This window comes from Spirillospora sp. CA-128828 (assembly GCF_050945415.1).
Lineage (GTDB): Bacteria > Actinomycetota > Actinomycetes > Streptosporangiales > Streptosporangiaceae > Spirillospora.
The window spans coordinates 5541287-5767617 of record NZ_CP191986.1 but is presented as its reverse complement, the minus strand read 5'-3'; the positions used below and the strand labels follow the sequence as shown (position 1 = coordinate 5767617).

202 protein-coding genes and 5 pseudogenes (2 of these 207 running past the window's edge) are annotated in these 226331 nt (G+C 70.5%); 102 read left to right on the top strand and 105 right to left on the bottom strand.

Features of this window, described 5'->3' with window-relative positions; translation table 11 throughout:
* The 3 genes in view from ACQPXG_RS28060 to ACQPXG_RS28050 are tightly spaced (each overlapping or abutting the next) and all read right to left on the bottom strand, a layout consistent with a single transcriptional unit that may run on beyond the window.
* Positions 1–876: the 5' portion of a 1-phosphofructokinase family hexose kinase gene (locus ACQPXG_RS28060; RefSeq protein WP_433462110.1), read on the bottom strand. 48 nt of this gene lie to the left of the window's left edge; the window shows 876 of its 924 coding nt (coding positions 1–876); the start codon lies at positions 874–876; its stop codon lies beyond the left edge, outside the window.
* Positions 873–1781: an SIS domain-containing protein gene (locus ACQPXG_RS28055; protein ID WP_433462109.1), complete on the bottom strand. Its 909-nt coding sequence runs from the start codon at positions 1779–1781 to the stop codon at positions 873–875. Before ACQPXG_RS28055 ends, ACQPXG_RS28060 begins: the two co-directional genes overlap by 4 nt.
* Entirely contained in the window at positions 1760–2770 is a 1011-nt protein-coding gene (locus ACQPXG_RS28050; RefSeq protein ID WP_433462108.1) for a carbohydrate kinase family protein, read from the bottom strand. Before ACQPXG_RS28050 ends, ACQPXG_RS28055 begins: the two co-directional genes overlap by 22 nt.
* Before the next feature lie 416 nt (positions 2771–3186).
* Here ACQPXG_RS28050 and ACQPXG_RS28045 point away from each other — a divergent pair, with 416 nt between their 5' ends.
* The 10 genes from ACQPXG_RS28045 (at position 3187) to ACQPXG_RS28000 (ending at position 16201) form a co-directional block, all read left to right on the top strand.
* Entirely contained in the window at positions 3187–3948 is a 762-nt protein-coding gene (locus ACQPXG_RS28045; RefSeq protein ID WP_433462107.1) for a DeoR/GlpR family DNA-binding transcription regulator, read from the top strand.
* Entirely contained in the window at positions 3945–5312 is a 1368-nt protein-coding gene (locus ACQPXG_RS28040; protein ID WP_433462106.1) for a 6-phospho-beta-glucosidase, read from the top strand. Before ACQPXG_RS28045 ends, ACQPXG_RS28040 begins: the two co-directional genes overlap by 4 nt.
* A gap of 46 nt (positions 5313–5358) precedes the next feature.
* Complete coding sequence (locus ACQPXG_RS28035) at positions 5359–6564, top strand: carbohydrate kinase family protein (protein WP_433462105.1); 1206 nt, start codon at positions 5359–5361, stop codon at positions 6562–6564.
* 31 nt (positions 6565–6595) lie between these two features.
* Positions 6596–7954 (top strand): extracellular solute-binding protein, encoded by a 1359-nt coding sequence (locus ACQPXG_RS28030; protein ID WP_433462104.1) that lies wholly within the window; start codon positions 6596–6598, stop codon positions 7952–7954.
* Between the two features lie 87 nt (positions 7955–8041).
* Positions 8042–9007 (top strand): carbohydrate ABC transporter permease, encoded by a 966-nt coding sequence (locus ACQPXG_RS28025; protein ID WP_433462103.1) that lies wholly within the window; start codon positions 8042–8044, stop codon positions 9005–9007.
* Positions 9004–9795 (top strand): carbohydrate ABC transporter permease, encoded by a 792-nt coding sequence (locus tag ACQPXG_RS28020; RefSeq protein ID WP_433462102.1) that lies wholly within the window; start codon positions 9004–9006, stop codon positions 9793–9795. The genes ACQPXG_RS28025 and ACQPXG_RS28020 overlap by 4 nt, the downstream gene beginning before the upstream one ends.
* 19 nt (positions 9796–9814) lie before the next feature.
* Positions 9815–12511: a sugar-binding protein gene (locus ACQPXG_RS28015; RefSeq protein WP_433462101.1), complete on the top strand. Its 2697-nt coding sequence runs from the start codon at positions 9815–9817 to the stop codon at positions 12509–12511.
* 123 nt (positions 12512–12634) lie between these two features.
* Positions 12635–13792 (top strand): S1 family peptidase, encoded by a 1158-nt coding sequence (locus tag ACQPXG_RS28010; RefSeq protein WP_433462100.1) that lies wholly within the window; start codon positions 12635–12637, stop codon positions 13790–13792.
* Positions 13793–14008: 216 nt separating this feature from the next.
* Positions 14009–14578, top strand: a complete 570-nt coding sequence (locus ACQPXG_RS28005) for a TerD family protein (protein ID WP_433462099.1) — start codon at positions 14009–14011, stop codon at positions 14576–14578.
* Between the two features lie 6 nt (positions 14579–14584).
* On the top strand, positions 14585–16201 hold the full coding sequence (locus ACQPXG_RS28000) for a TerD family protein (protein WP_433462098.1): 1617 nt from the start codon (positions 14585–14587) through the stop codon (positions 16199–16201).
* Between the two features lie 29 nt (positions 16202–16230).
* Here ACQPXG_RS28000 and nhaA read toward each other — a convergent pair whose 3' ends face one another.
* Positions 16231–18129, bottom strand: a complete 1899-nt coding sequence (gene nhaA / locus ACQPXG_RS27995; RefSeq protein WP_433462097.1) for a Na+/H+ antiporter NhaA — start codon at positions 18127–18129, stop codon at positions 16231–16233.
* A gap of 331 nt (positions 18130–18460) precedes the next feature.
* On the opposite strand from nhaA, the gene ACQPXG_RS27990 reads away from it, so the two are divergent.
* Positions 18461–18970 (top strand): hypothetical protein, encoded by a 510-nt coding sequence (locus ACQPXG_RS27990; protein WP_433462096.1) that lies wholly within the window; start codon positions 18461–18463, stop codon positions 18968–18970.
* Between the two features lie 3 nt (positions 18971–18973).
* On the opposite strand, the gene ACQPXG_RS27985 is transcribed toward ACQPXG_RS27990, so the two are convergent.
* The gene (locus tag ACQPXG_RS27985) at positions 18974–19396 is read right to left on the bottom strand and encodes a hypothetical protein (protein ID WP_433462095.1); all 423 of its coding nucleotides are present in this window, start codon (positions 19394–19396) and stop codon (positions 18974–18976) included.
* A 748-nt stretch (positions 19397–20144) separates the two neighbouring features.
* On the opposite strand from ACQPXG_RS27985, the gene ACQPXG_RS27980 reads away from it, so the two are divergent.
* The 4 genes from ACQPXG_RS27980 to yjfF all read left to right on the top strand — a co-directional run bounded on the left by ACQPXG_RS27980 (position 20145) and on the right by yjfF (position 24791).
* Positions 20145–21122 (top strand): ABC transporter substrate-binding protein, encoded by a 978-nt coding sequence (locus tag ACQPXG_RS27980; protein WP_433462094.1) that lies wholly within the window; start codon positions 20145–20147, stop codon positions 21120–21122.
* Between the two features lie 80 nt (positions 21123–21202).
* Positions 21203–22714 carry a sugar ABC transporter ATP-binding protein gene (locus tag ACQPXG_RS27975; RefSeq protein ID WP_433462093.1) on the top strand — a complete coding sequence of 504 codons (1512 nt, stop codon included), beginning with the start codon at positions 21203–21205 and terminating at the stop codon, positions 22712–22714.
* Positions 22711–23766: an ABC transporter permease gene (locus ACQPXG_RS27970; RefSeq protein ID WP_433462092.1), complete on the top strand. Its 1056-nt coding sequence runs from the start codon at positions 22711–22713 to the stop codon at positions 23764–23766. Before ACQPXG_RS27975 ends, ACQPXG_RS27970 begins: the two co-directional genes overlap by 4 nt.
* The gene (gene yjfF / locus ACQPXG_RS27965; RefSeq protein ID WP_433462091.1) at positions 23763–24791 is read left to right on the top strand and encodes a galactofuranose ABC transporter, permease protein YjfF; all 1029 of its coding nucleotides are present in this window, start codon (positions 23763–23765) and stop codon (positions 24789–24791) included. Before ACQPXG_RS27970 ends, yjfF begins: the two co-directional genes overlap by 4 nt.
* A gap of 47 nt (positions 24792–24838) precedes the next feature.
* Here yjfF and ACQPXG_RS27960 read toward each other — a convergent pair whose 3' ends face one another.
* Both ACQPXG_RS27960 and ACQPXG_RS27955 read right to left on the bottom strand, forming a co-directional pair.
* The gene (locus ACQPXG_RS27960; protein WP_433462090.1) at positions 24839–25525 is read right to left on the bottom strand and encodes a DUF899 domain-containing protein; all 687 of its coding nucleotides are present in this window, start codon (positions 25523–25525) and stop codon (positions 24839–24841) included.
* Between the two features lie 168 nt (positions 25526–25693).
* Complete coding sequence (locus ACQPXG_RS27955) at positions 25694–27142, bottom strand: MFS transporter (protein WP_433470064.1); 1449 nt, start codon at positions 27140–27142, stop codon at positions 25694–25696.
* A 326-nt stretch (positions 27143–27468) separates the two neighbouring features.
* Here ACQPXG_RS27955 and ACQPXG_RS27950 point away from each other — a divergent pair, with 326 nt between their 5' ends.
* Positions 27469–28347 carry an RNA polymerase sigma-70 factor gene (locus ACQPXG_RS27950; protein ID WP_433462089.1) on the top strand — a complete coding sequence of 293 codons (879 nt, stop codon included), beginning with the start codon at positions 27469–27471 and terminating at the stop codon, positions 28345–28347.
* 13 nt (positions 28348–28360) lie between these two features.
* Here the strand turns inward: ACQPXG_RS27950 and ACQPXG_RS27945 are convergent, their stop codons facing one another.
* Complete coding sequence (locus ACQPXG_RS27945; RefSeq protein WP_433462088.1) at positions 28361–29092, bottom strand: TetR/AcrR family transcriptional regulator; 732 nt, start codon at positions 29090–29092, stop codon at positions 28361–28363.
* Positions 29093–29199: 107 nt separating this feature from the next.
* Between ACQPXG_RS27945 and ACQPXG_RS27940 the strand changes: the two genes are divergently transcribed.
* Together ACQPXG_RS27940 and ACQPXG_RS27935 are read left to right on the top strand one after the other, a co-directional pair.
* Positions 29200–30705, top strand: coding sequence for an MFS transporter (locus ACQPXG_RS27940; RefSeq protein WP_433462087.1), 1506 nt, complete (start codon positions 29200–29202; stop codon positions 30703–30705).
* Positions 30706–30749: 44 nt separating this feature from the next.
* A complete protein-coding gene (locus ACQPXG_RS27935; protein ID WP_433462086.1) occupies positions 30750–32207 on the top strand; it encodes a serine hydrolase domain-containing protein in 1458 nt (485 codons plus the stop codon).
* 69 nt (positions 32208–32276) lie between these two features.
* Here the strand turns inward: ACQPXG_RS27935 and ACQPXG_RS27930 are convergent, their stop codons facing one another.
* Complete coding sequence (locus tag ACQPXG_RS27930) at positions 32277–33062, bottom strand: IclR family transcriptional regulator (RefSeq protein ID WP_433462085.1); 786 nt, start codon at positions 33060–33062, stop codon at positions 32277–32279.
* A gap of 321 nt (positions 33063–33383) precedes the next feature.
* Between ACQPXG_RS27930 and ACQPXG_RS27925 the strand changes: the two genes are divergently transcribed.
* From ACQPXG_RS27925 to ACQPXG_RS27910, 4 genes are all read left to right on the top strand, one after another.
* Positions 33384–34502, top strand: a complete 1119-nt coding sequence (locus ACQPXG_RS27925) for an aldose epimerase family protein (protein WP_433462084.1) — start codon at positions 33384–33386, stop codon at positions 34500–34502.
* Positions 34503–34572: 70 nt separating this feature from the next.
* Positions 34573–35709, top strand: coding sequence for a sugar ABC transporter substrate-binding protein (locus ACQPXG_RS27920; protein ID WP_433462083.1), 1137 nt, complete (start codon positions 34573–34575; stop codon positions 35707–35709).
* Positions 35710–35716: 7 nt separating this feature from the next.
* Positions 35717–36769 (top strand): ABC transporter permease, encoded by a 1053-nt coding sequence (locus tag ACQPXG_RS27915; protein ID WP_433462082.1) that lies wholly within the window; start codon positions 35717–35719, stop codon positions 36767–36769.
* Positions 36766–37578, top strand: coding sequence for an ATP-binding cassette domain-containing protein (locus tag ACQPXG_RS27910; protein WP_433462081.1), 813 nt, complete (start codon positions 36766–36768; stop codon positions 37576–37578). Before ACQPXG_RS27915 ends, ACQPXG_RS27910 begins: the two co-directional genes overlap by 4 nt.
* A gap of 20 nt (positions 37579–37598) precedes the next feature.
* Here the strand turns inward: ACQPXG_RS27910 and ACQPXG_RS27905 are convergent, their stop codons facing one another.
* Positions 37599–38603 carry a zinc-dependent alcohol dehydrogenase gene (locus tag ACQPXG_RS27905; protein ID WP_433462080.1) on the bottom strand — a complete coding sequence of 335 codons (1005 nt, stop codon included), beginning with the start codon at positions 38601–38603 and terminating at the stop codon, positions 37599–37601.
* Entirely contained in the window at positions 38600–39751 is a 1152-nt protein-coding gene (locus tag ACQPXG_RS27900; protein ID WP_433462079.1) for a mandelate racemase/muconate lactonizing enzyme family protein, read from the bottom strand. The genes ACQPXG_RS27905 and ACQPXG_RS27900 overlap by 4 nt, the downstream gene beginning before the upstream one ends.
* Positions 39752–40012: 261 nt before the next feature.
* On the opposite strand from ACQPXG_RS27900, the gene ACQPXG_RS27895 reads away from it, so the two are divergent.
* On the top strand, positions 40013–41530 hold the full coding sequence (locus ACQPXG_RS27895) for a protein kinase domain-containing protein (RefSeq protein ID WP_433462078.1): 1518 nt from the start codon (positions 40013–40015) through the stop codon (positions 41528–41530).
* Here ACQPXG_RS27895 and ACQPXG_RS27890 read toward each other — a convergent pair.
* From ACQPXG_RS27890 to ACQPXG_RS27825, 14 genes are all read right to left on the bottom strand, one after another.
* A complete protein-coding gene (locus ACQPXG_RS27890) occupies positions 41440–43716 on the bottom strand; it encodes a transglutaminase-like domain-containing protein (protein ID WP_433462077.1) in 2277 nt (758 codons plus the stop codon). The two genes, ACQPXG_RS27895 and ACQPXG_RS27890, sit on opposite strands and share 91 nt — an antisense overlap.
* Positions 43704–44834: a DUF58 domain-containing protein gene (locus tag ACQPXG_RS27885; protein ID WP_433462076.1), complete on the bottom strand. Its 1131-nt coding sequence runs from the start codon at positions 44832–44834 to the stop codon at positions 43704–43706. Before ACQPXG_RS27885 ends, ACQPXG_RS27890 begins: the two co-directional genes overlap by 13 nt.
* A 3-nt stretch (positions 44835–44837) precedes the next feature.
* Positions 44838–45836 carry an AAA family ATPase gene (locus ACQPXG_RS27880; protein WP_433462075.1) on the bottom strand — a complete coding sequence of 333 codons (999 nt, stop codon included), beginning with the start codon at positions 45834–45836 and terminating at the stop codon, positions 44838–44840.
* A gap of 33 nt (positions 45837–45869) precedes the next feature.
* Positions 45870–47897, bottom strand: a complete 2028-nt coding sequence (locus ACQPXG_RS27875) for a hypothetical protein (RefSeq protein WP_433462074.1) — start codon at positions 47895–47897, stop codon at positions 45870–45872.
* A 187-nt stretch (positions 47898–48084) separates the two neighbouring features.
* Positions 48085–49050 (bottom strand): EamA family transporter, encoded by a 966-nt coding sequence (locus ACQPXG_RS27870; RefSeq protein ID WP_433462073.1) that lies wholly within the window; start codon positions 49048–49050, stop codon positions 48085–48087.
* Between the two features lie 112 nt (positions 49051–49162).
* Entirely contained in the window at positions 49163–49891 is a 729-nt protein-coding gene (locus ACQPXG_RS27865) for a hypothetical protein (RefSeq protein WP_433462072.1), read from the bottom strand.
* A gap of 69 nt (positions 49892–49960) precedes the next feature.
* The gene (locus ACQPXG_RS27860) at positions 49961–50323 is read right to left on the bottom strand and encodes a VOC family protein (RefSeq protein WP_433462071.1); all 363 of its coding nucleotides are present in this window, start codon (positions 50321–50323) and stop codon (positions 49961–49963) included.
* Positions 50324–50409: 86 nt separating this feature from the next.
* The gene (locus ACQPXG_RS27855) at positions 50410–51570 is read right to left on the bottom strand and encodes an ABC transporter ATP-binding protein (RefSeq protein WP_433462070.1); all 1161 of its coding nucleotides are present in this window, start codon (positions 51568–51570) and stop codon (positions 50410–50412) included.
* A gap of 15 nt (positions 51571–51585) precedes the next feature.
* Positions 51586–52425, bottom strand: a complete 840-nt coding sequence (locus ACQPXG_RS27850; RefSeq protein WP_433462069.1) for a carbohydrate ABC transporter permease — start codon at positions 52423–52425, stop codon at positions 51586–51588.
* Complete coding sequence (locus tag ACQPXG_RS27845; protein ID WP_433462068.1) at positions 52422–53282, bottom strand: carbohydrate ABC transporter permease; 861 nt, start codon at positions 53280–53282, stop codon at positions 52422–52424. Before ACQPXG_RS27845 ends, ACQPXG_RS27850 begins: the two co-directional genes overlap by 4 nt.
* A gap of 8 nt (positions 53283–53290) precedes the next feature.
* Positions 53291–54541, bottom strand: a complete 1251-nt coding sequence (locus tag ACQPXG_RS27840; RefSeq protein WP_433462067.1) for an ABC transporter substrate-binding protein — start codon at positions 54539–54541, stop codon at positions 53291–53293.
* Positions 54542–54574: 33 nt separating this feature from the next.
* Entirely contained in the window at positions 54575–57421 is a 2847-nt protein-coding gene (locus ACQPXG_RS27835; protein ID WP_433462066.1) for a family 78 glycoside hydrolase catalytic domain, read from the bottom strand.
* A gap of 61 nt (positions 57422–57482) precedes the next feature.
* Complete coding sequence (locus ACQPXG_RS27830) at positions 57483–58454, bottom strand: C-terminal binding protein (protein ID WP_433462065.1); 972 nt, start codon at positions 58452–58454, stop codon at positions 57483–57485.
* Positions 58447–59121: a GntR family transcriptional regulator gene (locus ACQPXG_RS27825; protein WP_433462064.1), complete on the bottom strand. Its 675-nt coding sequence runs from the start codon at positions 59119–59121 to the stop codon at positions 58447–58449. The genes ACQPXG_RS27830 and ACQPXG_RS27825 overlap by 8 nt, the downstream gene beginning before the upstream one ends.
* Before the next feature lie 109 nt (positions 59122–59230).
* On the opposite strand from ACQPXG_RS27825, the gene ACQPXG_RS27820 reads away from it, so the two are divergent.
* The 5 genes from ACQPXG_RS27820 to ACQPXG_RS27800 are packed head-to-tail and all read left to right on the top strand — an operon-like array spanning position 59231 to position 63263.
* Complete coding sequence (locus ACQPXG_RS27820) at positions 59231–60022, top strand: SDR family NAD(P)-dependent oxidoreductase (RefSeq protein WP_433462063.1); 792 nt, start codon at positions 59231–59233, stop codon at positions 60020–60022.
* Positions 60022–60906: an amidohydrolase family protein gene (locus ACQPXG_RS27815; RefSeq protein WP_433462062.1), complete on the top strand. Its 885-nt coding sequence runs from the start codon at positions 60022–60024 to the stop codon at positions 60904–60906. The genes ACQPXG_RS27820 and ACQPXG_RS27815 overlap by 1 nt, the downstream gene beginning before the upstream one ends.
* Positions 60903–61979 (top strand): Gfo/Idh/MocA family protein, encoded by a 1077-nt coding sequence (locus tag ACQPXG_RS27810; RefSeq protein ID WP_433462061.1) that lies wholly within the window; start codon positions 60903–60905, stop codon positions 61977–61979. The genes ACQPXG_RS27815 and ACQPXG_RS27810 overlap by 4 nt, the downstream gene beginning before the upstream one ends.
* 10 nt (positions 61980–61989) lie before the next feature.
* Positions 61990–62433: a VOC family protein gene (locus tag ACQPXG_RS27805; protein ID WP_433462060.1), complete on the top strand. Its 444-nt coding sequence runs from the start codon at positions 61990–61992 to the stop codon at positions 62431–62433.
* Positions 62433–63263 carry a fumarylacetoacetate hydrolase family protein gene (locus ACQPXG_RS27800; RefSeq protein ID WP_433462059.1) on the top strand — a complete coding sequence of 277 codons (831 nt, stop codon included), beginning with the start codon at positions 62433–62435 and terminating at the stop codon, positions 63261–63263. Before ACQPXG_RS27805 ends, ACQPXG_RS27800 begins: the two co-directional genes overlap by 1 nt.
* Positions 63264–63270: 7 nt before the next feature.
* Here ACQPXG_RS27800 and ACQPXG_RS27795 read toward each other — a convergent pair whose 3' ends face one another.
* Entirely contained in the window at positions 63271–63603 is a 333-nt protein-coding gene (locus tag ACQPXG_RS27795; RefSeq protein WP_433462058.1) for a hypothetical protein, read from the bottom strand.
* 111 nt (positions 63604–63714) lie between these two features.
* Between ACQPXG_RS27795 and ACQPXG_RS27790 the strand changes: the two genes are divergently transcribed.
* The 7 genes and pseudogenes from ACQPXG_RS27790 to ACQPXG_RS27760 all read left to right on the top strand — a co-directional run bounded on the left by ACQPXG_RS27790 (position 63715) and on the right by ACQPXG_RS27760 (position 72038).
* A complete protein-coding gene (locus tag ACQPXG_RS27790; RefSeq protein WP_433462057.1) occupies positions 63715–64578 on the top strand; it encodes an LLM class flavin-dependent oxidoreductase in 864 nt (287 codons plus the stop codon).
* Between the two features lie 43 nt (positions 64579–64621).
* Positions 64622–67975, top strand: coding sequence for a DUF4132 domain-containing protein (locus tag ACQPXG_RS27785; RefSeq protein WP_433462056.1), 3354 nt, complete (start codon positions 64622–64624; stop codon positions 67973–67975).
* A gap of 115 nt (positions 67976–68090) precedes the next feature.
* Complete coding sequence (locus tag ACQPXG_RS27780; RefSeq protein ID WP_433462055.1) at positions 68091–68501, top strand: peptidase inhibitor family I36 protein; 411 nt, start codon at positions 68091–68093, stop codon at positions 68499–68501.
* A gap of 155 nt (positions 68502–68656) precedes the next feature.
* Positions 68657–69330 (top strand): annotated as a pseudogene (locus tag ACQPXG_RS27775) (response regulator transcription factor).
* Positions 69331–69435: 105 nt separating this feature from the next.
* Positions 69436–69834, top strand: a complete 399-nt coding sequence (locus ACQPXG_RS27770) for a hypothetical protein (protein ID WP_433462054.1) — start codon at positions 69436–69438, stop codon at positions 69832–69834.
* Between the two features lie 132 nt (positions 69835–69966).
* The gene (locus ACQPXG_RS27765) at positions 69967–70554 is read left to right on the top strand and encodes a carbonic anhydrase (protein ID WP_433462053.1); all 588 of its coding nucleotides are present in this window, start codon (positions 69967–69969) and stop codon (positions 70552–70554) included.
* A gap of 11 nt (positions 70555–70565) precedes the next feature.
* Positions 70566–72038, top strand: coding sequence for a SulP family inorganic anion transporter (locus ACQPXG_RS27760; protein ID WP_433462052.1), 1473 nt, complete (start codon positions 70566–70568; stop codon positions 72036–72038).
* Between the two features lie 86 nt (positions 72039–72124).
* Here the strand turns inward: ACQPXG_RS27760 and ACQPXG_RS27755 are convergent, their stop codons facing one another.
* Positions 72125–72586 carry a nitroreductase/quinone reductase family protein gene (locus ACQPXG_RS27755; protein WP_433462051.1) on the bottom strand — a complete coding sequence of 154 codons (462 nt, stop codon included), beginning with the start codon at positions 72584–72586 and terminating at the stop codon, positions 72125–72127.
* Positions 72587–72804: 218 nt separating this feature from the next.
* On the opposite strand from ACQPXG_RS27755, the gene ACQPXG_RS27750 reads away from it, so the two are divergent.
* Positions 72805–73299 (top strand): MarR family winged helix-turn-helix transcriptional regulator, encoded by a 495-nt coding sequence (locus ACQPXG_RS27750; protein ID WP_433462050.1) that lies wholly within the window; start codon positions 72805–72807, stop codon positions 73297–73299.
* Between the two features lie 27 nt (positions 73300–73326).
* On the opposite strand, the gene ACQPXG_RS27745 is transcribed toward ACQPXG_RS27750, so the two are convergent.
* Positions 73327–74163, bottom strand: coding sequence for an alpha/beta fold hydrolase (locus ACQPXG_RS27745; RefSeq protein WP_433462049.1), 837 nt, complete (start codon positions 74161–74163; stop codon positions 73327–73329).
* 71 nt (positions 74164–74234) lie between these two features.
* On the opposite strand from ACQPXG_RS27745, the gene ACQPXG_RS27740 reads away from it, so the two are divergent.
* On the top strand, positions 74235–75206 hold the full coding sequence (locus tag ACQPXG_RS27740; protein WP_433462048.1) for a helix-turn-helix domain-containing protein: 972 nt from the start codon (positions 74235–74237) through the stop codon (positions 75204–75206).
* Here ACQPXG_RS27740 and ACQPXG_RS27735 read toward each other — a convergent pair.
* Positions 75180–76115 carry a hypothetical protein gene (locus ACQPXG_RS27735; RefSeq protein WP_433462047.1) on the bottom strand — a complete coding sequence of 312 codons (936 nt, stop codon included), beginning with the start codon at positions 76113–76115 and terminating at the stop codon, positions 75180–75182. The genes ACQPXG_RS27740 and ACQPXG_RS27735 overlap by 27 nt on opposite strands.
* A 99-nt stretch (positions 76116–76214) precedes the next feature.
* Positions 76215–77537, bottom strand: coding sequence for an alpha/beta fold hydrolase (locus tag ACQPXG_RS27730; RefSeq protein WP_433462046.1), 1323 nt, complete (start codon positions 77535–77537; stop codon positions 76215–76217).
* Between the two features lie 133 nt (positions 77538–77670).
* On the opposite strand from ACQPXG_RS27730, the gene ACQPXG_RS27725 reads away from it, so the two are divergent.
* Together ACQPXG_RS27725 and ACQPXG_RS27720 are read left to right on the top strand one after the other, a co-directional pair.
* Positions 77671–78795: a sensor histidine kinase gene (locus ACQPXG_RS27725; RefSeq protein WP_433462045.1), complete on the top strand. Its 1125-nt coding sequence runs from the start codon at positions 77671–77673 to the stop codon at positions 78793–78795.
* Positions 78792–79460, top strand: coding sequence for a response regulator (locus tag ACQPXG_RS27720; RefSeq protein WP_433462044.1), 669 nt, complete (start codon positions 78792–78794; stop codon positions 79458–79460). The genes ACQPXG_RS27725 and ACQPXG_RS27720 overlap by 4 nt, the downstream gene beginning before the upstream one ends.
* A 63-nt stretch (positions 79461–79523) precedes the next feature.
* Here the strand turns inward: ACQPXG_RS27720 and ACQPXG_RS27715 are convergent, their stop codons facing one another.
* Positions 79524–80075: a dihydrofolate reductase family protein gene (locus ACQPXG_RS27715; protein ID WP_433462043.1), complete on the bottom strand. Its 552-nt coding sequence runs from the start codon at positions 80073–80075 to the stop codon at positions 79524–79526.
* 281 nt (positions 80076–80356) lie between these two features.
* On the opposite strand from ACQPXG_RS27715, the gene ACQPXG_RS27710 reads away from it, so the two are divergent.
* Entirely contained in the window at positions 80357–81121 is a 765-nt protein-coding gene (locus ACQPXG_RS27710; RefSeq protein ID WP_433462042.1) for an enoyl-CoA hydratase/isomerase family protein, read from the top strand.
* A gap of 116 nt (positions 81122–81237) precedes the next feature.
* Here the strand turns inward: ACQPXG_RS27710 and ACQPXG_RS27705 are convergent, their stop codons facing one another.
* The 4 genes from ACQPXG_RS27705 to ACQPXG_RS27690 all read right to left on the bottom strand — a co-directional run bounded on the left by ACQPXG_RS27705 (position 81238) and on the right by ACQPXG_RS27690 (position 84992).
* Positions 81238–82158: an aminoglycoside phosphotransferase family protein gene (locus ACQPXG_RS27705; RefSeq protein ID WP_433462041.1), complete on the bottom strand. Its 921-nt coding sequence runs from the start codon at positions 82156–82158 to the stop codon at positions 81238–81240.
* 162 nt (positions 82159–82320) lie between these two features.
* The gene (locus ACQPXG_RS27700; RefSeq protein ID WP_433462040.1) at positions 82321–83562 is read right to left on the bottom strand and encodes a PP2C family protein-serine/threonine phosphatase; all 1242 of its coding nucleotides are present in this window, start codon (positions 83560–83562) and stop codon (positions 82321–82323) included.
* A gap of 105 nt (positions 83563–83667) precedes the next feature.
* Positions 83668–84408 (bottom strand): hypothetical protein, encoded by a 741-nt coding sequence (locus ACQPXG_RS27695; RefSeq protein ID WP_433462039.1) that lies wholly within the window; start codon positions 84406–84408, stop codon positions 83668–83670.
* Positions 84405–84992 (bottom strand): RNA polymerase sigma factor, encoded by a 588-nt coding sequence (locus ACQPXG_RS27690; RefSeq protein WP_433470063.1) that lies wholly within the window; start codon positions 84990–84992, stop codon positions 84405–84407. The genes ACQPXG_RS27695 and ACQPXG_RS27690 overlap by 4 nt, the downstream gene beginning before the upstream one ends.
* A gap of 171 nt (positions 84993–85163) precedes the next feature.
* Between ACQPXG_RS27690 and ACQPXG_RS27685 the strand changes: the two genes are divergently transcribed.
* Positions 85164–85355, top strand: coding sequence for a hypothetical protein (locus tag ACQPXG_RS27685; RefSeq protein WP_433462038.1), 192 nt, complete (start codon positions 85164–85166; stop codon positions 85353–85355).
* Between the two features lie 215 nt (positions 85356–85570).
* Entirely contained in the window at positions 85571–87148 is a 1578-nt protein-coding gene (locus ACQPXG_RS27680; protein WP_433462037.1) for a serine/threonine-protein kinase, read from the top strand.
* Positions 87149–87301: 153 nt separating this feature from the next.
* On the opposite strand, the gene ACQPXG_RS27675 is transcribed toward ACQPXG_RS27680, so the two are convergent.
* The 4 genes from ACQPXG_RS27675 to ACQPXG_RS27660 all read right to left on the bottom strand — a co-directional run bounded on the left by ACQPXG_RS27675 (position 87302) and on the right by ACQPXG_RS27660 (position 96469).
* Positions 87302–88450 carry a serine hydrolase domain-containing protein gene (locus ACQPXG_RS27675; protein ID WP_433462036.1) on the bottom strand — a complete coding sequence of 383 codons (1149 nt, stop codon included), beginning with the start codon at positions 88448–88450 and terminating at the stop codon, positions 87302–87304.
* Positions 88451–88603: 153 nt separating this feature from the next.
* Positions 88604–89743, bottom strand: a complete 1140-nt coding sequence (locus ACQPXG_RS27670; RefSeq protein ID WP_433462035.1) for a serine hydrolase domain-containing protein — start codon at positions 89741–89743, stop codon at positions 88604–88606.
* A 137-nt stretch (positions 89744–89880) separates the two neighbouring features.
* Positions 89881–90813 (bottom strand): NAD(P)-dependent oxidoreductase, encoded by a 933-nt coding sequence (locus ACQPXG_RS27665; RefSeq protein WP_433462034.1) that lies wholly within the window; start codon positions 90811–90813, stop codon positions 89881–89883.
* A 265-nt stretch (positions 90814–91078) separates the two neighbouring features.
* On the bottom strand, positions 91079–96469 hold the full coding sequence (locus ACQPXG_RS27660) for an AAA family ATPase (RefSeq protein WP_433462033.1): 5391 nt from the start codon (positions 96467–96469) through the stop codon (positions 91079–91081).
* Positions 96470–96771: 302 nt separating this feature from the next.
* Between ACQPXG_RS27660 and ACQPXG_RS27655 the strand changes: the two genes are divergently transcribed.
* Positions 96772–97416, top strand: a complete 645-nt coding sequence (locus ACQPXG_RS27655; RefSeq protein WP_433462032.1) for a response regulator — start codon at positions 96772–96774, stop codon at positions 97414–97416.
* Positions 97417–97435: 19 nt separating this feature from the next.
* Here the strand turns inward: ACQPXG_RS27655 and ACQPXG_RS27650 are convergent, their stop codons facing one another.
* Entirely contained in the window at positions 97436–97861 is a 426-nt protein-coding gene (locus ACQPXG_RS27650; protein WP_433462031.1) for a response regulator, read from the bottom strand.
* Positions 97862–97991: 130 nt separating this feature from the next.
* On the opposite strand from ACQPXG_RS27650, the gene ACQPXG_RS27645 reads away from it, so the two are divergent.
* Both ACQPXG_RS27645 and ACQPXG_RS27640 read left to right on the top strand, forming a co-directional pair.
* Positions 97992–98186: a DUF5999 family protein gene (locus tag ACQPXG_RS27645; RefSeq protein WP_433470062.1), complete on the top strand. Its 195-nt coding sequence runs from the start codon at positions 97992–97994 to the stop codon at positions 98184–98186.
* Positions 98187–98264: 78 nt separating this feature from the next.
* Positions 98265–99311 (top strand): MMPL family transporter, encoded by a 1047-nt coding sequence (locus ACQPXG_RS27640; RefSeq protein WP_433462030.1) that lies wholly within the window; start codon positions 98265–98267, stop codon positions 99309–99311.
* Positions 99312–99377: 66 nt separating this feature from the next.
* Here the strand turns inward: ACQPXG_RS27640 and ACQPXG_RS27635 are convergent, their stop codons facing one another.
* Positions 99378–99764: a VOC family protein gene (locus tag ACQPXG_RS27635; RefSeq protein WP_433462029.1), complete on the bottom strand. Its 387-nt coding sequence runs from the start codon at positions 99762–99764 to the stop codon at positions 99378–99380.
* Positions 99765–99946: 182 nt separating this feature from the next.
* On the opposite strand from ACQPXG_RS27635, the gene ACQPXG_RS27630 reads away from it, so the two are divergent.
* A complete protein-coding gene (locus ACQPXG_RS27630) occupies positions 99947–100594 on the top strand; it encodes a TetR/AcrR family transcriptional regulator (RefSeq protein ID WP_433462028.1) in 648 nt (215 codons plus the stop codon).
* Positions 100595–100647: 53 nt separating this feature from the next.
* On the opposite strand, the gene ACQPXG_RS27625 is transcribed toward ACQPXG_RS27630, so the two are convergent.
* The gene (locus ACQPXG_RS27625; RefSeq protein ID WP_433462027.1) at positions 100648–101028 is read right to left on the bottom strand and encodes a nuclear transport factor 2 family protein; all 381 of its coding nucleotides are present in this window, start codon (positions 101026–101028) and stop codon (positions 100648–100650) included.
* Positions 101025–101807 carry an SDR family oxidoreductase gene (locus ACQPXG_RS27620; protein ID WP_433462026.1) on the bottom strand — a complete coding sequence of 261 codons (783 nt, stop codon included), beginning with the start codon at positions 101805–101807 and terminating at the stop codon, positions 101025–101027. Before ACQPXG_RS27620 ends, ACQPXG_RS27625 begins: the two co-directional genes overlap by 4 nt.
* 41 nt (positions 101808–101848) lie before the next feature.
* Here ACQPXG_RS27620 and ACQPXG_RS27615 point away from each other — a divergent pair, with 41 nt between their 5' ends.
* Positions 101849–102823: an AraC family transcriptional regulator gene (locus ACQPXG_RS27615; protein WP_433462025.1), complete on the top strand. Its 975-nt coding sequence runs from the start codon at positions 101849–101851 to the stop codon at positions 102821–102823.
* Positions 102824–102854: 31 nt separating this feature from the next.
* Here the strand turns inward: ACQPXG_RS27615 and ACQPXG_RS27610 are convergent, their stop codons facing one another.
* From ACQPXG_RS27610 to mmsA, 5 genes are all read right to left on the bottom strand, one after another.
* Positions 102855–103874: a Ppx/GppA phosphatase family protein gene (locus tag ACQPXG_RS27610; RefSeq protein ID WP_433462024.1), complete on the bottom strand. Its 1020-nt coding sequence runs from the start codon at positions 103872–103874 to the stop codon at positions 102855–102857.
* A gap of 275 nt (positions 103875–104149) precedes the next feature.
* Positions 104150–105325: a mannose-6-phosphate isomerase, class I gene (manA, locus tag ACQPXG_RS27605; RefSeq protein ID WP_433462023.1), complete on the bottom strand. Its 1176-nt coding sequence runs from the start codon at positions 105323–105325 to the stop codon at positions 104150–104152.
* 70 nt (positions 105326–105395) lie between these two features.
* Complete coding sequence (locus tag ACQPXG_RS27600; protein WP_433462022.1) at positions 105396–106496, bottom strand: substrate-binding domain-containing protein; 1101 nt, start codon at positions 106494–106496, stop codon at positions 105396–105398.
* 48 nt (positions 106497–106544) lie between these two features.
* The gene (gene mmsB, locus ACQPXG_RS27595; RefSeq protein ID WP_433462021.1) at positions 106545–107864 is read right to left on the bottom strand and encodes a multiple monosaccharide ABC transporter permease; all 1320 of its coding nucleotides are present in this window, start codon (positions 107862–107864) and stop codon (positions 106545–106547) included.
* Positions 107861–109432 (bottom strand): multiple monosaccharide ABC transporter ATP-binding protein, encoded by a 1572-nt coding sequence (gene mmsA / locus ACQPXG_RS27590; RefSeq protein WP_433470061.1) that lies wholly within the window; start codon positions 109430–109432, stop codon positions 107861–107863. The genes mmsB and mmsA overlap by 4 nt, the downstream gene beginning before the upstream one ends.
* 340 nt (positions 109433–109772) lie before the next feature.
* Between mmsA and ACQPXG_RS27585 the strand changes: the two genes are divergently transcribed.
* Positions 109773–110984, top strand: coding sequence for an ROK family transcriptional regulator (locus tag ACQPXG_RS27585; RefSeq protein WP_433462020.1), 1212 nt, complete (start codon positions 109773–109775; stop codon positions 110982–110984).
* Between the two features lie 37 nt (positions 110985–111021).
* Complete coding sequence (locus tag ACQPXG_RS27580) at positions 111022–111948, top strand: ROK family protein (RefSeq protein ID WP_433462019.1); 927 nt, start codon at positions 111022–111024, stop codon at positions 111946–111948.
* Positions 111949–112428: 480 nt separating this feature from the next.
* Here the strand turns inward: ACQPXG_RS27580 and ACQPXG_RS27575 are convergent, their stop codons facing one another.
* Entirely contained in the window at positions 112429–113634 is a 1206-nt protein-coding gene (locus ACQPXG_RS27575) for a serine hydrolase domain-containing protein (protein ID WP_433470060.1), read from the bottom strand.
* Positions 113635–114422: 788 nt separating this feature from the next.
* Here ACQPXG_RS27575 and ACQPXG_RS27570 point away from each other — a divergent pair.
* From ACQPXG_RS27570 to ACQPXG_RS27560, 3 genes and pseudogenes are all read left to right on the top strand, one after another.
* Positions 114423–115244: pseudogene (locus tag ACQPXG_RS27570) on the top strand (MFS transporter); the annotation flags it as partial.
* A 37-nt stretch (positions 115245–115281) separates the two neighbouring features.
* A complete protein-coding gene (locus ACQPXG_RS27565; protein ID WP_433462018.1) occupies positions 115282–115818 on the top strand; it encodes an MFS transporter in 537 nt (178 codons plus the stop codon).
* Between the two features lie 206 nt (positions 115819–116024).
* Positions 116025–116516: a hypothetical protein gene (locus ACQPXG_RS27560; RefSeq protein WP_433462017.1), complete on the top strand. Its 492-nt coding sequence runs from the start codon at positions 116025–116027 to the stop codon at positions 116514–116516.
* Positions 116517–116760: 244 nt separating this feature from the next.
* Here the strand turns inward: ACQPXG_RS27560 and ACQPXG_RS27555 are convergent, their stop codons facing one another.
* Both ACQPXG_RS27555 and ACQPXG_RS27550 read right to left on the bottom strand, forming a co-directional pair.
* Positions 116761–117159, bottom strand: coding sequence for a peptidase inhibitor family I36 protein (locus ACQPXG_RS27555; RefSeq protein WP_433462016.1), 399 nt, complete (start codon positions 117157–117159; stop codon positions 116761–116763).
* Between the two features lie 19 nt (positions 117160–117178).
* Positions 117179–117373 (bottom strand): hypothetical protein, encoded by a 195-nt coding sequence (locus ACQPXG_RS27550; protein ID WP_433462015.1) that lies wholly within the window; start codon positions 117371–117373, stop codon positions 117179–117181.
* Between the two features lie 216 nt (positions 117374–117589).
* Between ACQPXG_RS27550 and ACQPXG_RS27545 the strand changes: the two genes are divergently transcribed.
* Both ACQPXG_RS27545 and ACQPXG_RS27540 read left to right on the top strand, forming a co-directional pair.
* Complete coding sequence (locus ACQPXG_RS27545; RefSeq protein ID WP_433462014.1) at positions 117590–118675, top strand: NAD(P)H-dependent amine dehydrogenase family protein; 1086 nt, start codon at positions 117590–117592, stop codon at positions 118673–118675.
* A gap of 12 nt (positions 118676–118687) precedes the next feature.
* Positions 118688–119440: a glucose 1-dehydrogenase gene (locus ACQPXG_RS27540; RefSeq protein ID WP_433462013.1), complete on the top strand. Its 753-nt coding sequence runs from the start codon at positions 118688–118690 to the stop codon at positions 119438–119440.
* A 17-nt stretch (positions 119441–119457) separates the two neighbouring features.
* Here ACQPXG_RS27540 and ACQPXG_RS27535 read toward each other — a convergent pair whose 3' ends face one another.
* The 4 genes from ACQPXG_RS27535 to ACQPXG_RS27520 all read right to left on the bottom strand — a co-directional run bounded on the left by ACQPXG_RS27535 (position 119458) and on the right by ACQPXG_RS27520 (position 126652).
* On the bottom strand, positions 119458–119880 hold the full coding sequence (locus ACQPXG_RS27535) for a hypothetical protein (protein WP_433462012.1): 423 nt from the start codon (positions 119878–119880) through the stop codon (positions 119458–119460).
* Between the two features lie 105 nt (positions 119881–119985).
* Positions 119986–124890 carry a cation-translocating P-type ATPase gene (locus ACQPXG_RS27530; RefSeq protein WP_433462011.1) on the bottom strand — a complete coding sequence of 1635 codons (4905 nt, stop codon included), beginning with the start codon at positions 124888–124890 and terminating at the stop codon, positions 119986–119988.
* A 195-nt stretch (positions 124891–125085) separates the two neighbouring features.
* Positions 125086–125757, bottom strand: coding sequence for a YoaK family protein (locus tag ACQPXG_RS27525; protein WP_433462010.1), 672 nt, complete (start codon positions 125755–125757; stop codon positions 125086–125088).
* A 106-nt stretch (positions 125758–125863) separates the two neighbouring features.
* Positions 125864–126652, bottom strand: a complete 789-nt coding sequence (locus tag ACQPXG_RS27520; protein WP_433462009.1) for a CPBP family intramembrane glutamic endopeptidase — start codon at positions 126650–126652, stop codon at positions 125864–125866.
* A 182-nt stretch (positions 126653–126834) separates the two neighbouring features.
* Here ACQPXG_RS27520 and ACQPXG_RS27515 point away from each other — a divergent pair, with 182 nt between their 5' ends.
* Entirely contained in the window at positions 126835–127614 is a 780-nt protein-coding gene (locus ACQPXG_RS27515; RefSeq protein WP_433462008.1) for a polysaccharide deacetylase family protein, read from the top strand.
* Between the two features lie 27 nt (positions 127615–127641).
* On the opposite strand, the gene ACQPXG_RS27510 is transcribed toward ACQPXG_RS27515, so the two are convergent.
* The 3 genes from ACQPXG_RS27510 to ACQPXG_RS27500 form a co-directional block, all read right to left on the bottom strand.
* Positions 127642–129150 (bottom strand): SDR family oxidoreductase, encoded by a 1509-nt coding sequence (locus ACQPXG_RS27510; protein WP_433462007.1) that lies wholly within the window; start codon positions 129148–129150, stop codon positions 127642–127644.
* 221 nt (positions 129151–129371) lie between these two features.
* Positions 129372–130667 (bottom strand): cryptochrome/photolyase family protein, encoded by a 1296-nt coding sequence (locus ACQPXG_RS27505; RefSeq protein WP_433462006.1) that lies wholly within the window; start codon positions 130665–130667, stop codon positions 129372–129374.
* Positions 130668–130836: 169 nt separating this feature from the next.
* On the bottom strand, positions 130837–131064 hold the full coding sequence (locus tag ACQPXG_RS27500; RefSeq protein WP_433462005.1) for a hypothetical protein: 228 nt from the start codon (positions 131062–131064) through the stop codon (positions 130837–130839).
* A 293-nt stretch (positions 131065–131357) separates the two neighbouring features.
* Between ACQPXG_RS27500 and modA the strand changes: the two genes are divergently transcribed.
* Positions 131358–132140, top strand: coding sequence for a molybdate ABC transporter substrate-binding protein (gene modA / locus ACQPXG_RS27495; protein ID WP_433462004.1), 783 nt, complete (start codon positions 131358–131360; stop codon positions 132138–132140).
* Positions 132141–132145: 5 nt separating this feature from the next.
* Here the strand turns inward: modA and ACQPXG_RS27490 are convergent, their stop codons facing one another.
* Complete coding sequence (locus tag ACQPXG_RS27490) at positions 132146–132601, bottom strand: hypothetical protein (protein ID WP_433462003.1); 456 nt, start codon at positions 132599–132601, stop codon at positions 132146–132148.
* Positions 132602–132658: 57 nt separating this feature from the next.
* Here ACQPXG_RS27490 and ACQPXG_RS27485 point away from each other — a divergent pair, with 57 nt between their 5' ends.
* From ACQPXG_RS27485 to ACQPXG_RS27475, 3 genes are all read left to right on the top strand, one after another.
* Positions 132659–132814: a hypothetical protein gene (locus ACQPXG_RS27485; protein ID WP_433462002.1), complete on the top strand. Its 156-nt coding sequence runs from the start codon at positions 132659–132661 to the stop codon at positions 132812–132814.
* 58 nt (positions 132815–132872) lie between these two features.
* Positions 132873–134285, top strand: a complete 1413-nt coding sequence (locus tag ACQPXG_RS27480; protein WP_433462001.1) for an FAD/NAD(P)-binding protein — start codon at positions 132873–132875, stop codon at positions 134283–134285.
* A gap of 349 nt (positions 134286–134634) precedes the next feature.
* A complete protein-coding gene (locus ACQPXG_RS27475) occupies positions 134635–135846 on the top strand; it encodes a PepSY-associated TM helix domain-containing protein (RefSeq protein WP_433462000.1) in 1212 nt (403 codons plus the stop codon).
* On the opposite strand, the gene ACQPXG_RS27470 is transcribed toward ACQPXG_RS27475, so the two are convergent.
* Positions 135831–136784 carry an alpha/beta hydrolase gene (locus tag ACQPXG_RS27470; RefSeq protein ID WP_433461999.1) on the bottom strand — a complete coding sequence of 318 codons (954 nt, stop codon included), beginning with the start codon at positions 136782–136784 and terminating at the stop codon, positions 135831–135833. The genes ACQPXG_RS27475 and ACQPXG_RS27470 overlap by 16 nt on opposite strands.
* Positions 136785–136786: 2 nt before the next feature.
* Positions 136787–138655, bottom strand: a complete 1869-nt coding sequence (locus ACQPXG_RS27465) for a hypothetical protein (protein ID WP_433461998.1) — start codon at positions 138653–138655, stop codon at positions 136787–136789.
* Positions 138656–138875: 220 nt separating this feature from the next.
* Here ACQPXG_RS27465 and ACQPXG_RS27460 point away from each other — a divergent pair, with 220 nt between their 5' ends.
* From ACQPXG_RS27460 to ACQPXG_RS27440, 5 genes are read left to right on the top strand one after another with little or no spacing between them, the layout of a single operon-like run.
* The gene (locus ACQPXG_RS27460) at positions 138876–139892 is read left to right on the top strand and encodes a LacI family DNA-binding transcriptional regulator (RefSeq protein WP_433461997.1); all 1017 of its coding nucleotides are present in this window, start codon (positions 138876–138878) and stop codon (positions 139890–139892) included.
* 1 nt (position 139893) lies between these two features.
* Complete coding sequence (locus ACQPXG_RS27455; RefSeq protein ID WP_433461996.1) at positions 139894–141492, top strand: FAD-dependent oxidoreductase; 1599 nt, start codon at positions 139894–139896, stop codon at positions 141490–141492.
* A gap of 15 nt (positions 141493–141507) precedes the next feature.
* A complete protein-coding gene (locus tag ACQPXG_RS27450) occupies positions 141508–142755 on the top strand; it encodes an extracellular solute-binding protein (protein WP_433461995.1) in 1248 nt (415 codons plus the stop codon).
* Positions 142755–143696 carry a carbohydrate ABC transporter permease gene (locus ACQPXG_RS27445; protein ID WP_433470059.1) on the top strand — a complete coding sequence of 314 codons (942 nt, stop codon included), beginning with the start codon at positions 142755–142757 and terminating at the stop codon, positions 143694–143696. The genes ACQPXG_RS27450 and ACQPXG_RS27445 overlap by 1 nt, the downstream gene beginning before the upstream one ends.
* The gene (locus ACQPXG_RS27440; protein ID WP_433461994.1) at positions 143686–144516 is read left to right on the top strand and encodes a carbohydrate ABC transporter permease; all 831 of its coding nucleotides are present in this window, start codon (positions 143686–143688) and stop codon (positions 144514–144516) included. Before ACQPXG_RS27445 ends, ACQPXG_RS27440 begins: the two co-directional genes overlap by 11 nt.
* 3 nt (positions 144517–144519) lie before the next feature.
* Here the strand turns inward: ACQPXG_RS27440 and ACQPXG_RS27435 are convergent, their stop codons facing one another.
* From ACQPXG_RS27435 to ACQPXG_RS27420, 4 genes are all read right to left on the bottom strand, one after another.
* Complete coding sequence (locus ACQPXG_RS27435; RefSeq protein ID WP_433461993.1) at positions 144520–145797, bottom strand: PQQ-binding-like beta-propeller repeat protein; 1278 nt, start codon at positions 145795–145797, stop codon at positions 144520–144522.
* 298 nt (positions 145798–146095) lie between these two features.
* Entirely contained in the window at positions 146096–146230 is a 135-nt protein-coding gene (locus ACQPXG_RS27430) for a hypothetical protein (protein WP_433461992.1), read from the bottom strand.
* Positions 146231–146250: 20 nt separating this feature from the next.
* Entirely contained in the window at positions 146251–146751 is a 501-nt protein-coding gene (locus ACQPXG_RS27425) for a hypothetical protein (protein WP_433461991.1), read from the bottom strand.
* Positions 146752–147077: 326 nt separating this feature from the next.
* The gene (locus tag ACQPXG_RS27420) at positions 147078–148259 is read right to left on the bottom strand and encodes a CdaR family transcriptional regulator (RefSeq protein WP_433461990.1); all 1182 of its coding nucleotides are present in this window, start codon (positions 148257–148259) and stop codon (positions 147078–147080) included.
* 181 nt (positions 148260–148440) lie between these two features.
* Between ACQPXG_RS27420 and ACQPXG_RS27415 the strand changes: the two genes are divergently transcribed.
* The 5 genes from ACQPXG_RS27415 to trpA all read left to right on the top strand — a co-directional run bounded on the left by ACQPXG_RS27415 (position 148441) and on the right by trpA (position 153404).
* The gene (locus ACQPXG_RS27415; RefSeq protein WP_433461989.1) at positions 148441–149358 is read left to right on the top strand and encodes a substrate-binding periplasmic protein; all 918 of its coding nucleotides are present in this window, start codon (positions 148441–148443) and stop codon (positions 149356–149358) included.
* 31 nt (positions 149359–149389) lie between these two features.
* Positions 149390–150106, top strand: a complete 717-nt coding sequence (locus tag ACQPXG_RS27410; RefSeq protein ID WP_433461988.1) for an amino acid ABC transporter permease — start codon at positions 149390–149392, stop codon at positions 150104–150106.
* Complete coding sequence (locus tag ACQPXG_RS27405) at positions 150103–150900, top strand: amino acid ABC transporter ATP-binding protein (protein ID WP_433461987.1); 798 nt, start codon at positions 150103–150105, stop codon at positions 150898–150900. Before ACQPXG_RS27410 ends, ACQPXG_RS27405 begins: the two co-directional genes overlap by 4 nt.
* Positions 150897–152207 (top strand): NAD(P)/FAD-dependent oxidoreductase, encoded by a 1311-nt coding sequence (locus tag ACQPXG_RS27400; RefSeq protein WP_433461986.1) that lies wholly within the window; start codon positions 150897–150899, stop codon positions 152205–152207. Before ACQPXG_RS27405 ends, ACQPXG_RS27400 begins: the two co-directional genes overlap by 4 nt.
* Before the next feature lie 357 nt (positions 152208–152564).
* Positions 152565–153404 (top strand): tryptophan synthase subunit alpha, encoded by an 840-nt coding sequence (trpA, locus tag ACQPXG_RS27395; protein WP_433461985.1) that lies wholly within the window; start codon positions 152565–152567, stop codon positions 153402–153404.
* Between the two features lie 122 nt (positions 153405–153526).
* On the opposite strand, the gene ACQPXG_RS27390 is transcribed toward trpA, so the two are convergent.
* Complete coding sequence (locus tag ACQPXG_RS27390; protein WP_433461984.1) at positions 153527–153664, bottom strand: hypothetical protein; 138 nt, start codon at positions 153662–153664, stop codon at positions 153527–153529.
* The gene (locus tag ACQPXG_RS27385; protein WP_433461983.1) at positions 153661–154656 is read right to left on the bottom strand and encodes a hypothetical protein; all 996 of its coding nucleotides are present in this window, start codon (positions 154654–154656) and stop codon (positions 153661–153663) included. The genes ACQPXG_RS27390 and ACQPXG_RS27385 overlap by 4 nt, the downstream gene beginning before the upstream one ends.
* A gap of 18 nt (positions 154657–154674) precedes the next feature.
* Between ACQPXG_RS27385 and ACQPXG_RS27380 the strand changes: the two genes are divergently transcribed.
* Positions 154675–155022 (top strand): hypothetical protein, encoded by a 348-nt coding sequence (locus ACQPXG_RS27380; RefSeq protein WP_433461982.1) that lies wholly within the window; start codon positions 154675–154677, stop codon positions 155020–155022.
* A gap of 126 nt (positions 155023–155148) precedes the next feature.
* Here ACQPXG_RS27380 and ACQPXG_RS27375 read toward each other — a convergent pair whose 3' ends face one another.
* The 3 genes from ACQPXG_RS27375 to ACQPXG_RS27365 form a co-directional block, all read right to left on the bottom strand.
* Entirely contained in the window at positions 155149–155526 is a 378-nt protein-coding gene (locus ACQPXG_RS27375; protein ID WP_433461981.1) for a DUF2255 family protein, read from the bottom strand.
* Positions 155527–155611: 85 nt separating this feature from the next.
* Positions 155612–156586, bottom strand: a complete 975-nt coding sequence (locus ACQPXG_RS27370; protein ID WP_433461980.1) for an aldo/keto reductase — start codon at positions 156584–156586, stop codon at positions 155612–155614.
* 98 nt (positions 156587–156684) lie between these two features.
* Positions 156685–157719, bottom strand: coding sequence for a zinc-binding dehydrogenase (locus ACQPXG_RS27365; RefSeq protein ID WP_433461979.1), 1035 nt, complete (start codon positions 157717–157719; stop codon positions 156685–156687).
* 192 nt (positions 157720–157911) lie between these two features.
* Here ACQPXG_RS27365 and ACQPXG_RS27360 point away from each other — a divergent pair, with 192 nt between their 5' ends.
* Together ACQPXG_RS27360 and ACQPXG_RS27355 are read left to right on the top strand one after the other, a co-directional pair.
* Complete coding sequence (locus ACQPXG_RS27360) at positions 157912–158817, top strand: helix-turn-helix domain-containing protein (RefSeq protein ID WP_433461978.1); 906 nt, start codon at positions 157912–157914, stop codon at positions 158815–158817.
* A gap of 549 nt (positions 158818–159366) precedes the next feature.
* Positions 159367–160766, top strand: a pseudogene (locus ACQPXG_RS27355) (IS1380 family transposase).
* A gap of 271 nt (positions 160767–161037) precedes the next feature.
* Here the strand turns inward: ACQPXG_RS27355 and ACQPXG_RS27350 are convergent.
* The gene (locus ACQPXG_RS27350) at positions 161038–161535 is read right to left on the bottom strand and encodes a hypothetical protein (RefSeq protein ID WP_433461977.1); all 498 of its coding nucleotides are present in this window, start codon (positions 161533–161535) and stop codon (positions 161038–161040) included.
* Between the two features lie 1155 nt (positions 161536–162690).
* On the opposite strand from ACQPXG_RS27350, the gene ACQPXG_RS27345 reads away from it, so the two are divergent.
* From ACQPXG_RS27345 to ACQPXG_RS27335, 3 genes are all read left to right on the top strand, one after another.
* The gene (locus tag ACQPXG_RS27345) at positions 162691–163077 is read left to right on the top strand and encodes a hypothetical protein (protein WP_433461976.1); all 387 of its coding nucleotides are present in this window, start codon (positions 162691–162693) and stop codon (positions 163075–163077) included.
* 467 nt (positions 163078–163544) lie between these two features.
* Positions 163545–164033: a hypothetical protein gene (locus ACQPXG_RS27340; protein WP_433461975.1), complete on the top strand. Its 489-nt coding sequence runs from the start codon at positions 163545–163547 to the stop codon at positions 164031–164033.
* 390 nt (positions 164034–164423) lie between these two features.
* Positions 164424–165509, top strand: a complete 1086-nt coding sequence (locus ACQPXG_RS27335; RefSeq protein ID WP_433461974.1) for a hypothetical protein — start codon at positions 164424–164426, stop codon at positions 165507–165509.
* 581 nt (positions 165510–166090) lie between these two features.
* Here the strand turns inward: ACQPXG_RS27335 and ACQPXG_RS27330 are convergent.
* Complete coding sequence (locus ACQPXG_RS27330) at positions 166091–166561, bottom strand: hypothetical protein (RefSeq protein WP_433461973.1); 471 nt, start codon at positions 166559–166561, stop codon at positions 166091–166093.
* A gap of 57 nt (positions 166562–166618) precedes the next feature.
* Here ACQPXG_RS27330 and ACQPXG_RS27325 point away from each other — a divergent pair, with 57 nt between their 5' ends.
* Entirely contained in the window at positions 166619–167221 is a 603-nt protein-coding gene (locus ACQPXG_RS27325; protein ID WP_433461972.1) for a TetR/AcrR family transcriptional regulator, read from the top strand.
* 324 nt (positions 167222–167545) lie between these two features.
* On the opposite strand, the gene ACQPXG_RS27320 is transcribed toward ACQPXG_RS27325, so the two are convergent.
* The gene (locus tag ACQPXG_RS27320; RefSeq protein WP_433461971.1) at positions 167546–168490 is read right to left on the bottom strand and encodes an NADP-dependent oxidoreductase; all 945 of its coding nucleotides are present in this window, start codon (positions 168488–168490) and stop codon (positions 167546–167548) included.
* A 186-nt stretch (positions 168491–168676) separates the two neighbouring features.
* Positions 168677–168907 (bottom strand): annotated as a pseudogene (locus tag ACQPXG_RS27315) (GNAT family N-acetyltransferase); the annotation flags it as partial.
* Between the two features lie 412 nt (positions 168908–169319).
* On the opposite strand from ACQPXG_RS27315, the gene ACQPXG_RS27310 reads away from it, so the two are divergent.
* Positions 169320–169745 carry a DUF1622 domain-containing protein gene (locus ACQPXG_RS27310; protein ID WP_433461970.1) on the top strand — a complete coding sequence of 142 codons (426 nt, stop codon included), beginning with the start codon at positions 169320–169322 and terminating at the stop codon, positions 169743–169745.
* A 333-nt stretch (positions 169746–170078) separates the two neighbouring features.
* Here ACQPXG_RS27310 and ACQPXG_RS27305 read toward each other — a convergent pair whose 3' ends face one another.
* Both ACQPXG_RS27305 and ACQPXG_RS27300 read right to left on the bottom strand, forming a co-directional pair.
* Positions 170079–170363: a hypothetical protein gene (locus tag ACQPXG_RS27305; RefSeq protein ID WP_433461969.1), complete on the bottom strand. Its 285-nt coding sequence runs from the start codon at positions 170361–170363 to the stop codon at positions 170079–170081.
* A gap of 44 nt (positions 170364–170407) precedes the next feature.
* Positions 170408–170722 (bottom strand): hypothetical protein, encoded by a 315-nt coding sequence (locus ACQPXG_RS27300; RefSeq protein ID WP_433461968.1) that lies wholly within the window; start codon positions 170720–170722, stop codon positions 170408–170410.
* Between the two features lie 517 nt (positions 170723–171239).
* Between ACQPXG_RS27300 and msrA the strand changes: the two genes are divergently transcribed.
* Entirely contained in the window at positions 171240–171749 is a 510-nt protein-coding gene (gene msrA, locus ACQPXG_RS27295) for a peptide-methionine (S)-S-oxide reductase MsrA (RefSeq protein WP_433461967.1), read from the top strand.
* Between the two features lie 195 nt (positions 171750–171944).
* Here the strand turns inward: msrA and ACQPXG_RS27290 are convergent, their stop codons facing one another.
* Positions 171945–173690 carry an ABC transporter ATP-binding protein gene (locus ACQPXG_RS27290; RefSeq protein ID WP_433461966.1) on the bottom strand — a complete coding sequence of 582 codons (1746 nt, stop codon included), beginning with the start codon at positions 173688–173690 and terminating at the stop codon, positions 171945–171947.
* 1019 nt (positions 173691–174709) lie between these two features.
* On the opposite strand from ACQPXG_RS27290, the gene ACQPXG_RS27285 reads away from it, so the two are divergent.
* On the top strand, positions 174710–175108 hold the full coding sequence (locus ACQPXG_RS27285; RefSeq protein WP_433461965.1) for a DUF6223 family protein: 399 nt from the start codon (positions 174710–174712) through the stop codon (positions 175106–175108).
* A gap of 31 nt (positions 175109–175139) precedes the next feature.
* On the opposite strand, the gene ACQPXG_RS27280 is transcribed toward ACQPXG_RS27285, so the two are convergent.
* The 3 genes from ACQPXG_RS27280 to ACQPXG_RS27270 are packed head-to-tail and all read right to left on the bottom strand — an operon-like array spanning position 175140 to position 176364.
* The gene (locus tag ACQPXG_RS27280; protein ID WP_433461964.1) at positions 175140–175676 is read right to left on the bottom strand and encodes an IS3 family transposase; all 537 of its coding nucleotides are present in this window, start codon (positions 175674–175676) and stop codon (positions 175140–175142) included.
* On the bottom strand, positions 175643–176053 hold the full coding sequence (locus ACQPXG_RS27275; RefSeq protein WP_433461963.1) for an IS3 family transposase: 411 nt from the start codon (positions 176051–176053) through the stop codon (positions 175643–175645). The genes ACQPXG_RS27280 and ACQPXG_RS27275 overlap by 34 nt, the downstream gene beginning before the upstream one ends.
* Positions 176050–176364, bottom strand: a complete 315-nt coding sequence (locus ACQPXG_RS27270) for a transposase (protein ID WP_433461962.1) — start codon at positions 176362–176364, stop codon at positions 176050–176052. The genes ACQPXG_RS27275 and ACQPXG_RS27270 overlap by 4 nt, the downstream gene beginning before the upstream one ends.
* A gap of 228 nt (positions 176365–176592) precedes the next feature.
* Here ACQPXG_RS27270 and ACQPXG_RS27265 point away from each other — a divergent pair, with 228 nt between their 5' ends.
* Positions 176593–176727, top strand: coding sequence for a hypothetical protein (locus tag ACQPXG_RS27265; protein ID WP_433461961.1), 135 nt, complete (start codon positions 176593–176595; stop codon positions 176725–176727).
* Positions 176724–176954, top strand: coding sequence for a hypothetical protein (locus ACQPXG_RS27260; protein WP_433461960.1), 231 nt, complete (start codon positions 176724–176726; stop codon positions 176952–176954). The genes ACQPXG_RS27265 and ACQPXG_RS27260 overlap by 4 nt, the downstream gene beginning before the upstream one ends.
* 614 nt (positions 176955–177568) lie before the next feature.
* On the opposite strand, the gene ACQPXG_RS27255 is transcribed toward ACQPXG_RS27260, so the two are convergent.
* Entirely contained in the window at positions 177569–178429 is an 861-nt protein-coding gene (locus tag ACQPXG_RS27255) for an aldo/keto reductase (protein WP_433461959.1), read from the bottom strand.
* Between the two features lie 99 nt (positions 178430–178528).
* On the opposite strand from ACQPXG_RS27255, the gene ACQPXG_RS27250 reads away from it, so the two are divergent.
* Positions 178529–178672: a hypothetical protein gene (locus ACQPXG_RS27250; protein ID WP_433461958.1), complete on the top strand. Its 144-nt coding sequence runs from the start codon at positions 178529–178531 to the stop codon at positions 178670–178672.
* 69 nt (positions 178673–178741) lie between these two features.
* Here the strand turns inward: ACQPXG_RS27250 and ACQPXG_RS27245 are convergent, their stop codons facing one another.
* Positions 178742–179101, bottom strand: coding sequence for an ABC transporter permease subunit (locus tag ACQPXG_RS27245; protein WP_433461957.1), 360 nt, complete (start codon positions 179099–179101; stop codon positions 178742–178744).
* Positions 179102–179157: 56 nt separating this feature from the next.
* Here ACQPXG_RS27245 and ACQPXG_RS27240 point away from each other — a divergent pair, with 56 nt between their 5' ends.
* A complete protein-coding gene (locus ACQPXG_RS27240; RefSeq protein ID WP_433461956.1) occupies positions 179158–179730 on the top strand; it encodes a TetR/AcrR family transcriptional regulator C-terminal domain-containing protein in 573 nt (190 codons plus the stop codon).
* A gap of 87 nt (positions 179731–179817) precedes the next feature.
* Here the strand turns inward: ACQPXG_RS27240 and ACQPXG_RS27235 are convergent, their stop codons facing one another.
* Both ACQPXG_RS27235 and ACQPXG_RS27230 read right to left on the bottom strand, forming a co-directional pair.
* Positions 179818–180882, bottom strand: coding sequence for a tartrate dehydrogenase (locus ACQPXG_RS27235; RefSeq protein ID WP_433461955.1), 1065 nt, complete (start codon positions 180880–180882; stop codon positions 179818–179820).
* Between the two features lie 69 nt (positions 180883–180951).
* The gene (locus tag ACQPXG_RS27230; RefSeq protein WP_433461954.1) at positions 180952–181854 is read right to left on the bottom strand and encodes a LysR family transcriptional regulator; all 903 of its coding nucleotides are present in this window, start codon (positions 181852–181854) and stop codon (positions 180952–180954) included.
* Positions 181855–182042: 188 nt separating this feature from the next.
* Between ACQPXG_RS27230 and ACQPXG_RS27225 the strand changes: the two genes are divergently transcribed.
* Positions 182043–183491 carry a GntP family permease gene (locus ACQPXG_RS27225; RefSeq protein ID WP_433461953.1) on the top strand — a complete coding sequence of 483 codons (1449 nt, stop codon included), beginning with the start codon at positions 182043–182045 and terminating at the stop codon, positions 183489–183491.
* Between the two features lie 176 nt (positions 183492–183667).
* Here ACQPXG_RS27225 and ACQPXG_RS27220 read toward each other — a convergent pair whose 3' ends face one another.
* Together ACQPXG_RS27220 and ACQPXG_RS27215 are read right to left on the bottom strand one after the other, a co-directional pair.
* The gene (locus ACQPXG_RS27220; RefSeq protein ID WP_433461952.1) at positions 183668–183826 is read right to left on the bottom strand and encodes a hypothetical protein; all 159 of its coding nucleotides are present in this window, start codon (positions 183824–183826) and stop codon (positions 183668–183670) included.
* A gap of 173 nt (positions 183827–183999) precedes the next feature.
* Complete coding sequence (locus tag ACQPXG_RS27215) at positions 184000–185595, bottom strand: hypothetical protein (RefSeq protein ID WP_433461951.1); 1596 nt, start codon at positions 185593–185595, stop codon at positions 184000–184002.
* Between the two features lie 224 nt (positions 185596–185819).
* Between ACQPXG_RS27215 and ACQPXG_RS27210 the strand changes: the two genes are divergently transcribed.
* A complete protein-coding gene (locus tag ACQPXG_RS27210; protein ID WP_433461950.1) occupies positions 185820–186497 on the top strand; it encodes a hypothetical protein in 678 nt (225 codons plus the stop codon).
* A gap of 245 nt (positions 186498–186742) precedes the next feature.
* Here ACQPXG_RS27210 and ACQPXG_RS27205 read toward each other — a convergent pair whose 3' ends face one another.
* From ACQPXG_RS27205 to ACQPXG_RS27195, 3 genes are read right to left on the bottom strand one after another with little or no spacing between them, the layout of a single operon-like run.
* Positions 186743–187582, bottom strand: a complete 840-nt coding sequence (locus tag ACQPXG_RS27205) for an ABC transporter ATP-binding protein (protein WP_433461949.1) — start codon at positions 187580–187582, stop codon at positions 186743–186745.
* Positions 187579–188655, bottom strand: coding sequence for a FecCD family ABC transporter permease (locus ACQPXG_RS27200; RefSeq protein ID WP_433461948.1), 1077 nt, complete (start codon positions 188653–188655; stop codon positions 187579–187581). Before ACQPXG_RS27200 ends, ACQPXG_RS27205 begins: the two co-directional genes overlap by 4 nt.
* Positions 188652–189731 (bottom strand): FecCD family ABC transporter permease, encoded by a 1080-nt coding sequence (locus ACQPXG_RS27195; RefSeq protein WP_433461947.1) that lies wholly within the window; start codon positions 189729–189731, stop codon positions 188652–188654. Before ACQPXG_RS27195 ends, ACQPXG_RS27200 begins: the two co-directional genes overlap by 4 nt.
* Positions 189732–189848: 117 nt before the next feature.
* Here ACQPXG_RS27195 and ACQPXG_RS27190 point away from each other — a divergent pair, with 117 nt between their 5' ends.
* The 3 genes from ACQPXG_RS27190 (at position 189849) to ACQPXG_RS27180 (ending at position 193765) form a co-directional block, all read left to right on the top strand.
* Positions 189849–190826 (top strand): ABC transporter substrate-binding protein, encoded by a 978-nt coding sequence (locus ACQPXG_RS27190; RefSeq protein WP_433461946.1) that lies wholly within the window; start codon positions 189849–189851, stop codon positions 190824–190826.
* A 127-nt stretch (positions 190827–190953) separates the two neighbouring features.
* Positions 190954–192285, top strand: a complete 1332-nt coding sequence (locus tag ACQPXG_RS27185; RefSeq protein WP_433461945.1) for a protein kinase domain-containing protein — start codon at positions 190954–190956, stop codon at positions 192283–192285.
* Between the two features lie 118 nt (positions 192286–192403).
* Positions 192404–193765 carry an IS256 family transposase gene (locus tag ACQPXG_RS27180; RefSeq protein WP_433469908.1) on the top strand — a complete coding sequence of 454 codons (1362 nt, stop codon included), beginning with the start codon at positions 192404–192406 and terminating at the stop codon, positions 193763–193765.
* A gap of 903 nt (positions 193766–194668) precedes the next feature.
* Here the strand turns inward: ACQPXG_RS27180 and ACQPXG_RS27175 are convergent.
* Positions 194669–194836: a hypothetical protein gene (locus ACQPXG_RS27175; RefSeq protein ID WP_433461944.1), complete on the bottom strand. Its 168-nt coding sequence runs from the start codon at positions 194834–194836 to the stop codon at positions 194669–194671.
* Positions 194837–194851: 15 nt separating this feature from the next.
* A complete protein-coding gene (locus tag ACQPXG_RS27170; RefSeq protein WP_433461943.1) occupies positions 194852–195547 on the bottom strand; it encodes an SDR family oxidoreductase in 696 nt (231 codons plus the stop codon).
* A gap of 113 nt (positions 195548–195660) precedes the next feature.
* Here ACQPXG_RS27170 and ACQPXG_RS27165 point away from each other — a divergent pair, with 113 nt between their 5' ends.
* Entirely contained in the window at positions 195661–196236 is a 576-nt protein-coding gene (locus ACQPXG_RS27165; RefSeq protein ID WP_433461942.1) for a TetR/AcrR family transcriptional regulator, read from the top strand.
* 499 nt (positions 196237–196735) lie between these two features.
* On the opposite strand, the gene ACQPXG_RS27160 is transcribed toward ACQPXG_RS27165, so the two are convergent.
* From ACQPXG_RS27160 to ppk2, 3 genes are read right to left on the bottom strand one after another with little or no spacing between them, the layout of a single operon-like run.
* Positions 196736–197080 (bottom strand): CBS domain-containing protein, encoded by a 345-nt coding sequence (locus tag ACQPXG_RS27160; RefSeq protein ID WP_433461941.1) that lies wholly within the window; start codon positions 197078–197080, stop codon positions 196736–196738.
* Entirely contained in the window at positions 197077–197280 is a 204-nt protein-coding gene (locus ACQPXG_RS27155) for a CBS domain-containing protein (RefSeq protein ID WP_433461940.1), read from the bottom strand. Before ACQPXG_RS27155 ends, ACQPXG_RS27160 begins: the two co-directional genes overlap by 4 nt.
* A 30-nt stretch (positions 197281–197310) precedes the next feature.
* Positions 197311–198114, bottom strand: a complete 804-nt coding sequence (gene ppk2, locus ACQPXG_RS27150; protein WP_433461939.1) for a polyphosphate kinase 2 — start codon at positions 198112–198114, stop codon at positions 197311–197313.
* 337 nt (positions 198115–198451) lie between these two features.
* Between ppk2 and ACQPXG_RS27145 the strand changes: the two genes are divergently transcribed.
* Positions 198452–198853, top strand: a complete 402-nt coding sequence (locus ACQPXG_RS27145) for a hypothetical protein (protein WP_433461938.1) — start codon at positions 198452–198454, stop codon at positions 198851–198853.
* Positions 198854–199297: 444 nt separating this feature from the next.
* Here the strand turns inward: ACQPXG_RS27145 and ACQPXG_RS27140 are convergent, their stop codons facing one another.
* From ACQPXG_RS27140 to ACQPXG_RS27125, 4 genes and pseudogenes are all read right to left on the bottom strand, one after another.
* Positions 199298–200578 carry an ankyrin repeat domain-containing protein gene (locus ACQPXG_RS27140; RefSeq protein ID WP_433461937.1) on the bottom strand — a complete coding sequence of 427 codons (1281 nt, stop codon included), beginning with the start codon at positions 200576–200578 and terminating at the stop codon, positions 199298–199300.
* Between the two features lie 513 nt (positions 200579–201091).
* Positions 201092–201826, bottom strand: a complete 735-nt coding sequence (locus ACQPXG_RS27135; RefSeq protein ID WP_433461936.1) for a hypothetical protein — start codon at positions 201824–201826, stop codon at positions 201092–201094.
* Positions 201823–202682: pseudogene (gene folP, locus ACQPXG_RS27130) on the bottom strand (dihydropteroate synthase). The gene ACQPXG_RS27135 and the pseudogene folP overlap by 4 nt, the downstream one beginning before the upstream one ends.
* The gene (locus ACQPXG_RS27125; protein ID WP_433461935.1) at positions 202676–203617 is read right to left on the bottom strand and encodes a glucosyl-3-phosphoglycerate synthase; all 942 of its coding nucleotides are present in this window, start codon (positions 203615–203617) and stop codon (positions 202676–202678) included. The pseudogene folP and the gene ACQPXG_RS27125 overlap by 7 nt, the downstream one beginning before the upstream one ends.
* A gap of 197 nt (positions 203618–203814) precedes the next feature.
* Between ACQPXG_RS27125 and ACQPXG_RS27120 the strand changes: the two genes are divergently transcribed.
* A complete protein-coding gene (locus ACQPXG_RS27120; RefSeq protein WP_433461934.1) occupies positions 203815–205962 on the top strand; it encodes a (Fe-S)-binding protein in 2148 nt (715 codons plus the stop codon).
* Between the two features lie 236 nt (positions 205963–206198).
* On the opposite strand, the gene ACQPXG_RS27115 is transcribed toward ACQPXG_RS27120, so the two are convergent.
* Complete coding sequence (locus ACQPXG_RS27115) at positions 206199–207353, bottom strand: acyl-CoA dehydrogenase family protein (RefSeq protein WP_433461933.1); 1155 nt, start codon at positions 207351–207353, stop codon at positions 206199–206201.
* Positions 207354–207547: 194 nt separating this feature from the next.
* Between ACQPXG_RS27115 and ACQPXG_RS27110 the strand changes: the two genes are divergently transcribed.
* Positions 207548–208333 carry a FadR/GntR family transcriptional regulator gene (locus tag ACQPXG_RS27110; RefSeq protein ID WP_433461932.1) on the top strand — a complete coding sequence of 262 codons (786 nt, stop codon included), beginning with the start codon at positions 207548–207550 and terminating at the stop codon, positions 208331–208333.
* A 77-nt stretch (positions 208334–208410) separates the two neighbouring features.
* On the opposite strand, the gene ACQPXG_RS27105 is transcribed toward ACQPXG_RS27110, so the two are convergent.
* Entirely contained in the window at positions 208411–209598 is a 1188-nt protein-coding gene (locus ACQPXG_RS27105) for an LLM class flavin-dependent oxidoreductase (RefSeq protein WP_433461931.1), read from the bottom strand.
* A gap of 12 nt (positions 209599–209610) precedes the next feature.
* A complete protein-coding gene (locus ACQPXG_RS27100) occupies positions 209611–210444 on the bottom strand; it encodes a crotonase/enoyl-CoA hydratase family protein (RefSeq protein ID WP_433461930.1) in 834 nt (277 codons plus the stop codon).
* 303 nt (positions 210445–210747) lie between these two features.
* On the opposite strand from ACQPXG_RS27100, the gene ACQPXG_RS27095 reads away from it, so the two are divergent.
* From ACQPXG_RS27095 to ACQPXG_RS27085, 3 genes are read left to right on the top strand one after another with little or no spacing between them, the layout of a single operon-like run.
* Entirely contained in the window at positions 210748–212091 is a 1344-nt protein-coding gene (locus ACQPXG_RS27095; RefSeq protein ID WP_433461929.1) for a hypothetical protein, read from the top strand.
* Positions 212088–213512 carry an acyl-CoA reductase gene (locus tag ACQPXG_RS27090; protein WP_433461928.1) on the top strand — a complete coding sequence of 475 codons (1425 nt, stop codon included), beginning with the start codon at positions 212088–212090 and terminating at the stop codon, positions 213510–213512. The genes ACQPXG_RS27095 and ACQPXG_RS27090 overlap by 4 nt, the downstream gene beginning before the upstream one ends.
* A complete protein-coding gene (locus tag ACQPXG_RS27085) occupies positions 213509–214384 on the top strand; it encodes an oxidoreductase (protein WP_433461927.1) in 876 nt (291 codons plus the stop codon). The genes ACQPXG_RS27090 and ACQPXG_RS27085 overlap by 4 nt, the downstream gene beginning before the upstream one ends.
* 36 nt (positions 214385–214420) lie before the next feature.
* Here the strand turns inward: ACQPXG_RS27085 and ACQPXG_RS27080 are convergent, their stop codons facing one another.
* Both ACQPXG_RS27080 and ACQPXG_RS27075 read right to left on the bottom strand, forming a co-directional pair.
* Positions 214421–215227 (bottom strand): enoyl-CoA hydratase/isomerase family protein, encoded by an 807-nt coding sequence (locus ACQPXG_RS27080; protein ID WP_433461926.1) that lies wholly within the window; start codon positions 215225–215227, stop codon positions 214421–214423.
* On the bottom strand, positions 215224–216312 hold the full coding sequence (locus ACQPXG_RS27075) for an LLM class F420-dependent oxidoreductase (RefSeq protein WP_433470058.1): 1089 nt from the start codon (positions 216310–216312) through the stop codon (positions 215224–215226). Before ACQPXG_RS27075 ends, ACQPXG_RS27080 begins: the two co-directional genes overlap by 4 nt.
* Between ACQPXG_RS27075 and ACQPXG_RS27070 the strand changes: the two genes are divergently transcribed.
* A complete protein-coding gene (locus ACQPXG_RS27070) occupies positions 216311–217486 on the top strand; it encodes an acetyl-CoA C-acyltransferase (RefSeq protein ID WP_433461925.1) in 1176 nt (391 codons plus the stop codon). The two genes, ACQPXG_RS27075 and ACQPXG_RS27070, sit on opposite strands and share 2 nt — an antisense overlap.
* A 30-nt stretch (positions 217487–217516) precedes the next feature.
* On the opposite strand, the gene ACQPXG_RS27065 is transcribed toward ACQPXG_RS27070, so the two are convergent.
* Complete coding sequence (locus tag ACQPXG_RS27065; RefSeq protein ID WP_433461924.1) at positions 217517–218737, bottom strand: CaiB/BaiF CoA transferase family protein; 1221 nt, start codon at positions 218735–218737, stop codon at positions 217517–217519.
* Positions 218738–218817: 80 nt separating this feature from the next.
* Here ACQPXG_RS27065 and ACQPXG_RS27060 point away from each other — a divergent pair, with 80 nt between their 5' ends.
* Positions 218818–219312, top strand: coding sequence for a MaoC family dehydratase (locus ACQPXG_RS27060; RefSeq protein ID WP_433461923.1), 495 nt, complete (start codon positions 218818–218820; stop codon positions 219310–219312).
* A 62-nt stretch (positions 219313–219374) separates the two neighbouring features.
* On the opposite strand, the gene ACQPXG_RS27055 is transcribed toward ACQPXG_RS27060, so the two are convergent.
* The gene (locus ACQPXG_RS27055) at positions 219375–220526 is read right to left on the bottom strand and encodes a CaiB/BaiF CoA transferase family protein (protein ID WP_433461922.1); all 1152 of its coding nucleotides are present in this window, start codon (positions 220524–220526) and stop codon (positions 219375–219377) included.
* Positions 220527–220868: 342 nt separating this feature from the next.
* Here ACQPXG_RS27055 and ACQPXG_RS27050 point away from each other — a divergent pair, with 342 nt between their 5' ends.
* The 5 genes in view from ACQPXG_RS27050 to ACQPXG_RS27030 are tightly spaced (at most 23 nt apart) and all read left to right on the top strand, a layout consistent with a single transcriptional unit that may run on beyond the window.
* Entirely contained in the window at positions 220869–222347 is a 1479-nt protein-coding gene (locus tag ACQPXG_RS27050) for an aldehyde dehydrogenase family protein (RefSeq protein ID WP_433461921.1), read from the top strand.
* Between the two features lie 23 nt (positions 222348–222370).
* Positions 222371–223249, top strand: a complete 879-nt coding sequence (locus ACQPXG_RS27045; RefSeq protein WP_433461920.1) for an NAD(P)-dependent oxidoreductase — start codon at positions 222371–222373, stop codon at positions 223247–223249.
* Positions 223242–224078 (top strand): N-acyl homoserine lactonase family protein, encoded by an 837-nt coding sequence (locus tag ACQPXG_RS27040; protein ID WP_433461919.1) that lies wholly within the window; start codon positions 223242–223244, stop codon positions 224076–224078. Before ACQPXG_RS27045 ends, ACQPXG_RS27040 begins: the two co-directional genes overlap by 8 nt.
* A 17-nt stretch (positions 224079–224095) precedes the next feature.
* The gene (locus ACQPXG_RS27035) at positions 224096–225253 is read left to right on the top strand and encodes an acyl-CoA dehydrogenase family protein (RefSeq protein ID WP_433461918.1); all 1158 of its coding nucleotides are present in this window, start codon (positions 224096–224098) and stop codon (positions 225251–225253) included.
* Positions 225250–226331: the 5' portion of an acetate--CoA ligase family protein gene (locus ACQPXG_RS27030; protein WP_433461917.1), read on the top strand. Its footprint extends 1000 nt past the window's final position; 1082 of the gene's 2082 nt are visible here — the first part of the coding sequence; it begins with the start codon at positions 225250–225252; the stop codon falls past the right edge of the window. The genes ACQPXG_RS27035 and ACQPXG_RS27030 overlap by 4 nt, the downstream gene beginning before the upstream one ends.

Here is a 226331-nt window from a genome sequence, read left to right as displayed (position 1 = left end):
ATGGGGGAGGAGCGCGGGGACCGCGGCGGCGTCGATCTCACCGGCGACGGGAGAGCGGACCGCGCAGGCGGCCAGCGCGACCGCGTTCCGGAGCAGGTCCGGCCAGGGCCGGTCCACCGCGAGCCCCGCCGCCAGCCCGGCGGCGAGCGCGTCTCCCGCGCCCGTCGGGTTGCCCGGGACGGGACGGTCGAGGGCGGCGCGCAGGGCACCGCCGGGGGTGTCCGCGACGACCCCGCCCGCGCCGAGGGAGGCGACCACGGTCCGCGCGCCCGCCGCGCGGAGCGCGCGGATGCCGGCCGCCGTGTCGCCGGTGCCGCTCACGCGGGCCAGTTCCTCGGCGTTCGGTTTCACCACGGCGGGGCGTCCGGCGAGCCCGAGCCGCAGCGCCTCCCCGTCGGCGTCCAGGATCACCGGGCCGGGGGCGAGGCGGGTGAGCCGCGCGTAGGCGTCCGGCGGGACGCCCGGGGGCAGACTCCCCGACAGGACGACCACGGCGGCGTCCCGGGCCAGCGTCTCGTAGCGGGCGAGGAACGCCGCCCATTCGGCGGCGGTCACGGTGGGCCCGGGCTCGCAGAACATCGTCACCTCGGCGCCGACGACCGTGACCGTGCGGCGCGACTCCCCGGCTACCGGCGTGAACGCGGCGGGCACGCCCAGGGCGGCGAGCCCTTCCTCGATCTGCCGCCCGGCGGCGCCGCCGGCGAGCCCGGTGGCCACGACCTCGTGGCCGAGGCCGTGCAGCACCCGGGCCACGTTGACGCCCTTGCCGCCGGGCCGCCGGTGCACCGCGGCCACCCGGTTGACCTCGCCGAACCGCGCGTCCGGCACCTCGTAGGTGTCGTCGAGGGCCGCGTTCGGCGTGACCGTGAGGATCATGCGCCCCCGTCCCCGGAGGCGGGGTCCAGGATCACCGAGCGGGTGAGGTGCCGGGGCCGTTCGGGATCGAGGCCCGCCGCCGTCGCGCGCGCGACCGCGAGCCGCTGCACCCGGATCAGGTCGGCGAGCGGGTCGGCGCCGGCGGCGCGCAGCAGCCCGCCGGTCGCGGCCACCTCGCCGGCCAGGCCGTCCGGGAGCCCACCGAACATCCACACCGCGCGGCCGGGGCCGGTGACGCTGATCGGCCCGTGCCGGTACTCCATCGCCGGGTACGCCTCCGTCCAGAAGCACGCGGCCTCGCGCATCTTCAGGGCGGCCTCCTGCGCGATCCCGACCGTCCAGCCGCGGCCGAGAAACGTGACCTGCCCGACGTCCAGCAGCTCCGGCGGGAGCGGATCGGTCACGGCGGCCTCGGCGTCCGCGATCGCGGCCGTCAGGTCCTCGCCGAGGTGGGCGCGCAGCAGCGCCAGCTGGGTGGTGGCGAACCGGGTCTGGACGACCGACTCCTCGTCCGCGAAGTCCAGGGAGATCACCTCGCCCGCGCTCCCGGCGACCGGGGTGTCCGGGTCGGCGGTGATCGCGGTCGTCCGGACGGCGCCGCCGAGCCCGTCCAGGACGGCGAGGACCTCGGTCGTCGTCCCGGACCGGGTGAGCGCCAGCACCCGGTCGTAACGGCGGGCGAGCGGCATCTCCGAGGCGGCGAAGGCGTCGGTCTCACCGTGCCCCGCGCCCTCCCGCAGCGCCGCGTACGCCTGCGCCATGAACAGCGAGGTGCCGCATCCGACGACCGCCACCCGCTCCCCGCGGGCCGGCAGCGCGTCCCGCAGCCCGGCGGCCAGCCCGGCGGCGCGCCGCCAGCACTCCGGCTGCGCGGCGATCTCGCTCATGATGCGGTTGTCGGCCATGAATTCTCCTGACGTCTCTCGACCGGTTCGGACGCGGAGCCTCCGGGCGGCCCGGCCGGGCTCCCGGCGTGGCGGGCCGCTTCGGCGGCCTCGGTCCAGGTGGGCTGGGCTCGGGTTCCGCCGTGCGCGCGGGTGGACAACGCTCCGGCGGCGGTCGCCAGCGCGAGACATCCGGCCAGGTCGAGACCGCGCAGCCGGGCGGCCAGGAAACCGGCGTCGAACGAGTCCCCCGCCCCCACCGTGTCCAGCGGCTCCGCCGGGACGGGGGCGGCCCGCACGAGCCCCCCGTCCCACGCCAGGGCGCCCTCGGCACCGCACTTGATCACCGGCAGGACCCCGCGCGCCGCCAGCCGCCGGGCGGCCTCGGCGACGTCCTCGCATCCGGCGATGGCCCGGGCCTCGGACTCGTTCGGCAGCAGCACATCGGTCACGGCGAGCACGGCATCGAGCCCCGCCCACCGCCCGGACGGATCGTCATTGGTGTCGAGCGAGGTGGTCGCCCCGCCCGCGCGCGCCGTGGCGAACAACGCGGGCAGGCCGGCCGCCAGCCCCGGCTGAAGGAAGTACGAAGCGGCATGCACGTGCCGGGCGCCCAGCAGCGCCTTCGCGGGGACGTCCTCCGCCGTCATCTCCGGCAGCGTTCCCGGCGCGGTCAGGATCGCGCGGTCGGCGCCCTCGTTGAGGATCACCGTGAGCCCGGTCGGAATCTCGGGATCGACCGTGCACGCCGACACGTCCACACCCTGGTCGGCGAGGGCGCCGAGCACGAACCGCCCGGCCGCGTCGTCCCCGACCCGCCCCGCGAACGCGACGCGCAGACCGAGCCGCGCCGCCCCGCACGCCATGATCGCCGCGGACCCGCCCAGCGCCAGCTCGCCGTGCCGGACCAGCTCCTCCCGCTGCCCGAACACCGGCCGCCGCGGCGCGTCCACCAGCACGACGTCCGGGTTGGCGTCACCGACCACGAGCAGATCGACCGCGTCGCCCACCACACCTCCGCATGCGCGTTCACGCTCAAAACTCCCGCCAATCATCCGCAAACAATCACCACCGCACAAGAGCAGACCCCGCCGGTGTTCGCAGGAGCCGACGGGTCGGACCGGGGAGTGGGAGCGTCAGGGGCGCACAGGGAGGCCGTCGCCGCAGAGGTGGAGGCAGTCGCCGGATCTGGTGGTCGGCAGGGGTGATATGTGCGAATTGACCTTGCGTCCTGACATCGGGGGCCGTCCTCCGGCAGCGCGGTGGGCCCAGGCCCAATGGAACGTTCCCGCCTCCCGACAGGACCCCCTGACTCCATTGTCGGCCTGACTGACTTTGTGCACGTCAGCGAAGTGAATGACGGACTTCGAGCAGGTTCCGCCCAGGGTGGTGACGGATGTCGAGCAAGAGTGTTACGTTCCACGGCGTGACATCGAGCAAGCGTCGTGCGCAGATCGTGTCGTCCCTGCGCACCAAGGGCGCCGCCTCCGTGCGGGAGCTGGCCGAGACCCTCCAGGTGAGCGAGTCGACGATCCGGCGTGACCTGGACGTGCTCGACCGCAACGGCGAGCTCCTGCGGACCTACGGGGGAGCGGCCCTGTCGCCCCGCACGGCGGTGCCCGAGATCTCCTTCGCGGCGTCGGCGGAGCACGACAGCGCGGAGAAGGCCGCGGTGGCCGAGCGGGCGGCGGCGCTGGTGGAGGACGACATGGTCGTCGTGCTCGACATCGGGACCAGCACCAGGCTGATCGCCCGGCATCTGCGCGGCCGGCCCGTCACCGTCATCACCGCCAATCTGGCCGTGCTGGACGAACTGCGCGACGACGAGGCCGTCCGGCTGTGCCTGCTCGGCGGTGTCGTGCGGCGCAACTACCTCTCCCTCGTCGGGTCGCTCACCGAGACGACGCTCCGCCAGGTGCGCGCCGACCTCGTGTTCCTCAGCTGCACCGGAGTGCGGCCGGACGGGCACGTCATGGACGACATGGAGGTCGAGACGCCGATCAAGCAGGCGATGCTCGAATCCGCGGACCGGGTGGTGCTGGTCGCCTCGGAGGCGAAGTTCCCCGGCACCGGCTCGCTGCGGGTGTGCGCGTTCGACCGGATCGACGCGCTGGTCACGACCGCCGGGGCCGACCCCCGGACGCTCGAGGTCTGCCGGGAGGCGGGCGGGAAGGTGTTCTTCGCATGAAGCTGGCCATACTCGGCGGTGGCGGGTTCCGGGTGCCGTACGTGTACCAGGCCCTGTTGCAGGACCCGGGCTCTCCGCGCATCGAGGAGGTCTGGCTCCAGGACTCCGACGCCGGCCGCCTGGAGGCGATGGCGGCGGTGCTCGGCGCGCTCGCCGAAGGGGTCGAGGACGCGCCGCGGGTGTTCACCGGCACCGGGCTTGACAAGGCCCTGGAAGGGGCTGACTTCGTCTTCTCCGCCGTCCGGGTGGGCGGCCTCAAAGGGCGTGTGTGCGACGAGCGGGTCGCCCTGGACCTGAACGTCCTCGGGCAGGAGACCACCGGTCCCGGCGGGATCGCGTACGGGCTGCGCACCATTCCCGTCATGCTCGACATCGCGCACCGCGTGAAGGCCCTCGCGCCGGACGCCTACGTCATCAACTTCACCAACCCCGCCGGAATGATCACCGAGGCGATGCAGGGCGTGCTCGGCGACCGGGTGCTCGGCATCTGCGACACCCCGTCCGGGCTCGGCATGCGGGTGGCCGCGGCCCTCGGGCTGGATCCGGGCCGGATCCGGCTCGACTACGTCGGCCTGAACCATCTCGGCTGGATGCGCCGCATCCTGCACGACGGCGTCGACGTCCTGCCCCGGATGCTCGCCGACGAGGAGTTGCTGGGGACGCTGGAGGAGGGCGTGGTCTTCGGCCGTGACTGGCTGCGCGACCTCGGCGTGATCCCCAACGAGTACCTGTACTACTACTACTTCAACCGGGAGGCGGTCCGCGCCACCCTGGACGCGCCGCAGACCCGCGGCGAGTTCCTGCTCAAGCAGCAGGAGGCGTTCTATGAGCGGATCGCGGCGGCGTCCGGCGGCACGGCCATGGAACTGTGGCGCGAGACGGTGGCGTCCCGCAGCGCGAGCTACATGGCCGAGATGAAGGGCGCTCGGACCGGCGAGGCCCTCGACGACCACGCCGGCATCGACCCCGCGGACGAGGGATACGCCCGGGTCGCGCTGAACGTGATGGCCGCGATCAGCCGCGACGAGCGCGCCACCATGATCCTCAACGTGCGGAACGGCTCGACCGTCACCGCCCTCCCGCCGGACGCGGTCGTCGAGGTGCCGGTCACCGTCGACGCCGCCGGCGTCCACCCGCTCGTCCTCGACCAGCCCGACCTCCACCAGACCGGGCTCATGCAGCAGGTCAAGGCCGTGGAGCGGCTGACCGTGCAGGCCGCCACCACCGGTTCGCGGGCGGACGCCGTCAAGGCGTTCGCCCTGCACCCCCTGGTCGACTCCGTGGAGATCGGGCGGCGGCTGCTCGACGGCTACATCGACCGGATTCCCGAGGTCGCCGGCGTCTTCACGGCCGGTGGCCGATGACCCCCGCGACCGACCTCAGCCCCGACGGCCCTCGTGAGGAGGAGTCATGACAGCGGAGACCCTGGACGGGAGCGCGGACCCGGGACCGGGCGGGGCGGCGGCCCCCGGCCGGCCGCCCGAGCCGTCCCTGGCCGACCCGTGCGCCGAGCGGGGCCTCGCCGCGGACATGCTGCACCGCGCGGACGACGCCGGTGCGGCGCCCGAGCTGGACGTCTTCCTGAGCGGCCAGGTCTTCATGGACATGATCTTCACCGGGCTGCCCGGGCTGCCGCCGCCCGGGACGGAGCTGTTCACCGAGGGGCTCGGCTCGGCGCCCGGCGGCGTCGCGAACATCGCGGTGGCGATGAGCCGGCTCGGCCTGCGGGTCGGGCTCGCGGCCCCGTTCGGGGACGACATGTTCGGCGCCTACCTGTGGCGGACGCTCGCCGAGCAGGAGGGCATCGACCTCGGGCACTCCCGCAAGATCACCGGCTGGCCCACGCCCGTCACGGTGTCGCTGGCCTACGACTCCGACCGCAGCATGGTCACCTACGCCAAGCCCATGCCGGACCTCGCTCCGGCGGAGGAGCCGACGGCCGGCGCGGAGGCGGTGCTCGGCTCCCCGCCGCCCGCCGCGCGGGCCTGCTTCGTCGACATCGAGCGTCCCGTGCCGGGCTGGGCCGGGGAGATGCGGCGGTCGGGCACCACCGTCTTCGCCGACCTCGGCTGGGACGCGACCGAGACCTGGTCGACCGAGGTGCTCGACCGGCTGGAGCACGTGGACGTGTTCCTGCCGAACGCCGTGGAGGCCATGGCCTACACGCGCGCCGGGACGCCCGAGGAGGCCGCCCGCAGGCTCTCCGAGCGGGTCCCGGTCGTGGTGGTGAAGCGCGGCGGCGCGGGGGCCGTCGCGATCGACTCGGCGACCGGCGAGGTCGCCGAGACCGAGGCGCTGCCGGTGCGCCCGCTCGACGCCACCGGGGCCGGCGACGTGTTCGGCGCGGGATTCCTGTTCGGGACGCTCGCGGGGCTCCCGCTCGCCGAACGGCTGCGGTTCGCCAACCTGTGCGCGGGCCTGTCCGTCCGGCACCGCAGCGGCTCGCTCGGGGCGCCGTGCTGGGGGGAGATCGCCGCGTTCGGCGAGTCCGGCGAGGTCCCCGAATCCGTCCTCGAACAGTACGCCTTCGTCGTGGACTTCATCCCCGACTCGGCGACCGACACCGTCGTCCGGGCCGAGCCCACCCTCCGGGCCGAGCCTCAGCAGCCGTCCTGACCCGGGACAGAGAGACAAGGGAGCCGCTGGAATGCCGACACTGACGAGGCGAGGGGCGGCCGCGGCGGTCGCGGCCCTCGCGACCGTGCTCGCCGCCGCGTGCGCCCCCGGTTCGTCCGGCGACGAGCCGGAGAGCAAGGCGCCCGCCGCGGTGAACACCGACGTGGCCAAGGCCGGGAACGTGACCCTCACCGTCTGGGACCAGGAGGTCCAGGGCGGGCAGAAGAAGCAGATCGAGAAGCTCAACGCGCAGTTCCAGGCCAAGTACCCCAACGTGAAGATCAAGCGGGTGTCGCGGTCGTTCACCGACCTGCAGTCGACGCTGCGGCTCGCCCTGTCGGGCGGCAACCCGCCGGACGTCGTGGAGGCCAACCAGGGCTACGCGTCCATGGCGCAGTACGTCAAGGCCGGGATGCTCCTCCCGCTGGACTCCTACGACAAGGTCTACGGGTGGAGTAAGCGGTACCCCAAGGGCCTGCTCGACCTCAACAGCGTCACCGACGGCGGGAAACTGATCGGCTCGGGCAAGCTGTACGGCGTCTCCCTGAACGGTGAGATCGTCGGGCTCTACTACAACAAGGAGAAGCTCGCCAAGCTGGGCATCCAGCCGCCGAAGACATGGGCGGAGTTCGACCAGGCGCTCGGCACCGCGAAGAGCAAGGGCGAGGTCCCGATCGCGTTCGGCAACCTGGAGAAGCTGCCCGCGATGCAGCTGTACGGCATCCTCCAGGACGGCGTGACCGACAAGGAGTCCGTCCGCAAGCTCGTGTTCGGCAGCGGCGGCGCCTGGACGGACGCCCCGAACGTCCAGGCGGCGCAGAAGCTCGCCGACTGGTCGAAGAAGGGCTTCTTCACCAAGGACGCCAACTCCGTCAAATGGGACGACACCCCGGTGAACTTCGCCAAGGGCGAAGGCGTGTTCATGTTCGGCGGCACCTGGTGGGCGTCCGAGCTGAGCGACAAGATGAAGGACAAGGCCGGCTTCATGCTGCCGCCCGCCGCGCAGGCCGGGGCGCCGACGGCGACGATGGGCGGCGAGAGCCTGCCCTGGTCGATCACCGCCAAGAGCAAGCACGCGGACGTCGCCGCGGCCTACATCAACTTCATCACCTCGCCCGAGGCGATGGACGTCTCCGTCGAGACCGGCAACCTGCCGGTGCTCGCCGCGCCGTCCAAGCAGCCCTCGGCGACGCTGCTGAAGGAGGTGTCGGCGGCCTGGGCGGAGCTGAGCAAGAGCGACGGCGTCACCCCGTACATCGACTACGCCACGCCGACCTTCGCCGACGCGTTCGGCGGCCCGCTGCAGGAGCTCATCGCCGGCCGGAAGCCGGCCGACGAGGTCATGAAGGCCGCGCAGGACGACTACACCGCCTTCCAGAAGAAGAAGTAGGGATCGGGTCCGTCCGTCCCGGCCGCGCCTCGTCCACGGCGCGGCCGGGCGCCGGACCGGGCCGGACGCAGGACAAGGAGCCCGCACATGACGACCGTCGCGCGGCGAAAGACCCCGAAGTCCAGGCGTGAGGCGTCGGCCCCGCGTGCGGCGCTCCGGGACGGCGCCTCCGCGCCTCCCGGGGAGGCCCGGGGAGTCGGCTGGCTGTACGTCCTGCCCGCGCTGCTGGTGTACGGGGCGTTCCTGCTGTGGCCGCTGGTGCGGGGCGCGCAGTTCTCCCTGTACCACTGGGACGGCCTGGGCCCGGCGACATGGGCGGGGTTCTCCAACTACACCGCCATCTGGTCGGACCCGGCGTTGCGGGGCGCGTTCGGGCACCTGCTCGTCCTCGTCGTGTTCTACTCCGTCCTGCCATGCTGCATCGCGTTCGTGCTGGTCGGCGCGATGTCGCGGACGAGGATCCGCGGCCTCACGTTCTTCCGGACGGTGCTGTTCCTGCCCCAGGTCGTCGCGATGGTGGCGGTGGCCGTGGCGTGGCGGTGGGTGTACTCCACCGACGGGCCGGTCAACACCGTCCTCGGCTGGCTGCACGCGCTCGGCCTGCCCGACTGGCGGCACGGCTGGTTCGGCGACTTCACCTTCGCGCTGCCCGCGGTGGGGGTCGTCGGGACCTGGGTCGGGATCGGGCTCGCGATGGTGCTGTTCCTCGCCGGGGTGCAGAAGATACCGCGCGAGCTGTACGAGGCCGCCCGGATCGACGGTGCGGGCGCCGTGCGCGAGTTCCTCGCGGTCACCCTGCCCGGGCTGCGCCGCGAGCTGGCGGTGGCGCTCACGCTGACGACCATCATCGCGGTCCGCAACTTCGACCTCATCTACATGGCCACCTCGGGTGGGCCGGGCGACGCGACGAAGGTGCCCGCCTACGAGGTCTACAACCGCACGTTCAACACCGGCGAGGTCGGGCTCGGGTGCGCGATCGGCGTCACGCTGGCGGTGCTGGCGTTCGCCGTCACGGCCGGGATCCGGCGGCTCGTGGAAGGGAAGGGCGCATGACCGGGCGGACGGAACGGTTCGTCAACCACGCGATCCTGGCCGTCTTCGCGGTCATCGCCGTATTCCCCATGATCGGGATCGTGGCGCAGGCGCTGCGGCTGCCCGACCTCGACGTCTCCGCGTTCGGGACGGCATGGCGGGAAGGCCATTTCGCCACCTACATGCGCAACAGCGTCATCGTCACGGTCATCACCGTGGTCGTGGCCGCGGTGCTGTCGATCACGGCCGGGTACGCGCTCGGCACCATGCGGTTCCGCGGTTCCGGCGCGGTGTTCCTGCTGTTCCTCGCCGGGCTGACCATCCCGACGGAGGCCATCGTCGTCCCGCTCTACTTCGACCTGAGGTCGGCGGGGCTCGACAACACCTACGCGGGGCTCATCCTCCCGCAGGTGGCGATGTCGGTGGCCTTCGGGACGTTCTGGATGCGCGCCTACTTCCGCAGCGTCCCGCGGTCCCTGCTGGAGGCGGCCCGTATCGACGGCGCGTCCAGCTGGACCACGCTGTGGCGGGTGCTGGTGCCGGTCGGCCGCCCGGCCATCCTCACCATGCTGCTGCTGACCACCATGTGGACCTGGAACGAATTCCTGCTCCCCCTGGTGATCATCAACTCGGACGAGGGGCTGCGCACCGCACCGCTCGGGCTGTCCTTCTTCCAGGGCACCCACAAGACCGACTATTCGCTGCTCATGGCGGGCGCGCTGATCATCGCCGCGCCCATCGTGATCGTCTATGTCTTCCTGCAGCGCCAGTTCATCGCAGGAATGCTCTCGGGGGCCGTCAAGGAGTAGGGAAAGAACAGGAGAGTTCATGCGAAGACTCGCCCTACCCGCAGTCCTGTCCACGGTGCTCGCCGCCTCGGCGATCGCCTTCGCGAGCCCGCCCGTGGAGGCGGCCGGGCCCGGCGGCGCCGCGTCCACCGATTCCGCCGACGGCCGGCTTGACGTGCTGTTCGTCGGCGCCCACCCCGACGACGAGGCCGGCGCCCTGTCCACGCTCGGCCAGTGGAACGAGTTCGACAAGGCGAAGGTCGGCGTCCTCACCGTCACCCGCGGCGAGGGCGGCGGCAACGCCGCCGGAACCGAGGAGGGGCCGGCGCTCGGGCTGCTCCGGGAGAACGAGGAGCGGCGCGCCGTCGGCAAGGCGGGCGTCACCGACATCCACTACCTGGACAAGGTCGACTTCTACTACACGGTGAGCACCCCGCTCACCGCCGCCACCTGGGATCACGAGAAGACGCTGGAGAAGGTCGTCCGGCTCGTCCGCGAGACCCGGCCGAAGGTCATCGTCACCATGGTGCCCGCGCCGCTGCCCGGCCAGCACGGCAACCACCAGGAGGCGGCGCGGCTGGCGACCGAGGCCTACTTCGCCGCGTCCGACCCCGCCGCATTCCCCGCCCAGCTCGGCAAGGAGAGGCTGAGCACGTGGGCTCCGGGACGGCTGTTCCAGACCGGCGGGGCGTCCGGGCCCACGGGGGCCGCCTGCGCCGCCCAGGGCACCCCGGCCGACCCGGCCTCGATCACCTACGGCGTATGGGGCGGCCGTGCGTCCGCCCGCAACGGCGGCAGGACGTGGGCGCAGGTCGAGCGCGAGGCGCAGCGGACGTACGTCAGCCAGGGCTGGGGCGGGTTCCCGGACGTCCCGTCCGACCCGGCCCAGATCGGCTGCGACTACTACATGCAGATCCACAGCCGGGTCCCGTTCACGCTGGGGAACACCGGCCCGGCGGCGATGCTGGAGGGCGCGGTGCTGCCGGGCAAGGGCGGCCTCCCGCTCGGCACCCGGTTCTCATTGACCACGGACTCGTTCGGTGTGACCGCCGGACGCCCCTTCAAGGTGACCGCGCACGCGAGTTCCCCGAATCGGCTGAAGGCGGCCAAGGCGTCGCTGGCGGTGCCGTCCGGCTGGAACGTGACAGGCACCGGTGACCTGGGGACGGTCGGCTCGACCGAACGTACGGCGACGTTCACGGTCACGCCGCCGGCCGGGGCGAAGGCCGGCCGCGTCCAGCTGGCGGCGACCCTCTCCAGCGGCACGGCCAAGGGACAGGCGGCCACATCCGTGGAAGTCCGGCCGGCCGTCACCGGGGTGCTGGAACCGCTGCCGCGCGTGGCGGACTTCGACTCCTGGGCCGGCAAGACCGGCGTCCCGGCGCTGACCGGGCAGGTGAAGCGGGTGCTCACGCTGGCGTCCGGCAAGTCCCGCAAGGTGCGCGTGGACCTGGCCAACACGACCGCGGCCCCGCAGTCGGGCACCGTCAAGCTCGATCTTCCGGAGGGCTTCGCCGCCGATGCCGCGTCCAAGCCGTACACGCTCGACGCCGGGGCGACCGGCGCGGCCACGTTCACCGTCACCAACACCGACGCCTCGCTGCCCACCTCCAACGACGGCGGCGCGGGCGGAGACTACGACCTGACCATCACCACGACCACGTCCTCGGGCTCCGACGTGCAGAAGGGCGCCCTGGAACTCGTCCCTGCGGCCGTCCTGCCGAAGGCGGAGACCGTGCCGACGGTGGACGGCAAGGAGTCGCCCGGCGAGTACCCGGGGCCGGAACTGAACCTGTCCCGGCGCTGGGAGGGCTCGGCCTGCGAGTCCGCCGCCGACTGCTCGGCGACGGGCAAGGTCACCTGGACCGACGACGCGCTCCACGTGCTGGTCAAGGTCCGCGACGACAAGCAGGGCACCGTGCTCGGCGCGGACGACTGCAAGCGGCACTGGCGCACCGACTCGGTGGAACTCGCGATCGACCCCCGCGGCGACTCCGAGAACACCTCCACCACGTTCAAGACCGGCATCTTCCCCAAGATGTCGGACGGGAAGCCGTGCTTCGAGCGTGACGCGGACGCCCGCCAGGGCCCGGGGGAGGAGACCGCGCCCGGCATGCGGGTCGCCTCGTCGGTCGCCGAGCCGTACGACGGCTATGTGATCGAGGCGGAGATCCCGTTCAAGGCGCTGCCCACCGCGGTGGACCCGGAGCGGATGGGCCTGAACCTGTTCGTGTACGACTCCGACACCCAGGACAAGACCGGCCAGACCCGTATCGGCTGGTCGACCTGGGGCGGCGTGCAGGGCGACCCGTACCGGTGGGGCCTCGTGTCCCTACCCGGGCACACCCCGCCGTCCGGCATGCCGACCACGCCCCCGGCGCCGGCCATGCCGACGGACGCGACGCGGTCGGTGAACTCGCCGGAGTCGATCCTCCAGGCGGTGCGGACCGGAGTCCCGCTGGCCGCCGGCCCGGCGGCGCCGCGCTCGGACACGGCGCGGATCACCGGGAAGCCGAAGGTCTCCGGCGGCTCGACCACCGTCAGGCTGCTGGCGACCGGGCCCGGCACCGCCCACGTTCACGTGTGGGACGGCAAGCTCCTCGGCACGAAGCAGGTCGAGATCCGCCACGCCGGAGTCACCACGGTGACCGTGCCGGGCGGGACCGGAACCGTCACCATGGCCTTCGAGGCGGCGAAGGGCGGGACGGCGAGCGGCGCCGTCCCGTTGTCCGGATGAGGCGACGCCGCCGGGCCGGGGCCGTCCACCCTGGTCCGGCGGCTGCCGCCGGAGACTTTGAACTCACTCCCGCCGGGACGCGTACCCCCACGCGTAGATCGACACCCGGAACCGGGAGGGTTCATGACGCGCCGGAAGAGCGTGAGGAACAGTCGGCTGCGGACCGCGGTCACGACGACCGCGGTCGCCGCCGGATCCGCCGGGCTCCTGGCCGGCTCGCTGTACGTCGTGCACGCCGAGGGACGGCCGGGCGGCAAGGAGGCGAAACTCGCCGGCGACGCCCAGGCCGGACGCCAGGGGACGGGACAGGGCGCCGGGCAGACCGCCGGCCGGCGAACCGGCCAGGCCGCCGCCACGGCCACCAGGATCGCCGACCGGCTCGGCACCCGCACGACCGGCGGCTACGTGGACTCCGCGGGACGTCCCGTCGTCACCGTCACCAACGCCACGGACGCCGCCGCGGTGCGCGCCGCGGGCGCCGTCCCCAAGATGACCCAGCGGAGCCCCGCCACCCTGACGCGGGTCACCAGCACGCTCCGCCAGTCCGTGTCGGACATCCCCGGCACCGGATGGGCCGTCGACCCCGCCACGTCCAAGGTCACGGTGTGGACGGACGACACGGTCACCGGCACGCGCATGGCGGCCGTCCAGCGCACCGCCCGGCAGATGGGCGCGGCGATCCGGATGGTCCGCATCCCCGGCACGCTCCGCACGTTCGCGCTCGGCGGCGACGCCATCTTCGGCGGGGGCGCGCGCTGCTCGCTCGGCTTCAACGTCAAGCGCGGCCAGCAGGACTTCTTCCTCACCGCCGGGCACTGCGGCAACGAGGTCCAGAACTGGACCTCCGACCAGGAGGGCGCCGAGGCCGTCGGCACCACCGTGGAGAGCGACTTCCCCGGCAACGACTTCGCGCTCGTCCAGAGCGAGGGCCAAGCAGGCCAGAGCGCGGTCAACCTCTACAACGGCCAGGCACAGGAGATCACCGAGGCCGGCGAGGCCGTCGTCGGCCAGGAGGTCCTGCGCAGCGGCAGCACAACGGGCGTCCACGACGGCACCGTCACCGCCACCAACGCCACGGTGAACTTCGCCGAGGGCAGCGTCAGCGGCATGATCCAGACCACCGTGTGCGCGGAGCCGGGCGACAGCGGAGGCCCGCTCTTCGCCGACGGCGCCGCCCTGGGGCTCACCTCCGGCGGCTCGGGCGACTGCCAGACCGGCGGCGTCACATTCTTCCAGCCGGTGACGGAGGCCCTCCAAGTCTTCGGCGCCGAAATCGGCTGACCACCCCCAACCGAGGCCCAGGCCACATCCGGCCTGGGCCTCCCTCATGTGCGGCGTCCGCCGTGACGCGGCACCCGAGTCCGCGCCGGGAATCGGGTGACAACAAGGCGGATCGGCTGAAAGGCTTTGCGGGCACCGTGTTCGCCTCCGGGTGACGGGGGTGCCTTCAGGCCGGCGCGTCCGCGCGGCACAGGGGACAGCGAGGAGGCGACGGCAGTGACCGTCTCGATGGTGAAGGGTCAGCGGATCTCGCTGGAGAAGCCCGGCGGCGGGCTGAGCATGGTCCGCATGGGACTCGGCTGGGACGCGGTCAAGAAGAAGGGCTTCTTCGGCTCCCGGGAGCGGGAGATCGACCTCGACGCGTCCTGCGTGCTCTTCGCCGACGGCAGCATCGCCGACGTGGTGTACTTCGGCAAGCTGGTCAGCGACGACGGCTCCGTCCGGCACACCGGCGACAACCTGACCGGGGCGGGCGACGGCGACGACGAGTCGGTGATCGTCGACCTCGGCCGGCTGCCGGTGCACGTCACCTCGCTGGTGTTCACCGTCAGCTCCTTCAACGGGCAGACCTTCAACGAGGTCGAGAACGCGTTCTGCCGGCTGGTCAACGAGACGGACGGCGGTGAGCTGGCCCGATACACGCTGACCGGCGGCGGCGCCCACACCGCCATGGTGATGGCCCGGCTCTACCGCCACGGCGGCTCCTGGAAGATGAACGCGATCGGGGAGCCGTGCCACGGCCGCACCTTCCAGGACATGCTGCCGACGATCACCGGTCTCGCCTGACCGCCCATGACCGCACTCACGCGCGGCGCCAACGCGCCGCTGCCCGCCCGGCGGGTGACCGCCACCGCGTCCTGCGCCGTCCCCGTGGACGTCAGCGCCCTGCTCGTGGGCACCGACCTGCGGGTGCGCTCCGACGCCGACCTGGTGTTCTTCAACGCGCCCGAGGCGCCGGGGGTGCGCTGGGCCGACGCCGGGGGAGGCCAGCGAGTCGAACTCGACCTCGACGCGGTCCCGGCCGATGCGGCAGCGGTGCTCATCGCGGTCAGCCTGACCGGCGCGACGACCTTCGGGACGGTGCCACCACCCGAACTCCGCCTCACCGCGGGCGGCGAACCCGTGGCCGAGTTCACCGTCGCGGGCCTGGGCCCGGAGAAGGCGATCATCGGGCTGGAGATCTACCGCCGGGACGGCCGATGGAAGGTCCGCGCGGTCGGCCAGGGCTACCCCGGCGGGCTGGCCGAGCTGGTCGAGGCGCACGGCATCGAGGTGGACGACGAGGGGGACCGGGCCGATCCGGCCGATCCGGCGCCCGGAATGCCCGCCCCGCCGGTCGCCCCCGCGGTCGGGGCGGCACCCCGGGAGCACGTCCCGCCGTCACCGCCGCCTGCCTCGGAGGTCGGCTACGTCGAACGCTGCTGGCTCGTCTGGGAGGACGCCAGCCGCTCGCTGGCCGCGTTCCTGTCCTCGACCGAGCACGCGCTGACCCTCCGCAACGAGGAGATCGCCGGACGGCAGCCGCGCGGACGCTTCGAACAGCTCATGGCCGCCGCCGACCAGCGGCTGCGGTCCGACGCCGCCCAGCTGCGTGAGGAGCTGGCCCGGGTGGAACCGCACATCACCCCCGAGGCCGCGCCCTTCGACGCGCCCGCCTGGCTGACCTGGCAACCCCGAACCGACCTGGCCGAGGGGATGCTGCTGGGCCGGCTGTCCACCGCCGAGCTGCCCGATCTGCGCGTGCCGCTCATCCTGCGGCTGCCCTGGCGGCGCGGCGTGTGGGTCTCGCGCGGCACGATGCCGGGCGACTCGGCCGCCTACGCCTGGTCGCTGGCCACCCGGTTCCTGGCCGCCGTCCCGCCCGGGGTCGCCGGGCTGGAGGTGATCGACGCGGCGGGCCTGTCGGGCGCCGGCTGGCTGCACGGGTTCGATCCGTCCACCAGCGCCCGCCTGCTGGGAGGCGGGGTGGCCACCGGACCTGCCGCCGCCGAGCGCCTCCGCCGCCTCCTCGACCTGGTGGACCTGCGCCGGATCGGCGGCGACGACGACCGGTCGTCCGCCGGCCCCCCGATTCGGCTGGTGGTCGTCCTCGACGCCGGCGCCGCCCTCGCCGGGGAGGAGGCGCACCAGATCCTGCGTCTGGTCGAGGACGGGCCGCTGGTCGGTGTCCCGGTGCTGCTGGTGGAGACCGACACACCCACCGGCGATTCCGTGCGCGCCATGCGGGTCCAGCAGTCCTGCAACGACCTCCCCTCAAGCGCGGGCAGCATCGGCGACTCCTGGGTGGGCGCGGAATGGACCCTGACCCCCGAGGTCCTCCCCGACGCCGCCGGCGGCACCCGTGCCCCCGCCCTCTTCAGCCACGTCCTCGGCACCCACGCCCGCGCCATCGCCCCCCACGGCCAGTAGGACACCGGGGACGGGAGCCGGCACGGCCGTCAGCCGCGGACCGCGGCGCGCTTCCGGGCGCCGCGGACGGCGGCGGAGAGGGTGGCGATGTCGTAGGCGCCGAGGTGGCGGCGTCCGTTGACGAAGAAGGTCGGGGTGCCGGAGACGCCGCTCAGGTCGGCCGAGTCGACGTCCTCGGCGATCCGCCCCGCGCCGATGTGCCGGCGCATGTCGGCCCGGAAACGGTCGAGGTCGAGACCGAGGTTCTCGGCGTAGCCGACGAGGTCGCGCGGGCGCAACGCCTCCTGATGTTCGAGCAGCACATCGTGCATGTCCCAGAACGCGCCCTGTGCGGCGGCGGCCTCGGCCGCCTCCGCCGCGAGCTGTGCCCGGGGGTGGATGTCGTTGAGCGGCAGATGCCGCCACACGTACCGGACGTCCCCGTGCCCGGCGAGCAGCTCGCGGATCACGGGCTCGGCCTGCCCGCAGTACGGGCATTCGAAGTCGCCGTACTCCACGACGGTGACCGGCGCGTCGGCGGGCCCCCGGACGTGGTCGCGGTCCGGATCGACCGGCGCGGCCAGGTCGACGATGCTCTCCGCGGTCCCCAGCAGCGCCCGCAGCCGGCGCCGCGGCGGCAGCAGCGCGGTGGCGCGGACGACCACCCAGGTGACGGCCGTGGCGCACAGCGCCGCCGACAGCACGCCGATCTTCGCGTCCTCCAGCCGCGCGCCGCTGAACGACAGCGTCGCGATCAGCAGCGCCACGGTGAAGCCGATGCCGGCGATGGCGCCGCCGCCCCCGACGGCGGCCCACCCGACCGGCGGACGCAGCCGGCCCCGGCTGAGCCGCCGGACGAGCCACGAGAAGCCGAGGATGCCCACCGGCTTCCCGGCGACGTAGCCGATCAGGATGCCGAGCGTGACCGGCGAGGTGAACGCGCGGCCGAGCGAGCCGGCACTGATCGTGATGCCGGCGTTGGCCAGCGCGAACAGCGGCACGATCACATAGCTCGTCCACGGGTGGATCAGCAGCTGGAGCCGTTCGTTCGGTGAGATCGCCGCGGCGACCTCGGTCTGCGCCGACCGGGCGAACTCCGGCGTCGGCTGCTCCCGGAACAGCCGGAAGACCTCCGTGGCGCGTTCCAGATCGGTCCGCGCGGCCGGGTGCGCGTAGGTCAGCAGCCCCATGGCCAGGCCGACGACCACCGGTTCGACGCCCGAGGACTGCATCGCCGCCCACGCGGCCACCCCCAGCACCACGTACACCGCCGTCTGCCGCACGTCGAGGGCGCGGACGATCACCGTCAACGCGAAGATCGCGATCGTCAGCAGCAGCGGCGGCACCGAGACGTCCTCGCTGTAGAAGATCCCGATGACCGCGAGCGCGACGACGTCGTCGACGACGGTGGCCGTGAGCAGGTAGGCGCGCAGCCGCGCCGGGAAGCTCCGCCCGACCAGCGCCAGCACGCCCAGCGCGAAAGCGGTGTCGGTCGACATCGCGATGCCCCAGCCGTGCACGGACGGCCGGCCCGCGTTCGCGGCCAGGTAGACGGCCACCGGCACCACCATCCCGCCCAGCCCGGCGGCGAGCGGCAGCGCGAGCCGGCGCCGGTCGCGCAGTTCCCCCATGTCGAACTCGCGGCGCGCCTCCAGCCCGACCACGAAGAAGAAGACCGTCATCAGGCCGCCGTTGACCCAGTGGCGCAGATCCTGCGTGATGCCGGCGCCGCCGAGGCGGACCGACAGCTGCGTCCCCCATGCCCTTTCGTAGCCGGACGCGTCCACGTTCGCCCAGGCCAGCGCGGCGAGCGTCGCGGTGAGCAGGACCACGGCGCCGCCCGTCTCGGTGCGCAGGAACTCCCGCAGCGGCGTCTGCAGGCTGCGCGCCCACGCCGTCCGGCCTGCGAACGGCCCGGCCGGGGCGTCCTCCCCCCGATTTTCGGTCATCCCTGCATTGTCACCCGGCCCTGATCGCCGCCGTGCAGCGCCTGCCGCACACCGAGTTCCAGCCGGGCCACGACCCGCTGAAGTGACCGCGTCACTATGGGGCGCCGTATCGATACAGTTCGGCGGTAGGTGGCCGTCTCCCCCCAGGACGAAGATGATTCCTCAGCCGATTCCCGGTCGTCGCCGAAAAACCGGTCTGGCGGCAGCGCTTGTGGCGATGCTGTGGGCGTCGGTGGCATGCTCCGGCGAAGCAGCGGATCCACGGCCGACCCGGGCCGCCTCACCGCCGGGCCCGGCGACCTCGGCTCCGCAGCGGACGTGGACCCCGAACGTGGACGATGACGAAGCCGCCTGTCGGAAGAAGGACCCGGAGCCATGGCGGCCGTCCAGCGACCCGTACACCGGGCCGGGGCCGCACTACATCCACCCGATCGAGGTCCAGTTGGATCCCGGTGAGCCGGAGAACGCGATGGACAGCAAGGACCTGTCCACGATCCCCAACGATATGCAGATACCCAGTGGGCGAATCCCGGATGGCTGGCAGCTCGTCGCCTGTGTGTACGACGGTCAGCCCGTACGCCGGTCCGGCACGGTGAGCTGCTATTTCAGCAATCTGAACAAGAGCAAGAAATACCCGTTCTATGAATCCCGTTACGAGGTGATCGTGCGGGAGGCCAGAACCGGGAAGAAGGTGGCCACGTTCAGTGTGCCGGGCACGACCAATGAGGACGGCGACTGCCCCAGTGTCGTCGTGGATTCCGGTGACACCATCATCCTGAAACCACTGGTCGGCCGCACTCTCGGAGAGAAGCTCCGCCCCTTTTTCAGCGCCGCTGAATAGGCCCTATGCCACACCGTGGGCGTAGGCGCACCTCTCCCAGATGTCGCCGTGGTACTCGCAGACTTCGACGAACACGCGGTACCCGTCAGCGAAGTAGTTGGTGGCCCATGAACGGCACTGGCCGTCGTTGGACGGATCTTTGAAAACGTAACCGGCGGGATCGGTGGGCTCGTCGCCGTTCGGGTCCGTTCCCTCCAGGTAGGCCACGATTCCACGCTGGTCGGTGGTGTTGTCGCACACGGTTATCTTCTCGTACGAGGGATACCCCGCCAGATCGGCGTCGAAGAAGACGGCGCCACTGCCGCTCAGCGTGTAAAGCCAGTGGACGTTGTGGGGCGGCTGGGCGGCCCCCGCCTGCGTGCCGCCCCCGAAGACGACGACCGCCATCACGGCCGCGAACAGGCCGAATCGTCGTGCATTTCGCATCCGGAGTCTCCCTTCTGCCGCACCATGATCGACATGATCGGGACGCATCCTAATGCCGGCGGGAGTGCCGAATACGAAACCATGAAGGCCGGAATCGGCCGCAGAAGCCGGACGGCTCCGAATCCCACTTCTATCCGGTGCAGTCGATCAGAGCCCTCGAAATCATTCGTGCCCGGTCGGCGGCGGGTCCGGTGGCGGTGGCGGGGCCGTGCGCCGCCGCCCGCCCGCTCCTCGCCGGGGGGCCGCCCCGCCCGGGGGCCCGGCCGCGAGCGAGGGCGATCGGGTGTCCGGAGGAGCTGTTACCGATACCAGAACCGCCCGTCAAGTCCCACTGGAGGACTGTCCTGGTCGCGTAGGGATTGACATTCACCATGAGTTAGCGCAAACATTCGTGACACACGCCACACGGACGAAAGCGGGCGACGTGGACGAGATTCAGGATGGCTGCGCGGCCGAGTGCAGGCAGGTGCTCATGGGCGGGCTCGCCACGCTGACCGGACGTTCGGCCGTGACCGCCGGCGTCCGCGGCTGAGTTTCAGGATCCTGCCGCAAGGGTCCTCCTGCCGACCGAAATGTTACCGGTAACTCTCCCTCCCGCACACGATCGCCGACCGGCGACGCGACCACCGTCCAGCACCGGTCCCTCATCCGCTGGAACCAGGCGTTCCATCGCCCCGCCCAGAGGTTCTGACCCGACCCCGACAAAGACGCCCTTCGCCGACCCCCGAAGTAGAAGGAAGAAACAGCCATGTTCAAGCGGCTCATCGTCGCCGTCGCGGGCGCCTCGCTGGCGCTGACGGCACTCAGCGCCTGCGGCGACTCCGGCGGCTCCGGCTCCGGCTCCGCCTCCGGGAAGCTCGTCCTCGGCTTCTCCCAGGTCGGCGCCGAGTCGGGCTGGCGGACCGCCAACACCAAGTCGATCCAGGACGCCGCGAAGACCGCGGGCGTCGACCTGAAGTTCTCCGACGCCCAGCAGAAGCAGGAGAACCAGATCGCCGCGATCCGGTCCTTCATCAAGCAGAAGGTCGACGTCATCGCCTTCTCCCCGGTGGTCGTCACCGGCTGGGACGCCGTCCTCAAGGAGGCCAAGGCCGCGGACATCCCGGTGGTCCTCACCGACCGGGCCGTCGACTCCGACCCGTCCCTTTACGTCACCTTCCTCGGCTCGGACTTCGTCGAGGAGGGCAAGAAGGCCGGCGACTGGCTCGTCAACGAGTACAAGGACGCCAAGGAGCCCGTCAACATCGTCCAGTTGGAGGGGACCGTCGGCGCCGCCCCCGCGATCGACCGCAAGAAGGGTTTCGAGCAGGCCATCGCCGCCAATCCCAACCTCAAGGTGATCGCCTCACAGTCCGGCGACTTCACCCGTGCGAAGGGCAAGGAGGTCATGCAGGCCCTGCTCAAGGCCCACAAGGACATCGACGTTCTGTTCGCCCACAACGACGACATGGGCCTGGGCGCGATGCAGGCGATCCAGGAGGCCGGGCTCACCCCCGGTAAGGACATCAAGATCGTCACCATCGACGCGGTCAAGGACGGCATGCAGGCGCTGGCCGACGGCAAGTTCAACTTCATCGTCGAGTGCTCCCCGCTGCTCGGCGACCAGCTGATGCAGACCGCCAAGAAGGTCAAGGACGGCGAGAAGGTCCAGAAGCGCATCGTCACCGTCGAGACCGTCTTCGACCAGGCCAAGGCCAAGGAAGCCCTGCCCACCCGCAAGTACTGATCCACCCGGAGTTCCGCCGGGGTCGCGGCGACCCGCGGCCCCGGCGGGCACCAGAGCACAGAAGCGGAGGAGGACGGCGAATGACCGTTCCCGTCCTGGAGATGGACGGCATCTCCAAGGGGTTCCCTGGCGTCCAGGCCCTCGACGACGTGGCCTTCCGGCTGTTCCCCGGCGAGGTCCACGCGCTGATGGGCGAGAACGGCGCGGGCAAGTCCACTCTGATCAAGGTGCTGACCGGCGTCTACGGGGCTGATGCCGGAAGCGTCGCGATCGCCGGCCGCGGCACCCTCATCCACGGCCCGCTGCACGCGCAGCGGCTCGGGATCAGCACGGTGTACCAGGAGGTCAACCTCTGCCCGAACCTGTCGGTCGCCGAGAACATCTTCATCGGCCGGGAGCCCCGCCGGTTCGGCCGGATCGACTGGGCCGCGGTCAACCGCCGGTCGGCCGAGCTGCTGGCCCGGCTCGACCTGAAGCTGGACGTCACCGCGCAGCTCGGTTCCTACTCGCTGGCCGTGCAGCAGCTCGTCGCGATCGTCCGGGCGGTGGACCTCGACGCCAAGGTGCTGATCCTGGACGAGCCGACCTCCAGCCTCGACCGCGGCGAGGTCGGCCGGCTGTTCGCCGTCATGCGCCGGCTGAAGGCCGACGGCGTGGCGATCCTCTTCGTGTCCCACTTCCTGGAGCAGATCTACGAGGTCTGCGACCGGGTGACGGTGCTGCGCAACGGCCGTCTCGTGGGCGAGTATCCGATCGGTGAGCTGAGCCGATTGGAGCTCGTCGCGAAGATGACCGGGCAGGAACTCGCCGCCCTTGAGGAGCTGGACAAGACGTCCCCGGACACCGGCGGAAGGGAGCGGCTGTTCGCACTCGAAGGCGTCGGGCGCACCGGGGCGATCGAGCCGGTCGACCTGGACCTGCACGCGGGAGAGGTGGTCGGTTTCGCCGGTCTCCTCGGCTCGGGCCGCTCGGAGCTCGCCCGGCTGATCTTCGGCGCGGACCACCCCGACTCCGGCCGCATCCGGTCGGGCGACGGCCCGGTCACGATCCGGACGCCGCGCGCCGCGATCGAACTGGGCATCGCGTTCTGCCCCGAGGACCGCAAGGGCGACGGCCTGGTCATGGACCTGACGGTCGAGGAGAACATGGTCCTCGCCCTGCAGGCGGCTCGGGGCTGGCTCCGGCCGCTGAGCCAGCGCAGGCGCGAGGAACTCGTCGGCGAGTACATCAAGGCGCTGCGCATCCACCCGCCGCACCCGGGCGCGCCGGTGCGGAATCTCTCGGGCGGCAACCAGCAGAAGGTGCTGCTCGCCCGCTGGCTCATCACCCGGCCGAAGCTCCTCATCCTGGACGAGCCGACCCGCGGGATCGACATCGGCGCCAAGACCGAGATCCAGAAGCTCGTCGTCTCCCTCGCCGGGGACGGTATCGGCGTCGTGTTCATCTCCGCCGAGCTGGAGGAGGTGCTGCGCATCTCGCACAAGGTCGAGGTGTTGCGCGACCGCCGGCTCGTCTCCGAACTCCAGAACGACGGGTCCCTGACACCCGAACGCATCCTGCAGACCATCGCGAACGGAGCCGCGGAGAAATGACCCGCGCCGAATCCCCGTCCCGCCTCGCCGCCCTCACCCGGAGCTCGCTGTTCTGGCCGGTGACCGTGCTGGTCGTCATGCTCCTCGGAAACGTGCTCTTCACGCACGGCTTCCTGGCGATCCGCGTCCGCCAAGGCCACCTGTACGGGAGCCTCATCGACATCCTGCTGTTCGGTGCGCCGCTCATACTCGTCGCCCTCGGCATGACGATCGTCATCGCCACCCGGGGCGTCGACCTGTCCGTCGGGGCCACCGTCGCCATCTCCGGCGCGCTGGCCTGTTACCTGATCAGCAAGGGTCACGGGCTGGTCATCGCGATCGGCGCCGCCGTCGTCGCCTCGCTCCTGCTGGGCCTCTGGAACGGGCTCCTGGTCACCCGCCTCGGCATACAGCCGATCATCGCCACGCTCATCCTCATGGTGGCCGGACGCGGCATCGCCCAGCTCATCACCGGCGGCCAGATCATCACCATCAACGACCAGGACTACAAGCTCATCGGCGGCGGCTACTGGCTCGGCCTGCCCTTCTCGATCATCCTGGTGGCGGTCGCCCTCGCCGGCACCGTCGTGCTGACCCGCCGCACCGCGCTCGGCCTGCTGCTGGAGTCCGTCGGTGGCAACGCCGAGGCGTCCCGCCTGGTCGGCATCCGCGCCACCGGGCTGATCGTCCTGGCGTACGTGTTCTGCGGGCTGTGCGCCGGGATCGCCGGCCTGATGATCAGCTCCAACACGCTGTCGGCCGACGCCAACCACGCAGGCCTCTGGATCGAACTGGACGCGATCCTCGCCGTCGTCCTCGGCGGCACCGCCCTCACCGGTGGCCGGTTCTCACTGGCCGGGACGGTCGTGGGCGCCCTCATCATCCAGACCCTGGACACCACGATCTACACGGCGGGCATCCCGCCGCGCACCACGCTCGTCTTCGAGGCGGTCGTCGTCACGATCGTCTGCCTACTCCAGTCGCCCGCCTTCCGCGCCAAGGTCACCCGCCGCCGCGGCAGGCCGACCGCAGCACCGGCGTCCGCCGAAACCCAGCAGGAGGTCACGGCATGAGCGCCGCCTTCCCAAGCGTGATCGCACGTGGTCGCCCCTTCGCACCACGCCGCCGGCACGTCCCCGTTCTGGTAACGCTAGGGCTGTTCCTGCTTTCGTTCGCGGTCGGCGCGATCCGCTACCCCAACTTCGGCACCACCCAGGTCTTCCTCGACCTGTTCATCGACAACGGCTTCCTCATCGTCGTCGCGGTCGGCATGACCTTCGTCATCCTGACCGGCGGGATCGACCTGTCCGTCGGCTCCGTCGTGGCGCTGTCGGGCATGCTGTGCGCGATCGGCACAATGAAGCTGCACATGCCGGCGCCCGTCGTCATCCCGCTGGTGCTGGCCTTCGGGACACTGTTCGGCGCGGCCATGGGCTACATGATCCACGTGTTCCAGGTGCAGCCGTTCATCGCGACCCTGGCCGGGATGTTCCTGGCCCGCGGCCTGTGCCTGACGCTCAGCGAGAACCAGATCTCCATCGACGATTCCTTCTTCGACACCCTCGCCCTGAACTCGCTGCACTTTCCGGGTGGCGACCACCTGTCGTACGGGGCGGTCACGGCCCTTGTGGTGGTCGTCATCGCCGGCTACGTGCTGCAGTGGACGCGCACGGGACGCAACGTGTACGCCGTCGGCGGCAGCGAGCAGTCGGCGATGCTCATGGGCCTGCCCGTCGGCCGGACCAAGATCCAGGTCTACGCGATCAGCGGCTTCTGCTCCGCGCTGGGCGGCGTCCTGTTCGCCCTCTACACGCTGTCGGGCGATCCCACCCACGCCATCGGCATGGAACTGGACGCGATAGCGGCCGTCGTCATCGGCGGGACCGTCCTCACGGGCGGATCCGGCTACCTCGTCGGCAGCGTCCTCGGCGTCCTCGTGCTCGGGGTCATCAAGACCATCCTCAGCTTCGAGGGGACGCTCAGTTCCTGGTGGACGCGGATCGCCATCGGTGTCCTCCTGTTCGGCTTCATCGCCCTCCAGCGCCTCATCGGCGCTCGCCGCCGCACCCGCGGCGGCGAAACAGCGACCATGGTTTGAGACCGATGTTGCGAGAGAACGGCCGCGCCGGCCGTCTCCGAGTTGCCTTATCGTGCTCCCTCGCTGTAGCGCGCGTAGCGCTCGGAGGGCCACCAATGGCTGTAGGCGGGTGCTTGCGGCCAGCCCTCGGGGACGTCCTGCCACTCTTCCTGCCGGCCGTAGGGGAGCAGGTCGATCAGCGGGAACGTGTGGCTCAGCTGCTCGGTGCCGCGCCCGTTGGTGTGCCAGGTGCGGTAGACGCTGTCACCGTCGCGGAGGAAGACGTTGACCGCGAAGCCGCCCCCTGGCGGCGCGTCCATGTCGCTGCCGAAGGAACTGTCGGCGGTCGAGTACCAGTCCATCGCGTTGCCGACCCGCCGCTTGTAGGCCAGGGCCTCATCGATCGCCCCTTGGGTGACGATGACGAAGCGGGCGTCGTATTCGTCGAGGAATTCCAGTTTCCAGAACTGGGAGGTGAACCCGGTACAGCCCGGGCACTGCCACTCCTCTCCAGGGGTCCACATGTGGTGGTAGACGATCAGCTGGGTCTTCCCGTCGAAGACGTCGGCGAGCCGGACGGGGCCGTCCGGTCCCTGGAGGGTGTAGTCGGGCAGCCGCACCATGGGCAGCCGCCGGCGCTGGGCGGCGATGGCGTCGAGCTCCCTCGTGGCGGCCTTCTCACGCGCGCGCAGCTCGTCGAGCTGCTTGCGCCAGCTCTGCTCGTCGACGACCTGAGGTAGTGGCTTGGAGGTCATGTCGGCATCTCTCCGAACCTGGGTATCGGCTGCGTGCCGGTGCGGCACCCTGCACCCCATGGAGACCAGGCGAGCGCGCGAAACTCATCGGCGGCGGCCGAAGCGGCGTGATCAAGGAATCTCCCGTGCAGAGATTCCTTGATCACGCCGGATGGGCCATGCCGGGGGTCAGGGGTGTGCGGGTAGCGGTTCGGCGCTCTCGGCCGCCCCTGCGGGTTCGGCGTCCTCGGCGACGGCCTGGTGCTCGGGGCGCGGGGTGTTCATCACGACGGCGACGATCAGCGCGCCGACCAGGATGATCCCCGCGGCCCAGGCGCTGGCCGTCGCGAAGCCGTCCACGAGCGCCTGCTTGGCGATGGCCGGGTCCATGCCGTGCGAGGCGTGCGAGGCGAGGTAGTCCGCGGTCGCGCTGGTGGCGATGGTGTTGAGCAGCGCGGTGCCGATCGAGCCGCCGATCTGCTGCGCCGTGTTGACGCTCGCCGACGCCACGCCGGAGTCGCCCTGGTCGACGCCGTGGGTGGCGTAGTTGATGGCCACCGGCATGATCATGCCGGCCCCGAGGCCGAACAGGAGCTGCACGACCAGCACGCCGCGGGCATAGGAGGTGCCGGGTTCCAGGGTGAGCATCCACAGCATCGCGGCGGAGCCGATGAGCATGCCGGGAACGATCAGCATCCGCGGCTGGACCCTGGGCAGCAGCCGAGTGGTGAGCCCGCCGGCCGACACCAGGACCGCCGTGGCCATCGGAAGGAAGGCGACGCCCGTCCTGATCGGCGAGTATCCCTTGACGATCTGCATGTAGTAGGTCATGAAGAGGAACGCGCCGAACATTCCGATGACGGCCAGCCCCACGGCCAGGTAGGCGCCGCCGCGGGTGCGGCTGGCGATCACGCGCAGCGGCAGCAGCGGCTGCGCCACCCGGCTCTCGACGAGGGCGAACGCGCCGAGCAGCGCCGCGCCGGCGGCGAACAGGCCGATGACCGTCGCCGAACCCCAGCCGTCGGACTCGGCCCGGCTGGTGGCGTACACGACCGAGACCAGCCCGCCGGTGACCAGCAGCACACCGGGGATGTCGAACCGTGCCCTGCCCTCGCGCCGCGACTCGGTCAGCACCGCGGACCCGCCGATCGCCGCGATCGCCGCGATCGGGATGTTGACGTACAGGCACCAGCGCCAGTCCAGGTAGTCGGTGAGCGCCCCGCCGGCCAGCAGCCCGATCGCGCCGCCCGCGCCGGCGATGGCGCCCCAGACCCCGAACGCCTTGGCGCGGTCCTTCGGCTCGGTGAACGTCACGGTCAGCAGCGACAGCGTGGACGGCCCGAGCAAGGCGCCGAACGCGCCCTGCAGGGCACGGGCGATCAGCAACATCTCGAAGTCGCCCGCCGCACCGCCCAGCGCCGACGCTCCGGCGAAGCCGATCAGCGCGATCAGGAAGGTCCGCTTGCGGCCGGTGTAGTCGGCGATCCGGCCGCCGAGCAGCAGCAGGCTGCCGAACGCCAGCGTGTACGCGGTGATGATCCACTGCCGGTCGCCGTCGGAGATCCCCAGGTCCCGCTGCAGCGACGGCAGCGCGATGTTCACGACGGTGGCGTCCAGAACGATCATGATCTGGGCCAGCCCGATGAAGAGCAGGGCGGCCCAGCGGCGCGAACCGGCCGCCGCGGCCTGCCCCTTCGTAGTTGCCCTGCCTCGTCCTCACTCACGGTGTTTGCGTGCCGCGGATCGTTCGCGCGGCGCCCTGACGAACACGAGACGGCGGCGGCCCGATCCCTGTGACGGCGCGGTCATGTGGCATGCGCCACCGAAAGCGGGTGTCACAAAGTGGTGGGGGCCGGCGTCTTGTGCGTGTGGCAGAGTCGAATTCGAACCGGCAGGAGTCGTCTATGAGCGAGCACAGCGAGCCGGCAACGAGCAGCGCCGAGCCGCTCGCTCGGGGGGGACGCATGGATTCCGCCACTGAGGCGTTCGTCGCGCACCGCAACCTTCTGTTCACCGTCGCCTACGAGATGCTCGGCTCGGCCGCGGACGCCGAAGACGTCCTGCAGGAGACCTGGCTGCGATGGGCGGGCGTTGATCTCGCCACTGTGCGGGATCAGCGCGCCTACCTGGTGCGGATCGCCACACGGCAGGCACTGGACCGGCTGCGCACGCTCGCCCGGCGCAAGGAGTCCTATGTCGGCCCTTGGCTGCCCGAACCGCTGCTGACCGCGCCTGATGTGGCCGAGGACGTGGAGTTGGCCGACAGCGTCTCGATGGCGATGCTGCTGGTGCTGGAGACGCTCACGCCCACCGAGCGGGCGGTGTTCGTGCTGCGCGAGGTGTTCGACCTGGCCTACGACGAGATCGCCGAGGCCGTCGGCAAGAGCGCGGCCGCCGTCCGCCAGATCGCGCACCGGGCCCGCTCGCACGTCGCCGCGCGCCGGCCGCGCGACGTCATCTCACCGGCCGACACCCGGGCCGCGCTCCAGGCGTTCCAGCGGGCGATCGAAACCGGCGACCTGCAGGACCTGTTCGACATCCTCGCGCCCGACGTCGTCCTCCTGAGCGACGGCGGCGGACGCAAGCAGGCCATCCTGCGGCCCATCGTGGGGGCCGGCAAGGTGGCCCGCCTGATGACCCTCGGTTTCAAGAGGCTCGTAGCCGAGGTGACGGTCGAGCCTGTACAGGTCAACGGCTGCCCGGGGCTCATCCTGCGGCTCGACGGGGAGATCGACGGCATCGTGGCGATGCGGGTCGAGGACGGCCTCGTCAGCGGGCTCTACTTCGTCCGCAATCCCGAGAAACTGTCGCGTGTGGAGCGGGAGACCGCGCTGAGCCGCTGAGGCCCGGACGGCCTCAGGACGGGGCGAGCCTGGCCTGGAGGCCGTCGAGGAAGCGGTCGAGCCCGTAGGCGAAGTTGACGTCGCGCAGCCGGGCGGGATCGTCGTCCCGCCGCGTGGCGAACTCCTCCCGCAGCCGTGGGTGATCGTCGAGGGCCTGCTTGGCGGCGGGACGCAGGCTTTCGGCCCACTCCTGCTCGGTCCGGCCGCTGCGGGCGAGCATGGACAGGTACGCCGCCTCGCTGATGCTCATCCCGATCACGTACGCGAGCAGGCCGTTCATGGCCTGCTCGGCCTCGCCGGGAGGGAGCCCGGCGGCGTGGAAGAGGGCGAGCATGCGCTCGGACTGGTCGATCAGGTTGGGGCCCAGCTCGGCGAGGCCGACCTGACCCAGCACCGCCGCGACCCAGGGGTGGCGGATGATCATGGCGCGCAGGCTCTGGGCGCAGCCGGCGAGGGGCTCCCGCCAGTCCGCCGCGCCGGCCGGGGCGGGCACGCGGAGCTCGCCGTACAGCTCGTCCACGATCAGTTCGATCAGCTCGTCCTTGTTGGCCACGTGCCGGTAGAGCGAGGTGGCCGCGGTGCCCAGCCGGACGGCCAGGCTGCGCATGCTGAGCGCTTCCAGGCCCTCTTCGTCCAGGAACCGGATGGCCTCGGCGACGATGCGTTCGCGGCTCAGGGCCGGCTGTTCCTTCTTCGCGCGGGGGCGTGCCCACACCGAGGGGATGGGCGGCTTGGCGGCTGACATGCCTCCATCCTAGCGTTCGACGTTCGCACTTGCGTACAGTGTTACGGTATGCGTACAGTGTTCGCATCGCGAGTACAGCGTTCGCCCCCCGATGTGAGAGGTCCCTGATGCAAACGCGCAGCCCCCGCCGCTGGCTGATCCTGATCGTGCTGTGCCTGAGCGCGATGGTGCTGGTCATCGACAACATGGCGCTGGCCGTGGCCATCCCGCCGCTGGCCGCCGACCTGGGCGCGAGTCCCCAGGACACGCAGTGGATCCTCGACTCCTACATCCTGGTCTTCGCCGGTCTGCTGCTGACCGCGGGCGGCCTGTCGGACCGGTTCGGCCGCCGCCGCGTCCTCGTCATCGGCCTCGGCCTGTTCGGAGCGGCGTCGCTCGCCGCCGCCTGCGCCGCCGACCCGGCCCAGTTGATCGCCGCCCGGGCGGTGATGGGCGTCGGCGGCGCGCTGGTGATGCCGAGCACGCTGTCGATCCTGATCACCGTCTTCGACGCCGCCGAACGGCGCCGCGCCATGGCCTGCTGGAGCGCGGTCGCCATGCTCGGCCTGGTCGGCGGGCCGGTGCTGGGCGGCGCGCTGATCGCCCACTTCCACTGGGGCGCGGTCTTCCTGATCAACGTGCCGGTCGCCGTCCTCGCCATCGCCGCCGCGCTGCTCCTGATGCCCGAGTCCAAGGGGCCCGCGAGCAGGCCCGACCCGCTGGGCGCGGTGCTGTCCATGGCCGGCATGACCGCCCTGATCTGGACGATCATCGAGTTGCCGCACGGCCTCTCCTGGCCCGCGCTGACGATCACGGTTCTCGCGCTCGGCGGGTTCGTCGCCTGGGAGCTGCACACCCCGCACCCGATGGTGCCGCTCGGCCTGTTCCGCCACCGTGCCTTCAGCGGCGGCAGCCTCTCCCTGACCCTGGTGCAGATCGGCAACGGCGGGCTGCTGCTCGTCCTCACCCAGTACATGCAGTACGTCCTCGGATTCACGCCCACCCAGGCCGGGCTGGCGTTCATCCCGCTGGCGGTCGCCTCGGTCGCCTTCAACACCCTCGGCGCCACCGTCCTCTCCGGCATCGGCCACCGGGGGTTGATCGCCGCCGGCCTGACCGGCATGGCCGCCGGGTTCGGCGTCCTGGCCGCCCTGTCGGCCGAGGGCGGATTCGTCCAGCCGGCCATCGGCCTGTTCCTGCTCGGCGCCGGCGGCGGCCTGGCCATGCCCGCGGCCGTCTCCGCCCTCATGGGCACCATCCCCGGCGAGCACGCCGGCGTCGGCTCCGCCCTGAACGACACCGTCCAGCAGGCCGGCGCGGCCCTTGGCGTGGCCGTCCTGGGAAGCATCGTCTCCAGCGGCTTCACCGGGACGATGTCCGGCTCGGCCCCCGGCCAGGCCGCCCGTTCCGTCGGCGACGCGCTCGCGGTGGCCGGACGCACCGGCGACACCGCCCTCGCCGGCGCCGCCCGCGACGCCTTCACCACCGCCATGTCCTCCGCCTTCGCGGTCAGCGCGGCCGGAGTGCTCGCGGCGGCCGTCCTGGCCCTGATCGTCCTGCGGGAGAAGCCCGCCGCGGCACCCCGGCCCGAGGCAGCGCCCGAGCCCGAGCCCGCCCTCTCCGCCCGCTCCTGACCCCTCACCCTCCTGATCTCACCCTTCTGCCGAAAGGAAGCACGATGAACGAGACGATGAACTGGAACGCCGACGGTGACTGGAAGGTCCAGGGCGAGTGGGGCGTCCGCGACTCCGCCGGCAGGCGCTTCGACCTCGCCCGCTGGCAGCGGCGCTTCGACGAGCTGCGCGCCGCCCACCACGTCCCCGGCGCGAGCCTGGCCGTGGTGATCGACGGGCAGGTGCACGAGCTGGCGAGCGGGGTGCTGCACCGCGGCACCGGCGTCGAGGTGACGCCCGACTCGGTGTTCCTGTCCGGCTCGATCGCGAAGGTGTACACCGCCACCCTGATCATGCGCCTGGTGGACGAGGGGCGGCTGGACCTGGACGCGCCGGTCGTGGACACCCTGCCGGAGTTCGCCACCCCCGACCCTGAGGCCACGAAGACGATCACCGTCCGGCAGCTGCTCTCCCACACCGGCGGCGTGACCAACGACTTCAACTTCGACGGCGGCCGGGGCGACGACTGCCTGGCCAGGTACGTCGAGGCCGCCCGCCGGGTGGCCCTCGACTGCCCGCCCGGCACCGCGATCTCCTACGGCGGGCTCGGCTACATTGTCCTCGGCCGCCTCATCGAGAAGGTGACCGGACTGACCTGGGACCAGGCCCTCCAGGAACTCCTCTTCGCCCCGCTCGGCCTGGAGCGCTCGGTGACGCTGCCCGAAGAGGCGCTGCGCTTCCGCGTCGCCATGAGCCACCTCGGCGAGCCCGGCGCCGACCCCGACCCGGCCCCGTCCTGGGACCTGATGCCGCGCTCCGTCGGCCCGGCCGCCCGGGTCATCGTGTCCGCCGGCGACATGGCCCGCTTCGCCCGCCTGCACCTTGCCGGCGGCCTCGCCCCCGACGGCACCCGCGTCCTGTCCGCAGACGCCGTCGCCGCCATGCAGCACCGCGAGGTGGACGTCCCCGACAAGTGGACGGTCAGCGCCGACGGCTGGGGCCTGGGCTGGACGCTCTACGACTGGGACGGCATCGCCGGCTACGGCCACGACGGCGCGGCCATCGGCCAGTACGCCTATCTGCGCGTCGTCCCGCAGGCGAACGTCGCCGTGGCCCTCATGACCAACGGCGGCGCGGCCCGCCTGCTGTACTCCGACCTGTTCCGCGACCTGCTCGCCGAACTCGCCGGCGTCACCATGCCCGCCCCGTTCGCCCCGGCGGACCCGGCCCCCGCCGTGGACCTCGCGCCGCTGCTCGGCATGTACAAGCGCGAAGGCGTCGTCATCACCGTCTCCCGGAAGGACGACGGCTCGCCCCACATGCGGTACGAGTTCGTCGGCGACATGAAGGACATGTCGCCGCCCTTGGAGATGGACCTGGAGCCGGTCACCGACAAGGTCTTCGCCGCCTCAGGCGCCGGCCCCTCCTTCAGCGAGGACTACATGCCGGTCGTCTTCTCGACCCTCGCCGACGGCAGCGAGGTCTGCTACGTGGGCATGCGAGCGACCCCCAAGACCGCCTGAACCGAAGCGCGACCGAAACCAGCCGCCGGGCATTCCCCGGCGGCTGGTTCGTCGCCGGGCGACCGCTGTTCAGCTCGCCGAACTCACAGGGCCGGGGCGATGGCCGAGCCGCTGGGACAGGGCGGCGGCGCCCTTGCGTACCAGCTCGCTCCATTCCCGCTTCCGCTCGTCGTCCCATCGCATCGTGGGGACCGAAATGCTCATCGCCGCGATCATGCCGCCGCCGTGGTCGTAGATGGGCGCTGTGACGCAATGCACGGATTCGTTCGACTCGCAGTGGTCGTAGGCGAGCTCGTGCTCCCGTACCTCGGCGAGGTGGGCGCGCAGCCGCGACGGCGAGGTGATGCTGTTCGGCGTCATGCCCGGCAGCTCGCGGTCGCGCGGGAAGAGCGCGTCCAGCGCCTCCGGGGAGAGTCCGGACAGCAGCATCTTGCCGACCCCGGTGCAATGGGCCGGCAGCCGGCGGCCGACTGCGGACACCATGCGCACCGGGTGGGTGCTGTCCACCTTGGCGATGTAGACCACGTGGGTGCCGTCGAGCACCGCGACATGGACGGTCTCGTCGCAGTCCGCCGCCACCTTCTGCGCGACGTCCTGAGCCTCCTGCGCGAGGTCGAGCCGCTCGGCGAACGCGCTGCCCAGCTGGAACGTGCGCATGCCCAGGCGGTACCGCGTGGGCGTCCCGCCGGCCGGGACCAGGTACGCGCGGTCGACGAGCGTCGTGAGCAGTTCGTGCACGGTGGTGCGCGGCAGCCCGAGCCGCTCGGTGATGTCCGGCGCGGACAGGGCCGGCCGGTCGAGAAACAGCTCCAGGATGTCCAGCGCCCGGCCGACCGCGGGGACCGCGCGTGCCATCGATTCACCTTCCCCCGGTAACGCCTTCGCCCTGGACCGGCGATCCGCGGATCACCGGACGATGTCCCCGAACGAAATCGTCGGTCGAATCAGATGCGAAATGTCGAACGGAGCTTAGCAAGATGGGGCGTTGACGCTCGGCGCGCCTCCGTCTAGCGTCCTCAAACACGGGGGATTTCGGACTCTGTTCGAAATTTCGAACATGGACATCCACCCCCACCCGAGAAGGGAATGCCCATGCTCAGGCCAGGTAGATCAGGTAGATCCCCAGGCGCAGGCCTGGCCGGGAGAGTCTGTGCGGCGATCGTGCTGGCGGGCGCGATGACGGGAGCGGGCACGGCGGCCTCCGCGGCGCCCGCGCGCGCGACGCATTCCACCTTGAAACCGGGCATCAAGAAGGACCTGTTCGGTTCCCTTGAGGACGGCACCAAGGTCTGGCGCTACACGATCACGAACCGGTCCATCCGCGTCCGGATCATCACCTACGGCGGCATCGTGCAGACGATCGAGGTGCCGGACGCGCGCGGCCGGATGGGCAACGTCGCCCTGGGCTTCGCCGGCCTCGGCGACTATGTCGCCAAGAACAACCCCGGCCCGTACTTCGGCGCCCTCATCGGCAGGTACGCCAACCGGATAGCCAAGGGCCGGTTCACCCTCGACGGCGTGACCTACCAGCTGCCGATCAACAACGACCCCAACAGCCTGCACGGCGGCACCAACGGCTTCGACACGAAGGTCTGGACGGCGACCCCGGGCAGTGACCACGGTGATCCCTCGCTGCGGCTCGACTACACCAGCCCGGACAAGGAGATGGGCTACCCGGGCAACCTGCACGCCACCGCGACGTACACGATCACCAAGGACTCGATCCGCATCGACTACCGCGCCACCACCGACAAGAAGACGATCGTCAACCTGACGAACCACTCGTACTTCAATCTGGCGGGCGAGGGCACCGGCACCATCTACGACCACGTCCTGCAGCTCAACGCGCATCGTTACACGCCGGTCGACTCCACCCTCATCCCGACCGGGCAGCTCGCGCCGGTCGCGGGCACGCCGCTCGACTTCACGAAGCCGACACCGATCGGCGACCGGATCCGCGACGGCCACCAGCAGCTGGTCTTCGGCCGCGGCTACGACCACAACTGGATCGTCGACGGGTCGGGCCTCCGGCAGGCCGCCCGGGTCAGCGAGCCGACGAGCGGGCGGGTGCTGACGATGTCGTCCGACCAGCCGGGCATCCAGTTCTACTCGGGGAACTTCCTGGACGGGACGCTGTACGGCACCGGCGGCCACCAGTACCGGCAGGGTGACGGGTTCGCGCTGGAGACCCAGCACTTCCCCGACTCCCCGAACCACGGCAACTTCCCGTCGACCGTGCTGTCGCCGGGCCAGACCTACCGCACCACCACCGTCTACACCTTCAGCGCCCGCTGACGCCCAACCCCGGCGGGACCGGATCCGCGCCGCATGGCCCGCCCGGTCCCGCCGGCCCAGGAGGTCCACCATGAGGAAGACAGACCCCACGGTCGAAGAGGCCCTCGACACGCTCGACATCAGGGGGACGGTCCGGCGCCGGCTGCTCAGCGGGGCCGGTTTAGTCAGCGCCACGGCCGCCGCCTCGGCGTTGCTGGCCGCGTGCTCCAGCGACAACAAGAAGGACTCGGCGGCGGCCGGCGGCGGTCCGGGGGACTACCCGTCCACTCCCAAGTGGCGGTTCGTGTTCGTCAACCACGTCACCACCAACCCGTTCTTCACCCCCACCCAGTACGGCGCGCAGGACGCGTGCGCGCTCCTCGGCTGCTCGTTCCAGTGGACGGGGTCGAAGGACTCGATCGTCTCCGAGATGGTGAACGCCACGAACCAGGCGATCTCCGCGAAGGCGGATGGCATCGCGATCTCCGTGGTCGACAAGACGGCGTTCAAGACGCCGGTCGACAACGCGCTCGACCAGGGCGTCCCGGTGGTCTCGTACAACGCCGACGGCGCCCGGAACAACCCGGGGTCCAGCCGGCTCGCCTACATCGGACAGGACCTGTACAACTCCGGTTACCAGCTGGGCACGCGCATCGCCGCGCTGATGACCGGCGGCGACGCGGTCGGTTTCATCGCCACCCCGGGCTCGCTCAACATCCAGCCGCGGATCGACGGCGCCAAGGACGCGATCAAGGCGTCCGGGAAGTCGATCAACTTCGCGGACGTGGCGAGCGGCGCCGAGCTGCCGAAGGAACTGTCCACCATCGACGCCTACGCCCAGGGGCACCCCAGCCTCAAGGGCATGTTCGCCGTCGACGCCGGCTCTACCGAGAACATCGGCAAGGTGGTGGCGAAGTACAACCTGAAACAGAAGGGCGTGGTCGCCGGCGGGTTCGACCTCAACCCGTCGACGCTCCAGTCGATCAAGGCGGGCCACCTCGACTTCACCATCGACCAGCAGCCGTACCTGCAGGGCTTCCTGCCGGTGTTGCAGCTGTACATGTACAAGCTTTCCGGCGGGCTCGTGGCGCCGTCCGACACCAACACCGGTCTGCTGTTCGTCACCAAGGACAACGTGGACCCGTACCTGACGTCGAAGACCAGGTACGAGGGGTCGACGACGCAGCAGAAGTACCTGCCGAAGACCGGCGCGATCTCGCACCAGTGAGCGCCGGATGAGTGACGTCGTCAACCAGAGGACGCCCACGGCGGGCGGTGCGCCGGCCCCCGAGAAGCGGGGGTCCGGCATGCTCCGCCTCGCCGTCGACGCGTTCCTCCGCCGCCGCGAGGCCACGATTCTCCTCGTGGCCATCGGCCTGGTGATCTACTTCCAGGCCTCGACGGACGGGATCTTCCTCTCGCACAGCAACCAGGTGAACCTCTCGCAGAGCACCGCGCCCTTCGCGATCATCGCCGTGGGGGAGGTGTTCCTGCTGGTCAGCGGGGAGATCGACCTGTCCGCGGGAGCGGTCTACGCGTTCGCGCCGTTCATGATGCACTACCTGATCGACTACTACGGCGTCTATCCGATCCCCGCCATCGTGCTGTCGGTGCTGGTCGGCGCGGTCATCGGCTTCGGCAACGGGTTCATAACCGTGGTGCTCAAGGTGCCCTCGTTCGTCACCACCCTCGGCATGCTGTTCCTCGTCGGCGGCATCACGCTCACCACGTCGCACGCCTTCCCGGCGGAGATCCCGCAGGCCGCCCGGGGCGGCGTCCAGAGCTGGTTCGGCCACGCGGAATGGTCCGAGCTCATCTGGTGCCTGCTGATCGTGGCCTTCTTCCAGATGGTGCTGACCAGTACCCGCTGGGGCCTCTACACGATCGCCGTCGGAGGCAATCGGCTGGGCGCGGACGAGGCGGGCATCAGGACCGGCCGCGTCAAGGTGGGCAACTTCATGCTCATCGGCGCGCTCTCGGCGTTCGCGGGGATCCTCGAGGTGTTCCGCACCGACACGATCGACCCGACGCTGAGCGGCGCGGACTTCGCGAGCGCGATGTTCACCGCGGTGGCGGCCGCGGTGATCGGCGGCACCGCGCTGGCCGGCGGCTCCGGCACCGTGGTCGGTGCGCTGTTCGGCGCGTTCGTGCTCGCCGAGTTGCGCAACGGCTTCAACCTGATCGGGATCAGTGCCAATCCGTTCAACATCATTCTCGGCCTGGCGATCCTGCTGTCCATGATCCTCAACGTCTATCTGGCCAATCTGCGAAGGGCGGGCCGAACATGACGGAGTCCCCGGGACCGGCAGCCGGCCCGCCGCCCGCCGGCACTCCCGAACCCCCGCCCGGCGAGGTGCTCCGGGTCGAGCACATCGGCAAGCGGTTCGGCGCGGTCGAGGCGCTGAGGGACGTGACCGTGCACCTCGACCGCGGCGAGGTGCTCGGTCTCATCGGCGACAACGGCGCGGGCAAGTCGACCCTGATCAAGATCATCTGTGGCTACCACCAGCCGGACCGGGGACGGATCATCGTGCACGGGGAGGAGGTCGCCCTCAAGTCGGTGGCGCACGCCCGTTCCCTCGGGATCGACACCGTGTACCAGGATCTCGCGCTGATCAACGAGCTGACCGTCTACCACAACATGTTCCTCAACCGCGAGATCGTCCGATGGCCGCTGCTCAACAACAGGGTCATGCGCAAGCGCGCCCGGCGGTACCTCGACGACATGGGAGTGCAGATCCAGGACGTCGGTTCCGAGGTGGCCAAGCTGTCCGGCGGCCAGCGGCAGGCCATCGCGGTGGCGCGCTCGGTCTACTCGGACGCCAGGATCCTGCTGCTGGACGAGCCGCTCGCCGCCATGGGCGCCAAGGAGGGCGCGCTCATCCTCGACCTGATCCGCGACCTCAAGGAGCGCGGCGAGGTCTCGATCGTCATCATCGCGCACAACTACGCCCAGGTGCTGGAGGTCTGCGACCGGGTGAACCTGCTCCAGCACGGCTCGATCACCTACGACAAGCGCCGGGACGAGACCTCGGTCGCCGAGCTGACCGACCTGGTCGTGGCCGAGTACCGGGCGGCGCGCGGCACCCGGGAGTGAGCGGGGCCCGCCAGGGCGCACTAGGGCCGGAGGAGGATCTTGCCCGCGGTGGGCGAGCCGCTGAGCTTGAGCGCCTGCTCGTAGTCTTCGAGCGGCAGTTCATCGGTGACGAACGGGGCGGGCGCGAGGATGCCCGCGGCGAACGCGCGTACGACGTGGGCCCAGTCGGCGGACGTGGAGCCGAAGACGGTGTGCAGCGCGAGGTGGCGGGTCACGATCAGGGTGGTCGGGATCGAGTCGGCCGGGTCGCCGGGGATGCCGAGGACCGCGACCCGGCCGCCGCGGCGCGCCAGCCGGACGGCCGCGTGGGCCGTCCCGGACGCGCCCGCGGTTTCCACGACCGCGTCGAAGCGCCCGTTCAGCGGACCGATCTCATCCGGTGACCGGAACGCCGTCGCCCCCGCCTCAAGGGCCGGCTCCACGCGCTCCCGCCGTGGGTCGACGACGACGAGCTCGACCGGCGAGTGCGCGGCGAGCAACTGCAGGGTGAGCACTCCGAGAGTGCCCGCGCCGATCACGGCCAGCGACTCGCCCGGTCGTGGGCCGACCTTCCGTACACCGGCGGCCGCGACGGCCGCCGGTTCCAGTAGGGCGGCGGCGCGCAGGTCGGCGTCGTCGCCGAGGACGTGCAGCAGCCGGGCGGGCAGCAGCAGGTACTCGGCGAACGCCCCCGGGCTGGTGAAGCCCGTCTCGTCGTACCCCTTCGCGCACAGGTTCGTGTCGCCGTTGCGGCAGCTGTCGCAGGTCAGGCAGGAGCGGTGGCCTTCGCCGACGACCTTGGCCGCCACCAGTGCCGGGTCGGCGCCCGGACCGACCGCGGCCACCGTTCCGGACCATTCGTGCCCCGGGGTCACCGGATAGGCGGCGAACCCCGCCGGGCGGGTGTCGGCGTACAGGTCGCGGTCGCTGCCGCAGACGCCCGCCGCGACCACCCGGATGAGCGCCTCGCCTGGGCCGGGTTCCGGCGGATCCGCCGTCACCAGGCGCCAGACTCCGGGTTCGTCCAGGACGATCGATCGTGTCATCGGCCGGCTCCCCGCAGATGCCAGTCCTCGGCGAACAGGTCGAGGCCGGCCCGCTCCGCGGAGAACTCGGCGAGCGCGTCCAGGTCGAGTTCGACGCCGAGGCCGGGCGCCGTGGGCAGCGCGAAGTACCCGTCGACCACGTCGGGCACGCCGGGCGCGATCTTCTTGATCTCCACGTCGGCGAAGTCGTTGAAATGCTCCTGGATCTTGAAGTTGGGGGTGCACGCGCCGAGGTGCAGGTTGGCGGCGGTCTGCACCGGGCCGCCGACGTTGTGCGGGGCGACCAGCACATAGTGGGTCTCCGCCGTCGCCGCGAGCTTGCGGGTCTCCGCGATGCCGCCGCAGGCGGCGGTGTCCGGCTGGATGATGTCGGCCGCCTGCAGCTCGAACAGCTCGCGGAACTCGATGCGGTCGTGGATGCGCTCGCCGGTCGCGATCGGCAGGCGCGTGTGCGCGGCGACCTTCGCCAGCGCCTTGTGGTTCTCCGGCGGGCACGGTTCCTCGATCCAGCCCGGGTCGTACGGCTCCAGCAGCCCGGCCAGCCGGATCGCGGTCGCGGGGGAGAACCTGCCGTGCATCTCGATGAACACCTCGGCCGCCGGGCCCACGGCGTCGCGCACCGCCTCGACCAGGGAGACCGAACGCATGGTCTCGGCGTGGTCGAGCTCGAACCGGCCGGCGCCGAACGGGTCGACCTTGAGCGCGCGGTACCCGCGTTCGACCACGACGCGGGCCGCGTCGTGGAAGGCGTCCGGGGTGCGGTCGACCCGGTACCAGCCGTTGGCGTACGCCATGATCCGGTCCCGCACCTTGCCGCCCATCAGCCGCCAGACCGGCTGCCCCAGCGCCTTGCCGACGATGTCCCAGCAGGCCGTTTCGACGCAGGCGATGCCCGACATCACCACCTCGCCCGCCCGTCCGTAGTCGCGGTACTTCATCCGGTGGACGAGGTCCTCGATGTCGAACGGGTCGGAGCCGGCGATGTGGTTGTGCTCGGCCTCGGCCAGATAGCCCAGCAGAGCGTCGGTGTGGTTGAGCATGCGCGCCTCGCCGACACCGGTGAGACCTTCGTCGGTGTGGACCTGGACGTAGGTCAGGGTGCGCCACGCTGTGCCGACGACGTGGGTGGTGAGCTTCGAAATACGCACGGGCGTCTCCATCGACGGCGGAGTGGGCGGCCCGTGTACAGACTGCACGGCCCCCCGCAGTGGATCAATGGACCACTCGCCGAGTGACCGGCCCGCGGCCGACGCTGGCCATTCGCCGTGACGATCTGGGCGCGGGAGGAGCGGGGCCGGCGGGCCGCGCCAGAGCGGCGCGATCGAGCACCCTGACGGCGCGGCGGTTGCTAAGATCAATGTCCGGCCGAACCTGCCCGACCTCCGCACGACGGGGAGCACGCCGCCGCCATGCCCAGCACCGGTGACCCGCCAACACTGGTACGCGGATACCGCGACCTCACGATCGCCCATCAGGGTGCCGGCGGGGTCACCTACCGGGCCGTCCACGAGGAGTCCGGCTGGGTGGTCGCGCTCCGCGTCCAGCGCTTCGGTTCCTATCCGCCGCTGGACGAGCTGGCCGCGCTGGAACGGGCCACCCGCCACGACCATCTCGTCACCGTGCTGGAGACCGGGCGTACCGCGACCGGTCGCCGGTACGCGGCGTCGCTGTACTGCCCCGGCGGCGACCACGACTCCGGCGCGCTGCTGCCCGTCCATGAGGCGGTCGAGATCGCGGTCTCGGTCGGCATGGGGTTGCAGGCGCTCCACGCCGAGGGCCTGATCCACGGCGGAGTGAACCCCGGGCGCGTGCTGCGCGGTGACCGGGGGCCGCTGCTCGCCGGGCCCGCAACGCTGCGCGGACTCGGCGCGCATTCGGCGCCCTGCGTGCTGGAGCCGGTCGGTCTGGAACGCGTCGATCCCGGGTTCGCGGCGCCCGAGGCGCTGCGCCGCCAGGAGCAGACCGTCGCCTCCGACGTGTACGGCTTGGGCGCGACGTTGTGGGCCCTGCTCGCCGGGCGCGCCCCGTTCACCGCCGACGGCCGGTGGGAGGTTCGGGAGCGGGCGCTGAACGAGCCCGTTCCGCAGGTGCCGCGAGACGACATCCCGGAGTGGCTCGCCGACGCCCTCGCCAGGGCGATGGCGAGCGACCCCGCCGAGCGGCATCCGACGGTGAAGGCGTTCACCGACGCGCTGGGGGAAGGACTCGGGCGCCTTCCCGCGCCCGCAGCCGTGCCCATGCCTCCGCCCGCGACCATGCCTCCGCCCGCGACCATGCCTGCGCCCGCGCCTCCTCCCGCGCCTGCGCCCGTCACCGCGACCGCAGAGTTCTTCGACAGCTGGGAACGGCCTTCGGCGTGGCCCTTGGAGAGGTCGGCGGCCCCTGCCGGCGGCAGCCTTGACCAGGTCGGCGGCACCCTTGAACAGGCCGGAAAGCAGGTCCCGGAACAGGCCCGGGAACAGGAGCGGACCGTGGCTCCGCGCCGTTTGCGCCCGGTCATCGCGATCGTGGTGGTGCTCGCGGCCGCCGGGGTCGGGGTCGTGGGGACCGGGCTGCTGTCCGATTCCCGAACGCCCGATCACCGGCCGCTGGCCGAGCGGTCGACGGTGCCCACATCTTCGCCGACCGCCATCCGGCCCGCCCAGCAGTACGCGCCGGCCCAGGTGCGGATCGTCGACGGCCAGGTCTCGATCGAGGTCTCCTGGCAGGACCGCAGCGGAGGGCAGGCCGCGCACTACGTGGTCGGCGGCCCGGTCGGGCACCCCCCGTCCACGCTGGCCGCCGTGGACCCGGGGAGCGAGAAGATCGTGATCACGGCGCTGAACCCGAGCGTGGACTACTGCCTGACGGTGGTCGCGGTGGTGGACGTCGACCGGGTCGCCCAGGCCGCGCCGGTCTGCACGCGGCGCGTCAAGCGGACCGGCTGAACCGACCACAGCAGCGCGCGCGGGTCCCACCACCACGTCAGGCGGCGCAGCGGCGACCGTGAGCGCCGCAGCCCGGCGGCCAGTGAACCGGTCTCCGTGACCGCGAACGCCGCGTCCTCCTCGGTGACCGCGCCGCCGAAGCCGGCCGCGTTCACCAGCCGGCACAACCGCCGCAACCGTTCGGGATCAGTCTCGGGCAGCTCGCGCGCAAGCCTTTCCGTCACGTCGGCGGCCGTGGCGGACGCGGGGGCGGGAAGGCCGGCGAGCCGCAGCGCCACCAGCAGTTCCGTCCATGCGGCCAGCATCCGGTCCGGCGCGGGTCCGCGGCGCGGCCTGCGCAGCCGCGAGAGGCGCAGCAGCGGCACACCGATCAGGAAGGCCGCCAGCAACGCGACCGGGGGGACCGCGAGCAGGCCGCCGCCCGGCCCGCCCGTGCGCGGCGGTCCGGCGCCACCGGCGCCGCCGTCCGCCAGGTCCTCCGCACCGTCGTCGCGGTGCGCACCGTCGCGGTTCGACCGCTCTCCAGTGCTCGGCCGGGTCCGCGCCTTCGACCGGTCGCGGGGGTTCGGGTCGTACGGCACCCAGCCCAAGCCCTCGAAGTACACCTCGCCCCAGGCGACCGCGTCGCCGGTGCGCACCACGCGCCCGCCGTCGCCGCCGGTGCCGGGGCCGAATCCGACCACCACCCGGCTCGGCAGCCCGGCCGCACGGGCGAGGACCGCGAACGCGCTCGCGAACTGCTCGGAGGTGGCGCCGCCGCCCTTGCGCCCCGGCGGGACGAGAAGCTCGGACAGCTCCGCGTAGCCGTGCCCGCCGGGGGCGCCCGGCTCGAAGGTGTAGCTGTCGCGCAGGTACTCGGCGATGCGGGCGGCCCGCCGGTGCGGCGTCCCGTCCCCGGCGGCCGAGCGCGCGATGTCGGCCAGCCGCGCGGGCGCGCCGGGCGGCAACCGGAGGTAGCGCTCGTACCCGGTTCCGGACGCGATCTTGGCCTGTGCCGCCTCGTCGCCGTTCCAGTCGGCGACCAGGCCCTCGGCCGTGTACGTGCGCCCCGCCACCGGGCCGTCCGAGGACAGCAGCGTGCCGGAGAGCGCGTCGTGCCCGACCGAGATCCCGTCCACGCGGGTGGGCGTCCCCGGCACCGGCACCCAGTCCCCGGGCAGGCTCCGGACCGACACCCGGACCGACGTCCGGGTCGCGTGCGGCGGCGTCACCTCGGGCGGCGGCAGGACATGCCCGGCCGGACGGTACGAACTGTCCGGCAACCAGGTCGGACCTGTGAACTCGGCGAGCGCGACCCACCGGAGTTCGGTTCGCGGACCCGTCACGTTCATCAGCGGCACATCGGGGTCGGCCGCCCACGCCGACAGGTACGCCAATGGGTTGCGCACGTCGAGCGGCGTCTCGGCCGCGGGGGCCTCGGCGCGCGGGTCGGCGGCCTGAACGGGCCAGCCCGTCAGGATCCCGGGCGCGGCCACGGCCGCGCCGACGCCGGGCAGCAGGACCGCGCAGGCCATCGCCGCGCCGGCCGCCCGCGACCGGGGACGCGCGGCGGAGCGGACGGGCTCCGGGTCTCGCATTCGCAGAGTGACCCCGGTCCGGGCGGCGTCCGGCCGGTCCTTCGGCGCGGAGGCCAGCAGGACGGTGGCGGCCAGGGCCAGCAGCGCCGCCGACCGGTAGCCGGGGCCGGCCGCCTCGGGGTCGAGCGCGGCGGCCCCGACGAGGAGCAGCGCGGCCGGCAGCAGCGCGGGCAGGACCCGGCCGTCGCGGCGCAGCACCGCGCCGATGGCTCCCGCGAGCCAGACCGCCAGAGCCGGGAACGCCAGCAGGTCCACGGTCGCCGGTGCCGGGGGCGCCATGGTCAGGATGCGGGCGCCGGAGTGCAGCACGGCGTCCACCGCCGCGGGGACCGGTCCCTTGACCTGACCGGGCGACCAGGCGGCCAGCGCGACCAGCCCGGCGGTGGCCACGGGCAGCCCGGCCGGAATCGCGGCGGCGGGCCCCCAGTCGCGGAGCAGCCGGTGCGCCGCCGTCGTCACCGCCACCGCGGCCACCGCGGTGACGACCAGCACGGCGAGCACGGCCGGCGGCCGGTCGTACCCCGCCGCCAGCAGGGGTGCCGGGGCCGCGGCGGCCGTCGCGACCGCGACGGCGGACAGCGCGGTACGGACCCGGCTCACCGCGTCCACCAGCGGGTCTCGTTCCATCGCGCGGCGAAGGACCCGGCGTCCGGCGCTCGCAGGATCCTCACTCCGGCGGGCGGCGCGGCCGGTTCGGCGCCGTCGCCGGGACCGTCCGAGCCGACCAGACCCAGCAGGGAGACGGTGCGGCGCGCGGCGAGCGCCTCAAGCGCCGCGGCCGTGTCCTGCGGCGTCGCCGCGGTGGACATCAGCACGACCGCGCGGCCGGACGGGGCCGAGCGAAGGCGCCGGCAGGCCGCCGCGAAGTCGGCGTCGGGACGCGGCACCGCCTCCGCCAGAAGGTCCAGCTGGGCGGTGCCCGCCGCGCCGGCCGGCGCGTACCCGCCGCCGGCCAGCCGCAGATCCACCGGGACGTCCGGCCCGGACCGCACGATCGAGGCCGCGACCTCGGCGAGCGCGTCCAGTTCGCCGGGGCCGTACCGGTCGTCCACCAGGACGGTCAGGCCCGGGCGGGCGGTGTCGGCGTGCTCGCGCACCATCAGGCGCCCGCGGCGCGCCGAGGTGCGCCAGTGGATCTGGCGGACGTCGTCTCCCGGCGCGTGCTCGCGCAGCCCCGCGAAGGCGCCCTCGGTGGCGCGGGTGGCCGCGGACGAGGTGTCCCGCCCGCCGGCCCCGGCCGCGGGCACGGTGGCCAGGTCGTGGTGGCGGGGATGCACCAGCACGCGGACCGGCTCGTCGACGGCCGGCCGGGCGGCCCGTACGAGGCCCAGCGGGTCGGTGCGGACCAGGCTGAGCGGGCCCGCCTCGATCACCCCGCGCCGCTCGGCGGACAGCTCGTACCTGATCCGGGGACGGGCGGGGCCGAGCCGCAGCACGGCCGTGCCCTGCGGGCCGGTGACGCGCTCGGCGGCGACGGCGGAGTCGGCTTCCATTTCCAAGACGATCGTGACGGGATCACCGGCGCGGACGCGGGACACGGTGGCGCGCCGCCGCACCCGGACGGCGGGCGGCCGCCCGGCGAGCGCCATCGCCAGCGCGACGGTGGGGAACGCGAGCGCGCCCAGCGCACCGGGCGCCAAGTAGCCGAATCCGAGGCCGCCACCGCACAGCGCGGCTCCCGAAGCGAGCAGCCCCCAGCCGCGGCCGGTGGGGCGGGGCCACGCCACCGATCAGCGCCGGTTCTCGTGCGGGCCCGGAACCGGGACCTCGGCCAGCAGGCCGTCGAGCAGTTCGGCGGTCTCGTCCGCGGTCGCGGCGCCCGAGAGCGGCATCAGCCGGTGCCCCCAGACCGGCGCGGCCAGGGCCTTGACGTCGTCCGGCGTGACGTACCCCCGGCCGTCGGCCAGCGCGTACATGCGCGCCGCCCGGCACAGCGCGATGGACGCGCGCATGGACACCCCGGCGCGCAGCCGGGGGTGCCGCCGGGTCCGCTGGGCCAGCCGCAGCACGTACTCGTAGACGGGGTCGGCGAACGCGACCCGTTCGGCGGCCGCGACCAGCCGCTCCGCCTCCGCGTCGTCCAGCACCGGGGCCAAGTCCTCGGGCTCGGCCATGGCCGAGGCCGAGCCGCGCATCAGCGAAAGCTCCGCCTCTTCCCCGGGGTAGCCCAGCGACAGCCGCATCAGGAAGCGGTCGAGCTGCGCTTCGGGCAGCGGGAACGTGCCCTCCAGGTCCACCGGGTTCTGTGTGGCGACGACCAGGAACGGGCGGGGCACCGGGTGGGCGGTCCCGTCCACCGTGACCTGCTCCTCCTGCATGACCTCCAGCAGCGCCGACTGGGTCTTGGGCGAGGTCCGGTTGACCTCGTCCACGATCACGACGTTGGCGAACACCGGGCCGGGATGGAACTCGAACTCCCGGCTCTGCTCGTTGAAGATCGTCACACCGGTGATGTCGGAGGGCAGCAGGTCGGGTGTGCACTGGACGCGGCGGGCCGTGCCGCCGGTCACCGCGGCCAGCGCCCGGGCCAGGGTCGTCTTGCCCATGCCGGGCAGGTCCTCCAGCAGGACGTGGCCGCCGGTGGCGAACGCGGTGAGGACCAGCCGCACGGTCGCCGGATCGCAGCGGGCCACCCGTTCGATGCCCGCCGCCATCCGGTCGAAGGCGTCGGCGGCCAGCACCGCCTCCTCGCCGGTGAGCGCCGGCGGCTCGGCCGTCGTTGTGCTCAAACTCTCCCTCTCTCCACTGTGTCCGCTCCGGTCTCAGCCGCAGTTGGCCCAGCCGGCCGAGGCGCTCGCGCCGGAGGCGCCGCCCGAGTAGCGCACGCAGTCGCCGGGCGCGTGGACGTACACCGGTCCGGCGTAGTACTTGAACGTGCCGTTGTCACTCGCGACCTTGCCGCCCTTCTGGCTCTGGAGGCGGACCCAGACGTTGGTGCCCTTGCCGATGTCGGCGGTCTTCATCGTGACGGCGCAGTTGTTCTTGGTGGTCGCACTGTAGAGCTGGTAGATCCTGCCGCCCGAGAACGAGCTGGAGCGCTGCACCTTGTAGCCGCTGCCCGAACCGCCCGCGTTGCAGACCTGCACCGCCGTGTACGGGTTGCTCGCGGGAGGCTTCGTCGTGGGCGGCTTGGTCGAGGGGGGCTTGGTCGACGGGGGCTTCGTCGTGGGAGGCCTCGTTGTCGGAGGCCTTGTGGTGGGGGGCCTTGTGGTGGGGGGCCTCGTCCAGGGGGGCTTCGTCGTGGGCGGCTTGGTCGTCGGAGCGTGGCTGGTGGGAGCTCCGGTCGTGGGCCTCGACGTCGGGCGGGGGAAGGTCAGGCTCGGTGACGGGGCCGGAGGCCTACCGGGGGAGGGCTTGGGGCTCTCGGGCCTTCCCGGTGCCTCGGTCCGCGGCGGCTCGGGAGTGCCGGTCTCCGTGGGGCGCTTTCCGGGCGGATCGAGCAGGTCGGGCGGGTCGGGGAAGATCGGATCGGCGGGCGGTGCCGAGACGGGCGGCGGTCCGTTCCCGGCGCCCGGCGCGACCGGCTTGTCGCCGCCGCGCCCCTTGCCGTCCGGGTACTTGCCGACCGTGCGGACCCGGCCGTCGGCGCCGATGACCTGCGCGTCGGCGCTCCCCGGCGCGTTGACGAACAGGTTGCCCTCGCGCACCTGCAACTCCAGGTCGCCGCGTCCGGACGGCATGTTCAGCACGCCGGTCTGCTCGCCGGTCGGCGCGTACACGCGGACCTGGCCGGTCTCCCGCACGGGCACGTACACCTTGCCCGCGAACGGGACGGCCGGCTCCTGTACGGGGTCGCGCAGCGGGAACGAGTGGATCGGGCCGCCCTTGCGCACGTCGTCAAGCGTGACCACGGCGCCCGCGGCGGGCACGGTGATCGCGGCCAGGCCACCGTGCGTGCGCTCGGGCACCAGGGCGCCGGCCAGCGGAACGGGCGCGGTGATCCGGCGGGTGCCGCCGCCGATCGCCGCGACCAGGTCGCGGCCGCCCCGGTCCACCACGAGCGCGCCCTCGTCGAGCACGGTCAGCGCGAGGTCCCGATCGGGTTCGGCGACCTCGACGGTCTGGGCGACGGCGGCGCCTTCGGCGGTCACCTTCACCGCGGTGACGGTGCCCTGCCGGGGGACGGCCGTCCACAGCAGCCCGGCTCCGTCGAACTCGCCGCCGGTCAGCGGTCCCGGCAGTTGCAGGACCGGGCCGGTCGGGCGCAGGGTGGCCGGGTCGAGCGCGCGTACCTGGCCCGACGTCCGCTCGACGACGGCGGCGACACCGTTCCCCATGGCCAGGTGGGGGTCGTCGCGGGTGCCGACGTCCGCCTGCCCGGAGAAGCCCAGGCCGCTGAGGTTCAGCGAGGACACCCGCCCGGTCTCCAGGTCGTGGATGAGCAGGTTCTGATCGTTCTGGGTGACCTGGACCCGGTGACCGCGCGATCCGGGCACGTTCCGGGTCCGCTCGACCCGGCCGTTGTCCGGGTTGACCCGGCCCACCTCGCCGGTCGTCCGGCTCCACAGCCAGGCGCTGCCGTCCGCGGCGACGGTGGCGTGGCCCGCCCGCCCGCCGCCGAGCAGCGTCGCCAGCAGCGCCAGGGTGATCAGCGCGGCGGTGGCCCAGCCACCGACGCGCGCACGCGCTGACACCGCGGTCTTCGCCCGCCTCACCAGCGGTTCCTTTCGTCCTTCGTACACGGCCGCGCCGGTGCCGCCGTCGCGCGGTTCCCGGTCCCGGTCGGGCTCCCGCCCCCGCGGGAACGCCCCGGCCGTGTTGATCACGCTCACGATAGCGATCAGCACCACGCGGGCCAATACAGTTGGCAAGATCCGTCGGCGCCGGAGCCGACGTCGAACGGAACGGCGGGGAGGCGATGCCTCCCCGCCGCGATCGCGCGGCCGGTCGGGCCGCGCGGCTATGCCCGGCGGCGCCGTTCACCCCGCCGCCCGGCCTGACCGCCGCCGTGCCCCTTGGTGGGGGCACTGCGGTCACTTATCGCAGCTCGCCGCGCAGAAGCCGGACCAGCGGCCGGTCCAGTTCAGCGGTGTTGCCCACGATGGCCACCACGATGATCAGCACACCGGCGGCCACGAACCAGCCGGGGACCTCCCCCAGCAGGAGCAGCCCGACCGGCAGGCTCATGATCGGCTCACCGCTGGACAGCACCCCGAACTTCTCCTTGCCCAGGTAGCCGATGGACCGCGCCTCCAGCACCGGAGCCACGCACGCCGTGAACAGACCGGTCAGCACGGCCAGCATGATGATGCGGGGCTGGAACCACTCCAGGCCCCCCGCGATCAGCCAGACGGCCGCGCCCGGGATGGTGAGCAGGCCCGCCAGGGCCAGGCCGACCGTCTCGGCTCCCCGGTCCTCCAGCTTTTCGACCGCACTGACGTTGACGGCGAAGCAGACCGCGGCAGCGGCGGCGAAGGCGTAACCGAGCGGGTCGGCGTGCGCCTCCTCCTGCAGCGACATGACCCACAGACCCACGGCGGCCAGGACGGGCCAGGCCACCGCGGTGTAGCGGGCCTTGCGGAACGCGCCCCACATCGCCACTCCCAGCGGGCCGCAGAACGCCACCGCGATCACGGTGGCGAAGCTGCCCACGCGCTGGGTCGCGGCGACCAGCAGCGGCAGGTAGAAGATTCCGGACACCGCCAGGCACCTGATCGGCCACCGGACCGACTCGGCCGAGGCGCGCATCCGCCGGAACTCTTCGGCGGCGGCGCCGTTGCGGCGGGACGACCGCACCGCCAGGCCGAACCTGAGCGTGGCGTATCCCGTGAGGAAGAGGCCGCCGAAGATCGCCCCGAGCGCACCGGGCGCGAAGGGGAACTGCTTCTCGTCTTCGGCACCCAGCGCGGAGAAGGCGTCTCCGGCAACGCAGAACAGCAGCCCGAGCAGGCCGATGGCGACCCCTCGGAGCGTGCTGTGTCCAGGCAAACGCACCTTGGACATGGCAAATGACCTTTCGTTTGTCGTGTTCTCCCGGCAAGAGCCGGCGACGGGCGGCGTCCGCCCGCAGTAGGTACCGTGATCAATCAGACGAGAATGACAACCGTTATCAATCTCACATCGGTCGACGAGCAGGGCCGATGGGGATGGCGGGAGCCGTGCGCGCGGATCCGATGCCGCGGTCGGGCTTGCCGAGCCGGAAACGCACCTTGCCCTTGAGGACGGTGCCGGACTCGGCCTGACCGCCGGTGAGACCCTCGCCGGGGAACAGCGTGAACGTCCACCTCGGGTTCGACTCGCAGTCGGGCAGGTGGCGGCCGCTCTGCAGGACGCGGGCACCCCACAGCTGGCGGATCATCAGCGCCCTGGTGTCGGTGCCGGCCACCGTGAACGACGCCGGCGGCCCGGCCATGACCTGGTCGTGGCTGCCCAGGGACGGCCCATAAGTCCCGGTCACCGTGGCGGCCATCGTCCACGGCCTGCCGGGCAGGATGCCCAGGGCCCCCGCACCGAGCCGCTCGTCGAACACGTCCTCAGCGGGTGCGCCGAGCTGGCCCGCGCGCACGGCCGGAGCCATCGGACGCCGGGTGTCCAGCTTGCCGGGGTCGGGCACCAGAAGGACGCCGTACGTCACCTCGTCCGCGAAGCGAGCCGACGCGAAGTGGTCCCGGAGGGCGGACACCGCGCGCTCTGCGGCGTCCCACAGATCGTCAGAGAAGGCGGTCGCCGCATAGTCGGGCGTGACCGCGGGGAGCCCGGCTCGCGCCACGGCCTCGGCCACCGATTCGCAGCGGGCCCATCCCGACTCGGCCAGTCTGGAGATCTCCTCCGCCTTGAACGACATCACTCGCCCGCAACCGCGCAGATAGGTGTCATGACCCTCAATATCGGGGAAGGCGGGCGCGGCTCCAAATCATGACCGGCAGATGCAGAACTCGTTGTCCTCCGGGTCTTTCCAGACCTGCCAGAGATCCTCTCGCAGTTCACCGGCCGGTACGGCGCCCAGGTCGGCCGCGTGGGCGCACGCCGATGCGAAGTCGTCGGCGACCAGGTCCAGATGGAGCCGGTTCTTCACGCCCTTGGGCTCGGGCACGCGTTGCAGCGCCAGTCCGGGGCCGAGACTGATCCACTCATCCTCGCGGCGAGTGATCTCCAGATCCAGCAGCCGGCTCCAGAACACGGCCATGCGTTCCAGGTCGACCGCGTCGATGACGATTCCGCTGATCCGTATGCCCGCCGATGTCCTCTCACCGGCCGCCGACGGTTCCGTTCCCATCTCGCCCTCCCCACCGGATGCCTGCCGTGGCCAGTCGGGCGGTCCTCTTCCGCCACCCGCGCCAGAGTGTCCCATTGTCAGCGGCGTCAGCCGGTCTCGAGGCGGGTGCCGCTTGCCAGGTCGAAGTAGTGCAGGGCCTCGGGGCGCACCGCCAGTTCGAGCCTGTCGCCGGGCCGCACCGGAAGTGCGGGGGGAACGCGGGCGCACAGCAGCCGCTCCGCTCCCGCTACCGCCGGCCTTGTCCCTCGTTCTTCGGCGAAGGTGGCATGCGAGATCTCCGCGGTCTCGTCAGGGCCGGACGAGACCCCGAAGAACACCAGCACATCGGCCCCCAGGTCCTGGCGCACGGCGCATTGCACACTCAGCGCGCAGTCGCCGGGCGCGGCCTCCGTCCGCAGGTCCTCAGGCCGGACGCCCACAAGGATCCGCTCACCGTCGTGGACCGGGGGACGCGTCTGGTCGTTCACCCCCAACTTGAAACCGCCGAATTCCAGCACGTCTCCCCGCAGAGTGCCGACCGCGAAGTTCATCGGCGGAGAGCCGATGAACGCCGCGACGAACGCGTTGGCCGGACGGGCGTACAACTCATGGGGCGTGGCGACCTGCTGGAGTTCGCCGCTGTGCAGGACGGCGACGCGGCTGCCCAGTGTCATCGCCTCGACCTGGTCGTGGGTCACGTACACGGTGGTCACGCCGAGCCTGTGATGCAGCTGCTCCAGTTCGGTGCGCATGGAGACGCGCAGCTTGGCGTCGAGGTTCGACAGCGGCTCGTCCATGAGGTAGGCGCGGGGACGGCGTGCGATCGCCCGTCCCATCGCGACCCGCTGGAGTTGCCCGCCGGACAGCGTGGCCGGACGCCGACCGAGGAGTTCGCGAAGCCCGAGCAGGTCCGCGACCTCGTCCACCCGGGCGGCGATCTCCCGTTTGCCCGTGCCGCGCACCCGCAGCCCGTAGCCGAGGTTGGCGCGGACGGTCATGTGCGGATAGATCGCGTAGTTCTGGAAGACCATGGCGACGTCGCGGCGCCGGGGCTCCAGTGCGGTGACGTCCTCGCCGCCCATCCGGACGGCTCCCGACGAGGGCCTCTCCAGCCCGGCGAGCAGTCGCAGCAGCGTGGACTTGCCGCAGCCGGACGGGCCGACCAGGACGAAGAACTCGCCCTCCTCGACCGTGAGCGAGACGTCGTCCACCGCCGCCCGCGTGCCGTCGTACCGCATGACCACATGGTCGAGTTCGATGGACGTCATCGCGCCCTCCTCCTTTCACCCGTGCAGGGTGCTGGTGAAGCCCTTCATGACCGACCGCTGGGCGAGTGCGAACAGCGCCACGACCGGGCCAGCGGCGATGAGCGCGGCGGCGAAGATCAGCGGCCAGTCGGCGGTGAAGCGGCCGACGAACGAGTAGACGGCGACGGGGAGGGTCACCTTGTCGGTGCCGTCGGTGAAGACCAGGGCGACGAAGAAGTCGTTCCACACGAAGAGCCCGGTCAGCGTGGCGACGACTCCGGTGGCCGGCCGCACCAGCGGGAACATGATCTGGGCGAGGACGCGCAGCGGCCGGGCGCCGTCCACCCGCGCGGCCTCCTCGTAGGCGGTCGGCATGCCCCGGAAGAAGCCGGTGTACAGGAAGACCGCGAGCGGCATCTGCAGGCCCGTGTACACGAGGATCAGCCCGGCGCGGGTGCCGGTGAGCCCGGCCTCCACCATGAAGGCGTACACGGGGATCATCCCGAGCTGGATCGGCATGATCAGCGCGAGGGTGAAGAGCCCGAACAGCAGGCCGGACAGCCGGGAGCCGCGCCGGGCCAGCGCGTACCCGGCCGGTGCCGCGATCGCGATGAGCAGGAGCACGACCGCGCAGGTCGTCAGCACGCTGTTGAACAGGGCCTGGGAGAACGACACCGTGTCGCCGCCCGCCTCGCTCCAGGCCCGCCCGACGTTGCCGAGGGTCGGTGCGGACGGCGGCGCCAGGGCCGACCCGGCGGGGTCGTCCGGACGGCGCAGGGTCGTCACGAGCACGAGGTACACGGGTGCGAGCATGGGGATCGCGCCGATCCAGAGCCCGGCTTCCCGGAAGGCGGTCCAGCGGCCGTATCCGTTCATGCGCCCCTCCCGCGCAGCCCCCGGACCTGGATGAGCGCCGCGACGCACACGCCGGCGACGAGCAGCAGCGCGACCGCCGCGCTGTAGCCGTACCGGCCGTTGACGAAGGCCTGCTTGTAGACGTAGGTGCCCAGCGTGTCGGTGCCCCCGGCGGGGCCGCCGCCGGTGAGGGCCATGACCTGGTCGAAGAGCATGAACGCCGAGATCGTGGACAGGGCGGTCCCGATGGCGAGTGCCGGCCGCAGAAGCGGCAGCGTGATGTCGCGGAACCGGCGCCAGGTACCGGCGCCGTCCACCTGGGCGGCCTCCAGCAGTTCGTCCTGGACGCTCTGCACCCCCGCGAGGTAGATGAGCATGTGGTAGCCGGAGAACTGCCAGATCATCACGATGACGACGGCTACGAGCGCGGTGTCGCGCTGCCCGAGCCACGGTTGGGCGATCGTGCCGAGCCCGGTCTTCTCCAGCACCTCGTTCAGGGGGCCGTCGACGTCCAGGATGAACTTCCAGATGTAGGCGACGACCAGCGGGCTCACCACGGCCGGGATCAGGAACAACGCACGCAGGACGTGGCGGGTGCGCAGCGTGCGCGCCAGCCCGAGGGCGAGTCCCAGGCCGACGGCGTTGACGCCGACCACGTACAGCGCGGCCAGGATGAGCGTCTGGACGACGACGTTCGAGCCTTCACCGAAGAACTCTCCGAAGTTGTCGAGGCCCACCCAGGAGGGCTCGGTCAGCCCGTCCCAGTCCGTGAACGCGGAGAGCGCACCGAGCAGGGACGGCCCAAGGACGAGAAGCAGGGTCAGCAGGGCCGCGGGGACGACGAACGCCCACGGCACCGATCTCGGACTCTTTACCATGTGAACTCCTACGGCGCCTTGCTCGTCCAGGCGGCGTCCATGGACTTCAGGACGTCGGACGGTCCCGGCCGACCGTTGAGGATCCTGACCAGGCCGGCGTCGAACAGCGTGATCAGCTCGGGGTTGGGCCAGTGCTGGTCCATGACCGGGCTGGTCCTGCCGTCCCGCACGTACCGCTCCAGCGCCGCGGCGTAGGAGGGCGCGCGTCCGGCGTCCGCCCCGGCCGGGATGGCGGGCACGGCACCATCGAGCGCGGCGTAGCGGGCGCGGTGGGCCGCGTAGTGGGCGATGAAGCGCTTGGCGAGCGCCGGGGCGGCCGCCTTGGCCGGGACGACGAGGCCGCTGCTCGGGCCGGCGGGGACGCGCACCCGTGCCGGGTCGTCGTCACCGGGGAACGGGAACATCGTGAATGCCGCCTTGGGGGCGGCGGCCTGCCAGAGCGGCAGCGTCGCCGACGGAGCGACGACCATCTCGGCCTTGCCCTCGCCGAGCGCCCGCGCCGCCGCCTCCCGGGTCGTTCCGGCGACGCCCCTGGCGAAGCAGCCGGCGTCCTTCATCTGGGTGAAGCGCTCCATGGCCTTCACCCAGCCCGGCGTCCCGGCGAACGTGACCTGCTTCTTCAGCCGCTTCTCGCTCTGGGCGGGATCGTCGGCGTAGACCGTGGACGCGGCCAGCGCGAAACCCACGATGTGCGGCATCTTCGAGTCCTCGTGGCCGGCCATGGCGAACGCGACCTTCCCGTCCGCGGCGGCACTGCGGCACCGGGCGAGGACGTCGGAGAACGTCTTCGGCTCGGGGGAGCCCTTCTTGGCGAACACGCCGATCGCCATCAGGTCGATCGGGAAGGCGTACACCTTCGCGCCGTCTCCGGCGACGCTCCGGTACTGCTTCGGGATCCGGCCCGCCCAGGACTCGGCGGTCAGATCACCGAGCAGCCCCTTGTCCTCCAGGGCGCGGGAGGTCCCGGACTCGCCGTAGCCGAGGAGGGTCATCGCGACGTCGGGGGCGCGGCCGGTGCCGAGCTGCCGCCGGAGCGCCTGGAGGTGCTGGTCGAAGGGCGTCTTCTTCACCGTGACCTTGACGCCGGGGTTCGCCTTCTCGAAGTCCCGGGCCGCGACGTCGACGGCGCTCTGCGGGCGCCCGTCGTCCCATGCCGAGACGACGAGCTCGCCGTCGCCCCGCGCGTTGCCGCCGCATCCGGTCGCCAGCAGCGGCGCCGCCAGCGCGGCGCAGCCGAGGAGCTTGACGCGTTCGTGCATGCGAAACCTTCCTTCCGGCCGATGGGCCTGGACTCAGTCGCGCGCCGCCGCCAGCCGGAGTCGGTGGGGTCCGCCTCCCACCTCGATGACGAGGTGCTCGCCGTTGCGCCTGATCCCCCGAACGCCTTCCGCGGGCAGGTCCCGCGCGGCGTGGTCGTCGCCGGAGCGCCAGAGGGTCCGGCCGTTCTTTGTGAGCTCTCCCGCGGTAGGGGCGGGAAGCCAGATCTCCGCCTCACCGGTCGCGGGCACCTGCACGACGACGTGCAGCTCGCCGCCGCTCCGGTGCCAGTCGACGGAGGCGTCGCCGCGCGCGGTGCGCAGCCTGGCGCTCGCGTGCGCCAGCCGGTGGGTGAGCGCGGGCCGCACCCGGATGCGCCGCCAGCCCGGCGCCGCCGGCGCGAGCCCGGCCACGTCGTTGAAGAGGAACTTCTCGATCATGGCCATGAGCTTCATGTTCCGGCTGAAGGACAGGTCGCCGCCCCAGGTCTCCCAGACCGTCGTCGCGCCGCGCTCGACCTGGTGGCCCCAGCTCGGGTAGGTGGTCCGCGTCGCTATGTCGTACATGACGTCGGCGGCGCCGATCCCGGCCAGCACGTTCTGCAGGGCCGCCGTGCCCATCGTCCCGGTGCTCAGGTGGCCGCCGTCCGTCTTGATCCGCTCGACGAGGACCTTCCCGGCGCGGACGCGGTGCTCGTCGGGGACGAGCCCGAACCAGAGCGGCATGGCCTGCGCGGTCTGGGAGCCGGTGCCGTAGCGGGCGGTCGCGGTGTCGAGGAACCGGTCGTTGAAAGCGGCGCGGATCGCCTCGGCCAGGTCGCCGTAGCGGCGGGCGTCCTCGTCCTCGCCGATGACGTCGGCGGCGCGGGCGACCATGGTGGTGACCGCATAGAACCACGCGGTCGAGGTCAGCTCGACGGGTGTCCGGTTCGGGCTGAGCGAACACGTGCCGTCCGGCTGGGGCTCCATGTGGTCGCCGAGACCCTCGCTGAGGATGAGGTCCTTGGCGCGGCCCCGCAGGAAGTCGGCTCCGCGGCGCATCCCCGGGTAGTGCCGGAGCAGGATGGACCGGTCGCCGTAGAACCGGTAGAGGTTCCAGGCGATGCTCGGGTAGGACGTCATCGCGAAGTCGGGGAGCGTGGCGTAGGGCCAGTAGATGACCGAGGACCAGTCGTCGGGCAGTTCGTCGCGCTCTTTCGACAGGTCACCGAACTCCCCGCTGTCGAGCGACTCCTGCATGTCGATCCGGCCTCGCCACTGGAGCGGGCAGATGGTCGGGAAGCGGCCGTCGGGAAGCTGGGTGTCGGCCAGGTCGTCCAGCCACTTGAGCCAGAAGCCGCGCGCCTCGAAGCCGTAGAGGTAGTCCTCGACCGACCAGCCGGGGTCGCCGACCCAGCCGACCCGCTCGGCGCGGTCGGCGGCGTCCTGCGGGAAGCCCTGGAAGCTCGCGCGGAACGTCCACAGCACATTGCGGTGGATGCGGTTCAGCAGGTCGTCCGAGCAGCTGAACTCGCCGGCCCGCTCCAGGTCGGAATGGACGACCCGGCCCCGGATCTCGTGGATCTCGACGTCCCCGCCCGAGGGCGTCACCTCGACGTATCGGAAGCCGTGCAGGGTGAACCGGGGCTCCCATTCCTCCTCGCCGCCGCCGCGCAGAGTGTAGACGTCGGCCTGCCGGGCCGCGAGCCACGACTGCATGTTGGCGGTGTCGTCCAGGTTCCCGGCGGCGTCGATCTCGCCCGCGTGCCTCAGCCGGACCTGGGCTCCGGCGGGCCCGGACACGCGGATCGCCGTCCAGCCGGAGATGTGCTGGCCGAAGTCCACGATCCGCCGGCCGTCGCCGGCGGGGGAGTCGGCGACCGGACGGAGGGTCTCGATCACGCGGGCCGGTTCGACCAGCCCTGTCCGGACGCGTCCGGCGGGTGCCTGGACCGTGGTCACCGGCCGCCAGCCCTCCGCCGGGAACCCGGCCCGGTCCCAGCCGGAGACCTCCCGGCGCGCGTCGTACCGCTCGCCCTGCGCGTAGTCGTTGTAGACGACGGGACCGGCCAGCGTCAGCCAGCCGTCGCCTCCGGTGACGGTGACCCGCCGGCCGTCCGTGGTGTCGATCTCGATGATCAGCAGTGCGGCCGGGCGGTCTCCCCATGGCGTGCGCGGGAACGGGCCCGGACCGACGTCGGGCTCCGCGCTGTACCAGCCGTGGCCGAGGACCAGCCCGGCCGCGTTCTCGCCCGGGACCACGTGTCCGGTGATGTCGTAGGTGGTCGACAGGACGCGAGGGTTCGGGATGCGCGCGGGCTCGCCCTCCCCGTCGCGGAGATCGGGATCGTGGTCATAGGTGCTCGTCGCGGGATCGAGGACCCGGTCGCCGACCCGCCTGCCGTTGAGCCGCAGCTCGTAGAAGCCGAGCGCGGAAACGTGCGCGCGTGCCCGCGCGACGGGACCCGGAACGTGGAAACCGGTCCGCAGCAGGGGCGACGAGACCCCTTCGTCGCCGGCGATCCAGGCGGCGGACCCCCAGTCGGACGCCTCCATCAGGCCCATCTCGAAGGTGGCGGGCGGTGCGAACGGCCCTGAACGGCCGTCGCGGCCCCACAGCCGGACCGTCCACCAGCAGGTCTCGCGGGAACGCAGCGGCCGGCCCGCGTAGGAAACGCCGTTCACCTCGTCGCTCTCGACCCGGCCGGAGTCCCACAGGTCGTCGACCCCGGGCACGAGTCCTTCCGGTGCGCTCGCGACGAGCACCTGGAAGGCGCGCTGCCGCTCCTCGCCCGGCCCGATGGGAATCCAGCCGAACACCGGCGCGGGCATGTCCAGCCCGATCGGGTCGATCAGATGCTGGCAGCGCGGCCACGCGGCGCGCAGTTCACCGGCCTCGGTCATGTGTCTCTCCCAGATGCGGTCGGAATCGGAGGTTCCATCGCTCAGCCCGAGCGCGACACGATCACCGCGCGTACTCCGGGTTGACGATCGAGGGCACGGGGCGCCGGTTCAGGAAGTCGACGACCTGCCGCGCCGTCGTCCGGCCCAGCTCGTCCATGGCCTGCGGCGAGAACCAGGCGGCGTGGGGGGTGAGGATGACGCCCGGCAGGTCGCGCAGCTGGCTGTCCGCGGGCAGCGGCTCGGTCTCGAACACGTCCAGCCCTGCGCCCGCGAGGTGCCCGTCCCGGATCGCGGCGGCGAGCGCGGCCTCGTCGATCAGGCCGCCGCGGCAGGTGTTGACCACCATCGCGCCGCGCGGGAGCCGGGCGAGCGCCCGGGCGTCCAGGAGGTGGCGGGTCGCGTCGGTGAGCGGGACGTGCAGGCTGAGGATGTCGGCGGCGGCCAGCGCCTCGTCCAGTCCGGCGGGCCGGTGCCCGGCGGCTCTGATCGCACTGCCGGCCACGTGCGGGTCGTGCACCACGACGTCGAAGCCGAGCGCGGCGGCGTGCGCCGCGGTGCGCGAGCCGATCCGGCCGAAGCCGAGGACGCCCACCGTCGTCCGGGACGGCCGGGCCGCGGCGGGCCCGTCCTCGCTCACCGCCCAGCGGTGCCGCCGCACCGCGACGTCCAGCGGGAACAGCCGCCGCGCCGCCGCCATGACGAACGCGATCGTGTGGGCCGCGACCTCCTCGACGCAGTAGCCGGGGGTGTTGGCGACGGCGATTCCGCGTGCGGTCGCCGCCGCCACGTCGATCATGTCGCAGCCGATGCCGAGGCGCCCGATGAACCGGCACCGCTCCAGCCGGTCGAGGACCCGGGCGGTCACGGGCGCCCACTGCACCACCAGTGCGGTGGCGTCGGCGGCGGCCGCGATCACGTCGTCCTCGGTGCGGCAGTCGGCGAGCCTCGCCTGGAGCCCGCCGGCGCGCAGGATGTCCAGGACGCGGTCGTTGCCGGGAAGGTCGGTGTCGGTGACGACGACGAGGTCATTCATCGGCCGCCTCCGGCAGGGACGCGCGAATGCGTTCGGCGGCGAGCTCGATGTGCCGCGCCATCTCGGCCTGGGCGACCGCAGGGTCGGGGTCGAGGATCGCGTCGAGCAGCACGTCGTGCGTGGCGGCGTGGTACTCCAGCTCTCCCGGCTCCAGTGCGGCCGTGGCCGCGCGCAGGAAGGCGCCGATGCGGCTGCGCAGCTGGGTCACTAGTTCGCCCACCAGGCCGTGGTCGGCGAGTTCCCAGAGCCGTTCGTGAAAACGCTGGTCGATGTCGAACACCCGCCGGAAATTGCCGGCGGACGCCTCCCCGCGCATCTCCTCGACCATCGCGCGCAGCTCCCGCCGGGCCTCCGACGTCAGCCGTTCCTGGACGCGTCTGACGACGAACTGCTCGAGCACGACACGCAGCGAGCACAGTTCGTCCAGCTCCCGAGGCGTGAGCATGGCGACGCGTGAGCCGCGGCGGGGGGTGCGCTCGATCAGCCCCTCGTCGGCCAGTTTCGACAGCGCCTCGCGGATCGGAATGTGGCTGACACCCAGTTCCGCGGCGAGCGTCCGCTCGACCAGGCGCGTGCCGGGCGCGTACCGGCCCTCGTGGATCGCGTCCCGGATGCTGTCGGCGACCTGGTCGGCGAGATTCCCGGCCGGGAGGGGGTTCAGGGTCATCGCTCCGCTTCCGTAGTCTCGAGATAGGCGCGCTATAGCATCTAGCGTATAGCGAAACCATAATCAAATGCTATAGCATCTAGCAAGACGTGCCGACGAAAGGGTCAAGATGCGGATAGCGGAGCATCGGAAAGCTCTCATCACCGGTGGCGGCTCGGGTTTCGGACGATTGATCGCCCACCGGCTGCACGCCGCCGGCGCGTCGGTGACGGTCGTGGACATCGATGCCGAAGGCGCCCGGAAGGTCGCCGGCGAACTCGGCGACCGGGCGCTCGCCGTCGGCGCCGACGTCCGGTCGCCCGACGACATGGCCCGCGCCGTCCACGAGACCGGGGAGGCGTTCGGCGGTCTCGACACCCTCGTCGTCTCGGCGGGCGTCTTCCACATCGGCTCCCTTGAGAGCACCGGCGAACTGGACTGGGACCGGACGCTGGACGTCAACCTCAAAGGCGCCTTCCTCGCCGTCCGGGCCGCGGCCGGGCCGCTGCGGTCCAGCGGGCGGGGACGGATCGTCACGATCGGATCGGACTGCGGGAGGCGCGGCTTCGCCCGGCAGGTCCCCTACACGGCCTCGAAGTTCGGGCTCATCGGCCTGACCGAGTCGGTGGCCGCCGAACTGGCGCCCGACGGGGTCACGGCCAACTGCGTCTGCCCGGTCGGCGTGCCCACGACGGGCATGGGGCAGGAGGTGCTGGACTGGAAGGTCCGCCGGGCGGGGGCGACACCGGAGGAGGTCATGCGGGCGACCGCGGCCACCAACCCGCTCGGCCGCAACGCCTCCGAGGACGATGTCGCGGACGCGGTCCTGTTCCTGCTGTCCGAGCAGGCGGGCTTCCTGACCGGTGTGACCCTGGACGTGGACGGCGGCGCGAGCCTCGGCGCGGTGCCGGGTGTGCGCTGATGGCCGACATCCCGCTGGTGGACACGCACGTCCACTTCCACGACCTGAGCCACCCGCGGCTGCGCTACTCCTGGCTGGAGCCCGGCGCGCCGGTGGACGAGGTCACAGGTCCCGATGCGGCGATCCGCGCTCAGCGCTACTGGGCCGACGACTTCCTGGCCGAGACCCGCTTCCACAACGTCGCGAAGGTCGTGCACGTCCAGGCCGCGATCGGGAGCGACGATCCCGTCGAGGAGACGCGATGGCTCCAGTCCTTCGCCGACAGGGTCGGAGCGCCCCACGGGATCGTGGCGTACGCCGACCTCGCCCGGCCCGACGCGGCCGGTGTGCTCGCGCGGCATGCCGAGTTCGCCAACCTGCGCGGCATCCGTGACCTGCGCTATGACGGTTACCTGACCGATCCGGACTGGCAGCGGGGCTTCGCCGCCCTGGAGCGCCACGGGCTCGTCTGCTGCGACGACCCCGCGGTCGAGGAGATGGGCGACGCCCGGAAGCTGGCGGAGCGCCACGCCGGGGTGACCCTGTGCGTGGACCACGCCGGCTACCCGCGCCGCCGCGACCGCGGGTACTTCGAGGAATGGCGCGCGGGCATGCGCACGCTGGCCAAGGCTCCGAACGCCGTGGTGAAGATCTCCGGCCTCGGGCAGGCCGACCACCGGTGGACGGTCTCCTCGCTGCGCCCCTGGGTCCTCGAGTGCATCGAGGCGTTCGGAACCGGCCGCGCGTTCTTCGGTTCGAACTGGCCCGTCGACCGCCTCTACAGCTCCTACGGCGACGTCGTGAACGCGTACGCCGAGATCATCGCGGACTTCGGCGAGTCCGACCGGCACGCGCTCTTCCACGGCAACGCCGAACGGATCTTCAGGCTCGGGGAGAGCACATGACCGGCGCCGCCGGGGGAGGGGCCGCGCGCATCGCCGTGATCGGCTGCGGCTGGTGGTCGACCTACGCGCACCTGCCCGCGCTCGCGGAGAACCCCGGTGCGCGGACCGTCGCGCTGGCCGACCCGGATCCGGAACGGCTGACGGCGGCGGCCAAGGCGTTCGACGTCCCCGCGACGTTCGCAGACACCGCCGACCTCCTCGACGCGGTGGACCTGGACGGCGTCGTGATCGCCGTCCCGCATGCCGCGCATCACCCGGTGGCGAGGCTCGCGCTCGAACGGGGGGTGCACGTGCTGCTGGAGAAGCCGATGACCGTCGAGCCCGCGCATGCCGGCGAACTGGCCGCCCTCGCCCGCGACCGCGGTGTCGAGCTTCTCATCGGCTACCCGTGGAATTACAACCCGCACGTGCTGGCCCTGCGCGACACGATCGCCAAAGGAGTGATCGGGCCCGTGGAGCACGTGTCGGTGCTGTACGCCTCCACGGTCCGCGAGCTCTACCGCGGCGACCCCGAGCCCTACCGGAAGGTGTTCGGGTACACAGTCAACGCGCCGGACTCCCGCACCTACAGCGATCCGGCCCTGTCGGGCGGCGGCCAGGGACAGACCCAGGTCACGCATGCGGCGGCCCTGCTGCTGTGGCTCACGGGACTGCGGCCCCGCGGCGTCTCCGCTTTCCGGGCCGACTTCGAACTGGACGTGGACCTCGCCGACGTCATCGCGGTCCGGTTCGACGGCGGCGCGATCGGGACGATCAGCTCGACCGGAGCCGTGCTGCCCGTCCACGAGGAGATCGCGCGCTTCGAGATCTTCGGCCGGGACGGGCACGTCCTGCTGGACGTCAACCAGGGCACGGCCACGGTCCACCACGCCGGCGGGGTCACCGAACTCCCGCCGCTGCCGGCCGGGGCGCGCAACCCCGAGCACGCGCCCGTGCACAACCTCGTGGATCTCGCGCTCGGCCGCGGCCGCAACGGCTCTCCCGCCGAGATCGGGCTCGGGGCGGTGCGGTTCGTCGCGGCCATGTACCGCTCGGCCACGGAGAAGACGATCATCGACCCGGAACTGCTCTAGAAGGACCGCAATGCTCACAGGTTTCTCGCACGTGGGGTTCACGGTGACGGACATCGAGGAGGCCGCCTCCTTCTACCGGAAGGTGTTCGGGGCCGAGCCGATCGTCCGGCGCGTGTACGACGCCCCCTACACCTCGGTCCAGGTCGGCTACTCGGATGCCCGCCTGAACATCGCGATCTTCCGGATCCCCGGTTCGGACGGCCTTCTCGAACTGATCCAGTACCTCAACCCGGCGGGCGTCCCGGTCGACGTCGAGACCATGAATCCCGGTACGGCCCATCTGTGCCTCTGTACCGACGACCTGGACGCCGAGTACGCCAGGCTCACCGCGCTCGGAGCCACACCGCGCAGTGCCGCCCCCGTCGAGATCACGTCCGGTCCCAACGAGGGACGCCGGGTGGCGTACTTCCGCGACCCGCAGGGGCTGACGCTCGAACTGATGGAGATCCGCTGATGCGCGTCGCGAACCTCGACGGGAGGCTGGTCCTGCTCACCGGCTCCGGAGCCCTTGATGTGGAGCGGGCGTCCGGCGGCAGGTTCGGCCCTGATCCCCAGGGTGTCTTCGACCGCTGGGCGGAGTTCGTCTCCTGGGCGGACACGGCCACCGGTGGCGCGCCTTATGACCCGGCTCGCCTCGGGCCACCGGTCCCGGCTCCGCGTCAGGTGTTCGCGATCGGGATGAACTACCGGGCGCACGCCGCCGAGGCGGGTTTCGAGACGCCCGACCGGCTCACCGTGTTCACCAAGTTCCCCAGCTGTGTGACCGGCCCCTACGGCACGATTCCGCTTCCGGCCAGGGGACACACGGACTGGGAGGTGGAGCTGGTCGTCGTCATCGGCGTCACGGCTCGCCACGTGCGGGCCGAGGACGCCTGGAAGCACGTCGCCGGGCTCGCCGCCGGACAGGACCTCTCGGAACGCATCGGCCAGCTCGCGGGTCCCGCACCCCAGTTCAGCCTGGGCAAGTCGCACCCGGGCTTCGGCCCGATCGGCCCGTGCCTGGTGACGCCCGACTCGTTCGACGATCCCGACGACATCGAACTGGCGTGCACGGTGAACAGTGAACGGGTCCAGCACGGCCGCACGAGCGACCTGGTGTTCCCGGTTCCGCGCCTGATCGCGGAGCTGTCGGAGACGCTGCCGCTGCTGCCCGGCGATCTGATCTTCACCGGCACTCCTGCGGGCGTCGGCATGGGCCGCACCCCGCCGCGGTGGCTAGCTCCGGGCGACGAGCTCGTGACCCGCGTCACCGGCGTCGGCGAGATGCGGCACCTGCTGGGCTGAGCCGGGGTCAGGGCAGCTGGAGGCTCTTGGTCTGGAGGAACGACTCCAGGCCCCAGAGTCCCAGCTCCCGTCCGTGACCGGACTGCTGCCGGGTGCCCCGGTGGGAGACCCCGTCGTGGAAGAGTTCTCCCTGCGCGGCGCCCTGGCCCGCGCCCTGCAGATGACGGGCGCGATGCGCGACGCGTACGCACCGTTCGCCACCGCGGTAGCCCCTCCACATCCACACCCTTCGAGTCCTGGCCTGGCGCTCGGAGTTCGGCTCGGTCCACCACTGGGACGAACGCGTCACGGCGGCCGCGCTGGCGATGGACCGGCACGTCTGGACCCTGGTGAGTGACAAACAGTGATCTCCCTTTAAGGCATTTTGACGCCGTCGGCCGGCACCGCCGAGTAACCGGCCGGGCTCGCGGTAGGAACCCTGTCTCACCGTTCTTCTTTGACGGAGGCACAGATGGACATCGGGATCGGTCTTCCCAACACCGTCCGTGGAACCGAAGGCGCGGCCCTTACCGACTGGGCACGGCGGGCCGAGGACGCGGGGTTCAGCACCCTCGGCACGATCGGCAGGCTGGTGTACCCGACGTTCGACGAGCTGATCGCCCTCGCCGCCGCCGCGGCGGTCACCAGCCGGATCCGGCTGACCACCGGCGTGCTCCTCGCTCCGCTGCAGTGCAACACCGCGCTGCTGGCCAAGCAGGCCGCCTCGCTGGACCGACTCTCCGGCGGGAGGCTGGTGCTCGGCCTCGGCCTGGGCGGACGTGACGACGACTTCGCGGCCGCCGGCGTGCCCACCAAGGGGAAGGGCCGCCGCCTGGACGAGCAGCTGGCCGAGATGAAGGAGATCTGGTCCGGCAGGCCGTACGGGGACGGTGGCGGGATCGGGCCCGAGCCGGTCCGCGCCGGGGGACCCGAGCTCATTCTGGGCGGCTCGGCCGAGGCGAGTTTCGACCGGGTGGCCCGGGTGGCCGACGGCTGGATCATGGGCGGCGGCACCCCGGAGATGTTCGCCCAGGCCGCGACGGCCGTGGACGCCGCCTGGCAGAAGGCCGGACGCGACGGCAGGCCCCGCAAGCTCTCGCTGGCCTACTTCGCGCTCGGCCCCGACGCCCGCGCGCAGGCCGACGCCTACCTGCTGCACTACTACGGCTGGCTCGGCGACATGGCCCAGCAGGTCGCCGCGAGCGCCGCGATCAACACCGAGATGGTCAAGGCCTACGCGGCGGCGTTCGAATCGAGCGGCTGCGATGAGCTCATCTTCGTCCCGACCTCGTCGGACCCTGAGCAGGTCCGGCTGCTCGCCGAAGCGATCGCGTAGAACAGCCCGGGGTCGCCGGCCGCCTCGCCTATGGTGATCCGTCATGGATGATCAACCGCGGCGAAGCGAGGACGCGCTGGTGCTACCGGGGCGGCTGCAGGCGGCGCTGCACCCTCGCCGCGGGGGTCTGCCGGGCCTTCCCGTGGAGATCGATCACTCGGCGGTGGACGCCGCCCGCAGGTTCGTCGAACACGCACGGGACCGAATCCAGGAGGCGCTCGACGACCCGCGCTCCGACCCGGCCATGGCCGGGCGGGCGCGGAGCCACCTGGCCGGTGAGTCCGACCCCATGGGCGCGGCGGTGGTCGCCGAGCTCGCATGCCGCGGCCGGGACGACTTCTGGGAACGGTCGAGATGCTTCGCCGAGTCCTGGCTCGTCGAGCATGGCCTGACCTTCGCCGTCTGCGCGGTGACGGAGCAGAGCGAGGTCAGCACGTACGGAGGCCTCGGGTCCATGGTCGACAACGACCTCCTGGGCCCATGGGGCAGCCCGCCGGAACCGTCGTCGGCACGGCGTCTGCGGAGCCTGCTGGCCGCGGCCGGCGACCGGGACTACGCGGAGGCCGTCGAGCGGCTGGACGCCTGCGTCAGGACTGCCACGCAGCGCCTGGTCGCGGGATACTTCGCACCGACCCAGGTGGACTGGGTAGACCAGAGCTGTGCCGCATCTCCCAGTTCGCCCTTGGGATGGACGCTGCTGGCCTCGTTGAGCACGTCCCGCCAGCTGGACCTGCTCGGTGACCTGACCCGCCTGTACACCAAGGACTGCGACGAGGGCGTTCTCGTCACGCTCGCCGACGGGCTCGGCCCCGTCGCCGTGCCGGTGCTGGCCGCCGCCTGGGACGGCACTCCCGGATCCGTGGTCGTCACCGGGAACTGGCGGGCGATCGGGGTGCTCGGTCTGCTGCCGTGGGACGAGGCGTTCGCGGCCATGTGCGAGCGGATCGAAGACCGCTCCGTTCAGCCCCTGCTGCTGGAGACGATGGAGCGCTTCCCCGATCGTGCGGTGCGTGTCCTGTCTCCCGCGACGGCGGGGACGTCCAAGGCCGCCGCGCTCGCCACCGAGATGCTGAAGGCGCATCTGCGGAAACACCCGGAACTCGCCACCGGAGACGACGTGCCCACGGAGGCCAAGGCCATCGCCGCGGCCGTCGCGCCCGTTCCGGACGCGCCCGAGGGCGCGATCCCTCTCGCCCTGCGGGAGCCGCCGTGGCTCACCCAACCGAAGAAGACGTCCCGGAAGAAGCCCGCGCAGCAGGACGACGGCCTGCCGGTCGTCACCGGCCTGGAGCCGCCTGCCGGCACGACGCTTGCCTGGGCTCCCGACGAGCGCGAGAGATGGCGGCGCGCTGCCTCCACTTCCAGGCGCAGTTACGACGCCTGGAGCATCCAGGAGTGGAAGGAGGCCGCGGAGACGTTCCACTCCAGCCCGATGCGCACGGGCGGCCAGATGGCATTCCTCGTGGAGGGGCCCGACGAGGTCGTCCTGCCGTTGCTCACCGACTGGCGACCGGATCTCGGGTGGCTCAGTGACCACGACGTCGAGACGCTTGTCGCGCGGCACGGTGAGCATGCGCTGGACATCGCATACAGCGCCGCGAAGCGGTTCCCCAAGGACAAGGGCGGGGTTCTGCTGCCCTACCTGCACGCCGATGTAGCGCGGCTGACGGCAGACTGGCTGGTGCGGCTGCGGTCCGCCGAGGAGCACGCCCGCGCCTGGCTCCGCAGACACGCGGTCACGGCCGTCCCGTACCTGGTCCCCGACGCCCTGGGCAGGCGCCGCGCGCCGCGGGCCGGGGCGCAGGCGGCGTTGCGGTTCGTCGCCGAGGCGCACGGCGCTCCCGAGATCGTCCAGGCGGCCCGCCCGCACGGTGATTCCGCGGCGGAAGCCGTGGGGGCGATCCTCGCGGCCGCGGCGCCGACTCCCGCTTCCCCGCCGTCCGCCCCTGCCAAGAAGCGCGCCAAACCGCGCAGCCTGCCCGACTGGGCGGACCCGGCCGCCCTCCCGCAGGTAAGGCTGCGGGGCCGTGACCGGGCCCTGCCCGCCGCCGCGACCCGGCATCTCCTGGAGATGCTCACCCTGGGCGCACCGGGCGAGCCCCATCCGGAGATGGCGGGGATCCGCCAGGCGTGTGATCCGGAATCCCTCGCCGAGTTCGCGTGGGCCCTGTTCACCCGCTGGCAGATGGTCAGGGAACCGGGCGAGCAGGCGTGGGTGCTGACCGCGCTCGGGCCGCTCGGCGACGACACGACGGTGCGGCGGCTCGCCCCGCAGATCCGGGCGTGGCCCGCCGAGCACGGGCAGGCCAAGGCGGTCAAGGGACTCGACGTGCTGGCGGCGATCGGCACCGAGGTCGCCCTGACCCACCTGCATGCCATCTCCCAGCGGGTGCGGCATACCGGACTCCGGACGCGGGCACGGGAGAAGATCGACGAGATCGCGGGCCGGCTCGGCCTCTCGCCGGACGAACTGGGCGACCGGCTCGTCCCGGACCTGGGTCTGGACGCCGCCGGGACCCTGGTCCTCGACTACGGCCCGCGCCGGTTCACGGTCGGGTTCGACGAGCGGCTCACGCCCTTCGTCCGCGACGAGGACGGCACCGCACGCAAGGCGCTGCCCCGCCCGGGCGGCGACGACGACCCCGAGCTGGCGCCGATCGCCTACAAGCGGTTCACCGACCTGAAGAAGGACGTCCGCACAGCCGCGTCCGCCCAGCTCGCGCGGCTGGAGACGGCGATGGTCGTGGAGCGGCTGTGGACCTCGGCCCAGTTCCGGGAGCTCTTCCTCGGCCATCCGCTCGTGCGGCACACCGCCCGCCGGCTGGTCTGGCTGTGCCAGGACGACCGCGAGACGATCCCGTTCCGCGTCGCCGAGGACCTGACACTCACCGATGCCGCCGATGACCCGTTCGAGCTTCCGGACGCGGCACGAGTGACGATCGCGCATCCGGCGCGCCTGGACCAGGCCGAGGTCACGGCGTGGTCGGAGCTGTTCGCCGACTACGAGATCGTCCAGCCCTTCCCTCAACTCGGCAGGCCCGTGCACACGCTCGACCCAGGAGAGCGGGCGACCGGCAGGCTGGAACGGTTCGAGGGCGTCAAGGTGCCGTCCGGCGCGGTCCTCGGCCTGGAGCGGCGCGGCTGGGAACGAGGCCCGGCGGACGAGGACGACATGCATGGCCGGATGCTCCGTTCCCTCCCGGGGCGCCGCCAGGTCGTGGTCGAGCTGGACCCGGGCCTGTACACCCGCGACGTCACCGCCGTCTCGGAGCAGCTCGTGACCCGTGTCGCGCTCGAAAGCGGCGCAAGCAGCGACGGCGATATCGACGCCGTCCAACTCTCAGAGACGCTCACCGACCTGGACCAGCTCACCGTAGTAGCACCCCACCCCCGGTGAAGGCCGATCTGCCAATAGGGTCCCCAACCCCCTTTCATGGGGCCCTAGGGCAACATTTGCCGCCGCAGGCGTCATCACCACGGCCCTCGCGGGCGGCCTGCTCGGAGTAACGGGAATGCCGGCGGCCTCCGCTGGAGCGGCGCCTGCCGGTGCCTTCTCCGGCAACACCCCGGCGGCGGCCTCGTCCGCGACGCCGGGGGCCGACGTCGGGCCCGCTTCCGATGTCATCCTGAGGGTCGGCCGGAAGCCGGGTCAGTTGAGCACAAGTGCTGCGCTCAAGTGCACGAAGGGTCGCGTCTGCACTTGGACCAAGTACAACTTCAAGGGTGACCCCGGCCGCAGCAAAGCCGAGCGCGGGGTCTGCTACCACGGCAGCGCGTTCAGATCGATGAAGAATCGCACCAGCAAACGGCTTCGCGTGTATTTCGACATGAACTGCCGGGGGAGTTATCAGGTCGTACGGCCTGGCACTTCGGTCAAGAAGTTCCGCCGGGGCGGAAACAGGTGGAGTTGCAAGCCTTACTAGCGCGGCGGTCTCGTGTGTGAAGGGTGGTGCTGTCTGTCTGCACCGCCCGCCACTCCATGATCGAGCACTGGTCGTGCGTTCGGCAGTACGCGCGCAGTCCAGGTCACCGCCGACCTGCCGTTACAGCCCGCACCACCGCAGGAAGGCCGAACCCCGTGACCATCCGCGTGCTGCTCGCCGACGATCAGGCGCTGCTGCGTCAGACGTTCCGCATCCTGATCGACTCCAGCGCCGACATGGAGGTCGTCGGCGAGGCCGCCGACGGCCGGGAGGCGGTCGACCAGACCCGCGCCCACCATCCGGATGTCGTCGTCATGGACATCCGCATGCCGGGCACCGACGGCCTGACCGCCACCTCGGCCATCTGCGCCGACGAGGACCTGACCGGCACGCGGGTCCTCATCCTCACCACCTTCGAGATCGACGAGTACGTCGCGCGGGCGCTGCGCGCGGGCGCCAGCGGGTTCCTCGGCAAGGACGTCCCCGCCGAAGACCTGCTGACCGGTATCCGGACGGTGGCCTCCGGCGACGCGCTGCTTTCCCCGCGGCCACGCGCGCACTCGTCAACCGATTCCTGACGACCGCGGACCCCGGCGCGCATCTGACGCCGCCCGAAAGCCTGTCCGCCCTCACCGACCGCGAGCGCGAAGTGATGGCGCTGGTCGCCCATGGGCTCTCCAACGAGGACATCGCCGAGAAACTGGTCGTCAGCCCGCTGACCGCCCGCACCCACGTGCACCGCGCCATGAGCAAGCTGCACGCCCGTGACCGCGCCCAGCTCGTCGTCATCGCCTACCAGTCCGGCCTCGTTCGCCCTGCCGCCCCGTAACGCTTTGCTTACGCGGATTCGCGCATCGTGTGCAAGGGTGAGATACTTACCGAGCCGAACTCCTTAACGTCACGGGTGTTCGCAGACCGTCCAGGAAGGGGCTCGGTGGCGCGACGCAGGGCGTTCCCGCGCGCCGCCCAGGTCTTGGCCTGCCTGCTGAGCATGGCCCTGCTGCTGTTCCTGAACGCTGGCCTCAGCGGCCGAGGCGCCGCTGAGCCGTCCTCGATCTCCGTGCAGGTCTCCGCGGTCCAGACGCCGTGGGACTGCTGCGACGAGCAGCCTTCCGCACCGGCGACCCTTCAGCACGTTCACCTGTGGATGCGCGGTGCGCCCGCCGAGATCGACCAGGGCGGCTACGCATTCGCCGGGGTCGTCCTCCCGTACCTGGGCACCGTGCGCGCGACCGCCGCCGACCCGCCGAACGGCTTCGGCCGGCACCCGCGTGGCCGGGACAGACGCACCACGGGGGAGATCTGCGCCTTCCTCCAGGTGTTCCGCTGCTGACGGCCCTCCGGGCAGGCCCACCGGAGATCAGCGCAGGCTGAAGACCGGCACAGGGCCCGTCCTCTTCCGACGACCGTCATCACCGGCTCCATCGACGCGCCGCCGCTACGGCGCACCTTGGAGGAATTTGGCATGCACGCACTCATCGAGCACGCACGTTCGTTCCGTGACCGGGCCGCCGCCGACGGCGCGCCCTTGGCGCCGCTCGCCCAGGGACAGGCGCCGCTGGCGCTGTTCATCACCTGCTCCGATTCGCGGGTCGTCCCGTCCCTGATCACCGGTGCCAAGCCGGGGGAGCTGTTCGAGCTGCGCACCGCGGGCGGCATCGTGCCCCGCTACAGCCTCGACCGGCCGTCCGCGGAGGCCGCGACCATCGAGTTCGCCGTGGAGGTCCTGCAGGTGGCCGACGTCGTGGTCTGCGGGCACTCCCACTGCGCCGCGGTCGCCGCGCTGGCTCGCGGCGACGACCTGACCACCGTGCCCGCGATGGCCGGATGGCTCAGCGCGGCCTCCGACCGGACGGACGACCTCGGCGCGGACGGCCTGGACCGTGCGGTCCAACGGCACGTGGTGGCGCAGATGGAACGGCTGCGGGCGCACCCCGCCATCCGGCGGCGCCTGGACCAGGGGCGAATCGGCCTGCACGGCTGGTTCTACGAGGTCCACACCGGCACCGTGCTCACCCACCGGTCCGGCGCCGACACCTTCCGCCCCATCTGAACGGGGATCCGATGCCATCGAAGACTCTGTTCCCAGAGACCCTGCGGCGCGACGCCGCCGCTTCACTCGTCGTCTTCCTGGTCGCGCTGCCGCTGTGCGTGGGCGTCGCGGTCGCCTCCGGCGTGCCCGCCGAGCTCGGCCTGATCACCGGCATCGTCGGCGGGCTGGTCGCCGGGCTGCTGCCCGGCAGCAGCCTGCAGGTGTCCGGCCCCGCCGCGGGCTTGACCGTGCTCGTCTTCGAGGCCGTGCACAGATACGGGCTGCCCGCCCTGGGCGCCCTGGTGCTGGCCGCCGGGCTGCTGCAGTTGCTGCTCGGCCTCCTGCGGATGGGCCGATGGTTCCGCGCCATCTCGATCGCCGTCGTGGAGGGGATGCTCGCCGGAATCGGCCTGACCATCATCGCCGGGCAGCTGTACGCGATGGCCGACGCCAAGGCACCCGGATCAGGGCCGGCCAAGCTCGCCGGGCTGCCCGCCCTGCTGGCCGACAGCCTCACCTCGCCCGGCGCGCTCGCCGCCCTGGGCGTGGGCGCGGGCACGATCGCGGTACTGGCCGGCTGGCCGCGTCTGCCGGCGCCGATCCGGGCGGTCCCGGCGCCGCTCGCGGCCGTCGCCCTGGCCACCGGCGCGGTGGCGGCGTTCGGGCTACCGGTCGCCCGGCTCGACGTGCGGGGCCTGGCGGGGGCGATCCGCCCGCCCGGCCTGGACGATCTGGCCTCGCTCGCCGAGGTCGGCATGATCGGCACCGTGATCGCGTTCGCGCTGATCTCCTCCGCGGAGACACTGTTCAGCGCCGCAGCGGTCGACCGCATGCACGACGGTCCGCGCACCGACTACGACAAGGAACTCATCGCCCAAGGCACCGGCAACGCCGTCTGCGGTGCGCTGGGCGCGCTTCCGATGACCGCCGTGATCGTCCGGAGCTCGGCCAACGTGCAGGCGGGCGCACGGACCAAGACCTCCCGGGTCCTGCACGGCGTGTGGCTGCTGCTGTTCGCCGCGCTGTTCCCGGCCGTTCTCGGGGTCATCCCGCTGGCGGCGCTGGCCGGAGTGCTGGTGCACGCCGGCTGGAAGCTGATGCCGATCGGGCAGCTGGTACCGCTGTGGCGGCGGCACCGAGGCGAGGCGGTGGTCCTTCTGTGCACCGCCATCGCGGTCGTCGCCCTCAACCTGTTCGAGGGTGTCCTGCTGGGGTTGCTGCTGGCGGTCATCAAGACCGCCTGGGAGACCTCACACGTCCACGTGGACGTCGTCTCCCAGGAGGAGGACGGCCTGCTACAGGTCAAGCTGAGCGGCAACGCCACGTTCCTGCGGCTGCCGAAGATGCTCGACACCCTGGAGGCGCTGCCCCGCGACCGTCCCATCGAGCTGGACCTGTCGGAGGTGCGGCACCTTGACCACGCATGCCGTACGGCGCTGACCGCCTGGGCGGACCGCCACAACCGGGCGGGCACCCCGGCGGTGTCGGTCCCGGCCATCCTCTGATCCCTGTGGACGCCCGCCCCTGGCCGCTCTCGCGGAGGCCAGGGGCGCTGACGGCGGAGAGCCCCGTACCCCGGCCCTCCGAGGCACTATGACCCGGTGCTCGGGGTGAGGTGGATGATCGGTAGTTGCCGGTCGGTCTTGTCCTGGTAGCCGGCGAAACGCGGTGCGGCGGCGGTGATCTGCTTCCACGCCCGCTCGCGTTCGGTGCCGCGCAACTGCCGGGCGGTGACGGGGATCTTCCGCCCGTCGACTTCGATCCGGATCCGGTCGGGGTGGGCGGCGATGTTGTGGTACCAGGCGGGGTTGGCGGCGGCGCCCGCGGCGGAGGCCACGATGAGCCAGGTGCCGTCGGGGCCGGGGAACCAGCCGACCGGGGTGGTGCGCTCGGCCCCGCTCTTGCGGCCGACGGTCGTCAGGACCAGGGCGTTGAAACCCATGGTGGTGCCGGTCTTACGGATCCGGCGGGCGACCAGCCGGTTCACCCAGCGCAAGATCGCTCCGGTCGGCTGGCGGGCGCCACGGGTGCCGGCGGACGTGTCAAAGCTCATGAGACCTCCAGTGAACGGGGGGACACACAGGTCAATCGCTGGCGATCCGCGCCAGCCGCTGCGAGCCCAAGTAGGCGATCTCTTCCTCGTTGAACGCTGACACCGCCGGCCTCCTTCACGCTGATCCCTCGGGGGCCGGACGGGAACGCTACGCCCGGCCTAGTACGTGAAGCATACAGTACATGCCATTAACTATATCTGCCGTGTACCATAATGGCGTGGGCAAGAAGGGGCGAACGGCCGAGGCGGCACCCGGCGTGATGATGGCCGCTCCCGCGGCGGAGATGGACGTGGCGACCGGGCTCGTACAGCTCACCAGCCTGGTCCAGGCCATCTACACGCGCGTCTCCGAACGCCACGACCTGACGCCCGTCCAGGCCAAACTGCTGTGCGTGCTGCTCGGCGGCCCCCGCGGTATGGCCGACCTCGCCCGCTGCTTCGGTGTCGAGAAAGCCGCCCTGACCGGCCTCATGGATCGTGCCGAACGCCGCGGCCTGGCCCAGCGCACCCCCGTCCCCGGTGACCGCCGCGCCCTGCAGGCCACCCTCACCGAGGAAGGCCGCACCGCCGCGACCGCCTTCCACGCAGAGGTCAGCGCGGAACTCGCGCACCTCACCGCACCGCTGGCCCCCGCCGATAGCGAACAATTCCGCGCCACCATGGCCGGCATCATCCAGCGATGCCGCGCCGACGCCGGCCCCGGACCCTGCTGAGCCGCACCTACCGTTCGCCTGAGACCTCTACGCCGTGAAGAAATCGATGAGGGCGCGGGCGATCCGGCCAGGGGCGTTCTCCGTGGGGATGTGGTCCGCTTCTGGGATGCGTATGAGCGTGGTTCGCGGAATCTCCGAGGCGAACTTCTCGGCGTACTCCACCTTCTCGAAGCCGTCGTCCTCGCCCCAGATCAGCAGCTTGGGTGCCGTGGACCGCCGCAGCGCGGGCACGAGATCAAGGGTGTAGCGGCTTTCGGCCGCGCCCGCCATGGCCAGCCAGGAGCGACGGACCCGCGGATCGGTCCACGGATCCAGATACTCGGCGATCAGCTGCTCGGTGGCGGCACCGGCCAGCGCCGCCGTCACGGCCTGCCGGCGGGCGGCGAGGAGTTCATCGCCGGCGGTCGCGGCGACGGCCGGGTCCCGGAACCGGGCCACATGAGGCGCCGGCCAGGAGTCGTAGGTGACCGAGTTGACCAAGGCCAGCCTGTCCACCTCCAGCCGGTCGTGGGCGAGGAGATGCTGAGCGACGGCGCCGCCGATGTCGTGGCCTGCCACGGCGATGGGCCCGGAGATCTTCAGCGCGGACGCGAATCGCGCCACCCAGTCCGCGAGGGCCGGGACCGTGGCCGCTTCCAGGGTGAGTTCGCCACCCGAGCGCCCCAGTCCGGGGAGATCGACCGCGAGGGGCCGGAGCCCCGCCTCGGCGAGGCGGCCCAGCACCGGAAGCCACACCCGGCTCCAATACGTTCCGTGCAGCAGCAACACGGCCGGGCCGTCCTGCTCTGCGGTCAGGTAGCTGGCCGCTTCGCCGTCGACCTGGACTGCGGTCCTCAGCACGCTCGTTTCGGCGGTTGCACTCATGAGATCACTGTGACCGGGGGCCGCCTCCACGGCCGAGAGTCCACAAAGACACCCATGGGTACATTCCTGCCATGAACCGCGATCGGGTTGTGGCCCTGCTCAACCCACCCCAGTCACCCTTCGAACTCGCCTGTGCCGCCGAGGTCTTCGGCACCGTCCCACAGGACGTGCCGACTCCCTACGACTTCCAGATCTGCGCCGAGCGTCCCGGCCCTTTGCGAACCACCGTCGGCTACGCGATCGTCGTCGATGCGGGGCTGGCGGCCCTGCACGAGGCGGACACCGTGATCATCCCCGGCTGGCAGCCGGCCGGTTCACCGGTACCGCCGACCGTCACCGAAGCGCTGCTCGCCGCCCACCAGCGCGGGGCGAGGATCGTCGCCATCTGCACGGGGGCGTTCGTCCTCGCACAGGCCGGACTGCTCGACGGCCGCCGCGCCACCACCCACTGGCGCCACACCGCCCAGCTCGCCGCCGACTTCCCCAAGGTGCACATGGACCCGGACGTCCTCTACGTGGACCACGGCGACGTGGCGACCAGTGCTGGAACCGGTGCGGGCATCGACCTGTGCCTGCACCTCGTACGCTCCGACCACGGTGCGGCATACGCCGCCCAGGTCGCCCGGAACATGGTGCTGCCGCCTCACCGGGAGGGCAGCCAACTCCAATACGTCGCCAAGCCCACACCGGCCAGGCCGGACGAGTCCTTGGCGCCACTGCTGGAGTGGGCCACCTCCCAGCTCCACACCCGGCTGACCGTCGCCCGGCTCGCCGAACGCGCCGGGCTGTCGAGCCGGACCCTCGCCCGGCAGTTCACCGATCAGCTCGGCACCAGCCCGGGGCAGTGGCTGCTCGGCCGGCGCCTCGACGCGGCACGGGTGCTGCTGGAGCAGACCGACCTTCCGGTGGAGGCCATCGCCACCAGGGTCGGACTCGCCTCGGCGGTCAACCTGCGCCGCCGCTTCCGCGCGCACCTCGGCACCACGCCCGGCACGTACCGACGAACTTTCAGCGAACTACGGGACCTCCACCGGGAGAAGTGAGCCTTTGGCCAGAGTCCAGCCCCGGGCGATCTGGAGGATCCTCGCCATCCGCGTCCCGGCGATGCCGATCACGTTTCCGTCGATGTCGACGGAGATGTGGGTGAGATCGCCGGCGGCCTCTCCGGTGACGGTCCGCACGCCAGAGCCGGAGTCTCCGGGGGTGGCGGCGCCGGCCCACGAGAAGCCGGCGCCGTTCGCGATGTCCCATCGGAGTGCGGCGCCGGCGCGCGGGGTGCCACCGGTGCCGATGACGGCCCCGTGCCCGAAGTGTTCGAGCGGGAGGCCCACCTGGCGCCCCGTGTAGATACCGGCGGGGCCGCCCCACACGGGCATGGTCGGGTTCATCCAGGAGGAGAACGTCGGATTGATGTTGATCATGGCGAAGTCGTCGCCGATGCCGTGGTCACGGGAAAGGCCGATCTTGCCGATCACGTACAGGCCGGGCAGTTTGCCCGAGGCGAGCGGCGGTACGACGTAGGCGCTCACCGGCTGCCCGACCTTGCCGCAGTGCCCGGCGGTGCCAAGGCCCCAGGCAGACTTCTTCTTGAAGACGAAATTGGCGCTGCACCAGCCCAGAGCATTGTCGCTGCCGTCACTGCCCAGCAGGGTGAGCAGCCATTGGCCAGGGCGGATACCGGGCTGGGCGAGTCCCGCGGCCTGCGGCGCGGTGACCCCGCCCGGCAGCGTGGCGCCGGCGGGCAGCCGCACGCCCTGGGCGCCCGAGGCCAGCAGCCGCCGCTGGAACTCGGGCGTGTACCAGGAGGGGCTCACGCCCGCGCTGATCCGCTTGTAGAGCGCGCCGGGCGCCGCGTTGGCCTCAGAGGCACCGGCGGCGGTGGACGGGAGAAGGGGGGATGTCAACGCCAGCAGTGCTGCCGCCGCGATCCGGAGGACGTTCCGTGAGCCCATCGTGCCTCTCTCATGGGTTGCGTGGGGGCCGCAGGTGGCGTGCGGGCTCCGTCCGTTCTATCGGAGCTCACCCGAACATCGCAGTCTGTAATTCTGGTGTTACTTCTGGTATTGCCGAAATATCCGAGACGTGGGGCTACCAGACTTCTGCGGGGCCTGCTGAACGCGGGGAAGCGGGCGGTCGGTGAGGAACGCGGTGACGGACGTGCGGTAGAGGGCCGGTTGTTCGGCCTCGATGACGTGCCCGGCATCAGGGATCTGCAGGAGCGTCGCGCCCGGGATGGTGTCGCGGTACTCGCGTGCGATCTCCGGGCGCTTGTAGTCGCACTCGCCGCGCAAGACCAGGGCGGGGACGCGGACGCCGCGCAGCGCGGGACGGGGGTCGGCGACGTTGAGCGCGTCATCGGAGGTGAGCTGGTTGGCGTAGAAGCCGGAGCGTGACGAGGCCTCGTGGAGTGCGCGGTCGGGATGGCACGTCGCGGCGGATTCGACCGTTGACAGCAGTTCGTCGAACAGCGGGTCGATCTCCCTGTCCGGTACGAGGGCGTGGGCGGCCCGGGGGTCGATGTCCATGAGGACGGACCAGGCGATCAGGCGCGGGCTCGCTTCGAGCCGGTCCATACGCGTTCGTTGCTGCGGTGTGAGTCTGTCCCAGATGTCGCCTTCTCCTGCTTTCTCCCATTCGGGGGCCCACAGCGCGCCGGGCGAGGTGAAGACGGCCTTGGCCACATGGCCGGGGTGCGCGGCCATGTAGCAGGCGGCGAGCGTCGCTCCCCAGGAGCTTCCGACCAGGATCAGTTTCGGCGCTCCCAGCTGCCTGCGGATGGCCTCCAGGTCGGCGACCTGCCGCGCGACGGTGTAGCCGGTGGGGTCGGCGAGCCGCTGGGAACGTCCGGCACCGAGCTGGTCGTAGGTGTAGACGTCGAAACCGTGTCCGGCCAGTTCGCGGTCCAGGTCATCGGGGCCGGCGCCGGGCGTGCCGGGCCCACCGTGCAGGCGCACCACCGGCGCGGCGTGGCGGTGGCCGCGCCCGGGCGTCCGGGTGTAGGCGATGCGCGACCCGGTCGGCAGCTTCCAGTAGCGGGTCGCCTGGGGAGGCAGCGGCATGGGTCGGACGCCGAGCGGCCGGAAGATCGTCAGTGCGGAGGTGAGCGCCACGGCGCCGACGAGCAGGCCGGTGGTGAGCAGGGTCGCCAGGCGCCGTCGGCGGAATGCCAGGCGCGCTCCCACGCCGGTGAGCGCCAGGCCGCAGAGGGCCGTGGCGGTCAGGCCGGCGGCCATGGCGAGCGGGATGGACGCGCCGGACGCGGCGGTGAGCAGGAACGCGGCGATGGCCGCCGGGCCGGCGAGCAGGACGGCGGCGACGGTGAGCGTCCAGCCGGCGATGCGGCGGCGCAGCGAGGGTGCAGATGTTGTCGGCATGCCGTGACGGTAGGAACGGCGGAGGCCCGGAATCGTCCCCCACGGGGAAGGCGGTTCGTACCTCGCCGGGGGTACGGACGGCCATTCCCGCGGACGATTCCCCGGGGACGCGGCGTTCTCTACGCTGATCAGCGTGAACCTCGACGGGTGGCGGCCGGATCGGGCGGCCGACCGCCGGTGGCGCTGGATCGCCGTGGACGTGCTGGTCGCCTACGTGTCGGCGGTCATCCCCATCGGGCCGTCCGATGTAACCGCGTCGGTCTGGCATGGCCCGGCCGTCATGCGGGTCGCCGCGGTCGTCTGGTTCGCGGCGATCGCGGGACGCAGGTCGGCGCCGGCCGTCGCGCTGTTCGCCTCGGCGGGCGCCACGGTCGCCGTGGCCGTGGCGGGACAGCCGCTCACCAATCTGTCCGCGGCGTCCGCGCTGAGCCTGACGATGGTCGCTCAGACCCGTCCGCGCCCCCGGGCCCTGCTCGTCATGGCGATTCCGGTGGCCGTGGTCCTGCCGGCACTGGCGGCCGAGAGCGTCCAGGCGCTGGTGCTGGGCGCCGTCCTGCACGCCGTTGCCTGGCTTGCCGGCGACGCCGCGCGGTCGCGCTGGGAGGCGGCGCGTGCGCTGCGCCGGCACGAGGTCGAGCGGGCCCGGGCCGAAAGGCGGCACGCGCTGTCGGACGAGCGGGCCCGGCTCGCACGCGAACTGCACGACGCCGTCGGACACGCGGTCACCGTCATGGTCACCCATGCCGGCGCCGCCCGGCTCTCGCTCGGCGGCGAACGCGCGGAGATCCGCACCTCCCTCCAGCAGATCGAGGACGTGGGCCGTACCGCGATGGCCGACCTGGACCAGATCCTCGGGCTGCTGGAGGCCGATCCGCCCTGCCTCGATCTGGACGTCCTGGTGCGCCGCCTGGTCGCCACACTGCCGGGTCATCTGAGAACCGAGATCGCGATCGATGCCGGTCTGGGCGAGGTCAGTGATCCGGTCGCGCAAACGGTCCACCGGGTCGTCCAAGAGGCGCTGACCAACATCGTCCGGCATGCTTCCGCCGGCACGGTGCGCGTGCGGCTGTTCCGAGACCGGGAGGACATCGTGATCGGAGTCTCCGACGACGGACGCGCCGCCGGACCGCACCGTCCTGGACGCGGCCTGAACGGAATGCGCGACCGCGTCCACCGGCTCGGCGGAACCTGCCAGGCGGGCCCGGCCACGCCCGGCGGCTGGCGGGTGGACGCCCGCATCCCCGCGGAGGCGTCATGATCAGCGTCCTGCTGGCCGACGACGAGGAGCTCATGCGCGGCGGCCTGCGCATGATGCTGGGCACGCAGCCGGACATGACCGTCGCCGGCGAGGCCTCCGACGGCGCCGAGGCCGTACGGCTCGCCCGGCACCTGCGGCCCGACATCGTCCTGATGGACGTCCGCATGCCGGTGAAGGACGGCGTCGCCGCGACCGCCGAGATCACCGCGCAGGACGGACCCACCCGGGTGCTCGTCCTGACCACCTTCGAACTTGACGAGTACGTCTTCGCGGCAGTGCGCGCCGGAGCCAGCGGGTTCCTCCTCAAGCGCACACCGCCGGAGACGCTGATCGAGGGCGTCCGCACGGTCGCCGCGGGAGAGGGCCTGCTGGGCCCCTCGGTGACCCGGCGGCTGCTGACCGAGTTCGCCCGGGTTTCGCCCCCGCCACCCGGCCAGGACGTCCGGCGCAGCCTCGGCCGCCTGACCGACCGCGAGCACGAGGTGCTCCTTCACCTGGCCCGAGGACTGTCCAACGCCGAGATCGCCCGGCAGATCCACATCGCCGAAGCCACCGCCAAGACCCACGTCAAGCGGATCCTCGCCAAACTCGGCCTCCGCGACCGAATCCAGGCGGTCGTGTTCGCCTACGACCACGGCCTCGTCCACCCGACCCGCCGAGAGTAGACGGGCTCGATCCTTCGCAAGGTCGGTGCGTCTGGGTGGCTTCTCGGGCGCTGGACCGAGGGGTCAGTCCTTGGGGGCGTCCGCGTTGGTGTAGACGAGGTGCACCACGCCGGTGGCCTCGAAGGTCGTCGAGGACGCCAGCTTCAAGGGCACGGTGGCGCCGTCGGCGAAGAGTTTGGCGCCATGCCCGACGACGATCGGGTGCAGGAGCAGGTGCAGCTCGTCGACCAGGCCCTGCTCGAGCATCCAGCGCACCAGGGTGGCGCTGCCTGTCGTGCCGAGCCGGGTGTCGGCCTTCAGCCGGGTCAGTTCCGCCGCGACATCGCCCTTGATCAGCGAGGAGTTCTCCCATCCCGCCTCGGTCAGCGTGTTCGACACGACGTATTTGCGCGCGCTGTTCATGACCTTGGTCGTCGGATCGGCGGGGTCGGCGTCCGGCCAGTAGGAGGCGAACCCTTCGTAGGTGTGGCGGCCGAGAAGGGTCGCCTCGGTCTCGTTCATCAACCCGCCGACGACGGCGCCCATCTGGTCGTCGAAGTAGGGGAAGTGCCAGGTCTCCGGCGATTCGATCACACCATCGAGGGAGATGAAGAGGCTGGACTTGATGAATCCCATCGGGATGCTCCTTTGCTCGTGTGCGGGGGGGGGGGTGGCCCTGGACGGGTCCCGTCAATCACAGGTCGAACGGTGTCCCGGTGGATCGACATGCCGTCGAAGATTTCTCCTGATTTCCGGCCGACGCGTCGGACGGACCTGCGTGGGCAAGCTAACCGATCATGGCCGCTCACACCCCCGCCCCCGGCGCGGTTGTCCGACACCGGCCTGGATCCGGCCGGCCCCGACGAGGCTGCTACAACCGTCCGTGGGTTCGGTGGAGCCGGGATGTGGGAGGGAACGTGGTGATCGAAGTCGACGTGGTGGACGGTGTCGGAGTCGTACGGCTGGCCCATGGCAAGGTCAACGCCTTGGATCTGGAGCTGTGCCGGGCGATCGGGCAGACGATGCGTGATCTGGACGACCGGGAGGGGCCCGTCCGGGCCGTGGTGGTGACCGGCGCCGGACGGGCGTTCTCAGCAGGTGTCGACCTCAAGCGTGTGGTCGACGGCGGCGCGTCGTACGTGGCCGAGTTCCTGCCCGCGCTGAGCGAGGCGTTCCGCTCCGTTTTCGACCTGGGCAAACCGGTGGTCGCGGCGGTCAACGGGCACGCGATCGCCGGTGGCTGCGTGCTCGCCGCGGCTTGCGACCGCCGGATCATGGCCGCCGGGAGCGGCACGATCGGGGTCCCGGAGCTGCGGGTGGGGGTGCCGTTCCCCGCCTCGGCGCTGGAGATCATGCGGTTCGCGCTGGGACCGGTCGCCGCCCGCAGCGTGATCTTCGACGGTGCCAACCACAGGCCGGAGGCGGCCCTGGCGCTGGGGCTGGTCGACGAGCTGAGCGAACCGGACGCTCTGCTGGACCGCGCGCTCGCCGTCGCAGGCCGGATGGCCGCCGACATCCCGGCCGACACCTTCCGCCACACCAAGGCGCAGGTCCGGCAGGAGGCGAACGAACGGCTCGACCGTATCGCCGAGCCCGCCACGGTGGAACTGTGGACGACGGCGGCGACCGACGGCCGGATCCGGACCTTCATGGAACGAACGATGGGTTCCGACAGGGAATGAGCCGGGCCGGTTCGCCAAGTGTTCTCGCCGGCCGCCGTGGCGCTCGCCGCCGCGTTGGCCGCCATCCGCATGTCCACCGCCCGCCGCGGTGCCTGAGGGGCGCCACCCTCTTCCGGTCAGCGGCGCAGCAGGGCTGTGGCGATGGCGACCTGGGCGGGTTCGAGTGCGGTCTTGCCGTCTTCGATGTCCCACAGGGCGTTCTGCAGCACGCGGCCCAGAGTCCAGCCGGTTGCTCGCTCCCGGTCCAGGCCGAGGGCTTCGGTCAGCAGGTCGAAGCGCCGGAGCACCGCGCGAGCCGCATCACCGGTGGCCTCCACCTCGTCCCACCGATTGTCCAGTGCGGGCAGCAACTCGAATCCGGGGTCGCCGGCCAGCGGTTCGGGATCGATCGCCAGCCAGGGTTCCCGCTCTCCGGCGAGAACGTTGTCGTAGTGCAGGTCCCAGTGCAGCAGCCGGTCGCCGGGTTCGCCGATCAGTTCGGCCACGGCGGACGCGCAGGTTCGCACCAGCCGCCGTTCGGCAGGGTCGCGCAGTCCCAGGACCGCCTGCGGGACCTGGTCGAGCATGGCGGCGGCGATGTCGGACAGCCGCCGCAGATCCTTCGGGGCGGGCACCGAGGTCAGCCGGGCCATGAGCTCAGCCAGGACCTGCACTGCCGCGGTTTCGTCGACGACCGAGGACAGGGGCCGGGCCGCGTCCAGCCGCTCCAGCAGCTGCGTGGCGCTGTTCTCGTCATGGTCGAGCAGGCGGACGATACCGGCGCCATTCCACGCCCGCAGGCCGGTGGCGGTGCCGGCGGTCTCCTCCCGCAGCTGCTGAAGCTTCAGGACGGCGGGGGTCCCGTCGCGTCGAAGCACGGGCAAGACCAGCGAGGCCATGCCGTATGCGAGCGGACCGTCGGGCCGCAACTCCCACCGGTCCAGGAACTCGCTGCCCAGCCGAGGCAGCTCGGCGATCCACGCACGCGCCTCGGCCCCCTGCGCGCCGTAAGACGCGGCGAAACCGCCCGGGACGTCGATGTACACCGATCTGGCCATGGGAAGTTCTCCTTCGTCAGCTCAGGATCAGGTGCGGTGGACGAAGGAGATCGCGGAGGTGCCCGAGTGCCGGGCAGGCGTCAAAGCATGAACCCACTCTACGCGGACATGATCATGGCCGACGCGGGACCGCCGTGGCCGTTCTGAGCCCACCGATCGGAGTCATAGCCGGATGATGACGAGGACGATGTCGTCACGGGTTCCGGTGGCGACGCCGAGCTGGGCCAGGAGTGCGTCGGCCATGCGTTCCGGGCTGAGGTTGCTGGTGCGGCCGAGTGCGTTGGTCAAGTGGGCCAGGCTTGCGTCGATGTCTTCATCGCGGCGTTCGATGAGCCCGTCGGTATAGAGCACCAGGGTGTCTCCTGGGTCGTACTCTTGACCGGCCTGGGGACGGGGAACGTGCTCGGGGCGGGCGCCCAGAGGCGGGTCGAGGGCCTGGTCAAGCAGCTCGCAACTACCGTCCGGGTGCACCAGCACCGGGGGCGGATGGCCCGCGTTGCTGTAGATGAGCAGGTGGCTGCGCTGGTCCACCATCACCTTGAAGGCGGTGGTGTTCAGTGCGCCTTCCACCGATCGGGCGTACAGCCCCAGTACCTCCAGGGCCTGGGCGGGCCGTTCCAGCGCGCGGATGGCGGCACTGAGCGCGCTGCGGAGCATGCCCATGACGGCGGCGGCCTGCAGGCCGTGGCCGACGACGTCGCCGACCGCCACCGAGAAGCGGCCGTCGGCCAGGTCGACCACGTCGTACCAGTCGCCGCACACGTTGAGTGATCGAGTGGCGGGTAGGTAGCGCACCGCGATGTGAGGGTGCTGGTCCATGTCGGGCACGGAGAGCATGGCCTGTTGCAGGGCCACGGCGACTTCGCGTTCGCGTGTGTGAGCTTGGCGTAATTCTTCGTTGAGCTCCTGCAGCATGCGTGCCCGCCCGAACAGTTCCGCCTCCATGGCCTCGCGTTCGGTGAGCCGACGAGAGCGAGGCTGGTCGCCGGTGGCATGGGTCTGGACATATTCGGTCACGTCCTCCACCCGGTGGATGACCCACATGACCTGTCCGTCCGGCCCCAGAACCGGGGTGTTGATCACCGACCACCACCGCTCCCCGAACGCCCCGGGCGGGTTCCCGAGGGGCAGGTCGTACTTCAGGACCGCCGTCGTCTCGGGTTGCCGCGAGGCCAGGACCCGGTGCAGCGAGGCGTTCAGAGTGGTGCGCACCCGGCTGGACTCGGGGTCGGCGGGGTTGACGGGCAGCGCTTCGAACAGGTGCTGCCCGATCAGGTCCTGCCTGGTGCGGGCGGTTGCGTCCAGGTAGGCCTGGTTGGCCTCCACGATCACCAGGTCCGGGTCCAGCACCAGGTAGGGACTGGGCGTTGCGGCGAACAGCGCCGCGTAATCGATGTCCGCCATCACCGTCGCCTCCCCGCCGGTGCCGGAACCGCTCCCTTCCAGGCTAGTTCTCCCAGTTCAAATACCCGCTACAGGCCGCTGCAGAGCCCGCGGAGACCAGCTATGTCAGGCCGTACCGGCCACCACTCGTTCGGACCGGAGGACATGGCCTTCGGCGTCCAGGGCGGCGGTTTCCACGGTCTCGGGCCGGGGCCGCTGCGGACGGTTGAAGATCTGCATGAAGTAGCCGTCCGCGCGTACGGGAACGAGCTCCTGGGAACCGTCCTCGAACGTCACGAGGATGCGGGTCGCCGGAGGTGCGGCACGCCCCGCCACCCCCATCCAGCCCTCGACCAGGGGCGCGTAGTCGATCCTGAGCGGCTCGTCGCGTGCGGGCAGCACTCCGGGAGGACCGCCGCACATGGTCGAGCCGTCGGAGGTGCCCCGGGCCGTCACGCTGCGCATGTAGGTGCAGCCGCCGCCCTTCGCACCCGGGGCGAACCACCATTGCGCCAGCGTGCCGCCCGGCCCACGGGCCTCGATCACCATGCGCGCCTTGGAGGTGTCGAGCCTGCCCCAGGTGGTGTGGGGCTCCTCGCCCCGCAACAGCCCCGCGACCACGCCGGCGGGGGTGACGCCCGCGGCCCCGGCCGCCCCGGCCACCGACAGCAGCGCCACGGCTCCACCGGTCACCACGAGCCAGCGGCGGCGACGCGGGTGCGGACGGCGGCGCCGGGGGTCCGCGAGGATGCTGGCGAGCGTGCGGCGCCCCTCGGGGTCGTCGGCGGCCTCGGCGTACGCGCCGGGGTCCAGCGGGTCGGTGCCCTGGAGGAGCCGCCGGACGTGTGCCTGGTCCTGAGTCGTCATGACCGTGCCTCCTTCATCTCGATGCTCTGCCGTCCGCGGGCCCCCGCGCCGTGGTCGGCCAAGGCCTTCTCCAGCCGCCGCCGCGCGCGGTGAAGCCGCACGGCGAAGGTCTTGGGGGAGCAGCCGACGACCGCGGCGGCCGCGGCGATCTCCAGGCCCTCCCAGGCCACCAGTTGCAGGACCTCGCGGTCACGGGGGGACAGCCCGTCCAGCGCGGCCCGCACGTCCAGGGACGCCGCCACCTCGCCTGCAGGGTCGGCCTCGGACCTCCCTCGCCCGGCGGACCCGATCTGCGCGCCCAGGCGCAGCCGGCGCCGCTCGCCGCGCCGCTGGTTCGCCAGGACGTTGCGGGCCACACCGTAGAGCCAGGGCAGACGCTCGGCCGGATCGCCGGGGACTTCGGTGAACCGCCGCCAGGCGATCAGGAAGGTCTCGGCGGCCACGTCGCGCGCCTGGTCGGCATCGATCCTGCGGGCCGCGAACCGGATGACGTCCCGATAGTGGGCGGCGTAGAGATCGGAGAAACGATCTTGATCATCTCCCGCGCGTGTCTCCTTCGGTGCTCGCTCGTGATGCCCTTCTATGTCCGGCAGAGCCCATCGATTACACCGCGCGGGTCGGTCGATCGCGGCCGGCTGGATCCGGCCACGATCGCCAACTTACGATCATGGAACCTGTTGTGGAGCGTTCCGGGCCCTCCACCCACCCCCACAGGAGAGTGCACATATGAACCGCGAACGCGTGGAGTGGCGGACATGCGGCGCGTGCGCGTGGCGGGCGGCGGAACCCGGACCGTCGAGTGGAGGCTGCCCGCCTCCAAGGTGCCCGACGGGGAGCGCCTCATGGCCCTCCAGGACGTGCGTCTCGCCCTCTACGGGTTCCCGCTCGCCGACGTGAGCGCACCGACCACCCCGGCTACACCGGCACCGGCTTCGTGGCCTGCCTGAAGACCAAGGACAGCGGCGTGCGGTTCACCGCCCCGGTCAACGCCGAGGGCCGGCGGGAGCGCCCGCAAGCGGTTGTCGCCAGAATTGCAAACCATAGACGCACCATTCGTTGTACGCGGTGCGTTGGCTTCCGTCATCGCCTTCTCCGGCCCCGCGAGTTGGATAGGTTTGCCTTGGCCGTGGCGTGATCGTGTGTGTAGAGAAGGGTTTGCCCAGTGCAGGAGCAGACAAGGCGAACGCAACTGCCCAGCAGAAGCGAGCCGCTCCGGCCTGGTGACCCAGCGGTCATCGGAGCGTACGAGCTGGTCGGCCGGCTGGGCGAGGGCGGCATGGGCGCCGTCTACCTGGGCCGGGACGACGGCGGGCAGTACGCCGCGATCAAGGTGATTCGCGAGGAGCTGGCCGCGGACGAGGGCTTCCGGGCCCGTTTCCGCGACGAGGTGCGCAACGCCCAGCGGGTGGCCTCGTTCTGCACGGCGAAGGTGCTGGACCACGGTGAGGAGGTCGGGCGGCCCTATCTGGTCACCGAGTACGTGGACGGCACCCCGCTGGACGACTACATCGAGACCGGAGGGGCGCTGCCGGACGGCACCCTGCACGGCGTCGCGGTGGGGGTGGCGGCGGCGCTGACCGCGATCCACGCCGCCGGGCTGATCCACCGGGACCTCAAGCCGCCCAACGTGATGCTGTCGGTGTCGGGTCCACGGGTGATCGACTTCGGTATCGCCCGGACCACCGACGCGGCTTCGGGGCACACCCAGGCCGGGTTCGTCGTCGGCACGCCGGGGTGGATGGCCCCCGAGCAGGTGTTGCTCGGCGAGGTGTCCACGGCGGCCGACGTCTTCGCGTGGGGCTGCCTGGTGGCCTTCGCCGGGACCGGACGCCACCCGCACGGCACGGGCACGGTCATGACGATGGCGGCCCGTGCCGAGAACGGCGACCACGACCTGACCGGCCTGGCCGAGCCGCTGCGAGCGCTGGTCGAGCGTGCCCTGAACCCCGACCCCGCGAGTCGCCCGGAAGCCCAGGAGTTGCTGCTCTCGCTGGTCGGCGGCGCGGCACCCGCGGCGGCGTCGCCCAGCGCGGCACAGGCCGTCGTCGACGCCGAGCTGACCCGCAACTGGCAGGCCGAGGCGCTGCCTCCGCCCTGGATCCCCCCGTCCCCGCCGCAGGGCGTACGGACTCCGACCCGGGTCTACGAGCCGGCCCCGATGCCGCCGAGACCGATGCCGCCGCCCCATCCGGCACCGTGGACGCAGCCTCCGGCGGCGCCCCAGGCGCCCCCGAGGCGGCGACGCGGCCGTGGCTGCATGGGCTGCCTGATCGCCTTCGCGGTGGTGGCCGCGTTGCTCGTTGTCGCAGGAGTCGCGGCATATCGGTACTTCCAACCCGTCGAGGGACAGTTGAACAAGCCCGCCAGGGACGGTCAGTTCACCTTCGTGGCGTCGTCGGTCTCCTGTGGCGTCACCGTGCGCGGCCTCAGGCCCTACGACGGCAACAAGCTGTGCCGCGTCAGGATCACCGTGACCAACAACGGGAGCAAGGCCCGCACGCTCTCCGGGGACCAGCAGAAGATGTTCGACGACGGCGATTCGTCGCACGAGGCTCGGGCGATGTTGCAGGGCGGCCTCGCGGATGCGCGCAACACCGTGCCGGCCAAGGTGCTGACTCCCGGCGACAAGTTCAGTGGCCTGCTGATCTTCGAGATCGCCGCCACGGCACAGCCGATCTCCGTGGTGCTCCACGACGCCGCTCTGAGCAAGGGTGTCCGCATCCCCGCCAGGGCCAGCTGAGCGACTGCGGCGAAGGCCCGCACAGACGTCTGCGGCGCCCTGGCGAGGACCGGTTTCGTGTCACCGGCGGGCATACGGCATCACGGCACCACGGCCGGCGCCGAGCCCGGACCGGAGCCCGAGGTCGGCCTGCGTGACGTGCCGGTGCGGGTCTCAGCAGAACACCTTGCCCGCGAGGGCGTAGAGCTTGTCGATCGACGGCGGCGCGGAGCCGAGGTTGACCGACAGGTTCATCTGCCGTCCGTCGTCGGAGCGGAGCGCGTAGGTCGTGTAGCCGATGAGCTGACCGCTGTGCCCGATCATGTGCTTGCCGCAGGGCAACAGGAACTCCTGGAGCCCGAGTCCGTACGCGAACCCGGCGTCGGTGGGCCGCGTGTCGCGCATCGCGGCGAGTGTCGCGGGGGACAGCAGCCGCCCGCCGAGCAGCCCGTCGAGGAACCGGCCGAGGTCCCGGGTGGTGGAGATCATCTCTCCTGCCGCCCAGTCGAGGGAGGGGTTCATGCGGGTGGCGTCCACGGTCCGCCCGTCCGGCAGCAGCGCGTAGCCGTGCGCGTGCGGGAGGGGGAGCCCGGGCCGGTCGCCGGCGACGATCGTCTGGGTCAGCCGGAGCGGGTGCAGGACCCGCCGTTCCACCTCCTTGCCGTACGGTCGCCTGGTCAGCCGTTCGATCAGCAGCCCCACGATCACATAGTTGGTGTTGGAGTACTTCCAGGTGACATTCGGGGGATTCTGGGCGGGGGTGCGGAACGCCTGCGCGAGGAGCTGATCGGGCTTGTAACCGCGGAACCGTTCCGCCCCGCGCCACCGGTTGGTGGACCATCCCGGGTCGCTCATGTAGTCGCGAAGCAGGCTGGTGTGCTGGAGGACCTGCCGCACGGTGATCCGCTCGCCGTCCGGGACGACGCCGGGTAGGTGCTCGGCCACAGGGTCGTCCAGCCGCAGCCGTCCCTCGTCGACGAGTTGCAGGAGGACGGTCGCCGCGAACGTCTTGGTGACGCTGCCGATCCGGAAGTACCCGGCCGGATCGGCGGGCCGTCCCGTGCGGACGTCGGACACGCCCGCCGCGCCGGACCACTCGCCGCCGCCCGCAGTTCGCACACGGAGCAGGACGGCCGTGGCCGCCTTGCTTTTCACCAGGTCGTCCAGCGTCTCCTGGAAGCCGTCCTGGGACGAACGGGTACGGCTCGACTGAGGCTGCGCCGTACGCGCTTCGGGAACGGCGAGGATGGCCGTGGACGCCGCAAGGGCCGCCGCCACCGAGCCGGACACCGCGAACGCCCTCCACCGGGAAAATTTGATCATGAGTGGACGCTACGGAGGCGGGCCCGTCTCGGCCCATGGTGACGGCCACCCACCCATCCTGCGGAAAACCACACCCGAGCCCTATGGGGGCCCTGGCGAGCGGGCGCGGCTGCCGGGTCCGGGGCCGTCTTGGGCTGGGACGATGGCAGTTGGTCAGGCGGCGGTGTACTGCCAGAAGTCGCGCATCTGCCTGGGCTGGACGGGGCTGGTGGCGGCCAGTTGCGTGAGCATGATCGTGACGGTGCCGGTGGACGGAGTGAGATGGGCGGCCGTTCCGGTGCCGCCGACCCAGCCGTAGCGGCCCGGGACGTTCCACGGGTCGATGCGCTCGACGTCCAACGAGCCGCCGTAACCCCAGCCCTGGCCTTCGAGATACAGCGTGCCCGCGTGGCGCTGGGCCGGGGTCAGGTGATCGGTGGTCATCAGCCGCACCGACTCCGGTGACAGCAGCGCTCCGCCGCCGGCGAGGAGCATCCGGGCGAACGCCAGCCAGTCGTCGGCGGTCGAGACCAGGCCACCGGCGCCGGACGGGAAGGCGGGCATGGTGCTCCACTGCCCGTCGGGGCCGTCGAGCAGTTCCAGCCCGCCGGAACCGGAGCCGTAGTAGCCGGTGAAGCGGCCGAGGTCGGCGGCCGGGACGGCGAACCCGGTGTCCTTCATCCCGAGCGGCTCGAAGATCCGCTCGGCCATGAAGTCGGGCAGCGTACGGCCCGTCACCCGGGCGATCAGCACGCCCTGCAGGTCCGAGCCGGTGTTGTAGAGGAAGGCCTCGCCCGGCTGGTAGAGCAGCGGGATCTCGGCGTAGGCGGCCATCCACTCATCGGGCGGCGAGACGTACTGCGGGTCGCGGCCGTACTTCTGCTGCCCATGCTCGGCCAGCATCGCGACCTGCGGCACCGTCATCAGCTCGGGCGGCGGCCAGCCGTGGCCGGCGCGGGAGGTGAGCAGGTCCTCGACCGTGATCGGGCGGACGGCCGGGACCAGATCGTCGATCTGGCTCTGCGGCGTGCGGACGACCATCGGCGACGCCAGCTCGGGCAGCCACTTGCCCACCGGGTCGTCCAGCGCGATCCGGCCCTCGTCGACCAGCAGCATGACCGCCGCGGCGACGATCGGCTTGGTGATCGAGGCGATCCGGAAGATCGAGTCCCGGGCCATCGCGGTGCCGCGTTCAAGGTCGGCCGACCCGGCGGCCTCCACCTCGACGTGGTCGCCGCGAGCCACCAGGCCCACCGCTCCGGCCAGCGTCCCGTCGTCCACGTACCCCTGCAGGACATCGCGCAGCCCGGTCATCCGTCCACCCTCTCCCATTTGCCGTCGATGAGGAGACTCAGAGCACCTCGGAAAGTCATCGCCCGGCGGCGCGGAGATCGGCGATCGCCCCCGCGCGTTGTCCACGGTGCCCTGCTGGGGAGGTCCCGTGTTGATCTTCAGGCCGGGTCCTCGGTCATCTGTTCGAGGACCTCGATGAGGGCGGCGATGTCGCGTCGCTCGTAGCCGAGGGCGGCGGCGATACCGAGTACTTCGTCGGTGCGGTCGGCGGTGGGATGCGGGATCTGGAGCCTTCGTGCCACATCGAGCGCCAGTTCCAGGTCCCTGCGCAGCAGGCGCAGTTCGAACGACGACTCTCCGGGTACGTCCGGCACGAGCCGGGCGCGTGCCTTCAGCAAAGGTGAGCCGATCACACTGTCGGCCATCAGCCGGGCGGCGAGCTTGCGGTCGACACCCGAACGCTCGGCGAGGACGAGGCCCTCCGCGAGAGCGACCATCTGGGCGGCGAGGCTGATGCTGATCGCGAGTTTCATGGCCAGCCCCTGCCCGTTCGAGCCCACGTGTGCGGGGGTGCCGAGGTCGCGCAGGATCGGTTCGACGAGTGCGTAGCCGGCGTGGCTTCCGCCCACCATGATCGTCAGGCTCCCGGTGTCCGCCTGCGGAGCGCTGCCCGACACCGGTGCGTCGAGCATGGTCGCACCGCGCGCCTCGGCCTCCGCGGCGATCCGGCGGCTGGTGTGGGGGCTGACGGTGCTCATGTCGGCCCAGACCGTGCCGGGGGTGAGTCCGGCCAGGATGCCGTCCGGTCCCGAAGCGATCGCCTCCAGAGCCTCGTCATCGGGGATGGAACTGAGAATGACATCGGACGCCTCCGCGACCGCGCGCGGACTCTCCTGCCAGCGCAGTCCTTGCGACAGCAGGGACTGCGCCCGCTGAGGCGTCCGGCTGGTTCCGTGCACCGGGTACCCGGCGGCCAGCAGGCGCTCGGCCATCGCGCCGCCCATGTGCCCCAAGCCCACCAACCCGATGGTGGGGTGTCCGGTGATCTCCACACCGGTCTGCCCCAGCGCCTCCGGATCGAACTGCGTCATTCCCATCTGCTCCCCTTTCGGCCGGTCTGTGTTCGGTCGTCCCCATCGACGCTCACCCAGCTTCGCTTGCGAGGCACGTGCCCGTCTTCACGGCCACCGGCCGTTCCCACCTTCCTGCCAGCCGGAACCCGAACGTTGCGGTCTCCTGCAACCGGACGGCCTCCCGGCGCGCCACGACGAGCACCGCCGGCCCAGAGGGGCCAGGCATTCACCAGGGCGAACGCCGCCGGTCACAACCGCACAAAGACGGTTGCGCTGCGCAGCACTAGCGGGAGGCGACGCCGCCGTTCGTGGTGGTGAGGGGGAGCTCCGCGCGCAGGGTCGTCCCCGTTCCACGCGGGCTGTCGAGGAAGACTCCACCGCCGAGCGCCTCCACACGGTCCTTGAGTCCGACCAGGCCGGTGCCGTGAGTGAAGTCGGCGCCACCGGCGCCGTCGTCGCTGACCGCCATGTGGAGGACCGCGGCCGCGGTGTCGGCTTCGACAGTGACCGTGACGGCCGAGGCGCCCGCGTGCTTGGCCGCGTTGGTCAGTGCCTCGGCGACGACGTAGTACGCGCTGACCTCGACATGCTCGGGCAGCCGTCCCTGCACCGACAGGTCGAGGTCGACCGGGATCGGCGCACGGCGGACGAGCGTGCGCAAGGCCGGGCCGAGGCCCTTGGCCAGGATCGCCGGGTGGATGCCGCGCGCGAGCTCGCGCAGCTCGTCCAGCGCGTCGCTCGTCTCGGCGACGGCGTGGCCGAGCTCCGCGCCGAGCTCGCCGAGCTCGGGCGGCACCACCGCCTGCGCCGCGCGCAGTTGCAGAGCCAGTGAGACCAGCCGCTGCTGGGCGCCGTCGTGCAGATCCCGCTCGAAACGCCGGCGCGTCTGGTCGGCGGTGGCGACGATCCGGGCGCGCGACATGGTGAGCTCGGCCCGGCTTTCCGCATTGGCGATGGCGGTCGCGACGAGTTCCGTGAAGTCGGCCAGCCGCTGCTCCGTGTCCTTGGGCAGCCGTTCGCGCCGTGACCCGACGCCCATGACGCCCCAGACGTGACCCTCGACCACGATCGGGCTGGCGACCGCGGAGCGGACTCCCTCGAAGAGGGGCTCGGTCAGGCTCGCCGGCGTCGGCTCGTCCACGTCACGGCGAGCTGCGCGACCCGTGGCCTGGACCGACGCCATGGCCGTGCGGGGGTCGAGCCTGCCGCGCGAACCCGGTGGGGAGTGCGTGAATCCGGAGCCGCCCATCAGCGTCGCCTCCCGGTCCGGCTCGAACCTCATGATCGCCGTGCCGTCGGCGCCGAAGAGCGTGCCGACCTCCTCGGCCACCACGGTGAACACGTGATCCGGTGCCACCCCGCGGGCGACCAGCGTCGCCACCCGCCGCAAGGCGGTCTGCTCGTCGGCGATCCGGCGGAACCCGGCGTACAGCTGGGCGTTGTCGAGGGAGACGGCGAGTTGGCCGACGATGAGCTTGACACCGTCGAGCCGTTCGGTGGAGAACGCGCTGCGGATGAGGCGATTCTCCAGCAGCAGCAGCGCTCGCAGCGTGCCCCGGTTGAGGATGGGAAGGGCCAGCAGTGAGCAGTGGGTGATGCCGGTGAAGTAGGGGTCGCGGGCGAAACGGTCGTCGCTGATGACGTCGCTCACGACCAGCGGCTCACGCATCCGCTGGGCGTATCGCAGTACCGACATCGGGACCGCGCGTCCTTGACCGGGGCCGCCGGCGAGGACGGCGCCGTCGCTTCCGGGGGTCGGCAACAGCCAGACCTGCCGGTCGGCGCTCCACAGCAGCAGATGTACGTCGGTGGCGCCGGTCATCGCGCGCAGTACCTGGGCCACGCGCAGATGCAGCCCCTCGACACTGGTCTCCGAGCTCAGCGCCTGCGATACCGACAGGATGCCGAGCAGGTCGATCGTCCCGGTCGTGACGATGGAGCGGTGATGGGGAAGATCATCGGACCGCTCGCCGCGGGGCCCGCCCGTCGTGTCGGCTTGTGGCCGCAGCGTCGGGTAGGCCCAGTCCAGTTGGGCGGCCTTCGCGGTCGCCCCCCATGCGAGGTAGTCCTCCCGGGCCTGGGCGAGAAGATCGTAGCCGGTGTGTTCGGCGCCATGCGCGAGGTAGAAGCGGGCCGCGCGTTCGGCGATCAAGGCCCGGTGCCATGGGCGTTGACGCTGGGCGACCTCGCGCCGCGCGGCGTCGAAGGCGAGGACGGCGGCTCGGAAGTCGCCGACGGCCCATGCCCGCTCCGCATCGACCAGTCGCAGCAGGTGGAGGAAGTTCACCGGCGCGTCCGCGGCGCGTGCGCCGAGCCACCGCGTCACATCGTCCAGCTTGGACAGCAGACCGCCGCGCTCGTCGCCGTGCGCGGTGCGCGCCTGCCCGGCGAGGGCCAGCCCGCGCAGCAGGTATGCCGTGGCGGCCGGGTAGCTGCCCATGTCGGCCGTCAGCAACGGCATCGCCGCCGTGGTGTGCCGCGTCAGAGCGACGGGATCGTCGAGGACGGCGGCGGCGACCGCGTGACAGATGTGTTCGTAGAGAAGCGCCACTGGATTGCCGGCATGTCTGTCGATGGGGAGCGCCTCACCGACCGGGGCTCGGCCTTCGCCGCGAAGCACAGCGGTCAACCAGAGGTAGCTGTCGAGCGACTCGCGGGTCTGCTCGTTCCCTGTGCGCCGTACGAAGGCTAGGCCCGCCTCAACTTCGGCCACCAAGCCGTCCAGCGATGGCGCGCAGTCCAGCAGTCCCCTGACGGTCGTGAAGAAGGTGTAGCCGGCGTTGACATTGTCGCCACCGGCGATCAGTCCCTCGCGGGCCCGCCGTGCTTCCTGGACACCGTTCTCGGCCGGCTCGAAGCACCAGCTCTGTATGGCGAAAAGAAAACGCAACTGGGAAGTGTCGGGCTCATAGCCGCGGGCCTCGCCCAGATCCAGGAACCGGCGCAATGCCCGGTACCCCGCGGCATAGTCGCCGCGCAGCGCGATGGCGGCGAACGAGGCGATGCCGGCGGGGCCGACCAGGGTGCGGCACGGGCCGTGCTCGAACCAGATTCGCACCGCCTCCAGGCTCAGCCAGGCGTGCGTGACCGGGTCGGGGACGAGGAAGGCGGCCGGCAGGACCGCGTTGAGCAGGCGGGTCGCCGCGAGCAGCCTTGGCTCGGTGATGTCGGGCCGAGCCAGATCGTCCGCGGCTTCGGTGTGGTCCAGCCACCGGTAGAGATAGTCGAACTGGCCGTCGAGTTCATTGGCGAGCCGGTCCGCTGCCGGAACGGCGATGCCCAGCTCACGCAGCGACTCAATGCCCAGGACGACCGCGTCTGCGAAGCGCTTCCGATGAGTCAGGTTCAGCATCTGCACGCAGGTGGCGTCCGCACGCTCCAGAGTGGTGGTGCACAGCCCCTCGATCGTGCGGTACTCCTGGTCCGCCTCGTCCAGGCGTCCCAGGTTGAACAAGGCGGCGTGGCGGCCGGTGTGCAACTCGACCAGCGTGGTGACCTCACTCGGGTCGGCGAGTCGCAGCGCAGCGGCCAACAGCGCGTTCACCAGCGCATGGTCTCCGATCAAAGCCGCCTGGTCGGCGGCGCGCCGCAGCAGCCCCACCACCACCCGGCGCTCCGCGGCGTCGTCCACCACGTCTGCCACCGGCAGGTACTGCTCCGCCGCGACCGCGAACAACTCCGGCATCTTGGCCAGCCGCCGCGCCATCGCCAGTTGCAGGGTGCGTCGCCGCTGCGCGTCCAGCCCGCCCAGGATCGCTTCGCGGATCCGGTCGTGGCGAAACGACACCGCTTCGCGCGGGCCGGGCTCCATGACCAGCAGACTCGCGTCGAGGACGGGCGCCAAGCGCTGATCCACCTCGGCTGCCGGATCGCCGGTGGCGGCCTGCAACAGGCTCAGGCCGGCTCGCCCGCCCAAGCACGCCATTGCCTCCACCATCGCCCGGGACGCCGCCGGCATGGCCTCGACCTGCGCCATCAGCAGCCCGGTCAGCTCTGACTCGCCCAGGTGAGCGCGTGCGGCCGCCCCGTCCCACCGCCACCCGGCGGCCGTCCCCGCCAGCACACCGTCGCGGCGCAGCGCGTTGAGCAGTTCCACGGTCTCGTAGGGATTGCCCGACGTGTGCGGGGCGATCACCTCGGCCAACCCCGCGGCCGCCGCCCGGCCCATGTGGAGCATCTCGGCGACCATGGTGACGAGGCTCGGCAGGGGCAGGCTGGCGAGTCGCAGGTGCCGCACTCCGGCCTGTCCTCGCCACCGGGACAGCGGCGCCGCCAGCGGATGCGCCACGTCCACGTCGTCCTCACGGTACGCGGCCACCAGCAACAGGCCGTCGAACGGCTCCTCGCTCAGCACCAGATCAACGAAGCCGACCGGGGTGCGCCCCGCCCACTGCAGGTCATCGACGAACAACACCACCGGCCGCTCCCGGGAGGCGACCGCCCTCAACAACTGTACGCCCGCTCGCTGAGCGCGCACCTGGGCGGTCAGCGGATCCCCCGGATCCGGCGGCACCGCGAGCAGCGCCGCGAACTCCGGCACCACCGCGGTCAGCAGACCGGCGTTCGCGCCGACCGCCTCCAGGATCCGTTCGCGGACGTCGGCCAGTTCTTCCTCCGGCTCGGCCAGCAACAGCCGACCCAACGCCCGAAACGCCTGATTGATCGCGTCGAACTCCAGATCCCGCCGGTACGGGTCGTACTTGCCCCTCACGAACCAGCCGTCATGGTCCGTCACCACCATCGGCAGCTCATCGACCAACGACGTCTTACCGACCCCCGGCGCACCGCTGATCAGCACCCCATGACAGCGACCCGACATCGCGTCCTCGAATGCCGCCTCCAGCGCCGCCACCTCATCGTCGCGTCCCACCGGCCGCGATGGCGGCAGCAGCCGCAGCGGGAAATCGCGCTCACCGACCCGCAACGCGGTAGCGGTCGGGCGTGCACGGGGGTCCCGCAACCGCTCCAGGTCGTAGATCAGGCCTTCCGCGGTCCGGTAGCGGTTGTCCGGTTCCTTTTCCAGGAGATGCATGATGATCGCCGACAGCGGCCCCGGGAGGACCCGGTTCACCTCGGCGGGCGGCACCGGCACACGAGCCAAGTGATCATGGGTGAGCCGCAGCGGGTCTCCGGAACCGAACGGCGGTTCCCCCGTCGCCAGCTCGTACAACGTCGCGCCCAACGCGTACAGGTCGGCACGCTGATCCACCGAGCGGCCAGTACGCCCGGTCTGCTCCGGCGCTAGATACGCCAACGTCCCGACGATCTCGGTGTGGTGGGTGAACTCGGGGCGAATCCCGGTGAAGGAGGTGGCCAAGGCGAAGTCCACCAGGTACGGGGCGCCGTCGCGAGAGATCACGATGTTCGCGGGAGTGATGTCCCGGTGCATAACCCCCCGGCGGTGCATCCCCGCCACCGCCCGGGCCAGCTCCACCGCGAGCCCGATCAGGTCGTCGACGGCCAGCGGCTTTGCCAGCCCGGCCAGATTGGTGCCACCGACGTCCTCCACCACGATCGACCCCGGATACTGCGGCGCCTTCACCAGCTGCGCGACACCGCCGACATCGCGCAGCCGGTCCAGCATCGCCAGCTCATGGTGCAGGCGTCGCTGCGCGTCCGGCCCCAGCGGCTCCTTGCGGATGACCGTGCGTCCGGGGAAGAAGAGCCGAGTCACGCGCGTGCGTTCGCTCTCGTGCACTGTTTCGGCCCGAGCGGGCGGATTTCGACCCTGCAGCATTCCGCCTGTCCTCATCGGCACCTCCACACACGGTCCGACCTCATAGCCTGGTTACACCTATGTGAAAGCAAATGAAAACTATGTCTGAGTACAGGAACTGTAAATCGTTCGCCTAGGTCACAAATTCGGTGGCGGCGGTTGTGCTCTCGCATTGCCGGCTCTCACCCTGGCAACTGCCGCGTGATGCTCGAAACAAGTAGCCTTACTCTCAGGTGGCGAGGGGGGTGAAAGAAGTTTCAATGCGCATAGCGTTGGCAGACGACGACGTCCTGCTACGCGCAGGTCTCGCCAGCTTGCTCGAACGATCAGGCTTCGAGATCGTCGGGCAGGCGGGCGACGCGACAGGGCTGCTCGGCATCGTCCGCGAGCAGCGACCCGACCTCGCCATCGTCGACATCCGCATGCCCCCGGGCTACTCGACGGAAGGGCTCGACGCGGCCCGCGTCATCCGCAAGGAGCATCCCGGGATCGGGATCCTTCTCCTGTCCGCGCACACCGAGGTGGAAGAGGCGATGGAGCTTCTCGCCGCCGGACAGCGTGTGGGTTACCTGCTCAAGAGCCGGATAACCGATGTCGCCGACTTCGTCGAGACGGTCGAGCGGATCGCGCAGGGAGGCTCGGTCGTCGACCCGGGGCTGGTGCAGGAGCTGATCACCGCCCATCACCGGGACGATCCGCTGGAATCGGTCACCCGACGGGAACGCGAAGTGCTGGCCCTCATGGCGGAGGGCCGGTCCAACGCCGGGATCGCGCACCGGCTGTGGATCACCGAGGGCACGGTCGAGAAGCACGTGCGCAGCATCCTCACCAGGATGCAGTTGCCCGAAACCGAAGACGACCACCGGCGGGTGCTCGCGGTCCTCAAATTCCTTGAAACCCGGTAGCGCGGTTCCCCGGGTGTTCTCAGCCGCCCCCCGCCGGGCCGTCACCCGCGGCTCCGAGGACCTGTTCGATGGCCGAGCCCGACAGCTCGGGCTTCGTAACGAATCCGGCGGCCGGGCAGGAAGCGATCACGTCGGCGAAGTCGGCCTCGGCGTACGAGGAGGTCAGGATCGTGCTCGGCCGCCACGACGGTGGCAGTTCGGCGAGCCGCTCCACCAGATCGAAGCCGCTCTCACCGCCGAGATCGACGTCGATGAGGGCCACGTCAGGACATAGCCTCTCCGTCTGCGCGAGAGCCTCCGCGATGGTGGACGCGACGCCGGAGACAACGATGCCTTCTCGCTCCAGCACAGCGCGGGCGACTCCGAGAAAGCGATCGTTGTCGTCGACGAGGAGACAACGAATAGCCACGTCTGCAGCCTGCCGCCCGGACGGGGGAGCCCGCATTGCGGCTAGCCGGAATATCCGGAGACCGCCAGCAGGTGGTCGGGGTTGGCGGCTGCCTGCGAAGACACACCATCCCCTGATGGCGAAGGCTGAGGACATCGGCATCCAAGCAAGCAATGGAGTGAACACCGTGTGCCAGCACCAGCCACAATGCCCGGCCGCCAGCGCGTACGACCACGCGGCTGCCCGTGTGGTCTCCGCACACCCCGAACAGGGCTGGAGCCTCCTCTGCAACGGTGTCGTCGTCTTCGACGACACCGGTGAGCTGCTCCCCGACGGTCACGCCGTCCCACCGCACCGTGCGGAGGTACTGGTCGCCGCCTGAGGGGTCGGCGCCGGCGTAAGTACGCGTTTTGAGTAGCCGGGATTGTCGGCAGGCGTACGACGACGGGTGGCACCCGATTTGACCAGGCGACGCTACGTCGCCTTGTTGTGGGTGGCCGTCCTGGTCGCCGTCGGGTGGGCGTTCCTCAAGGCTCCGGGGGCTTCCGATGAGAAGTTCTCGATGCCGGGGATCGAGTCGCCGAAGGCATTCGATCTGATCGAGCAGCGGTTCCCGGGGGCCACGGCCGACGGTGCCACCGCCCGGGTGGTGTTCGTCGCGCCCGACGGGCAGAAGGTCACCGCGTCGGCCAACAAGGCGGCCATCGAGAAGGCCGTGGACGAGTTGGCCGGCGGGTCGCAGGTCGCCAACACCGCGGACCCGTTCGAATCGGACGCGGTCAGCAAGGACGGCTCGACGGCGTACGTGACCGTCACCTACAAGGTGCCGTCCAGCGATGTCACCGACGCCAGCCGCGAGTCGGTGGAGAAGGCCACCGAGCAGGCCAGGGACGCTGGGCTGACCGTGGAGGCCGGCGGCGACGCGCTGGACAACACGGGACTCAGCGGGGTGGCCGAGATCATCGGCATCTCCGTGGCCGCCGTCGTGCTGCTGCTGCTGACATTCGGGTCACTGGCCGGGGCCGGGCTGCCGCTGCTGACCGCGACCCTGGGCGTGGGGATCAGCTTCGGGTCGATCACGGCGCTGGCCGACGCGCTCGGCCTGTCCACCAATACCGGCACGCTGGCCATGATGCTGGGCCTGGCGGTCGGGATCGACTACGCCCTGTTCGTCGTGTCCCGTTACCGCGAGGAACGCGCCCGGGGCCGCGAGCCGCAGGAGGCAGCCGGGCTGGCCGTCGGCACCGCCGGGTCGGCCGTCACCGGCGTGCTCGACTGGTCCGATGCGGGCCAGGGCGATGCCCTGTTCGACCTCGCCACCTTGACGCTCGGACACCAGGAGCACCTTGGCGACGTCGTCGCCGGCTATGGCACCGGCGTCGACCTCGACGTGGTCCGCGCGTGGTGGTCGTTGCGAAGCCTCCAGGCGGTCCGCTGGCTGGTCGAGCACGGCTTCGACCCCTTCGCGCCAGGCTGCGAGATCGACGTGCTGAGATCCCAGCTCTGAGGCTGCACGACTCCGACGGCTGACAGCGCCTCGGGTGGCCGACCTGGGGAATCGCGGGGGAGGGGCTCAGGCGGTGTCCTGGGCCCATTGGACGAACTGCACGACCACGCCGTTGGGGTCGGTGATCTGGAACAGGCGTTCGCCCCAGGGCTCCTCGCGCAGCGGCATGGTGATCTCGACTCCGGCGTCGCGCAGGCGCTTCTCCTGCCCGGCCAGGTCGTCGGCGAGGGTGTACGCCAGGATCAGGCCGCCGGCGCGCTGGTCGCGCTGCTCGGGCGGAAGCACCTGGATGCCGCGGGCGAGCAGGACGACGTCGAACGCGTCGGGCCGCGTCAGGGACGCGAAGCCGTCGGCGGCCTGCTGGACGGTGTAGCCCAGGTGACTGGTGAAGAACTCCTGCGAGGCGGTGACGTCGTCGACGGTCAGCGAGACGGTGGAGGCGGTGAACTGCACGGGTCTCCTTCAGGTGCGGTGGCGGTTCGCGTGGTTGCGGGTCGGTAGCTGCGGCGGCGGGGGACGATGCGGGCCCCCCTTGGATTCAGCGTTCCATCGGCGCAAACTTGCGACGGACGTAAATTTAGCCCAGGGCCCAAACGGGTGTCAACATAAAGATGCTACGAGGGTAAGGTTGCCCCATGGCCACCCAGACTCCCGTCCCTGCCGCCGGGCTGCGCGAGACCAAGAAGCAGGAGACCCGGCAGCTCATCTCCGACCATGCGACCCGGCTGTTCATCGCCCAGGGCTTCGAGCAGACGACCATCGCCGAAATCGCCGCCGCCGCCCGCGTCGCCAAGAAGACCGTCACCAACTACTTCCCCCGCAAGGAAGACCTGGCGCTGGACCACCAAGAGGAGTTCGCCGCCTCCCTGGCCCACGCTGTCACCACGCGACGCCCGGGGGAATCGGCGCTCGCCGCGCTGCGCCGCGCGTTCACCGGCGCGGTCGCCGTCCAGGACCCGGTCGCCGGGTTCTCCGGTCAGGAGTTCGCTTGCATGATCGCCGACAGCCCCACGCTGACCGTCTGCCTGCGCGGCCTGCACGACCAGCGCGAACACCGCCTCGCCCGGGCCCTCGCCGACGCCACCGGCGCTCAGGTCGACGACATCACCGTCCAGACCGCCGCCGGCCTGCTGGGCACCGTCCACCGCGTCCTGTTCCAGCGCATCCAGACCCTCACGCTCGCCGGACACTCCAACGACGAGATCGCCCGCACCATCGGTGCCGAAGCCACCCGAGCCTTCGACCTGTTGGAACCCGCCCTGTCCGACTACGCCACCGCTTGATCCCACCCGGCCTGACCCGCAGACCATCGGCACCTTCACCGATCTCGACATGTTCAAGAGGCCTGGGGGCGCGTCCAGGTCTCGTGGAGGCCGCGCCAGAGCAGGCCGTTGCGGGCTTCCGGAGCGGGTACGAACATCGCCACGGCTCGGCGGACGCTGTCGGGATGATGTTCCTCGTAGGTGACGACGGTCAGGCCGTCGCGGTCCAGGAGAACGCGCGGTTCGCGAATCCGGATGCGCAGCCCGGGTACGGTGCCGTGGGCCCTTTCCATGGCGGCGCGCAGGTCCGGGAGCGTGAGCATGGCGCCGTCAGGGTCGTACCAGGTGAAGTCCGGCGTGTGCATGTCGAGGAAGCCGCCCAGGTCGGCCGCCGTTCCGCCCAGCCAGGACTCGATGAAGCGGTGGTGCTCGATGACCTCGTCGATGGCGTTCATCGGGCGGCCCACGTGCGGAGCGGAGTGAGTTCGACGTCGAAGAGGGCCTCCACTTTGTCCGGGGCGCCGTCGTAGAAGCGCGCGTTCTCGGGGGCGGACAGCCAGCGGTAGGTGTCCGCGACTCCCGCCGCGGCCGCCTCGCCGATCACCGGGGCCATGACCGCCTGGAACGTGCCGGGCTCCAAGGAGACGTATTCCACGCCGAAGACGGACGCGAGTTCTGGGCCGGTGACGACGTCCTTGCCGCCGATGTCGATCGAGGTCCCGACCAGATCGTCGCGGTCGAAAGCGGCGGCGGTGAGGGCGCCGAGGTCGTCGTGGGCGAGCCAGGCGACCCGGTGGCCGGGCGGGATCGGGTAGGACAGAACGCCCCCGGCCGGGTGGAGGTTCTCCAGGTAGACGGGTGGTCGCAGCACGACGGCGGGGATGCCAGAGGCGAGCAGGGCGTCGGCCGCGGCGCGCCTGGTCTCGAAGGCGGCGACGGACGTTGGGGCGGCCGGCAGGCGGTTGCCGGTGTTGAGGACGATCCGTTCGCACCGGCGGGCCGCGGTGATGATGTTGTCCACGTATCGCGCCACGCGGTCCCGGTCGAACACCATCGGCAGCGTCACCGATGCGCGGGACACGCCCTCGAACGCGGCCCCCACCGCCGCCGGGTCGGCGAGGTCGCCGTTCTTGCGGCTGAAACCCCGGACGCCGTGCCCGTCCCGTTCGAGGTGCTTCGCGACGGCCCCGCCCTGCGCGCCGGTGGCGCCGATCACCAGGTATGTCTCGGTCATGGCGCCCAGCGTGCCGGAGGCGTCGAGTACCTTCCATAAACATGAGCCCGGGTCTGATTAATGATCGTCCAGCAGATCTCCTTGATGAGCTGCTGGCTCCGCTGCGGCTGGAGGGCGTGTTCGTCAGCCACTGGGAGGCCCGGGCGCCCTGGGGGCTCCGGGGCGACCGGGAGCGCAACGCGATCCTGCACTACGTGCGGTCCGGCGAGTGCGCGATCACGATGCCCGGGACGTCCGAACCGGTCATGCTGGGCGCCGGCGGGCTGGCGGTCTTCCCGCACGGGACGGCGCACGAACTGGCGGACCGGCCGGGGCGCGCCACGATTCCGCTGGACCTGATGCTCCCCGGGCGCCCGGCGGGCAGCACCACCGAGGTGCGGGTGGACGGCCCCGGCCCCATGACCGATTTGCTCTGCGGCGGCCTCCACTACGACGACGCCGCGATGTCGCCGCTGTACCGGTCGCTGCCGGAGATCATCGTGCTCGACCGTGCGCTGCTGGCCGCCGAGCCACTGCTGTCCGGGACGCTGGAGGGATTGACTCCGCGGTGCGGGGGGCTGGCCGCGCTACGCGCGTTCGAGCTGGTCTTCGTGCTGGCGCTGCGAGTGGCGCTGGACCGCCTCGGCGGGATGCCCCCGGCGCTGCGCGATCCGGCGATCGGGCGGGCGCTGCTGGTGATCCAGACTCGGTACGCCGAGCCGTGGACGCTGGAGTCGCTGGCCCGGGAGGCGCGGATGTCGAGGTCGGCGTTCGCGGCGACGTTCACCCGGCTGGTCGGTGAAGCGCCTGCCCGCCACCTGGCCGGGCGGCGGATGCGGGAGGCGGCCCGGCTGCTCGGCGAGACCGCGACACCGCTGGCGGCCATCCCCGAACGGATCGGGTACCGCTCGTCCGTGGGCTTCCACCTGGCGTTCCGCCGCCATTACGGAGTCCCGCCCGGCGAATACCGCCGAGCGCGGCACCAGGCCGTGCCCCGTGGATCACGGGGTGGGCTCGCGGAGCCGGTTCCGGATTGACGCGACGTCAATGGTGCCCTGGTAGACGCGTTCAAGGGACGGCGTGCAGGCGTGCATCGTGCATGGTCGCGGGCCGGTGCCCGGGGGACAGGCAGGGCCCTTGGCCTTCGGCCAGTTCGGCGAGCCGGTGCAGGACGATGCCCTCGCGCAGTGCCCAGGGACAGATGGTGAGCCGGTCGAGCCCGAGCACGTCCATGATGGCCTCGGCCACGATGGCGCCGGCGAGTATCTGGTGGGCGCGGCTCGCCTTCACTCCGCGCAGCCGGGCCCGCTCCTTGTCCGGCAGTCTCGCCAGCTTCGGGATCCAGGGGTGCAGCTCGTCGCGGTGGAGATGTCGTTGGCGGTAAGGGCCGGCCTTCGCCTTGGGAGCCCCGCAGAGCCGTGCGAGCTGGGTGAAGGTCTTGGACGTTGCCACGGCCAGGACCGGCGCGGGCCGTCCGGCGATCTCCGTGGTCGCCTCGGCGAGCACGGATCTGACGTGCGCGCGGAGCGCCTTGCGCGTGCGCTTGCGCACGGGCGGCGACGGCGGCAGGTGGTGCCGTGTGAGGCGGCCGGCGCCGAGCGGCAGCGACAGCGCGATCTCCGGCTCGCGTCCCGCGCCGTAGGCCAGCTCCATGGAGCCGCCGCCGATGTCGGCGAGCAGCATCGGCCCTGCCGACCACCCGTACCAGCCGCGGGCGGCGAGGAAGGTCAGGCGCGCCTCCTGCTCGCCGGTGATGAAGCCGAGGGTGACACCCGTCGCGGCGCGGACCTCGGCGGCCACGTCGTCGCGGTTGGCGGCGTCGCGCAGCGCCGACGTCGCGAACGGGACCAGCTCGCCGACGTCGAGCGCGGCGGCCGCGGCCGTCGCCTCCCGCACCGCGGCGATCAGCCGGCCGACGGCGGGACGGCCGATGACGCCGCGCCGGTCGGTGGCCTCGGCCAGCCGCACGGCGCTCTTCACCGACCGGACCGGCCGCGGCGCGTGGCCGACGGAGAGGTCGGCCACGTGCAGATGGGAGGAGTTGGAACCGATGTCGAGCACGCCGAGGCGCAGGGGGGACTCGTCCATGCAGCGCCTTTACCCCGCCTCCCCACGACCAGTCCCCGACGCCACGCCACAGCGTTGGCTCGGTGCTACGGAACCTGTGTGCGCTACGAATCGGGCGACCGACCGGAGCAGCTTGCCGAGCAGCGTGACATACCGGCGAGCAAATGCGCTGTGGGAGATACCGGTGGCGAACACCCCCTCCGTCCGCCGCCGAAGGGTCACCCGCGTCTTGGGAGCGATGCCGGGTGGCCGGCCCCGCCCCCCACCTCCTCCGTTCGAATGTGAGGGGCGGGGCCTCAACTCCGGCCGCACGGGACGGATGCGCGGAATCCCAGCCCTCCGCCCTCGACCACCAGTGGGCCGGCGCCCTCGTACGGCACGAACAGGGCCTCGCCCGGGCTGAGGAGTTCGGTGGCGTCACCTCGCGTCACGTGCAGGACGCCCTCAATGCAGAGGATCGCGCTGGGACCGGGGGCCGGAATGCCGATGTGCGGGCGTGGGCGCAGTCTGGTCAGCTGGAACTGCGGGGCGGGAGTGACGTACAGTTCCTCGCCCGTCGCCAGGGTGCGCGGCTCCAGCACTTCAGGCCGCGTCGGGGTGAAGTCGGTGACGGCTGTGAGCTCGGACTGGTCGATGTGCTTGCCGGTCAGGCCTCCGCGAAGCACGTTGTCGGAGCAGGCCATGATCTCGATGGCGGTCCCGCGCAGGTAGGCGTGGATGGTGCGCGGAGCCGTGTAGAGGGCCTCGCCGGGTCGGAGCGTGATCAGGTTGAAGAGCAGGGATGCGACGACCCCCGGGTCTTGCGGGTGGTGGGTCGCGATCATTGCGGCCGCGCGGTGTGCGGGGTCGGGGCCGCCGCCCGGTACCGCGGCTTCGCCGATCTCGGCGACCAGGGCGGGACGGTCCGCGACCGGCCATTCGTTCAGTGCGCCCAGCGCCGCCTCGGAGCCGCCCTGTTCCAGGATGTCCGCGACGCGTCGCAGCCGGGGACCGTCCAGGCGGCGCAGCAGGCGCGCGGCCGCCTCGGGCGCGCGGAAGCCGCACAGCGCGTCGAAGGTGGTGACGGCGTAGACCAGTTCCGGCTTCGGCCAGTCGTCGCGGTAGTTGCGCGTCGGGGCGTCGAACGGGATTCCGAGCGCCTCTTCCCGTGCGAATCCGCGGTGGGCCTGGTCGGCATCGGGGTGCACCTGGATCGACAGCGGCTCGGCGACCGCGAGGATCTTGAGCAGGAACGGGAGGCGGTCGTGTGCGGGGCCCAGCAGGCCGGCCCGGTCCGCCTCGATCGCCTTCAGGAGGTCGTTTCCGCCGGCGATTCTGGACGGCGCGGCCGGATGCGTCCCGATCCAGACCTCCGCCTCGGGGGCGGCGGTGGGGGACGGCCTGCCCTGCAGGTCCGCGATGGTCGTCCGTGAGCCCCACGCGTAGTCGCGTACGGGGTTGTCCAGCCGGTAGAGCTGCGTGCCAGTGTGCATTTCGTCAGGGTCTGCAGGTCGATGGAGAACGGTCCGGCGGGACCCGCGTCCCGCCGGACCGTTCAGGCGCTTACTTGGTGAGCGGGGCGAGCTTGGGGTCGGTGGCGTACGCCTGGCCGGCGTTCTCCTTGGTCACGATGACCGGCGGGAGCAGGTACGCGGGGACGACCTTGGCGCCGTTGTTGTAGGACTTGGTGTCGTTGATCTGGGGCTTGCCGCCGCCCTGGAGGGTTTTGACCATGTTCACGGTCTCCCCGACGAGCTTGCGGGTGTCCTTGTTGATGGTGGAGTACTGCTCGCCGGCCATGATCGACTTGACGGACTCGACCTCGGAGTCCTGGCCGGTGACGACGGGGAGCGGCTTGCCGGCGCCCTTGACCGAGGTGAGGATCGCGCGGGCCAGGGTGTCGTTCGGCGACAGCACGCCGTCGACGTTCTTCTTGCTGTAGGTGGAGGTCAGCAGCGAGTCCATGCGCTGCTGCGCGCCCTCGGCCTTCCAGCCCTGGATGGCGGTCTGCTTGATGTTCGTCTGGCCGGAGCCGACCTTGACCTCGCCCTTGTCGATGAGCGGCTTGAGGACGCTCATCGCGCCGTTGAAGAAGACCGCGGAGTTGTTGTCGTCCGGCGAGCCGGAGAACAGCTCGATGGTCCACGGGCCCTTCGGCTTCTTGGCCTTCATGCCGTCCAGCAGGGCCTGCCCCTGCAGCTGGCCGACCTTGAAGTTGTCGAACGCGATGTAGTAGTCGACGTCCTTGGTGTTGGTGATGAGCCGGTCGTAGGCGATGACGATCGCGCCGGACTGCTTGGCCTGCGCCACCTGGGTGGACAGCTGCGCGGCGTCGGTCGCGCCGATGACGATGACCTTCGCGCCCTTGGTGACCATCGAGGAGATCTGGGCCTGCTGGTCGGCCACCGTGGTCGAGGCGCCCGCGTACTGCACGTCGGCCTTGAACCCGGCCTGCTTGAGGCCGTTGGTGAACAGGTCGCCGGCCAGGACCCAGTTCTCGGACGTCTTGGCGGGCAGCGCGACACCGATGAGGGAGTCCTTGGCGAAGCCCTTGCCCCCATCGCCGCTGTCCGAGCCTTCTCGGTCGTTGGAGCAGGACGCGGCGGTGAGCGCGAGCATGGCTGCCGCGCCGACCGCGAGGGTCTTGGTAAAGAGTGAGCGCATTGTCGGGTGGCCTTTCTCAGTGTCTTGCGAGGGGTGGTGGTGCCGTGGTCAGCCGGTGGCCGTGGCCTTGTCCGCCTTATCGGCCGTGTCGGCCTCGCCAGACGGCGGTGAGATCGTGTCCGGCGGCGACGTCCCGTCGTCGCGTTTGAACGGACGCATGATCGATCCGAAGACCGAGAAGCGGCCCTGCTTGTTGTTGTAGACGTCCAGCGCGGCGGCGAGCAGGAGCACCAGGCCCTTGATGATCTGCACCCGGTCCGAGCCGACGCCCTCGAGCTGCAGGCCGTTGTTGAGCAGGGCCATGACCAGACCGCCGATGATCGAGCCGCTGATGGTGCCGAGCCCACCGGAGACGGCGGCGCCGCCGATGAACACCGCCGCGATCGCGTCGAGCTCCCAGTTCAGGCCGTCCTGCGGGCCGGAGGCGGCCGACCGCGCCACGAAGATCATGCCGGCCAGTGCGGCGAGGATCCCCATGTTCGTCATGACGAGGAAGTTGACCCGGCGGAGCTTCACGCCCGACAGTTCGGCGGCGCGGGCGTTGCCGCCGACCGCGTAGATGTGCCGGCCGCCGGCGGCGTTGCGGGTGTAGAACGAGTAGGCGATCACCAGGGCGGCCAGGATGATGCCGGAGATCGGCAGGCTGGTGCCGACCCGGCCGCCGGCGAAGCGCAGCGTGGCGAAGATGATGACGCCGAGCATCACGGCGAGCCGGATCCCCGAGACCCACAGCGGGGTGAGATCCGCGCCCATCTGCTGCCGTACCTGCCGGGCGCGCCATTCCCGCCACACGACCGCGACGCAGGCGGCCAGGCCCAGCAGCAGGGTGGGGTTGTTGTAGCCGGTGTCGGGCCCGACCTCGGGCAGGAAGCCGGCGCCGATCTTGCGGAAGCCCTCCGGCACCGGCACCGTGTCGGCGTTGCCGACGTACTGGTTCGCGCCGCGGAACAGCAGCATCCCGGCCAGCGTGACGATGAACGCCGGCACCCCCGCATAGGCGACCCAGAAGCCCTGCCAGGCGCCGATGGCGGCGCCGACGAGCAGGCCGAACGCGATCGCCGCGGGCCACGGCAGATTGTGCTCGTCCATCGCCTTGGCGACCATGATGCCGGTGAACGCGGCGACCGAGCCGACCGACAGGTCGATGTGGCCGGCGACGATCACCATCAGCATGCCGACGGCGAGGATCAGGATGTAGGAGTACTGGCTGACGACCGCGATGAGGTTGCCCGACGTCAGGGTGAGGCCGTCGGTGAGGACCTGGAACAGCAGCACGATCGCCACCAGCGTGAAGATCATGCCGAACTGCCGGGCGTTGGACGTGGTGCCCCCGAAGAGGTTCTTCTTCAGCTCTTGGTATCGGCTCATGGCGTCGCCGTCTTCTTGGTAGAGGTCATCTGCTTCATGAGGAGTTCGGGGTCGGCTTCGCCGCGCGGCACCTCGCCGGTGATGGTCCCCTCGAACACCGTGTAGATCCGGTCGCACAGGCCGATCAGCTCGGGAAGCTCGGAGGAGATGATGATGACCCCCTTGCCCTGGCTGGCAAGCCGCTGGATGATCCCGTAGATCTCGTACTTGGCGCCGACGTCGATGCCGCGTGTCGGCTCGTCGAGGATCAGCAGGTCCGGATCGGTGAACATCCACTTCGCCAGGACGACCTTCTGCTGGTTGCCGCCGGAGAGCTTGGTGACGCCCTCGTCGACCGTCGGCGTCTTGATCCGCAGGCTTTGGCGGTACTCGTCGGCGACCTTGTGCTCCCGGACCCTGTCGATCACGCCGCGCCGGACGATCTTCGACAGCTTGGCGGCGACGACCGAGGTCTTGATGTCGTCGAGGAGGTTGAGCCCGATCGCCTTGCGGTCCTCGCTGACGTAGGCCAGGCCGTTCTTGATGGCGTCGGCGACCGTCTTGAGCTGGACCTCCTTGCCGTCCTTGTAGACGTGCCCGCCTTCCCAGACCCCGTAGGACCGGCCGAACAGGCTCATCGCCAGTTCGGTGCGCCCGGCGCCCATGAGGCCGGCGAAGCCGACGATCTCGCCGCGGCGGACGGTGAAGCTGGAGTTCCTGCAGACCAGCCGTTCGGCGGAGACGGGGTGGCGCACGCTCCAGTCACGGACCTCGAAGAACACCTCGCCGATGGCGGGGGTGCGGTCGGGGAACCGTCCGCTCAGTTCGCGGCCCACCATGCCGCGCACGATGCGGTCCTCGTCGACCCCGTCGGCCTGGACGTCGAGCGTCTCGATGGTCCGCCCGTCGCGCAGGATCGTGATCGAGTCGGCGACGGCCGCGATCTCGTTGAGCTTGTGCGAGATCATGATCGAGGTGATGCCCTGCCGCTTGAACTCGCGCAGCAGGTCGAGCAGGTGCCGCGAGTCGGTCTCGTTCAGGGCCGCGGTCGGCTCGTCCAGGATCAGCAGCTTCACGTCCTTGGCGAACGCCTTGGCGATCTCGACCAGCTGTTGCTTGCCGACGCCGATGTCGCTGACGAACGCGTCAGGGTCCTCCTTGAGGCCCACCTGCTCCATCAGCTCCAGAACGCGGTGGCGCGCGCCCCTCCAGTCGATCGCGCCGCCCCGTCGCGGCTCGTTGCCCAGGAAGACGTTCTCGGTGATCGACATCCCCGGCACCAGCGCGAGCTCCTGATGGATGATCACGATGCCGGCGTTCTCGCTCGCGCGGATGTCGCCGAACCTGACCTCCTTGTCGCGGTAGACGATCTCTCCGCTGTAGGTGCCGTGCGGGTGGACGCCGCTCAGCACCTTGACGAGGGTCGACTTCCCTGCGCCGTTCTCGCCGCAGATGGCGTGGATCTCGCCGGTGCGGACTGCCAGGTTGACGTCCGCCAGGGCGGTCACGCCCGGGAACGTCTTGGTGATCGACCGCATCTCGAGCAGAACCGGAGCGGGGCCCGCGTCCGTGACGCGATCGCCGTCCATGGCGGGGCCGGCGTCCTTGCCGGGGCTCGTGTCCTTGGCGGGATTCATGCCCGATGCCCCCTGCTCCGCAGCCCGCCACGGCTGCGCGTGTCCGGTCCCGGGGGGACGCGGCGTGCCTCTGACATCAACTTCTCCGATGATCTTGTGTTGCCGTCGGCCGTGGTCATGAGGGTTCGGCGTGACCCGGCCGGGCGCACGCGTGTGACGCGCGTTACGTCGAGCACCTTAAATCCAATTGTTTTACAAAGTCAAAGGCAAGCGCCAGAATAGAGTCGGCGCCGGTCAGGGGACCGGGCGGAAAGGACCTTCGTTGCGGCGAGCAGGCACGAATCTTCCCAAGGTGGGGCGCTACAACCGGGCGGTGGTGCTGGATCAGATCCAGCTCGCCGACGGCATCAGCCGGGCCGAGATCGCCGAGCGCACGGGGCTGACGCCGCAGACCGTCTCCGGGATCACGCGGAAGCTGCTCGACGAGGGGATCGTGCGCGAGGACGGATCCAGCCGCGTCGCGGGGCTCGGGAAGCCCCGGACGAGGCTGCGGATCAACGGCGACGCCGGCAGCGCCGTGGGGCTCCACTTCGATCCGGTGGAGCTCGCCTGCGTGGTCGTCGACCTGGTCGGGCACCCCCTGGTGCTGAAGCGCCGCCCGACGCCGCCCGGTGCCCAGCCGGCCGAGGTCGTCGCGGCCATGGCGGACCTGGCCGGCGACGTCCTCTCCGAAGCCGAAGTGCCGCGCGAGCGCGTGCTCGGCCTCGGCCTGGCCAGCCCCGGCCCGATCGACCAGGACCACGGCATGGTCGTCGCCCCACCCAAGCTCGCCCACTGGACGCGCGTGCCGATGAAGCAGTTGCTGGGCGAAGCCACCGGCCTGCCGGTCACGCTGGACAACGACGCCACCGCCGCCGCGATCGGCGAACGCTGGTCAGGCGCCGGCCGGGGGGTCGCCAACTTCGCCTACTTCTTCTTCGGCACCGGCACCGGCGGCGGGCTGATCCTGGGCCACCAGGTCCACCGGGGCGGCTCGCTCAACGCCGGGGAGTTCGGGCACACCTCCGTGCAACTGGACGGTCCGCGCTGCTACTGCGGAAACCGAGGCTGCCTGGAAAGCCTGGTCAGCCCCGCCGCCATCACCGCCGAGACGCACCGCAGGCTCGCCGAGGAGCCCACCGGCAGCACGCTCGCGGTGCCGTTCCAGCGCGCCCCGGCCACCGTCGACCACGACGCGGTTCTCAACGCCGCCGCGCAGGGCGACCCGCTCGCGACCGCGGTCATCGGCGACGCCGCCGAAATCGTCGCCTCCGTCGCCGTCAACGTCGTCAACATCGCCGACGTGGACCTGATCGTGCTGGGCGGTCGCGGCATCAGGCGCGTCGAGTCGATCTACCTCGACGCCGTCACCAAGGCTCTCGCGACCAGACCGCTCTCGCGCCACGTCCGGGTCGCCGATGTCGCGGTGTCACCCCTCGGTCCCGACGCCGCCGTCGTCGGCGCCGCGTCGCTCGTACTGCACGCCACCTACTCCCCACAGCTCTCGGCGCTCCTCGAGGACTGACCAGAGCGATCCCGTTGCTCCCACCAAGGAAATGCTCATGGACCATGACGTCGTGCTCGCGGTGGACATCGGCGGCACCAAGATCAGCGCCGGCCTGGTCGGCGCGGACGGACAGGTGCACCGGCAGGCCGAAGTCGCCACCCCCGCCACCGAAGCCCTCCTGGAGGAGGCGATGCGCGGGCTGCTCACCTCGGTGTCCGAGGGCGCGGCTCCGCGCGCGGTCGGGCTCGCTTCCGCAGGCCCGGTCGACCCGCGGAGCGGCCGCGTGAGTCCGGTGAACATCCCGGCGTGGCGAAACTTCCAGCTGCTCGGCCTGGTCGGCGTCATCATGCCCGGCGTACCCTCCGTCCTGGTCGGGGACGGTATCGCGGCGGCGCTGGGCGAGCACTGGCTCGGCGCGGGCCGCGGCGTGGAGTCGATGCTCGGGATCGTTGTCTCAACGGGCGTCGGCGGCGGTCTCGTTCTCAACGGTGCGGCCTACCCGGGCCCCAGTGGCAACGCCGGCCACATCGGCCATGTCGTCGCCGACCCCGCGGGCCCGCCCTGCTCCTGCGGTGCGACCGGATGTGTCGAGGCCTACGCCAGCGGCCCGTCCATGGTCCGATGGGCCCGCGACCAGGGCTGGACGGGCGCGGACGCCCGCGCCCTCTCCGCCGATGCCGCCCAAGGCGACGCCGTCGCCCTCGCCGCGTTCGACCGGGGCACCCAGGCACTGGCCCGCGGCATCGCCGCGACGGCCGTACTGTGCGACCTGGACCGCATCGTGATCGGTGGCGGCGTGGCGGCGGCCGGCGAGCTGCTGTTCGCGCCACTGCGCACACACCTGGCCGGTTTCCTCACGCTGGACTACGTCCAGCGGCTGACCGTGGTGCCGTCAGAGCTCGGCCGCTCCGCCGGCCTGCTCGGCGCCGCCCGAAGTGCGCTCCCGGCCCCCTACCCCGCACCTGCCTGGTCGGCGCCGTAGGTCGACCAACGTTCCGGGGCGGTAGACCGCTGAACTCGGCATCGCATTCCCGATCTAGTTGATCAACCTCTGTACCGCCTGCAGTCGCTCTCCGGCCCGGATGGCGTCCTGCTCACTCCGAGAGCCAATTTCCACGATCGCCCAATGGACATCGACCGCCTCCCGAGCCAGGGTTTGCGCTTCACTCGCGGCATCCGGGGCGATATGGGAGGCGGCATGGAAATGGTAGAGAAGCCCCCGCCGTCGAACCCCGGGAATGTGGTGGTCGCCATTGCCGATTCACGGACCGCCCGGACGGCATTCGCGCAATCACCGCCCGATGGGTCCGCCCGATCGTGGGCCCACAATGCGGCGCGGGCCAGCGCTATCGGTATGTGAGCGAGGCCCTTGATACGCACTCCGCTGCCGGCATACGAATGAAGGCCGGCGATGGAGAAACGGCTCGGCCGATGGGGCGCTGCCGGGGGCGGGGTCGCCTGTTCAGCCTGCCCCGACCGCGTCGGCCACCGCGCGGAAGGCGACCGACAGTTCGGCGTAGTTGGACGAGTAGCCGATGTCCTGGGAGGTTTTCACGATCACTACGCCGTTGCGCGGGCTGACGTAGACGTATTGTCCGAACACGCCGTTCGCCGAGTAGTCGCCCGGGGTGGGGGCGGTCCACCACTGGTTGCCGTAGCCCCAGCCGAGCTGGCCGATCTTGTCCGGCCGGGAATAGGGGGCGGTGACGCGGGCATCGCGCACCCACCCGGCAGGCACGACCTGCCGTCCGCTCGCCTTGCCTCTGTTGAGATAGAGCAGCCCGAAGCGGGCCAGATCGCGGCTCGTCGCGTGATAACAGCAGTAGCCCAGGCCGTTGCCCGCCCAGTCCTTGCCGAGGTACAGGGGGGACTGCATGCCCGCGGGCTTCCAGATCTTCTCCTGGACATAGGACGCCAGCGATCGTCCGGTCGCCTTGGTGAGGACCCAGGCGAGTACGAAGGAGTCCAGGCTGTTGTAGTTCCACTTGGTGCCGGAGGGCCTCTCACGGACAGCCTCCCCGGCGACCTTCGTCATCGGGGTGCCCAGGGCCACGCGCAACTGGGCCGCGGTGGCGCCGGTGGTGAAGTTGAAATAGTTTGACTCGTCCCACTTCACGCCAGACGCCATGTGCAGCAGATCGCGCAGCGGAACGCCGTCGTACCCGGTGCCCTTCAGCTCGGGCACGTAGCGGGTGACCGGATCTCCGAGCGCGTGGATCTTGCCCTCGCGGAGCGCCACACCGAGCGCGGTGGCCGTGATCGACTTACCGATCGACCAGGTGTTGAACCGGCTGGTGGGGCCCTGCCCCTCGAAGTAGCGCTCGTCGACGACCTTGTTGCCGCGCAGGACCACGAAGCTGAGCGTCGAGCTGCGCCGCAGGAAGTCCGACAGCGTCCGGCGCGTGCCGTTGTAGGTGTAGCCCACCTTCAGGGGCTTGCCCTTGCCTGTCAACTGCACCGGCTTGGGGGACGGCTGCACGGGCGTGAGCGGGTAGTGGGGGAGGTGGATCAGCGCGGGGAAGGGGATCTGCTCCTGCTGCGCGGCGGCGGCTTTCGCATTGGCCGTCTTCGCGTGGCCGGCCGTCGTACCTGCGACGACCACCACGCCGGCGGTGGCCACCACTGGCACCAGGAGAGCGGCGATCGTGACCTTGGTGGGAATGGGCATAGTGATCAAGCCTCGGATGGTCGCTACCGTCAGTGGGCGCGACTCTAACAGACATAGATGTCTGTATGACCGTATGACGTGGATCTGCACCGCCCGGGACCTCGGCTTCGTACTGTGAGCTGGGCGTCACGTCGTCGCCCTGCGCTCCAGTTCCGCTGAGCACAGCTGTCGCAGGCCGGTCAGGTCGACCTCCCGGTAACGGTAGGGACGCCCGCGGTCGTCTCTGCCCCCGTACGCCGGGGCTTGGAGAGACGCGAGGCGGTGATCAACCTGGCCACCTCGGCCACCGCGCCCGCGCCGAGCACCGCGACCTCGTTCCACTTCTCCAGTGGGACCGCGACTCGGGGCGCGGCGGACCTCATCGGTGTCCCACCCCCAGGTACGCAGGGCGGTCGCGGCGACATGTTGCACGGCATGCAGTTCGTGGTCGAGGTAGACCGCCGTGGCCGAACAATCCGCTGTGCGACTTTGCGTCGAGCCGGATGAGGCAGGCCAGGGCGGAATTCCGGACGTAGGGACTGTCATCGTGCGCGGCAGCGTCGGCGAGTGCCGTTGTAGGGCGCGCTGGAGCGCTACAAGGCCATCGGCGAGTAAAGCGCCGGCTGATTCGGTTCACCCTCGGTGGTCAGCCGGTCTGCCTTCATCTGTGCACCTCGGAGGACTCCCTGTGCGAGGCGCCCATCGCGAACGGATCGTCGTTGCGGAGGGCCTGGGCTGGAGGTGACAATCCTGGAGGTGCCGGCTGGTCATTTCGGCGAAGTGTTGGGGGCGTTGCTTGTGAACGCCGCATGTCTGCGGTGCGCCTTGGTATGCGCGCCAGACGTCGACCACTTCGCTTCGCCCACCGGCTGACGTGCGTCGTTCGCGGTGGGCGCTTCCCCTCATGGGAGGCCGCCGTAGTGTCCGAAGACTTCTTGCCCGATGATCGCCGTCCGCTGGCAGCGGTCCTTGCCGCCAACGTCGTTTCGATCACCGGGAATTGCCTTACGAGTATGGGCGTGCCGTGGTTCGTGCTGCAGAGCACGGGCAGTGCCGCTAAGGCCGGGATCGTCGCGTTCTGCGCGATGCTGCCCGTGGTAGTGGCTGCGCTTGTCGGTGGTCCGGTCATCGACCGGATCGGGCGGCGGCGGGTGGCCGTGATGTCGGACCTCGCCTGCGGAGTGGCCGTTGCGGCAATCCCGTTATTGCAGTTCACCGACGTCCTGAATTTCTGGATGCTGTGCGTGCTGATGGCAGTCACAGGGCTGTTCCGTGCGCCAGGTGAAACTGCTCGCGGTGTGCTGTTGCCCGCGCTCGCCGAATGCGCGGGCATGCCGCTGACCAGGGCTGCCGGATTGTACGACGGTGCGTCACGCTGTGCGGCGCTGACCGGATCGGCTCTCGGGGGTGTGCTGATCGCCGCTATCGGCGCCGAGTACGTCCTGCTGGTGGATGCCGTGACCTTCGCCGTGTCCGCTCCGCTGTTCGCAATCGGGGTGCGCGACCTGTCTGAGGCGCGAGCCCGCCCGCCGGCCGAGCCGGCGTCGCTGCGTGTCCACCGTCGTGAGCTGGGGGAGGGTTATCGCTTCGTGGCGGCCACGCCGTTGCTGCTGAGCGTGTGCCTCATGACCCTGGTGACCAGGGGCCTCGACCAGGGGTTGGAGTGCCGTGCTCCTCCCGGTACATGTCCGGGAGGAGCTGGGGTGTTCCGTCGAACTCGGTCTGCTGGAGGCTGCGTTCGGGGTCTGCGCACTTACCGGGGCGCTGGTCTATGGGGTGGTGGGCAGCCGCTTTCGGCGGTGGCCGGTGTTCACGATCGCGCTTCTCATCGTGGGCCTGCCGCGGTTCGTGGTGGCCGCCTTCACGGACACTTTCGCGCCACTGGCGTTGACGATGGCGGTTGAGGGGCTCGCCTGCGGTGTGCTCAACCCCATCATGGCCACAGTGACGTATGAGACCGTGCCGGAGGAGCTTCGCAGCCGCGTGCTCAGCGCGACAACAGCCTCGTTCCAGCTGGTCACTCCGCTGGGCGCGCTGACTGCGGGCTTCCTCGTGAACTCGGTCGGCCTGTCCTTCGCGCTGCTGGCGACCGGCGGCGTGTACCTGCTCGCCACGCTGTGCCCGGCGATCTTCCCTGCCTGGAGGCGGATGGATAGTGCCGGGTCTCCGAAGGCGGCGGCGAATCGGCTGGAGCGAGCACGTTGAGGGACAGAGTTAGAAGGCCGGCCGATCTCCTGACAGACCATGGCCGCCGGTGGGTAGTCACAATGAGTGCGCCCCGCTCGACCACAGGAGTGCTTCTTGCCCGCCGTGCCAGTCCCCCCGCCCGCACCCGAAGACGCGTCCACCTGAACCGAGTTCACCGCCAAACTCCGCGCCCTGCATGAATGGTGCCGTCGCCTGAGAGCGAGGTGGCGAAGTGGGTCGCTCATCGGCGCCTGCTCGCCGATCCGGGTTCGGTCGGGGAGGCCGCCTCGCCGCGGCGCTTATCGTGGCGTGGGCGCTGGTTCGCGGTCGCCGGGGTCGTGGTGGTGGCCGTGGCGGGGACCGTCTGGGCCGTCGCCCAGGGTGCGGACGCCGGGTGCCAGCAGGTGAGCGGCTCGATCGAGGACTCGCGGACGCGGCGGACCTGGGACCACCTCTTCCAGTGCCCGAACCGGCCGCGCGTCGCCGTCTACGAGAAGGCGGGGTTCGGCACCGAGGTCGCCGTGCTGGAGACCGACCCGAGCTGGTTCATCTGCTGGACGCGCGGTCAGCGGCACTCCGGCGGCAACGACGTCTGGTACTACACGCAGGGCGACCGGTCGACCGGGATGCCCGAGCTGGACGGGTGGGGGTACGTTCCCGCGTCCGATCTGCGGGTCGGGGACGCGCCCGATCCGGGGCTTACACGGCACTGCTGACCTGCGCGTTCGCTGTTCTGAACGTTCTGAACGGCGCCGGGCCGAACCGGCAGGGCCATCCGCTGTCTAAGCTGCTGGGGACCCCGCACGCTCCACCCCGCAACGAAGCTCAGAGAAAGGGTGAGGCGACGGGTGAGGGCGGCCGCGCCGGTGCCGGCCTGGGCCGCGGCGGGCGCCAGGACGGTGGCGAGCCCCGCGACGGCCATGCCGGCGACGGTGATCCGGACCTTGTTCACGCCGCCCCCTACTTGGACCACTTGTGCGAGCGGATGGAGATGCCCGCGGCGCCGACCGGCTGCGAGGTGACCGGCATCGGGTCGTAGAGCTCGGTCCCGTAGTTGGCGTACTTGTAGAACCGGACTTTGTTGTACGGGTCGCTCGTGTACCCGTTGTTCCAGATGCTGTAGACCTTGAAGCCGTGCGGCTTGCACTGGATGGCCCCGCCCTGCCAGTCGGGGTCGTTGCCGGTCCAGTTGCAGCGGACGCCGGTGGCGTTCTTGCCGCTCCACACGCACACGTCGCCCTTCGGGCAGACGCCGTCGGTGCTCCTGGTGGTCGCGGCCATCGCCGCCGAGGGCGCCATGGCGGTGATGGCCCCCGCCACCACCGCGCCGGCCAGCAGGCCGGCCCGGATCTTGTTCATCTCTCTCCCCGTCGTTCGCTCAGTAGACCTTGGAGCAGGTCTTGATGGTCCTGCCGTTGACGTCCACGGCCTTGTCGTCGCCGTTGCCGGGCCCGGTCAGGAAGTAGGCCGACACCCAGCCCCCGCCGTCCGCCGACGCCGCCGCCCCCGCCGGGAGCGCCCCCAGCGCGGCCCCCGCCGCGAGGGCGCCCACCATGATCCGTGCCTTGTACATCCCTTTCTCCCCGCTCGTGTGCATCAACGCCGATCACGTTAGAGAAGCGCGTTATCGAACCCTTATCGCCCATCCGGCGAGATGAGCTCGCGCTGGGGCGTGCGGGCCTTGGGCCGGCGCGCCAGTAGAACGTGTTCTACTGGTTCTGGAATAATGACTGGACAGGTGTCCGGCGTCGGAGGGCCGGCGTCGTCCCACCGCCCATCGAGGAGAACCATGGCCATCCGCGTTCTTCACGTGGCGACCGGCAACGTCGGCCGCATCGCGCTGTCACAGCTGATCGAGGACCCTCGCTTCGTTCTGGCCGGGCTGGTCGTGTCGAGCCCCGAGAAGGTCGGGCGGGAGGCCGGCGAGCTCGCCGGCCTCGACACGGTCACGGGTGTGGTGGCCACCGACGACCTGGACGCGGCACTGGCGGCGCGGCCGGAGTGCACCGTCTATTGCGCGCTCGGGGAGACCCGGCTGTTCGAGGCGCTCGGTGACATCCAGAAGATCCTCGCCGCCGGCAGCAACGTCGTGGCCTCTTCACCGGTGCCGCTGATCCACCCCTGGGACGTGTTGCCGCAGCGCATGATCGACCCCGTGGAGGACGCCTGCCGGACGGGCGGGGCGAGCATCTTCGTCACCGGAGTGGACCCCGGGTGGGTCAACGACTTGCTGCCCTTCGCGATCGCCGGCACCTGCCAGCGGGTGGAGCAGGTGCGCTGCTCGGAGATCGCCGACTACGCGACCTATGACGGCGGACCGGTCATGTTCGACTTCATGGGCTTCGGCCGGCCCGTCGGGGACCTGCCGAAGATGTTCAAGCCCGGAATGCTGGCGGCGTCCTGGGGGGTCAGCCTCCGGATGCTGGCCCGGGGGTTCGGTTTCGACCTCGACGAGATCACGGAGTGGTTCGAACAGGAGCCGGCGCCGGAGGCGTTCGACGTGGCCGCCGGGCACATCCCCGCGGGCGGAGTGGCGGCGATGCGGTTCCAGATCCGTGGCCTCGCCGGCGGCAGGGAGGTACTCGTCATCGACCACACGACCAGGCTTCGCGGCGACCTGCGTCCCGACTGGCCACAGCCGGCACAGGACGGGGGCTCCTACCGGGTCGAGATCGTCGGCGAACCGTCCTACCGCGTCGACGTCTGCCCGACCAGCGCCAAGGGAGACCACAACTACGCCGCGATCGCCGCGGGCGCCGGGCGCATCGTCAACTCGATCCCCGACGTCGTCGCGGCGCCGCCGGGGCTTCGGACACCGCTCGACCTGCCCTTCAACACCGCCCGAGGCGTCTTCGCAACGACACTGGCCGGCTGAGACCCAGGAGAGATGAGGACACAGACGATGGGACGCGTGGACGGGAAGGTCGCCCTGATCAGCGGAGGTGCGCGCGGCATCGGAGCGGCCGCCGCCCGGGCACTGGCCGCCGAGGGCGCCAAGGTCGTGATCGGCGACATCCTGGACGAGGACGGCAAGGCCGTCGCGGACCAGTTGGGTGAAGCTGGCCGCTATGTGCACCTCGACGTGACGAGCGCCGAGGACTGGGCGGCCGCCGTCGAGACCACCGTCAGCGAGTTCGGCACCCTCAACGTGCTCTTCAACAACGCGGGGATCGCCAACGGCGCGGCCATCAACCGTTTCAAGCTGGAGAAGTGGCAGCAGATCATCGATGTCAACCTCACCGGCCCGTTCCTCGGCATCCGCGCGGCCACCGACGCGATGGTCGCGGCCGGCGGCGGCTCGATCATCAACAACTCCTCCATCGAGGGCCTTCGCGGCACGTCGTGGGCACACGGCTACGTGGCGTCGAAGTGGGGTCTGCGCGGCCTGACCAAGTCGGTCGCCACGGAGCTCGCCCCGCACGGCATCCGGGTCAACTCACTGCACCCGGGCCTGATCCGGACCCCGATCACCGAAGGCATCCCCGACGACATGATCCCGATCCCGCTCGGACGCCCCGGCCGGCCTGAGGAGGTCGCCTCCTTCGTGGTCTTCCTCGCGAGCGACGAGTCCTCCTACGCCACCGGAACCGAGTTCGTCATGGACGGCGGCACCGTCAACCAGATCCCGCACAAGGACTGAGCGGAAGAGCGCGTCGCCTACCGGCGGTTCTCTGTCTGCTCATGCCGGCGCTCACCGGAATGGCCTGCTCGCTTTGCGATGGCGACCCCGGCTCCGATCGCCGCGGCCACCGGCCACTCGATGACACCGAACACCGCCAAGGCGCCGAGCCCGGTGTAGTAGGCCAGCCGGTCCGGCGGTGGGAGGAACGAGGTCACGGCCTTACCGGCCGCCATCATTTCATCGCCGCTCACCGGAAGATTCGGCGTCGGCACCTGAACCTTATGGAGGGTGAGGTGCGGGGTGACAAGGGGAACGGTGGCCGTCCGATGTGCCGTTTCAGCACTCTCCTTCGGCGCGCGGCCTTTGGCGGTGGCAGCTCGGCCCTTGGTCTGGGGCTTCTCTTTCTGCGTGGCACGGCCACGGGTGGTCGCGGTCCTGGTCCGTTGGGTCGCTGCCATATCTCTCCTTCTGGAGAGGTTCTCGGCCTCTCATCGTTCGGGGACGGGTCTGCATGCTCTCTTCGCGCCCGTCGCCCCCAGGTACCCGCAACACCAGTGCCGCAATCAGTGCGTTACGGTCTGTTTGCGCCGGTTTATTGATTTTTCATGTCGGGATTCCGATTCCTTCGCTGGTTCCGCGGCGGAAGGCAGCAGCCTCGGGGCGACGGCGGCCCCCAGGGTCGCCGCCACGGCCGCCATCGTGATGATCGTCCAGGCTCCGGGGCCGAGCGGGACGCAGCCGAAGAACTGGCTGACGCCCGGTGTTTCGACCACGGCGAACAGGGCCGCGGCCGAGGCCGCGCAGGTGGCCAGGACGAGGGGGCTGTGCCAGCGTGAGATGAGCGTTTGGCCGAGCTGGGCGAAGACCAGGGCGGCCAGGCCCATGGTGGAGGCGCGGCGGCGTCCTCCGGGGACGAGGCCGGTGAGGCGGCCCGCCTGCCAGGAGGCCAGGGCCGCCGCCGCGGTCGCGGTGCCGCGCACGGCCAGCACCTGTCGCATGTCCTGGCCGGTGAACCCGCGTACCGGCGCTCCGCCGAGCGGCGCTGCGGGGTCGGGTCCGGGATCGGCGGGGGTGATGGCGACGGCGAGCGACGGCAGCATGTCGGTGAACATGTTCACCAGGAGCAGTTGCCGGGTGCTCAGTGGGGCGTTCCCGTCCAGAGCCGTCCCGAGGATGGTGAAGGCCACTTCCCCCGCGTTGCCGCCCACCAGGATCGCGGCGGCGTCCCGGACGCTGTGCCACAGGGCACGGCCCTCGCGCAGCGCGTCGAGGATGAGCGCGGTGTCGGGCGCCGTCAGGACGAGGTCCGCGGCGCTGCGGGCCGCGCCGGAGCCGCGCCCGGCGACCGCGATGCCGACGTCGGCGCGGCGGATGGCCGCGGCGTCGTTCGTCCCGTCGCCGGTCATCGCGACCACCCGCCCGGCTCGGCGCAGGTCCTTGATGATGCGGACCTTCTGCGCCGGGGTGACACGGGCGAAGACCGTCGCGCGCTGCACGGCCTCGACACGCTCGGTGGCGGACAGAATGTCGAGTCCGGCACCGGTGACGACCTTGTGCGCGTCGGGGATGCCGAGTTCGGCGGCGACGGCGACGGCGGTTTCCGGGTGGTCACCGGTGATCATGGTGACCTGCACGCCCGCCTCGCGAAGCTGCCGTACCGCCTCCTCGGCGGTGGGACGCGGAGTGTCGGCGATGCCGATGAAACCGAGCAGGACGAGGTCATCGACGCGCTCGGCGATCTCACCGCGCGCTCCAGCGGCGTCGGGGACGTCCCGTTCGGCGATCGCGAGCACACGCAGGCCCTGTCCCGCCAGCCGGCGGACGGTCGCGGCGGCGGCGCGGCGCCGGGCGGCGGTGAGCGGCTTGTCCCGCCCGCCCTTGCGTCCGCCGTCTCCGCGTCCGGAGGGCTGCCGGCCGCCGCGGACCCGGCTGCATCTGGCCAGGAGCACTTCGGGAGCGCCTTTGACGGCGATGACCGCTCGGTCGCCGTCATACCCGAGCGAGGCGGAGAACCCCCGTGTGGTCTCGAAGGGCAGTTCCTCCTCCAGACGCCACCGGGTGTCGGGCGGAAGGTTCTCCATGCGCTCCAGGACGGCCCGGTCGGTGGCGTGGGGGGCCTGCCCGCCGCCCGGCGGTGGGCAGGCCCGCGCGGCGACCCGCAGGATGCTCCGGCCGCCCTCCCCGGTCAGGGGCAGCGGACGGGCGGGACCGGACGCGCGGACCACACGGAGCCGGCCCTCGGTGAGGGTGCCGGTCTTGTCGAAGCACAGGGTGTCCACCCGGCCGAGTGCCTCCAGCGCCCGTGTGGAGCGGACCAGCACGCCCAGGCGTGACAGCCGCCGCGCCGCCGCCAGCTGGGAGATCGTGGCGACCAGGGGCAGCCCCTCGGGGACGGCCGCCACCGCGACCGCGACACCGGATCCGAGGGCGCGTCGCAGGGGCAGCCCACGAAGCATCCCGAGCAGGGTGACCGCCGCGCCGCCCAGAGCCGTGGCGGGCAGGGCCCGGTGAGTGAGCTCGGCCAGGTGGGCCTGCATGCTGGAGGAGATGTCGGCGGCACCGGCGAGGGCGGCGGCCCGTCCTGCCTCGGTGGCCTCGCCAGTGGCGACGACGACGGCGACCGCGTCGCCGGCCACGACCGTGGTGCCCTCGTAGACGATGCAGTGCCGGTCGGCAGGGTCGGCGCCCGGTGACGGCTCGATGCTCTTGTCGACGGGCACCGACTCACCGGTGAGTGCGGCCTCGTCCACCTCCAGCGATTCGGCCCACAGCAGCCGGGCGTCCGCGGGCACGACGTCCTCCGAGCGCAGCAGGATCACGTCTCCGGCATGCAGGCGGTCGGCCGTGACCCGGTCGCTCTCAGCGGTCCGCAGCCGCGCGAATTCCTCCTCACCCGCCGTGCCCCGTCCTGCTCTACTCCCCATGACCGTCTGCGCGTCGACGCGCAGACGGCGGGCGTGGATCCGCTGCGTCAGCAGCAGTTCGCCCAGAGCCTTCTCCGCCCGCATGCGCTGGGCGCCGCCGACGAGGGCGTTGCCCGCCACGACCCCGGCGACGAGCAGCGCGTCCACGCTCGAGCCGACCACCGCCGAAGCCGCCGCCCCGAGCGCGAGGACGGGAGTCAGCGGGTCGACGAGTTCCTGCCGCACGGCCGCGGCGATCCGCACCCCCGTTCCGGCGGGTCCGGCCACGGTCCGGCGCAGCAGCGGCACCTTCGCGAGCTCTGCGGCCTGCGTGTCCGCGCCGCTCCCGGCTGCGCGCTCGGCGGCGATGCGCGACAACCGCCGCCACGCTTCCTCGGCGGTGAGGGCGTGCCAGTCGTCCCGGACGACGGGCACCGGAAGCGGGCGGTGGTTCAGCCGCCGGGCGCTCACCGCGTTGACGGCCATCGCCGACAACGAGGCCGCGTGCACCGGGGGGACGTCGTGCCAGGACCCGACCACGCGGCGCAGCCGCACGCGACCGGCGCGGCGCCGGCGCGGCCTCCCCGCGACCAGCAGCGCACCCAGCGTGGACGCGCTCAGCGACAACTGTGCGGCACGCTCGCTGGCACGCCGCGCCGGCCGGACCGCGACCAGCAGCCGCCACGCCTCCGCCAGGCCCGGACCGCACAGCAGGTCGGCGCGCCAGTCGGCCGGACGGTCATCGCGCAGCACGCCGATCCCCACGTCAGCCGCATCGAGCGCCTGATCCTGCCCGCATGCGACGACCAGAACCCCATGCCCGTCGCGCTGCAGGTCACTCACGCATAGCGCCAGCCGGTCCGCGGCCACCGCGGAGTCGTCGCCCCAGGCCAGCAGCTCCCGGGTGCTGGCGTGCTCGGTCAGGATCACCACGCCGGCCGCCTCGTGCGCCGCCGACAGCAGAGCCTCCGCCAGGGGGTCGAGCGACGATCCGACCCGCACCCGGCCGCACCGTCTTCGCTGCTCGTCGAGGAGATCCAGCGTGACGCCGGACGGGTCCGCGGGGCCGCCGGACGGTGGGTCGGCCGCCCGCTCCAGCCGGTACCCCGCCCCCTCCCGACCGCCCTCGGGCCTGCCCCGCCATGGGCCGGGCCCTTCCAGGTCATCGCGGTCGTACCCGGCCAGCAGCGCGCCGGCGGCACGCCACACGCCCGCGTCGTCCAGCACATCACCGGTGGAGACCGCCGACAGCAGCCGCAGCTCCCCATCGCACAGCACGGCGGAATCGATCACCACCGCGCTGACCCGGTCCAGCCGGCGCAGCGCCCCCGGGTCCAGCTGCACCACGCCCCGCCGCGCGAGGTCATGTGCCAGCACCGCCGCGAACGCCTCCCGTCCGTGCCGCGCCGCCTTCGGCACGGTCGCCAACAGCAGGTCGGCGACGGCGGACACGTCGCGCGTGCTCACCAGGACCCCGACGGCTCCGATGAGGTGGCCCAGCGACGTGCGGTCCGCGGCCTTCTCCACCGGCCCGTCCGGAAGCGGGCACGGACGCTCGGCACGGCCGCCCCAGTCCTGCGGCTGGAGGCCGCCCCCCAGCCGGGGCTCGCGGGCCTCCCACACCTGGCGTCGCGCCTGGATCTCGTAAAGCTGAAAGACCCGGTGGGCGGCATCGACGACCACCGGGACGAGCCCATGCCCGACCCCGTGCACGACGGCACTGGCCACACCGAGCAGAGCGTCGGCGCGCGGCACGCCCAGTTGCCGCTCCAGGGCCGCCCGCACCCTCGGCATGGAGTCCGCGACCGACACCGCCGCCACCACCGGCCTCGGCACCGGCGGGAGGAGCAGCAACCGCCCGGCCAGCGCTCCAGCGGCGCCCGCGCAGTCGGCCACCAGGGCGGACATCGCCGCCGTCCACGCCATCTCGTCGTCCGGTCGCTGTGCGTGCGCGGCCTCGTCGAATCGGGCGGCCCCGTGGGCCTCCTCCACGTCCTTGACCGTCGACACCAAGGTGTCGAGGTCCACGGCGCCCTCCGTGTACGCCACCAGGACGTGCCCAGTGACCGCGTTGACCTCCGCCAGGTCCACGCCTTCCAGCCCCAGAAGCGCCTCCCTCAGCGCCCTGGTGTAGCGCCGGTGCCGCAGTCCGCCGCTCGACAGGCCGTTCACCCGGATGTGCGCCCGTCCGTCCCGCGCCCACACCCTCCGCCCAGGGCCCCCTGCGGCCAACGCGACGACCGCACCAGCCGCACGGCCGAGCTTCGCCTCGGCCGCCGTTCGGACCGCAGACCCCACGCCCGACCCGCGATCCTTCTGATCGGGCGATTCGTCACTCTCTTGCCGCCCTTGCGCGGCTTCCGGGCCCTCAATGCCCGCACGCAGGACACTCGCGCCGACCCGCTGGGCGGTCCCCGTGGCGACCTGGGCGGTGGCCCCCACCCCGGCCGCGGTCGCCCGCACCCCCGCCACCACACCCCTGGCGGCCAGCGCCGAAGCAGGGGCCGCCGCCGCGAACGGCGCGGCGAGCACCGCCTTGGCAACCGACACCCCCGCGATTCCCATCGCCGGCTCCCCCTGCCCGCGCAAACGACACCGACCACCGGATCCGCCACCGGCCGCCGAGTACCCGCGACAGGAGCCCGCAAACAGCCAAGCCACCTGCTCAGCCCGCTTCGGAGCGGCACCGGGCGACCGAACCGCCATCCGGATCCGCGACCGCCGCGGTCGGCAGGAGCACGAACGGGACGGGCCGCGGGGTCATCCGCTCCTCGGTCTTCTCACTGCGGCCACCAGCCCGGTCGTGGCCGCAGCGCACAAGCAGATCGTGGTGAACGACCAGAGGCCGACACCGGCTGCGCCGATGATTGCGCCGGCCATGTACAACAGCCAGACAAGAGCGAGCCTCGTACTGCGGCCCTGACCGGACTTCTCACTGATTCGGCCGAGCAGCCGGGTCAGCGTGCTGGTGACCACCGTGGTGGGCACCCCGTTGATGCCAAGCCGCATACCGTGCACGCTCTGGACACCCATCGCGGCCGCCGCCAACCCCACACGTGCCTGATCCGGGCCGGGCACGGCCGCCGCCGCTGCCAGCAAGAGCGCCTCGGCGACCAGGAGGGGCGGCCACCTTGCGGGCAGGCGTCCCAGAACGCGTGAATCGAACCATCCCGCGGCCGCCGCGCCGACACAGAACGCCAGCAGAGAAGTCAGCGGCTGGCTTACGCTGCGGTCCGGTCCGGGCAAGGAGTCGCCGAGCGGGAGGCGTTCGGCGATCGCGATGGCCAGCAGCACGCTGTTGCCCGTTTGGTTGGCGACGAACACGCCGCCCAGCGCAAGGTACGCGGCGGCGTCCACCAGACCCGCCACAGCGGTCAGGACCTGGGCCAGTCCTACGGGGCCGATCTCCGGAAGATGCCGCCTGCGACGCATGGGATCAGTCTCACCGCCGATCGATGACCGACACGGGCGCCACAGCGAAAGCCGCGTCTCACACGGCCACCAGCTGGGCCGTCCCGGGATGCCCGTCCATCGGCGGTCAGGGCCTGGGCAGCCAGGAGACCTTTCCCGCCAGGGCCACCGAGCCGACGAACGCCACGATGTCGATCAGCGCGTGCGCGACCAGCAGCGGCATGACGCGGCCCCAGCGACGGTACAGCCGGGCGAAGATCAGGCCCATCACCATGTTGCCCGCCAGCCCGCCCAAGCCCTGGTAGAGGTGATAGCTGCCGCGCACCGCCGCGCTCGTCACGTCGGCCTTCCAGTCCGGCCAGCCGAGCTGGCCGAGCCGATGCAGCAGATACCCCAGCACGATGACCTCTTCGAGCACCGCGTTCTGGACCGCCGACAGCACCAGAACCGGGATCCGCCACCACACGTCCCCCAGCGTCGAGGGGACGACGGTCAGGTTCGCGCCCAGGCCGCGCGCGGCCAGATACAGGCCGAGCCCGGAACCGCCGATGACCGCCGCCACCGCGGCTCCGCGCAACAGATCCATGCCGCGCGGGACCCAGCCGGCTCCCAGCGTTCGTCGCAGCGGTTCACCGCCGCGGTTCATCAGATGAGCCACCAGCGCGACCGGCACCAGGGCGGTGGCGAGGAAGAACAGCTGCCAAGCCAGCCCCAGCCACGGGCGCCCCGGGGCGGCGTCGGTGACCAGCGACGCCGCCTGCCGGTTCAGCGCCTTGCCCGCGGTCACCGAGCCCAGGAAGGAGATGAGCGCCGAAACCGCTGAGGCGCCCAGGGACACGGCGAACACCAGCCACACCTCGCCGACGAGCACGCGGCGTCCGGGAAGCGGTGGAGTTGCTGTCTCCTCAGCGGTCACAGCGACGATCGTCGCACGAGCCGGCCGCCTCCGGCCGACCTGTCGCCTCCGGGGACGCGGCGTGAAAACAGTCCGGCGGTGTTCGGCTGGGAGCACGGACGATTCACGACAAGAGCGGCAAACCTGCCGGGGTCTTGGGCAGTCTTACAGGGCAACGCCCCTCGGACGATAAGGACACCCGAATGGACCGTCGTCAGGTGCTCACCATGCTCGCCGCCGCCGCGGCGGGAGTCGCGGCCGGGGTGACCCCCGAACTGTGGCGTCATGAAGGGCATCGGCCGGCGCATGCGGCGCAGGTCCGGCGGACGCCGGCCCCACCGCCCGATCCGGGGTTCGCGCCCGCCGGGAACCTCAGAGCGGTCACCAACCCGATCCGCTCCCTGCACGACCTGACTCCGGCCGCGCCGCCGAACGCCGTGGCGCTGACCATCGACGACGGGCCGCACCCGTACTGGACGCCCAAGGTCCTGGACGTGCTCGCCGAGTTCGAGGTGCCCGCGACCTTCAACATGATCGGGAGACAGGTGCCGGGGAACACCCAGGTCGTCCAGCGGATCGTCGCGGCGGGCCACCAGATCGCCGATCACACGCTCAACCACCCGATCAACCTCCCGGCGCTGCCCGGACCGCGCATCCGCCAGGAGATCGCCGAGGCGCACGACCGGATCGCCCAGGCCGCCTCGGCGGCCCCGCGGTTCTTCCGCTCCCCGGGCGGTGCCTGGTCGCAGCAGGTCGTGGACATCGCGACCTCGCTGGAGATGATCTGTGTCGGCTGGGGAGTCGACCCGCGCGACTGGGCCCGTCCCGGAGTCCCGCACATCACCAACAATCTCGAAACGGCCAAGCCGGGCGACATCCTGCTGTGCCATGACGGCGGCGGTGACCGCTCCCAGACCGTCACGGCACTGCGCACCGTCCTGCCCGCCCTCAAGAAGCGCGGCCTGACCTTCGTCGCACTCTGAGCACCCGCCGCTGATGGGTCCCTCGCTTTAGCGTGGCTGGGACAGTCCGTCCACTCGTGACCGTTCTGCAGCGCGGACGATGCCACGGCACATCCCGCCGAAGATCCGGTCGTGGAGCGGCCGGAACGCCCACCAGTACGCGTGACCGGCGAGGCCCCTCGGGTGGAACAGCGCCCGCTGCTCCAGCAGACTGCGCCCGTTCTTCCCGGAAACCCTCAGTTCCAGCCAGGCCAGGCCGGGCAGTCGCATTTCGGCGTGCAACCGCAGTAGCCGCCCGGTCTCGATCTCCTCCACGCGCCAGAAGTCCACCGTCTCCCCGGTGCGCAGCCGGCGCGGGTCCCGGCGGCCCCGCCGCAGCCCCACACCGCCTACCAGCCGGTCGAGAGCGCCCCGTGCCCGCCAGGCGATGGGGAACGAGTACCAGCCGCGTTCCCCGCCGATCCCCTCGACGACCTCCCACAGCATCTCCGGCGGAGCGTCCGTGCGGCACGACCGGTCGTCGGTGTAGAGGCTGCCGCCGGCCCAGTCCGGATCCGTCGGCAGCGGGTCGCTCGGGGCGCCGGGAGTGCCGGCCGATGACCAGCGCGTGGCGACATCCGCTTCACGGACCCGGCGCAGCGCGAGCGCGACCGAACGGTCAAAGCCGATCGGCCCCTCCGGCGGTGGCGCGACGTACCGGCCGATGTCGTCGTCGGTGCACACGACCTCGTTGCGCAGCGATTCCACCAGCGGACGCGCCAGACCACCGGGTACCGGCGTGATGGCCCCCACCCACAGGCTCGACAGCCTCGGGCTCAGCACCGGAACCGGGACGATGATCCGCCGGTTCAACCCGGCGACGGCGGCGTACCGGCGCATCATGTCGCCGTAGGTGAGCACGTCCGGTCCGCCGATGTCGAACCCGCGGCTCACATCGGGAGGCAGGTCCGCGGACGCCAGCAGGTAGTGCAGGACGTCCCGGATCGCGATCGGCTGGATCCGGGTGTGCACCCACCGCGGCGTGACCATCACCGGCAGCCGTTCGGTGAGATGGCGCAGCATCTCGAACGAGGCCGAACCCGAGCCGATGATCACCGCGGCGCGCAGCCATACGGTGGGCACGCCGCCCTCCAGCATGATCCTGCCGACCTCGGCGCGGGACCGCAGGTGCGGCGACAGTTCCTCTTCCGGGGTCATGCCGCCGAGATAGACCAGGCGCCTCACCCCTGCGTCCCGCGCCTCCGCGGCGAAGGTGCGGGCCGCTCGCCGGTCGTTCTCGGCGAAACCGCCCGCGCCCCCGATCGCGTGGATCAGGTAGTAGGCGACGTCGACACCGTCCAGCGCACGACGGGTCGCCTCCGGATCGGTGGCGTCGGCCTCCGCGATCTCCACCCGCCCGGCCCAGGGGTGATCGCGCAACCGCCGCGCCGAACGTGCCATGCAGCGCACTCGATACCCGGCGTCCAGCAACTCGGGGACCAGCCGCCCCCCGATGTAGCCGCTGGCCCCGGTCACCAGGCACAAGTCTCCGTGGGCCTTGCCGGTGTGGCGGTTCATGTCCTGTGCTTCGGCGTGGTCATCGCGTCGCCGCCGGTGTCTGCGTGTGCCCCGCGGCCTTCCCGTCTGGCGTCAGGCCCTGGTCGGACGCTGCCTACCCGGGGCCGGCCTGCCCAAGCGCACGGCGCCCGCATTTGTCGGTGGACAGGTGAACATGGGCTTGGTGCTGGCGCTGCGCAGCCCCGCGCGGCTAGCCGCCGTGCACCCCTCAAGCAGGCACGTCAGTCGATGTCGATGATGGGTGGCGGGTAGGACGATGCCCGCCGGCCGGACGCGCGAAGTGTCCAGGGGCGATGGACGCGCGAGCCTTCGATATCGGCGAGTTCGGCCACGTATCGGCGGACGTAGTCGCCGTGGGGGTCGAAGCGGGACGCCTGCCGGAGTGGGCTCATGACCTGGCCGGGCCGGGTGTTGTTGCCGGTGCCGGCCACCCACTGCCAGTTACCCGCGTTGTCGGCGATGTCGCCGTCGGTGAGACGGTCGTTGAAGTGGCGCAGGCCGTGCCGCCAGTCGATGCCGAGGTCGCGGGTCAGGAACGACGCGGTGATCAGGCGTGCACGGTTGTGCATGAAGCCCTCGCTGCGCAGTTGCCGCATGCCCGCGTCGACGATAGGGACGCCCGTCATGCCGTCCCACCAGGCGGCGAGGGCATCCTCGTCGTTGTTCCACCGATGTCCGCGTGGCCGGTAGTCGTCCCTGGCGAGCGCGGGGAAGGCGGCGGCGACCTGATGGTGGAAGTCTCGCCATGCGAGCTGGCGCCGGAACGCGCTCGGGCCCGCGTGCGCCAGTTCCAGCGGGGAGATGCAGCCGAACTTCAAGTACGGGCTCAGCCGGGAGGTTCGGTCGGCGGCGAGGTCGTCATGAGCCCGGTCGTAGTCCGCGGCGGCTTCGCGTAGCCATTGCGTCATGCGCCGCCGTCCCGCCCGCTCACCGCCGGGCGCCGGGTCAGGCGACGGCGAACCGGAGATCAGGTCGGCGAGCCGCGGCAGCGAACCGGCTCTCACGCCGGATGGCAGGCGGATCGCCTCGGGCGCGTCCGCGATCGGACGCCATCGGACCGCGTCCCAGGCCCGCCAGTACGGCGTGAACACCCGGTAGTGATCGCCTCCCGCCGGGGTGAGCTCTCCAGGCGGGACGACCGTGATGCCCGGATGCGCCGACACCTCCATACCGAGCGCGCGGAGCCCGCCGAGTCGTCGCGTGCCGTAGGCCGATCGCTCGTCGGCGACGACCAGCGAACTCGCGCCGGTCTGGCCCGCCAGCCGGGCGGCCTCCGTGACCGGATCACCGCGGCGCACCACCAGATCCCCGCCCAGATCGCGGAGGGAGGCGCGGAGATCGGCAAGGCTTTCCAGAAGAAACCGGACGCGGTTGGGTGCGGCGAACGGCCCGTTCAGGATCGCGTCATCGAAGACGAAGACCGGCACGACGTGCTCGGCCCGGCACGCCGCCGTCAGCGCGGGGTTGTCGCGGACACGCAGGTCGCGGGTGAACAGCATGATCGAGGTGCTCATCATTCTGGTCCTTGCTGCGGTACCCGCGTCCGTGAGACCGGCCGTATCGACACGGCTGCCCGGTCGGTTGCGGTGAGCGAATGTCGGTGTTCAATGCGGTGGCGAATCCGCACCACGCCGCGCACGGGATCAGCGCGGGCCGCTGTGGTGTCGATGCGGGCCGTGCGACTGATCAGCCGCCTCTGGCGGCGACGCCGTGACCAGGCAGCGCGACGAGCACCGCCGACAGCAGATGCTCCACCTCCACATACCTGCCGCTGGCCGCGTGCTTGCGCCCGATCCAGGTGAGCTCCGGCGCCATGACCTGGTCCCAGGCGCGCACGGTGGAAGCCGCCAAACCCGGCCGGCGCGCCACCGCGCCCAGATCGAGCCCGGCCTCTCCGCCTGCCGCGTCCTCCATGCCCACCCCATACCCAGCCCACCGGCCTTCTCTCCGGGTGCATCTGGATCTGGGTGGGACCCATGCCCACCGACCAGCGTGATATCTCACACGCGATGGAATCGCCTATGTCCACATGGCAGATGCTCCATGAATCGGGCTACAGCTATGGATTTTGCGAGAGTAGATTGATGTTCTTGGCGGAGTGCCGGATCAACGAGGTGGCGCGGTGCTGGGGTCAGCCCTGACACCGTGCGCCGCTGGGTCGATGCAGCCGCACTACCGCCACCGGTTCACCCCAACTTGGAGTTGCTGTGCTGCTCAAGCGTCTGACCACCGGCATCGTCGGTCTCACCCTGCTCACGGCGGCCGCCGCCGGCTGCGGCGACATCGACGACAAGTCCAGCGGCTCCGGCGGGGGCGGCAAGACGGTGACGGTGTTCGCCGCGGCGTCCCTGACCGGAACGTTCACCGCGCTGGGCAAGACCTTCGAGAGCTCCCACCCGGGCGTCAAGGTCCGCTTCAGCTTCGGCGGCAGCTCCACCCTGGCCCAGCAGATCACCCAGGGTGCTCCGGTCGACCTGTTCGCCGCCGCCAGCCCCGCCACCATGAAGACGGTCACCGACGCGCACCTGGTCGACGGGCAACCGCAGACCTTCGTCCGCAACCGCCTCCAGATCGCCACGCCCGCCGACAACCCAGGCAAGGTCACCGGCCTGAAAGACCTGGCCGACCCCAAGCTCAAAGTGGTGCTGTGCGCCGAGCCGGTCCCGTGCGGCGCAGCCGCCAAGAAGGCCTTGGCCGCCGCCGGCGTGACCGTCAAGCCGGTGTCGCTGGAGCAGGATGTCAAGGGCGCCCTCAACAAGGTCACCCTCGGCGAGGCCGACGCCGCGCTGGTCTACCGCACCGACGTCAAGGCCGCCGGGACCAAGGTCCACGGCATCGACTTCCCCGAGTCCGCCAAGGCCATCAACGACTACCCCATCGCCACCCTGAACAAGGCGCCCCAGCCCGCCCTGGCCAAGGAGTTCGTCCAGCTCGTCCTGTCACCGCAGGGCAGGGGCGTCCTGACGGCAGCCGGCTTCGAAGCCCCCTGATGACCTCAATTCCCCTCCCTCCCGGATCGCTTGATACTGCGGTAGTGGGTGATCCATGGCACGATCACGGCGGCTGCCGGGGCTACGAACAGCATGACCTTTTCACCCGTGGTGACGCCTCCCAATGCGGAGACCGCCAAAGCCACACCTGCACCGACGGTGACGCCTAAAACAGGCCACCACGAACCATTGAACATCACTCGGAAGCCCAGTGCGCACACTGCAAGCCCCCACAGCCAGACTCCGATCATTATTGCGACAAAACTATCCATTCCGTCGTCCGGCACTCCGCAGGAGCGCTGGCCGCGGCTGTTGTAGTGGTAATCGCACCCGGCGTCGATGCTCCCTGCGATTCCCCAACTCAACAGGAAGGTGGGGCCGGTCAATGTGACCACGATGATCCACCCGGCGGCGACGCCCTTCGTGATCGTTCCCTTTTTAAGATCGCCGGACTTGAACACAGAAAGTCAGGTAACGGCTGCACTACTCTAAGTTCGAAAATGCGTGGACCGCCGTTCATGTTCGTGACCGAGCGCGCGCGTCCAGGCGTCCGTCCAGCGTCTCCACCCACGCAGGCCGCCCTGAACGCCACCCCGGCGGTGGCGGACGGTCCCTTCGGCCTGCTCGCCGGGTTCGTCGGCTCCAGGACCCTCGGCATCGTGGTCGGCTCGTGAAAGCAGCCACGCGGTTTTACGATAATTCTTGTAGGAAATAACGGCTATGCTCGGACGTATGCCTGACCGTGTCGCTCGCAGCCGAAACACGCCACTGGTCGCCGTGGTGGGCGGTGGTGCGAGCGCGACGCTGGTCGCCACGCACCTCTTGCGGCGCGCCGGTTCGGTGCCGCGGCTGCTCATCATCGACAGGGGTGGCCTGCACGGCCGAGGTCAGGCGTACTCCACCGAGGACCCGAACCATCTGCTGAACGTCCGTGCGATGAACATGAGCGGCGTCCAGGACGATCCCGGCCATCTGGTGGACTGGGCACGGTCGCGGGGGTTCGAAGTCTCCGGAGAAGATTTCCTGCCGCGTTCGCTGTACGGCCGCTACCTGCGGGACCTGCTCGACACCTCGGCTGGGGCGCGGCCTGGGCACGTGACCGAGCTGACCGGCACCATGCTGTCGCTCGCGGCGGAGCCCTCCGCGACGGACTGGCGGCTCCGCCTGGCCGATGGCACCTCATACCGTGCCGATGCGGTCGTGCTGGCCGTCGGCAATCAAGCACCAGGCCGCCTGCCGTGGGAGCCGCCACGGCCCCGGTACATCGCTGATCCTTGGCGGCGTGGAGCGTTGGACGTCATCGATGACGACGAGCCCGTCCTCATCGTCGGCACCGGACTGACCATGGTCGACCTGGCCATCAGCCTGACCGGACGTCATCCGGACCGCGTCGTCCACGCCCTCTCCCGCCACGGGCTGCTGCCCCGGCCCCACCATCCGCCGCCCCGCCCGCCCGAGGCCCAGATCGTCCTTCCCGCCGATCCGTTGACCCTGCGTGAGTTGCTGCGCTGGGCAAGGCTCACCGTCGATGGCAATGGCGGGGAGTGGCACGGCTTCGTCGACGCCGTCCGGCCGCACGTCGCGGCCCTGTGGGGGAGTCTGTCCGAGGCCGACCGGCGGCGCTTTCTGAATCTGGTCGCCCGGCACTGGGAGGTGCACCGCCACCGGATTCCGCCTGCCTCCGCCGCCCGGATCGACGCCCTGCGCGCCAATGGACGCCTGCGCATTCTCCATGGCGGCATCGACGACGTCCGCGCCGTCGCGCAACGCCGACTCTCCGTGCGAGTCAGGAACGGCGGAAGGACCTCGGAACTGAAGATCGGCTGGCTGATCAACGGCACCGGACCCGCCGCCACCCCCGGAACCGACGAGTTCCTGTCCAGCCTCGTCACCGCCGGAATCGCCCGTCCCGGACCCCTCGGCCTCGGCCTGGACGCCGACCCCGACGGCGCCGTGCGCGACGCCGCGGGCCGCCCCCACGAGAACCTGTTCACCCTCGGACCGCCCCTGCGCGGAGTCCGCTACGAGACCACCGCCATCCCCGAGATCCGCGCCCAGGCCGCTGCCCTCGCCGACCGCCTCACCCTCCTCAAGAGCTCCGGCCACCGAGAGCCCAACAGGGAGAACCGGCCCATCCTGTCCTGATGAGCTGCTCGACCACAGCTCGATCTCGACTTGGTCGCCCTCGCTCGGCGCCCTGTGAGTTCGGGGCCCCAGCCCGGAACCCGAGCTCCAAATGTGATGGGCCGCGGATTCGATCCTGCGAGCGGCCTCCAACCGGATGCCGACCCTGTTCCAACGGGCGCGGCCGACGTCGCCCGGCCGGACGGCGCGCACCGTTCCATCGATGTGTGGCCGCTCGTGCGGCGGCTGCATTTCTACGCCGGCGTGTTCGTCGCGCCCTTCCTGGCCCTGGCGGCGCTGACCGGGCTGGCCTACGCGTTCACCCTCAGTTCGACGCCTTGGTCTACGGCGACGAGTTGCGGTCGAACGCGTGACCGGCTCGCCTTTGCCACTGGCCGACCAGGTACGCGCCGCTACGGCGGCGCATCCCGAAGGCACGGTCGCCACTGTGATCCCGCCGGCCGACGCGGATGCCACCACGAAGGTGGTCCTGTCGGTGCCGGAGCTGGGCGAGAAACAGCGCACCGTGTACGTCGACCCCTATACCGGCCAGGTGCGGGGCGCGCTGACCACCTCGTTCGGATCGACGCCATTGACCACCTGGCTGGACGAGCTGCACCGCAGCCTCCACCTGGGTACGGCCGGACGGCTGTACTCGGAGACGGCCGCCAGCTGGCTGTGGGTCATGGTCGGCGGCGGGCTGCTGATGTGGCTGGGCCGCCGCCGTCACTGCCGTGGCCGCGGCCCGTCCCGCCGGGCGTTCTGGCCGGACCGCTCTGCCAAGGGCGTCCGCCGCACGCGGGGCAGACACGCCGTCGCCGGGGTGTGGCTTGGCGCGGTCCTGCTGTTCCTGAGCGCGACCGGCCTGACCTGGTCCGACCATGCTGGGGCCCGTTTCGACGCCGTCCAGGCGAAGCTGCGGTCCACTGCCCCTGAGCTGAACACCGCACGGCCTGGTGCGGCGACGGCGCCGGGAGGCGGCCATGCGCATCACGGCGGTGGAGGCGGCTCCGGGACAGCCGATCGGGCAGCCGAGGTCGACAGGGTGCTGGCGACCGCGCGCCAGGCCGGGCTGACCGGTCCGATCGAGGTCAGCCCTCCCAAGGACGCCAAGAGCGTCTGGAGCGTGGCCCAGGTCGACGACCAGTGGCCCGTGCATCGGGACAAGGTCGCCGTCGACGCTTCTCCTGCGCAGGTCACCGCGCGCGTGAACTGGGCCGACACTCCGTGGCTAGCCAAACTGTCCACGCTGGGCATCCAGTTCCACATGGGACGGCTGTTCGGCCTGCCGAACCAGCTCCTACTCGCCGCCACCGCGCTGGGCCTGCTGGGGATCATCTTCTGGGGCTACCGGATGTGGTGGCAACGCCGTCCGACCCGCGCTGACCGGCGCTCGCCCGTCGGGCGGCCGCCCGCGCGCGGCACCTGGCGGCGGCTCCCGCCCACCTTTCTGTTCCTCGGCATCCCGGCCGTCCTCCTGGTGGGCTGGGCGGTGCCGCTGGCCGGAATCACACTGCTCGCCTTTGTGGTGATCGACGCCGCCGTGGCCTTGGGCGCCCGGCGGGACTACCCGGCCGGGTGACGCCCGAACGCGCGGAGCAAGGCCGCGACCTGCTCCGCGCGGGCGCGCCGGACGAGCCCGGTGCATGGGAGCGGTGCGTCGTCGAAGCCGTGGAAGGCCCCGGGCCACAGATGAAACTCGACGGAGACGCCGGAGCGCACCAGCCGCAGGGCGTAGTCGGCGCACTCGTCGCGGAAGACCTCCAGCTCGCCGACGTCCAGGTAGGCCGGGGGAAGCCCGGACAGATCGGCGGCGCGAGCGGGGGCCGCGTAGATGGGGACGTCGGGCCCGCCCGCGTCCGCACCGAGCAGCGCCGACCAGCCGAAGACGTTGAAGGCACGCGGCCAGGTGATCGCCTCGGCGAAGGCCGCGCTGGACGGGGTGGCGTCTCGATCGTCGAGCATGGGGCAGAGCAGGAGCTGGAAGACCAGGGGAGGTCCGTCCCGGTCGCGGGCGAGCAGGGCGGTGCCCGCCGCCAGACCGCCGCCCGCGCTGATGCCGCCGACGGCCAGGCGCGACGCGTCGATGCCGAGCGAGGCGGCGTTCTCACAGGTCCAGACGAGCCCGGCGTAGCAGTCCTCCACAGGGGTCGGGTGAGGATGCTCGGGGGCCAGCCGGTAGTCGACCGAGACGGCCACCGCTCCGGTCTCGGCGACATACCGTGACACCCGGGCGTCGTCCGCCTCGGGGGAGCCGAGGATCATCCCGCCGCCGTGGATCCAGTAGAGGCAGGGGGCCTCCGGAGCGGCGGCCGGCGGCCGATAGATCCGCACCCGGATCCCTGAACCGGGGACGACCCTGTCCTGGACCCGCACGTCCGGCAACGGTGGCGCGCCGGCCTTCTTCCGCAGCTCCCGCAGGTCGCGCAGCTCGTCAGGGGACAGGCAGGTGTAGTCGACCCGGGTCAAGGGCGACCGGGTCAAGGCCTCGCGCAGTTCGGGGTCCAGGTTCGGATGCATGGTCAGTATGCGAGCGCGATGGACAGGTCGAGGTTCCCATCGTGCTGGACGAGCAGGATGTGAGTACGCCGGGCGCCGTCCAGCAGGTGGACCGACGACGCCCTGAAGCTCACAGTCCGCGGTCCGCCCCACCGGAACCGGACGACGCCTCCACGTCGGTGCAGGTCCAGGCCATCGGCGGTGGTCGTGACCGAGCCGCCGTAGGGAGCCCTCGTCCCGTTGGTGAAGACGACGGTGTCGGAGGCGCGCAGCACGAGCGGGATCTGCTCACCGGCCGCCGAGGTCGCGCGGACCGACCTGGTCAGCCGCCCGTCGGCGGCCGTCACCGTGGTGACGACCGAGGAAGTGGGGGTGTGGAAGCGGAAGGCGTAGGGGGAACCGCCGAGGAACTCGATGGGCTGCGGGCCGTCGGCGTCCGCGACCTGGCCGGGGAAGACCGTCGCCCAGCAGCCGTGGTCGTTGTCGTTCAGCGACTGGATCACGGTTCCTGCGACCGGGTGCCACAGAAAGGTCAAACCGGTGCAGGAAAGGGGGGTGGCCCGGCGCGTCCCGAAGTAGCCGCCCAGATAGAGGTCGCGCCGGCGGAGGAAAAGGAACTCCTGGCCGAGGTCGGCGCGGCGCTCGGTGAAGTTCTTCGACTTCAGGTACGGCAGCCGCGCGATCGCGTGGTCCTTGTCCTTCCGGGTCGCGAAGCGCTCGCCGTAGAACCCGTGGGCGATGATGCGCGGCGAGGTGTCGGGTTTGACGAGGGCCGGGATGGGCGCGGGGTCGGTGGCCCAGGCCGACCGGGCGGCGGCGAGGTCCTCGCGGGCCGACAGGAACGCCCCGAGTGCGGGCACGTCCGGGACGAACTGCCCGTTGAGCGCGGTCCGCTCCGGATCGGGCCTGGTGTCGTTGTAGAACAGGGAACTGGTGCGGGACGACGGCCCGATGTTGGTGATCCAGCCGGACCCGTCGGGCTCGCGCAGCATGTTGTAGCCGAGCCAGCCCGTGTAGGCGGACGCCATCGTGACGAGCCGGGAGTCGCCGCTCTGTCGCCAGCAGTCGGCCAGCTCGGGCAGCATCACCTCGAAGTTGTAGTTCATGTCGGCCCCCGACTTCTCGTAGAAGAAGCCCGCGGGGCTCTGCCCGTGGGCGGCCAGCCGGCCGATCGCGGCGGTGAGCCGCGAGCGCAGGGCCGCGTCCGGGTCCTGTCTGAGGGCGAGGGCCGACCCGGCGAGCCCGGCGGTGACCTGGTTGGCGAAGGTCAGGTCGTTCTGCCAGACGCTCTCGTTGGACGGATCGAGGAGCCAGGTCATGGCCGTCCGCAGCGCCGCGGTGATCCGGGTACGGCGGGCGGGCAGCGCGTTCGCCGACCTCAGCAGCGACTGGACCTTGCTGAGGTAGCCGAGCGCGAAGCCCGTCGCCGCGAGGGAGTGCTCGCCGCCGGAGTACTCGGGCCAGCTGCCGTCGGGGTGTTGCAGCCCCAGGTAGTGGCCGAGGGCCGCGTCGAGCCCCGCGAGCAGCGCGGGATCGCCGGCGTAGGGGTTCCAGGAGCGGGCCTTGGCGTAGAACCAGGCCAGGGTCAGGACGTGCTCCTGCACTCGGGCGTTGGTGGCGTTGGCGGGCGTGCGCCACCAGCCGCCGGTGAAGAAGCCGTAGTCGGCGTCGGCGTCGGAGATCCCGTTGGCCATCGGGGCGAGCGACACCAGGTAGGACGCGACACGCTGTTCCGCCGGTGCGAAGGCGACCCGCGTGATCGGGCCGAGCCCGGCCAGGTCGGGCAGCGGGCCCGCGGCGGAGGCGCGGCCCGCGGGCAGGGCGGTGAGCAGCGCGGCCGCTCCGGCTCCGGTCAGCAGACCGCGACGGCTGATGTCTCTGGGCTTGAACACCGTGCCAGCTCCTCGGGGGTGGTGCGGCGACCCTCGCCCTGGGTGACGACGAAAGGTCCGGCTGGCCGCAGAGTCTCTTCCCGCCAAGATCCGCCGTCAAGGTGATAATGCGAATTACTACAGGGAAAATCACCTCTTGACAGTCGCGGGGACGTCGTCTCAGAATGAGGCCCGCCGAAGTGCCAATGCGCATTATCACCAGATTGGGCTGCTACCTACCGTGACCCCTCCCAGGCGCCTGACGCAGCAGGACATCGCCCGGATGGCCGGCGTGAGCCAGACGACGGTGTCGATGGTCCTGAACAACCGCACCGACACCGAGGTGCGCATCTCCCCGGAGACCCGCGACCGGGTCCTGCGCGTGATCCGCGAGACCGGCTACATCGCCGATCCCGCCGCGCGCAGGCTCGCGGAGCGGCGCAACCGGATCATCGGCGTCTTCACCTACGAGGCGGTGTTCCCCTCGGCGAGCGCCGACTTCTACCATCCGTTCCTGCTCGGGATCGAGGAACGGGCCGAGGACGCGGGGTGCGACCTGCTGCTCTTCACCAGTGCCAAGGCGGCCTCGGGAGAGCAGCGGCGGATCTTCAACGCCGACAGCCGGGTCCGGCTGGCCGATGGCTGCGTCCTGCTCGGCCGCACCGTCGACCGCGACGACCTCGCCCGGCTGCTGGCCGAGGGCCTCCCCTTCATCTCGATCGGCCGGCGCGACGACGCGGGCGGACCCGTCCCGTATGTCGGGGTGGACTATCCGCCCGCGGTCCGCGCCCTGGTCGAGCGGGTCAAGGCGCTCGGCCACGCCCGGCTGGCCTATGTCGGGGCGGGGGAGGGCGGCGAGTCGCGGACCGACCGGATGCGCGGCTTCCGCGACGCCGCCGGTCCCGGGGCCCTCCATCTCCCCGTCGAAGCGGGCGGCCACGCCCGGATCCTGGACGAGCTGAGCGCGGCGGGCGTGACCGCCGTGTTCGTCGAGGAACCGGCCGACGGCACCGCCCTGGCCGAGGCCGCCGAGGCCCGCGGCCTCTCGGTCCCCGGCGACCTGTCGATCCTGGTGCTCGGCACCCCCGACCGGCGACCCGGCTTCACCGGCTTCCGCATCCCGCGGCGTGAGATCGGCTGGCGCGCCGTCGAGCTGCTGACGGACGTTCTCGAACGAGGCGGAACGCCCCAGGAACTGCTGCCGTGCGAGCCCGTCGAGGGCACCACGCTCGCCGCCCCCCGCAACCGGAAGGCCTGACGTGCACGAGATCCATGCGGACGCGGTCGTCGTCGGCGGCGGGCTGGGCGGCGTGGCGGCCGCGCTGGCTCTGCTGCGGGCCGGACGCACCGTGGTCCTGTCCGAGGAGTTCGACTGGCTCGGCGGCCAGCTCACCAGCCAGGCCGTGCCGCCGGACGAGCCGTCGTGGGTGGAGAACTTCGGCGTCACGGCCTCCTACCGGGCCCTGCGCGACGGCATCCGGCGCTACTACCGCGAGCACTACCCGCTCACCGAGGCGGCGCGGGCGGCCCGCGAGTTCAATCCGGGTGGCGGCAACGTCAGCAGGCTGTGCCATGAGCCGCGCGTCGCGGTAGCGGTGATCGAGGCGATGCTCGCCCGCTACCGGGGATCGGGCATGCTGCGGGTGCTTCAGCCGTACCGGCCGATCGCCGCCACCGTGGACGGCGACCGGGTCACCTCCGTGACGCTTGGGGGCGACGCCGGTGAGGTGGTCGTCACCGGCGCCTACATCCTGGACGCCACCGAGACCGGCGAGCTCCTCCCGCTGACCGGCACCGAGTACGTCACCGGCTTTGAGGCGCAGGCCGAGACCGGTGAGCCGAGCGCCCCCGCCGAGCCCCAGCCGCTGAACATGCAGGCCGTGTCGGTGTGCTTCGCGATGGACCACCTCGATGGCGACCACACGATCGACCGCCCCGCCTCCTACGGTTTCTGGCGCGACTACCAGCCGTCCTTCTGGGGCGACAAGCTCCTGTCCTGGCGCTGCCCGAACCCGCGCACGCTCGAGGTCATGGAGCGTTCCTTCACGCCCAACCCGGACGACGACCCGCTCGCCGTCCTGGCCGACCAGCGGATCAGCCCCGGCGACGGCAACCTGTGGACCTTCCGCCGGATCGCCGCCCGCCGGAACTTCCTGCCCGGCGCCTACGCCAGCGACATCACGCTGGTGAACTGGCCGATGATCGACTACCTGGAGGGGCCGGCCTTCGACGTCCCCGACGCGGCCGGACACCTGGCCGCGGCCCGGGAACTGTCGAAGTCGGTCCTGTACTGGATGCAGACCGAGGCGCCCCGCCACGACGGCGGCACCGGCTACCCGGGGTTGCGGCTGCGCGGCGATGTCACCGGCTCCACCGACGGCCTCGCCCAGGCCCCCTACATCAGGGAGTCTCGCCGGATCAGGGCGCTGTACACCGTCCCCGAACAGGACCTGTCGCTGGCGGTGCGCGGCGACAAGGGCGCTGTCTCCTACCCCGACTCCGTCGGCATCGGGATGTACCGGATCGATCTGCACCCCTCGACCGGTGGCGACAACTACCTCGATGTCGCCTGCTCACCGTTCGAGATCCCGCTCGGCGCGCTGATCCCCCAGCGCGTCGCCAACCTGCTGCCCGCGAGCAAGAACATCGGCACCACCCACATCACCAACGGTGCCTACCGCCTGCATCCGGTCGAGTGGAACGCGGGAGAGGCCGCGGGCGCGCTCGCCGCGTTCTGCCTGGACCGTGCCGCCACGCCCCACGCCGTCCGGGAGGACGAGACCCTCCTGGCCGACTTCCAGCACCGCCTCACCCGGGACGGCGTCAGCCTGCGCTGGCCCGAGATCGTCGGATACTGAGGAGACCCCCACCCCATGAAACTCCGCGCCCTCGCCGCCGTCGCGGCGCTGCTCGCCACCACCGCCGCGTGCGGCGGCTCCTCGGACGACAAGGACTCGCATGCGCTGCGCATGACGATCTGGACCTCCAACGAGGCACACCTGAAGCTCTTCAACGACATCGCTGCCGAATACAAGAAGACCCACCCGGACATCACCGAGATCAAGTTCGATCCGATCCCGGTCGAGTCCTACACCACCACCCTGACCACTCAGCTGGCCGGCGGGAACGCCCCCGACCTGGCCTGGATTCTGGAGAGCTCGGCACCCGACTTCGTGGCGTCCGGCGCGCTCGCCCCGCTCAACTCGAAGGTCGAGGACAGCGCTGAGTTGGTGCCGTCCACGACGAAACTGTGGAAGAAGGACGGCGAGCTGTACGCCTACCCGTTCTCCACCTCGCCGTTCGGCGTGTTCGTCAACACCGACGCGCTCAAGAAGGCCGGGCAGAAGTCCCCGCAGGAGCTGATCAAGTCGGGCGAGTGGACCTGGGACAAGGTCGAGGCCGTCAACGCCGCCGTCGCCGCGAAGGGGGGCAACGGGCTCGTCATCCGCGACTTCGACTACAAGAACTGGGACAACCTCGCCTCGGTCTGGACGGGCTGGGGTGCCCGCGCCTGGAGCGAGGACGGGAAGACCTGCGGATTCAACAGCCCGGAGATGACCGGGGCGATGACCTTTCTCCACAAGGCGATCTTCACCGACAAGGCGGTGCCGGGCCCCGGCACCAAGGTCGACTTCTTCACCGGCGATGCCGCTATGACGATCACCCAGATCTCCCGCGCGTCGCTGCTGAAGGACGTGAAGTTCGGCTGGGACCTGGTCCCGCTGCCGTCCGGGCCGAAGGGAGACTACTTCGTGATCGGCCAGGGCGGGCTCGGCGTGCTGAAGAAGTCCAAGAACGCCGCCGCGGCCGCCGACTTCCTCGCCTTCTTCACCAACCAGGCAAACTCGGCCAAGCTCGCGGCCTACTTCCCGCCGCCTCGTTCCTCGCAGCTCAACACCGAGACCCTGGCGAAGAGCAACCCGCTTCTCAAGCCCGGCCAGCTCGACAAGGTCGTCGTGGCGGGGATCGGCAAGGGCGTCGTCAAGCCGAGCCACACCGGGCAGGAAGAGCTGGCGCAGACCGTCCGGGCGGCGCTCGACCCGCTGTGGACGCCCGGCGCGAACGTGAAGTCGGTGCTCGACGGGGTCTGCACGAAGATCCAGCCAATGCTGGGATCGTGATGGCCGCGACCGAGCTGCGGACCCGGGGGGCGGCGGCCGAGGCCGCCCCCCGGGGCTCCTACTGGACGATCCGGCGCCGCGACAACCTCGTCGGCTACCTGATGGCCGCGCCCCAGCTCATCGGCACGGTGCTGTTCGTGCTCGTGCCGCTCGGGCTGGTGTTCTGGTACAGCCTCCACGAGTGGAACGTGCTGGCCGGGACGTTCGAGTTCACCGGCGGCGAGAACTACGGCAGGCTCGTGGACGACCCGAAGCTGCGGTCGGTGCTCGGCGCGACCGTGCTGTTCTCGATCGGGCTCGTCGTGCTCAACCTGGCCCTCGCGCTGGCGCTGGCCGTGCTGCTCAACCAGCGGCTGCGTGGGACGGTCCTCTTCCGGACCCTGTTCTTCTCGCCGGTCGTGGTCTCGCTGGTCGCCTGGACGATCGTCTGGCAGTTCCTGCTCCAGTCCAACGGCGGGGTCAACGGACTGCTCGACGCGGTCGGGGTGACCGGGCCGAACTGGCTGCGCGGGGAGTCGACCGCGATGGCGTCGGTCGTGGTCGTCCAGGTGCTCAAGAACGTGGGGCTCAACATGGTGCTGTTCCTCTCGGCGCTCCAGGGCGTCCCGCGGCAGCTGTACGAGGCCGCCGAGCTGGACGGGGCCGGGGCGTGGACCAGGTTCCGGCGGATCACTCTGCCGCTGATCAGCCCGACCGTACTGCTGACCTCGATCATCACCGTCGTGGGGTCGCTGCAGGTGTTCGCGCAGATCGCGGTGCTCACCCAGGGCGGGCCGGGGACGTCGACGACCGTGCTCGTCTACTACCTGTATCAGCAGGCATTCCAGTTCCACCACTTCGGGTACGGGGCCACCCTGTCGGTCCTGCTGTTCGCGATCGTCGCCGCGCTGACCCTCCTGCAGTGGCGGATGCGGCGGAGGTGGGTCTTCCATGAGTCGTAGAACGAGACTGTCCCTGTACGGGCTGATGTGCCTGCTGTGCGTGCCGTTCGTCTTCCCGACCTGGTGGATGGTCACCGCCTCGTTCCAGCCGGCCGCGGACGTGTTCGCCTTCCCCTCGTCGCTGCTGCCCGGCCGGTTCGATCTCACGGCGTACCGGCAGGCGTCCGAGCTTCAGCCGTTCGCTCGGCAGTACTTCAACAGCCTGTACATCGCGCTGATCGTCACTACGGGGACCATGGTCGTGTCGTCGATGGCCGGATACGCCTTCGCCCGGATCAGGTTTCCGGGGCAGAACGCCCTGTTCGTGGTGGTCCTGACCGGGCTGCTGATCCCGAGCGAGGTGACGATCGTCCCGCTGTTCCAGATGTTCCAGAAGGCGGGGATGGTCAACACGCACTGGCCGCTGATCCTCGTGCCGGTGCTGGGAGCCCCGAGCGTGCTGGCGACCTTCATCATGCGGCAGTTCTTCATCAGCCTGCCCGACGAACTGGAGGATGCCGCCCGGGTGGACGGCCTCGGCCGCTTCGGGACCTTCTACCGGGTCGCGCTGCCCCTGGCCAGACCGGCCCTCGGCGCTGTGGCGATCTTCACCTTCCTGCACTCCTGGAACCTCTACCTGGAGCCTGTGGTGTTCCTGTCCTCGAAGGACATGTTCACCCTGCCGCAGGCACTCACCCAGTTCGTGGACGCCTACGGCGGGCCGATGTGGAACGTCCAACTGGCTGCGGCGACGATGTCGACCCTGCCGATCCTGGTGGTGTTCGTCCTGGCTCAGCGCCAGTTCATTGAGGGTTTGGCCCATTCGGGCCTGAAGGGCTGAGCATCAGACGCGGATGAAGTCATAGGTGAGCGTGTTCACCTTGGCGTCGTGGCCTATCGCGACCCAGTCGTTCCCGAGCCCTTGCAGCCATCCTGGGAAGCGGCCGAGGCGACGGCCTGTGGCGGCGTCGTAGACGAGGACGAACGGGTGGTCGTCCTCGGCTCCGCTGACGGCGATGCGTTTCTGTGTGACGGCGGTCTGCCAACTGGCGGATTTCCCCGGTAGACCGGGATCGGGTGCCTTCCACAGGACGCGGCCGGTGGTGAAGTCCAGCGAGGTGAGGGCGCCAGTGTCGGCGTGCTCGCGGACCAGGAGCGTGTTCCCGTCACCGTCGATCGGAACGCCCGGAGCGTCGCCGCGCCAGATCGTCCGTCCCGAGGCCAGATCGAAGACCTGCGGCCTGCCGGTGTCGGTGGACGCCGCGATCCGGCGGCCGTCGCCGATCAGGTCGAGGCCGGTGCTGGACGGGACGAGCCGCTTCTCGCATTCGCCGTCGGCCTTCTGGCCCGAATAGACCTTCCGGGTCCACATGCGGTGGGCGGTCTCCGCCTGGTGTGCGGTGATGGTGACCGTGCAGTTCTCGTCGCCGGACTCAGGATCGTGGTCGGTGGTGATCAGCGTCCGCCCGATCACTACCGTGTACCAGCCGGCCGCGTCGGATCTCTCGATTCCGGCCGGTGGCAGGGGCCGGCCGTCGCCGCGCCGGGAGGCGAAGAGCCGGCCGGTGTCCGGGACGAGCGGCCGGCGCACCCCGACCGCCGCGTTCGCAAGCCACACGTCGTCGCTCTGAAGCCTCCATCGGACCTTCCCGGTGCGCAGATCCTTTCGGGTGATCTTGCAGCTGTCCCCTGCGCCGCAGACGGTGGTGAGGACGGAGTCCTGCGTGACCTGTACCTTCCCGACCGGGCCGTCCTGCCAGAGCGTCCTGCCGTTCGCCGGGTCGATGACGGTGAACCGGACCATGTCGGCCGTGGAGGTCTTCTGCCGGTGCACGATCAGGGCGCCCGCCACGTCGACCTCGTCGTCCTCACCGGAGGGCACCCGCCACAACTCCCGGCCCGACCCGGGGTCGACGCCGAGGACGGCCCGGTCGTTGGCGATCACCGCGACGCGCCCGATGACCGCCGTGGTGCTCTCGCCGGTCGGCACGGACAGGGACCAGGCCGCGGGCGGGCCCTCGCGGGACGGCAGCCGCGGCGAGATACCAGAGCAGGAGACCCCTGCGGTGGACACCAGGAGAACGACGGCGGCGATCCATATATCAAGCCGGGAGCGGATCATCCGGACATTGTCCCGGCCTGGACCCCGTGACCGCCATCGGGGTCTAACGCGGTGGAGGGCGGAACAGACGCTGCGATCGCCCGCCCTGACTTTCAGCGTGGAGTCACCAGCGGCCGTCCCATCCCACGGCTGATCACCGAAGTACCTGAACCTTGCGCGCCTGCTGGGGTGTTTAGCGGACACCGGGTGACAGCCACCGCTAGCCGAACCGCTGTTCGGCTCCGTAAAAAGGTACCGGCCTTCCTCAGGGTGAGAGAAAGGCCGGTGACTCGGCTCGAGCGCGTCGTAGGCGGACGAGCTACTTGGGGGTGACGGTGATGTGCACCTCGACGGTGATGTCGAAGTCGCCCATCGCGCTGCGGATCGCCGCGGCGGAGAGGTGACCCCGAGGGGAGAGCTCGCCGCACGCGAGGCTGATCGCGTCGTAGAACATTCCCCCGTACTGCGGGCGGTCTAGCGGCTGGCCCGGCTTTCGGTGATGATGGCGCTGATGGTCATGACCGTGGCGCACATGAAGCCGAACAAGCTGCCGCTGTAGGTATTGAACTGGAGATCGCCGGGGATTTCGCGGTCGAGGAAGGCGAAGCCGCAGACAGCCCCGACGACGGCACCGACGAACAAAGTGAAGAGGGCCGCGACACCAACGTTGACGAGGCCGACCATGTCGAAGCGGAAGCCCACTCCGTCGATGGCGCTGAGGATGCTGCCGATGACGGCGACGAAACCGGCGCCGACGGCAGCGCAGATGACGAGGGCGGTGGTGACCTCGACGACGCTCTGGTCACCGTTGCCCATGGTGGTGACGCAGGCGCCGGTGATGATGGCGCCTGCGATGACGACGACGGCGCCGATGACAACGCTGGTGCGGAAGAGGGCACTGTGGTTGAGGGCAGCGCTGCGGATGGAGTTCGCAATGCGGTAGGAGAGAGCACTGCGGTCGAATTTTTTCGTCATTGGATGACTCCTGGTTTGCGGCGTGCGCGAGTGCGCGCGACTGGATTCGGGAGCTACCGTGCCGTATTCGCCGGAATGCGCAAGCATGTCGTCGGCTCCGCTGACAGCAGCGCGAACCGTCCAGGTCAGGCCGTTCTGCGCGGTTCGCTGATGGGAGCGGGACGCGGGCGCGCTGGGTGCGCGTGGCGGTGGGCAGTTCTGCGGGAGGGCGGTCTCACCTGGGCGCGGCTTATGGCCGCGCTCATTCATATGACCGGGCACGAAGTCCGTCGGTGCTTCCCAGGGCCGCGACGTGACCCTGATTCTCTACGCGGACTCCGCCGGGGTCAGGGGCCGGCCTCCATCTGGTCGGCTATGCAGGCCAGGTAGAGGGCCAGCTCGGCCCGGCGGTCGCGGGGGGAGTGGCCGGACAGCTCGGCTATTTTGTGCAACCGGTAGATCAGGGTGTTGCGGTGGATGTTGAGCGTGTCCGCTGTGCGCACCAGGCTGAACCCGCTCTCGCACCAGGCCGTGATCGTGCGGCGGAGCACCGGCCAGTCCGGACGGGAGCGCAGGGCCGGGAGCAGGGACTCGGTGAACCGTGCCCTGGCGCGCGGGGCGACCGCGGCGATCAGCCGGTGGATCCGCAGATCCTCGATCAGGTGGACGTCGGTCCCCGGCTGCGCGAGCGGACCGAAGCGGAGCGCGGCCGTGGCGTCTTCGTAGGAGTCGCGCAGCTCGGCGACCGAGGACGCGGCCGCACCGACCCCGATCCGCACGGGGGCCGACAGTCTGCGGGACAGTTCGTCCGCGATCGTCCGGCAGGCGGGGAGCAGGCCGCGGACAGGCCGGTCCCGGGTCTGGTGGAACACGGCCAGGCGGCCCGGCGCCACCGCCGCGACCAGATCCCGCGAGTCGGTGAACGTCTCGCGGATCACGCGCAGCGGCACCGCGCGCAGCATGTCGTCGACCCGGTGCCCGGAGCCGATGTCGGCGAGGACCGCGACGCGCGCCGAGCACAGGTCGTAGCCGAGCTCGGCGGCACGGGCGACGAGGTCCGCGGCGGCCACGACGTCCGGGTCGAAGTGCGCGATCTCGCGGAGCAGGTCCTCGACCGCGCGCTCCCGCAGCAGGCGGAACCGCAGGAGCAGCGACTCCTGGAGGAGGATCTCGGTCTGCCGCTTGACGACCTGGCCGAACCGCTTGACCTGGGCCGGTGACCCGGTGATGCCGACGGTCCCGACGGCGTTGCCGTCGATGACGATCGGGAGGGTGACGCCGGGCCGCACCCCGCGGAGCAGGCGGGCCTGCCCCGCCGAGTGCGCGGCCGCCTGCTGTGTACGCATGACCTGCACCGACGCCTCGTGGAACGAGCCGATCCGGCTGGTGTCCCCGCTGCCGATGACCATGCCGTCCCGGTCGGTGATCAGGACGTTGTAGCCGATGATCGTGCTGGTGTCGCCCGCGATGCCCTGAGCCAGCGCCGAGGTGAGGACGGCGGGTCCTGGAGCGCCGTCTTCGTCGGCCATGGCGCCTCCCGTGCGTCGCGGCGATCGTGCGGGCTGTACGGATCGTACGGCGAAACCAAGAGAAGAATCAGCTAAGTTCGGGCGATTCGTCCAATGACTCGGCGCCGCACCGCTCCTTACCGTGAACGGCAATCGACGAGGCGGGTTCGGGGGAGCGAGCAGGAGAAGAGGCCGAGATCCGATGGTGTGGAGTAATCGCCGGACGGCGGCGGCGGGCGTGACACTGGCCGTGCTGGCGTCCGCCGCGTGCGGAGCAGGAGACGACGGAGCATCGGCGGACGCCGCCAATGCCTACAACACCCTCAAACCCGGTGAGTTGACGGTGGCGGTCCAGCCCTACATGCCGTACACGGCCACCAGGGGCGACAAGCTCGTCGGGATAGACAGCGAGATCCTCCAGCACGTGGCGGCCAAGCTGAAGCTGAAGTTGAAGCCGCGGGTCACCGACTTCACCGGGATGCTCGGCAGCGTCCAGTCACGACGCGCCGACATCACCATCGGCGGCATCGCGTGGACCAAGGAACGACAGGCCCAGGGGCTGTTCACCGATCCGCCGTACTATTCACCCCCCGCGATGGCGGTGCGGGGCGACGCGCAGTACCCGACGGTCGAGAATCTCAAGGGGCTGTCGATGGGAACGGTCACCGGGTACGTGTGGGTCAAGTCGATCCAGGCCGTCCCCGGGGCCAAGCTCCACACGTACCCGAACGCCAACGGCGTCTTCAACGATCTCGGCGCGGGCCGCATCTCCGTCGGTTTCCTCGATCCGCTGCTGATCATCTACACGCAGCAGAAGCGGCCGGACCTGAAGTTCACCACGCGGTACCTGACACCGCCGACGGACGCGCAGGTCAAGCAGAACGCCGCCTTGGAGTACCTGCGGCCGTACATGACGAGCTTCTACATCCCCAAGCAGGAACCGAAGCTCGAACAGGCCGTCTCCGCGGGCATCCGGGAGATGTACGCCGACGGGTCGATGGCCGCGCTGGTCAAGAAGTACGGCGGCGATCCGGAGCAGTTCCTCAAGGCGTCGCCGTGGATGGCGGCCGAGCGCCAGGGCGTCGACCGGCCCGCCGGCTGGCGGCCGCCCTCGCTGTGATCCGGACACCCCGACGAAACGGAAGTCCGACATGTTCCAGGTCCCATGGTCCGACTACTCCGACCCCCTCTGGCAAGGGCTGCTCCGTACGCTGGAGTACACCGTGCTCGGATTCGCGGGGGCGTCCGCGCTCGGGCTGGTACTGGCCCTGATGCGGCTGAACCGCCTGCGGATCGTCCGACTCCTTTCCGCCCTCTACACCGAGGTCTTCAAGAACGTCCCACTGCTGGCGATCATCTTCATCACCTACTTCGGGCTCACCTCGGTCGGGCTGAAGCTGAGCACGCTGCAGGCGGGCGCGCTGAGCCTGGTGGTCTTCTACGCCGCCTACCTCTCGGAGATCTTCCGGGCCGCCCTGGCCGGGGTGCACGACGGGCAGCGGGAGAGCGCCCACGCCCTCGGCATGAACGGCCTCGGCACGCTCGTCCACGTGGTGTTCCCGCAGGCCCTGCGGCTGGCGCTGCCGGGCACGAACACCTTCCTGGTCGACCTGCTCAAGTCGACCTCCCTGCTGGTGACGATCTCGGCGGCGGAGCTGATGACACAGGCTCAGCTGATCACCTCCGACACGTTCCGTGCACTCGAGGTGTACATGGTGATCGCCGCCGTCTACTTCGCGCTGTGCTATCCGCTGTCCCAGGCACTGCTGTGGCTGGAACGCCGGGTGCGCGCCGGCGCCCCCATGACCTTTGGCCGGCGGCGCCGGCTGCGCAAGGCCCGCGCCCTGCTCGCATCGGAGAACTCATGACGGAGCTGGAGAACTCGCGGGAGGCGGCGGTGCCGGACACGGGCCGGCCGGTGGTGCAGGTCGCCGGGCTGTCCAAGTCGTTCGACGGGCGGCTGGTGCTGGACGGGGTGGACTTGGAGGTCCTGCCCGGCGACATCGTCAGCATCCTGGGCAGCAGCGGGGGCGGCAAGAGCACGCTGCTGCGCTGCATCAACCTGCTCGAACGACCCGACCAGGGAACGATCGAGGTCGCCGGAGAGCCCGTCTTCGCCCGCGGCAGGGGCGTCTACGCGGATCTCGCGCAGCTGCGCCGCCGTGTCGGGATGGTCTTCCAGCGCTTCCACCTGTTCCCCCACCTGACCGCGATCGAGAACGTCGTGCTCGCGCAGATGAAGTCGGCCGGCGTCGGCGAGGACGAGGCCCTGGAGACGGCCGTGCGGCTGTTGCGCCGCGTCGGGGTCGGGCATCGGGCGCTGGCGTTCCCCGAACAGATGTCGGGGGGTGAACAGCAGCGGGTGGCGATCGCCCGCGCGCTCGCGCTGCGGCCGTCGGTGCTGCTGTTCGACGAGCCCACCTCGGCGCTGGACCCCGAGTCGACGCGGGAGGTGCTGAAGGTGATCCGTGGCCTGGCCGAGGAGGGGATGACGATGGTGATCGTCACGCACGAGGTCCCGTTCGCCCGCGACGTCTCCGACCGCGTCACCTTCATCGACGGCGGGCGGGTCATCGAGGAGGGCCCTCCCGACCAGGTACTGGACGAGCCGCAGCAGGCGCGAACCCGGGCGTTCCTCTCCACGAGCGGAACGGGGCGGTGACGGAGTTGTCGACTGGCGGCGCGGGCCACCGGGCCGGTACGGGCCCGGTCGTGGTCATCGGCGGGGGCGCGATCGGCCTGTGCGTCGCGTTCCACTTGCGTCGCAGGGGCGTCCAAGTGCACGTCGTCGAACGCGGCCCCGTCGGCGGGGGATCCTCGCGGGGCAACGCCGGTTGGGTGTGCCTGAGCCACTCGGCCCCGGTGCCCGCGCCGGGGGTGACGTGGTACGCGGCTCGTTCCATCGGCCGCCCCGACTCGCCGCTGTACCTGCGGCCGCAGCCGACCCCGTCGTTCCTGCGCTGGCTGGTGCTGTTCCAGCGCGCCTGCGCCCGTTCCACCTTCGACCGCGGGTACGAGGCGGTCGCCCGATTCGCGCAGGCGACGTTCGACCGGTTCGCGGAGCTGGCCGACGCCGAGGTCGTCACCACGCTGACGCGTCCTGGCCTGCTCCACGCCTTCCTTTCGGCCGACGAGGCCCGCAAGGTGCTCGCCACGCAGCGCGCCATGGCCTGGACGGGGTACGAGATTCCGGGCGGGCTGCTGACCGGCGCGGAGCTGGCGGAACTCGATCCAGCGGTGGGCGGCAAGGTCAGCGCAGGCTATCTCGTGGAGGGCGAAGGCGTCGTCGATCCGGCCGCGTTCGTCGACTCGTTGGCCCTGCGGCTCCGCAAGGAGGGCGTCGCGATCTCCGAGCACGCCACCGTGCACGGGTTCCTGCGCCGCAACGGACGTGTCGAGGCGGTCCGCACGGCCGAAGGTGACATCGAGTGCTCCTCCGCGGTGGTCGCCGCCGGAATGTGGTCCGCCGATCTGCTGAGCGCGCTCGATCCCCGCCTGCGGCTGCCGCTGCAGGCGGGGAAGGGCTACAGCTTCTCCGTCGAGCTGGACCCCGCCCCCGCGCACCCGATGTACCTCGGCGACAAGCACGTCGCGGTGTCTCCCATCGGCGGCACGACCCGGATCGCCGGAACCATGGAGCTGAGCGGCAACAACCGGCGGCTCGACTGGCGCCGCGTCGTGGCGATCGCGCGGGCCAGCCGCGACTACCTCGGCCCCTGGTACGACTCGCCAGACGAGCTGATGGGGCTCATCCACGATCCCTGGGTCGGCGGGCGTCCCATGCTGCCCGACGGCCTGCCCGTGCTCGACCGCGTCCCCGGCATGGCCAACGCCTATGTCGCCACCGGGCACGGGATGCTCGGGATCACGCTCGCGCCGGTGACGGGCAGCGCCATGGCGGAGTACGTCACCGAAGGCCGCCGCCCGGCCAGGCTCGTCCCCTTCCGCGCCGACCGGTTCGGCCTGTAGAACCCGGGTTGGGGCACAACGCCGCGCTCCCGCCCTGCCGCCGTAGCCGAGCTGGCGGCGGCACCCGCGCCACGATCCCCCACAACTCGGCGGCCACGATCCGGTCCCGCCGACCGTTACCCGGCCCACGACAACAGCCATCGGCCACACCAAGCCCGCCACCAGGCCGAACTTGTCTTGTGCGGCTGCTCGGAGCCCGGCGGACCCATCCCGGCGACCACGAGTCGGAGGTGAAAGTTCACCGAACGCAACATTTGTTAATGCGGAACCCCTTCCCGAAGCGGTTCGGACCCCGCAGTATGTCCAAGATCGACTACTGGTGTGGGGCCGCGAGCCGGGCGCCGGAGGGGATGGCGGATGAACGAGCAGGACGGTCGCGCATGGCTGGAGGGCGTTCTCGCCGCACACCGGGAGCGGGGCCGGCCGGCGCTGATCGGCTATCTGCCGATCGGCTATCCCAGCGTGCCGGCCTCGATCGAGGCCATGCTCACCATGGTCGAGGCCGGTGTGGACATCGTCGAGATCGGCCTCCCTCACCATGATCCGATCATGGACGGCCCTGTGATCAGGCAGGCCACCGAGAGCGCGCTGCGGGGCGGGACCCGGATCGCCGACCTGTTCACCGCCGTGAAGGCCCTCGCCTCGGTGGAAGTCCCCGTGGTCTGCATGACGTACTGGAACCCCGTGGAGCGGTATGGGGCCGAGCGGTTCGCGCGCGATCTCGCCATCGCGGGAGGCTGCGGGGTGATCGTCCCGGATCTGCCAAGCGACAAGGCGGCGGAATGGACGGCGAGCACCGACGCGCACGGGCTCGCCCGGATCCTCGTCGTCCCCCCGGACGCTTCCGACGAGCGGATCTCCCGCATCGCCTCGGCGTGCACCGGCTTCGTCTACGCGGCGGGCCGTCTCGGTCTCACCGGCTCCGGCGAGGTGGACATCGCCCAGGCGAAGAACCTCGTCAACCGGGTGCGCCGGGTCACGACCACCTCCGTCTGCGTGGGCTTCGGCATCTCCACCCCCGCCCACGCCGCCGGAGTCGCGCCCCTCGCCGACGGCGTCATCGTCGGCACCGCCCTCGTCGAGTGCCTCGCCGCCACGTCGCTCGACGCCGGGCTCGCCCGCCTCACCACCCTGATCGACTCCCTCGCCGCCTCCCTCCACGCCCCGGCCCTCACCCCCCGGGCCACCGCCTGCTGACTCCTCCGGGCAGTTCTCAGTTCTCCTGAGGCGAGTCCGCTTCGTTGTGTTCCGTCATGCCGCCATTCTGTGCGCCGCCGACCCAAGCCTGTCGGACCGTCACGACGCTCGAGTGCCCAGCCTCAGCGGCGCCGGTTCCGAAGGATGAGGACGACGGCCGTGCCCAGGGCCACGAGGGCTGCTGCTCCGGCGACGAGGATGAGCCACTGCGGCGAGCCACCGGGCTGCTCGCGTTGCACGTCCGCCAGGACTGTGATCACGTCTCCTCCTTCGTCGGGCCGCCGCCCGCCAGCAGGGCCAGCAGGACGGGGAACTCCAGATACGCGTGGTAGCTCGCGACGGCGCCATAGAGGGTCTTGCCGCCCGCGTAGTCGGACGCGAACAGCACCGCCAGCAGCGCCGCGCCCGCCGCGCCGAGCAGCCAGGCGCGGCGGCCCCGCAGCGCCCCGGCCCGCCGCTCGAAACACTCCGTGGCCGCACGCGCGTGGCGTGGCATGAACCACACCCAGACCACGTAGTGCATCGTCTGCAGGAACGCGAAGACCACCAGCAGGCGCAGAGCCAGCGCGGTGTCGAGCCAGGCGGGCGGGGCGTAGGCCGAGAGCAGACGCTCGCCACCGCCTGCGAAGGCGGCCACCGCGCCGTCGCGGTCGCCGCCGATCCACGGGTCGAACGTCCCGGCCAGGATCAGCGCGGGGACCAGCAGCACCCACGCCAGTTGCGTCGCGCGGAACGCGGCCCGCCTCCGCTCCAGGTCGCGCGCCCACTCCCACAGGAAGAACAGCGGCACCAGGTTGTGCAGATGCGCTAGGAACACGAAATGGTAGGCGGGGAACGTCAGGGAACCCGCAGCGGCGCATCCCAGGGCCGCCAGTGCCGCCGCCCGCGGCAGCGGGCGGCGCAGCCCCCACCAGCAGCCCACGGCCAGGACGAGATAGCCGAGCAGGATCTCGGCCGGCGCCGACCACGACAGCATCGGCACCAGGCGGCACAGCATGATGCCGGTGATCAGGACGAGCAGGAGCCCCAGGAACCGCCCGGTCAGGATCGCGTCGAACCGGCCCGACACGTAGCGCAACTCCAGCACGTTGTGCAGAATGCCGAACATGGCCAGGCCGACGACCGTCACCGTGGCGGGTAGCCGCAGCGCCGTCACCAGCGCAACGGTCGCCACGACACCGAAGACCGCGACAAGCGTGCCCGGCGTCGCGTGGGGCACCGGCCGCGCCGACGGCAGCGCCTCGGTTGCCATGGCCGCCTCCTCCGCCCCATGACCGGCTATCCGGCCGCGCTCATCCTGACCCTCGCGGTCGAACTGCCGGTGTACCTCGCCGCCCTGCGCGTCATGCGGGCAGCGCGTGCCCCGGTGGTGTTCGCGCTCGCCACCGGGGTCAACCTGGTCACCCATCCGCTCGTCTGGTGGACGCTGGGCGTGGCAGCCGAGTTCCGGGAAGGATACGAGATCGTTCTGCTTCCCGTCGAGATCGCCGCCTGGCTCACCGAGGCCGCCCTGCTGGGGGCGCTGCTGGGCGCGCCGCGGCGGCCGTTGCTGCACGCGGCACTGGCAGCCAACGCCGCCTCGTTCCTGGCTGGTCTGGTCGCTGCGGGCCTGACGTGAGGCCGCCGTTCAGTCCGGGCTCAAGCCGCGGTTGCCGGCGCAGGTAGACGCCCAACCTACTCGTGCGCCGGCGAGGCGAGGCTCTGGTTCGAGGTCCAGGCGGATACCGGCGATAAGACGGGCGGCTCAGCGGGGCTGGAGTTTGAGGGTGGCGCCGTGGGCCTGGTCGTTGGTGACGTGGCCGACGATGCTGTCGGGGTAGGAGGCGTACTTGCTCCGGTAGGCCTGATCGAGCGCGGCGTTGAGAGCGGGATCGCCGTCGGCGTCGACGAAGGTGACGTCGTTGGTGACGCCCCCGGAGGCGATCCGGCCCTGGTGGCGGGCGCGGGTGCCCTGGTACCAGCCGCCGCGGCCCTTGACGGGCCGGACGTACAGGTCGTCGCCGTGCCGGACGACCCACATGGTGACGGGGTCGCGGAGGCTGCCGTCGGCACGCATCGACCGCAGTTCGAGTTCGTCGGTGCGGTCGATGACGGACAACTCGTCGGTGCTCCAGCCGGCCATGGTCCTGCCTTCCGTGATCCGTGGTCGAGGCGCCCTGGTCCTCTGCCGTACCGCCGGAGCTACCCGCGGTACGGCAAAGGCCGGGTCACAGCCCGATCATCTTCATCTGGGCTTCGTTGTGGTGGTCTCCGGCGGCCTCAGCGAGGGCGTCGAGGCGGGCGGTCTGCTCGGCGGTGAGGACGAGGGCGTCCGCGGCCGTGTTCTCCTCCAGCCGGCTGACGCGCTTGGTGCCGGGGATGGGGACGATGTCGTCGCCGCGGGTCAGCAGCCAGGCGAGCGCGACCTGGGCGGGGGTGGCTCCGGCGTCGGCGGCGATCTGCTTGACCTGGTGGGCGAGCTGGAGGTTGTGGTCGAAGTTCGCGCCGGTGAACCGCGGGTTGGAGGCGCGGAAGTCGGTGGACTCGAATCGGGTGTCGGCGGTGATCGCGCCGGTGAGCCAACCGCGGCCGAGCGGGGAGTAGGCGACCAGGCCGATGCCGAGCTCCCGCAGGACGGGCAGGATCTCCGGCTCGGGGTCGCGGGTCCACAGCGAGTACTCGGTCTGGAACGCGGTGATCGGATGGACGGCGTGGGCACGGCGGATCGTGGCGGCCCCGGCCTCCGACAGCCCGATATGGGCGATCTTGCCTTCGGTGACGAGGTCGGAGAGGGCGCCGACGGTGTCTTCGATCGGGGTCTGCGGGTCGACGCGGTGCTGGTAGTACAGGTTGATGTGGTCGATGTCCAGGCGGCGCAGCGATCCTTCGACAGCCTTGCGGACATTGGCGGGGCCGCTGTCGAGGCCGTCGCGACCGGTGTGGGAGATCATTCCGAATTTGGTGGCGACCACGACCCGGTCGCGGTGGCCGCCCTTGAGCGCCTGCCCGAGGAGCTCCTCGTTGGTGTACGGGCCGTACACCTCGGCGGTGTCGATCATCGTGACGCCGAGGTCGAGGGCCCGGTGGATCGTGCGGATCGATTCGGCGTCGTCGCTGCCCGCGCCGCCGTAGGCGAAGGACATGCCCATCATGCCCAGGCCGATCCGGCCGACGGTCAGGCCGCCGAGAGTCACATGCTTCATGATCTTCTCCGTTGTCGTGCGGGATGGCGGGAGCCGATCCCGGGGTGGTGCGGGGGACGGGTCATTCGCCGGACGGGAAGTCCCCGAAACCCCAAGGGTCAAAGGCGGATGAGAACCTTGAGGGCCTCACGGTCGTCCATCGCGCGATAGCCGTCCGGGGTCTGTTCCAGGCCGATGGTGCGGTCGAAGACCTTGCCGGGCTGCACGGTGCCGTCCAAGACGGCCGGCATGAGCTGCTCGATGTAGGCGCGCGCCGGGGCCGGGCCGCCGGTCAGGGTGATGTTCGGGCCGAACAGGCTGGTGAAGCCGACCGGGGCGGTGTCGTACTGCGGCACCCCGACCCGCGAGACCACCCCGCCGGGTCGGACCACGCCGATCGCCTGCTCGTAAGCAGGCAGATGGCCGACCGCTTCCAACACCTTGCGGGCGCCGCGGCCGCCGGTCAGCTCACGGACCTTGGCGATGCCTTCCTCTCCGCGCTCGGCCACCACGTCCGTGGCGCCGAACTCGCGACCCAGGTCGGTGCGGTCCTTGTGCCGTCCCATCAGGATGATCTGCTCGGCGCCGAGCCGGCGGGCCGACAGGACGGCCATCAGACCGACGGCTCCGTCGCCGACCACCACCACCGTGTCGCCGGGGCTCACGTTCGCGCGCTTGGCAGCGTGGAAGCCGGTCCCGTAGACGTCCGACAAGGTCAGCAGCCCGGGCAGCGGGTCGGAGTCCTCACCGACGGGAGCCTTCACCAGGGTTCCGTCCGCGAGCGGCACCCGGACCGCCTCGGCCTGGCCGCCGCCGATCCCGTCCCGGGCCCAGAAACCGCCGTGCGGACAGGAGGTCTGCAGCCCCTCGCGGCAGAACTCACACGTACCGTCCGACCAGGCGAACGGCGCGATCACCAGGTCGCCCCGCTTCACGGTCGAGACCTGCGACCCGGTCTCCTCGACCACGCCGATGAACTCGTGACCCATCGGGCGGGCCCCACCGGCCGGCATCGAATGGTACGGATGAAGGTCCGAGCCGCAGATGCAGGAAGTCACCACCCGCACCAAGGCGTCGGTCGGCTGCCGGAGCACCGGGTCCGGCACTGTCTCGACCCGGACGTCCCCGGCCCCGTACATGAACGTCGCTCGCATACGGCGAATCTCCTTCGGAAAATGCGTATCTGCTGGTCACAGCCCCGTCCGGCCGATCGCCGGCCGGTCGGGCGGAACCGTCAAAGCGGCCCAACTCCAGGTAACGCCTCTCCGTCGCGCGGCGGCAGTGACTGTCGTTCCAGGTAATGCGAGTACCTGCTTCCCGGGTACGGCCTCGCATACCGTGAGGGCATGGACGACCGCACCGAGATCAAGGAGTTCCTGACCTCCCGGCGCGCCCGCATCACTCCCGAGCAGGCCGGGCTGCCCGCCTACGGCGGCAACCGGCGCGTCAAAGGCCTGCGCCGCGAAGAGGTCGCCATGCTGGCTGGGGTCTCGGTCGACTACTACGTCCGCCTGGAACGCGGCCACCTGTCCGGCGCGTCCGACAGCGTCCTCCACAACCTCGCCCGCGCCCTCCACCTCGACGACGCCGAACGCGAGCACCTGTTCGACCTCGCCCGGCGGAACGCAGGGCACGCCCCGACCGCACGCCGCCGTACGCCGAACAAACCGGTGCGGCCCGTGCTGCGGCACATGCTGGACGCGATCACCGACGCCCCCGCATGGATCCGCAACGACCGTCACGACGTCCTGGCCACCAACCGGCTGGCCGCGGCGCTGTACGCCCCCGTCCTGGCACAGCGGACGGATCCGCGCCGCCCGGCCAACACCGCCCGGTTCATCTACCTCGACCCCGCGGCCCCCGACTTCTTCACCGACTGGGACAAGGCCGCCGACGACATCGCCGCGATGCTCCGCGCCGAGGCCGGCCGCAACCCCTGCGACAAGAACCTGACCGACCTCATCGGAGAGCTGTCCACCCGCAGCGAGACCTTCCGGCAGCGGTGGGCCGACCACAACGTCCGCTACCACCGCACCGGCATCAAGAAGATCCACCACCCCGCCGTCGGCGACCTGGAGCTCGACTTCGAGGCCATGACCCTCGCCTCCGACCCCGGCCTCACCCTCCTGATGTACACTGCACCGCCCGGCACCCCCAGCGCCGACGGCCTTCACCTCCTCGCCACCTTGGCCGCCACCGACGAGCAGCTGTCCGGCGCCGCACAGCGCGAGGACCAGCGGCCCGGCACCTGACCGGCCCCGGGCAGCTGCCGCCTGGACGGCGATGCCGTCCGAGATCGTGTGGACGGGGTGCGGCCAGGACGGCCTGCTCCAGCCACCTGCGAAGCGCCGCCTCACCGGCCTCGCGCACCGCGATGGCGTCCTGGCGTACGCGTCCAGCCACGTGCTGCTGCGCGGAGTGCTGGCGAGCGGCGCAACCGCCGTGGCGTCCGCGCCGAGCCGTGGATGTCGACTCGCGGCCCGCAGTTCCATGTCGCTGGACCGGGGCGTCTCGACAACTCGTCTGTCTCACCCAGCAGCGCTTGCGTCTCGGCGACTGCCATGACCTTGGCGACCGGACGTCCTGGAGCGCGCACGGGGCCGAACGCCATCCGTAAGGGCGGGCGCACGCGCCGGGTCCCTGGAGGCGGCCGACAGGCCTTTGTCGAAGCCGCGGGTGTCTGCCGGCAGGGCCTGCTCTAGCCTCGCGCTTTCGCCTGGGGCGGGCGGGGACTGACCGTTGACATGAGAAAAGTGCCTCTGGCCTGGAAGGATCGAGATTGCGAAGTCACGATTCAGTCCATGCCGGAAGGCACTTTTCACGTGAACACTACAGGCCAGAAGCCCAAGATCGTTGTTTCATCTGATGGAGCGGGGATCGTCTGTCAGGCCGGTGGCCTGTTGCTGATGGAGACGCTGCGGGTCAGCGGGCTGGGCCGCGGCCTGGCCGGGGCGTTGGCGGGATGGCGGCGGCCTCGTTCGGTTCACGATCCAGCGAAGATCGTGACGGATCTGGCGGTGACACTGGCGTTGGGCGGGGACTGCCTGGCCGACGTGGCGGTGCTGCGGAACTCGCCGGAGCTGTTCGGGCCGGTGGCATCGATCCGAGCGTGTCTCGGCTGGTCACCGCGCTGGCCGGGGCGGGCCCCAAGGCGTTGCGGTCGATCCGCAAAGCACGCGCGGTGGCGCGTGAGCGGGTGTGGGCCCTGGCCGGTGAGCACGCTCCGGGCGCCGGCGGGCGCCTGATCCCGGTCGACCTGGACGCGACCGTCGTGATCGCGCACTCGGAGAAGGAACATGCCGCCCCGACGTGGAAACGCACCTTCGGGCACCATCCGATGACCGCGTTCATCGACCACGGTGAAGGCGCGGGCGGCGAGGCCGCCGTGCTGCTGCTGCGGCCGGGCAACGCCGGGTCCAACACCGCCGCCGATCACATCACCGCGGGTCGGCTCGCCCTCAACCAGATCCCCGCCCACCTGCACAAGCAAGTGCTGATCCGGACCGATTCGGGCGGCGGCACCCACGGGTTCCTGGACTGGATCGCCGCCCGCCGGCTGAAGTACTCCATCGGGTTCAACCTGACCGACGACATCTGCGCCGCGATCCTCGCGCTGCCCGAGAGCATCTGGGAGGTCGCCTACGACGCCGACCGGCAACCACGGGACGGTGCGTGGGTCGCCGAACTCACCGCAATGCTCGACCTGTCGCCCTGGCCCAAGGGCATGCGCGTCATCGTCCGCCGTGAACGCCCGCACCCCGGTGCGCAGCTGCGGTTCACCGATATCGACGGGCACCGATTCACCTGTTTCGTCACCGGCACCCGGCCCGGCGGCGGCCGTGGCCAACTCGCTGACCTGGAACTACGCCACCGCCGCCGGGCCCGCTGCGAAGACCGCATCCGGTGCGCCAAGGACACCGGCCTGCGCAACCTGCCGCTCCACGGCGCCGCCCAGAACCAGATCTGGCTTGAACTCGTCGCCCTGGCATGCGAGCTGACCGCCTGGACCCAGATGCTCACCTTCGCCGATCACCCGGCCCGCCGCTGGGAACCCAAACGGCTACGCCTGCGCGTGTTCTCGGTGGCCGGACGCCTGGTCAAAGGCGGCAGACGCCTCCGACTCCGCCTGGCCCACCACTGGCGGTGGGCCGACCTGATCGCCACCGCGATCACCCGCCTGCAGATGCTCCCGGCGCCCTGACCAGCCAGAACCGTCCCGTCAACCCCAGGAAGGAGACCAGCCGGGCCCGTGGAACCCCGCCCACCCGACGCGACAGTCGGGCCCAACGGCTGACCCACCACTCAAAACAAGGAGCCGGTCGGGACACCGAGCACCCCAACAAGCCTCACGAAAGATCGAGGCTAGTACGTCCCGTCTGAAGAGGCCCTGCCGCTCAGCCGGCTACCCGAAGCGACAATCCGCGGAGATCGACCATTCGGGTGCGCTCCGCAGCGGCGGCCGCCAGCGGAGATCATGACCGTCGAAGGGTCACCCATGCTTTGCCGGCAACGAATCCGAGTCGGCGGCGCTTGATCCTCTCTTGGCCGTGGAACCCGGCACCGGAAGGGCGCAATGTGGTGATGCGTCCGGCGAGAAACAGTTGGAGTTCGCCGCCCGGCCCCACAGTCCACTTTCCGCTCCATGGGGGCTCATCGCTGGACGGGTCCCATTCGGTGATGTCCCCGTCAGCTTTTAGGACGAGTGTGAAGTGGCGCCCGGTCTCGGTCACCTTCTGCCACTGTCCGATGATGTCGATGTCGCGGAGAGTCCCCGCCGTGGCTGCGTCCGCGCCTCGACCGGCGGTCGGGTGGGCGGTGCGATCTGGCGCGAGCCACACGGCGACGGAGATGCTCACCACGCCGGCCAAAGCCGATACCGCGGCCAGTAGCTTGTCGGCCTGCTCCCACTTCATCGCGAAGGAGAGCACGAGGACTCCGATGGCCACAGCGATCGTCGTGGCCACCAGCACGCGCCGAATCCTCACGGGGACCATTCTTCCCTACCTGCGGTCGGCCGTGCTGGCACTTCCAGCAGCCGGAACCTTTGGACCGTGATTACAGCTCGCGCAGAGAATGACCGGGAACGACAGCGAAGCGCGGGAAACGACACCAATCTACGGAGCCTATAGTCAGGCTGAAGCCCACCGGGTTCGGCGAAGTGGCGTGCCCCTGGCTTCCAGGCTTGAGTGCCCTGCGTCCGACGGCCGCTCTGTCGGCCGGCTGTGTACATGGCGGTCACGGGGACGGCGTGGGGTGATCGGTGACCCGAAGTTGCTGGCCGGCCGTCGGCATGGGAACTGCTCCATCCGGGTCGAGTTGCCGGTCGGCTCGGACGACCGTCGTCGGCGGATTCCCCGTGGCGGCTTCACCACGCGGAACGCGGCCGAAGAGGACCGGCGCAGTACGCGCCGAACACCGCCAACGGGATCGTGACCCTTCCCAGCCATTCGGATAAGGGCATCCGGTTCCGGCGACGGGGACATCCTGATCGAGCCCGACGTTGGGTCCCTGCATGAGGTCGGCGCCCGGCTCTGGCTCGCAGCGCGCGCTGCTGGCCACGGCGCTACTCATAGTTGCCAGTGGCGGCCGGGAGAGCGGGAGCAGCATGCTCCCGGGCGGGAACTACCCATGGCCGGGTAGTCCGGGCCGGGGGTGGGAACGTGTCAAGGTCGTCCCGATCCGCCCTCGACCTGCACATATCCGAGATGCCGCAGGTCAGCAGTGGTCATTGACGCTCGTTGACGCCCGTTCAGGACGGTTCAGAACCTTGCGTGCTCCCGTTGCTCCCCGCTCCGGTCGGGAGCAGCGGGAGCAGGCGCGGGGGAGCGATGGTGTGCGCCTCTCGAAGGTGGTCGGCGTTCGGGGCAGGAGATGGAAGAGGCTGTTCGGCAGGCGAGATCGGATAACCGTACTGCGTGGTCGGAGTACATTCGGTGCTGATTGCTGGCAATGTTGGTCCAGGCCACCCGACGCATCCGCCATTTCCACCTTGATCGTGCTTGACGACGACGGCCGAATACTGGCTCTGGCATACACTTCCGTGATCGGATAATCGGTAGGTTATCACCGCCATCAACGAATGGCTCCGGGTCCTGTCCACGGCCCGGCTCGGGCACAATGTGTACATGACCACGGTTGTTCGCCTCGAAACCGCCGTCGACCTCGACGAACCGGCGGGCAATGACCCGCGCCGGGTGTCGGCGGCGGCCACGCTCTCGGCCGTCCTCGACGACGGTCGCCGGATAGCGCTGCTCAACGACCGGGGTTGGGACACAACCGGAAAGTGGGAGACGACCACGGTCGACGAGATCGAGAACACCGCTCTCACCGTGGTCGGCCCGGACGAGCCGTTCGACGGCCAGACCCGTGAGGAAGAGGCGGCGGCGCATTGGAGGCACCTGGCCGCCGTTCTGAGGGAGCGCGGCGTGGCGGCGGGTCCGGACACGCTGCGGACGCTCCCGCATGCCGTCGTTCTCAGCGACCGCCTGCGCAACCGTGTCAGAAGAGCCTGACCGGCCGAGTGGCCGTCCCGGTCCCGTACTCGACGGACTCATCCATCCCGACCGGATGCGGGGCCGAATCATCGCGGAACCGTCAGTGCAGATGGGCTCTCCTCGGCAAATCGGCCTTGTTCCAGGCTGGTGACACCTTTTACTAACGGCACCGGTCAACGCTCGGCCGGAGCCAACGACAATCAACCGCCGCGCGGTCCAAGGTGCCGATGTGCGGATCGAGGTCCAGCGAACTGAGTCAGCATGGGTTCAGGCCAGGACGTGCTGAGGCCGTCAGGCCGCCGACGCGCGCGTGTCGTTGAACTGTCAGCGCTCCTTTGAGTCTTATCTGTGATCGTCGGCCACAGGAATGATCGGCGACGGTTTTGCTGCGAGTTTGTAAACAAACTCGGGCAGGTCGCTCATCGGAGGTTGGAACAGCACGGTTCCGGAGCGGGGGAAATCTGCTGCCGTGTTGCAAGGAGGACATGATGCGACTGAGGAGCGCAGTGGCGGCCGCCGGGGTGGTCGGTGCGGCCACCGTGGGTCTCGCGGTGCCCGCGATGGCGGATCCGCCGGGTGAGGTGACCGTGAGTCCGAACTCGGTGCGTCAGGGGGAGACGGGGCCGGTCACCGTCAACGTCCCCTCGGCGTGCCAAGGTCAACAGGTGACGCTGAGCTCGACCGCGTTCAGCGCCCCTGCGAGCTTTATTGGAGGGGCCATGCCGAATCCAGTGCCCATCAAGAGCACCGCCACCGTGGGGGAGCATCGCATCGAGGGGCTCTGCGATGACGTGGACCGCCCCACCAAGTTCCACGGCCACGTGACGATCATTCCGAAGGGTGGGGCGAAGACTGGTATCGGTGGTGTGTCCGGTGGCACGAGCCTGCCGCTCATGGGCGCCGGTGCGGCCCTGGTCCTGGGAGCCGGAAGCGCGATGGTGATCCAGCGCAGAAGGGGCGACGCGCAGGACTGAGGTCTGATGGCGGCCGCCGTTCGGGGGGACCCGGGGTTTCCGGGCCCCCCGCCGGGCGGTTCAGGACGGGAGTGCGCCGCTTCGGGCCACCAGTCCAGGCACGTGCTCATGGCATGGTGCGATCAGGGTCGTCGCGGCCGGAGAAGCCCTGCTCGCCCCGCGCATCACCCGGCGACTCATCGCCCAGTCCACCGCCCAGACCGGATCGGTCGCCCCCCAACCGCCCTGAGGGACTAGTCGTGCGGCATCGCCGGCCGACCGTGCTTCGTACCCGTGCCGCATGCGCCACTCATTACGGCTGTCCACATTAGGACACGAAGGGCAAGCAAACCGGAACCGCGAGCGCTCCGTCACCTCATAAAGGTCTCCAGAAGATCGGAAGGCGGGGCGATGAGGCTTCGAGGAACGGTAGCGGTCACGGCGGCGGCGAGCATTGCGATGGCCGGGACGGCGGCCGCGACGGCGGCGCCGCAGAAGTGGAGCGTCACCGCGCAGACGGGCCTGCCCGGCAACGAGAACCTGAGCGATGTGGCCGTCACCGGAGCCAGGAGCGGCTGGGCCGTCGGCGGATCCTGGGATGCCGCCACCGACAAGCCGCTGGTGTACCGCTGGGACGGCACTGGCTGGCACCTGGCCCCCGTCCCCGCGCAGGTGGACGTGGGTCTGAGTCGCGTGGCCGGCTCCTCCGAGGCCAACATCTGGGCGTTCGGCCTGCAGATCCGGTCCGATCGCGCGCTCAAGGCGTTCCGATGGAACGGGGCCTCGTGGCAGGCCTCGGTGGTCGAGAACGGCGACGTCACGCTCTGGGACGCCGATGTCCTCTCGCCCTCCAACGTCTGGCTGGCGGTCAACGGTGAAGCCGCCGCGCAGCCGCTGCGGCATTGGGACGGCAGGCAGTGGCGCAGCGTCGCCGCGCCGGCCGACCGGGTGTACTCGATGCACTTCACCTCCGCCAAGAGCGGCTGGGCCGTCGGCACCACCGTGGACGGCCTTCCGCGCATGCTGCGCTGGAACGGCTCGGCCTGGAAGGCCGCCGCGCTGCCGCAGATCCCCGTGCCCGCGGGCGCGAGTGCCACCCTCAATGACGTGATGGCTCTGTCGGTGAACAACGTGTGGGCTGTGGGCACCGTCAGCTGGCTGGAGGGGGACGACGAGCAGTTCCGTCCGGTGGTCCTGCACTGGAACGGTTCGGCATGGCGCAGGGTCGCAACGCCGGACTACCGGTTCGACTTGTCGAACCTGGCACCCGACGGTTCCGGCGGGTTCTGGGTGAAGGGCGGCGTTGAAACGCTGGTGAACTACCGCGCCGGCACGTGGACCGCCGTTCCGCGTCCCACCGTCCCGGAGACCGACGGGGTCTTCGGCCGCATGGCCAACGTGCCCGGCACCTCGACCATGCTCGGCGTCGGCTCGGTAAGCCCCTGGAGCGCGCCTGAGGACGACCGCGACGACGGCATCTTCTTCACCGCCCGCTGATCCGGCCCCCGGCGGCACGGCGACGGGCGGCCTCGGCGGACCGGACTGCGCCATGTGACGCGGCCGGCACACGGTGCGTTCCGCAAAGCGCGGTGCCCGTGGCCGGTGACCGCCACCCTGGCCGCCGTCGACCCATCGTGAGTTGCCCCCACAGTTCCCGCTTGAGGACGAACTGCGGATCGTGTTGTCGGTCCTGACCGGCGCCGCGGTGGAAGTCGACATCCGCCGCGCCGGTCGGACACGCGCTCTGGGGGTTACGTGTCCGGACGTGTCCGGACGATAGGGCCGGGGGAGGGCGGGCGCCGGGGCGGAGACGGCATGGACGCGTGGGTGCCGGGGGCGGCCGGGTGGGTTTGATGGTCCCGTCGTCGACGCGGCCGGGCCGCCGCCGGTTCGAGGTCGTCGTACCCGCGGCAGGCGATGATCGCCTGCACGTACCGCATGTCACCGGCGGGGCGTCTCGGCCAGCGGCGCATTGATCGTGGTGTGCGAGATCTCGCCGTGCGGCCCGGTACGCGACCACATGCTGAGCTGGCGCGAACAGTTCCCACCCGCCACGGCCAGGAACTCCTCGCGGGTGCTCAGGAGGTTGAGGGGCGGGGGTGGAAGAGGCGGAGGCAGGAGAAGCGTGCGCGGTCGTGGATGGGGTCGTGGGTGGGCTGGCGGGGGACACGCAGGGGATCCATGTGGATGCCCGTCGCGGCATGGAGGCGGCGGCGGTGGTGGTCGTGGACCTCGGCTAGGGCGGGATGGGCGATGTGAGCGTTCAGGAGGATCTGGGCTCCCGGCATGCGCTCGGCTGTGTCCTGCCAGAGGTCGACGAGGGCCGCGCGCAGGTCGGCCGGTTGCTCTTCCAGGAGTTCGTCCAGCCACGTGTCGAAGGTGCGGTACCAGCGGAGCTGGACCTCCACCAGGAAGCCGTCGAAGCCACCGAATTCGGCGACGACCTCGGGGTGCAGGGCCTGCGGGATCGTCGGACGGCGGGTGCGGGCGATCTCTTCCAGGACCGCGTGGACGAGCCGGTGGCGCCGGTGCGCCTGGTTCCACGACATTGTGAACACCTACCTCACGTCTGAAACATGCACTGCGTATGTTAGTACACTCAGCGTATGTCATCTGTCAGAAGCAGGCGCGAGCGCTACTCGGAGGAGACCAAGACCGCTCTACTGGACGCGGCCACCCGGCGTTTCGCTGAGCACGGCTTTGCGGGGACGGCGCTGGAGGACGTCGCCGCCGACATCCAGGCGACCCGGGGCGCGGTGTACCACCACTTCGCGAGCAAGACCGCGCTGTTCCAGGCCGTATTCGAACGCCTCGAGGCCGAAATGATCCGGCGGGTGACCGAGGCGATTGCGGGCGCGAACGACCCGTGGCGGGCGGCGCTGGTGGCGCAGGAGTCGTTCCTCGACCAGTGCTGCGACCCGGTCTACGGGCGGCTCGTCTGGCAGGAGGCGCCCATCGCGCTCGGCTGGCAGCGCTGGAAGGAGTGCGAGGAGAAATTCGCCTACGGCCTGATCGAGCAACTGGCCGTGGCGCTCATGGACGCCGGCGAGATCCCCCAGTTGCCCGTCGAGCCGATGGCGCGGGTCACCTTCAACATCCTCGGCGCCGCCGGGATGGCCCTCGCCGAGGCGGCCGAGGCCGACAAGCCCCGGGTCAAGGACGAGTACTCGGCGGTGATCGGCCGCCTCCTGGCAGGTCTGCGCCTTTAGACGGTCGCCCTGATCAACCGCACGGTCCGGCTGTTCGAGCAGACCGCCGAACCGAAGGCAAAGCACCGGTTTCGGTTCCAATGTTCCTCAACCGTCATACCGTGCTCGCCGTGTCCCGGTCGCGCTCCAACGGCGCTGTTTCGTTGCCCGAGTCGGCGGAGCCGGTTCGGCCCGCTCGCCCTCGGTGCTGGTCCGGCGGGCCAGCGCGAGGCCGGGCACCGCGACACGCCCCTTCCAAGGGGTGCCCGTGGAGATGATGCGCGGTTCTCCGAGGTCCGCCGCTACGACGCCCTGTACCGGCCTCACAAGGGTGTCCCTGAGTCCTCACCGACGAATGCGGATGATCGTCTTTCCATTGATCCGCTCGGTCGTGTTGAAGGCGGCGACAGCCTCGTCGAGGGTCGCGACTTGGCCGATGTTCGTTCGTAGCCGTCCGTCCCTCACCCGCCGGGCGATCTCACCCAGTTGGGCGCGATCGGATACGACAACGAAGTCGACCGCCAGACCGTCGGCCGGCCGCGCTTCGGGCGGACCGGCGACGGTCACCAGTGTTCCGCCGGCTCGAACCAGACCAGCGGACCGCTTTCCGATGTCGCCGCCGAAGACATCGAACACCAGATTCACTCTGCCGACGTCTTCCAGCGCGTCGTTCTCAAGGTCGACGAACTCCTTCGCACCGAAGTCGAGTGCCGTCTGACGGTGGGCGGCGCGTCCGGTGCCGATGACGTGGGCGCCGGCCTCACGTGCGAGTTGTGTCGCCATCGAACCGACTGCGCCGGCCGCACCGTGCACAAGGACGCTCTGGCCGGCCCGGAGGTGGCCGTGCTCGAACAGACCTTGCCACGCGGTCAGGCCCGTCATGGCGACGCTCGCGCCCACTGTGAAGTCGACGTCGCCTGGCAGCGGCGCGAGGTTGCGTGCCTCGACGACGACATACTCCGCCAGCGTGCCGTCGCGGGTCCAGTCCGTGAGTCCGAACACCCGTTGTCCCACGGACAGCCCTGTTGCTCCGTAGCTGAGGGCGGTGACCACGCCGGCCACCTCGTGGCCGGGGATCGACGGCGTCCGGTCACGGCCGAGGCGATCGATCCAGGTCGAGGGCCACTCCAGCTCATTCCCGGTGAATCCCGAGGCATGAACTTCAACGACGACATCGCCGTAGTTGGCGCCCTCAAGACTGGCGAGCCGTGCCGCGTCCGGCTCGGGCCGCTCCGCCAGCATCATCCCAGCCGTTCCCGCCGCCTGGTCCGTCACCACAATCGCTTTCATATGAATTCCTCTTCGTAACAGTCATCGCCGACCCCGTTACCACGTAATGGGGGGATGATCGTCTTGCCCTTATAGCCCTAAGGCGGCGACGACATCGTCGAGGGCCGCGACGGTGCAGATGTCCGTCCGCAGCCGACCATCCCGGACTCGCCGGACCGGCTCGAACCACGTCTGAACGCCGGACGGCTACGTCATGTCGTGCTCGAACGCGGTGAGCCGCTCGTTGCGGCCCCCGCGGTCTGTGCTGGGGTACCCGCTCTCGCGGATCTCACCCGACACGCGAGCGACGAGTTCTGTCGCCACCCGATGGTTGCGGTAGGCGTGGTCGACCCAGGTCGAGAGCAGCACGACACAGCCGCCCACGAACCGATACGTGAGCCCGCCGATCAGGTCAGCGCCGAGGGTGGCGACCCATCGGCCGTGCTCCGTACTCGGGGTTGTTCTCGATGAAGGTGCGCTCTATCAGCCACATGATGGTGACCGTCTTGCCTTGCGCGCGAACATCGTTCGATCAGCTCGGTAGCGATGTCCTGTTTTTGCGGAACTCGAGGAACACACCGAGGTGGCCCGCAACGAATCGGTCTCCGCCGGCGACGCCGTAGATGCCGACTCTCTTTACGGTCACCTTCTCCGACGTCGCCGAGCAGACCGCGACCGTCACGCTGACCTGCCGCGGTGTCGTAACGCGGCAGGCCCCGCCGACCTGAGCTCCACACGCCCGAAAGCCCGGATGACATCAGGATGCCGGACCTCAGCGACAGATCGGCGAACACACCGCGGATCCACTGGTGCTCCAGGAGGCGCCGGAAGGGGGCGTACGCTCCCGGGCATGGGCTGGGATCTTCTGCCGGAATCAACCTTGCGCGAGGTCGTTGACCTGGCTGTGCGACTGGTGGAGTTCGGGGGTGCTCTGATCATCTTCACCGGAGCAGCTTGGACGTTCGTGCGTTTCATCGCGTATGGCGTGGTTCGGCTGCACCGCCCGGGAGCGCCTGAGCGAGCCGGCTATGGCTTCAACCGGATCCGGCTGACCCTGGGCCTCTTTCTCGCGCTCGGTCTCGAATTCCAACTTGCTGGGGACATCCTGCGCACCGCAATCGCCCCGTCCTTCACCGAGATCGGCCAGTTGGCCGCGATCGCCGCTATCCGCACCGCGCTCAATTACATTCTCGGCAGGGAAATCGAACAGGAGCGCTGGGAGGTCGAGCGGCTCTCCACCGGCGACAGTTCCTCTCCTCCGGCCACTGCACCGTGAATGCGCTGCTGGGGCAGGCTGCCCTTCTCGTTACCGCGTTTGGGCTGATCAGCGCAGCCTGTGTCGGCGTCCGGATCCGACGTATGCGGCCCACCGTGGCGGTGCTTATGGACTTCCTTCTGGCTTCCGGCCTCATCCGCCTGGCGCGCCGGCCGTCGTGGACATCCCTTGCCATGGCCTCGGCCATAGTTGCCGTGCGGCTGCTGATCAACGCTGGTCTGCGGGCGCGGCCTGAGCGGCGACCGGGGCGTGAGCACGCGGCCTAACGCTCCCTCAGCCACGCCTCGCGCTCGCTGACATTTCCCGGCTGTGGCCCTGACCCCGCTTACCTAGTCAGCCCTCTCCGAGGGGCGGGTAGTGCTCGTCGTCGGGATCAGGCGGCTTGCTGTGCTCGATCGAGATGAAGTCAGCGCACTCGGACCCGTCCGCCTCATCCACAAAGATCCGCATGAACACGTGCGCGTGGGCGTCGAACCGCAGTTCCCACACCTCGGGCTCGCTGCTGTACTGCTGCTTCCACCAGCGGTTCCCGCACCAGCGGCCGTCGTGGAGCGTCTCGAGCAGTTCCTCCATCCGCTCTTTATGGATCTGCGACGCGGTGACCGCCCATTCCGCCACGACCTCATCCGTCCTCGTGGTCGGTCGTAGCGGCCGCCCCATGGCTACTCCTTGAGTCGCCTCGCCATGTCCGCGAAGCTCACCCCGGCGGGCTTGCTGGGCGCTCCGCGAGTCTCCCGAATAGCCGCTCGAAGCCCCGTCGTTGACTCCAGACGAACCATCCCGTCAACACTTTCTGCAAGCCGCACCAAACCGTCAACATCTTTCGTCCGGCCATACGCGGACACCGCAACCATCAATGACCGGAATACGCCCCGCTGCTCCTCCGCAGTCAGGTCGTCCCACACTCCCATGGCCTGCGCAATCATCGGCTCGTCAGCAGAAGGCACCTCGGGACGCGAATACTCGACAGCCACCACGATCTCCCTTCCACGACACCCTGCTGAACGCTCAACCTAGAACGTGGCTCTGATCCGCCGCAGACGTCCTCTGCGACACGCCGAACGGCTGACCAGATCGGGCCCCTGTCCGCCGGGCGGTGAACCACCGGGCCTTCCGACACGTCCCGTCAACCGGTCTTCCGCCGGACGGGCGCCACCTCGCCGAGCAGGTCCTCGGCCACCTCCCGGCCGACCTGCCCCGCGCGAGGCGGGCCCCAACCGCCACCTCAAGGCGCTAGACCACCACGACGAAGGCATCCTCATCGCCGTCGAGCGACCGGGCGATCCGCTCCGCATCTACCGGACCGGATGTCATGAGCCTGCTGGCTGTGGATCGCCGCCTACATCCGGCTATTGCCAACCGACGGTGCAAAGCGTTCAGTACCGGTCAGCGCCCTACTCCTACACAGCGGCGGACCGCCGGCCGTCGGATGGAATAACGCTGATGCGACGCCCGCTGTAATCACCGACGAAGGACACGAGGGGGACAAAGAACATGGCAACCGAGACGGCACTGCTCGCAGGCGGCTGTTTCTGGGGAATGGAAGAGCTGTTCCGACGGCAGCCCGGAGTGGTCTCCACGCGGGTCGGCTACAGCGGCGGCGACGTGCCCAACGCCACCTACCGCAACCACGGGTCCCACGCCGAGACCATCGAGGTCGTCTACAACCCCGACCAGACCGACTTCCGGGCGCTGCTGGAGTTCTTCTTCCAGATCCACGACCCTACGACCGTGAACCGGCAGGGCAACGACATCGGCACGAGCTACCGCTCCGCGATCTTCTACACCTCGGACGAGCAGCGGAAAATCGCCGAGGACACCATCGCCGACGTCGACGCCTCCGGCCTGTGGCCGGGCAAGGTCGTCACCGAGGTGACCGCCGCCGGCGATTTCTGGGAAGCCGAGCCCGAACACCAGGACTACCTGCAGAAGTATCCGAACGGCTACACATGCCACTTCCCCCGCCCCGGCTGGAGGCTGCCCAAGCGGACCGCCGGAGCCTGACGCTGCGGGACGGCGCAGACGTCAGTCTGCGCCGTTCTCGGCGATGCGCTGGGCGACCTCCTTCGCCAGGAAGGACCAAGCCGAAGCGACTGGGACGGCTGCCGACCACGCGTCCCGTCCGCGTGCTCGTTCTCACGGTCTCCTTCGGCCCCTGAAACGCTGGGGCAGGGGCGGTGCGGGCACGGAGAACGTCCGTCATCTGTTCTGACCTCCGTACAGCGTCTGCGGGATCTTGTGCGGGACGGTGAGGCGGGTCGGGTCGGTGCCGAGCAGCACCGTCCGGTCCGCTTCCGGGGCAAGGTGCAGGTCGTGGGTGATGAGGATGGTGGTGCGGCCGGCCATGAGGCGGCGCAGCGGGTCCAGGACGCGGCGGGCGGTGTCGGCGTCCAGGCCGGTGGTGGGTTCGTCGAGGATGAGAACCGGGGCGTTGCGGAGCATGGCGCGGGCGATGGCGAGGCGCTGGCGCTGGCCGCCGGAGAGCAGCCGTCCCTTCTCCCCGACGCGGGTGTGGTAGCCCTCGGGCAGTGCGGTGATGAAGTCGTGGGCGTCGGCGGCCACGGCCGCGGCGACGATGTCCGCTTCGGCGGCGCCGGACCGGCCGTACGCGATGTTCTCGTGGATGGTGCCGGGGAAGAGCATCGTCTCCTGCTGGAGGAGGGTCACGTTGTAGCGGAGCGTACGGAGCGAGAGTTCGCGGATGTCGACGCCGTCCAGCAGGATCCGGCCCGCGGTGGGGTCGTAAAAGCGCAGCATAAGGCGGGCGATTGTCGACTTGCCCGCGCCGCTCGGGCCGGTGACCAGGAGAAGCTCGCCCGGGCCGACTGAGAAGGAGAGGTGCTCGATGGCGGGGCGGCGGGCGTTCTCGTAGCCGAACGAGACGTCCGAGAAGTCGATCCGGCCGCGGCTCTGCACTCGTACCCGGACCGCCCGGCCGTCCGCGACGGCGGGCTGGGCGCGCAGCACCTCCAGTACCCGGTCCGAGCTGGCCGAGGCCTCCGCGACGGACAGGCCGAACTGCCCGAGGCTCTGTACGGGCGGGTAGAGGTAGGCCAGGTAAGCGGCGAAGGACAGCAGACCGCCCAGCGTGATGCGGCCGCCGGTGAGCTCCCAGGCGCCCATGCCCAGCACGACGAGCACGCACAGCGTCTCGACGATCGAGGTCAGCGGCTCGTACATCGCCGACAGCCGAGCCTCGGCCATCTTCGCCCGCAGCCAGGTGCGTCCTTCCTGGTGCAGCCGGCGTTCCTGGGTGCGCTGCCGGTTGTACGCCTGGACCAGCGCCTGGTTGGAGATGCTCTCCTCGACCAGCGCGGTCATCACGCCGTTGCTGCGCCGTTCGTCGTCGGCCACGGTCTTGAAGCGGGCCGAGAACGTCTTCGACACGAGCAGGAAGAGGGGGACCAGCGCGCACGCGACGAGCGCCAGGTCCCAGCGGACCACCACGGCGGCGGCCATGAAGAAGACAATCGTGATCACCGAGGTGAGGGCGCGGACCAGGCCGGAGGCGACCAGCTCCTCGATCGACTCGATGTCGTCGGTGAGGCGGGCGATGAGGTCGCCGAGCGGCCGCCTGTTGAAGAACTCCGGCGACAGGCCCTGCAGGTGGGCGAAGACCCGGTCGCGCAGCCGGAGCAGGAAGCGCTCCCCGGCCAGCGCCAGCGCGTAATCCCCGCCGAACGTCGCCACCCCGGTCACCAGGGCCAGCGCCAGCCAGGCCGCGGCGGGCGTCCAGAAGGCGCTCAGGTCCTTGGCGGCCAGCACATTGTCGGTGATATAGCCGAACAGCCAGATCGCGCCCACCTCACAGAGCGCCGCCGCGATGATGAGCACACCGCCGGCCACCAGCAGCCGCCGGTCGCCTTTGGTCTCCGGCCAGTACACCCGGAGTGTCTTTCGGACGGAACTGGTGGAAAAGGGCGCGTACGTTTCGGTTTCGGTCACCGGATGCTCCTCGGTCTGATAACCAGCAGAACACGAGAAGAGCCGATCGGGTCGTAGGCGGGGCCCGACCGGCTCTCCTCGCTATTTCGCCGGTTACTTACCGGGCCGCCGGGCCGGCCGCTTGGGACGGCAGTGCTTCTTCGGCTTGGGAGCGTGCTTCTTCTTCGGCGGAACCGGAGCAATCTTACGGAAACCCATTTGGTATCCCCTTCCCTGCTTGAGCGCCGCTTTTCGGAGCTCGCAAGAAAGAACCTAGCGGGCCGATTCCTTGAAACCGCTGAGACGGATCTGAAACAAGAGGAAGACGAAACTAAGAGAGATGAGAGAGTCATGATGGAACTTAACCCAGATCTCATGAACCTTGTCGGCCGCCCGCCAGACATCCGATCGCCGTGCTGTGTTGTCCGGAGCACGATGAGGATTCGATGAGACCCACGCAGTGGAAGGCCGCCCAAGGGGTGCCGTCAGGGGCCGAAATGTGACCCCCATCACGAAGAGCCGGTTGCCGAAGCCTTCCCGGACGGACCCGCTCATCAGCGACCGGTCCGGATCGTTGACGGCGGCGCCTCAGAGCAGCGGCAGCCCGGGCCAGCAGGTCGCACGAGAAATGAGTGCAACGGAGGGCTCGCCAAGTCACGTCCGCCGACCTGGGAGAAGTCTTTTGACAGAGAGAGCGACGTCGAGTGGCAACGAACCTGTGTCTGAGCTGCGGCGATGAAGGTCCCGAGGTGCCCTGCTCAAAGTGTTGATCAACTGCTGCGGCGAGGCGGCTACCTCGTTAGTCCGTGACATCGGCCGGGACACGGATCCGCCCTTTGCCCATGTACGCGCCATAACCGGATGTCGCTGCGGGCGGCTCCGGCTCGTGGACGAGCGTCGGCTACCGCATCCGCGGTACATGCGCGGCGCCTGCGGCATCGGCGGCAGTTCCAAGTGTCTGCGCCTGCGGGACGACCGGCGGCGGGTCCACCCGACATGCTCAAGCCCTGGCCAAATCGCCGGAGGAGAAGGAGTACCTCATGTCAGTCGGATTCACGCTCGCCCTACCGGCGGCCACGCACGTCTTGGCTCAGTCGACCGACGTCGATGCCTACAGCCTGACCGCCGCGCGACTCTGGGCCACCTCGGCCGCGCTGCTGGGGCTGGTCGGCGCGGCCATTGGCGGGCTGGCGCTGGCCCGTTCCGTCCGGAGTATCGGCAACGGTGGAAGGAAGGGGGCCAACCTGGCCCTGGTGTCCGGGCTGATCACCGTGGTCGCGGGCGCGCTGAATCTGGCCGTCGCCGACGGTGGTCCCGGCACCGGCAACGGAGTCGTTGGTGGTGCCTTGGCCCTGCTGCTGGGGCTGACCGCCATGATCCTCGGCGGCCTGGTCCTGGCCCGCTCACGCCGCATTGGCCTACCGGCAGACCACACGTGAGTGTCAATCCCCTCAAAGCGTGGAGACGGTGTTATGCCACTTCGGCCCTGAGCTGGGCCGTTGATGCTCTGCGGGTTTCTGCCATCTGACGCTCGAACGTGATCGGGGCGAGCCCGTCGTTGGCGCTGTGCCTGCGGCTGGTGTTGTAGAAGTCGGCGATCCAGGTCGCGACCTTGATGCGGGCCTCGGCGCGGGTGGTGAAGCGGTGCCGGTGGACGAACTCGACCTTCAGAGTGCTGTTGAACGCCTCGGCGGCGGCGTTGTCCAGCGCGCAGCCGACCCGGCCCATCGACTGCACCACGCCCAGGGCGCGGCAGGCCGCGGCCGTGCGGGCCGCGGTGTACTCCGATCCGCGGTCGGTATGGAAGATCACCCCGTCCACGTCACCGCCTCTGGTCGCGGCCGCCATCTGCAGCGACGCCACCGCCAGGGCCGCATCGTGGTGCTCGCTCATGGCGTGGCCGAGCATCCGGCGCGAGAACAGGTCCTCGACCGTGGCCAGATACAGCGGTCCCTCGTCGGTGTCGATCTGCGTCACGTCCCCGCACCACAGCAGATCCGGCGCCACGGCGGTGAAGCTGCGGCGCACCAGGTCGGGCGCGCGGCCGGCCGACGTCCCGGCCGGGTCAACGACCGCCGCCGCCCCGGCGGACGCCCGGCCAGACCGAGCTCGGCCATCCGCACGGCAACGGTGTTGACCGAGACCCTCCAGCCCTCCTCCCGCAGATCATCGGTGATCCGCGGGCTGCCGTAGGTGCCGCCCGAGGCGGTGAACAGCCGCTTGATCGCCTCGTCCAGCCGGGCCCGCCGCTGCTCGCGCGCGGTCGGGGCGCGGTTGATGTGCTTGTAGAACCAGGACTGCGAGACCTCAAGGGCCCGGCAGGCGATCGCGTGCGGGATGCCGTGCTCGGTCCTGCAGGACGCGATGAACTCCGCGACGATCACCGGTTCATCGAGTCCTTCACCCACAGGACCACTGATCGCTTGAGCACCTCACGCTCCATCTCAAGCTCAGCGCGTTCCTTGGCCCACTCGGCCTTCTGCCGGCGCAGCCGAGCCAGCTCCTCACGCTCGGACCCGCGCAACGCCTCGCCCGCGGCCTCCCGCTCACGGTCGACCTTCATCCAGTTGTGCAGCGTGTAGGGGTTGATCCCCAGATCCCGCGCGACCTGCGCGACGGGCTTGCCGGTCTCCTTGACGATCCGCACCGCTCCCTCACGGAACTCCGGATCGAACCGGCGTCTCTTGTCTCCCACGACCCAACCATCTCTCTGGTTCAGGTCTCCACGCTACGAGGGGAGGCACATGAGGGCCGTCAGGCGGGCACACCTCTCGCGGATTGCATTCGGTGGGAGCACATGCTCACCGAGCAGAACGTCGCAGCCGGTGAGCACCTGCGACGGCTCCCCATGAGCCAACGTGGGACCTGGTACTACCCGGCGCGGATGTCTGGGCCGTCGGCCCCGCTGCGAAGACCGCATCCGGTGCGCCAAAGACAAGGGCTGCGCGACCTGCTGCTGCGCGGCTTCGCCCCCGACCAGATCTGGCTCGAGCTGGTCGCACCGGCGGTGTGGGCGTTGGCCGACGGCATGGCCAGATACCCCAGGACGGTGGGATGAGCGCCGTCGGCCATGAACGGCGAGAACAGGTCTGGACGCAGCTGGGCAATGGTTCGGCAAGGTCGGCCAAGGTGTGGATCGCCGCCGATCTACGAGTCGGGCTGCGGCTGGTGCAGAAATGGCGGCGGGCCTGGCGCGGAGGCGGGGCCGAGGCACTGTGGTCCAAGGGTTCGCATCGGCGGCCGCGGCTGGACGATGCCGCCTTCGCGCGGTCGGGGCCGAGATGAACCGCGGTCCGGCCGCGCAGGGCTATGCCGGTGACCAGCGGTGGACGCTGGGCCGGTAGCCGCGCTGGTCCGCCGGCCGTTCGGGATCGACTGCACCTTGCCTGGGGTGTCGCTGCTGCTGCGCCTGGGCGGCTGGTCGGTGTAGGTGGCCGGACGCCGCGCGGTCGAACGCGACGATCACGCCCGTGCAGGCGTGGAAGAGCAGGTGTGGCCGCAAATAGAACCACCGCAGCGGATCTCAGCGCCTGGATCTGTTCCCTCGATGAGACCCGTCACGGGCTCAGGCTGCCAAATAGAACGCTCCTGGAGCCGGCCGGGGACACTGCCCACAGGTGAGATGCACGGAGGTGAACACGGCGCCCGCATCTGGGTCGCCGGGATGGTCTGTGATCGCCCGGTGCGTGGTCCCGGCTGATCTACCGGCTGCACCATTACCGCCGCCGCAAAGGCGAACGCGCCGCCTTCACCCTGACCGAGTACAAGAGCATGCTGCAGGGCGCCCACCAGCAGCTGCCCGGCGGGAAGATCGTGCCAGTCTGGGACAATCTGGACACCCACCACTCGGCGTTCATCGACGTCCACACCGACTGGCTCACGGTGTTCTACCTGCCGGCCTACGCTCCCGAACAGCGGGCCAGTTCGTCGGGTGTGAGCTCCAGTTCGGCCGCCTGTACCGAGTCGCGGATGGTCTCGGGACGGGACGAACCGGGGATGGGGATCACCACCGGTGCCTTGGCGAGCATCCAGGCCAGGCACACCTGCTGCGGGCTCACCTCGCGCGCCTTGGCGATCTCGGCGAACGGGGCGAACCGGGAGCCGAGGTCACCGGCCTGGGCGATTCCGCCGAGCGGGCTCCACGGCAGGAACGCGATGCCCATCTCCGCGCACAGCTCCAGCTCCGGCTCGCTGGAACGGAAGGCGGGCGAGAACTGGTTCTGCACGCTCACCAGCCGGCCGCCGAGGATCTCGTCGGCCTGCTTGATCTGTTCCGGGTCGGCGTTCGAGATGCCGGCAAACCTGATCTTGCCCTCGTCCAGCAGGTCGCGGATCGCGCCGATGGAGTCGGCGTAGGGGACCTTGGGGTCTGGACGGTGGAACTGGTAAAGGCCGATGGCGTCGACGCCCAGCCGCTTGAGCGAGGCTTCGCAGGCCCGCTTGAGGTATTCGGGCGAGCCGTTCAGCGTCCACGAGCCGTCCCCTGGACGAAGGTGCCCGCCCTTGGTCGCCACCAGCACGCCTGAGGTGTCTCCCCCATGACTGGACAGGGCCCGCGCGATCAGGGTCTCGTTGTGGCCCACCTCCGCCGCGTCCCGGTGGTAGGCGTCCGCAGTGTCGATCAACGTCAGCCCGGCGTCCAGTGCGGCATGGACGGTGGCGACCGACCGCTCCTCGTCCGGCCTGCCCTCGATGGACATCGGCATGCCCCCGAGACCGATTGCGCTGACCTGCGTGTCGCCGATACGGCGCGTGCGCATGTACTTCCTCCTCATGAAAGACGGTCCGTACCATCCTGCGGACACACTATTAGCTGTCCAACAGAAGACTCCGATCGCATGCTTCGCCCGCGGTGATGAATGATCGCGGCCACGGACGCCGCGAAAGACGCGGTCGCCGCCGTGCAGGGGCTCCCGCGCGGCGACCTGGTCAACGGCTTGGTGGTCATGTTGGATGTCCCGCCCTGGAAGCCGCCCCCCGGCCGCCGGGCCGAGGTCACTTGAAGGCGCCCGCGGTGAGCCCGGCGACGATGCGCCGCTGGAACACCAACACGGTGAGCATCAAGGGGACGGTCACGATCGCCCCGGCTGCCATGATCGCCGTGTAGGGGACCTGGTGCGGCTGGGAGCCGGCGAAGTTGGCGATCGCCACGGTGACCGGCGCGCGACGTCCGGGTTCCCGTTGGAGAGCAGGCCGGCCAGCAGGTACTCGTCCCACGCCGACAGGAAGACCATGATCGCGGTGGTGAAGAGACCGGGGGCGGCCAGCGGGACCAGGACCCGGAGGAACGCCTGGCTCGGGGAGGCACCGTCCGCTTGCGCGGCCTTCTCCAGTTCCCAGGGCATCGCGGCGAAGAAGCTGGTGAGGACCCAGATCGTCAGCGGCAGGGCGAAGGCCCGCCCCCGCGAGCCGCTGCTCTCGCGAGACGGCATCGTCGACGCGGCGCTGGAAACTCGCGAGCGAGACCGGCGGGTTCACCGTGCCGGAGTTGGCGAGACGACTCGGCGTCCGGCCGTCCTCGCTGTACAACCACGTGAACGGGCGGGCCGAGATCATCGAGCTGATCCGCCGGCGGCTGCACGAGGAGATGGCGGTCCGGGTGGACGTGTCCCGCGACTGGGCGGACGTCGTCCGGAACGTCGCCGCCGCACAGCGCGAGGTGCTGGCCAGGCACTCGTGGGTCATCATGCTGCTGGCGACGTCGCCCGCGGGCCTGGACTCGGCGATCACCACCGTCGAGAACCTCGCCGCCATTCTTTCCCGGGCCGGATTCACCGACCGGGATGTCGTGCACGTGATCGCGGTGATCGACATCGTGACGATCGGCGCGAGCCTGGACCTCGTCTCGCCCGAGGTGATCTACCCGGCCGAGGCCCTCGCCCAGGCGACGACGCTGGCGCGCGTCATGCGCAGCCGCCCGCCTGGGACGTCCCGCGCCGATGACGCCTTCGACTTCACCATGGAACTGGTCATCGAGGCGATGCGCGCCCGGCTACACCGCATCCCCGGCGCGGCCTCCTCCCCGCAGGAGGGGAGTGCAGAGCACGAGGCCCGCCAATAGACGTCTTTGTCCACCACGTGATCGACGCTGGAACATTTGCGGCTGCGCGGGACCGAAGTCGACCACGCCCGACCGCTGCGAAGGTGTTCAGTGACGCGTGAGGGTGTGCAGGATCAGGTTGGTGAACTCCTTGGTGGTGGCGCTGCCGCCCAGGTCTGGGGTGCGGACTTGGGTGGTGGCGAGCGCGGTGGCGAACGCGTCGAAGATTTCGATGGCCGCTTCGGGGTGTCCCAGGTGGTCGAGCATCATGGAGGCGCACCAGATGGCGCCCAGGGGGTTGGCGATGCCTTGGCTCGCGATGTCGGGGGCGGAGCCGTGGACGGGTTCGAACATCGAGGGGTGGTCGCGCTCGGGGTTGAGGTTGGCGGCAGGGGCGATGCCGATGCTGCCCGCCACGGCTGCGGCGAGGTCGCTGAGAATATCGCCGAAGAGGTTGGACCCGACGATGACGTCGAAGCGCGAGGGGTCCAGGACGATCTTGGCGACGAGGGCGTCGATGTGCTCTTGGCGCCATGCCACATCTGGGAATCGGTTACCTGTCTCCTCAACCAGCTCGTCCCAGAACGGCATGGTGTGCACGATGCCGTTGGATTTGGTCGCGGAGACCACCTCGCCCTGTCTGGTGCGGGCCATCTCAAACGCATAGTCCAGGATCCGTTCGGTGCCCTGCCGGGTGAAAACCGCTTCCTGGACGGCCATTTCGGTGGGGAACCCACGATTCAGGCGGCCGCCGATCTCGGAGTACTCGCCTTCGACGTTCTCCCGGACCACGACGAAGTCGACGCCGGTGGTCGCCTTCGTGACGGGGCTTGGGACGCCGTTGAGGACTTTGATCGGACGCAGGTTCACGTACTGCTGGAACTGTCGGCGGATCGGGATCAGCAGCCCCCACAGCGACACATGGTCGGGCACGGTCGGCCACCCGACGGCTCCGAGCAGGATGGCGTCGTGGTGGCGGATGAGTCCGAGGCCGTCCTCGGGCATCATCGCGCCCTCGGTGAGGTACCGCTGGCAGGACCAGTCGAAGGTGTCGTAGGCGAAGGCGAGTCCGTGGCGGCGGCCGACGGCGTCCAGGACCGCGCAGGCGGGTGGCAGCACTTCGGTGCCGATGCCGTCTCCGGGGATGAGCGCGATGCGGTGGCGTGTGGTCATGGAACCAGTGCAGCGCCGAGCCGGCCGTCATGTCCAAGACGCGCTGACAGTCCGATCGATAGCCGCGGCCTATCGGTTCTCGGTGTCGCCGGGTGCGGAGGGGGCTTGGGTCAGGGCCACGAAGGCGGCCGCCGCGGGCGTGAGGCGGTGCCGCTGCCACACCAGTGCCACCTCAAGCCGATCTTCGATGTCCAGCCGGCGGACCCGCAGCCCCACGGCGTCGGCAAGCCCGGTCCAGGCATCGGCGACGACCGCGACCCCGACGCCGCTGAGCACCAGTGGCAGGAGGCCCTCGCGATGCTCGATCTCGACGACGATGCGGCAGTCGGTCGCGGCGGCAATGGCGTCGGCGACCCGCCGCATGCCGGTCCCCGGCTGACCGGCCACCAGGCGGAGGCCCGCGAGTTCGCCGATGGTCAGCGCGTCGTCGCCGGGCGGCAGGGCGTCATCGCGGGCGACCAGGACGAACGACTGGGACTCGATGGGCAGCCGGTCCAGGTCGGTCATGGCCTCGTTGTGGCCGGCGGTCGCGACCAGGCCGATCTCTGCGACGCCCCGACGCAGGGTGTCGCGTACATCGTCGGGCCGGGCGGCCGCCGCGACGGCGACGTTCACCCCGGGGTAGCGGCGGGAGAATTCGGCGAGCAGGGCGGTCAGCGGGCTGACGACCTGCGAGGGCATCGAGGCGATCCGCAGCCGGCCCCCGCGCAGTCCCTCGACGGCGGCGACCGTTTCCCGGGCGACATCCAGGGAGCGGACGACCTCACGTGCGGGTTCCACCAGGGCGGCTCCCGACGGGCTCAGGACCAGGCCGCGGGACTGCCGCAGGAACAGCTTGGCGCCGATCTCGGACTCAAGGCGGCGGATCGACTGGGTGATCGAGGGCTGCGCCACGAACAGGTGCTCGGCCGCGCGGTGGACGCCGCCGTGGTCCACCACGGCCAGAAAGTAGCGCAGTTGCCGAACGTCCATGTCCACACCGCCCTGAGCACCGGTTGATGGGCCGAAGAAGCCTCCGGCCGGTCGATCGATAGGCGGACCCTATCGTTCGGCCTGCAAATCGGTCTTGGACACGCCCGGGGGGACTGTCGCCACCATGTGGTCTGCGTCTCATCGGTCTGCGCTGGTGAGCGTGAGCACCTCACAGAAGGGAGCCACGGGTGCCAGATCACACCTTGCTGCTCATCAACACAGCCATCGCCATCGCGGGCATCGTCCTGGCCATCACCTGGCTGAAGTTCCCACCGGTCTTCGCGTTGCTGTTCGGCACCCTCTATCTCGGTCTCACCGCACGCGTGGGAGTCGGCGGCACGCCCGACGCCATCGCCGACGGGTTCGCCGACGTCATGGGCGACATCGGCATCCTGGTCACCTTCGGCGTCATCCTCGGCGCCCTGCTGACAGTCACCGACACAATGCAGCGGCTGGTCGAGGCGATGCTGAGGATCTTCGGGGACCGCAGCATCCCGTACGTGTTCGCGGCCACCCTCAGCTCCCTGTTCACCTCCATCTACTCCGACGTCCTGCTCGTCCTGTCCGCGCCACTGGCCCGGCGGCTCGCACCGAAGATGGGACCCAAGGGCCGCGCCCTGATGGGCGGCGCCCTCACCGCCGGCATCGAGGTGGGCCTGGTCTTCGTGGCGCCCGGCGTCGCCGCGGTCGCCATCGCCGGCATCCTGGACGTGCCGCTGGGGCAGATGTTCCTCCTCGGCCTCGCCATCGGCCTGCCCACGGCCCTGCTCACCATGCTGACCTTCGCGGCCATTCTGCGCGTCACCGGATGGAACCCCGAACTCGACGAGATCGAAGACCTGACAGGCGACGAACAGCCGGCGCCCGGGACGGCCACCGCCACTCACAACCCCGAACCACCGTCACCGGCCGCCGACGGCCCCGGCAGCGTCGCCACGGCCGACAAGACCGACACCACAACGACGAAGACCCCTCTACCGCCCGGCCCGCGTGAGCTTCCACTGTTCCTCTCAGTGACACCCGTCCTGCTCACACTGGTCCTCATCGCAGGCGGCGCCCTGGCCAAGACCATGTCCGCGGACCCCGCGGCTCTGAAATTCCTCTCCGACCCGATCGTCGCCATATTCCTTGGCGCCGGATTGGCCTACGCCCTGGCCAGCCGGATCCGCACCCGGCAGGAGATCGGCGACGCCATCGGGTCCGCACTGACCCAATGCGGACCCATTCTCGTCCTCAGCGGCATCAGCGGCTCCCTCGGATGCGTCATCGAAAGATCCGGCATGGCCGACGTCCTGGGCGATGCCTTCTCCGCCGGGCTTCTTCCACCACTGCTGCTGGTGTGGCTCGTGGCGGCCGTCCTCCACATGGCGCTCGGCTCCATCTCCGTCGCCGGTATCACCGCGGCGGGCATTCTGGCTCCCATCGCCGCGAACCTCGATGCCCCGATCGTGCTCGTCGCAATGGCCGCAGGATCGGGGGCGCTGTTCCTGCCTCACGTAAGCAGCAACTTCTTCTGGATGTTCCAGTCGCTCCTCGGCCTGTCCACCCGCGGCACCGTAAAGACCCACACCATCCCGATGACCCTGGCCTCAGTCATCTCGCTGCCCATCATCCTTCTGGCCTCCCTGTTCGCCTGAATAACCCCGCCGAACAGCACGGTGAAGCGCCGCGTCCTTGAGACTCTCAGCCGCTCTTGGAGGTCAGGTGGGCGCGTTTGTCTGCAAGCAGCAAATCCTCGACGTTCAGGATGAAGATCTCCTCGGCCTGACGCACGATTCGTACAGCAGTTTCCAGGCCTCCTTGCGGCCATCCCTTAGTCGTCGCCGGCATCCACGGGCTTGCGGGGCGGGTCGCTGTCGTTGGGGTTCCTGGTTTTCTGGTTGCGGTGTTCGCGGGCCTCCAGATAGGCCAGGGCGGCGGTCACTGCTCCCAGCACGGCGATCAGGGCATCGGTCGCTGTCCCCAGATCCATCACTGCTCCTTCTGGTCGCCCGGGTTCCGGTGGAGGTCCCGGGTGAAGTACGTGATGGGATCACCGTGCCTGCCGGCCGAGTTGTCCACTGCGGGGGAAAGACGATCCCGCAGGTCGGTGCCGGACAAATACCGGCGGAGCGGGAAGGGTTCAGGAGCGCTGGACGCCGGCGGTCACTTGGGTTCGGTCGCCACCTCAGGGGGCGGGGTGCCCTTGCCGCCCATAGAGGCGTTGTTGGCCACTTCAGGGTTGATGAGGCGTAGGGATCCGGTACACGGGGAGGGCGCGTCGAGGCGGGCGGTGAAGGTGACCTGCCCGGCGGGGAGGCCGAGTTCGTAGAAGTCGACTTCGTGGGTGAGGGGAAGCCGGCCGCTCCGGTCGTGCAGCCGCCAGGTGAGACGGGCCGCGGAGGCACAGGCCTTATCGGGCTGGAAGTCGATGTAACCGTCGAAGACGTAGCCGGGGCCGCTGTGGAAGATGCGCCGGCTCCACGTCTGCTTCATGTGAGGCAGCGCGAAGGTGGAGCCGACCGATTGGCCCGAAGAAATCCGGTAGACCAACGCCTTGCTGCTGTACTGGCGGTTTTTCGATCTCGGCGCGGACATCTGCGAGGGCGTTGCGCCGGAGACGACCCAGGCCGGGGTCATGTTCCTTCGCTCAGTGTTGACAACCGCATCAGCGATGGCGACGACCAGGACCCCGATGAGCCCCACAATCAAGCCTCCCGCAAAGAGGGCAACAGCCGCCCCGACAACGATCCGTCCAAGCAGAGATGCACTGCCGGGGGCCTGTTCGTCGGTCCTCTCAGGATCGTTGGTGCTCTCAAGCTGGCCGGCCTTGGTAGTGGAGTTGCGGGGCGCTGGCAGCCGGGTGGTCGTCTCGTCCTCGTCGGCTTTTTCCTGGACTTGTCCGCGGACAATTCGTCGCTGGTCTGAGCTGGGGGTTTCCTGGTCGGGAGGGTCGATGCCGAGCTGGCGGCGCAGAGCATCGAAGGCACGACCCGTCTCGTCCAGGCGCGCGGAACTCTGTTCCAGCAACGCGTCGTACTCCTCAAGTGTCGGCTCCTGGTCGTGGAACGACTCGATACCCGCGTCGAGCGCCTCTGCCGAGGCGTCCTGCTCCTGTTCCAGCGCCTGCCGGTACCGCTCGGCCCGCTGCAACGCCGCGACCCGCAGGCTCTCGGCCTCCTGTTGGCGATCACGTGCCGCGGCCAGGTTCGCCTCGGCGGTCCGCAGGCGTTTTTCGTACTGGACCAGTTCCGCCCCTGGGGCCGGGGGCTGCCGGCGCTCCAGATCGGCGCATCGGCGCTGCAGCGACACCGTGAGCAGTACCAGGCCCGAGACCAGCCGGGTCATGTTCAGCAATTGCTGCTGAGCGTCGATCATGCTGCGCTGCGCCTGCTCCAGCCGCCGCCGCAACTCCCGCTCGGGCAGGCCCATCTCCAGTGCGGAAAGCTTGCCGGCGGCCGCCCGCTCGGCCTGATCCAGCAGTTCCAGCCCCTGTTCCAGCCGCAACTGCCGCAGCCGGGGCTCAGGTACCAACTCATGCACCAGCTGTTCCAGCAGGTAGCGCGGGATCAGCTCCGACCCGTTGAGGAACCTCGCCCATTGGGTCCGCTTATAGGGAGGGACCCGCTCCACCACTTCCCGGACCGTCACCCCCGAGGTCAGTTTCCGTAGGAACTCCACCAGCTCAGCGGCTTCCTCGGTCTCGGCCCGCAACTTCGGTGGCCGCCCCCGGCGCTTCGGCCGATCCGCATTCCCCGCCACGCCACCTCCTCCGCGTTGCGTCATGATTCTCCGCTATCGCACCCTCGCCTGTTAAGAAGTCGCCCAACTGACGCAACCGGGCAGCAACTGATCCCACGCGAACCGGAGGCTAACCTCTTTTCGTCGAAACCCCGCTGAACGGCCGGGGATCTTGCGGCGTCTGAGGGGTCATGAGTCCCAGGTGCGAACGGTGTGATGGGGCGTTGGTCCCGGTGGAGTTCGGCATGCCCGTCGGTGATGAGCTCTATTGGCGGCACGAACGTCGCGAGATCTACTACGCCGGTGGGTGCATGGGCCCGCCGGAGCCGTGGTGGTGCTGGTCGTGCGAGGGGTTCGCCGACCCCGAACCGCGTCCCGCTCGCTCGATGACGGTAGAGGGCTACCAGCAGTCCGTGCTCGTTCGCATGCGCGAGATCGCTCCGGAGGCGCCGCTGTCTCTGCCGGCGCCCTATGACGACCCGCCGACCCATCTGGTGGAGGAGGCCGTCCGGTGGAGCAACATGCAGTTGCCGAAGATCAAGGATCTGGCGGCGATCCTGGGTGATCCGGTCGGCGGCGGCCCCTCCCGGCACCGGTTCGCCCTGCCGCTCTGGCCCGATTTCTGGCTTGAGCACACGAGCTCGGAGGGAGGGTTCCTGGGCAACCAGCGCGTAATCAACACCGCGGAGTACGTCGTCGACCGCCGATTCGTGCGAAGGTCGGGTGAGCCGATGCGGTCACCCGACGATCTGCGCCCCTGGTCGGTCCTCCGGCTCGAAGCCGAGGCGTTCTTCGGCTGGGAGCCGACCCGGGCGCCCAACAGCTACTACCACATCGTGCCGTTCGAGCTCGACGGGCGCCCCATGAAGGCGTACTTCGTCTACGACCTCCTCCTGCACGTCGAGGAATCCCCGGAGGACTAGCTGATCGTCATCTGCAACGCGCTCAGCGACTTCTTCGAGCACTGGCCTTTCGCAAGCCCGAACATGACCGGACGGTTGACTGCATAGAGGTTGGTGTCAGAGCAGATGGCCGAGGCTCTGTCCGGCCCAGTGATCGCTGGCGCCACGGGAGACTGGGGCCGCGTCCGGCTCGACCGCCCCCAGCGATATCACCCTGCTGATCCTCGCCGGAAACCGGGTGAGAGATCGTGTCGACCCGTTGTGGCTCATGGATCGGCACGGGAGCCGAGCGGGATCACCAGGGGCGCGCCGGTGACCGGGTCTTCGATCACTTTGGCGGGCAGGTCGAACACCGCGTTCAAAAGGTCCTCGGTAAGGATCTCGTTCGGTTCGCCCTGCGCCACTACACGGCCGTCGCGCATGGCGACCAGGCGATGGGCGTAACGGGCGGCCAGGTTGAGGTCGTGCAGCACCATGACGACCGTGCGGCCGTCTTCGTCGTGCAGTCTCTGGAGGAGTTCCAGGACGTCCACCTGGTGGGCGAGGTCGAGGTGGGTGGTGGGCTCGTCGAGGAGCAGCAGCTTGGTGTCCTGCGCCAGCGCCATGGAGATCCACGCGCGTTGCCGTTGGCCGCCGGACATCTCCTCCAGCGGGCGATCGGCGAACTCCAGCATGCCGGTCTTGGCCAGGGCCGCGTTCACGATCTCCTCGTCCCCGGGCGACCACTGCCGGTACCAGGATTGGTGCGGGTGGCGGCCGCGGGCGACCAGGTCGGCGACCGTGAGCCCTTCGGGTGCCTGCGGGGACTGCGGCAGGACGGCCATCCGCCGTGCGACTTCTTTGGTCGGCAGTGCGGCGATGTCGGCGCCGTCCAGCAGCACGCGTCCGTGGCGCGGTTTGAGCAGGCGGCCCAGCCCGCGCAGCAGGGTGGATTTGCCGCAGCCGTTGGGTCCGATGATGGCGGTGATGGCGGCGCTTGCCAGATCGAGGGTCAGGCCGTTGACGACCAGTCGGTCGCCGTATCCGAGCCGCAGCTCGCGGGCGGACAGCCCGGCGGCGGCCTGCCGCTCGGCGGACCGGGCCACGGCAGGGTCGACGTGCTTCACGTGGTGGCCTTTCGCCGGGACCGGACGAGCAGGTAGAGCAGAAAAGGCGCGCCGATGACGGCGGTGACCACGCCGACGGGCAGTTCCACGCCGCCGAACGCGGTCCGCGCGATCAGGTCCGCGCCGACGGTGAGCACCGCGCCGACGACCAGCGACCCGGTCAGCGGGGGCTGCCCGGTCCCGGCCAGGCGCAACGCGATCTGAGGGGCGGCCAGGCCGACGAACTCCACCGGCCCGGCGGACGCGGTGGCGATCGAGGCCAGTGCGACGGCCGCGAGGATCAGCAGGGAGCGGTCCCGGTCGACGCGCAGGCCGAGCGCCCGGGCCGGTTCGTCGCCGAGCCGCAGCGCCCCGAGAGTGAACGCGCCGACGAGGGTGAGCGGGACGAGGACGGCCAGTACCAGCGCGACCGGGCGGACGTGTTCCCAGCCGCGCGCGTTGAGGCTGCCGGTGATCCAGGCCATCGCGCGGCCGGCGTCGTTGACGTCGCCGAGGGTCAGCAGCCACCACTTGACGTTCGCGGCGACGCCGGAGACGCCGATGCCGACCAGGATCAGCCGGTAGCCGTCCAGCCCGTGCCGCCAGGCGAGCAGGTAGACCCCGATTCCGCCGGCCAGGCCGCCGGCCAGGGCGGCCAGCGGGATCCCGACGGCCGCGAGCGCGCCGCCGGCGCCGCCGGCGGCACTGCCGGTCGCGACGATCAGCCCGACCACCACGACGCTGGCGCCGGCGCTGATCCCGAGAGTGTCGGGGCTGGCCAGCGGGTTGCGCGAGATGGTCTGGGTGAGCGCGCCGGCCAGGCCGAGCGCCGCCCCGACCAGCGCTCCGGTGAGGGCTCGAGGCAGCCGCAGCTCCATCACCACGAAGCGGTGCTCCGGGGCGCCGAGCAGTGCGCGGATGACGTCGGCGACGCCGATCGGGAAGTCGCCGCGGCCGATGTTCAGTGCCATCAGCAGCGCCAGTGCGGCCAATCCCGCCAGCACCACCACGGCGGCGCGAGGCCGCACCCGGAACGACAGCCTGCCCGCCCGCGTCGCCGGGTGTCTCTTGGACGAAGTCGCTGGGGAGGTCACAGCCGCACCGGCTTCCTGCGGCGGACCAGTGCGATGAAGAACGGTCCGCCGATCAGCGCGAGCATGATGCCCACCTCCAGTTCGTCCGGGCGGGCCACGACCCGTCCGGCCACGTCGGCGGTCAGCAGCAGCGTCGCGCCGAGCAGTCCGGAGAACGGCAGCAGCCAGCGGTGGTCGGGACCGGACAGCCCGCGCGCCAGATGCGGCACGATCAGCCCGAGAAAGGCCAGGGCGCCGCAGGCGGCGACGGCGGTTCCGGTCAGCAGTGTGATCGCCGCGATGCCGACCGTGCGGGTCAGTCGGATCCGGTGCCCGAGGGAGCGGGCGACGTCCTCGCCGAGTGCGAGCGCGTTCAGTCCGGGCGCGTTCGCCATCGCCAGGACCAGCCCGATGACGACGAACGGCAGCAGCCCGGGCAGCACGTCGATGTCACGGCCTGCCAGGGCTCCTGCCTGCCAGAATCGGTAGGTGTCCATGGCCTGCTGGTCGATCAGCACCAGGCCGGCGACCAGGCCGTGCAACAGCGCGGTGACGGCCGCGCCGGCCAGTGCGAGGGTCAGCGGGGTCGCCCCGCCGCGGCCCGCCCCGCCCAGGGCGAAGACCAGCAGGCTGGCCGTCAGCGCCCCGGCGAACCCGAACCAGATGTAGGTGTTCGGGCCGGTGACGCCCAGGGTGAGGATGGCCAGCACCATCGCGAACGCCGCGCCCTGGGTCACACCGAGCAGCCCCGGATCGGCCAGCGGGTTCCGGGTGTGGCCCTGGACCAGAGCGCCGGCCACGCCGAGTGCGGTCCCGGCCAGCAGCCCGAACGCGGTGCGCGGCATCCGCAGGGATCGGACCACGATGTCCTCCTCGCTGCCCGTCGGATGCAGTACCGCTCCCCACACACCGGACACCGGGACGTACGTCGTCCCGATGACGATGCTCGCCAGCGCCGCCGCAGCGGTCAGCACCACCAGCCCGGCCAGCACCGGTGGCCGGTGCCGGCGCAGCACCCGCAGCCACCGGACGGGCCACGGGCCCGCTCCGGCGCCGTTCCCGGCGCGCGTTCGCACCGGGCGGGCAGGCGCGGTCACGGCGCCCCCTCTCCAGAGGGACCGGACCCCCTCTTACTCGGCAGATCGGAGTGTGATTAGGTAAGCCTCGCCTAAATGAGGCAAGGCTTAGCTAATCGAGGGGAATCTTAGATGAGGATGTCGCCGCTCCGTTACGCGGCTGCCGGGATCACCGCCGCGATGACGGTGCTGGGTCTGTCCGGCTGCGGATCCGCAGGTGACACGGGGGCCGGGAAGACGCCGCTTCGGACCGTCCAGCACGCGATGGGGTCCACCAAGATCTTCACCGAGCCCAAGCGGGTCGTCGCGCTCGACCAGTCCTACGTGGACGCCGCGGTCAGCCTCGACGCCGACGTCTACGGCTACACAACCTACCGCTCGATCAACGAAGGGCTGCCGGACTACCTGGGCGAGGCCGGCCGCCGGCACGCGTCGAAGGCACAGCCGGTCGGCACGCTCACCGAACCGAGCCTGGAAAAGATCAGCGCGCTCAAGCCCGACTTGATCCTTTCGGCCAAGGTCCGCCACCAGGCCCTGTACGGCAAGCTCGCGCAGATCGCCCCGACCGTCTTCAGCGAGACCACCGGCGCCTCCTGGAAGAACAACATCCGGCTCACCGCCAAGGCGCTGGGCAAGGAGCAGCTCGCCGATCAGCGCATCAAGGAGTACGAGACGCGCGCCCAGACCATCGGCGCCGAGATCAAGAAGAAGAACGGCGGGACGCTCCCGGCCATCTCCGTGGTGCGCTTCACCGACGAGCCGACCGTGCGGCTCTACACCGAGAACTCCTACTCCGGAATCGTGCTCAAGGACGTCGGCTTCCCCCGGCCGAAGGGCCAGCCGACCACCGACAAGATCGCGGTCGACATGAGCGAGGAACGGATCAAGGAACTGGACGCCGACCAGATCTTCATCGCCGCCAGCCTCGATGAAGCGGGCAAGGCGGCGCAGGTCCAGGCCAGGTTCAAGAACAACCCGCTTTGGGGCAAGCTCAACGGCGACAAACGCGAAGTGAACGACACCACCTGGATGACCGCCGTCGGCCTGCAGGGCGCGCACTCGGTCCTCGACGACCTGGCGAAGTTCTACGGCGTCGACCCGGCTCGAAAGACCTGACCACACCCCGACGGCCACCACCGCCCAACACCACTCAGGCCTCTCATCGCCGGCCTACTCAATCTCCCTGCTGTGCTGATCTTCGCCATCGCGCTTCAAAACGCTCCGTGATCTAGCAATGACTCCTATGATCATGCCGATCGGAGCGTTTGGAGGATGCGTGCCCGAGCCGTCGCCGCTCTTGCCCACCGACCCTGAGAGCATCGGCCGCTACCAACTGGAAGGCCGGATCGGGGCCGGTGGCCAGGGCACCGTCTACCTGGGCCGGGATGAGCGGGAGCGGCGCACCGCCATCAAACTGCTGCACCCCCACCTGATCACCCACGAGGCGGCTCGCGCCCGTTTCCTGGCCGAGGTCGAGATCGCCAAACGGGTCGCTCCGTTCTGCACCGCCCAAGTACTCGACAGCGGCGTGACCAACGCCCAGCCCTACATCGTCAGTGAGTTCGTCGACGGCCCGTCCCTGCAGACCTCGGTCAAGGACGACGGACCACGAGGTGAGGCGGCGCTCGACCGGCTGGCGATCAACACCGTGACGGCGCTGGCGGCCATCCACGAAGGTGGAGTCGTCCACCGCGACTTCAAACCGGGCAACGTGCTCCTCGGCCCCGACGGCCCCGTGGTGATCGATTTCGGCATATCCCGCGCCCTGGACCTCAGCCAGTCACTCACCAGCAGCCAGGTGGTGGGCACCCCCGGCTACATGGCTCCGGAGCACATCGACGGCCAGACCGCCGGCCCCGAGGCGGACATGTTCGCCTGGGCGGCCGCCATGGTCTTCGCCGCCACCGGCAAGAGAGCCTTCGGCGGCACCTCCGCGTCCGCCGTCGCCCTGGCGGTCCTGCACAGCGAACCCAACCTGGACGGGATCGAAGGCGACCTTGGCGACATCGTCCGCTCCTGCCTGGAAAAAGACCCTGCCCGTCGTCCCACCGCAACCCAGGTAAGCGACCTTCTACGTGGCCTCCGCACGCCACAAGCCGCCACTTCTCCCGCGCCCCCGGACACGTCCAGACCGACATCTAAACCCGGACTGGCGGCAGAAGCCGCACCCGTGCCAAACACCACCAAACCAAACCAAGAACCCCCGGCCGCCACCCAGGCCGACCCCTCGGCGACCAGCCGCAAACGCCGCCGCTTCCAAATCTTCGCCGCCGCGATAACACTCCCGGCAATTATCGCCCTCACCTATTTCCTGGTCCCCAAGCCAGGAGAAGACGAAGCCTCGCACTCCCCGCCGAACGTGCCCTCCACCACTTTCAAAAACCCCGCCCCAAGCGCGCCACAGCCAACCCGATCAGAATCGGCGTCCAACCGTAAACGGACAACATCAAGTCAGCCGAGAAGTTCACACCCATCCGACGGCCCCCAAGAACGAACCAGCCCGAGACCCCCGGGTACCAAAAAGCCCTCCGCCGCAAAACCAAGAACGGGGGTATCTCTTCTCGCGTGGAAATGATCTTGGTGGGTAGATGATCGAGCAGGAAGATCATCCATCGAATTCGGGGGGATTCGAAGCCATGACCGTGGTCGAGGGAAATGGGAGTGTCGCCCAGTCTGGGGCCGGTGCCGGTGGGATGGTGCCGATGTCGGCCGAGAGCCTGGATGTGCCGATCCGGGAACTGCTGAGCGATGAGGTGCTGGATCTGCTGGCCGAGCGGTCCCGCGACGAGGCGGGGCAGTTGCGGCTGACCGGTGAGGGGTCGATGCTCGGCGAGCTGGTCAAGGCCGTCCTGGAGCGGGCGTTGGAGGGCGAGCTGACCGCGCACCTGGGCTATGACAAGCATGATGCGGCGGGGAACAATTCGGGCAATTCCCGTAACGGGCGGGGCAAGGGCAAGACGGTGCAGACCGGGGTGGGCCCCGTCCGGTTGTCGGTGCCGCGGGATCGGGCCGGGACGTTCGAGCCGGTGCTGGTGCCCAAGCGGGCCGGGCGCATCGCCGGCGGCCTGGACGACATGATCATCAGCCTGTATGCGCACGGCATGAGCGTGCGCGACATCCTGCACCACCTCAAGCAGGTGTATGGCACCGAGCTGTCGCACGAGCAGGTCTCCCGGATCACCGATCAGGTGATGGACGAGGTCAAGGCGTGGCAGACGCGTCCGCTGGACCCGACCTGGGCGGTGGTGTTCCTGGACGCGATCGTGGTGAAGGTGCGCGACAACCATGTGGTGCAGAACAAGCCCGCCTACATCGCGGTCGGGATCGACACCGACGGGCACAAGCATGTGCTGGGCATCTGGCTCGCGCGCACCCCGGCCGACACCGCCACCGCCGGGGAGAGCTCGCGGTTCTGGACCTCGGTGACCACCGACCTGCGCAACCGCGGGGTCCGTGACATCCTCATCGCCTGCTGCGATGGCCTGAAGGGGTTCGAGGACGCCATCAACGCCGCGTTCCCGGCCACGGTGGTCCAGACCTGCGTCGTCCACTTGATCAGGAACGCGCTTCGGCCGGTCGCACGCAAGGATGCCGGGGCGGTGGCCAAGGAGCTGAAGAAGGTCTACACCGCCGTGGACGCCGACGCGGCGCTGGAGGCCCTGGCCGAGTTCGCCGACACCGACCTCGGCAAGAGGTATCCCCAGAGCGTGCGGGTGTTCGAGGACGCCTGGGACCGGTTCACGCCCTTCTTCGCCTTCACCCGCCCGGTCCGCAAACTGCTCTACACCACCAACGGGATCGAGTCGCTGAACTACCAGCTGCGCAAGGTCACCAAAGCGCGCGGGCACTTCCCGACCGACGACGCCGTGGTCAAGCTGCTGTGGCTGGCCATCATCAACATCGAGGACAAACGCGCCCGGGAACGCGCCGCCAAGCGCCACAACGGCGACAAGCACGCCTTCTCACCCGCACGCCTGGTCGAAGGACAACGCGCCGCCGGATGGCGCGAAGCACTCAACGAACTCGCCGAGGCCTATCCAGGACGCATCAGGTAAAGCCGACTTCACCTTCTACCCGCAAGGTCTTTCCACACCTGAAGTTACAAGCTCCCAAGAACTCTCGGGACCCTCACCTCGCAGGATCAGGGGAATTATTGCAAAGCCCACGGCTATCCCTATTATGTGGTCCTCAACGACCAGGTCGCCTGCTCAAGGGACCCTGATGGAGACGACGGGACGATAGTCGACGCAACGACCGTCTGCCGCTGGAAGTACTCCAGCCGGCCGAACGTCCACGCAAACGCAAAGACCTGCATCTCAGACCCGTAAATCGAGAGTGCCGACTTTTGGCGTGCTTGTCGAACCAGCCGTTCTCCGAGGCGCTGAGCGCAGCGGCCGAGTCCGGGACTTGAGAAAGGCGCCACTCGTGCGGGAAGGTAAACGGTTCCGGTCTCCGCACACGTGATTGAAGTGCATCGCCAGCTGCAAGTACAGCGCCTGTACTTTGCCGGGACGCTGCTAGTGACCGCGTGGCCCGGCAGCATCGAGAACGGCATCCTGCGCCATTCCGCCAGCTCGATGACGTCCTCCGCCACCTTCGCAGCCGACGTCCTGGCCGTCGTCGGCCCCTGTTCGTGCCGGGATGGTCCGGACGAATCTTGGCCATGTGAACCCTGCCCCCTGGTGCGGTGATGGTGGGTGCGGGAGCGGCGTCGTTCAGCCGATCCGGGCGCCGGACGGAACATACGACGCCTCCATGCCGAACACCGCGACGTAGTGCTCGGCGGTCTCGCACCGCGTGGCGTCGTCACCACCGCTTCGGCCGTCAGCCGTTCCTCGTCGACAATCATGATCGCGGTCTTCGCGCGGCAACCGGAGACGACGAAGGCGAAGCGGCGTCGGCCCTTCTGACCGGCGGACTTGGATCGCCGACGGCGGAACGGAATGAGGCGCCCCGGGTCAGGCCATGCAGAGGCTCCTGGCCTGATAGTGCTCGGGGTGCTTGCGGCGCAGTGCGGCATTGAGCGTGGTGCGGATGCCGAGCGCTCTGACCCGGTCGATGCCGGGGCCTCCGGCGGGGCCGGCGAGGATGATCCTGCGGACAAGGCTGGTGCCGTCTGGGGCCATGGTCTGTGCGATTGCCTAGGCGACGCGGGTCGGGATGGGACCGTGTGCCAGACCCTGGCGGATCTGGCGGGTGAGATCGTCAGCGAGGATCTCGGGAAGGCCCTTGGCGATCCCGTCCAGTGCCTGGGCGGCGACGTCGGCTGGGTCGGCCTTTGGGACGTTGGGCATCGCGGCGGTCATGTCGGTGTCAATGAAGCCGACATGAAGTCCCGAGACCGCGATGCCCCGGGGTTCGAGCTCCTCGCGGGCCGCGTCGGTCAGCGCCCACGCGGCGGCCTTGGCCGCCGCGTACGCCCCGGCCTGTGCCGGATGCAGCCACGAGATCACCGACAGGATGTTGAGGACCGCGCCACCACCGTTGCCCTCGATGACCGGCGCGAATGCTCGAGTCACGGCGAGCGGGCCGTAGAAGTTCGTCTCCAGCTCCCGGCGGACCGCGTCGAGGTCGCCGGCGATCAGGGGCGTGCCGGTGGAGATCCCGGCGTTGTTGATCAGAACCGTCACATTGGTGGCGATCTCTGCGGCGGCTCGGATCGACTCGTGGTCGGTCACATCGAGCCGGAGCGGCGTGACGCCGGGCAGGTCCAGTTCGTCGGGTCGGCGCACCGCCGCGTAGACCGATGCGCCGCGCTCCAGCAGCTGCGTGGCCAGATGGCGGCCCAGGCCCCGGTTCGCGCCCGTGACCATCGCGATCGCGCCGTCCAGTTCCATGTATGCCTCCTCGGCGTCGGGTCCAGACTCGGACCGTCGATATAGATTATGAACATAATCTATAGGGCCAGCATAGGATAGATGACGACCAACATTCAACAAGGAGGCGTGGCATGGGGCGCGTATCACAGGCGCAGGCGCAGGAGAACCGCCGGCGTGTTGTCGACAAGGCTTCCCGGCTCTTCCGCGAACAGGGCACCGAGGTCAGCGTCGCCGACCTGATGAAGGCGGCAGGGCTGACCCACGGCGGGTTCTACAAGCAGTTCGCCTCGAAGGAAGCGCTCATCGGCGAGGCGGCCGCACACGCCTTCGATGAGCACGCCCGCATTCGCGTCGCCGCACTCCAGCAGCACCCCGGTGATCGCGACGCCGCCCGGCGGGCCTTCATCGAGGCCTACCTCTCCATCGAGCACCGCGACAGCGCTGCGGACGGCTGCCCCGTCGCCGGACTCGCCGTCGACATCGCCCGCGGCCACGGCGACGCCGAGGCCCGCCGCATCTTCACCGAACAGGTCGGCGACACCGCCGCCTGGCTCGGCGCGGACGGTGAGGACGGCATCGCCCGGCTGTGCACCATGGTCGGCGCCCTCGTCCTCGCCCGCGCCACCAAAGGCAACCCGCTCTCCGAAGACATCCTCGCCACCGCACGCGCGGCACTGACCGACGACAGCACCCCAACGGGACCATAGACGGCCATGCCGCCGCCGCTCTGCCAGGAACAGCCATCGGCGCCGAGAACGATCATGATGGAGTCGACCATACAGAGCATCTACGCCGTACAGTCTCCGCGATCACACCTCCGTGGTTCGCTCGGCTTTCGTTGACCGCTCCGTCGTGCAGGCACCACCGCCACTGGACAAGGGGCCTCTTGCAGCGCGGTTTGGGTCACCGGCCCCAGGACCATCTGCGGGCGCCGAGCCGATCCCGCGGTCGCCCAGAACCAGTAGCGCCGCGCCGTGGGCGGCGTTGAGCACGGCCCGTCGTGGAGCTTCGACGACGAACTCTGTTTCCAGCGGCACTTCGTTGTGCAACGCGGCCTCCCCGAAGGCGAAGCCGAGGGCCGACTCGCCGGCCGGTGAGCCGTCCACGCCCTCCGGCCGGAGGCCTGATCGGACCGCTACGACCGCAGGCCCGTGCGGCGCCGGTGCGGATGCGCGCTGTCATCCTCGTCGTAGTCGAGCTGGTTGATCATCCGGATGACACCGTCGACGGAGGCCGTGAGGTGTTCTGCGATCGGGACGAGGCTTGCCAGGGGCACACGGCCTCGCGGGTGACCACGCCGTCGCGCACGTCGATCTCCACCTCGGCAGGGTCGACCCAGAGACTGTGGATGATGATCTCGTGGGTCACCTGGTCGCGGATCTGCGCGTCCGTTCTCAGGAAGACGCGCAGCAGGTCGGCGCGGCTGACGATGCCGACCGGCCGGTCATCGGGGTCCACGACCAGGAGTCGCTTGAAGCCGTGGCGGGACAGTGATCGCGCTGCTTCGGCGACCGTGGCGCCCGCGGTCGTGGTGACCGCGGGGGAGCTCATGGCCTCCCCGGCCGTGGTGACCTGGGACCTGACCGATCCAGCCGTTCATGCCCGGAACGCGGCTTCGGGCCCGGCCTCGTGTCCAGGGCGGCCGCCGTCTTGCGGAGTAGGTCCGCCTCGGTGACCACGCCGAGGACACGCCCCTCGCCGTCCACAACGGGCACCCCGCTGATCTCGTGCTCGGCGAGATTAGTGATCACGTCCTCGCTGAGCTGGGGCGGGTGTGGTGGTCATCCGGGCAGGGTGGCGGAGTGGTCGGGCACGTAGGTCTGCATGTCGCGCGGCGACCGCTCGTAGCCCTTCGGAGGAGGCCGCTTGGGCAGCCGGAGGGCCGGAGGTTCCACTGTGTGGTAGGGGATCGTCGACAGCAGGTGAGCGATCATGTTGATCCGTGCGCGCCGTTTGTCCTCGCTCTCCACGACGTACCAGGGCGCCTCCGGAATGTCGGTGTGCAGGAACATCTCGTCCTTGGCGCGCGAGTAGTCCTCCCAGCGGGTGATGGACTCCAGGTCCATCGGGGAGAGCTTCCACCGTCGCATGGGGTCGTCCAGCCGGCTGCGGAAGCGGCGCTCCTGCTCGGCGTCACTCACCGAGAACCAGTATTTGCGCAGCAGAATGCCGTCCTCGACCAGGAGCCTCTCGAAGATCGGGCACTGGTGGAGGAACCGCATGTACTCCTGCTTGGTGCAGAAGCCCATGACGCGCTCGACGCCCGCCCGGTTGTACCAGGATCGGTCGAACAGGGCGATCTCGCCGGCGGCGGGCAGGTGCTCGATGTAGCGCTGGAAGTACCATTGCGTGCGCTCGCGGTCGGTCGGCGCGGGCAATGCCACGATCCGGGCGACGCGAGGGTTGAGGAACTCGGTGACCCGCTTGATCGTGCTGCCTTTGCCGGCCGCGTCCCGCCCCTCGAACACCACGACGACGCGGGCACCCTCGGTGCGCACCCATTCCTGCAGCTTCACAAGCTCTGCTTGAAGGCGGGCCAACTCCGGCTCGTACACATTTCGGGGCAGCCGCTTCGATTTGCTCATAAGGCATCCTTACCCGCGGTCACGAGAGCCGGCCGGCTGACACGGGCCGGCGCGATGTCCGCGACGGCAGACGAAGGCCGGCCGTCCGAAGCTGCGAGTGCCGCCCCGCTCCCGACCCCACGGGCCGATGGGCGGGCGACTGGGCGCGCGCCCAGCCGGTACGAGATGCCTGCGCGTCATCCTCTGGCTCGTCTCGAACCGTCTCCGCGAGACCGCCGCCGATCCCGCAAGCTCCCTCGGCTGGGTGGTTGTACGGCGGGCCGGCCACAGGACGGTTAATCCCTGACGCCCGTGTATCGCCACGGGCGCCTACGCAACGCAAAGGAGATCGATCCCGATGAGGCGTTCCTTCACTATCCCCGGCAGCGTCGTCGGCATTGTCCTCGGTGGCATCCTGGGCGGCGTCCTCGGCGGCGGCTCCCCCGGCGTCGCCGCCGGCCTCGTCGGCGCCTTCCTCGGCGGCGCCACCGGCGGCATCACCGCCGGCGACAAATTCGGCAACCTCGTCAGCGGCATCGCCGGTGACATCGCCTCCACCGTCGCCGTCGTCCTCGGCGGCGCCGTCGCCGTCGTGCTCGGCGGCGTCCTCACCGGCGCCATGGGCGGCGTCGCCGGCATCTTCGGCGGTATTGTCGGCGGTTTCTTCGGCGGTTTCTTCGGCGGCGGCATCGTCGGCGACTTCCTCGTCGGCCGCATCGTCCGCCACGTCGTCGTCCGCCGCCAACGTGACGACGACTAACTCGCCCGCGGGGCCGCCATGCGGCTGCGTGGCGTGCAACCAGAGGACCGGCTTACCAGGCTAGTCCTCCCAGCGTTGACTGGTCCCGTGGCTGAAGCCACGGGACCAGACTCTGTAAGGCCCTTCCCCATCGCACGCGTGCTGGGCCTCATCGGGCGGTCGGGGTCCGGCCGCGCCGGTACCGCGCCACCCTCTCCACCACCATCGCGGCACGCGCGGGCACCGTCCCCGGCAGCTGCGCCTGGAGCGGCTTCTACGGGGCCGGTGTGGGGGGAGATGGCGCATGACACGGTCCGGGCGCGCTGGCTGTGGGCACGGCGGGATCCGATCGAGGCGGTGTACGAGGCGCCGTGGACGGACGCTGCAATCCGCCGGGTCGCACGGACGCGAGCGGTACGTCGTGCAGGCAGGTTGACCTGGACCGAATCCTTTTGCTTGGTCAGGTCAGCGTTGGGAGTGGAAGGTGCGGAGGCGCTCAACGACCGGTTGGTAGTTGGGATGCTCGCCTTTGGTGAGCCAGTGCTCGGCCAGATCCAGGGCGGTACGGCCTCTCCAGTCTGGGGTGTCGTCCGCGCCCTGGTTCAGGATTTCCTCCACCAGGGCGAGGAGGATGTCGCTAGCCACCTCGTGCTCGTAATACCCGTAGCGGTCGAACAAGGCGTGCAGGGCGCCTTCGGTGCTCGCGCCGGACTCGACTCGGAATCTCACCTCGTTCACCCGGATCTCCAAGTCCTCCCTTGACTCATAGGGCAGGTCCCGCAAGAGCGTGGCGAGGCGGTGTTCCGCGTAGTGCATGGTGTGGGCGCCGTGTTCGGTCAGAATGCGGATCGCCTCCTGCGGGTAGGGGCGGGTCCTGATCGCCAGGTCCAGCAGGCGCGTGGCGCGCCGGTTGGGCGCGTTCACAGGCGCTCCCGCTTCGACCAGCATACGGAGGGTTCGCCAGTGATCGTCGTGTTCGATGCGGTCGGCGATGGGCTCGACGGTCTGGCCGCGGCCGAGGGCGGCGAAGTGCGGGGCGTTGCCGCCCTCGGCCTGCAGGGCCGGGTCGGCCCCGGCGGCGAGCAATGCCCCCACAACGTCCGGGCGGCGCCGCGCGACCGCGTGGTGCAGGGGGGACATGCCGCGGTCATCGAGCGCGTTGACGCTCGCGCCGACGGCGATGGCGGCTTGGACGGCCGCCGGATCATTCGCCTCCAGCAGGGAACGGTCGGCGGGTGAGAGCGCACCGGTCGGGCGAAGTTCCAGGACGGCGTATGCCTCATCTTGATGCGGGGAAGAGGCCCTGGTCAGAAACACGAAGCGGGCCGCCGCAAAGCGCCGGGGGGCGGCACCCAGGTAGGGATCATTCCAATGGTCCTCGGTCAGGACGTCCATGAGCGCGATGCGGCTGAGCACGGTCAGCGCGAATATCCGCCGTTCCCGCGCCTGGATCTCGCCCAGCACGGGAAAGTCTTCCTCCGCATCCGCTTGCTCGGCCAGGAGGTCCCCGATCACATCGGTGTCGAAGGGGCTCTCGGCCGCGCGCGCCAGCAGGTCGAGGGCCCCGTACACAGAGGAGGCCTCGCCGAGCACACGGACACCGGCCAGGTCATCCTCCTCGCCTGCTACCTCCGTATCCTCCTCCGGGTCGTACATGACCGCGGCGTAACGCCCGCCGCAGAGTTCGGGGCGCAGCCGCCCCGAATCGGCTTCGGCCAGGCAGCGCAGCAGCTCGTCAAGGTCCATGGTCGTGGAGTCTGCACCAAGCCGACCCACCCCGATACCGTGACCGTCTGCCACGGGTAGGCCGGGGACGTAAGGCGCAGTAGGGTGCCGCCGGCCAGGGTGAGTTCGATGACGTAGCGGAAGGCATCGCCCGCTTGCACTGCCCGGGGCCGGTGGTGGGAGCAGCGTGCTCCCGGTTTCGCGTCCAACTGCGTTGAAATGAGAAAGCCCAGGTCGACGTCTATGGCCTGACCTGGGCTTGTGTGGTTGGGCGATACTCGGATTGGACCAGTGCCGCTACCGTGTCAAGGTCGTTCCGATCAAGCAATGACCTGCAATTTGCCGACATGTCGCAGGTTGTGGGCGGTCGTTGACGCTTTTTGGCGCCTGGTCAGGGCCGTTCGGGAATCCTGCATGCTCCCGCCGCTCCACGTTTCGGGCGGGAGCAGTGGGAGCACGCCTGGGGGAGCGGCGGCGCCATCAACCGCCACCCGCAGTGCCGGCGGCACGGCGATACCGCACATGGATGCCGGTTTAGGTGGGAGCCATGCCGATCGCGTCGCTGCTGCCGACCGCCTCCGACACCGTGGCGGTGCTGGGAAGCCAGGTGAGGACGTGGTAGGCGACTCCGAAGGGGGCGTCGTCGTAGAGGCGGTTCGTCGTCCAGGAGGTGTTCTGGCAGGCGGATGCCATGACCTGCCAGGCGGCGCGTCCGGCGATGAGTTGGTTCGCGCAGTCCTGGGAGTCCAGGGCGAGCAGGGCGGTGGTGTCGGCGGTGTCGAGTGCGCGGGTGATGCGCGTGTCGAGGTCCAGTGCTCGCGGGTCGGTGTATCCAGGGGCCTTCTCGCCGCGGCGGGCGCTGCCGTCGGCGGCGATCAGGAGACCGGTGCGGTGCGAGGGTGTGGCCAGCCGGCGGCCCAGTTCGTGGCACTGTTCGGTGGTGGCGTGCTCGTGGACGCCCTGCAGGACGTACCGTCCAGCGAGCCCGTCGAGTAGTGAGCGGCCGATGGCGAGTGGCACCGGCAGCGGATCGGGTTCGGGACGGCGTCTGGGGGCGGGTGCCAGCCGTGCGGCCGGGTCGGGGGCGTCGCGGGGACAGGTCGCGGTGGCGGGGGCCGCGCCGATGACGATGAGTTCGTCGAGGCCGGTCAGGGCGGGGAGGGCGGTGCCGATCGCGGCCCGGACCTGTTCGACTTCGGGTACAGGTCGGCCGGTGAGTCCCGGGAGTAGCAGCGGAGCCTGGGGAACGCATACGGCCGCGGCGATCACGCCAGTCCCCGGACGGTACGGGCGGGTGATCGCAAGCCGCGGATGACCGCGATCATGTCCAGGAGCCGCCGGGTGGGGGTGATGTTGTGCGCGCGGAACACGCGGGCCCCCTGCCAGGCGCACACCGCGGTCGCCGCGAGGGTGCCGTGCAGCCGCTGGTCGACCGGGAGTCCGCCGAGGGACTCACCGACGAAGTCCTTGTTGGACAGCGAGACCAGCACCGGCCAGCCGGTGGCCACCACCTCCTGCAGGCGACGGGTGACCTCCAAGGAGTGCCAGGTGTTCTTGCCGAAATCGTGCCCGGGATCGATGAGGACGCAGCCGGGGTCGACACCGGCGCGCACCGCGCGTTCGGCCAGCGAGGCAGTGCGGGTGATCACATCGGCGACGACGTCGTCGTATTCGACGCGGTGCGGGCGGGTCCGCGGCGGCAGGCCCCCGCGTGGGTGCACACCAGGCCCGCGCCGAACTCGGCGGCGACCTCGGCCACACCCGGGTCGACGCCGCCCCACGCGTCGTTGAGCAGGTCGGCACCCGCCGAACAGGCTTCCCGGGCCACCTCGTGCCGCCAGGTGTCGACACTGATGATCAGGTCCGGGTACCGGTCGCGGACGGCCGCGACGAGCGGTGCGGTGCGGTCGATCTCCTTGGCAGCGTCCACCTCCGCGCCGGGGGCCGCCTTCACGCCCCCGATGTCGATGATGTCCACGCCTTCGGTGACGACTTGGTCGACGCGTTGCATTGCCTGATCGAAGGCGAACGTCGCGCCCCGGTCGTAGAAGGAGTCGGGGGTCCGGTTGACGATGGCCATGAGCAGCAGTTCGCCGCTGTTGAGCCGGTCGCGCAGCTTCAGCATGCGTTGCTCGCCTCCCCTCGGTAGTAGGCGGGTTCGGACCGTGCTGGGGAACGTTCCATCGTCGGCACCGCCCGCGCCGTCCACCCGGCGTCGGAGTCGAACTGCCGCAGCAGCGGGGTGAGCGCGCCGGTCCTCGACCACGCGCGGCGCCGGTGGACGACCGCCAGCAGTTCGGCCGCCATCACGCCCAACTCCTCCACGGGCCGCTGCCGGTGTCCACGGGCGCCGAGGTCGACCTGGGCCAGCGCGGTGAGGCCGTGCCGCTGGTAGGTGTCCAGCAGGCAGGCCAGCTCGACGCCGTACCCGACCGGAATCGGCAGCGTCTCCAGCAGCGAGCGGCGCACCGCCCATTCGCCGGCCAGGGGCTGGACCACCGTCGCCAGCTCCGGCCACAGCAGATTGAGCATCGGACGCGCCATCAGCTCGGTGACTCTGCCGCCTCGGTCTCCGCCCCCGGGGGCCGACAGGCGCCGGTAGAAGGCTTTCACCAGCAGTGTTTCCGGACGGGTGAGCAGCGGCCCCAGCAACCCGACAACGAACCGGGAGGACCACACGGTCAGGTCGGCGTCGACGAAGACCAGCACATCGCCCCTGGTCACGAACAGCGACTTCCACAGCGCCTCGCCCTTGCCAGGGAACCAGCCGGCCTCCGGCGCGACGGCCATGGTCCGGTGGACCCTCGCCCCGGCCTTGGCAGCGATGTGTCCGGTGCCGTCACGGCTGTCGGAGTCCATGACGACCACCTCGTCCACCACCCCGGGCGCCGCCAGCTCGGCCACGATCCGCTCGACGATCGCGCCGACCGTGGCCGCCTCATCGCGCGCAGGGATCACCACGCTGACCGTCAAAGCCGACGCCTGCTTGGCCTCCAAGACACGCCCGAGCGGCCAGTCCGAACACCTGGATGTCGCCTGGTGGAACCAGAGATCGGCCACGTCAGGCAAGGCACCGGCTTCCATTCGAAACCCCCTTCAAAGCCTATACAACGGACGTGACCTGCCCACCCGGAGGCGGGGCGGCCCCGGGGATCTGCCGCGCTTCCCCGGTCTCATAATAGGTTAGATTATTTTGCTAATGGCACCCTTGGTGAGTCTACTCTGACTGCCATCGCCGTACCCAGGAGGACGGAACCGTGTTCTGGATCACGTTGGTCATCGGGCTCGCCGGAACGGCGGTCGCGCTGGCGCTCGCCGGCCGGCGGGTGCTGTTCCTGTACGGGATCGCCACGAGCGGCCAGCCCGACCCCGAGCGGACGTTGCAGGTCAGGCGCGCGCCCAAGAAGGCCGTCGAGGGTCAGGCGGTGGAGGTGCTGGGGCAGCGCAAGCTGCTGAAGTGGACGCTGGCCGGTGTTTCGCACGCGGCGGTGATGTGGGCGTTCATTCTGCTGATCACCGTGTATCTGGAGGCGGCGGTCGCGCTGCTGTTCGGGCTGGACGCCAAGATCCCCGGCTTGCAGACCTGGGGGCCGATCGGTTTCGTGCAGGACACCATCGCGCTGGCCTGCACCGCCGGGCTGATCACCTTCACCGCGATCCGGATCAAGAACTCGCCCAAGCGGCTGGACCGCGGTTCGCGGTTCTCCGGTTCACACCTGTCCGGCGCGTGGATCACACTGTTCATGATCTTCAACGTGATCTGGACGATGTTCTTGTTCCGGGGTGTGGAGTGGGCCAGCGGCAACCTGCCCTACGGCAGGGGCGCCTACTTCTCCTACCTCGTGGGGCACGCCTTCGAGGGCCTGAGCCACGACACGCTGGAGGTTCTGGAGTCGGTCGGGCTGCTGGCCCACATCGCGGTCGCGTTGATCTTCCTGGTGTTCGTGGTGCATTCCAAGCACCTGCACATCTTCCTGGCCCCGCTGAACGTGATGTTCAAGCGGCAGCCGGACGGGCTGGGCCCGGCGCAGCCGATGATGTCGGGCGGCAAGCCGCTGGACTTCGAGGAGGCCGACCCCGACGAAGACGTGTTCGGCCGCGGCAAGATCGAGGACTTCACCTGGAAGGGTCTGCTGGACATGGCGACGTGCACCGAGTGCGGTCGCTGCCAGTCCCAATGCCCGGCCTGGAACACCGGCAAGCCGCTGTCGCCCAAGATGCTGGTGCTGGAGCTGCGCGACCACGCGCTGGCCAAGGCGCCCTACTTCACCGCCTCGCAAGAGCAGCGGGAGGCCTTCACCGACGAGCAGAAGCTCGCCATGCAGGTCGATAGGGAACTGGTCGGCGAGGACGGTGTCATCCATCCCGACGTGCTGTGGTCGTGCACCAACTGCGGTGCCTGCGTGGAGCAGTGCCCGGTCGACATCGAGCACATCGACCACATCCTGGACATGCGCCGCTTCCAGGTCATGATCGAGTCGTCGTTCCCGTCCGAGGCCGGCGTCATGTTGAAGAACCTGGAGAACAAGGGCAACCCGTGGGGCATGTCGGAGACCAAGCGCCTGGAATGGGTGCAGGAGCTGGACTTTGAGGTCGAGGTCGTCGACGACAAGGTGTCCGAAGACACCGAGTACCTGTTCTGGGTGGGCTGCGCCGGGGCGCTGGAGGACCGGGCCAAGAAGACCACCAAGGCGGTCGCCGAGCTGCTGCACATCGCGGGCGTGAAGTTCGCGGTGCTGGGCCCGATGGAGGCGTGCACCGGTGACCCGGCCCGCCGTTTGGGCATGGAGTTCGTCTTCCAGATGCTCGGCCAGCAGAACGTGGAGACGTTGAACGACGCGGGCGTGACGAAGATCGTCGCGACGTGCCCGCACTGCTTCAACACCCTGGCCAATGAGTATCCGCAGATCGGCGGGAACTATCAGGTCGTGCACCACACCCAGTTGCTGGCGCACCTGGTGGAGGAGGGCAGGCTCACCCCCCTCGCGCCGATCGAGGAGAACATCACCTACCACGACCCGTGCTTCCTGGGCCGTCACAACAAGGTCTACAAGCAGCCGCGCGACATCATGGCGACCGTGCCCGGGGTGAAGACGAAGGAGATGCACCGGCACAAGGACCGCGGTTTCTGCTGCGGCGCCGGCGGCGCCCGGATGTGGATGGAGGAGCGCATCGGCAAGCGCATCAACACCGAGCGTGTGGACGAGGCCCTGCAGACCGATCCCGACACCGTGTCGACGGCCTGCCCGTTCTGTCTGGTGATGCTGGGTGATGCGATCAACGAGAAGAAGAACCAGGGCGAGGCCAAGGAATCGCTGGAGGTCGTGGACGTCTCCCAGCTGTTGATCCGCTCCATCAAGGGCGAAGGCACCACCCCCGAAAAGGAACCCGCCACCACCGAATAGGACCGAGAGGTCATGGAAGGCGTCTGGAAGCCGCTGGCGGAGCGAGGTCGGGACCTTCTGCCGTTGGGCGAGCCCTGGCAGACCGTGGCCTTCCAAGTTCGAATGTGACGGACTCCCGGTCAGCGGCGGCGATGCTGCCGGCGCGGGTCAGCCCTTCGGCCATGCCGAGCCCGACCCCGGGGATTCCGCCAATGACCAGGGCGACGTGGCCGGTCAGGCGGGTGGATGCTGGGCGGTCATGACGAGACCCCGCCGCCACCTGCGCCGGCGAACAACTCGCGGCCCATGATGATCTGCTGGATCTCCGCCACTCCCTGGGCGACGTCGAAGAACACCGACTCGCGGTACAGCCGCTCCACGACCATCTCCTTGGTGAGTCCGTACGCGCCGCATACGTGGAGGGCGGCCTGGGCGGCCTCGCGTGCGGCTCGTCCCGACACGAGGCGGGCGGCGGCGGCCTCCGCAGTGGCGCTCTCTCCCCGGTCGAGGATGTCGGCACAGGTCAGGACCAGGGATTCGGCGCCGGCGATGTCCGCGGCCGCCTTCCCGAGGAGTGCTTGCACGGTGGGGAAACGTCTGCCTATCGGCGTGCCGCGGTATTCGCGGGTCAGAGCGTATGCGGCGGCCTCTTCCAGGGCTCGTGTCCCGATCCCCACGCAGATCGCCGACGCGCGCACCTTGCCGAACGCCTCGCCGGCCAGCATCACCTGGAACCCGCCGTCCAACTCGCCAACCAGGCTGTCGCCGTCCACCCGAACGTCATCCAGGGTGACCGGCCGGGCTTCGGTCCCTCCCATCGACAGCACTTCGCTCGGTCGGCCGACCTGCCAGCTCGGCAGCGACGTGTCCACGAGGAACGCGCTCAGGCCCTTGTCGGACGTCCGGGCGAACACGAGCGCCACCTGAGCCTGTTCGGAAAAGGAGATGAACTGCTTGGCCCCCGACAGCGTCCAGCCTGTGCCGTCACGCCGGGCCCACGTGGTGATCTGGCGGGGGTCCGAACCGGTCGCCGGCTCGGTGAACGCCCATGCCGCCATCAGCTCACCGGAGACCAGTCCGGGGACGAAGCGCTCGATCTGCGCGGGCGTGCCGTGTTCGATCAGGGTCATCGCCACCTGGACGGTGGTGCCGGGGTAGAGCGCGGCGACGGCGCAGTGCCGCGCCACCTCCCGGCTCGCCACCGTGTAGGCGCGCACCGTCCCGCCATCGCCGCCGTACTGATCGGCGAACGGCAGGCGGGTCAATCCCAGCTCGCGGACCGCCTGCCACAACTCGTGAGAGAAGCGCTGGTCTTGATCGACCCCACGGGCCAATGGGGCGATCGTCTTGGCAGCCTGCCCGTCGACCGCGGCCCGCAACCCCTCCAGCTCCGGCTCTACTCGAAGTCTCACAGCTGCCCCTCATGGGTCGGTAGTGCGGTCATCCATTCCCGCCACGGAGCGGGCGCTTCGCCGGGCCGGTGCACTCACGGTTCAGTTATAACAGAAGAAAGAGATAACTTATTTAATTTCTGCTACTCTAGCTGCCATGAGTGCTGATACTGCGCCGACCTCCCTCTCCGGTGCAGAGCGGGAGGCGGGGGAGCGTGACTGAGCCCGCCGGGTCTGCGACGGGGCCGGGAACGCTGGGCCATCGCGTCCGTGTCCCCAAGATGGCCGAGCTGGTCGCCGCGCAGCTGCGCCGCAAGATCGTGCGCGGCGAACTGGCCGGCGGGGAGGCACTGCCTGCCGAGACCGCGCTGATGGAGGAGTTCTCGGTCTCGCGGCCGACGCTGCGCGAGGCCTTCCGGGTCCTGGAGTCCGAGGCGCTGATCAGCATCCGGCGCGGCGCCCGGGGTGGCGCGCGGGTCCAGGTGCCGCAGGGAGAGGTCGCGGCCAGGTACGCCGGGTTGGTGCTGCAGTACCGCGGCACGACGCTCCAGGACCTCTACGAGGCGCGCAACCTGATCGAGACTCCCTGCGCAGGGCTCCTCGCGCGGCGGGCCACCGAGTCCGACCTCGACAGGTTGCGCACCGCGGTGCGCGAGGCCGAGCTGCTGATCGATGATCCGCCGTCGTTCATCCGCGCGCACATGCAGTTCCACGCGCTGGTGGTCGATCTGTCGGGGAACGAGACCATGCGGGTGCTCAACGGCATGGTCCGGCACATCATCGACCAGGCGAACTGGTCGCATGTGGACCTCGACGCGGGCAGCCCCGAGAACATCGTGGCGAACCAGGAGGGTTTCCGGGCGCACGTCCGGCTGGTGGAACTCGTGGCCGCCCGGCAGGCAGAGGCCGCCGAGGAACTGTGGCAGGCCCACCTCCAGGCCGCGGCGGAGTACCTGCTGCTCAATGAGTCGATGACCACGGTGCTCGACCTGCTGGGCTGAGGAGGCACCGGCCGAGCCCGCCGTGCTCAATGGGCCACGGCCGGGACGGCCTCGTCCGACAGGCGCGAATGGCCGAATCAGGAGGTGGACGGCGATCCTCGCAGGAGGGCGCGCACGGCGAGGGCGCCTTCGATGGTCGTTCGAGCGTCGGCGTCGCCCGCGATCAGGTTGAAGGATCGGCACCCTGCCCGCACGTAAGGCCGCAAGCCTGCCGCCACGTCCTCCGGAGTGCCGTACGGGCTGTAACGCTCGAATTTCTCGAAAGGGGTCCGGTAGAGCTGCTCCATCGTCTTGGCGAGCGCCGGACGCGCCTTCCTTGGGGTATCGCCGAAACCGCACCAGACGTGCATACCGTGCAGCCGGCGATCCACCTGGCGGCCGCAGGCCGAAGCGTGCTCGGTGATCCGGTCACAGGACGCCGCATACCGTTCTGGCGTGGTCCACAGTCCGAGCCAGCCGTCACCGTGCTTCGCCACACGGCGCAAGGCGGCGTCGGACCGGCCACCGATCACGATGGGCACGGACGCCGTCGGCGCAGGCCGTACGCTCACGTCGTCGAACCGGAAGAATTCGCCCGACGCGGTCACCGGCCCGCCGCCGAGCAGGGACCGGACGAGCGTGATCGCCTCGTCCATTCGACGGCCGCGCGTCGCGGGGTCGACACCGCACGCACGGAACTCGGCGGGATCCTCGCCGCCCAGACCGACTCCGAAGATCACCCGGCCGGGAGCCAGTCCCGCCAAGGACACGACCTGCCGCGTCACCGGGACGGGGTGGCGCAAGGGCAGCAGATAGACCGCTGTTTGGACGGTGATGCGTGTGGCCAGTACCGCCAGCGCGGTGGCCTGGAGGAGCCCGTCGAAGCCCTGGCCTCCCTTGAAGGTGACGTGATCGCCGACGAAGAGCCGGTCGATTCCGGCCTCCTCGGCGTCCGCCACGAACCCGCGTAGTGCCGCCGCATCGTGGAAGAGTTCGTGAGGTACGCGCACGCCGATGGTGATCTGATCTTTCAACTCTCTCCTTCCCGTGGAAATCGCCTCCTGCACCGACGTGACCATCGCGTTGGTCATGTCCGTCTCGAAGACCCCAGGCACGACCAGGTTCACCGTTACCCCCTTTCGGGCCACCGACCGCGCGAGGGAACGAGTTAGTCCCAGGAGCCCCGCCTTGGCGGCGTAGCCCACCTCGTCGGACCGGTCAGGTTGGCTCGCAGGGCACAGTCCCACTCCCGCTCGGTCATCTCGCGTGCCTTGTTCTCTATTCATCGGAAGAGGCGATCATGGACGTGCCGCTCTGTGCAGCTTGGCGCGCAGCGCCTCGCGTTGGTGGGGACTGCCCACGTTCTGCTCCATGAACGCGCGCTCGGCGCGGAATCCCGCCATCATCGCCTGGTCGTCCCAAGCCCGGTTCAGCATGCTCTTGGCGGCGCGCACCGCGTCGGGGTTGCGGCCGGCGATCTGCGCGGCGATCGACAGGGCCTCCTCCCGCGGGTCGGCGCACGTCCGTGTCGCCAGGCCGATACGGACGGCTTCCTCGCCGGTGACCTGCCTGGCCGTGAGGGTGAGTTCCTTGGCGATGTCCAGCCCGACGAGTCGCGGCAGGATCTGCGTGCCACACATGTCGGGCGTCAGTCCCCAGCCCATCTCCAGGACGCCCATGCGCGCGTCCGGTGTCACCAGCCGGATGTCGGCGCCGAGGGCCAGTTGCAGCCCGCCACCGAGCGCGAATCCTTGAACGGCGGCGATGACCGGTACCTCGTGCACCTGCCACACCCAGACGGCTTTCTGGCCTCGCCCGAGATGCAGGCCAGGGACGTCGAACGCGCCTGTTCCGGAGGCCGGCGGATCTCCGGCATCGGCGTCCCGCACCGCCGCGGGCCGCCAGGGCCGGTCGTCCGCCTGGGCCTGGAAGGCGGCGCGGTCCAGTCCGGCGCAGAAGGCGCGGCCCTCACCGGACAGGACGATGGCGCGCAGCCCCGGCTCGTGCCGGAGACGCTCGCCGACCTCGATCAGCTCGGCGAACATCGTGTCGTCGAGCGCGTTGAGCTTGCCCGGACGGTTGAGGCGCACGTCGGCCACCCCGTCTTCGAGCCTGCAGAGCACCCGATCCATGGTCGTCTCCTCGTCAGCGTCAAACTGGTTAATTTATATAACCTAATTTTCGGCAGGTTGAACGTCAATGACCGGCTCCCGCCGTCGCTGGCCCCTCGGCCCCCGGGAACGGTCGGGCGCCCTCCGGAGCCTCGGGAGCCCTGACGACGGCCGGTGAGGGGGCGCCGCGTTCCACCGGGACGAGGGGGCGTTGACATGGTTCGGGTGCGTCCCTAACCTCAATATAGTTAAATCTTTCAGATTCGATACTTGAATCTAGGGACACTGCCATCCGTCGGGGCCGGGTGGGCTGAGGAGGAGACCGTGACCAGCGCCCGGGAGACCCTGAAGAGCCTCGTCGGCTCCGGCGACCCGTTCGACGGACCATCGGAAGAGGTGCGGACCCTCCAGCTGGAGGCCGCCCGGGAGTGCTTCGACGAGCATCGCGAACGCATACCGCTACTGCGGCGCCGCGCGGACGACGTGGGCGTGAAGGAGATCCGCGCGGAGGCGGACATCGTCCCGCTGCTGTTCTCCCACACCAGCTACAAGTCCTACCCCCTCTCCTACATCACCGGGGGACACTGGGACCGCCTGCTGCGCTGGTACTCGACCGTCTCGGTGGTCGAGCCGGACGAGGTGGACGTCGAGGGCGTCACCGACGTCGACGACTGGATCGCGCGCGTCGCCGCGGCCGGGCACCGGGTCTACATCACCAGCGGCACCTCCGGCAAGGTCTCGCTGCTCAACACCACGACCGCGGACCGGGACTGGCTGCTGAAGATCATGGCCAACCTCACGTGCTGGCCGCGTCCGCTGCCGCCCGAGCGCACCCGCCGCGGCTACATCCTTGCTCCCGCCAGCGGGCCGCTGCGATCCATCGACGGCTTCCGAATGCACGCAGACCTGTTCGTGAAGGAAGGGGAGCTGCGGCTGCTGACCGAAGACCCCCTGCGGCTATCGGAGCTGATGCGCAGCGAACTGCTTCGCAAGAAGATGGTCGAGGGAACCGCGACCGCGCAGGAGGTCAAGGAGTTCGAGAACGCCTCCGGCGGACGCGAGGGGGAAATGCAGGCCGCGCTGGACGGACTGATCGACGACATCGTCGAGCACCGGGCCGAGCCGCTGCTCATCGCCGCGATGAACAACCAGCAGTGGGCCCTGATCCAGGGGATGCGGTCGCGCGGTGTGCCGGACGGGGGATTCCACCCCGACTCGATGGTGCTCGCCGGAGGCGGCAACAAGAACAAGGTCCTGCCCGAGGACTACATGCAGCAGTTCGCCGATTTCTACGGCGACGTCCGCAGAGTCCGGAGCTACGGCATGACGGAGATGCACGGCACGTGCATGTCCTGTGAGGAGGGCCGCTACCACGTGCCGGCGTGGATCGTCCCGCTCATCCTGGACGAGCCGGGAGAACGGCTGCTCAACGAACGCGGCGGGGTGGTCGAGGGGCGGTTCGCCTTCCTCGACCTGTCCATGGAGGGCCGCTGGGGCGGTCTGATCACCGGCGACCGGGTGAACGTTGACTTCTCGGCCTGCGCCTGCGGGAGGACCAGTCCCGCGGTGCTGCCGAACATCACGCGATACGGCGACCTCGGCGGCGAGGACAAGATCACCTGCGCGGCGACGCTCGACTCTTACGTGAGGGGGATGATCCAGGCATGAGCGGCGCGGTGCTTTCGGGGCCCGGGACCGGCGGTGAAACGGTGCGGGCCGGCGGGCCGGTCCCTGTGGTCCACGTCGTCCAGGGCGTCGTCGGCCAGGGCTCGGACATCGTCCACGGCCGCGCGGGGTCCGAGTTCGCCACGCCCGCGCTCGATCTCGACCGTCTCGTGTGGCCCAGGGCGGAGCCGGGACCGGCGTTCGACGTGCCCGTCGCCGAGATCGTCGATCTGCTGGTGGAGACCGGCGAACGGCTCAAGGCCGACACGGACGGGTTGCTCGCCGAGGCGCTGGAGCACATGGTCGAGGTCAGCCCGTTGCCGCGGGAGGTCCTGGAGCGGGCGTACGCGCTGCTGTGGCGCAGCTTCCAGCGTCCGCAGATCCAGGTGCAGATCGACAACGAACTCGGCGGCTCCGACGTGCTCGACGGCTGGCGGGAGGTGTCGCTGCCGGGCGGACGCGTCGGTTCCATCAGAGCGTTCCCGCCGCGCCTGGTGCACATTCTGGCGGGCAACGCTCCTGGTGTGGCGGCCATGTCCATCGTGCGGGGTGCGCTGACCAAGGGCGTGAACCTGCTCAAGCTGCCCTCCAACGACCTGTTCACCGCCACCGCCATCCTCCGCACGATGCTCGCGCTCGCCCCCGGGCATCCGGTGGTGCGCTCCTTCTCGGCGGCGTACTGGAGGGGCGGGGACGAGAGCGTGGAGAGCACGATCTTCCGCGCGCAGTTCTTCGACAAGCTGGTCGCCTGGGGCGGCGAGGCCACCATCCGCGGCGCCCTGAAGTACGTCGGCCCGGGGTTCGAGCTGGTCTCCTTCGATCCCAAGTCGTCGATCTCGTTCGTCGGCCGTGAGGCGCTGGCCTCGGACGAGGCTCTGGAGGAGGCCGCCGAGGCGGCCGCCGCCGACGCCACGTTCTTCAACCAGGCCGCGTGCGTGGCCAGCCGCTTCCAGTTCGTGGAAGGACCGGTGGAGAACGCCGACCGCTTCGCCGCGGCCCTGTGCGAACGGCTGGGGGTGGCGCGCGAGTTCTCCTCCGCCGGCGGTCCGAAGATCGGCGGCGAACTGCGAGAGGAGATCGAGGTGCTGCGCGAGCTGGAGGACGACTACCGGGTCTGGGGCGGCTATGACGGCCACGGCCTGGTCATCCGCTCGCCCGAGCCGGTGGAGTTCCATCCCGACGGCAAGATCGTGAACGTCGTCGCCGTCCCGTCGCTGGCCGACGCGGTCTCCTACGCGGGCGTCGCGACCCAGACGGTCGGCGTGTACCCGGCCGCGCGCAAGGCGCAACTGCGCGACGCCCTGGCGTCCGCGGGCGTGCAGCGCGTGGTGCCGCTCGGCGGTGCGGGCGGCATGCCGCCCGGGCTCTCGCACGACGGCTTCTATCCGCTGCAGCGCCTCATGCGATGGGTGAACGACGAATGAGCGACCGGGCGCGGGCGAGGCACTGGATGATCACCGGTGTGTCGAGCGGGTTGGGCAAGGCTCTCGCCGAGACCGTGCTCGAACGCGGCGGGGTGGTGGTCGGGACACTTCGTGACCAAGGACAGGTGGCCGACTTCGAACGGCTTGCTCCGGGCCGTGCCTTCGCGGTCCTGCTCGACGCCACCGATCCGGCGGAGATCCTGGCCGAGCGAGCCGCCGACGCGGTGCGACTGGCCGGCCACATCGACGTTCTGGTCAACAACGCCGGCTACGGGCTGCTGGGCGCGGTCGAGGAGGTGAGCGACGACGAGATCAGGCATCAGATGGACACCAACTTCACCGGCCCGCTCCGGCTCGTCCGAGCACTCCTCCCGCACTTCCGCGAGCGACGGCAGGGCCATGTCGTGAACGTCAGCTCGATCGCCGGATTCACCGGCCAACCTGGACTGGGCGTTTACAACGCGTCCAAGTTCGCGCTCGAAGGGCTGTCGGAGGCTCTGCGGCTGGAACTCGGACCGTTCGGCATCGGCGTCACCATCGTCGAGCCGGGAGCGTTCCGCACGAGATGGGCGGGGCCGGGGCTGCGGCGAGCCGAGCGGCGTCTTCCCGAGTATGAGCTCGTCACGGCCGTGCGGGGGAGCCTGGACCGGCTGGACGGCGTGCAGCAGGGCGATCCCCGGCGCGCCGCGGCGGCGATAATCAAGGCCGTGGAGGCACCGGAACCGCCCGGCCGGTTGCCGTTGGGAGCCGACGCCGTGAAGGCGGTCCGCGGCAAGCTCGCCGCAGTCGCGAGCGAGCTGGACGGCTGGGAAGAAGTATCCGCGTCCACGGCGTTCGAGCCTGCCGCGCAGGCCGAAGGGCGGGCACCCTAGAAGAGCCGATCACGCGCGTGCGGCGGTGGTGAGGCGTCACCGGCCGGTCCACCTTGGGGAGCGTTTCTCGCTGAACGCGCGTGGCCCTTCAAGCGCATCCGCACTTTTCGTGATCTCGTCGTGGGAGGTGTCGTTCAACGCCCAGGCCACCGGCTCGGGGAGGCGCGCGGACATGTGCACCAGGGCTTTGCTCGCGCGAACCGCGAGCGGGGCGTTGGCGGCGATGCGCGAGGCGAGATCCACGGCGGCCGTGAGCGTTTCCGCCGGTTGCACGACCAGGTTGACCAAGCCCCACTGCTGGGCGGTCGCCGCGTCGATCGGTTCGCCCGTCAGAAGGAGCTGAAGGGCGCGGCGGGGACCGATGAGCCCCGGCAGCCGTACAAGGCCGCCGCCGCTGGCGAGCACGCCCCGCTTGACCTCGGGCAGTGCGAAACGCGCGTGCTCGCCGCACACCACGAGATCGCACGCCAGTGCCAGTTCCAGGCCGCCGCCGTAGGCCAGTCCGTTGACCGCCGCGATCATCGGCGTCGCGATCCGGTCCCGGACCAGTTCCGAGACGACGCGCGGCCCGGGGACGGTGGGGGCCGGGCGTCCGGCCAGCTCGTGCAGATCGCCTCCCGCGCAGAAGGCGCGTCCGCCCGACCCGGTGATGACGATCACCCGCACGGACGGGTCGGTGTCCGCGGCCACCAGCGCCCGCTTGGCGCGGAGCGCCAGCGCGGTCGTTATCGCGTTCAGCGACCGGGGCCGGTTGAGGGTGAGGACGCGGACGGGCCCACGGTCTGCGACGAGCAGCTCGTCGCCGTCCGCCGCTGATTCCGCACCGGTAGGCGAAGTGGTCACTTGAGCCCGGCGAGGACGGACGTCCACTGGTCGATGTCGTGTTCGTATGGGGCGTAGAACTGGAAACGGGTCACCAGGTCGCCGAAGCGCTCGGTGAGGACGGCGGCGATCCGGTCAGGGGGCCCGACGACCGCGAAGGTGTTGAGCACCTCGTCGTCGATCGCGTCTCCCATCTTGGTCCATTTGCCCGGGTCGTCGCCGCGTGACAGGGCGTGCAACTCGTCGCCCAGCGCGCCCCAGCCGTGCAGTTCGAGGACGCCGCGGTAGGCCGGAGTGCTGGCGTAGAAGGCGATCTGGTTCCGGACGGCGCGGACGGCGGTGGCCAGCGATTCCTCGGTCGTCCCGGTGGCGGTCAGCGGCAGACCGATGACCTCGAAGCCGTTCATGGAACGGCCGGCCTTCTCCCGCCCCTGGCGCACGGTCGGGAGGGTGACCTCGCGGATGTAGCGCTCGGTGGTGAAGCCGTGCAGGAGGATCCCGTCGCAGACCTCGCCGGCCACCCGGCACATGGCCTCGCCCACGGCCGCGATGACGATCTTTGGAGCCGGGGTCGGGAGCGGGCCGGGGGAGAAGAACGGCGTCATCAGGGTGTGGCGGTAGAACTCGCCTTCGAAGCTCAGCCTGGAGCCGCTCTGCCAGCTGTCCCAGATGGCGCGGATCGCGGCCACCAGCTCGTGCATGCGGGCGGCGGGCCTGCTCCAGGGCATCGAGAAGCGCCGCTCGATGTGCGGCTTGACCTGGCTGCCGAGACCGAGGGTGAAGCGGCCCTCGGTGTAGCGCTGCAGGTCCCACGCCGTGTACGCGAGGGTCATCGGTGATCGCGCGAAGGCGACGGCTATCGCCGTGCCCAGTTCCAGCCGCCGGGTGGACTGCGCCGCGGCGACCAGCGGGAGGAAGGGGTCGTGCGCGGACTCCGAGGACCACAGGCCCGCGTAGCCCCGCTTCTCGTGCTCGGTGGCCGCCGCCGCGATCCGCTGGAGTGACCCGGTGTTCAGCTTCCCGTCTGCACGCATGCGGCAAGTATAGATGAAATAGCTGATATAGTTAAATGATTGAGGTGTTGGCTTGCGGTGGAGGAGACACATGTCGAACGTCGTCATCGTGGAGGCCGTGCGCTCGGCCGTCGGCAAGCGGCGGGGCGGTCTCTCCCGCCATCCGGCTCCGGACCTCTTCGGCGACGTCCTCGCCGGCCTCGTCGCCCGTGCAGGCGTGGACTCGTCCATCGTCGACCAGGTGACCGGTGGATGCGTGAGCCAGGTCGGGCAGCAGTCGGGCAACATCACTCGCACCGCCTGGCTCGCGGCGGGGCTCGACCAGCGGGCCGCCGCTTCGACGGTCCACGCGCAGTGCGGGTCGTCCCAGCAGGCGTTCACCCTGGCGTACGGTCTGGTCGCGGGCGGTGTGGCCGATGTGGCCGTCACGGGCGGCGTGGAATCGATGAGCCAGGTCCCCATGGGGTCGAGCGCCATGCCCGAGCTGGGGCCCGCCAGGACGCCCCGCTACGAGGGCCACTACGAGATCACGACGCAGTTCGAGGCGGCCGACCGCATCGCCGAGGCGTGGGGGTTCACCCGCGAGCGGCTTGAGGAGTTCGCCGTCCTCTCCCAGGCGCGGGCCGCCGCGGCGATCTCCGAAGGCCGGTTCGCGGCCCAGATTGTACCGGTGGAGGCACCCGTCGCCGACGACGACGGGAAGATCGTCGGTGCCACGACCATCGACACCGACGAGGGGCCCCGCCCGACGACGCCGGAGGGCCTGGCCGGCCTGCGGGTGAACCAGAAGGACCGCCCCGGCGCGCTGCACACGGCCGGGACGTCGTCGCAGATCTCGGACGGCGCCTCGGCGCTGCTCCTCATGACCGAGGAGCAGGCCGGTCGGCTGGGTCTGACGCCCCGCGCCCGCGTCGTCGACTCCTTCATGACCGGCAGCGATCCGGTGATGCTGCTGACCGGGCCGATCCCGGCGACCCGCGCGATCCTGGAGCGCACGGGCCTCACCCTGGACGACATCGACGTCGTGGAGATCAACGAGGCGTTCGCCTCGGTCGTGCTCGCATGGCAGCACGAACTCAAGGCCGACCTCGCCAAGGTCAACGTCAACGGGGGTGCGATCGCGCTCGGCCACCCGCTCGGTGCAACGGGCGGTGTGCTGCTGACCAAGGCCCTCCACGAGCTGGAGCGGACGCGGGGCCGGTACGGCCTGGTCACGATGTGCGTGGGAGGCGGCATGGGCACCGGGACGATCATCGAGCGGCTCTGACCGAGCCGCCCCGAGGCGGTTCCGCGTGCTTCAGATCACCTTCTTCGCCGCGAGATCGGCGATCGCGTCCTCGTCCAGGCCGAGCAGGCCGCTCAGGATGTCATGGGTGTGCTCGCCCAGCGTCGGCGGCGCCGCGTAGTCCTCGACAGGAGTGCCGGACATCCTGATCGGGTAGCGCAGGCCGGGGACGGGGCCGGCCGTCTCGTGCACCATCTCGATCGGCAGTTCGCGGTGCCGGACGTGCTCGTCGTCGAGCGCCGTGCGGATGTCGTTGACCGGGCTCACCGGTACGTCGGCCGCGTGCAGCACCTCGATCCAGTGCCGTGCCTCCCGCTGGACGAAGATGTCCTGAAGCACCTCCAGCAGTTCCAGGCGGTGCTCGATCCGCGCGGAGATGCTCGCGAACCGTGGATCCTCGATGAGTCCGGGGTGCCCGATGGCGCGGCAGGCCCGCCCGAACTGCGGGTCGGTGGTCGCGACGATGAAGAACTGGCGGCCGTCCGCGCACACGAAGGCCTGGGAGGGGATCCCGCCGAATCCGCCGTTGCCCCGCCGTTCGGGCACCATGCCGGAGACGAGGTAGTTCTGCACGTAGTGCGACATCGACGCGATCCCGCAGTCCAGCAGGGAGACGTCGAGGTGCTGCCCTGTGCCGTGCCGGTCCCTGTGCCGGAGTGCCGCCAGGAGCGCGGTGCCGGTGTAGAGGCCGGTGAGGATGTCGATCAGAGAGAGGCCGGACTTCATCGGGCCGGCGCCGGGGGCCCCGTCCGGGTGACCGGAGACGCTCATCATGCCGCTGAGCGCCTGGAAGATCCCGTCGTACCCGGCCCTGTGCTCGTACGGCCCGCTCTGGCCGAATCCCGTGACCGAGCAGTAGATCAGCCGGGGAAAGCGTTCGCGCAGGTCCTCGTATCCGAGGCCGTACTTCGCGAGGACCCCTGGGCGGAAGTTCTCCAGCAGGATGTCGGAATGGCCGGCAAGGTCGAGCAGGACCTCCCTGCCCCGGCCGGTGGTGAAGTCCAGGGTGATCGACCGCTTGTTCCGGTTGCAGCTCAGGTAGAAGGCCGACATGCCCGCCGTGCCGCCGTCCAGGAAGGGCGGGCCGTACTGCCGGGCGTCGTCCCCGGTCGCCGGGCGCTCGACCTTGACGACCTCCGCGCCGAGGTCGCCCAGCATCTGGCTCGCCAGGGGTGCCGCCAGGATCCGGCTGAGGTCCAGGATCCGGACCCCGTGCAGCGCACCGTCGCTCACACTCATCTCCTCGCTACCGGACGTTCCATTAATCAGGTAGATTATTGCATTGTATCTTCGGATTGAAGAGGAGACGTGCGATGACCGAGACGGCGAGCGCTGCCGAGCCGCTGGTGCGTGGCATGACCTGGGAGGACATGAAGGAGGGTGCGGCCTTCCGCACGGCGTCGAGAACCGTGACCGAGACCGATCTGATGAGCTTCGTCCATCTCGGAGGGTTCAACGAACCGCTGTTCTATGACGCGAGGCACGCCTCCGAAGGCGGCTATACCGGTCGGCTGCTCCCGGGCGCGCTGGTCTATGTGCTCGCCGAGGGACTCATCCTGCAGACCAACGTCCTGCACGGCACCGGGCTGGCGTTCATGCACATGGAGTTCTCGGTCAAGAGCCCCACCTATGTGGGGGACACCCTGCACGTGGTCGTGGAGATCACCGGGTCGCGCCCGTCCAGCAAGCCCGGACGCGGTGTGGTGAGCAGCCGCTGCGGTGTGATCAACCAGCGAGGCGAGGAGGTCGCGGTCTTCACGCCCGTGCGGCTCATCCGTGGCCGCGACTTCGCGGACGGCCGCGCCTGAACGGTCGATGACCGACGAGGGGAGCGGTGCCGTGAACCGCGCGGTTCGCGGCACCTCCCGTTTCATGGCTGCTGGACGATGCCGGCGGAGATGAGCCGCTCCGCATCCGGCGCGGGCAATCCCCAGTCGAGCAGGACCGAGCGCGAGTCCGCGCCTGGCAGCGGGGGCGGACCGGCGATCCGGCCAGGCGTGCGGCCGAACCGGGGAGCGGGTGCCGGCTGGGTCACGTCGAAGGCGCGGGGATAGGTTCCACGCGCCTCGTTGTGCTGGTGGCCGGGTGCCTCGGTGATGCTGAGGACCGGCGTGACGCAGGCGTCGGTGCCGTCGAAGACCTCGGTCCACTCGGCCCGGGTGCGCGTGCGGAAGATGCCGGCGAACAGGCGCTTGAGCCGCGGCCAGTTCGCGGGGTCGTCCCGGTTCGGCAGATCTTCGACCCGCAGCCCGAGCCTCTCCACCATGATCGCGTAGAAGTGCGGCTCGATGGGTGCCACCGCCATGTAGCGACCGTCGCTCGTCTCGTAGCTGTCGTAGTACGGTGCGCCCCCGTCGCAGAAGTTGGTGCCCGGTCTGTCCGTCCACCGGCCCTGCGCCAGCATCGAGTGGACCAGCGTGGTCAGGGACGCCACCCCGTCCACCATGGCCGCGTCGACCACCTGCCCTTGCCCTGTCGCGCGGCTGTCCAACAGGCCGCACACGAGGCCGAAGGCCAGCATCAGCCCGCCGCCGGCGAAGTCGGCGATGAGGCCGGGCGGGGTGGCCGGAGGCGACCCGGGGCGCTGGAGGAGGGAGAGGGCGCCGGTCATCGCCTGGTAGTTGAGGTCGTGCCCGGCCATCCGCGACATCGGCCCGGTCTGGCCCCAGCCGGTCATCCGGCCGTAGACCAGTCCGGGATTGCGCCTCAGGCACACGTCCGGTCCGAAGCCCAGCCGCTCGGCCACCCCGGGCCTGAAGCCCTCGATGAGGACGTCGGCCCGCTCGACCAGGCGCACGAGGGTGTCCAAGCCCTCAGGCCGCTTGAGGTCGATCATGATCGAGCGGCGGCCTCGGCTGAGCGCGTACTTCCCGGCCTCGGCCGTACGGGCGCCGGGACGGTCGACCCGGATGACCTCGGCGCCGAGGTCGGACAGGAGCATCGCCGTGTACGGGGCCGCGCCCAGCCCGGCCATCTCCACGACACGGACTCCGGCCAGCGGTCCTTCGGATGCCGTGCTCATCGGGTGTCTCGATCGGGGGTGGTCGAGTACACGTGCTCCTCCTGTGGGGTCGGTGAGCCTCTGCTCGCCCGGTGACTCACCGGTGCGGCTCGCGCATTCCAACCGTTGATCGGGACCGCCGGGAGCGCCGTCGCCCCGATCCGGCGGGCGGCCTCTTGGCGATATCCATAGATATGTTAGATAATTAATCTCTCTCGCGGACGATCGTACGTCGCGCCGTGGAGCGTGCGGGGGCGAGCGTTGTGGTTGATTGAGTTAAACTATATAACTATTATGCAGACCCGCGGCCGGAGCCGGGGACCGGCCGCCCCGGTGCGGCGCGTACGACGGAAGTGAGCCGACATGACAGAGGTCGCCAGCAGGCATCGTCTCCTGGAGGATGCGCGCCTCCCGGAGGTCCTGACGGCCGTGACCGCCGGGGAGCACATCCCCCGTGGGGCCGGCCCGGTCTTCGGCGTCGAGGATCCCGCGACCGAGAACACGGTCGTGAGGTTCGAGGAGACGACCGCCGACGGCGTCGCGGAGGCCGTCGAGAACGCCCACGGCGCGTGGCGGGGCTGGGCGCGGCTCGACCCCGTCGAGCGGGGACGCGTCCTGACGCGAGTGGCCGAGATGCTGCGTGAGAACGCCGGCCTGCTCGCCCGGCTGGAGTCGGTCGACTCGGGCAAGCCGCTGTCTCAGGCGCGCACGGACATCGCCGGAAGCGCACGGTACTTCGAGTACTACGCCGGCCTGGCCGACAAGATCCACGGGGAGACGATCCCGCAGCCCGAGGGCACGTTCACCTACACCGTGCGCGAATCCTACGGCGTCGTCGCCCACATCACGCCCTGGAACGCCCCGCTGACCCAGATGACGCGCGGTGTGGCCCCGTGCCTGGCGGCTGGCAACACCGTGGTCGTGAAGCCGTCCGAGCTGACCCCCCTGACGTCGGTGCTGGCCGCCCGCCTGATGGTGGAGGCGGGACTGCCCCCGGGTGTCTGCAACGTCGTGCTCGGCACTGGGGACGGGACGGGAACCGCTGTGACCCGGCATCCCCTCGTCCGGCACATCACGTTCACGGGCTCCGTCGCTGCCGGTCGCCGTGTCGGGGCCGTGGCGGCTGAGCGGATCATCGGCGTCAACCTCGAACTCGGCGGTAAATCCCCGACCATCGTCTGCGCCGATGCGGACCTCGACACGGCCGCGAAGGCGGGCGCGCTGGCGGTGATCCGCAACTCCGGGCAGTCCTGCTTCGCGACGACCCGGCTGCTCGTGGACCGCCGAGTGCACGGAGAGTTCGTGGAGCGCCTCGCCGGCCACGTCGCGGGCCTGTCGGTCGGGCACGGTCTGGACGATCCCGACCTCGGACCGCTGATCTCGGCGCGTCAGCGGTCACGGGTCCTCGACCACATCGACCGCGCCGTACGCGACGGCGCCGAGGTGGTGGTCGGCGGCGGCGCGACCAAGGGTGCGGAACGCGGGTACTTCGTCTCGCCGACGCTGCTCACCGGCGTCACCAACGACATGGCCGTCGCCAGGGAGGAGATCTTCGGGCCGGTCCAGTCGGTCATCGCGTTCGACTCGGTGGAGGAGGCGGTCGAGATCGCCAACGACACCGAGTACGGGCTGTCCGCCGGTGTGTTCACCGCGCGGGTCGGAACGGCGCACCGGATCGCGGCCGAACTGCAGGCGGGACAGGTGCAGGTGAACCGCTACTCGGGCGCGGGCGTCGAGGTTCCCTTCGGCGGCTACAAGAACAGCGGCCTGGGACGGGAGAAGGGCACCGAGGCGGTCACCCACTACACCCAGCTCAAGAGCGTCATCGTCGCCACCTCATGAGGGGCGGGAGGGAAGGATCGGATATGCCGTCCACACCGGTGCTCGGATTCATCGGCCTCGGGGTCATGGGGTCACGGATGTGCGCGAACCTCGTCCGTCGTTCGGGGGCGGCCGTGGTCGTCTTCGACCCGGTCGAGGAGGCCGCGGACGCGGCGGTGGCGCTGGGGGCGCGGCGCCACGAGGACGTCGGCGGCGTGGCCAGGGACGCCGACATCGTCTTCCTGTCGCTGCCGAGCATCACCGAAGTGGAGTCGGTCTGCGAGGAACTGGCGGCCCCGGCGGAACGTCCCCGGATCGTCGTCGACATGAGCACCAGCGATGTGGCGCGCACCCGCGAGCTCTCCGTCCGACTGGACAAGGCGGGTGTCGCTCTCGTCGACGCGCCGGTCGCGCGGCTCCGCCAGGCGGCCGAGGACGGCACGCTCCTCATCAGCGTGGGCGGCTCCGCGGCTCACTTCGCCGAGCTGGAGCCGTTCCTGTCCTGCATGGGCAGCGACATCGTCCATGCGGGCGGCACCGGCAACGGCCAGGTGATGAAGATCCTCAACAACATGGTGCTGTTCCTCAACATGAACGCGCTGGCCGAGGCGCTCACCATCGGCCGGGCCGCCGGGGTGGACGGTGCCCTGCTGTTCCGGACCCTGGCGCTGGGGTCGGCCGACAGTTTCGCGCTGCGCAGGACGGCGACGGCGACGATGATCCCCGACGAGTTCCCCGAGCGAGCCTTCCCGACGAACTATGCGATCAAGGACCTGGCGCTCGCGCTCCAGCTCGCGCACGACCAGGACATCGAGGTGCCGGCGACGAGCCAGACCATGTCCCTGCTGGAGCGCACCCGCGACGCCGGCTACGGCGAGAACTACTACCCCGCGATGATCAAGCTGGTGGACGGCCGTGGCTGAGCACGCCGGGACTCCGGCGGCCGGGCCACCGGCCTGGGACGTGTGGGCGCTGCGCCTGGGTTCGGCGGAGCGTCCCGCACGCGACAACTTCCTGATGCCCTGCGCTCGCAACGGCGCCATGCGCCTCGACTTCACGATGTGGGTCGCCCGCGACGGTGACCGGGTGGTCGTCGTCGACACGGGCTTCAGCGAACGCGCCGGTGAGAAACGCGGCAGGCATCTCGACCTCCGTCCCGCCCAAGCGGTCCGGCGGCTCGGGATCGCGCCCGAGCAGGTCGGCGAGGTCGTCCTTACGCACCTGCACTTCGACCACGCGGGCAACATCGGGGACTTCCCGCAGGCCAAGGTGACGGTCCAGGCCGGCGAACTGGAGTACACCACCGGCAAGGCCATGACGCGTCCGGCGCTCAGCCACTTCTTCGAGGCCGACGACGTCGTGGACGTCGTCCGCCGTGTGCACGATGGCAGGGTGCGGGTGGCAGAGGGCGATGTCGAGCTGGCGCCGGGGCTGGAGCTGTGCCTCATCGGCGGCCACACCAAGGGTCTGCAGGCCGTCCGCGTGCACACCGGACGGGGGTGGGTCGTCCTCGCTTCGGACGCGCTGCACTACTACGCCAACTTCCACGAGCGGAACCCGTTCCCCGCGATCCTCGACCTCGGGGTGATGCTCGACGGATACGACCGGATCGGGCGCCTCGCGGAGAGCGAGGACCACATCGTGCCAGGTCACGACCCCGCGGTCTTCGAGCGCTACGCCGATCCCCGTGACGATCTGCCCGACGGGACGGTGGCCTTGCATCGCGCTCCCCGACAGGTTTCCGCTTCCTGACGAAAGCTGGTACGCCAATGGACTTCTCCCTGCCGCCAGAGGTGGACGAGTTCCGCCGCTCGGTGGAGGCCTTCTCCCTCGAACGGCTCGCTCCCGAGGCCCGTGCGCGGGCGCATTCCGCCGACTACCCGTGGGACGTGGCGCGGGCGATGGCCGCCCAGGGACTGCTCGGCCTGACCATCCCCGAGGACAAGGGCGGCCAGGGTGCCGGCCTGCTCGCGGCTGTGACCGCCATCCAGGCGGTGGCAAGGGGATGCCCGCGCAGCGCCGACGTCGTCCAGGCGGGCAACTTCGGCCCGATCCGCACCTTCGCCGAGTACGCCACGCCCGCGCAGCGTGAGCGCTATCTGCCCGGCCTCCTGGCGGGCGAGACCCTGATCGGCCTCGGCATGACCGAGCCCGAGGCCGGGTCGGCGGTCACCGACCTGACCACCGGCGCGGTGCCGAAGGGCGACGGTTTCCTCGTGAACGGCACCAAGATCTTCTCGACGCACAGCGCCGAGGCGACCGTCTTCCTGGTGTACGTGCGGTTCGGTCCCGGCGTCGGCGGTATCGGCTCGGTGCTCGTGGACCGCGACAGCGAAGGCCTCACGATCGGTGAGCCCTCGATGTTCATGAACGGCGAGCACTGGTGCCAGCTCTACTTCGACGACTGCTACGTCCCGGCCGACCAGGTGCTGCTGGGCGAGGGCGGCTTCAAGCGGCAGATCAGCGGGTTCAACGTCGAGCGGCTCGGCAATGCGTCCCGTTCCATCGCCCTCGGACGCTACGCGTTCGACCAGGCCACCGAGCATCTCAACACGCGCCACCAGTTCGGCCGCCCGCTGGCGGAGTTCCAGGGGCTGCAATGGATGTTCGCCGAGGCCGCGGTGAAGCTGGAGTCGGCTCAGCTGCTCCTGCACCGCGCCGCGGTGGCCGGTGACCGGGACGGCATTCCTTCGGCGTTCGACACGGCCGTCGCCAAGTTCGCGGCCAACCAGGCCGGGCACGGTGCCGCCGATGTCGCGATGCAGGCCATGGGCGCCACCGGGTTCAGCACCGAGGCCCTGGTCGAATACTGCTTCCGGCGGACCCGGGGATGGATGATCGCCGGGGGCTCGACGGAGGTGCTGAAGAACCGGATCGCCGAGCACGTCTTCGGCCGCCGCTTCAGCCAGCGGAGCACCTCCTCATGAGGCCCGCGGCGCTGTACGACGCGCTGTTCAGCCCGGCGTCCGTCGCGATCGTGGGTGCGTCGGACACGCCCGGCAAGACCACGGCTCGTCCGATGGAATACCTGCGCAGGCATGGGTGGAAAGGAGACCTGTTTCCGGTCAATCCCGCCCGGGACACGGTGCTGGGAGAGCGGTCCTGGTCCTCGCTCGGCGCTCTCCCGGTGGTGCCCGATCACGTCTTCGTCCTCACCGGAGCGGACCTCGCCATCGAGGCGGTGCGCGAGTGCGCCGATCTCGGTGTGCCGGTGGCCACGATCATGGCTGATGGTTTCATCGAGGGTGACGACCGCGGCACCGCCCGGCGCGCCGAGCTGCAGGCGATCGTCGGTGCCTCCGGCACCAGGCTTCTGGGGCCCAGCAGCCTGGGTGTCGCCGCTCTCGGTGACGGCTTCGCGCTCACCGCGAACGCGGCCTTCGCCGAGGCGGACCTTGGCCAGGGCGATGTGTTCGTCGCCTCGCAGTCCGGCAGTGCCATCGGCGCCCTGCTCTCGCGCGGCAAGGAGATGGGAGTCGCCTTCCGCGGCATGGTCTCCACCGGCAACGAGCTCGACCTGACGCTCGGTGAGATTTGCCTGGGCTCCGTCGACGACTCGCGGATCGAGAGCTACGCCCTCTTCCTCGAGAACATCAAGGGCGCCGACGACCTGCGGGCCTTCGCCCGGGCCGCCGCCGACCGCGGCAAGCCGATCCTCGCCTACAAGCTCGGCCGGACCGAGGCCGGCGCTCGCCTGGCGGTGTCGCACAGCGGCGCGCTGGCAGGCGACGACGCCGTCGCCGACGCCCTTTTCAGAGATCTGGGGATCGCCAGGGTGCACACCTTCGAGGCACTGCTCGAAGGCCAGAACCTGGCGCGTGCAGTCCCGATCCCGGTGGCCGGCACCAAGCCGCGGGTGTGCGTGCTGTCCACCACCGGTGGCGGGGGCGCGATGGCCGTCGACTGCCTCGCCGCAGCCGGCGCCGACCTTCCAGGGCCGTCGCAGGAGACCATCGACCGGCTCGCCGAGGCCGGGATCGCCGCGGGGCACGGCGCCCTGATCGA

Bases quoted from the DNA above. Each gene is read 5' to 3' on its own strand.
- ACQPXG_RS27905 (WP_433462080.1), bottom strand. From the start codon at position 38,603: ATGACACGATCGATCGTCCTGGACGAACCCGGAGTCTGGCGCCTGGTG.
- ACQPXG_RS27720 (WP_433462044.1), top strand. From the start codon at position 78,792: ATGATCAGCGTCCTGCTGGCCGACGACGAGGAGCTCATGCGCGGCGGC.
- ACQPXG_RS27580 (WP_433462019.1), top strand. From the start codon at position 111,022: ATGGACCATGACGTCGTGCTCGCGGTGGACATCGGCGGCACCAAGATC.
- yjfF (WP_433462091.1), top strand. From the start codon at position 23,763: ATGAGCGCCGCCTTCCCAAGCGTGATCGCACGTGGTCGCCCCTTCGCA.
- ACQPXG_RS27190 (WP_433461946.1), top strand. From the start codon at position 189,849: ATGTCGCCGCTCCGTTACGCGGCTGCCGGGATCACCGCCGCGATGACG.
- ACQPXG_RS27210 (WP_433461950.1), top strand. From the start codon at position 185,820: ATGCCCGTCGGTGATGAGCTCTATTGGCGGCACGAACGTCGCGAGATC.
- ACQPXG_RS27945 (WP_433462088.1), bottom strand. From the start codon at position 29,092: ATGTCAGCCGCCAAGCCGCCCATCCCCTCGGTGTGGGCACGCCCCCGC.
- ACQPXG_RS27160 (WP_433461941.1), bottom strand. From the start codon at position 197,080: ATGAGCTCCCCCGCGGTCACCACGACCGCGGGCGCCACGGTCGCCGAA.
- ACQPXG_RS27310 (WP_433461970.1), top strand. From the start codon at position 169,320: ATGGGCTGGGATCTTCTGCCGGAATCAACCTTGCGCGAGGTCGTTGAC.
- ACQPXG_RS27550 (WP_433462015.1), bottom strand. From the start codon at position 117,373: ATGTACAAGGCACGGATCATGGTGGGCGCCCTCGCGGCGGGGGCCGCG.
- ACQPXG_RS27705 (WP_433462041.1), bottom strand. From the start codon at position 82,158: ATGGCCAGATCGGTGTACATCGACGTCCCGGGCGGTTTCGCCGCGTCT.
- ACQPXG_RS27145 (WP_433461938.1), top strand. From the start codon at position 198,452: ATGAGGCGTTCCTTCACTATCCCCGGCAGCGTCGTCGGCATTGTCCTC.
- ACQPXG_RS28025 (WP_433462103.1), top strand. From the start codon at position 8,042: ATGACGACCGTCGCGCGGCGAAAGACCCCGAAGTCCAGGCGTGAGGCG.
- ACQPXG_RS27220 (WP_433461952.1), bottom strand. From the start codon at position 183,826: ATGGATCTGGGGACAGCGACCGATGCCCTGATCGCCGTGCTGGGAGCA.
- ACQPXG_RS27090 (WP_433461928.1), top strand. From the start codon at position 212,088: ATGAGCGGCGCGGTGCTTTCGGGGCCCGGGACCGGCGGTGAAACGGTG.
- ACQPXG_RS27790 (WP_433462057.1), top strand. From the start codon at position 63,715: ATGGACATCGGGATCGGTCTTCCCAACACCGTCCGTGGAACCGAAGGC.
- ACQPXG_RS28010 (WP_433462100.1), top strand. From the start codon at position 12,635: ATGACGCGCCGGAAGAGCGTGAGGAACAGTCGGCTGCGGACCGCGGTC.
- ACQPXG_RS27600 (WP_433462022.1), bottom strand. From the start codon at position 106,496: ATGCGCTCACTCTTTACCAAGACCCTCGCGGTCGGCGCGGCAGCCATG.
- ACQPXG_RS27850 (WP_433462069.1), bottom strand. From the start codon at position 52,425: ATGAACGGATACGGCCGCTGGACCGCCTTCCGGGAAGCCGGGCTCTGG.
- ACQPXG_RS27035 (WP_433461918.1), top strand. From the start codon at position 224,096: ATGGACTTCTCCCTGCCGCCAGAGGTGGACGAGTTCCGCCGCTCGGTG.
- ACQPXG_RS27050 (WP_433461921.1), top strand. From the start codon at position 220,869: ATGACAGAGGTCGCCAGCAGGCATCGTCTCCTGGAGGATGCGCGCCTC.
- ACQPXG_RS27815 (WP_433462062.1), top strand. From the start codon at position 60,022: ATGGCCGACATCCCGCTGGTGGACACGCACGTCCACTTCCACGACCTG.
- ACQPXG_RS28015 (WP_433462101.1), top strand. From the start codon at position 9,815: ATGCGAAGACTCGCCCTACCCGCAGTCCTGTCCACGGTGCTCGCCGCC.
- ACQPXG_RS28040 (WP_433462106.1), top strand. From the start codon at position 3,945: ATGAAGCTGGCCATACTCGGCGGTGGCGGGTTCCGGGTGCCGTACGTG.
- ACQPXG_RS27745 (WP_433462049.1), bottom strand. From the start codon at position 74,163: ATGAGTGCAACCGCCGAAACGAGCGTGCTGAGGACCGCAGTCCAGGTC.
- ACQPXG_RS27960 (WP_433462090.1), bottom strand. From the start codon at position 25,525: ATGACCTCCAAGCCACTACCTCAGGTCGTCGACGAGCAGAGCTGGCGC.
- ACQPXG_RS27800 (WP_433462059.1), top strand. From the start codon at position 62,433: ATGCGCGTCGCGAACCTCGACGGGAGGCTGGTCCTGCTCACCGGCTCC.
- ACQPXG_RS27655 (WP_433462032.1), top strand. From the start codon at position 96,772: ATGCGCATAGCGTTGGCAGACGACGACGTCCTGCTACGCGCAGGTCTC.
- ACQPXG_RS27340 (WP_433461975.1), top strand. From the start codon at position 163,545: ATGATGCGACTGAGGAGCGCAGTGGCGGCCGCCGGGGTGGTCGGTGCG.
- ACQPXG_RS27325 (WP_433461972.1), top strand. From the start codon at position 166,619: ATGTCATCTGTCAGAAGCAGGCGCGAGCGCTACTCGGAGGAGACCAAG.
- ACQPXG_RS27985 (WP_433462095.1), bottom strand. From the start codon at position 19,396: ATGCGAAATGCACGACGATTCGGCCTGTTCGCGGCCGTGATGGCGGTC.
- ACQPXG_RS27515 (WP_433462008.1), top strand. From the start codon at position 126,835: ATGGACCGTCGTCAGGTGCTCACCATGCTCGCCGCCGCCGCGGCGGGA.
- ACQPXG_RS27505 (WP_433462006.1), bottom strand. From the start codon at position 130,667: ATGATGAGCACCTCGATCATGCTGTTCACCCGCGACCTGCGTGTCCGC.
- ACQPXG_RS27405 (WP_433461987.1), top strand. From the start codon at position 150,103: ATGACGGAGCTGGAGAACTCGCGGGAGGCGGCGGTGCCGGACACGGGC.
- ACQPXG_RS27385 (WP_433461983.1), bottom strand. From the start codon at position 154,656: ATGGCAACCGAGGCGCTGCCGTCGGCGCGGCCGGTGCCCCACGCGACG.
- ACQPXG_RS27915 (WP_433462082.1), top strand. From the start codon at position 35,717: ATGAGTGACGTCGTCAACCAGAGGACGCCCACGGCGGGCGGTGCGCCG.
- msrA (WP_433461967.1), top strand. From the start codon at position 171,240: ATGGCAACCGAGACGGCACTGCTCGCAGGCGGCTGTTTCTGGGGAATG.
- ACQPXG_RS27070 (WP_433461925.1), top strand. From the start codon at position 216,311: ATGTCGAACGTCGTCATCGTGGAGGCCGTGCGCTCGGCCGTCGGCAAG.
- ACQPXG_RS27970 (WP_433462092.1), top strand. From the start codon at position 22,711: ATGACCCGCGCCGAATCCCCGTCCCGCCTCGCCGCCCTCACCCGGAGC.
- ACQPXG_RS27335 (WP_433461974.1), top strand. From the start codon at position 164,424: ATGAGGCTTCGAGGAACGGTAGCGGTCACGGCGGCGGCGAGCATTGCG.
- ACQPXG_RS27245 (WP_433461957.1), bottom strand. From the start codon at position 179,101: ATGCCGTCTCGCGAGAGCAGCGGCTCGCGGGGGCGGGCCTTCGCCCTG.
- ACQPXG_RS27715 (WP_433462043.1), bottom strand. From the start codon at position 80,075: ATGGGATTCATCAAGTCCAGCCTCTTCATCTCCCTCGATGGTGTGATC.
- ACQPXG_RS27185 (WP_433461945.1), top strand. From the start codon at position 190,954: ATGATCATGCCGATCGGAGCGTTTGGAGGATGCGTGCCCGAGCCGTCG.
- ACQPXG_RS27140 (WP_433461937.1), bottom strand. From the start codon at position 200,578: ATGGACCTTGACGAGCTGCTGCGCTGCCTGGCCGAAGCCGATTCGGGG.
- ACQPXG_RS27415 (WP_433461989.1), top strand. From the start codon at position 148,441: ATGGTGTGGAGTAATCGCCGGACGGCGGCGGCGGGCGTGACACTGGCC.
- ACQPXG_RS28055 (WP_433462109.1), bottom strand. From the start codon at position 1,781: ATGGCCGACAACCGCATCATGAGCGAGATCGCCGCGCAGCCGGAGTGC.
- ACQPXG_RS27555 (WP_433462016.1), bottom strand. From the start codon at position 117,159: ATGAACAAGATCCGGGCCGGCCTGCTGGCCGGCGCGGTGGTGGCGGGG.
- ACQPXG_RS27835 (WP_433462066.1), bottom strand. From the start codon at position 57,421: ATGACCGAGGCCGGTGAACTGCGCGCCGCGTGGCCGCGCTGCCAGCAT.
- ACQPXG_RS27435 (WP_433461993.1), bottom strand. From the start codon at position 145,797: ATGATCCGCTCCCGGCTTGATATATGGATCGCCGCCGTCGTTCTCCTG.
- ACQPXG_RS27255 (WP_433461959.1), bottom strand. From the start codon at position 178,429: ATGCGCACGCGCCGTATCGGCGACACGCAGGTCAGCGCAATCGGTCTC.
- ACQPXG_RS27380 (WP_433461982.1), top strand. From the start codon at position 154,675: ATGACCGGCTATCCGGCCGCGCTCATCCTGACCCTCGCGGTCGAACTG.
- ACQPXG_RS27075 (WP_433470058.1), bottom strand. From the start codon at position 216,312: ATGTGTCTCCTCCACCGCAAGCCAACACCTCAATCATTTAACTATATC.
- mmsB (WP_433462021.1), bottom strand. From the start codon at position 107,864: ATGAGCCGATACCAAGAGCTGAAGAAGAACCTCTTCGGGGGCACCACG.
- ACQPXG_RS27535 (WP_433462012.1), bottom strand. From the start codon at position 119,880: ATGGCAGCGACCCAACGGACCAGGACCGCGACCACCCGTGGCCGTGCC.
- ACQPXG_RS27500 (WP_433462005.1), bottom strand. From the start codon at position 131,064: ATGGAGGACGCGGCAGGCGGAGAGGCCGGGCTCGATCTGGGCGCGGTG.
- ACQPXG_RS28030 (WP_433462104.1), top strand. From the start codon at position 6,596: ATGCCGACACTGACGAGGCGAGGGGCGGCCGCGGCGGTCGCGGCCCTC.
- ACQPXG_RS27855 (WP_433462070.1), bottom strand. From the start codon at position 51,570: ATGACGTCCATCGAACTCGACCATGTGGTCATGCGGTACGACGGCACG.
- ACQPXG_RS27545 (WP_433462014.1), top strand. From the start codon at position 117,590: ATGGCCATCCGCGTTCTTCACGTGGCGACCGGCAACGTCGGCCGCATC.
- ACQPXG_RS27445 (WP_433470059.1), top strand. From the start codon at position 142,755: ATGGCCGCGACCGAGCTGCGGACCCGGGGGGCGGCGGCCGAGGCCGCC.
- nhaA (WP_433462097.1), bottom strand. From the start codon at position 18,129: ATGACCGAAAATCGGGGGGAGGACGCCCCGGCCGGGCCGTTCGCAGGC.
- ACQPXG_RS27100 (WP_433461930.1), bottom strand. From the start codon at position 210,444: ATGGATCGGGTGCTCTGCAGGCTCGAAGACGGGGTGGCCGACGTGCGC.
- ACQPXG_RS27825 (WP_433462064.1), bottom strand. From the start codon at position 59,121: ATGACCCTGAACCCCCTCCCGGCCGGGAATCTCGCCGACCAGGTCGCC.
- ACQPXG_RS27320 (WP_433461971.1), bottom strand. From the start codon at position 168,490: ATGAAAGCGATTGTGGTGACGGACCAGGCGGCGGGAACGGCTGGGATG.
- ACQPXG_RS27975 (WP_433462093.1), top strand. From the start codon at position 21,203: ATGACCGTTCCCGTCCTGGAGATGGACGGCATCTCCAAGGGGTTCCCT.
- ACQPXG_RS27105 (WP_433461931.1), bottom strand. From the start codon at position 209,598: ATGAATAGAGAACAAGGCACGCGAGATGACCGAGCGGGAGTGGGACTG.
- ACQPXG_RS27650 (WP_433462031.1), bottom strand. From the start codon at position 97,861: ATGCGGGCTCCCCCGTCCGGGCGGCAGGCTGCAGACGTGGCTATTCGT.
- ACQPXG_RS27575 (WP_433470060.1), bottom strand. From the start codon at position 113,634: ATGCCCATTCCCACCAAGGTCACGATCGCCGCTCTCCTGGTGCCAGTG.
- ACQPXG_RS27365 (WP_433461979.1), bottom strand. From the start codon at position 157,719: ATGCGAGCGACGTTCATGTACGGGGCCGGGGACGTCCGGGTCGAGACA.
- ACQPXG_RS27700 (WP_433462040.1), bottom strand. From the start codon at position 83,562: ATGGCGGACATCGATTACGCGGCGCTGTTCGCCGCAACGCCCAGTCCC.
- ACQPXG_RS27410 (WP_433461988.1), top strand. From the start codon at position 149,390: ATGTTCCAGGTCCCATGGTCCGACTACTCCGACCCCCTCTGGCAAGGG.
- ACQPXG_RS27665 (WP_433462034.1), bottom strand. From the start codon at position 90,813: ATGACGCAGTTCGATCCGGAGGCGCTGGGGCAGACCGGTGTGGAGATC.
- ACQPXG_RS27045 (WP_433461920.1), top strand. From the start codon at position 222,371: ATGCCGTCCACACCGGTGCTCGGATTCATCGGCCTCGGGGTCATGGGG.
- ACQPXG_RS27345 (WP_433461976.1), top strand. From the start codon at position 162,691: ATGACCACGGTTGTTCGCCTCGAAACCGCCGTCGACCTCGACGAACCG.
- ACQPXG_RS27830 (WP_433462065.1), bottom strand. From the start codon at position 58,454: ATGAATGACCTCGTCGTCGTCACCGACACCGACCTTCCCGGCAACGAC.
- ACQPXG_RS27085 (WP_433461927.1), top strand. From the start codon at position 213,509: ATGAGCGACCGGGCGCGGGCGAGGCACTGGATGATCACCGGTGTGTCG.
- ACQPXG_RS27230 (WP_433461954.1), bottom strand. From the start codon at position 181,854: ATGGACGTTCGGCAACTGCGCTACTTTCTGGCCGTGGTGGACCACGGC.
- mmsA (WP_433470061.1), bottom strand. From the start codon at position 109,432: ATGGACGGCGATCGCGTCACGGACGCGGGCCCCGCTCCGGTTCTGCTC.
- ACQPXG_RS27420 (WP_433461990.1), bottom strand. From the start codon at position 148,259: ATGGCCGACGAAGACGGCGCTCCAGGACCCGCCGTCCTCACCTCGGCG.
- ACQPXG_RS27375 (WP_433461981.1), bottom strand. From the start codon at position 155,526: ATGGCCGGCTGGAGCACCGACGAGTTGTCCGTCATCGACCGCACCGAC.
- ppk2 (WP_433461939.1), bottom strand. From the start codon at position 198,114: ATGAGCAAATCGAAGCGGCTGCCCCGAAATGTGTACGAGCCGGAGTTG.
- ACQPXG_RS27485 (WP_433462002.1), top strand. From the start codon at position 132,659: ATGTTCGTGACCGAGCGCGCGCGTCCAGGCGTCCGTCCAGCGTCTCCA.
- ACQPXG_RS27910 (WP_433462081.1), top strand. From the start codon at position 36,766: ATGACGGAGTCCCCGGGACCGGCAGCCGGCCCGCCGCCCGCCGGCACT.
- ACQPXG_RS27785 (WP_433462056.1), top strand. From the start codon at position 64,622: ATGGATGATCAACCGCGGCGAAGCGAGGACGCGCTGGTGCTACCGGGG.
- ACQPXG_RS27765 (WP_433462053.1), top strand. From the start codon at position 69,967: ATGCACGCACTCATCGAGCACGCACGTTCGTTCCGTGACCGGGCCGCC.
- ACQPXG_RS27470 (WP_433461999.1), bottom strand. From the start codon at position 136,784: ATGCATCCGAACCTGGACCCCGAACTGCGCGAGGCCTTGACCCGGTCG.
- ACQPXG_RS27620 (WP_433462026.1), bottom strand. From the start codon at position 101,807: ATGACCGAGACATACCTGGTGATCGGCGCCACCGGCGCGCAGGGCGGG.
- ACQPXG_RS27610 (WP_433462024.1), bottom strand. From the start codon at position 103,874: ATGGACGAGTCCCCCCTGCGCCTCGGCGTGCTCGACATCGGTTCCAAC.
- ACQPXG_RS27730 (WP_433462046.1), bottom strand. From the start codon at position 77,537: ATGCCGACAACATCTGCACCCTCGCTGCGCCGCCGCATCGCCGGCTGG.
- ACQPXG_RS27250 (WP_433461958.1), top strand. From the start codon at position 178,529: ATGATCGCGGCCACGGACGCCGCGAAAGACGCGGTCGCCGCCGTGCAG.
- ACQPXG_RS27930 (WP_433462085.1), bottom strand. From the start codon at position 33,062: ATGGCACGCGCGGTCCCCGCGGTCGGCCGGGCGCTGGACATCCTGGAG.
- ACQPXG_RS27760 (WP_433462052.1), top strand. From the start codon at position 70,566: ATGCCATCGAAGACTCTGTTCCCAGAGACCCTGCGGCGCGACGCCGCC.
- ACQPXG_RS27870 (WP_433462073.1), bottom strand. From the start codon at position 49,050: ATGTCCAAGGTGCGTTTGCCTGGACACAGCACGCTCCGAGGGGTCGCC.
- ACQPXG_RS27370 (WP_433461980.1), bottom strand. From the start codon at position 156,586: ATGAAGCATGTGACTCTCGGCGGCCTGACCGTCGGCCGGATCGGCCTG.
- ACQPXG_RS27735 (WP_433462047.1), bottom strand. From the start codon at position 76,115: ATGGGCTCACGGAACGTCCTCCGGATCGCGGCGGCAGCACTGCTGGCG.
- ACQPXG_RS27895 (WP_433462078.1), top strand. From the start codon at position 40,013: ATGCCCAGCACCGGTGACCCGCCAACACTGGTACGCGGATACCGCGAC.
- ACQPXG_RS27425 (WP_433461991.1), bottom strand. From the start codon at position 146,751: ATGACGAAAAAATTCGACCGCAGTGCTCTCTCCTACCGCATTGCGAAC.
- ACQPXG_RS27615 (WP_433462025.1), top strand. From the start codon at position 101,849: ATGAGCCCGGGTCTGATTAATGATCGTCCAGCAGATCTCCTTGATGAG.
- ACQPXG_RS27780 (WP_433462055.1), top strand. From the start codon at position 68,091: ATGCCGGCGGCCTCCGCTGGAGCGGCGCCTGCCGGTGCCTTCTCCGGC.
- ACQPXG_RS27450 (WP_433461995.1), top strand. From the start codon at position 141,508: ATGAAACTCCGCGCCCTCGCCGCCGTCGCGGCGCTGCTCGCCACCACC.
- manA (WP_433462023.1), bottom strand. From the start codon at position 105,325: ATGCACACTGGCACGCAGCTCTACCGGCTGGACAACCCCGTACGCGAC.
- ACQPXG_RS27285 (WP_433461965.1), top strand. From the start codon at position 174,710: ATGTCAGTCGGATTCACGCTCGCCCTACCGGCGGCCACGCACGTCTTG.
- ACQPXG_RS27980 (WP_433462094.1), top strand. From the start codon at position 20,145: ATGTTCAAGCGGCTCATCGTCGCCGTCGCGGGCGCCTCGCTGGCGCTG.
- ACQPXG_RS27235 (WP_433461955.1), bottom strand. From the start codon at position 180,882: ATGACCACACGCCACCGCATCGCGCTCATCCCCGGAGACGGCATCGGC.
- ACQPXG_RS27940 (WP_433462087.1), top strand. From the start codon at position 29,200: ATGCAAACGCGCAGCCCCCGCCGCTGGCTGATCCTGATCGTGCTGTGC.
- ACQPXG_RS27740 (WP_433462048.1), top strand. From the start codon at position 74,235: ATGAACCGCGATCGGGTTGTGGCCCTGCTCAACCCACCCCAGTCACCC.
- ACQPXG_RS27055 (WP_433461922.1), bottom strand. From the start codon at position 220,526: ATGAGCACGGCATCCGAAGGACCGCTGGCCGGAGTCCGTGTCGTGGAG.
- ACQPXG_RS27060 (WP_433461923.1), top strand. From the start codon at position 218,818: ATGACCGAGACGGCGAGCGCTGCCGAGCCGCTGGTGCGTGGCATGACC.
- ACQPXG_RS27525 (WP_433462010.1), bottom strand. From the start codon at position 125,757: ATGCGTCGCAGGCGGCATCTTCCGGAGATCGGCCCCGTAGGACTGGCC.
- ACQPXG_RS27670 (WP_433462035.1), bottom strand. From the start codon at position 89,743: ATGACCGGGCTGCGCGATGTCCTGCAGGGGTACGTGGACGACGGGACG.
- ACQPXG_RS27510 (WP_433462007.1), bottom strand. From the start codon at position 129,150: ATGAACCGCCACACCGGCAAGGCCCACGGAGACTTGTGCCTGGTGACC.
- ACQPXG_RS27950 (WP_433462089.1), top strand. From the start codon at position 27,469: ATGGATTCCGCCACTGAGGCGTTCGTCGCGCACCGCAACCTTCTGTTC.
- ACQPXG_RS27810 (WP_433462061.1), top strand. From the start codon at position 60,903: ATGACCGGCGCCGCCGGGGGAGGGGCCGCGCGCATCGCCGTGATCGGC.
- ACQPXG_RS27805 (WP_433462060.1), top strand. From the start codon at position 61,990: ATGCTCACAGGTTTCTCGCACGTGGGGTTCACGGTGACGGACATCGAG.
- ACQPXG_RS28000 (WP_433462098.1), top strand. From the start codon at position 14,585: ATGACCGCACTCACGCGCGGCGCCAACGCGCCGCTGCCCGCCCGGCGG.
- ACQPXG_RS27860 (WP_433462071.1), bottom strand. From the start codon at position 50,323: ATGGGAACGGAACCGTCGGCGGCCGGTGAGAGGACATCGGCGGGCATA.
- ACQPXG_RS27540 (WP_433462013.1), top strand. From the start codon at position 118,688: ATGAGGACACAGACGATGGGACGCGTGGACGGGAAGGTCGCCCTGATC.
- ACQPXG_RS27845 (WP_433462068.1), bottom strand. From the start codon at position 53,282: ATGGTAAAGAGTCCGAGATCGGTGCCGTGGGCGTTCGTCGTCCCCGCG.
- ACQPXG_RS27755 (WP_433462051.1), bottom strand. From the start codon at position 72,586: ATGAGCTTTGACACGTCCGCCGGCACCCGTGGCGCCCGCCAGCCGACC.
- ACQPXG_RS27925 (WP_433462084.1), top strand. From the start codon at position 33,384: ATGACGGGAGCGGGCACGGCGGCCTCCGCGGCGCCCGCGCGCGCGACG.
- ACQPXG_RS27165 (WP_433461942.1), top strand. From the start codon at position 195,661: ATGGGGCGCGTATCACAGGCGCAGGCGCAGGAGAACCGCCGGCGTGTT.
- ACQPXG_RS27685 (WP_433462038.1), top strand. From the start codon at position 85,164: ATGCGGCGCGTGCGCGTGGCGGGCGGCGGAACCCGGACCGTCGAGTGG.
- ACQPXG_RS27675 (WP_433462036.1), bottom strand. From the start codon at position 88,450: ATGATCAAATTTTCCCGGTGGAGGGCGTTCGCGGTGTCCGGCTCGGTG.
- ACQPXG_RS27180 (WP_433469908.1), top strand. From the start codon at position 192,404: ATGGTGCCGATGTCGGCCGAGAGCCTGGATGTGCCGATCCGGGAACTG.
- ACQPXG_RS27865 (WP_433462072.1), bottom strand. From the start codon at position 49,891: ATGTCGTTCAAGGCGGAGGAGATCTCCAGACTGGCCGAGTCGGGATGG.
- ACQPXG_RS27920 (WP_433462083.1), top strand. From the start codon at position 34,573: ATGAGGAAGACAGACCCCACGGTCGAAGAGGCCCTCGACACGCTCGAC.
- ACQPXG_RS27480 (WP_433462001.1), top strand. From the start codon at position 132,873: ATGCCTGACCGTGTCGCTCGCAGCCGAAACACGCCACTGGTCGCCGTG.
- ACQPXG_RS27360 (WP_433461978.1), top strand. From the start codon at position 157,912: ATGGACGACCGCACCGAGATCAAGGAGTTCCTGACCTCCCGGCGCGCC.
- ACQPXG_RS27935 (WP_433462086.1), top strand. From the start codon at position 30,750: ATGAACGAGACGATGAACTGGAACGCCGACGGTGACTGGAAGGTCCAG.
- ACQPXG_RS27170 (WP_433461943.1), bottom strand. From the start codon at position 195,547: ATGGAACTGGACGGCGCGATCGCGATGGTCACGGGCGCGAACCGGGGC.
- ACQPXG_RS27625 (WP_433462027.1), bottom strand. From the start codon at position 101,028: ATGAACGCCATCGACGAGGTCATCGAGCACCACCGCTTCATCGAGTCC.
- ACQPXG_RS28020 (WP_433462102.1), top strand. From the start codon at position 9,004: ATGACCGGGCGGACGGAACGGTTCGTCAACCACGCGATCCTGGCCGTC.
- ACQPXG_RS27695 (WP_433462039.1), bottom strand. From the start codon at position 84,408: ATGACGACTCAGGACCAGGCACACGTCCGGCGGCTCCTCCAGGGCACC.
- ACQPXG_RS27430 (WP_433461992.1), bottom strand. From the start codon at position 146,230: ATGTTCTACGACGCGATCAGCCTCGCGTGCGGCGAGCTCTCCCCTCGG.
- ACQPXG_RS27630 (WP_433462028.1), top strand. From the start codon at position 99,947: ATGGCCACCCAGACTCCCGTCCCTGCCGCCGGGCTGCGCGAGACCAAG.
- ACQPXG_RS28035 (WP_433462105.1), top strand. From the start codon at position 5,359: ATGACAGCGGAGACCCTGGACGGGAGCGCGGACCCGGGACCGGGCGGG.
- trpA (WP_433461985.1), top strand. From the start codon at position 152,565: ATGAACGAGCAGGACGGTCGCGCATGGCTGGAGGGCGTTCTCGCCGCA.
- ACQPXG_RS27330 (WP_433461973.1), bottom strand. From the start codon at position 166,561: ATGTCGTGGAACCAGGCGCACCGGCGCCACCGGCTCGTCCACGCGGTC.
- ACQPXG_RS27175 (WP_433461944.1), bottom strand. From the start codon at position 194,836: ATGGCCCCAGACGGCACCAGCCTTGTCCGCAGGATCATCCTCGCCGGC.
- ACQPXG_RS27260 (WP_433461960.1), top strand. From the start codon at position 176,724: ATGAGCGCCGTCGGCCATGAACGGCGAGAACAGGTCTGGACGCAGCTG.
- ACQPXG_RS27820 (WP_433462063.1), top strand. From the start codon at position 59,231: ATGCGGATAGCGGAGCATCGGAAAGCTCTCATCACCGGTGGCGGCTCG.
- ACQPXG_RS27440 (WP_433461994.1), top strand. From the start codon at position 143,686: ATGAGTCGTAGAACGAGACTGTCCCTGTACGGGCTGATGTGCCTGCTG.
- ACQPXG_RS27840 (WP_433462067.1), bottom strand. From the start codon at position 54,541: ATGCACGAACGCGTCAAGCTCCTCGGCTGCGCCGCGCTGGCGGCGCCG.
- ACQPXG_RS27530 (WP_433462011.1), bottom strand. From the start codon at position 124,890: ATGGGAATCGCGGGGGTGTCGGTTGCCAAGGCGGTGCTCGCCGCGCCG.